Origin of the sequence: Paenibacillus baekrokdamisoli (assembly GCF_003945345.1) — a bacterium.
Classification (GTDB): domain Bacteria; phylum Bacillota; class Bacilli; order Paenibacillales; family Paenibacillaceae; genus Paenibacillus_Z; species Paenibacillus_Z baekrokdamisoli.
Map to the genome: position 1 here is coordinate 749728 of NZ_AP019308.1, position 230686 is coordinate 980413.

General features: G+C 43.8%; 193 protein-coding genes, 2 tRNA genes, 6 pseudogenes and 1 riboswitch (2 of these 202 running past the window's edge). Of the genes and pseudogenes, 162 read left to right on the top strand and 39 right to left on the bottom strand.

Annotated features, from left to right (window positions below):
* The 9 genes from alaS to EKN16_RS03220 form a co-directional block, all read left to right on the top strand.
* Positions 1-1545, top strand: the 3' portion of a protein-coding gene (gene alaS, locus EKN16_RS03180) for an alanine--tRNA ligase (RefSeq protein ID WP_125653671.1). 1092 nt of this gene lie to the left of the window's left edge; only the last 1545 of its 2637 coding nucleotides appear in the window; the start codon falls outside the window, past its left edge; its stop codon occupies positions 1543-1545.
* Between the two features lie 49 nt (positions 1546-1594).
* Entirely contained in the window at positions 1595-1858 is a 264-nt protein-coding gene (locus EKN16_RS03185) for an IreB family regulatory phosphoprotein (protein WP_125653672.1), read from the top strand.
* A gap of 27 nt (positions 1859-1885) precedes the next feature.
* Positions 1886-2302 carry a Holliday junction resolvase RuvX gene (gene ruvX / locus EKN16_RS03190; protein ID WP_125653673.1) on the top strand — a complete coding sequence of 139 codons (417 nt, stop codon included), beginning with the start codon at positions 1886-1888 and terminating at the stop codon, positions 2300-2302.
* Between the two features lie 8 nt (positions 2303-2310).
* Positions 2311-2625, top strand: a complete 315-nt coding sequence (locus EKN16_RS03195) for a DUF1292 domain-containing protein (protein ID WP_125653674.1) — start codon at positions 2311-2313, stop codon at positions 2623-2625.
* Positions 2626-2660: 35 nt separating this feature from the next.
* The gene (locus EKN16_RS03200) at positions 2661-2960 is read left to right on the top strand and encodes a DUF1292 domain-containing protein (protein WP_125653675.1); all 300 of its coding nucleotides are present in this window, start codon (positions 2661-2663) and stop codon (positions 2958-2960) included.
* A 105-nt stretch (positions 2961-3065) separates the two neighbouring features.
* On the top strand, positions 3066-4187 hold the full coding sequence (gene mltG / locus EKN16_RS03205) for an endolytic transglycosylase MltG (protein WP_232016182.1): 1122 nt from the start codon (positions 3066-3068) through the stop codon (positions 4185-4187).
* 13 nt (positions 4188-4200) lie between these two features.
* Positions 4201-5166, top strand: a complete 966-nt coding sequence (locus EKN16_RS03210) for a peptidase U32 family protein (RefSeq protein WP_125653676.1) — start codon at positions 4201-4203, stop codon at positions 5164-5166.
* 30 nt (positions 5167-5196) lie between these two features.
* The gene (locus EKN16_RS03215; RefSeq protein ID WP_125665808.1) at positions 5197-6459 is read left to right on the top strand and encodes a peptidase U32 family protein; all 1263 of its coding nucleotides are present in this window, start codon (positions 5197-5199) and stop codon (positions 6457-6459) included.
* A gap of 283 nt (positions 6460-6742) precedes the next feature.
* The gene (locus tag EKN16_RS03220) at positions 6743-8878 is read left to right on the top strand and encodes a methyl-accepting chemotaxis protein (protein ID WP_232016184.1); all 2136 of its coding nucleotides are present in this window, start codon (positions 6743-6745) and stop codon (positions 8876-8878) included.
* 476 nt (positions 8879-9354) lie between these two features.
* Here EKN16_RS03220 and EKN16_RS03225 read toward each other — a convergent pair whose 3' ends face one another.
* Both EKN16_RS03225 and EKN16_RS03230 read right to left on the bottom strand, forming a co-directional pair.
* Positions 9355-10035, bottom strand: coding sequence for a zinc metallopeptidase (locus EKN16_RS03225; protein WP_125653677.1), 681 nt, complete (start codon positions 10033-10035; stop codon positions 9355-9357).
* 189 nt (positions 10036-10224) lie between these two features.
* Complete coding sequence (locus tag EKN16_RS03230; protein WP_125665812.1) at positions 10225-10665, bottom strand: MerR family transcriptional regulator; 441 nt, start codon at positions 10663-10665, stop codon at positions 10225-10227.
* A 397-nt stretch (positions 10666-11062) separates the two neighbouring features.
* Between EKN16_RS03230 and EKN16_RS03235 the strand changes: the two genes are divergently transcribed.
* Genes EKN16_RS03235 through EKN16_RS03245 form a run of 3 tightly spaced genes read left to right on the top strand, consistent with a single transcriptional unit; the run spans position 11063 to position 14304 of the window.
* Positions 11063-12433: an ammonium transporter gene (locus EKN16_RS03235; protein ID WP_125653678.1), complete on the top strand. Its 1371-nt coding sequence runs from the start codon at positions 11063-11065 to the stop codon at positions 12431-12433.
* Between the two features lie 45 nt (positions 12434-12478).
* The gene (locus EKN16_RS03240; protein ID WP_125653679.1) at positions 12479-13549 is read left to right on the top strand and encodes a DUF294 nucleotidyltransferase-like domain-containing protein; all 1071 of its coding nucleotides are present in this window, start codon (positions 12479-12481) and stop codon (positions 13547-13549) included.
* A 20-nt stretch (positions 13550-13569) separates the two neighbouring features.
* Complete coding sequence (locus EKN16_RS03245) at positions 13570-14304, top strand: 3'-5' exonuclease (protein WP_125653680.1); 735 nt, start codon at positions 13570-13572, stop codon at positions 14302-14304.
* Here EKN16_RS03245 and EKN16_RS03250 read toward each other — a convergent pair.
* Positions 14278-14796, bottom strand: a complete 519-nt coding sequence (locus EKN16_RS03250; RefSeq protein WP_125653681.1) for a M67 family metallopeptidase — start codon at positions 14794-14796, stop codon at positions 14278-14280. The two genes, EKN16_RS03245 and EKN16_RS03250, sit on opposite strands and share 27 nt — an antisense overlap.
* Positions 14797-14872: 76 nt before the next feature.
* A complete protein-coding gene (locus tag EKN16_RS03255) occupies positions 14873-16189 on the bottom strand; it encodes an MFS transporter (RefSeq protein ID WP_125653682.1) in 1317 nt (438 codons plus the stop codon).
* Between the two features lie 142 nt (positions 16190-16331).
* On the opposite strand from EKN16_RS03255, the gene EKN16_RS03260 reads away from it, so the two are divergent.
* Positions 16332-16892 (top strand): TlpA family protein disulfide reductase, encoded by a 561-nt coding sequence (locus EKN16_RS03260; protein WP_125653683.1) that lies wholly within the window; start codon positions 16332-16334, stop codon positions 16890-16892.
* A 96-nt stretch (positions 16893-16988) separates the two neighbouring features.
* Here the strand turns inward: EKN16_RS03260 and cimA are convergent, their stop codons facing one another.
* Entirely contained in the window at positions 16989-18602 is a 1614-nt protein-coding gene (gene cimA, locus EKN16_RS03265) for a citramalate synthase (RefSeq protein WP_125653684.1), read from the bottom strand.
* Between the two features lie 206 nt (positions 18603-18808).
* Between cimA and EKN16_RS03270 the strand changes: the two genes are divergently transcribed.
* From EKN16_RS03270 to EKN16_RS03295, 6 genes are all read left to right on the top strand, one after another.
* Positions 18809-20098 (top strand): DNA polymerase IV, encoded by a 1290-nt coding sequence (locus EKN16_RS03270; protein ID WP_125653685.1) that lies wholly within the window; start codon positions 18809-18811, stop codon positions 20096-20098.
* 105 nt (positions 20099-20203) lie between these two features.
* Positions 20204-20440: a ferredoxin gene (locus EKN16_RS03275; protein ID WP_125653686.1), complete on the top strand. Its 237-nt coding sequence runs from the start codon at positions 20204-20206 to the stop codon at positions 20438-20440.
* A 301-nt stretch (positions 20441-20741) separates the two neighbouring features.
* On the top strand, positions 20742-22649 hold the full coding sequence (locus EKN16_RS03280; protein ID WP_125653687.1) for a CHASE2 domain-containing protein: 1908 nt from the start codon (positions 20742-20744) through the stop codon (positions 22647-22649).
* The gene (locus EKN16_RS03285; RefSeq protein ID WP_125653688.1) at positions 22646-24469 is read left to right on the top strand and encodes a FecR domain-containing protein; all 1824 of its coding nucleotides are present in this window, start codon (positions 22646-22648) and stop codon (positions 24467-24469) included. The genes EKN16_RS03280 and EKN16_RS03285 overlap by 4 nt, the downstream gene beginning before the upstream one ends.
* 30 nt (positions 24470-24499) lie before the next feature.
* The gene (locus EKN16_RS03290; RefSeq protein WP_125653689.1) at positions 24500-26092 is read left to right on the top strand and encodes a stalk domain-containing protein; all 1593 of its coding nucleotides are present in this window, start codon (positions 24500-24502) and stop codon (positions 26090-26092) included.
* Positions 26093-26184: 92 nt separating this feature from the next.
* The gene (locus EKN16_RS03295) at positions 26185-27585 is read left to right on the top strand and encodes a L,D-transpeptidase (protein WP_125653690.1); all 1401 of its coding nucleotides are present in this window, start codon (positions 26185-26187) and stop codon (positions 27583-27585) included.
* Between the two features lie 2 nt (positions 27586-27587).
* On the opposite strand, the gene EKN16_RS32035 is transcribed toward EKN16_RS03295, so the two are convergent.
* Positions 27588-27725 (bottom strand): hypothetical protein, encoded by a 138-nt coding sequence (locus tag EKN16_RS32035; protein WP_164522654.1) that lies wholly within the window; start codon positions 27723-27725, stop codon positions 27588-27590.
* Between the two features lie 194 nt (positions 27726-27919).
* Here EKN16_RS32035 and EKN16_RS03300 point away from each other — a divergent pair, with 194 nt between their 5' ends.
* The 5 genes from EKN16_RS03300 (at position 27920) to EKN16_RS03320 (ending at position 32325) form a co-directional block, all read left to right on the top strand.
* Positions 27920-29020, top strand: a complete 1101-nt coding sequence (locus EKN16_RS03300; protein WP_125653691.1) for a quinone-dependent dihydroorotate dehydrogenase — start codon at positions 27920-27922, stop codon at positions 29018-29020.
* Positions 29021-29035: 15 nt separating this feature from the next.
* Positions 29036-29839, top strand: coding sequence for a GTP diphosphokinase (locus EKN16_RS03305; RefSeq protein WP_125653692.1), 804 nt, complete (start codon positions 29036-29038; stop codon positions 29837-29839).
* Positions 29839-30369: a DUF309 domain-containing protein gene (locus EKN16_RS03310; RefSeq protein WP_125653693.1), complete on the top strand. Its 531-nt coding sequence runs from the start codon at positions 29839-29841 to the stop codon at positions 30367-30369. Before EKN16_RS03305 ends, EKN16_RS03310 begins: the two co-directional genes overlap by 1 nt.
* 365 nt (positions 30370-30734) lie before the next feature.
* Complete coding sequence (locus tag EKN16_RS03315) at positions 30735-31484, top strand: pseudouridine synthase (protein WP_125665814.1); 750 nt, start codon at positions 30735-30737, stop codon at positions 31482-31484.
* 46 nt (positions 31485-31530) lie between these two features.
* Positions 31531-32325: a Cof-type HAD-IIB family hydrolase gene (locus EKN16_RS03320; protein ID WP_125653694.1), complete on the top strand. Its 795-nt coding sequence runs from the start codon at positions 31531-31533 to the stop codon at positions 32323-32325.
* Between the two features lie 81 nt (positions 32326-32406).
* Here the strand turns inward: EKN16_RS03320 and EKN16_RS03325 are convergent, their stop codons facing one another.
* Positions 32407-32499: a sporulation protein YjcZ gene (locus EKN16_RS03325; protein ID WP_125653695.1), complete on the bottom strand. Its 93-nt coding sequence runs from the start codon at positions 32497-32499 to the stop codon at positions 32407-32409.
* A 380-nt stretch (positions 32500-32879) separates the two neighbouring features.
* Between EKN16_RS03325 and EKN16_RS03330 the strand changes: the two genes are divergently transcribed.
* The 16 genes from EKN16_RS03330 to EKN16_RS03405 all read left to right on the top strand — a co-directional run bounded on the left by EKN16_RS03330 (position 32880) and on the right by EKN16_RS03405 (position 41780).
* Complete coding sequence (locus EKN16_RS03330; protein ID WP_125653696.1) at positions 32880-33206, top strand: hypothetical protein; 327 nt, start codon at positions 32880-32882, stop codon at positions 33204-33206.
* 35 nt (positions 33207-33241) lie between these two features.
* Positions 33242-33778 (top strand): DinB family protein, encoded by a 537-nt coding sequence (locus EKN16_RS03335; RefSeq protein ID WP_125653697.1) that lies wholly within the window; start codon positions 33242-33244, stop codon positions 33776-33778.
* Between the two features lie 185 nt (positions 33779-33963).
* Positions 33964-34161 carry a hypothetical protein gene (locus EKN16_RS03340; protein WP_125653698.1) on the top strand — a complete coding sequence of 66 codons (198 nt, stop codon included), beginning with the start codon at positions 33964-33966 and terminating at the stop codon, positions 34159-34161.
* Positions 34162-34186: 25 nt separating this feature from the next.
* Positions 34187-34717: a hypothetical protein gene (locus EKN16_RS03345; protein ID WP_125653699.1), complete on the top strand. Its 531-nt coding sequence runs from the start codon at positions 34187-34189 to the stop codon at positions 34715-34717.
* 21 nt (positions 34718-34738) lie between these two features.
* The gene (locus EKN16_RS03350) at positions 34739-35209 is read left to right on the top strand and encodes a GNAT family N-acetyltransferase (RefSeq protein WP_125653700.1); all 471 of its coding nucleotides are present in this window, start codon (positions 34739-34741) and stop codon (positions 35207-35209) included.
* A 40-nt stretch (positions 35210-35249) separates the two neighbouring features.
* Entirely contained in the window at positions 35250-35777 is a 528-nt protein-coding gene (locus EKN16_RS03355; protein WP_125653701.1) for a DUF6886 family protein, read from the top strand.
* Positions 35778-35954: 177 nt separating this feature from the next.
* On the top strand, positions 35955-36671 hold the full coding sequence (locus tag EKN16_RS03360; protein ID WP_125653702.1) for an alpha/beta fold hydrolase: 717 nt from the start codon (positions 35955-35957) through the stop codon (positions 36669-36671).
* A gap of 63 nt (positions 36672-36734) precedes the next feature.
* Complete coding sequence (locus tag EKN16_RS03365) at positions 36735-37226, top strand: TcaA NTF2-like domain-containing protein (RefSeq protein WP_125653703.1); 492 nt, start codon at positions 36735-36737, stop codon at positions 37224-37226.
* A gap of 28 nt (positions 37227-37254) precedes the next feature.
* Positions 37255-37758 carry a GNAT family N-acetyltransferase gene (locus EKN16_RS03370; RefSeq protein WP_125653704.1) on the top strand — a complete coding sequence of 168 codons (504 nt, stop codon included), beginning with the start codon at positions 37255-37257 and terminating at the stop codon, positions 37756-37758.
* A gap of 45 nt (positions 37759-37803) precedes the next feature.
* Entirely contained in the window at positions 37804-38217 is a 414-nt protein-coding gene (locus EKN16_RS03375; RefSeq protein ID WP_125653705.1) for a VanZ family protein, read from the top strand.
* Positions 38199-39083 carry an HAD-IIB family hydrolase gene (locus EKN16_RS03380; RefSeq protein ID WP_125653706.1) on the top strand — a complete coding sequence of 295 codons (885 nt, stop codon included), beginning with the start codon at positions 38199-38201 and terminating at the stop codon, positions 39081-39083. The genes EKN16_RS03375 and EKN16_RS03380 overlap by 19 nt, the downstream gene beginning before the upstream one ends.
* Positions 39080-39841: a phosphoribosylformimino-5-aminoimidazole carboxamide ribotide isomerase gene (gene hisA, locus EKN16_RS03385; protein WP_125653707.1), complete on the top strand. Its 762-nt coding sequence runs from the start codon at positions 39080-39082 to the stop codon at positions 39839-39841. The genes EKN16_RS03380 and hisA overlap by 4 nt, the downstream gene beginning before the upstream one ends.
* Before the next feature lie 21 nt (positions 39842-39862).
* On the top strand, positions 39863-40105 hold the full coding sequence (locus tag EKN16_RS03390; RefSeq protein WP_125653708.1) for a DUF2164 domain-containing protein: 243 nt from the start codon (positions 39863-39865) through the stop codon (positions 40103-40105).
* Positions 40106-40143: 38 nt separating this feature from the next.
* Positions 40144-40902 carry a class I SAM-dependent methyltransferase gene (locus tag EKN16_RS03395; RefSeq protein WP_179955591.1) on the top strand — a complete coding sequence of 253 codons (759 nt, stop codon included), beginning with the start codon at positions 40144-40146 and terminating at the stop codon, positions 40900-40902.
* Between the two features lie 46 nt (positions 40903-40948).
* Positions 40949-41245 (top strand): antibiotic biosynthesis monooxygenase family protein, encoded by a 297-nt coding sequence (locus EKN16_RS03400; protein ID WP_125653709.1) that lies wholly within the window; start codon positions 40949-40951, stop codon positions 41243-41245.
* Positions 41246-41288: 43 nt separating this feature from the next.
* Complete coding sequence (locus EKN16_RS03405; protein ID WP_125665818.1) at positions 41289-41780, top strand: CcdC family protein; 492 nt, start codon at positions 41289-41291, stop codon at positions 41778-41780.
* 25 nt (positions 41781-41805) lie between these two features.
* Here EKN16_RS03405 and EKN16_RS03410 read toward each other — a convergent pair whose 3' ends face one another.
* Positions 41806-42168 carry a MerR family transcriptional regulator gene (locus tag EKN16_RS03410; RefSeq protein ID WP_125653710.1) on the bottom strand — a complete coding sequence of 121 codons (363 nt, stop codon included), beginning with the start codon at positions 42166-42168 and terminating at the stop codon, positions 41806-41808.
* A gap of 86 nt (positions 42169-42254) precedes the next feature.
* On the opposite strand from EKN16_RS03410, the gene EKN16_RS03415 reads away from it, so the two are divergent.
* The 7 genes from EKN16_RS03415 to EKN16_RS03445 all read left to right on the top strand — a co-directional run bounded on the left by EKN16_RS03415 (position 42255) and on the right by EKN16_RS03445 (position 47559).
* On the top strand, positions 42255-42827 hold the full coding sequence (locus EKN16_RS03415) for a GNAT family N-acetyltransferase (protein ID WP_232016188.1): 573 nt from the start codon (positions 42255-42257) through the stop codon (positions 42825-42827).
* Positions 42828-42961: 134 nt separating this feature from the next.
* On the top strand, positions 42962-43414 hold the full coding sequence (locus EKN16_RS03420; RefSeq protein ID WP_125653711.1) for a GyrI-like domain-containing protein: 453 nt from the start codon (positions 42962-42964) through the stop codon (positions 43412-43414).
* A gap of 67 nt (positions 43415-43481) precedes the next feature.
* Positions 43482-44423 carry a DMT family transporter gene (locus EKN16_RS03425; RefSeq protein ID WP_125653712.1) on the top strand — a complete coding sequence of 314 codons (942 nt, stop codon included), beginning with the start codon at positions 43482-43484 and terminating at the stop codon, positions 44421-44423.
* Positions 44424-44460: 37 nt separating this feature from the next.
* On the top strand, positions 44461-44847 hold the full coding sequence (locus EKN16_RS03430; protein ID WP_125653713.1) for a hypothetical protein: 387 nt from the start codon (positions 44461-44463) through the stop codon (positions 44845-44847).
* A gap of 115 nt (positions 44848-44962) precedes the next feature.
* Positions 44963-45042: transfer RNA gene (locus tag EKN16_RS03435), tRNA-Leu, on the top strand.
* Between the two features lie 97 nt (positions 45043-45139).
* The gene (locus EKN16_RS03440) at positions 45140-45949 is read left to right on the top strand and encodes a PhzF family phenazine biosynthesis protein (RefSeq protein ID WP_125653714.1); all 810 of its coding nucleotides are present in this window, start codon (positions 45140-45142) and stop codon (positions 45947-45949) included.
* A gap of 146 nt (positions 45950-46095) precedes the next feature.
* Positions 46096-47559, top strand: a complete 1464-nt coding sequence (locus EKN16_RS03445; RefSeq protein ID WP_125653715.1) for an RCC1 domain-containing protein — start codon at positions 46096-46098, stop codon at positions 47557-47559.
* 68 nt (positions 47560-47627) lie between these two features.
* Here the strand turns inward: EKN16_RS03445 and EKN16_RS03450 are convergent, their stop codons facing one another.
* The gene (locus tag EKN16_RS03450; RefSeq protein WP_125653716.1) at positions 47628-48884 is read right to left on the bottom strand and encodes a stalk domain-containing protein; all 1257 of its coding nucleotides are present in this window, start codon (positions 48882-48884) and stop codon (positions 47628-47630) included.
* A gap of 112 nt (positions 48885-48996) precedes the next feature.
* Positions 48997-50199, bottom strand: coding sequence for a GGDEF domain-containing protein (locus tag EKN16_RS03455; protein WP_125653717.1), 1203 nt, complete (start codon positions 50197-50199; stop codon positions 48997-48999).
* 284 nt (positions 50200-50483) lie between these two features.
* Here EKN16_RS03455 and EKN16_RS03460 point away from each other — a divergent pair, with 284 nt between their 5' ends.
* Genes EKN16_RS03460 through EKN16_RS03470 form a run of 3 tightly spaced genes read left to right on the top strand, consistent with a single transcriptional unit; the run spans position 50484 to position 56488 of the window.
* A complete protein-coding gene (locus EKN16_RS03460; RefSeq protein ID WP_125653718.1) occupies positions 50484-51626 on the top strand; it encodes a glycosyltransferase family 4 protein in 1143 nt (380 codons plus the stop codon).
* A gap of 15 nt (positions 51627-51641) precedes the next feature.
* The gene (locus EKN16_RS03465) at positions 51642-52985 is read left to right on the top strand and encodes a metallophosphoesterase family protein (protein WP_125653719.1); all 1344 of its coding nucleotides are present in this window, start codon (positions 51642-51644) and stop codon (positions 52983-52985) included.
* Positions 52982-56488: an AAA family ATPase gene (locus EKN16_RS03470; RefSeq protein ID WP_164522656.1), complete on the top strand. Its 3507-nt coding sequence runs from the start codon at positions 52982-52984 to the stop codon at positions 56486-56488. The genes EKN16_RS03465 and EKN16_RS03470 overlap by 4 nt, the downstream gene beginning before the upstream one ends.
* Before the next feature lie 414 nt (positions 56489-56902).
* Here EKN16_RS03470 and EKN16_RS03475 read toward each other — a convergent pair whose 3' ends face one another.
* The gene (locus tag EKN16_RS03475; RefSeq protein ID WP_125653721.1) at positions 56903-57949 is read right to left on the bottom strand and encodes a YkvI family membrane protein; all 1047 of its coding nucleotides are present in this window, start codon (positions 57947-57949) and stop codon (positions 56903-56905) included.
* A 268-nt stretch (positions 57950-58217) separates the two neighbouring features.
* Entirely contained in the window at positions 58218-58919 is a 702-nt protein-coding gene (locus EKN16_RS03480; protein ID WP_125653722.1) for a hypothetical protein, read from the bottom strand.
* 238 nt (positions 58920-59157) lie between these two features.
* Here EKN16_RS03480 and EKN16_RS03485 point away from each other — a divergent pair, with 238 nt between their 5' ends.
* The 3 genes from EKN16_RS03485 (at position 59158) to EKN16_RS03495 (ending at position 60479) form a co-directional block, all read left to right on the top strand.
* Positions 59158-59727, top strand: coding sequence for a xanthine phosphoribosyltransferase (locus tag EKN16_RS03485; RefSeq protein ID WP_125653723.1), 570 nt, complete (start codon positions 59158-59160; stop codon positions 59725-59727).
* A gap of 92 nt (positions 59728-59819) precedes the next feature.
* Positions 59820-60140, top strand: a complete 321-nt coding sequence (locus tag EKN16_RS03490) for a hypothetical protein (RefSeq protein WP_125653724.1) — start codon at positions 59820-59822, stop codon at positions 60138-60140.
* Positions 60141-60254: 114 nt separating this feature from the next.
* Complete coding sequence (locus EKN16_RS03495) at positions 60255-60479, top strand: hypothetical protein (RefSeq protein ID WP_125653725.1); 225 nt, start codon at positions 60255-60257, stop codon at positions 60477-60479.
* Between the two features lie 117 nt (positions 60480-60596).
* Here the strand turns inward: EKN16_RS03495 and EKN16_RS03500 are convergent, their stop codons facing one another.
* Positions 60597-61262: a DUF3221 domain-containing protein gene (locus tag EKN16_RS03500; protein ID WP_125653726.1), complete on the bottom strand. Its 666-nt coding sequence runs from the start codon at positions 61260-61262 to the stop codon at positions 60597-60599.
* A gap of 257 nt (positions 61263-61519) precedes the next feature.
* On the opposite strand from EKN16_RS03500, the gene EKN16_RS32040 reads away from it, so the two are divergent.
* From EKN16_RS32040 to EKN16_RS03505, 3 genes are all read left to right on the top strand, one after another.
* Complete coding sequence (locus EKN16_RS32040; protein ID WP_164522657.1) at positions 61520-61687, top strand: hypothetical protein; 168 nt, start codon at positions 61520-61522, stop codon at positions 61685-61687.
* Positions 61688-61896: 209 nt separating this feature from the next.
* On the top strand, positions 61897-62676 hold the full coding sequence (locus tag EKN16_RS32825) for a hypothetical protein (protein ID WP_232016190.1): 780 nt from the start codon (positions 61897-61899) through the stop codon (positions 62674-62676).
* A 559-nt stretch (positions 62677-63235) separates the two neighbouring features.
* Positions 63236-63679, top strand: a complete 444-nt coding sequence (locus EKN16_RS03505; protein WP_232016192.1) for a hypothetical protein — start codon at positions 63236-63238, stop codon at positions 63677-63679.
* Positions 63680-64099: 420 nt separating this feature from the next.
* Here EKN16_RS03505 and EKN16_RS03510 read toward each other — a convergent pair whose 3' ends face one another.
* Positions 64100-65560 carry an alpha/beta hydrolase gene (locus EKN16_RS03510; protein WP_331852379.1) on the bottom strand — a complete coding sequence of 487 codons (1461 nt, stop codon included), beginning with the start codon at positions 65558-65560 and terminating at the stop codon, positions 64100-64102.
* Between the two features lie 350 nt (positions 65561-65910).
* On the opposite strand from EKN16_RS03510, the gene EKN16_RS03515 reads away from it, so the two are divergent.
* Positions 65911-66429, top strand: a complete 519-nt coding sequence (locus tag EKN16_RS03515) for a hypothetical protein (protein WP_125653729.1) — start codon at positions 65911-65913, stop codon at positions 66427-66429.
* Between the two features lie 50 nt (positions 66430-66479).
* Here EKN16_RS03515 and EKN16_RS32045 read toward each other — a convergent pair whose 3' ends face one another.
* Entirely contained in the window at positions 66480-66653 is a 174-nt protein-coding gene (locus EKN16_RS32045; RefSeq protein WP_164522658.1) for a hypothetical protein, read from the bottom strand.
* Positions 66654-66767: 114 nt separating this feature from the next.
* Between EKN16_RS32045 and EKN16_RS32830 the strand changes: the two are divergent.
* From EKN16_RS32830 to fxsT, 5 genes and pseudogenes are all read left to right on the top strand, one after another.
* A pseudogene (locus tag EKN16_RS32830) lies at positions 66768-67223 on the top strand (recombinase family protein); the annotation flags it as partial.
* Positions 67224-67372: 149 nt separating this feature from the next.
* Positions 67373-68275 (top strand): recombinase family protein, encoded by a 903-nt coding sequence (locus EKN16_RS03525; RefSeq protein ID WP_125653731.1) that lies wholly within the window; start codon positions 67373-67375, stop codon positions 68273-68275.
* 361 nt (positions 68276-68636) lie between these two features.
* Entirely contained in the window at positions 68637-69734 is a 1098-nt protein-coding gene (locus EKN16_RS03530) for a dsDNA nuclease domain-containing protein (RefSeq protein ID WP_125653732.1), read from the top strand.
* Positions 69731-71455 carry a P-loop NTPase family protein gene (locus EKN16_RS03535; protein WP_125653733.1) on the top strand — a complete coding sequence of 575 codons (1725 nt, stop codon included), beginning with the start codon at positions 69731-69733 and terminating at the stop codon, positions 71453-71455. The genes EKN16_RS03530 and EKN16_RS03535 overlap by 4 nt, the downstream gene beginning before the upstream one ends.
* Before the next feature lie 744 nt (positions 71456-72199).
* Positions 72200-75178: an FxSxx-COOH system tetratricopeptide repeat protein gene (gene fxsT / locus EKN16_RS03545; protein WP_125653734.1), complete on the top strand. Its 2979-nt coding sequence runs from the start codon at positions 72200-72202 to the stop codon at positions 75176-75178.
* Positions 75179-76061: 883 nt separating this feature from the next.
* Here fxsT and EKN16_RS03550 read toward each other — a convergent pair.
* Together EKN16_RS03550 and EKN16_RS03555 are read right to left on the bottom strand one after the other, a co-directional pair.
* Entirely contained in the window at positions 76062-76883 is an 822-nt protein-coding gene (locus EKN16_RS03550) for a helix-turn-helix domain-containing protein (protein ID WP_125653735.1), read from the bottom strand.
* A 136-nt stretch (positions 76884-77019) separates the two neighbouring features.
* On the bottom strand, positions 77020-77790 hold the full coding sequence (locus EKN16_RS03555) for a sugar phosphate isomerase/epimerase family protein (protein ID WP_125653736.1): 771 nt from the start codon (positions 77788-77790) through the stop codon (positions 77020-77022).
* A gap of 585 nt (positions 77791-78375) precedes the next feature.
* Here EKN16_RS03555 and EKN16_RS03560 point away from each other — a divergent pair.
* The 6 genes from EKN16_RS03560 (at position 78376) to EKN16_RS03585 (ending at position 85917) form a co-directional block, all read left to right on the top strand.
* Entirely contained in the window at positions 78376-80436 is a 2061-nt protein-coding gene (locus EKN16_RS03560) for a helix-turn-helix domain-containing protein (RefSeq protein ID WP_232016194.1), read from the top strand.
* Between the two features lie 311 nt (positions 80437-80747).
* Positions 80748-82244, top strand: coding sequence for an extracellular solute-binding protein (locus tag EKN16_RS03565; RefSeq protein WP_164522660.1), 1497 nt, complete (start codon positions 80748-80750; stop codon positions 82242-82244).
* An 86-nt stretch (positions 82245-82330) separates the two neighbouring features.
* Entirely contained in the window at positions 82331-83239 is a 909-nt protein-coding gene (locus EKN16_RS03570) for an ABC transporter permease (protein ID WP_125653739.1), read from the top strand.
* Positions 83240-83254: 15 nt separating this feature from the next.
* Entirely contained in the window at positions 83255-84121 is an 867-nt protein-coding gene (locus EKN16_RS03575; protein ID WP_125653740.1) for a carbohydrate ABC transporter permease, read from the top strand.
* A 55-nt stretch (positions 84122-84176) separates the two neighbouring features.
* Positions 84177-85196, top strand: coding sequence for a M14 family zinc carboxypeptidase (locus tag EKN16_RS03580; protein ID WP_125653741.1), 1020 nt, complete (start codon positions 84177-84179; stop codon positions 85194-85196).
* Between the two features lie 232 nt (positions 85197-85428).
* Entirely contained in the window at positions 85429-85917 is a 489-nt protein-coding gene (locus tag EKN16_RS03585; protein WP_269462727.1) for a sensor histidine kinase, read from the top strand.
* On the opposite strand, the pseudogene EKN16_RS03590 reads toward EKN16_RS03585, so the two are convergent.
* Together EKN16_RS03590 and EKN16_RS03595 are read right to left on the bottom strand one after the other, a co-directional pair.
* A pseudogene (locus tag EKN16_RS03590) lies at positions 85914-86261 on the bottom strand (nitrilase-related carbon-nitrogen hydrolase); the annotation flags it as partial. The gene EKN16_RS03585 and the pseudogene EKN16_RS03590 overlap by 4 nt on opposite strands.
* A 227-nt stretch (positions 86262-86488) precedes the next feature.
* Positions 86489-87571 carry a Gfo/Idh/MocA family protein gene (locus EKN16_RS03595; RefSeq protein ID WP_125653743.1) on the bottom strand — a complete coding sequence of 361 codons (1083 nt, stop codon included), beginning with the start codon at positions 87569-87571 and terminating at the stop codon, positions 86489-86491.
* 220 nt (positions 87572-87791) lie between these two features.
* Between EKN16_RS03595 and EKN16_RS32050 the strand changes: the two genes are divergently transcribed.
* From EKN16_RS32050 to EKN16_RS03635, 10 genes are all read left to right on the top strand, one after another.
* The gene (locus EKN16_RS32050) at positions 87792-87944 is read left to right on the top strand and encodes a hypothetical protein (RefSeq protein ID WP_164522661.1); all 153 of its coding nucleotides are present in this window, start codon (positions 87792-87794) and stop codon (positions 87942-87944) included.
* 126 nt (positions 87945-88070) lie between these two features.
* Positions 88071-88157 (top strand) — tRNA-Leu (locus EKN16_RS03600).
* Positions 88158-88241: 84 nt separating this feature from the next.
* The gene (locus EKN16_RS03605; RefSeq protein ID WP_125653744.1) at positions 88242-90077 is read left to right on the top strand and encodes a UbiD family decarboxylase; all 1836 of its coding nucleotides are present in this window, start codon (positions 88242-88244) and stop codon (positions 90075-90077) included.
* Between the two features lie 372 nt (positions 90078-90449).
* Positions 90450-90923, top strand: a complete 474-nt coding sequence (locus EKN16_RS03610) for a MerR family transcriptional regulator (protein WP_125653745.1) — start codon at positions 90450-90452, stop codon at positions 90921-90923.
* On the top strand, positions 90904-91338 hold the full coding sequence (locus EKN16_RS03615; RefSeq protein ID WP_179955592.1) for a hypothetical protein: 435 nt from the start codon (positions 90904-90906) through the stop codon (positions 91336-91338). The genes EKN16_RS03610 and EKN16_RS03615 overlap by 20 nt, the downstream gene beginning before the upstream one ends.
* An 839-nt stretch (positions 91339-92177) precedes the next feature.
* Positions 92178-92366, top strand: a riboswitch (Lysine riboswitch).
* 154 nt (positions 92367-92520) lie between these two features.
* A complete protein-coding gene (locus EKN16_RS03620) occupies positions 92521-93972 on the top strand; it encodes an amino acid permease (protein WP_125653747.1) in 1452 nt (483 codons plus the stop codon).
* A 174-nt stretch (positions 93973-94146) separates the two neighbouring features.
* Positions 94147-95310 carry a helix-turn-helix transcriptional regulator gene (locus tag EKN16_RS03625; protein WP_164522662.1) on the top strand — a complete coding sequence of 388 codons (1164 nt, stop codon included), beginning with the start codon at positions 94147-94149 and terminating at the stop codon, positions 95308-95310.
* A gap of 833 nt (positions 95311-96143) precedes the next feature.
* Positions 96144-96281 (top strand): hypothetical protein, encoded by a 138-nt coding sequence (locus EKN16_RS32055; protein WP_164522663.1) that lies wholly within the window; start codon positions 96144-96146, stop codon positions 96279-96281.
* Positions 96282-96324: 43 nt separating this feature from the next.
* Entirely contained in the window at positions 96325-96540 is a 216-nt protein-coding gene (locus EKN16_RS03630) for a hypothetical protein (protein WP_125653749.1), read from the top strand.
* Between the two features lie 202 nt (positions 96541-96742).
* Complete coding sequence (locus tag EKN16_RS03635; RefSeq protein WP_125653750.1) at positions 96743-97405, top strand: NAD-dependent epimerase/dehydratase family protein; 663 nt, start codon at positions 96743-96745, stop codon at positions 97403-97405.
* Between the two features lie 18 nt (positions 97406-97423).
* Here EKN16_RS03635 and EKN16_RS33665 read toward each other — a convergent pair.
* Positions 97424-97737: pseudogene (locus tag EKN16_RS33665) on the bottom strand (winged helix-turn-helix transcriptional regulator).
* A 179-nt stretch (positions 97738-97916) separates the two neighbouring features.
* Positions 97917-98156: pseudogene (locus EKN16_RS03645) on the bottom strand (reverse transcriptase domain-containing protein); the annotation flags it as partial.
* A gap of 59 nt (positions 98157-98215) precedes the next feature.
* On the opposite strand from EKN16_RS03645, the gene EKN16_RS03650 reads away from it, so the two are divergent.
* From EKN16_RS03650 to EKN16_RS03685, 8 genes are all read left to right on the top strand, one after another.
* Positions 98216-98437: a hypothetical protein gene (locus EKN16_RS03650; protein ID WP_232016198.1), complete on the top strand. Its 222-nt coding sequence runs from the start codon at positions 98216-98218 to the stop codon at positions 98435-98437.
* Positions 98438-98644: 207 nt separating this feature from the next.
* Positions 98645-99565: a ribokinase gene (rbsK, locus tag EKN16_RS03655; RefSeq protein ID WP_125653751.1), complete on the top strand. Its 921-nt coding sequence runs from the start codon at positions 98645-98647 to the stop codon at positions 99563-99565.
* Between the two features lie 20 nt (positions 99566-99585).
* The gene (locus tag EKN16_RS03660; protein ID WP_232016199.1) at positions 99586-100461 is read left to right on the top strand and encodes a carbohydrate ABC transporter permease; all 876 of its coding nucleotides are present in this window, start codon (positions 99586-99588) and stop codon (positions 100459-100461) included.
* Complete coding sequence (locus EKN16_RS03665) at positions 100461-101291, top strand: carbohydrate ABC transporter permease (protein WP_125653752.1); 831 nt, start codon at positions 100461-100463, stop codon at positions 101289-101291. Before EKN16_RS03660 ends, EKN16_RS03665 begins: the two co-directional genes overlap by 1 nt.
* A gap of 75 nt (positions 101292-101366) precedes the next feature.
* Positions 101367-102653 carry an ABC transporter substrate-binding protein gene (locus EKN16_RS03670; protein ID WP_125653753.1) on the top strand — a complete coding sequence of 429 codons (1287 nt, stop codon included), beginning with the start codon at positions 101367-101369 and terminating at the stop codon, positions 102651-102653.
* A 140-nt stretch (positions 102654-102793) separates the two neighbouring features.
* Positions 102794-104173, top strand: coding sequence for an ADP-ribosylglycohydrolase family protein (locus tag EKN16_RS03675; RefSeq protein WP_125653754.1), 1380 nt, complete (start codon positions 102794-102796; stop codon positions 104171-104173).
* Positions 104174-104417: 244 nt separating this feature from the next.
* The gene (locus tag EKN16_RS03680; protein WP_125653755.1) at positions 104418-105299 is read left to right on the top strand and encodes an AraC family transcriptional regulator; all 882 of its coding nucleotides are present in this window, start codon (positions 104418-104420) and stop codon (positions 105297-105299) included.
* Between the two features lie 248 nt (positions 105300-105547).
* Positions 105548-106336 carry a GNAT family N-acetyltransferase gene (locus tag EKN16_RS03685; protein ID WP_125653756.1) on the top strand — a complete coding sequence of 263 codons (789 nt, stop codon included), beginning with the start codon at positions 105548-105550 and terminating at the stop codon, positions 106334-106336.
* 93 nt (positions 106337-106429) lie between these two features.
* Here the strand turns inward: EKN16_RS03685 and EKN16_RS03690 are convergent, their stop codons facing one another.
* Complete coding sequence (locus tag EKN16_RS03690; protein ID WP_125653757.1) at positions 106430-106924, bottom strand: Lrp/AsnC family transcriptional regulator; 495 nt, start codon at positions 106922-106924, stop codon at positions 106430-106432.
* Between the two features lie 387 nt (positions 106925-107311).
* On the opposite strand from EKN16_RS03690, the gene EKN16_RS03695 reads away from it, so the two are divergent.
* The 7 genes from EKN16_RS03695 (at position 107312) to EKN16_RS03725 (ending at position 116429) form a co-directional block, all read left to right on the top strand.
* Positions 107312-108844: an MFS transporter gene (locus EKN16_RS03695; protein ID WP_125653758.1), complete on the top strand. Its 1533-nt coding sequence runs from the start codon at positions 107312-107314 to the stop codon at positions 108842-108844.
* 269 nt (positions 108845-109113) lie between these two features.
* Entirely contained in the window at positions 109114-110229 is a 1116-nt protein-coding gene (locus EKN16_RS03700) for an amidohydrolase family protein (RefSeq protein WP_125653759.1), read from the top strand.
* Positions 110226-111143 carry an ABC transporter permease gene (locus EKN16_RS03705; RefSeq protein WP_125653760.1) on the top strand — a complete coding sequence of 306 codons (918 nt, stop codon included), beginning with the start codon at positions 110226-110228 and terminating at the stop codon, positions 111141-111143. The genes EKN16_RS03700 and EKN16_RS03705 overlap by 4 nt, the downstream gene beginning before the upstream one ends.
* A complete protein-coding gene (locus EKN16_RS03710; protein WP_125653761.1) occupies positions 111143-112018 on the top strand; it encodes a carbohydrate ABC transporter permease in 876 nt (291 codons plus the stop codon). The genes EKN16_RS03705 and EKN16_RS03710 overlap by 1 nt, the downstream gene beginning before the upstream one ends.
* A 20-nt stretch (positions 112019-112038) precedes the next feature.
* Positions 112039-112419, top strand: a complete 381-nt coding sequence (locus EKN16_RS03715; protein WP_232016200.1) for a Rieske (2Fe-2S) protein — start codon at positions 112039-112041, stop codon at positions 112417-112419.
* Positions 112420-112511: 92 nt separating this feature from the next.
* Positions 112512-114008 carry an extracellular solute-binding protein gene (locus tag EKN16_RS03720; RefSeq protein WP_125653763.1) on the top strand — a complete coding sequence of 499 codons (1497 nt, stop codon included), beginning with the start codon at positions 112512-112514 and terminating at the stop codon, positions 114006-114008.
* Positions 114009-114122: 114 nt separating this feature from the next.
* Positions 114123-116429, top strand: a complete 2307-nt coding sequence (locus EKN16_RS03725) for a helix-turn-helix domain-containing protein (RefSeq protein ID WP_125653764.1) — start codon at positions 114123-114125, stop codon at positions 116427-116429.
* A gap of 320 nt (positions 116430-116749) precedes the next feature.
* On the opposite strand, the gene EKN16_RS32060 is transcribed toward EKN16_RS03725, so the two are convergent.
* Together EKN16_RS32060 and EKN16_RS03735 are read right to left on the bottom strand one after the other, a co-directional pair.
* Complete coding sequence (locus EKN16_RS32060; protein ID WP_164522664.1) at positions 116750-117397, bottom strand: transcriptional regulator; 648 nt, start codon at positions 117395-117397, stop codon at positions 116750-116752.
* Positions 117398-118230: 833 nt separating this feature from the next.
* Positions 118231-119106 (bottom strand): helix-turn-helix transcriptional regulator, encoded by an 876-nt coding sequence (locus tag EKN16_RS03735; protein ID WP_125653765.1) that lies wholly within the window; start codon positions 119104-119106, stop codon positions 118231-118233.
* 157 nt (positions 119107-119263) lie between these two features.
* Here EKN16_RS03735 and EKN16_RS03740 point away from each other — a divergent pair, with 157 nt between their 5' ends.
* The 19 genes from EKN16_RS03740 (at position 119264) to EKN16_RS03825 (ending at position 148382) form a co-directional block, all read left to right on the top strand.
* Entirely contained in the window at positions 119264-120241 is a 978-nt protein-coding gene (locus tag EKN16_RS03740) for an aldo/keto reductase (protein ID WP_164522665.1), read from the top strand.
* 98 nt (positions 120242-120339) lie between these two features.
* Entirely contained in the window at positions 120340-120591 is a 252-nt protein-coding gene (locus tag EKN16_RS03745) for a hypothetical protein (RefSeq protein WP_125653767.1), read from the top strand.
* 259 nt (positions 120592-120850) lie between these two features.
* Positions 120851-123604, top strand: a complete 2754-nt coding sequence (locus EKN16_RS03750; protein WP_125653768.1) for a sensor histidine kinase — start codon at positions 120851-120853, stop codon at positions 123602-123604.
* Between the two features lie 12 nt (positions 123605-123616).
* Entirely contained in the window at positions 123617-125260 is a 1644-nt protein-coding gene (locus tag EKN16_RS03755) for a response regulator (RefSeq protein WP_125653769.1), read from the top strand.
* Between the two features lie 150 nt (positions 125261-125410).
* Positions 125411-126307, top strand: coding sequence for an ABC transporter permease (locus EKN16_RS03760; protein WP_232016202.1), 897 nt, complete (start codon positions 125411-125413; stop codon positions 126305-126307).
* Complete coding sequence (locus EKN16_RS03765; protein ID WP_125653770.1) at positions 126301-127239, top strand: carbohydrate ABC transporter permease; 939 nt, start codon at positions 126301-126303, stop codon at positions 127237-127239. Before EKN16_RS03760 ends, EKN16_RS03765 begins: the two co-directional genes overlap by 7 nt.
* A gap of 17 nt (positions 127240-127256) precedes the next feature.
* Positions 127257-128870: an extracellular solute-binding protein gene (locus EKN16_RS03770; protein WP_125653771.1), complete on the top strand. Its 1614-nt coding sequence runs from the start codon at positions 127257-127259 to the stop codon at positions 128868-128870.
* Positions 128871-129000: 130 nt separating this feature from the next.
* The gene (locus EKN16_RS03775) at positions 129001-130776 is read left to right on the top strand and encodes a glycoside hydrolase family protein (RefSeq protein ID WP_125653772.1); all 1776 of its coding nucleotides are present in this window, start codon (positions 129001-129003) and stop codon (positions 130774-130776) included.
* A 42-nt stretch (positions 130777-130818) separates the two neighbouring features.
* Positions 130819-133923 (top strand): glycosyl hydrolase, encoded by a 3105-nt coding sequence (locus tag EKN16_RS03780; protein ID WP_232016204.1) that lies wholly within the window; start codon positions 130819-130821, stop codon positions 133921-133923.
* Positions 133924-134242: 319 nt separating this feature from the next.
* Complete coding sequence (locus EKN16_RS03785; protein ID WP_125653774.1) at positions 134243-136921, top strand: glycoside hydrolase family 10-like protein; 2679 nt, start codon at positions 134243-134245, stop codon at positions 136919-136921.
* 44 nt (positions 136922-136965) lie between these two features.
* On the top strand, positions 136966-138057 hold the full coding sequence (locus EKN16_RS03790; RefSeq protein ID WP_125653775.1) for a HupE/UreJ family protein: 1092 nt from the start codon (positions 136966-136968) through the stop codon (positions 138055-138057).
* Between the two features lie 127 nt (positions 138058-138184).
* Positions 138185-140521, top strand: coding sequence for a LamG-like jellyroll fold domain-containing protein (locus EKN16_RS03795; protein ID WP_125653776.1), 2337 nt, complete (start codon positions 138185-138187; stop codon positions 140519-140521).
* 367 nt (positions 140522-140888) lie between these two features.
* Positions 140889-142235 carry a glycoside hydrolase family protein gene (locus tag EKN16_RS03800; RefSeq protein WP_125653777.1) on the top strand — a complete coding sequence of 449 codons (1347 nt, stop codon included), beginning with the start codon at positions 140889-140891 and terminating at the stop codon, positions 142233-142235.
* Between the two features lie 141 nt (positions 142236-142376).
* Complete coding sequence (locus tag EKN16_RS03805) at positions 142377-143246, top strand: MurR/RpiR family transcriptional regulator (protein WP_125653778.1); 870 nt, start codon at positions 142377-142379, stop codon at positions 143244-143246.
* Positions 143247-143614: 368 nt separating this feature from the next.
* Positions 143615-145186: an FAD-dependent oxidoreductase gene (locus EKN16_RS03810; RefSeq protein WP_125653779.1), complete on the top strand. Its 1572-nt coding sequence runs from the start codon at positions 143615-143617 to the stop codon at positions 145184-145186.
* A 239-nt stretch (positions 145187-145425) separates the two neighbouring features.
* On the top strand, positions 145426-145557 hold the full coding sequence (locus EKN16_RS33420) for a hypothetical protein (protein WP_260182330.1): 132 nt from the start codon (positions 145426-145428) through the stop codon (positions 145555-145557).
* Positions 145554-146369, top strand: a complete 816-nt coding sequence (locus EKN16_RS03815) for an MBL fold metallo-hydrolase (protein WP_125653780.1) — start codon at positions 145554-145556, stop codon at positions 146367-146369. The genes EKN16_RS33420 and EKN16_RS03815 overlap by 4 nt, the downstream gene beginning before the upstream one ends.
* A 94-nt stretch (positions 146370-146463) precedes the next feature.
* Positions 146464-147522, top strand: coding sequence for a Gfo/Idh/MocA family protein (locus tag EKN16_RS03820; protein ID WP_125653781.1), 1059 nt, complete (start codon positions 146464-146466; stop codon positions 147520-147522).
* Positions 147523-147542: 20 nt separating this feature from the next.
* Positions 147543-148382 (top strand): Gfo/Idh/MocA family oxidoreductase, encoded by an 840-nt coding sequence (locus EKN16_RS03825; RefSeq protein WP_125653782.1) that lies wholly within the window; start codon positions 147543-147545, stop codon positions 148380-148382.
* A gap of 72 nt (positions 148383-148454) precedes the next feature.
* Here the strand turns inward: EKN16_RS03825 and EKN16_RS03830 are convergent, their stop codons facing one another.
* Complete coding sequence (locus EKN16_RS03830; protein WP_125653783.1) at positions 148455-149270, bottom strand: creatininase family protein; 816 nt, start codon at positions 149268-149270, stop codon at positions 148455-148457.
* Positions 149271-149462: 192 nt separating this feature from the next.
* On the opposite strand from EKN16_RS03830, the gene EKN16_RS03835 reads away from it, so the two are divergent.
* From EKN16_RS03835 to EKN16_RS03880, 10 genes are all read left to right on the top strand, one after another.
* Positions 149463-150776 carry an ADP-ribosylglycohydrolase family protein gene (locus EKN16_RS03835; RefSeq protein WP_125653784.1) on the top strand — a complete coding sequence of 438 codons (1314 nt, stop codon included), beginning with the start codon at positions 149463-149465 and terminating at the stop codon, positions 150774-150776.
* Between the two features lie 486 nt (positions 150777-151262).
* On the top strand, positions 151263-152573 hold the full coding sequence (locus EKN16_RS03840; protein ID WP_125653785.1) for an ABC transporter substrate-binding protein: 1311 nt from the start codon (positions 151263-151265) through the stop codon (positions 152571-152573).
* A gap of 93 nt (positions 152574-152666) precedes the next feature.
* Positions 152667-155552, top strand: coding sequence for an extracellular solute-binding protein (locus tag EKN16_RS03845; RefSeq protein WP_125653786.1), 2886 nt, complete (start codon positions 152667-152669; stop codon positions 155550-155552).
* A 39-nt stretch (positions 155553-155591) separates the two neighbouring features.
* Positions 155592-156464 carry a carbohydrate ABC transporter permease gene (locus EKN16_RS03850; protein ID WP_125653787.1) on the top strand — a complete coding sequence of 291 codons (873 nt, stop codon included), beginning with the start codon at positions 155592-155594 and terminating at the stop codon, positions 156462-156464.
* Positions 156465-156467: 3 nt separating this feature from the next.
* Positions 156468-157364, top strand: a complete 897-nt coding sequence (locus tag EKN16_RS03855; RefSeq protein WP_125653788.1) for a carbohydrate ABC transporter permease — start codon at positions 156468-156470, stop codon at positions 157362-157364.
* A 29-nt stretch (positions 157365-157393) separates the two neighbouring features.
* A complete protein-coding gene (locus EKN16_RS03860) occupies positions 157394-159445 on the top strand; it encodes a YIP1 family protein (protein WP_125653789.1) in 2052 nt (683 codons plus the stop codon).
* Between the two features lie 4 nt (positions 159446-159449).
* Positions 159450-162008, top strand: coding sequence for a DUF5696 domain-containing protein (locus tag EKN16_RS03865; protein ID WP_125653790.1), 2559 nt, complete (start codon positions 159450-159452; stop codon positions 162006-162008).
* Positions 162005-162907 carry a carbohydrate ABC transporter permease gene (locus EKN16_RS03870; RefSeq protein ID WP_331852367.1) on the top strand — a complete coding sequence of 301 codons (903 nt, stop codon included), beginning with the start codon at positions 162005-162007 and terminating at the stop codon, positions 162905-162907. The genes EKN16_RS03865 and EKN16_RS03870 overlap by 4 nt, the downstream gene beginning before the upstream one ends.
* A gap of 19 nt (positions 162908-162926) precedes the next feature.
* Complete coding sequence (locus EKN16_RS03875; protein WP_232016206.1) at positions 162927-163919, top strand: carbohydrate ABC transporter permease; 993 nt, start codon at positions 162927-162929, stop codon at positions 163917-163919.
* Between the two features lie 27 nt (positions 163920-163946).
* The gene (locus EKN16_RS03880) at positions 163947-164960 is read left to right on the top strand and encodes a phosphotransferase (RefSeq protein ID WP_164522666.1); all 1014 of its coding nucleotides are present in this window, start codon (positions 163947-163949) and stop codon (positions 164958-164960) included.
* Positions 164961-165753: 793 nt separating this feature from the next.
* Here EKN16_RS03880 and EKN16_RS03885 read toward each other — a convergent pair.
* The gene (locus tag EKN16_RS03885) at positions 165754-167313 is read right to left on the bottom strand and encodes a DUF4127 family protein (RefSeq protein ID WP_125653792.1); all 1560 of its coding nucleotides are present in this window, start codon (positions 167311-167313) and stop codon (positions 165754-165756) included.
* A 180-nt stretch (positions 167314-167493) separates the two neighbouring features.
* Here EKN16_RS03885 and EKN16_RS03890 point away from each other — a divergent pair, with 180 nt between their 5' ends.
* Both EKN16_RS03890 and EKN16_RS03895 read left to right on the top strand, forming a co-directional pair.
* Positions 167494-168210, top strand: coding sequence for an N-acetylmannosamine-6-phosphate 2-epimerase (locus EKN16_RS03890; protein ID WP_232016208.1), 717 nt, complete (start codon positions 167494-167496; stop codon positions 168208-168210).
* A 40-nt stretch (positions 168211-168250) separates the two neighbouring features.
* Positions 168251-169462, top strand: coding sequence for an alpha amylase family protein (locus EKN16_RS03895; protein ID WP_125653793.1), 1212 nt, complete (start codon positions 168251-168253; stop codon positions 169460-169462).
* Between the two features lie 144 nt (positions 169463-169606).
* On the opposite strand, the gene EKN16_RS03900 is transcribed toward EKN16_RS03895, so the two are convergent.
* From EKN16_RS03900 to EKN16_RS03915, 4 genes are read right to left on the bottom strand one after another with little or no spacing between them, the layout of a single operon-like run.
* Positions 169607-170299 carry an ABC transporter permease gene (locus EKN16_RS03900; RefSeq protein ID WP_125653795.1) on the bottom strand — a complete coding sequence of 231 codons (693 nt, stop codon included), beginning with the start codon at positions 170297-170299 and terminating at the stop codon, positions 169607-169609.
* 6 nt (positions 170300-170305) lie between these two features.
* Complete coding sequence (locus EKN16_RS03905) at positions 170306-171226, bottom strand: glycine betaine ABC transporter substrate-binding protein (protein WP_179955613.1); 921 nt, start codon at positions 171224-171226, stop codon at positions 170306-170308.
* 17 nt (positions 171227-171243) lie between these two features.
* Positions 171244-171903, bottom strand: a complete 660-nt coding sequence (locus EKN16_RS03910) for an ABC transporter permease (RefSeq protein WP_125653797.1) — start codon at positions 171901-171903, stop codon at positions 171244-171246.
* 1 nt (position 171904) lies between these two features.
* Positions 171905-173095, bottom strand: coding sequence for an ABC transporter ATP-binding protein (locus EKN16_RS03915; RefSeq protein WP_125653799.1), 1191 nt, complete (start codon positions 173093-173095; stop codon positions 171905-171907).
* A gap of 251 nt (positions 173096-173346) precedes the next feature.
* Between EKN16_RS03915 and EKN16_RS03920 the strand changes: the two genes are divergently transcribed.
* Entirely contained in the window at positions 173347-174165 is an 819-nt protein-coding gene (locus EKN16_RS03920; protein WP_125653801.1) for a divergent polysaccharide deacetylase family protein, read from the top strand.
* Here the strand turns inward: EKN16_RS03920 and EKN16_RS03925 are convergent.
* Positions 174133-174912 carry an N-acetylmuramoyl-L-alanine amidase family protein gene (locus tag EKN16_RS03925; RefSeq protein WP_232016210.1) on the bottom strand — a complete coding sequence of 260 codons (780 nt, stop codon included), beginning with the start codon at positions 174910-174912 and terminating at the stop codon, positions 174133-174135. The two genes, EKN16_RS03920 and EKN16_RS03925, sit on opposite strands and share 33 nt — an antisense overlap.
* Before the next feature lie 132 nt (positions 174913-175044).
* On the opposite strand from EKN16_RS03925, the gene EKN16_RS03930 reads away from it, so the two are divergent.
* Complete coding sequence (locus EKN16_RS03930) at positions 175045-175281, top strand: YqzE family protein (RefSeq protein WP_125653803.1); 237 nt, start codon at positions 175045-175047, stop codon at positions 175279-175281.
* 33 nt (positions 175282-175314) lie between these two features.
* Here EKN16_RS03930 and EKN16_RS03935 read toward each other — a convergent pair whose 3' ends face one another.
* The 3 genes from EKN16_RS03935 to EKN16_RS03945 form a co-directional block, all read right to left on the bottom strand.
* A complete protein-coding gene (locus tag EKN16_RS03935) occupies positions 175315-176217 on the bottom strand; it encodes a hypothetical protein (protein WP_125653805.1) in 903 nt (300 codons plus the stop codon).
* Positions 176218-176457: 240 nt separating this feature from the next.
* Complete coding sequence (locus EKN16_RS03940) at positions 176458-177471, bottom strand: YqhG family protein (protein WP_125653807.1); 1014 nt, start codon at positions 177469-177471, stop codon at positions 176458-176460.
* A complete protein-coding gene (locus EKN16_RS03945; protein ID WP_179955614.1) occupies positions 177468-179255 on the bottom strand; it encodes a DEAD/DEAH box helicase in 1788 nt (595 codons plus the stop codon). The genes EKN16_RS03940 and EKN16_RS03945 overlap by 4 nt, the downstream gene beginning before the upstream one ends.
* A gap of 375 nt (positions 179256-179630) precedes the next feature.
* On the opposite strand from EKN16_RS03945, the gene EKN16_RS03950 reads away from it, so the two are divergent.
* The 14 genes and pseudogenes from EKN16_RS03950 to EKN16_RS04015 form a co-directional block, all read left to right on the top strand.
* Positions 179631-182384 (top strand): adenosylcobalamin-dependent ribonucleoside-diphosphate reductase, encoded by a 2754-nt coding sequence (locus tag EKN16_RS03950; protein WP_125653809.1) that lies wholly within the window; start codon positions 179631-179633, stop codon positions 182382-182384.
* A gap of 92 nt (positions 182385-182476) precedes the next feature.
* Positions 182477-182875, top strand: a complete 399-nt coding sequence (locus tag EKN16_RS03955) for a hypothetical protein (RefSeq protein WP_125653811.1) — start codon at positions 182477-182479, stop codon at positions 182873-182875.
* 226 nt (positions 182876-183101) lie between these two features.
* A complete protein-coding gene (locus tag EKN16_RS03960) occupies positions 183102-184625 on the top strand; it encodes a hypothetical protein (protein ID WP_125653813.1) in 1524 nt (507 codons plus the stop codon).
* A 204-nt stretch (positions 184626-184829) separates the two neighbouring features.
* Positions 184830-186230, top strand: coding sequence for an RHS repeat domain-containing protein (locus EKN16_RS03965; RefSeq protein WP_125653815.1), 1401 nt, complete (start codon positions 184830-184832; stop codon positions 186228-186230).
* Positions 186231-186261: 31 nt separating this feature from the next.
* Complete coding sequence (locus EKN16_RS03970; protein ID WP_125653817.1) at positions 186262-186522, top strand: hypothetical protein; 261 nt, start codon at positions 186262-186264, stop codon at positions 186520-186522.
* A gap of 978 nt (positions 186523-187500) precedes the next feature.
* Positions 187501-187992: an immunity 26/phosphotriesterase HocA family protein gene (locus EKN16_RS03975; protein ID WP_125653819.1), complete on the top strand. Its 492-nt coding sequence runs from the start codon at positions 187501-187503 to the stop codon at positions 187990-187992.
* A 272-nt stretch (positions 187993-188264) separates the two neighbouring features.
* The gene (locus EKN16_RS03980) at positions 188265-188930 is read left to right on the top strand and encodes an RHS repeat protein (protein WP_125653821.1); all 666 of its coding nucleotides are present in this window, start codon (positions 188265-188267) and stop codon (positions 188928-188930) included.
* 12 nt (positions 188931-188942) lie between these two features.
* Positions 188943-189287: a hypothetical protein gene (locus EKN16_RS03985; RefSeq protein ID WP_125653823.1), complete on the top strand. Its 345-nt coding sequence runs from the start codon at positions 188943-188945 to the stop codon at positions 189285-189287.
* Positions 189277-189720 carry a hypothetical protein gene (locus EKN16_RS03990; RefSeq protein WP_125653825.1) on the top strand — a complete coding sequence of 148 codons (444 nt, stop codon included), beginning with the start codon at positions 189277-189279 and terminating at the stop codon, positions 189718-189720. Before EKN16_RS03985 ends, EKN16_RS03990 begins: the two co-directional genes overlap by 11 nt.
* Positions 189720-190373: a hypothetical protein gene (locus EKN16_RS03995; protein WP_125653827.1), complete on the top strand. Its 654-nt coding sequence runs from the start codon at positions 189720-189722 to the stop codon at positions 190371-190373. The genes EKN16_RS03990 and EKN16_RS03995 overlap by 1 nt, the downstream gene beginning before the upstream one ends.
* Before the next feature lie 57 nt (positions 190374-190430).
* A pseudogene (locus EKN16_RS33670) lies at positions 190431-190547 on the top strand (RHS repeat-associated core domain-containing protein); the annotation flags it as partial.
* Positions 190548-191221: 674 nt separating this feature from the next.
* The gene (locus tag EKN16_RS04005) at positions 191222-191533 is read left to right on the top strand and encodes a hypothetical protein (protein WP_125653831.1); all 312 of its coding nucleotides are present in this window, start codon (positions 191222-191224) and stop codon (positions 191531-191533) included.
* Between the two features lie 541 nt (positions 191534-192074).
* Positions 192075-192839 carry an SDR family oxidoreductase gene (locus EKN16_RS04010; protein ID WP_125653833.1) on the top strand — a complete coding sequence of 255 codons (765 nt, stop codon included), beginning with the start codon at positions 192075-192077 and terminating at the stop codon, positions 192837-192839.
* Between the two features lie 223 nt (positions 192840-193062).
* A pseudogene (locus EKN16_RS04015) lies at positions 193063-193279 on the top strand (hypothetical protein); the annotation flags it as partial.
* Between the two features lie 84 nt (positions 193280-193363).
* Here the strand turns inward: EKN16_RS04015 and EKN16_RS04020 are convergent.
* Together EKN16_RS04020 and EKN16_RS04025 are read right to left on the bottom strand one after the other, a co-directional pair.
* Positions 193364-194059: a cysteine hydrolase family protein gene (locus tag EKN16_RS04020; RefSeq protein ID WP_125653837.1), complete on the bottom strand. Its 696-nt coding sequence runs from the start codon at positions 194057-194059 to the stop codon at positions 193364-193366.
* A gap of 175 nt (positions 194060-194234) precedes the next feature.
* Positions 194235-194882 (bottom strand): transmembrane-type terpene cyclase, encoded by a 648-nt coding sequence (locus EKN16_RS04025; RefSeq protein ID WP_183530605.1) that lies wholly within the window; start codon positions 194880-194882, stop codon positions 194235-194237.
* A 720-nt stretch (positions 194883-195602) separates the two neighbouring features.
* Here EKN16_RS04025 and EKN16_RS04030 point away from each other — a divergent pair.
* The 22 genes from EKN16_RS04030 (at position 195603) to EKN16_RS04130 (ending at position 228643) form a co-directional block, all read left to right on the top strand.
* Positions 195603-197960 carry a helix-turn-helix domain-containing protein gene (locus EKN16_RS04030; protein ID WP_125653841.1) on the top strand — a complete coding sequence of 786 codons (2358 nt, stop codon included), beginning with the start codon at positions 195603-195605 and terminating at the stop codon, positions 197958-197960.
* Between the two features lie 231 nt (positions 197961-198191).
* Complete coding sequence (locus EKN16_RS04035; protein ID WP_164522668.1) at positions 198192-204452, top strand: S-layer homology domain-containing protein; 6261 nt, start codon at positions 198192-198194, stop codon at positions 204450-204452.
* 362 nt (positions 204453-204814) lie between these two features.
* Positions 204815-205786: an ABC transporter permease gene (locus EKN16_RS04040; RefSeq protein ID WP_125653845.1), complete on the top strand. Its 972-nt coding sequence runs from the start codon at positions 204815-204817 to the stop codon at positions 205784-205786.
* 21 nt (positions 205787-205807) lie between these two features.
* Positions 205808-206695 carry a carbohydrate ABC transporter permease gene (locus EKN16_RS04045; RefSeq protein ID WP_125653847.1) on the top strand — a complete coding sequence of 296 codons (888 nt, stop codon included), beginning with the start codon at positions 205808-205810 and terminating at the stop codon, positions 206693-206695.
* A gap of 69 nt (positions 206696-206764) precedes the next feature.
* The gene (locus tag EKN16_RS04050; RefSeq protein ID WP_125653849.1) at positions 206765-208318 is read left to right on the top strand and encodes an ABC transporter substrate-binding protein; all 1554 of its coding nucleotides are present in this window, start codon (positions 206765-206767) and stop codon (positions 208316-208318) included.
* A 118-nt stretch (positions 208319-208436) separates the two neighbouring features.
* Positions 208437-209711 carry a Gfo/Idh/MocA family protein gene (locus EKN16_RS04055; RefSeq protein WP_125653851.1) on the top strand — a complete coding sequence of 425 codons (1275 nt, stop codon included), beginning with the start codon at positions 208437-208439 and terminating at the stop codon, positions 209709-209711.
* A gap of 43 nt (positions 209712-209754) precedes the next feature.
* Positions 209755-210654, top strand: a complete 900-nt coding sequence (locus tag EKN16_RS04060) for an aldo/keto reductase (RefSeq protein ID WP_125653853.1) — start codon at positions 209755-209757, stop codon at positions 210652-210654.
* Between the two features lie 43 nt (positions 210655-210697).
* The gene (locus EKN16_RS04065) at positions 210698-212284 is read left to right on the top strand and encodes a glycoside hydrolase family 43 protein (protein ID WP_125653855.1); all 1587 of its coding nucleotides are present in this window, start codon (positions 210698-210700) and stop codon (positions 212282-212284) included.
* A gap of 62 nt (positions 212285-212346) precedes the next feature.
* Positions 212347-213225 (top strand): amidohydrolase family protein, encoded by an 879-nt coding sequence (locus EKN16_RS04070; protein ID WP_125653861.1) that lies wholly within the window; start codon positions 212347-212349, stop codon positions 213223-213225.
* 4 nt (positions 213226-213229) lie between these two features.
* Positions 213230-215167, top strand: coding sequence for a DUF8034 domain-containing protein (locus tag EKN16_RS04075; RefSeq protein ID WP_125653863.1), 1938 nt, complete (start codon positions 213230-213232; stop codon positions 215165-215167).
* Between the two features lie 13 nt (positions 215168-215180).
* A complete protein-coding gene (locus EKN16_RS04080) occupies positions 215181-215531 on the top strand; it encodes an L-rhamnose mutarotase (protein WP_125653864.1) in 351 nt (116 codons plus the stop codon).
* Between the two features lie 300 nt (positions 215532-215831).
* The gene (locus EKN16_RS04085) at positions 215832-216938 is read left to right on the top strand and encodes an ABC transporter substrate-binding protein (protein WP_125653866.1); all 1107 of its coding nucleotides are present in this window, start codon (positions 215832-215834) and stop codon (positions 216936-216938) included.
* Positions 216939-216968: 30 nt separating this feature from the next.
* Positions 216969-217817 (top strand): ABC transporter permease, encoded by an 849-nt coding sequence (locus EKN16_RS04090; protein WP_125653868.1) that lies wholly within the window; start codon positions 216969-216971, stop codon positions 217815-217817.
* Positions 217814-218623, top strand: coding sequence for an ABC transporter permease (locus tag EKN16_RS04095; RefSeq protein ID WP_125653870.1), 810 nt, complete (start codon positions 217814-217816; stop codon positions 218621-218623). Before EKN16_RS04090 ends, EKN16_RS04095 begins: the two co-directional genes overlap by 4 nt.
* On the top strand, positions 218620-219654 hold the full coding sequence (locus tag EKN16_RS04100) for an ABC transporter ATP-binding protein (RefSeq protein ID WP_125653872.1): 1035 nt from the start codon (positions 218620-218622) through the stop codon (positions 219652-219654). The genes EKN16_RS04095 and EKN16_RS04100 overlap by 4 nt, the downstream gene beginning before the upstream one ends.
* Before the next feature lies 1 nt (position 219655).
* Positions 219656-220447: a DeoR/GlpR family DNA-binding transcription regulator gene (locus tag EKN16_RS04105; RefSeq protein WP_125653874.1), complete on the top strand. Its 792-nt coding sequence runs from the start codon at positions 219656-219658 to the stop codon at positions 220445-220447.
* A complete protein-coding gene (locus EKN16_RS04110; protein WP_125653876.1) occupies positions 220444-221202 on the top strand; it encodes an HAD family hydrolase in 759 nt (252 codons plus the stop codon). The genes EKN16_RS04105 and EKN16_RS04110 overlap by 4 nt, the downstream gene beginning before the upstream one ends.
* 72 nt (positions 221203-221274) lie before the next feature.
* Entirely contained in the window at positions 221275-222225 is a 951-nt protein-coding gene (locus EKN16_RS04115; RefSeq protein WP_125653878.1) for a sugar phosphate isomerase/epimerase family protein, read from the top strand.
* Positions 222226-222719: 494 nt separating this feature from the next.
* Positions 222720-222941 (top strand): hypothetical protein, encoded by a 222-nt coding sequence (locus EKN16_RS32065; protein WP_164522669.1) that lies wholly within the window; start codon positions 222720-222722, stop codon positions 222939-222941.
* A 161-nt stretch (positions 222942-223102) separates the two neighbouring features.
* The gene (locus EKN16_RS04120; protein WP_311545443.1) at positions 223103-225061 is read left to right on the top strand and encodes a putative thiazole-containing bacteriocin maturation protein; all 1959 of its coding nucleotides are present in this window, start codon (positions 223103-223105) and stop codon (positions 225059-225061) included.
* Positions 225058-227001: a TOMM precursor leader peptide-binding protein gene (locus EKN16_RS04125; protein ID WP_125653880.1), complete on the top strand. Its 1944-nt coding sequence runs from the start codon at positions 225058-225060 to the stop codon at positions 226999-227001. Before EKN16_RS04120 ends, EKN16_RS04125 begins: the two co-directional genes overlap by 4 nt.
* A 58-nt stretch (positions 227002-227059) precedes the next feature.
* On the top strand, positions 227060-228643 hold the full coding sequence (locus tag EKN16_RS04130; protein WP_125653882.1) for a SagB family peptide dehydrogenase: 1584 nt from the start codon (positions 227060-227062) through the stop codon (positions 228641-228643).
* An 11-nt stretch (positions 228644-228654) separates the two neighbouring features.
* Here EKN16_RS04130 and EKN16_RS32070 read toward each other — a convergent pair whose 3' ends face one another.
* The 3 genes from EKN16_RS32070 to spoVAD form a co-directional block, all read right to left on the bottom strand.
* Positions 228655-228813, bottom strand: coding sequence for a hypothetical protein (locus EKN16_RS32070; RefSeq protein ID WP_164522670.1), 159 nt, complete (start codon positions 228811-228813; stop codon positions 228655-228657).
* 713 nt (positions 228814-229526) lie between these two features.
* Positions 229527-230030: a 5' nucleotidase, NT5C type gene (locus tag EKN16_RS04135; protein WP_197719136.1), complete on the bottom strand. Its 504-nt coding sequence runs from the start codon at positions 230028-230030 to the stop codon at positions 229527-229529.
* Positions 230031-230599: 569 nt separating this feature from the next.
* Positions 230600-230686, bottom strand: partial view of a stage V sporulation protein AD gene (spoVAD, locus tag EKN16_RS04140; protein WP_125653886.1) — the end only. 924 nt of this gene lie beyond the right edge of the window; only the last 87 of its 1011 coding nucleotides appear in the window; the start codon falls outside the window, past its right edge; its stop codon occupies positions 230600-230602.

The window sequence follows — 230686 nt, forward strand, 5'->3', positions numbered from 1 at the left end:
CTTGCACTGCTTGCTGATCTCGTTACGGGAGCTCGTTCGGCAGGTCAGCTGCAAATAAGTGGGCAAGATGCTTTCAAGCTGTATGATACATTTGGTTTCCCGTTCGACCTTACAGAGGACTATGCTTCAGAGCATGGGATGACAGTGGATCGCCCTGGCTTTGATTCAGCCATGGAAGAGCAGCGTGAGCGGGCTCGTGCAGCTCGTCAGGATACGGGCAGTATGAATGTGCAGGGCGGAGCGCTTGCTGATTTTACAACGAAGTCAGCATTCATCGGTTATGAAGATTTGGTTACCGAAGGCGCATCAATAATTGCCATCATAGATGGGGATGCTCTTGTAGATACGGCAGCTGAAGGAAGCAAGCTTCTGATTGTCCTAGACCGTACTCCATTCTATGCTGAAAGTGGTGGACAAGTCGGGGATAGTGGTATTATTACAGGTCAGGGATTCACATTATCTGTAGAAAATGTGACAAAAGCTCCTCATGGTCAACCTGTGCATCATGCGACTGTGACAAGTGGAACTGTACATGTGGGTGATCTTGTACAAGCCGCCGTAACGACGCAAACTCGGGAAGATACGATCAAGAATCACACGGCAACGCATTTGCTTCATCGTGCGCTTAAAGATGTCCTCGGTGAACATGTTAACCAGGCGGGTTCATTGGTAGAACCGGATCGATTGCGGTTTGACTTCTCCCATTTCGGAAGTATCAGTGCTGAAGAGTTGGTGGATATTGAACGCCGGGTGAACGAGCAGATTTGGCGAGGTACGCAGCTCACTATCGGGTACAAATCACTAGCTGAAGCTAAAGCAATGGGAGCTATGGCGTTATTCGGCGAGAAGTACGGTGATATCGTGCGCGTTGTACAAGTAGGTGATTACAGTCTAGAGCTCTGTGGGGGCTGTCATGTTACGAATACAGCTCAAATCGGTCTCTTTAAGCTAATAGGTGAAAGTGGGATCGGCTCAGGAGTTCGCCGAATTGAAGCCGTTACGGGGCGCAATGCTTATCTTTATATGGAGGGTCAGCTGGAGCTCCTCAAACAGGCTGCAGCTCTGTTGAAAGCAAATGTGAGTGACGTTCCTAAGCGAATTGAGTCGCTATATCAGCAGGTGAAGGATCTGGGGCGTGAGAATGAATCGCTTCAAGGCAAGCTGAGCCGTATTGAGGCAGGCTCGCTGGAATCACAAGCCAAGACGATCAATGGTATTACCGTTTTATCCGCAGAGGTTCAAGCACCGAATATGGATGCTTTACGTGGGATCGTAGATGAGTTGAAAGCTAAGCTAACAGATGCAATTATTGTGCTTGGAGCTGTTGCTGAGGATAAAGTTAATCTTGTAGTTGCTGTATCTCCTGGGCTTGTTAAGCAAGGTTTCAATGCCGGAAAAATCATCAAAGAAGCGGCAGCTGCTTGCGGTGGTGGAGGCGGAGGTCGTCCTGATATGGCTCAAGCAGGAGGCAAGGATCCTGCCAAATTGAAGGAAGCTCTGCAAATTGCCGAAATGCTGGTTCTAACACAGGCAAATGTGATATGATACAGGTATATTAAGGCTGTTAAACGGCTTGGAAAGTGAGGTGCTGGCGATGAATTCCATGGATAAGACAATGAAGTTTGACGTGAAGGCGGAAGGAGTGGAAACTTCTTCGAGAGAAATTATGTTATCAGTCTATGATGCATTGCTCGAGAAAGATTACAATCCGATCAACCAGATTGTTGGCTATTTGTTGTCGGGAGATCCCGCGTACATTCCACGGCACAACAACGCCAGAAGTTTAATTCGCAGAAAGGAACGAGACGAGTTGATTGAAGAGCTCGTACGCTCCTATTTAAGTCAGCACCGCAACTAAACCTTTGAGAAATGAGGCCGCCTTACAATGCGTCTTATGGGATTGGATTACGGTGACCGTAGAATCGGTGTAGCCGTCAGCGACGCGTTTGGCTGGACCGCGCAAGGGCTTGGAATCGTGGAGAAACGACGCGATAACAGCGAGGTTGAAGCGATTGAAAAGCTGGTTAAAGAGCATGAAGTAAGTGAAATTGTAGTCGGTTTACCGAAGAACATGAATGGCACCATCGGTCCGCGTGGCGAAATTTGCATCGCATTCGCACAAAATTTGCAGCAAAAACTTAATGTACCCGTACACCTTTGGGACGAACGGCTAACGACCGTTGCCGCTGAGCGAACGCTTATAGAGGCAGACGTTAGCCGTAAGAAGCGAAAGTTAGTGGTGGACAAAATGGCGGCAGCGCTCATTTTGCAAAATTATCTCGATTCTAAAACGAAAAGGTGAGGGTAACGATGACAAAGGACGACATGCAGTACGAAGAGCCAGAAATCATCTACATTCCGGATGAAGACGGTAATGAAGAAGAATTCGAGGTTGTCATGAAGTTTGAAGTAGACGGCTCCGATCAGAAATATATGATGGTCGTTCCGCTTAATACCGATTCTTCAGAAGAAGAAGAGGATGAGGAAGCAGACGAGGTTTACGCTTTCCGTTATGAAGAGGAAGGCGATGATCTGAAATTGTATACGATTGAAAATGAAGAAGAGTGGAATATGGTTGAAGAGACATTCAATACCCTTCTTGCGGAAATCGACGAAACCGAGTAATGGGTTAGTCAATTGGACGAAAGGAGAGCAACAACATGTCTGAAGTAGAACGTATTTCGGTTTTGAAGCCTGTTTATGGCGCTGAGGTTGAGTTAGTCGGAGATGAAGGCGAATCAGAACCTTATCATATTATCGCCGAGTATCGTATTGGTGATCAGGCTTATGCAGGTTTGCAGTCGGTATCCATGCGTAAGCAGGATGAAGTTGCTTTTTTCCGTGTCTTAATAAGCGAAGATACCGAACCGGAGCTTGAGTCCATTGAGGATGAAGACGAGTGGGAAACTGTAGCTGAAGCCTTTGATGATTTGATGTTTGAAGGCGAAGAACAACCCTAAGCTTTGTTTGTCGGATAATTAAGTGAGATAACTGTATAGAAGTACGGTGGGGCGGCTCAGACCGCCCTTTTTCCGTGCTAATTTAGAAATGGAGGATGCATACGCTTGGATCACTCACAGCACCAGCCGGTAGAAGGCAAGCCGGAAGACAACGTAATTCGCCCGGCAGGGCCACGGCGCGGCCGTATTACTTTATGGGTTATAGTAACCCTTTTTGGCCTAATGATTATATTTGCGGCAGGTATTGCCTTCTACATCTGGAACGGCTTAAAACCCACATCCTCGGGCGAAGTCAAACAAATCGAACTGAAAAAAGGAATGTCTCCTTTTCAGTTAGCTGAAGAGCTGGAGAATCAAGGTATTATCAGAAATGCATTTATTTTTAAATATTATTTGCGTTATAAGAATGAAGGAGCGCGTTTTCAAGCGGGCGTATATGATCTGCAGCCGGGTATGGATAAGGATGCAATTATTGCTAAATTTAACAGCGGTGAGACATTGAAGTCGGAGACGATCCGATTCACGATACCGGAGGGCTACACAGTAGAGCAAATAGCTGACACGCTTGCCAAAGCGGGTTATGTAGATAAAGAGGCGTTCATTAAGCTTGCAGATACAGACCGAACTTGGGGTGATGCGGAGGCAGTCCGTCTTCTGCCGAAGAAGGCTGAACTTCGTCATCGGCTTGAAGGGTATCTTTTCCCAGAGACCTATGAATTAGAGAAAGGCAGCAAGCCAGAAGATATCATCATCCGAATGCTGCAAGAGCTTGACCATAAGCTAGAAAAACTTCCTGATAATTGGGAAGAGGCAATGACAGAACGTAAAATGGATTTCCCTTCGATTATGACCATTGCTTCCCTTATTGAACGTGAGGCTGTTGTGGACGAGGAACGTCCAATCATTGCAGGTATCATCTATAATCGATTGGAGAAAGGGATGCCGCTGCAAATTGATGCAACGGTACAATATTCCCTCGATAAACCAAAGGAACGGCTGTATGATAAGGATTTGAAGGTGGACAGCCCCTATAACACCTACCGGATAAAAGGTCTTCCACCCGGACCTATTGCTTCACCAAGCTTAAAGTCCATTGAAGCAGCCTTATTCCCAGAGAAAACCGATTACTTCTACTATGTAACCAAAAAGGATGGCAGTCATAAACATTTATTTGCCCAAACCTTGAAGGAACATAATCGCAATATTGAGAAAAGTAACCAAAATTAAGGAGGCGTAAGCGATGACAACGAAGCCAGAGCTGTTAGCTGGAGCAGCTTCACTTGAGGAAATCGAGCGGCTGATCAGTGCGGGTGCAGATGCATTCGTAATCGGTGAATCGCGTTACGGGATGCGATTGCCTGGGAATTTTGACAGCAATCAAATAAGTGAAGCAGTCAAGATCGCTAAACCGCATGGTGTGCGAATATATGCAGCGCTTAATAATTTAATGGATAACGAGACTGTGAAGACATTGCCGGGTTATATCCAAGAACTATCTGACGCAGGTGTTGATGGCATCGTTTTTGGTGATCCAGCTGTCCTCATGACTGTTCGCAGTATAGCCCCTGAAATGAAGCTGCATTGGAATGCAGAGATGACCTCAACTAATTACGAAACTGCGAATTACTGGGGTAGACGGGGTGCAGCAAGATTTGTACTAGCCCGCGAGCTTAATATGGAGCAGGTATTGGAAACGAAGGCACATACCGATCTTGAAATTCAAGTACAGGTTCACGGATTAACCAACATTTATCATTCCAAGAGACCGCTTGTTCATAACTATCTGGACCATCACGAGAAGTCAGAACGCACACCTCTTACACATGAGTTGGAAACATCGACGCAGCCGAGAGGGAAGATTGAAGATGGGCTCTATCTGATTGAGATGGAGCGGCCTGATGAACGCTTCCCTATTTATGAGGATAGCAATGGTACACATATAATGAGCTCGGATGATTTGTGCATGTTAGAGAATTTACATGAACTAATGGAAGTAGGAATCCATAGCTTCAAGATTGAGACGCTGTTAAAATCAATAGCGTACAATGAAGTGGTCATTCGTTCTTACCGAGCAGCGATAGACGCATATTTTGCAGATCCGGAAGGTTATTCGTTCCGTGAAGAATGGCTTGATGCCATTACGGCCGTTCAGGATCCTGCTCGTGAGCTTTCGTTCGGATTCTTTTATAAGGAACAGGTTTATTAGTCATTCGGATTTATTGGAGGTGTATATGTGATGCGTACAGAAACTTCTCCCCGTTATAGTGGGAAAAGGCATCGGCTTGCAAAACCGGAGCTGCTAGCCCCTGCGGGTAATTTGGAAAAATTAAAATTTGCTGTCCATTATGGTGCAGATGCAGTATATATAGGTGGGCAGAAATACGGACTGCGCTCGAACGCGGATAACTTCAGCTTTGAAGAAATGAAGGAAGGCGTTGAGTTTGCAAGCCGCTATGGTGCAAAGGTGTTTGTTGCCACAAATATTTATGCTCATAATGAAGACATCGCTGGGCTTGAGGACTATTTGCGCAGCCTGCAGGATGCTGGTATTGCCGCTATTATTGCTGCTGATCCCGTTATCATCGAGACAGCTCAGCGGGTGGCACCGAAGCTGGAAGTTCATTTGAGCACACAGCAATCGACTTTGAATTGGCAGGCTGTACAGTTCTGGAAAGAAGAACAAATCCCTCGTGTTGTATTGGCTCGTGAGGTCAGCTTGGAGGAAATAGCAGAGATTAAAGCGCATGTTGACATCGAAATCGAAGCGTTTATCCATGGGGCAATGTGCTCCTCATTCTCTGGTCGATGCGTACTGTCCAATCACTTTACGGATCGCGATTCCAATCGTGGAGGCTGCTCACAATCCTGCCGATGGAAATACGATATCTTTGAAGAAGACATGCCGATGTTTAAGCCCGAAGAAGACAAATTCACGATGGGTTCCAAAGACTTGTGTATGTTAGAAAATATTCCTGATTTAATTGAGGTGGGCGTTGACTCATTCAAAATAGAGGGTCGCATGAAAAGCCTCCATTATGTTGCAACGGTTGTTAATGCTTATCGACAAGCTATTGACTCGTATATGGCTGATCCGGAGCATTATGAGCTTAAGCAAGTGTGGCTGGATGATATCCAGAAAGCAGCGAATCGACCGTTGAATACAGGGTTTTTCTATGATACACCAGGATCTGAAGATCATATTTATGAGCCGGAGGAGAAGCTGGCACCTTATGATTTTGCTGGCGTTGTCCTCTCGTATGATCCGCAGACAGAACTAGCTGTAGTTCAGCAGCGTAACCATTTCAAGCCTGGGCAAGAAGTTGAGTTCTTTGGCCCTCAAGGGACGTTCTTTAAACAAACAGTTGGTGATTTAACAGATACGCAAGGGAATGCACTTGATGCAGCTCGACACCCCTTGCAGTCAATCGTTATCAAAACCGACTTTCCTGTAAAGCCGATGGATATGATGCGTAAACGAGTTCGTCTCGAGAAGAAATAAAAGTATAAGTCATTAGTCCTAGAGCTTCCTGATCAGTATGAGATCAGGAAGTTTTTTTTGTGGGCATTTTTCTTGATGTTATAACAAATGCGGATTGAATTACCGATATATAGGATGTTGCACGTTAAAAAGTGATTAAGAAAGTAATGGGACTATGGAGTAATTAGGTATATTCAGCTATTAGATAGCACTAGCTGGATGAACTGCATACACGGATTGACACGTGCCCACAGACTTATTAGATGCAGAATGAAAAACTACTACAAACAGGTGGTGTCTTAAGATGAGTTCCAACAAGAAGGCAGAGAATAATGTACCAGAGAAAGACTCGAAGAATATAAAGTCATTATATTCGAATTCAGTTCAGGCAATAGGAGGCATGAAGTTAAAAAGTCCATTCAAATCAGTTGGTACTATGTTATTTCTGATTATTTTCTCGGCCATTTTGGTCTGTGTATTGGTAGTTGGATTATTTTCTTATTCCACTTCCAAATCTATCATTAAGAAAAAGGTATCTGAATCGGATACAGTCGCGATCTCACAATCTCAAGGTAAACTCGATCTCATGTTCGGTAATTATGACGCGTTGACGATGCAAATTCTACTTGATAAAAATATTCAAGAAAATCTGCAAAAATATGCGGGGACTAAGGAGGACTACGATAAATTTGATGCGCTTAAGAAAGTAAGTGAAACCATTCAAACTTATATTCTTGGTAATTCAAGTATCGTGGGAGCGGCTGTTGTTCCTATTAAAGGAGATGACAATACCGTTACGATAGGTGGGACCAACATAAGAACGGCAGAAGCGCAAAAATCTGACTGGATGAAGTCAGTAGTAGCTGCTTCCGGTCGAGTTGTATGGCTCCCTTCAAAAGAAAAAGGGTACAGTGGAACTTTGTCAGAGCCTACGGTTGCTCTGGGCCGTGTTATGAAAAACGCGATAACTAATGAGGCAACCTCTATTGTTGTTGTAGAAATCTACCTGAAAGAAATTGCTAAACAGTTAGAGGATCTTAAGCTTGGGGCAGGCAGTGACATATCAATCGTTGATTCTAACAATAAAATTATATTTTCTTCCCTTCCTGGCAAGCTCGGCAATGATTCAGTCGTCAAGCTAACGAATGGAAAGGATATGCTTCCAAAAGCTTCTGAGACCGTTAATCAGGATGGTAATCAGATTCTTGCCGTGTATAGCAAAATAGACTCCACGAATTGGTATTTGCTTGGAACGGTTCCGGTGGCCGAACTGGTTAAAGATGCTGCTCAGATCCGTGACATCACATGGATCATTGCTGCAATTGCTGCTTTGCTGGCCATCGGAATAGGATTGCTTGTAATTCGAATGGTTGCGATGCCGCTTATTCGACTCAAGAACCTAATGACTGAAGGGGAACAGGGGAATTTATCTGTTCGATCTAAAGTGAAATCAAAGGATGAGATTGGGCAGCTTTCTCAGAGCTTTAATCAGATGATGGCGCAAATAACGCAGCTTGTAACCCAAACGAATCAGTCTGCCCAAGATGTGCTTAGTACAGCGGGTGAGCTGACAGATGCTTCAAAGAAAACGGCTATATCCGCTAAGGAGATAGCTGTTGCAACTGAAGAGATCGCTAATGGGGCATCTAGTCTGGCGATTGAAGCTGATAAAGGCAGTGATTTGACTCAGGAAATCGGAGATCAAATGCAGCAGGTCATGTCAGCTAATGAAGAGATGGGCGTTGCAGCTTCAGAGGTGGAACGCGCAAGTATGCAAGGAACAGCCTATATGAACAGTCTCATTGAGAAAACCGGTTTAACGGAAGAAATGACTCGTTCAATGGTGGAAAAGGTAGATCGTCTCAAAGAAAGTACTCGTTCGATCCGTAAAATTCTCGACTTGTTGAGTAATGTGTCCAAGCAAACGAATATCCTTTCGCTGAATGCAACGATAGAAGCGGCTCGCGCAGGCGCAGCTGGTAAAGGTTTCATGGTAGTAGCAGATGAAATTCGTAAATTGGCGGATCAATCTCGTCAATCCATCGAGATCGTCGGCCAAATTACCGATACAATCCAAAGAGAAATCGATGAGACGGTTAATGTTCTTTCAACCGCATATCCGATTTTCCAAGAACAGATTTCTTCGGTAAAAGAAGCCAATCAAATTTTCTTAACGGTACAAAGTCAAATGGGTGATTTTGTAGGTCGTCTAAGTACAGTTACGAATTCAATCTCTGGGTTGGAGCGTTCGCAAGTTGTTCTCTCTGAAGCAATGAGCAACGTCAGTGCGGTTGCAGAGGAATCATCAGCAACTTCAGAGCAAGTAGCTTCCCTGAGTAGTGAACAAACCAGCATTGGGGAAGGCTTGGTCAGACTCTCTGATAAACTGGAGATGGTATCGAAAGGGCTTAAAGAGACACTTTCAAGATTTAGAACATAATAAGGGATCGGCTTGGTGTAACGGATTCCGTTTGGAATGGTAAATGTGATGTAATATACAAAAAAGCATGCAGATTAGCATTCATAATCTGCATGCTATTTTTGTTTGTGTTAAAATATAGTCGATTTCAACCTGGTTCCAATAAAAGACTACCGCTCAATAATTCGCTACTTGATATATTCGAAGCCTTGTACGTAGAAGGCCGCTGCGCAGACGGATCATTCTTACGATCGCTGTTGTCTCCCTATTTCTTGATTCTATCCCTTAGGGGTAGAAATCGGGAGACAAAGGCGACCGCTATCGCTTCTTCAGAACGATTCCATCCGCTTCGCTAGGTTAGTCGTGTGGCAAGCACTGATTATGGTTAAGAGCCTGTAATAATTGTGCTTTTTGGCTGTTGCATTGCAAAGAAAAGAGACGGGATAGAATTCCCGTCTCTTTTTGAGTTGCGTCTACTTTTAAAGTCGATGGTGCACTTAGTCTCGGCTTTGAGAGATCATGATGTATTTGACTAGTGTCAGTAAGGAAATGAGTGCTGCGGCTACGTAGGTTAGCGCAGCAGCATTAAGTACTTTACCGACGCCGCGCTCTTCCTCGTTCGTAATGAAGCCTTCGGAAACCATTATGTCGCGAGCTCTACTGCTAGCATTAAACTCAACAGGCAAGGTGATTAACTGAAATGCGACAGCGCAGGAGAAGAAAAGGATACCTAGAGTGATCAATCCAGTGAAATTAAACATAAAACCAGCAATCAGCAAGAATGGTGCGAAACCAGAAGCAAAGTTGACGACTGGGAAGATACGATGACGCAATGCGAGCATCGGATAATGCTCTTTATGCTGGATCGCATGTCCGATCTCGTGACAAGCCACAGAGATGGCTGAGATGGATCTTTCGTAATAAACGGGTTCGGATAAACGTACAACACGATGAATAGGATCGTAGTGGTCTGTGAGTGAGCCTGCTACGGGCTCGATGGGTATATCTTGCAGGCCATTACGATCGAGCATCCTTCTAGCAGCTTCGTAGCCAGTTAGCCCGCTCATCGCTTCGACGTCCGCCCAACGGTTGAAAGTACCTTTAACTCGAAATTGAGCCCATAAAGATAAAAGGAATGCAATGATGATCAAAAAGTCCATGGGATGAAAAAATAACATAAGCTTTCCCTCCTAAAAGTTTTTGCGTGGCTCTGCCTAAGAATACCGATTAGGTATTCTTGAAGCGAAAACTACATCGGAAGCATAAACTAAGTTTTTGCGTGGCTCTGCCTAAGAATACCGATTAGGTATTCTTGAAGCGAAAACTACATCGGAAGCATAAACTAAGTTTTTGCGTGGGCTTTGCTGTTACATCAGACCGCCTTTATTAAGAAGAAGCATTAGCGCTTCGACGCAGGCTGCTGTCTGGGGAACAAGCCGTTTGAAGAGCAGCTTGGCCTGTTGTGGCTTCAATTGACTAAGAACAGGTTCAAGCTCTTTGACTTCACGTTGGAGCTGCTCCAGATGGAGCTGGAGGTCAGTGAGCTTACTTGAGACCTGCTCTTCAGATGAAACCTTGCGCCAACCATTAATATTAGCCTTGATTTCATCAAGAGAATATTTATCTTTCTTCATTTGTACAATACGTTTGAGACGAAGCAAAGTTTCATCACTATAAAGACGATAATTTTTTGCAGAGCGTTTTTCTGGTTCAAGAAGCCCCATTGAAGTATAGAAATCAATCGTACGAGGGCTAACGTCGGCCAACTTTGATAATTCACCTATCCGGTATAACGGATGCTCTTGCAACGTTTCCACCTTCTTTCATTAATGCGCACGAGTCCATCTTTATATATCCTATGATAACGAATTAAGAACCATACAGTCAAACGTTATGCTTTTCAAATATAAAATGTAACAAAGCTGACATAACTAGCGAATGGAGCAATTCTTTCATTTTCAACATGAGAATAAAGATGTAAGTGTTCAGATAAATGCTGTAAAGGCGAAGGATAGCCGTCGATTTCAAACGTTTTCGCTTTATTTTTGTGAAAAAACTTAACATTAAATAGTTTCGAGCAAGCTAATGTTAGATTTTATTGAAGAAAATGATAAAAGCATATTGTCAAATGGGGCACTTCTGACTATAATGACATTAAGTCTTTCATATCGTGTTAAATAACATCACATTAGGGAGTGGTCGTCCATGGTTAAAAAGTTATTAGTATCATTAAGTGCTCTATTGTTATTATTCCCAGCATTAGCATTCGCCGATGATCCATCCGCAGCAACTCTGAATATGGGACTGAACTCGATCTGGGTTATGGTTGCAGCAATACTGGTTATTCTTATGCAAGCTGGCTTCATATTATTAGAATCTGGTTCAACACGCATGAAGAATGCAGGACATATTGCAGGTAAAACCATTTTCACTTTAGGTCTTTGTACATTAGTATACTGGGCTGTTGGATATGCATTCGCTTTTGGTAGTGAAAATGCCGCTAACTCAATCAGTCAAGTTATTGGCTCCGGCAGTTACTTCTTTGCACCATCAATTGCAGCAGGAGATGGCGAGTCGTTGCCGACCACAATCTTCTTCATCTTCCAACTAGCTTTCGCTGCAGTGTCGCTCTCCATTGCTTGGGGTGGATTCGCAGAACGGGCAAAGCTTTCGGCCTATCTTGTCTTCACAGTTTTGTTTACAGCACTTATTTATCCGGTTGTCGCTCACTGGATTTGGAGTTCATCTGGTTGGTTGTTCACAAAAGGTGCGCAAGACTACGCAGGATCGACGGTTGTTCACTTAACAGGTGCAATTGCAGCTTTCGCGGCAACCGTTCTTCTCAAACCTCGTATCGGTCGCTTCAACAAGGATGGTTCCGCTAATGAAATACTTGGTCACAACCAAGTATTCGGAGCTTTATCCGTATTAATCCTTTGGGTAGGATGGTTCGGTTTTAATGCCGGTAGTGCGCTTAGTGTAGGTGATGGATTTTTCGGTTACGTTGCGTTTAATACACAATTGGGTGCAGCTGGAGGTGCAGTAGCGGCATTGCTGATCTCCTGGTTAGTAAATGGCAAAGCTGACATCACTACTACATTGAATGGCGCACTCGCAGGTCTCGTAGCGATTACGGCGACTTGTGCGTTCGTAGATCCTTGGGCAGCGGTTGTCATTGGTCTAGTAGCTGGTGTTCTCGTATTCTTCAGCTCCAAATTCTTTGAGAAAGTCAAAGTGGATGATCCGATCTTCGCTCTTTCCGTACATGGAACAGCAGGTATCTGGGGTACGCTTGCTAATGGTATCTTCGCAACCGATCTTCTTGCTAAGAAACTAAATGTAGGTCAAGGTGGTTTGATTGACACAGGTAACTGGCATCAATTGTGGGTTCAATTCGAATCCGTTGTCGTTTGTGGAGGTTACACACTTGCAGCATCCTTCTTGTTGCTTGGTATCATGAAGCTTGTTATGGGCTTGCGTGTTACGGAAGAGCAAGAAATTATCGGTCTTGATCTCTCGGAGCATGGTACTTACGGCTACCCAGAGCAAATGAAAAAAGCGCAACAAAGTCTGTAATCTCAGCAAATGACAGTTCATACTGACACCAGGGGTGAGGGTTGCATGAGCGATCCGGTTTGTGCGAAGCTTCTTTCTTTAATCGGTACTGCCGATGATGTATGGACGCTTCGCGGCTTGCGGGATCAAATCCACGAGCAAATGGAAGCTCTGCTCTCTGAACAACCGGTCGAACAATTTTATATGGATCTGAACAGGGTGCATGACGCTTTAATTAAGCGAACGATTGCCCTCTCGGAGGAGCAGATGGCACGGATGGGGAATGGTTCCCCTCCCGTGCCTTACGCGTATTTATTGTTTGGCAGCGGCGGAAGAGAAGAGCAGACATTATCAAGTGATCAGGATAGCGGATTAATCTATGGCGACTCTGATGACGAAACAAAGCGGGAAGAAATATCGCAATATTTTAATGTTTTTTCAAAAACGATCGTCGAGCTGTTGAAGCAAGTGGGTTATCCTCCTTGTGAGGGGGAGGTCATCAGTACCAATAAGCTTTGGAATCAATCACTCTCCGAGTGGAAGAAACAGCTGAATAGCTGGTTTGAGGACCCGAATTGGGAGCGAGTACGCTACCTGCTTATCGTAGCGGATTGCCGATTGATTTATGGTAAAGAGAGCCTTCTTCTTACACTTCAAGATCATTTTTATTCCGATATGTTAAAAAATCCGGTTATCGTGAAGCATATGCTGAATAACACAATGCGTCACAAGATGCTGCTTGGCGTTTTTGGTCAATTACTTAAGGAGCAGTATGGGGAAGATGCAGGCAGCTTGGACGTGAAGTATGGCGCTTATATTCCCATGGTTAATGCAATTCGACTGCTTAGTATTGAGTGCGGACTGCGTCAAACGTCAACATTAGGGCGTATAAGAGGTTTGGTACAGCAAGGGAAGCTATCGCAAGCGAATGCTGATATTTACTCGGATGTATTCCGTTTGTTTCTAAAGCTTAGACTGATGACAACCGAACGTAATGAGGAAGGTTTCTATTCGAATAGTGGTAAGCTTGCTAGTCGCAGGCTGACGAGGGATATGATCCAAGAATTGAAAAGCGGGCTGCGAATAGGTAAAAAGCTTCAGCGGAGCGTCTATAAACAAACGATGGGCAGGCTGTAAGTAAGGCGGAGGGGAGAAAGATGAAAGAGCAAAAAGGCGTCGGGCGGATGTGGCATCTCTACAAAATGGGAGGCATCACACCTGCAATTGCATCTATGCTTGGCGCGCAAAATGCACAGCAAATGGCATTCATTCGCTCCATGTCAAAGGATCAACGCAAGGAATCGATCTTGGATCAGCCGCTGCGTGAAATGGAGGTTGTCGTCTTTGATTTGGAAACGACGGGCTTCTATCCAAGCAATGGGGACGAAATTTTATCGATTGGTGCGATTACACTCAAAGGTGAAGAAATCATAGAGAGTCGCTCCTTTTATAGTCTGGTCAATCCAAAGCGCAAGGTACCCAAACATATTATTGAATTGACCGGAATTACCAATGAGATGGCTGGGTCAGCGCCTGATTTGATCCAGGTTCTGCATGACTTCATGGAATTCGTGGGTAAAAGAATGCTTATTGCTCATGCAAGCGGTCATGATAAGCAGTTTCTCAATGCAGCCTTGTGGCGGACTTCAAAAATAAATCTAACACACCGAGTGTTAGATACGATGATGGTGGCCAAATGGCTGGAGCCTAGGCTTGAGGGATACAGTCTAGATGATCTTCTTGAGAATAACGGAATAGAAGTCACACAGCGGCATCATGCGCTAGAGGACTCGATTATGACAGCTAAGCTCTGGCTGAAATATTTGAAGCGCATTTTGAACCGCAATATTGTAACGTTAGGTGATCTATACGCCTATCTTAGCAAGCATTAAAGGCGTGAAAGTCTTCCTGTTATACCAATAGGGCTGCACATCAGGCTGCTCTAAATGGGGGAAGGAAACAATCCAGTAAGATACAGCAGGGACGTACTGCATCCCTTCTAGATCCGCGAGACTTGGCAGCGGATTAGTGCTGGGATGCGAATGATAGATGCCGACAAGTGATTGTCGGTTTTTTTGTATGCGATAAAGGATTGTAATCCAATCGTTCGGATCAAAACGGAAATTTTGATTCGCGTGCTCGGCTGTATTGGATATGGGATAGATTTGGTCCACGCTAAGAATGCCGTTCTGCCTCTGATTAATCATCTCAGATGAATGACTGCACGTGAGTACTCCACATGCTTCATTTGGCATATCGGACCTGCAGTGGTGTAGCATGGCTTGCCAGGCGTTCACTGTCATTGCTGCCTTGATCGGCTGTTGCTTCCAAGTAGAATGCATCGAAATATTTTTATCAGGGAATGAGTTTGTATAGCTTGTCATTGATTAAGAAATCCCTTCCTGTACAATCTGCGCAGAACACAATCATTATATCGTTAGCAGGTGAACAGAGGAAGTCTTAGACTTGTTTGTTAACCTTCGCAGGTGGACGGACGCAAACGATGATTAATACACACGCAGCTGCCGCCAGCCCCGCAACAATTCCAAACAGAAGCGTATCGGAGCGCTTGGCTATATAGCCAAATAGTGGTGGTCCAATCGCAACGCCGAAGAAGCGCAAGCTGCTGTATAAGGAAGTGACCATTCCGCGATGTGGACGGTCCACTGAACCGGTAATGAGCGTGTTTAGGCAAGGCAGAAGAAGTCCTGTGCCAATGCTGCTTAATAAGGCGAAACCTATTAAAGCATAAATATTGCTGTGAAGCCAAGCTGCCATTGCAAGAGATCCGCTCATGAGACCAAGTCCGGTAATCATGAGCTTGCGCATGAGTGAACCGTTCGATTTAATTTTCTTTCCTGTTAGATAGGAGGTCGCCACAAGGCCGAGAAGAGGAATGGCGAGAACACCTCCCTTTGCAACACCATCGATATGATAAGGTGCTTTCTCAAGCAAGTCAGATAGTCTGAATAAGACTCCGAATAAGATAAATAAGCCTAATGAACCCGCTATAAAAGCTGCAAGAAGCCATTTTCCTTTCTCGTGAAAGATCTTTTTGATATCAGAGAGGTATACTTTGGCTGAAGTTGCTTTTTTCTCATTAGGAGGTTCCTTTATCATAAGAAGCATAGCGGCAAAAGCAGCAGCGCAGAATAACGGGAAGGCGAATAAAGGGGCATACCAGGCGATTAGTGCAAGCAATGAACCGAGAATAGGGCTAATGACTTTGCCAGCCCCATTAGAGGCTTCAATTAATCCTAATGCTTCACTTTCAGTACCGTCCTTATATTTATCACCAACCAATGCCATTGCGATTGGCGCTGTCCCTGCAGCTCCAATCCCTTGAAGAGCTCTAGCTGCGATTAAGAAGCCGTAAGAATGCATAACAGCCGCAATACCTGCTGCAATACCTGCGATGCCATATATGGCCAGTGAAGGAAGTATAATCGCTTTTCGGGAGAAACGATCAGATAGGAAGCCTGCGAATGGAATAGCAATCGCCGCTGCAAGTGAGAATAAGGTAATGACTAGACTAGCTTGAAAGGAGGAAATGTGAAGTTCTTTCTCCATATCGGGTAATATAGGGACCAGCATTGAATTGCCTAGAACGAGCACCATTGGAACGGATGCTAATGCGATATATGCCTTCCATTTTCCTTGGCTGCTTGAATCTGGCTTGTTCTGTTTTTTGCCAGCAGCATGATTCTTGTTCTCAGAGGTGAAAACTTGCATTTTGCTTGATTTATCTGCTGTCCATCTTGATTTGACTTTATCCATTATGTTGTTAGCCCCCATGGGTAAATGTGGCGATCTAGTGGTAATGTGCCCCTCAGCTTGAGCATCCATTCTCCGGCGTGGTAACATATAGGTGATAGGTAAACGAAGGTAAACGAATTATCAGAAGGAAAGAAGGCTTAGCATGAAACGTTCTCTTGTGTTATTAGTTGTTGTTCTTCTTTTGGCAGGCGCAGCTGTTTATCAAAATAGAGGAAAGCAGGAAGTGGCATTAGCCGCTTCTAGCGATATGAAACCGAAACCAGGGTTCACAGCACCCACTTTGCAGTTGCCCAACCTAAGCGATCAAAGTATGGCAATAGGTGGAAAGCGTGACAAGCTGCTTCTTATTAATTTTTGGGCTTCCTGGTGTGGTCCGTGTGAGCTCGAAGCACCTGATATGCAGGACTTGTCGGTTAAATACGGCGGACTGCTTGAATTATACGGCGTTAATGCAACGAGCTATGATAAGGAGAGACAAGCTAGAGAATTCGTTGATCAGCAAAAGCTAACGTTTCCGATCTTGATGGATCGAGATGGAAAAGCGACGGATCTGTATAAAGTCACATCGTTTCCGACCAGTTTGCTGGTCGATAGTGAGGGAATTGTGAGGGAGCGGATCACAGGCGTGATCACGAAATCAAAGTGGGAAGGGTTAATCGAGAAATGGATTGACCTTAATGAGAGAGAGAAAGTGAAGAAGTAGTATTAAGGCAGGCATAAATAGAGCCGGAGACGCAGAAAACGCCAAGATTTAGCTGATCAGCTGAATCTTGGCGTTTATTGTGTAATAGAAGAAGGATTAGTGATTCACTAATCCGAGCTGTTCACGTGGTTCATCCTGCGTTTTTTTGATTTTGGCCATATTGAGCAGGGCATAGCGGATACTGTCTACTAAAGCTTCCCAACTGGCCTCGATCACGTTGCTTGAGACGCCGACTGTATTCCAGGTATTATTGAAATCGGTCGATTCCATAAGCACGCGAACCTTGGCAGCTGTAGCATCCTTCTCATCAATAACTCGCACTTTATAATCGACCAAATGAATATTGTTGATACTTGGGTAGAACTGTTCGAGAGACTTGCGAAGCGCGTTATCAAGGGCATTAACTGGCCCATTACCCTCGGCAGCGGTGTAAACGGTCTGTCCATCCACCTTCACTTTAACGATAGCTTCAGCATTCATGCCGCCATTCGATTTCTCGACAATTAGCTTCATCGATTCAAGCTTGAAGATTTCGGTCATCTCACCAAAAGCATCACGCAGCAGAAGCTCAAGGGAGGCGTCGGCTCCTTCGAATTGATAGCCTTGGTGCTCAAGCTCTTTAATACGCTCCATTATTTCCTTCGTTTTGTCATTGTTTGCAGTAACATCGAGTCCAAGCTCCTGCGCCTTCGAAATAATGTTGCTTTGTCCCGCAAGCTCAGAAACGAGGATGCGCTGCTTGTTGCCGACAAGCTCTGGGCTAATATGCTCATAAGTCTTGGAGTCCTTCATGATGGCGGAGACATGAATGCCGCCTTTATGAGCAAATGCCGCATTGCCTACGAAAGGCTGTCCAACAGGCATATTCGCATTGGCAATTTCACTGACATAACGTGCTGTCGTTGTAAGAGATTGCAGTTGTTCATCGCTAATGCAGCGATAATCCATTTTCACTTGGAGATTCGGTATGATTGAGCAAAGGTTAGCGTTACCACAGCGCTCACCATAACCATTAATGGTTCCCTGTACCTGACGAGCACCCGCTTGAATAGCGGCTAGTGAGTTGGCGACCGCGAGCTCGCAATCGTTATGGGTGTGTATACCTAGCGGTGCTGTAAGCTCAGCGCGAACACGGGATACAATTTCGTGAATCTCCGATGGCAGCGTACCGCCGTTTGTGTCACAGAGCACAACCCAATCTGCACCTGCATCTTGTGCTTTGCGCAGCGCCATTAACGCATACTCCGGATTATGTTTGTACCCATCAAAGAAATGCTCCGCATCAAAAATCGCTTCGACATTGTTTCTCTTCAAGTAAGCGAAGGAATCGAAGATCATAGCGAGATTCTCTTCGAGTGTGGTTTGAAGGGCTGTACGTACATGGAAGTCCCATGACTTGCCTACGAGTGTTGCAGCAGGGACGCCAGACTCCACAATGCGGATCAAGCTGCTGTCCTGATCGGCGATACTGTTCTTCCTTCTTGTGCTGCCGAATGCAGTAACTTTGGCCTTAAGATTCAAGGCTTTGACACGTTGGAAAAACTCAATATCCTTACTATTGCTTCCGGGATTTCCGCCTTCGATATAATGAACGCCAAGTGCATCAAGCTTCAGGGCGATTTTTAATTTGTCATCTGCCGAAAGACTAATTCCTTCGCCTTGTGTGCCATCACGCAGCGTGGTATCAAAAATTGAGATCGAATTTGCCATGTACCGGATGCCTCCTCTTTTGCTTCCTGATTCCTATCAAAAGACATAATTTCTTATTATAACATGTGTTGTACAGGGCGTAAATGTAGATCCAAAGTCGGTATTGCTAACAGTAAGGATATCCCGTGTTATAATAGATTGCGACCATCTATAAGCGAATATATGCTTGTACGAAACGATAAATGATAACCAAAGGAGAGCCAGTTATGTTGAAGACTGATGAGCCCAAGCTAGCTGGCAAAGGCCGGGTCATTATTCATTTGGATATGAATGCTTTCTACTGTTCTGTTCATGAGGCAGAAGAGCCACACCTCTATAAAGGAAGGCCGACAGCTGTAGCAGGCAGCGTAGAGCTTCGAAAAGGAATTATTGTTACCTCATCCTATGCTGCTCGCAAGCTTGGTGTTAAGACCGGGATGACGGTAAGGCAAGGGATACAATTGTGTCCCGATTTGATACTCATACAGCCGGACTTTGAGCTCTATCGTAAATATTCAAAAGGTTTTATGTCCGTGGCTAGACAATATACACCTTTGGTCGAAGCTACATCGATTGACGAATGTTACTTAGACATAAGCGGATCGTCCATTTTTGGAGAGCCTTTAGAAATAGCCCATGCCATCCAGGATCGTGTTCAAAGCGAATGGAGCTTACCCTGTTCAATCGGGATCGCCCCAAACAAGCTTCTTGCGAAAATGGCTTCCGATATGCAGAAGCCTAATGGATTTACGGTGCTTCGTATTCGCGATGTGCCCAGGCTGCTCTGGAATAAGCCTTGTGATGATTTATTTGGAATCGGCCGCAAGACAGCAGAAAAACTTAAAAAATTGAACATTCGCACATTGGGACAGCTTGCAGCAACCGATGAAGCCATGCTTGTGAAGCAATTTGGTGTACTTGGCAGCTGGATGAAAGCAGCAGCTCACGGCATCGATCATTCTCCTGTTCACGCGGATCGAGAGCGCAATAAGTCGATTGGTCATACGACAACACTGCCCAAGAATGTAACAGACCGCGACGAAGTGCACCGTGTGTTATTAAATTTGGCTGATCAGACGGGCAGAAGAATGCGCCGTCAAAAAATGCTTGCCGCTACGATACAAATTGTAATTCGTAAGCCTGATATGACGACAATAAATCGCTCAAGTACACTCCCCACGCCAACTGATTCGGCGAGAGATATCCACCGTGAGGCTTGCAAATTATTTGATAAGCATTGGCGTGAAGGTGAGCCGGTGAGATTGCTTGGTGTAACCTTGCAAAACCTATCCCTACAAGCTGAAACAGCGGTACAGCTTGATATTTTTAATTTTGAAGAGGCACCCAAAAAGGCCGCTCTAACGAAAGCAATGGACATGCTCCGTGATAAATTTGGCGAGGACGCCGTGCTTACAGCGGGGATGCTTGGTGATGATCCCTCAGTCCTTATTCGGAACAAACGAATTCGTGGTACATCCTTGCAAACTGATGAGCATATGTTATATAGTGATGAGTGAGGTTGTACGTATTACTAGTTAATTAGCGTCTACTTTTGAAACGGGTTATTGCTCGCAGAGAAGTATTCGTAAGCGTAATGCAAAAATTTTTAGGAGGTCAATTAAATGTCGAAATTTACTTGGGTTGAAAAAGATACGTGCATAGCTTGCGGCGCTTGTGGAGCAACAGCACCTGATATTTATGACTATGATGATGAAGGTCTTGCTGAAGTTATCTACCTCAGTGATGGCAACAAAGGAAATACAGAAATCCCCGAGGATCTTTATGATGATCTACAAGATGCAGCTGATGGCTGTCCTACAGATTCCATCAAAATTGCGGATGTCGCCTTTAATAACTAATTTCCTTCCTACTGAATATCTTATACATGTTGAATCCCATTCCTTATCAGATAAGGAATGGGATTTTTCTTGTTTATTCGACAATAATTATTGCCATTCGTTGTAAAATTGAACTAGAATAAAGAATAGATTAATAGAGAGAATTGCCCAGTAGTACTAAGAAGAAAGCGGATACTAGGTTGATGCTTCAGGAGCTGTTTCAGGAAGTAAGCAGATAACTAAGTGTATGCTTCCGAAGTGGTTATCTGCTTTACATAGAAGCTGTTTCAGGAAGTAAGCAGATAACTTTTAGGAGGCGTATATGCAGAGGCGTAAATGGCTGTTAACGATTGCAGTCGGAATATTAACTTGTTTGTTTTGGTCTCTGTTAAGTAACTTGGGCACCGGTGGAACGTTGAACAGACTTGAATCGGTGCTACAGGATAAAGTCATGCAGCAATCGGATGTGGAGCGGGCTCCAAATGTTAATATCAAGCTTATCAAGATCGATCAGAATTCGCTTGACCAGCTGGGTCAATTTCCTTGGGATCGCGGTCTTTATGCCCAATTGATCAGCATGCTTGCAGATGCAGGGGCCAAAGCTATTGCACTTGATATTGTATTGGCTGAACCCGGTAAAGATCCCGCAAGCGATGCTTTGATGGCCGAGACCATGAAGAAGTATCCTAATGTCGTTCTCCCCGTTGTTTTTAACTTGAAAGCAAAACAGGATGGGGCGGGTCTATTAGAAACGGAATCGGTGGCCTACCCTGCCGAGACTATAGGTGCTAGTCCCAATCAATTGGCTCATATTAACGTAATTCAGGATCAAGATGGAACCGTTCGGAAGGTGACTGTCGGCCTAAAGGATGAGAAGGGAACAGTTGTCCCTGCTCTTAGTGTGAAGCTAGCCAATTACTTGCTGGATAAAGATCATCAGATTAATTGGGATCCAGACAAGTCCGCTTGGTATCGTGGAGATAAGCGGATACCGGTTGATAATCGCAATCAACTCGCTACAGAGTTCTATACCGAGCCGCGAGAGGAAATGAGTGTATATACGGGGTATGACTCCCAATCGTTTTTTGATGTGCTGTCGGGAAATATCCCAGCTGAATATTACCAAGGGGATGTCGTTCTAATTGGTCCTTTTGCACCTGGTCTTCAGGATGAATATTTAACACCTCTTAGTGCGAGGCTCAAAATGTACGGCGTTGAGATTCATGCTAATATGGTGCAATCTCTTGTTGCAGGTAAATTCTTTACTAAAGCAACCAAGCCTGTCAATTATACATTTATTATTGTACTTACCTTGTTGTCCCTGCTCGTTTTTGAACGTATTACAGGTGGGAAAGCTTTCATTTTCTATGCTGCTTTTGTCATCATCTTCTTCTTTGTATGGATATTGCTTTATTACATACTCTCTTTATTCATTACCTTTACCTATCCCTTCCTTGCGATGACGACAGCATTCATATGGTCGGTTGTTAAGCATTACGTAAGCGAGCGTAAAGAACGAAACCGAGTAACGAATATTTTCGGCAGATTCGTTCCTCGTACCGTAGTGGATGAGATGCTCGCATCAGGCGAGGAGATTACAGTTGGCGGTCAGCGCCGTGATATAAGCGTTATTTTCGTCGATATACGTGGATTTACCCCGATGTCTGAGAAGCTTGAGCCTGAGCAGGTTATTCAGGTGCTTAACGAGTATTTGGATATTTGCACCAAGGCGGTGTTCAAATGGAATGGTACACTGGACAAGTTTATCGGAGATGGCGTTATGGCGATTTTTGGAGCGCCGATTAATCAGCCCAATCACCCTGAATTAGCTGTACGCGCGGCACTTGAGATGAAGCGTCAATCGGCTGAACTGGAGGAACGCTGCTTACGAGAAATTGGTGTCCCTGTTCGTTTTGGTGTTGGCATTAATAGCGGACCGGCAGTTGTAGGTAATATTGGTTCACAGCTGCTGAGACTCGATTATACAGCCATTGGAGATACGGTTAACTTGTCTGCTAGGCTCGAATCGAATGCGAAGCCAGGTCAAATTCTCATTAGTCAAGAAACCTTGGCGCGAGTAGAAGGGCTTTTTGAAACAGTGTCTATTGGCGAGGTGAAAGTAAAAGGAAAAGAGCATCCCGTCCTCGTAACGGAAGTGCTTGGTGAAGTCACAACGGTTGGAGAACAGAAATCTAAGCCGTTACCTATTGAAGGAGGTACAGGAGAATGAAGGCAAGAAGCAATCGTTTATTTCTTTTAACATTGTGTTTGACATTACTTATTGGTCCACTCTCATTATTCGCGGCATCGACACATGCATCAGCTGAACAGGTGATGCGGGTAGCTATCGTTAAATCATTGAAGGGAACGGTTAGTGTCCTAAAGTCAGGAGGTTCCAAATCCTTTAAAGCATTCAATAATATGAGCTTAAATGAAGGAGATCAGATTACTACGGGCAAAGATGGTCTGGTGGAGCTTAATTTAGCCAGCAAGGATGCGGATAAAGACACACTCAACATTGGCCAGAATTCGCAAGTAACCTTTACGAAACTGAAAGACAGCAGTGGGACGAAGACTAAAATGAGTGTTTGGGCAGGATCACTATGGATCAAAGTGAAATCCGTTTCCAATGCGAGTGACCAGTTCGAAATCGAAACGCCGACCTCTATCATGGGTGTACGTGGTACTCAGTTATTTGTAGTTGTAGACCCTATAACAGGACTTACAAAAATGGTGGTTGCAGCGGGTATCGTCCAGTCGAATGTTCAATCTAAGAAAGATTCGAATGCTCCTACTGGGACAACAGGTTCTAATACATATGCCATGTATCCAAGTCAGCAAATCACGCAGGTGCTGGAAGGAAACAAAATAGATTCCATTGTCTCACCAATTGATATGAATGACTTTATACAGAACACGTCTGCAGATATCATTAAAGCTATCGTTAAGGATGCTGAATCCATTAAGAAAGAACAGGATCAGCAGATTGAGAAGTTAAAACAAAGCTTGAAGGATAATAAAGCTGCTAATCTGGCAAATACCTCATTCACTCTAGATGATTTAACTCGTTTGGCGAAAAATCTGGATAATCTGATTTCGGGAATTGCGAAGGCTGCAGTTGATGAAGGTAAAGTTGATAAAGATGAGATGCAGAAAATTGTCGATGAAGTTAATAAAAAAGCAGGCTCCAAGATCGTAGATATCTCCAAAGATCTTCAACAAGATCTGACGAATAAAGAAAAACAGAAGCTAGAAGAAGCAAAGAAATTATTGGATAAGCAAAAAGAGTTAGCTAAAGAGAAGGAAAAGCAAAAGCAGGAGCAATTAAAGCGGCTCGAAGATGCAATTAATGAGCAGAAAAAGCAAGCATTAGCGAATAAGAAAGCAAAGGAAGAAGCCCTTGCTCAAGCTGAGCTGGAGTACTATAAAAAGCTTAAAGAAAATGAAAAGAAGGCGTTTAACGAAAACAGAAAGGAAAATAATCTGCCACCAATTGGCGAAGACAGTTCCAGTCCTTCAAACAATAACCCTAGTACACCAGCGTCTTCTGCAAGTTTTAATTTCCCAGGTTTCCCAAGCGGAATTGCTGCAATGCCAGCTCAGGGTCCGCTGCCTGTTGAAATGAGTGTTGTATTGAGCGGGTTTTATGGAACTAACCGAATTTATGGATACCAAGTTGAGGTTGAATATGAGACTTCGAAAGTAGCATTCGATCAGGTGAAGTTTGCTCCAGCGGATTATCGCAATCAGAGCGGCATATTTAAAGTTGAGCCAGCGGGTGCGACCGTTGAAGGTGCGGATAGCGTTGATGATTTAAGGGTTATCGCGGCTGAGACAAAAACCACTGTTATCTACACTGTCGCTAAATTTAGTGGTCAAGGCATTGCGTTAAGTGATAATACGACAGTAATGAAGCTTCCTTTTAACATCTTGAATCCGGGATCAATTAACTTTCATATCAAATCCCTTACTGCCGTTGATGAGCAGGGGAATTTAATTTCAACACCTGCCCTTCAAGATTTGACACTTCAAGTGAACCTTAACCCGTAACCCGTAACCTAAGAAGGAGTTCAAAAGACGATGAAAAAATGGAAGAACATAATGACCTATACGCTAGCAGCAACTGTTGCATGGAGCAGCTTTAGTATGGTAGCAGCAGCTGACGGAGCAGTTACTTCTGATTCCGTATTAAAGAACAAATCTATGTATGAAGTATACACAGTAGCTGGAACTGGCGAATTTAATTTCAAAGATGGTAAATTGGGACAAGAGGCATTCAGAGAACCGAGTTCTTTGCTCTATGAAAATGATACGTTTCTAGTAGCGGATTCACTCAATCAACGACTTCGTGTAGTAACAGCCAAGGGAACTCATGAAGCTGCGGGCATTGAGCTTGGTACGAATGATTATCAGGTTCCAATTGGTGGACTAATTAATGGAACCGTGGATAAAGCTGCTTTTAACAGTCCAACCGGTTTGGCACTGGACAAGAATGGAACCGTATATCTTGCAGATGCAGAGAATCATGCGATACGTACAATAGATGAGAAAGGCAATGTTGCTACATTAGCAGGGAATGGGAATCTTGGCCTTAAGGATGGAGCAGCTAAAGATGCGAAGTTCTACCATCCACTCGATGTAGCTGTAACGAAAGACGGCGTTGTTTACGTCGCGGATACTTTGAATCATGTCATTCGTAAAATTCAGAATGGTGAGGTAACTACCTTAAATGCGGCTTCAACTCGAATCGTAGAATATGTACCGGGTGCTGTAGAAACCTCTGGTGACTTTGCGGATGGACCGCTAGCCGAAGCCAAGTTCAATGAGCCAAGCGGTTTGGCACTTGATAGTAAAGGCAACTTATATGTAAGCGATACAGGTAATGATCGCATTCGATATATTGATTTTGCTGAGAAAAAGGTCAGCACGGTAGCAGGTGGAATGGACGGACAAGCATCGCCATATCCAACCGATTCCTTATACGCAGCAGGCGGATATGCGGATGGAAAAGCGGTAAACGCCCTCTTCCATGCACCTCGCGGACTGACTGTAACGCCCGAAGGCGGCGTGTTGATCGCGGATTCATTGAATCATGTTATTCGTTATTTGAAGGATGGACAAGTGACGACTGTAGCTGGACAGGCAGAGGAAGCCGGCACAGGGGATGGGTTAGCCCAATATGCAACATTTAATCGTCCAACTGATGTTATTTGGATGGGGAATGGCGTACTTGGTGTAGCAGATGCTGGGAATAATAAAATCCGTTTGATTGCTCCTTATGAAGCTCCTGAGGGGCTGAAATTAGGTGCAAAGGTACATTTGATTTATAACTCAACCCTACTAAAAACGGATGCATCTCCGATCGTGCTCAATAATTCGGTTTTCGTTCCTGTCCGTATTTTGACAGAACAGCTGGGGTTCAAGGTACAGTATTCAAAAGGCATGACAACCTTAACCCAAGGTGACATTTCATATCAGCTTCAGGCTGGTTCATCAAAGGTAACCAAAACAATTAAAGGGCAAGCAGCGCAGACTTTAACGCTTGTTGCAAAGCCTCTTAACAATCAAAATAGGTTGTTCCTGCCAGTGCGGTTCTTCGCTGAAGAAATTGGACTCGATGTTCAGTGGTTGTCCGATATTCACGGGGTACTGCTGAGGGATAAAAAGTTCTAATTGAATAAAATACAATATTTAGCTGCCCGATGCCACATCGGGCGGCTTTTTTGCCGATATAGATCTTATCAGCAATTTCTGGGAGGGTTTATATGGATCAGCGGGATGATATGTCCTACTTGAAGCGTTACGTTCAAAGCCATCCCGATAATCGAATGGCTTGGTATTTATTGGGTAAACAATATATTCTTGAAGATAAAGAGGCCAAAGCCAACTATTGCTTCTTGCAAGCTGGAAGTATCTATGAGGCCTATGAGAGGAAGCGGCATCCACTTGCCTCAGAGCCCCAGCATATCATCAAGTCTTGGAACCGGAAGAGGAAATTCAAGATGCTGGCAGCTCGCACTGTAACGGCTACGATTATCTTGTTATTAGCCATAATTGCCAATCCATTCGTACAACTTTATGAGGAAGAGAACATGAAGGAATCATTGACAACTGCTACCTACGATAAGACGCAGGGAGAGAAGCTCGACGTAGTCTTTGTAAATCCAGTTTCTGAAAAGGCTGTTGGTCAGTCTTTAGGAGCTTTATTAGAAGGAAGCGGTTCTGCTGAAACGGGACTTGCGGTTATGCTTGAGCAGGATGAGAAATGGCGGAAATGGACAGGGGATACACGAATTCTATTGTCGACGAAGAAACAGGGCAGCGGTCAAGGATATGCGATTCAAATGCTTGATGCAAAAACCTGCAATTGTCAGCCAAGTGATTCGTCAGAGGCATTTGCAGTTTACCAGGACTGGAGTGGCGTTCAAGAGGAGCGCTGGACGCTAATAAGTGCTATTTCACAATACCAAGATCTATTTAATAAATGGCCGGAGACGATAGATGATATGGTAAGACCTTATCCGAACAATGTGCTCTCCGGTCAAACGGGAAATATGCGTGCGATGTTTCCTGCTATATTGAAGCAGCTGAAAGCGCGAGCACAAAAGGGAACAACTGGTTTAGGCGGTATTGACACCGGAGATTCGAATAATGGTAAGCCTGACGTTAATCACATGAAAGGGAGCGCAGCTGGCAGCCAAAGTCAAGCGTTAACTCTTCCTGAAACCCCTCTTTCTATTATTGTGGATAGGAAGACACATCGACTTGCAGTTGTAAGTGGAGATGTTATTGTACGGAGTTATTCCGTTGGTCTTGGTGGGGATAAGACGCCGGGTGGAAGCTTCTATATCAGTGAGAAGGTAAAAAATCCAAATGGACATGATGATGGCGAGTTTGGCAGCAGAGGGATGACGCTCTCAGGAACCCGTTATGCGATCCATGGGACGAATGAGCCAAGCAGTGTGGGTAAAGACGAGTCACACGGGTGTGTTCGAATGAACAAGGAAGATGTGGAGGAATTATTCGACTTGGTGCCGCTTGGCACGAAAGTGGAAATAAAAAGCGGCGTACTCCCTGTCACACTCTCACCGGAAGAGAAGCGATTCAAGCTTCAACCGATGCAGGACGAGACGAACCCCGCTGTTGTATATCGTTGGCTTACCTAAGCTTAAGTGAAGATGAGTAGAAGTGCCATCACAATGACGACTACGACAAAAATGGAGGCGATCCATACTAATGCCTTCTTGTTTACTTCTTCTTTAGGCTTGGCCTTCATCATTGGTGGTTTCTTCTTGACATGGCTCATGTGGATCAACCTTTCTCTCACTATGAATGGGTTCGTTCATTCATTGTAACCGTTTCCGGGATCTGCCGCAATATTGAAAAATGGAGCAACACGGACGATTAGCTCTCTCTTCTCGTCCGTGATGCTCTTTCTTTTTCCAGTCGAACAAGTTAAAATGTTCGATAGAGCTAACAAGAAGAACGGAGTGAGTGAAGTTGTTATATCGTAAATTGGCCAAGCCATTTTTATTTAGAATGGATGCGGAGAAGGCCCATCATCTCGTCATTGACGGGCTCCATTCAGCAAGGCGAGTTCCAGGTGTACCAGCGGCGATGCGCGCGATGTATGGTGTCTCGGAATCACCCGAGCTAGCAATGGATTTGTTCGGACTACATTTTCCACATCCCATCGGTTTGGCTGCAGGGCTGGACAAGAATGCAAAGGCTGTCGATATGTTTGCTAATATCGGATTTGGTTTCGCTGAGGTTGGAACAGTTACACCAAAAGGACAAGCTGGAAACGAATTGCCTCGTCTGTTTCGGCTTCCGCCTGATCAGGCGCTTGTTAATCGGATGGGCTTTAATAATGAAGGAACAGATGCGATGGCTGCGAGACTTGCCAAGCTCAAGCAGCATGCAATCCCGATCGCGGTTAATATTGGGAAAAATAAGGTAACACCAAATGAGCTTGCCCATGAGGACTATCGGGCTTGCATAAAGGCGTTATATACATATGGTGACTTCTTCGTCGTAAATATCAGCTCACCGAATACACCGGATTTGCGTGCACTGCAGCATGGCAATGAGCTTCAATTGCTTCTCTCCACAGTTATGGAAGAGATGAATATTCAAGCTAAGGCCTCCGGAACAAAGCGCAAATCGGTACTTGTAAAGATAGCACCCGACATGACCGACGAGCAGCTAGCCTATACGGTTGAGACCATTTATGCCAGCGGCGTGAATGGAATTATTGCGACGAATACGACGCTTAGCCGTGAAGGTCTTACACATCCTAATGCACGCGAAGCTGGTGGACTGAGCGGTAAGCCGCTTACGGAGCGTTCAACAGAGGTTATACGCGAGGTTTACCGTTTAACAGGTGGGAAGCTGCCTATTATCGGCTCAGGCGGCATCTTTACGGCAGACGATGCATACGATAAAATTCGCGCAGGTGCTAGCTTAATTGAGGTATATTCGGCGCTCATTTATCGAGGGCCAGCGCTTCTCAAAGAGCTGACTAAGGGACTTAAAGAGCGGCTGCGTAAGGATGGATTCTCATCGGTCATAGAAGCAGTTGGAGCAGAACATCGGTCATAGACAGGAGGCGGCTGGATGGACGGTAGAGATTGGAACCTGTTTTTACAGCCTTACGAGCAGGCGGTAGAAGAGTTAAAGGTCAAATTCAAAACGCTGCGAACCGAGCTTAAGACAAGAGAAGCTTACACGCCCATTGAATTTGTAACAGGACGTGTGAAAAGGATCTCTAGCATATTAGAAAAAGCAAAAAGACTGCATGTCCCAATGGAGAATATCGAGACAGGGATTGAGGATATTGCAGGGATTCGCATTATGTGTCAGTTCGTAGATGATATTCACAGAGTGGCAGCGTTGATTCGCTCTCGCAGGGATTTATCCCTCGTGTACGAGAAGGATTATATTACGAACTTCAAGGACAGCGGTTATCGGAGCTTCCATATGATAGTAGAGTATCCGGTCCAAACAGCGATTGGTCTCAAGAATGTGCTAGCAGAGGTTCAAATTCGGACGCTCGCCATGAATTTCTGGGCGACCATTGAGCACTCGCTTAACTATAAGTTTAAAGAGAGCCTGCCCGACGAAGTGAGGGAGCGTTTGAAAACAGCAGCGGAAGCGGCATCGGTGTTGGATAACGAAATGTCCAGTATTCGAAAAGAGATCCTTGATGCACAGCGGGATTTCGAGGAGAAATCGAATATGGTTTCGAGTGTTCTCAGTGATATTCAGCAGCTGTATTTCTTCCATCGTGTACGGGAGGCCGTACAGTTTCAGTTGAAATTCAATGAGCTTTGGGAGCGGGAGGATGCCTGGGGTATCCGAATGCTGGCGGATGATATTCGTTCCGCGCTGCAGCGTGCGAGGAAGAGCGGTAATAATTAATGACAGTGGATCCAGCTTATGATGAGCGATTTGTCCACTTTGTTGTATTGTTTAATGTAGATGCGGATTATTTTGAATGTCATGAGGTGATGGAGGAGCTGTGGCTGGAGGAAGGCCGAAGCTTACTCTATCAAGGCTTGCTTCAGGCAGCAGTTGGCCTTCATCATTGGCGCAATGATAACTACTCTGGTGCAGTGAAGCTCTTCGATCAAGCGGAGAATAAGCTTGTCCAGTATCCGAACGTAAGGATGGGGCTTGATCTTGGGCAACTTCGTGCAGATATTGCACGCTGTGTAGCGCCTTTACGTCACTGGGTAACAATGATGCGATCGGGAGAGCAAGCTATTGGCCCTGCTGGGGATGAAGTGGGTATTGAAGCAAGTAACACAAAGGTTCGTGACACATGCTTAATTGTGGGTCCACCGATATTTGTTCCGTTTGAATTGGTTGTGGTGGATGAGAATCTGCGACTTCTAGCGAAAGTGCTTGCGGAAATTCCGCTTGAAGTCAGGCTTCACAATGTAGATTAGGGTGACGAATGAACTGTGAAAGTGGCAGCGCCTGATTTCAAAGGCTCTGTCATTTTTTTGTTAAAATATAAGAAAGTATAAGTTTCCTCTATACTTTGCTTATATTTCAGAGGGAAGAAACTTGCTTCGCCGCCAAGGACGGCGCTAGCCGTTTCTTCTTGGCTTTTGACTCGTTATTTGATCTTTCGATAGATGGAAGTTGGTCAAGCTCTGCCTTTTTATTATACAATAGATGTTAGTGTAGCTTGGTTAGTGCTTTGGCGCTTCTTCGGTCAGATGGCTAATCATAGGATTGAGCTAGGCAAGCAGGAGTGAATAAATTGAACTTACTGCTAGTTAAGGGGGGTATTCGAGTGGCAAAAAGGATGCGGCTGGATAAGCTGCTGGCAAATATGGGGTTTGGTACGCGAAGTGAAATGAGAAGAGCAGTTAAGCAAGGAATTGTCACTGTAGATGATATGACAATAAAGGATTTTGGTTTTACATTAGATCCTGAGGTCGCTGATGTACGATATGATGGAGAGCGCGTGGTCTATCGTGAGGTTATCTATGTTATGCTCCACAAGCCGCAAGGTGTTGTATCGGCAACTGAAGATTCAAGAGACAGAACGGTTATCGACTTACTCGATCCAAATGATCGGGTCCTGCAGCCTTTTCCAGTCGGTAGGTTGGATAAGGATACGGAAGGGCTGCTGCTGCTGACTAATGATGGCAAGCTTGCTCATGATCTGCTTTCTCCACGCAAGCATGTTCCTAAGATCTATGAAGCGGATGTGCTTGGTGATGTTGGGACGGATGACATAGTTGCTTTTGCCGCAGGGGTAGCACTTGATGACGGGTACGTAACGATGCCTGCACAGCTTATTATCGATAGTCAGGAAATGTCTGATGACGGTCTTATGAGCCATATCACACTGACCATACACGAAGGAAAGTTTCATCAGGTCAAACGGATGTTTGAGGCTGTGGGGAAAAAGGTCGTCTATCTACGCCGTATATCGATGGGACCGCTGCAGCTTGATCCTGAGCTGTCGCTTGGGGATTACAGAGCATTGACAGAGGCCGAACTGGAGTCACTTCTGTCGGTTCATGACAAAGAAGTTTCTGCCGATTAAGTAAGTAAGGATAAAATACATCGCATTACTGACAGGTGGGACAAAAATGGGTTTACATGTAGATTTAATTGCTTTGGATGTGGATGGTACTCTGTTAACGGATGGACATGTACTGACTACTGCTGTAAGGGATGCTGTACGTGAAGCGGCTTCCCTAGGTGCCGAAATCGTTCTATGTACGGGCCGAGGACCAACGAATACGTTTCCTGTGCTTGAAGCATTAGGGCTATCCGGTACGATGATTACTCATAATGGCGCGGCAACGATTGATACTCTTAATCGTGAGGTGATCCACCAATACGGAATTAGTCCAACTGAAATCACTCGATATCGGGAATACTGTTTGCGGTTTGGGTATCATTTCGATTTGAATACCGCCTTTGATTTGATGGTCGAGAGGCTGACGCCTGAAGCAGAGGCGATGTATGGAAGGTATGAGGCTATACCGATTCAACGGGAATCGACAGATCCTTTGCCTGAGGATCTTGTGAAGTTTACGGTCTTTGGCTCTAAGGATGAGATCGATACAGTAGAATCCGTGTGGAACGGCTGGACCAATGGGCTGCAGCATATCCGCAGCGGTGACTATTTTGTCGATGTACAGCATTTGGAGGCAAGCAAAGGAAAGGCCCTGCGGCAGCTTGCTCGAACACGCGGCATCGAGCCGAGTCGTGTAATGGCGATTGGCAATTATTACAATGACATCGGAATGCTGACATTCGCAGGAATCGGTGTAGCCGTCGCTAACTCCCCAGAGGAAGTGAAGGCTGCTGCTGATAGGGTGACCTTGTCTAATGAAGAGGATGGTGTCGCAATTGCGATTCGTACCTATGCCTTTTAGTTTTGGATGATGATTGGAAATGAAAAACCGCCGTAGGGGGAGCCCCTACGGCGGTTTTCGCATTATAGGCTAGAAGATGGATTAGTACAGAACTCCGCGGGAAATGATGACCAGCAGAATAAACAAAACCAGAATTACACCAGACGATGTAAAAGCTCCGTGTACACCGGACATGCAAATTCCTCCCAATTGGTATTTTTCCGATACCGTGCTGCTTCATCTTCGTTGTTATGTCTCGGCATTCGGTATACAGTATTGTATGAAATTACCCAAAGAGCGATTGGACAGATGCCCTGTTTCTTCAATAATTAGGCATTTAACTTGCGTTGAAATGCTGATTAAACGGATAACTGGTTACGAGATGTATGGCAGGGAAGGGAGAGTGCTGTAATCAAAAAAAGGGAGTTTTAATACAGAGGTGGTTAGGGGTTGCAAGTGCAGACAAGTATACATATATTGGAATAGCAGGCATGTACAAAATATTCTTAGAGTTGGTGAGCGATGAGTGTTGGACGGAAAGATAACGCCGAAACTTGAACATTCCTATTTATTTCATGTATACAAATATATATGAACTTTGTAACAGAAAGACCCCACTGGCTTGGTATTGTTTACTGGATAACACTGCCTATCTTTTATTAAATATCGTAGTCATCGGTCTTGATCTAATCAAAAAGGATTTTGTGACCCTAAGGGGAAGATTAGTGGAGAAAGAGGAACTGAAAATTAAAATAATTTTGAAAAATAGTAAGGTGAAAAAATATTATCTTCATAACGAATTCGAACATGAACTGGGTCAAATTGAAGTAAATCAAACGATTGAATTAAAGCTATTTAGGCGAACAAGGTCTGTTATTCACATCAAAGATGTGTCGCATTAGGGAATAATTTTACGACGATGAGGGGAGAGGGTGTAGTGGAGCAGGATGAAACAACGAATTACTTCTGGTACATAACTAAACATCGAATGACTAGTCATTATTTGCCTAAATTTATAAGGTGTCTGGAAAGCTTAAGCAATGAGCAAATATGGACATGCGGGATCAACGAGATCAATAGTATAGGCGGTATTATTCTTCATGTAATCGAACATGTAAAGAGAAATGTCAGTCGTCTCTTGCATTCAGAGCAGGTTTTTGCAAAAGGGATCGAGAATCATTTTCCAATAATGGAACAAGATAAACAGCTTCTAATTGCAAAGCTAGATGCTGCCTTCCAAGAGCTGAGGGTGGGGATGGAAGCGTCAGCAGGAGAAGAAATTGAAATTTACAATTGGTATCACTTAGTTGAACATACAGGCTATCATCTTGGGCAAATCGTCGATCGAGCGCAGCGAATGACAGGTATTCAATATCAGTTCGTTCAAAACGGAATTAGTGAGAAGGCGTTGAAAATCTTAGTGGACGATGATCGAGTAAATGATATACCTCCGATAGACCATGGGAGACCATAGGGAATTCAGAAACAGAGTATGGTAATATAATTGTAGAAGAACCCTCATTTAACAGTGTTACTGAACATAATCGCAATATTATGGGAACGTCCAGCAAGGCAAGTAATTTAACAGTGCTGCGGCACCTTTTTTATTTTTTCAGAAATCATTGGAAATGAAGACATTTAGGATAAGTGGTGATTCTGATGAAAAAGAAAGTGAACACTTTGAAAGTGGCGTTACTGAATTTCTTAACGGCGATCTGTTTCATTATTGCTGCCTCTTTGTCAAATTTCAGCTCATCCAAGATCAGCTATGGATTTATTGTTACAGCTCTGTTATTTTGTATTACCGGAATGATTAACGTATTGAATTATTACAAAAGTAAAAGAGAGAATGAATAGCTCTCAGGAGAGAATGTGAGATCGTATGATTGATGAATTACAAAGAGCAAAAGAACTCTTTCTGACTTACCTTGGTAGTACGGTTCATATGCATCGTGAAGGTATCTTTGAAGAATACAGAAGTTATCAGGTATCACAGCCGCTAGAGGCGGAATGGTTCAATGAGATGGTTGGTGCATATACGAAGGAATTATCAATAATGAACTGGCAGGCGGTTGAACGTTTAGCGTCCATAGCTAAGCATTATTCGGAGCCTCTTATTCTTGAGAATGTCATAGCATTTGTTTCACGTCATCTAATGAGCGCAGATAGTATGGTTAGACTCATGTATGGGGAACGGATGATTGATCTCATTAAAAATTTGCGAAAAGGAATGCCAGGAGAATTGCTGTACAGAGCGTATAAAACGACTATTGAGTTGCTGGAGGACGTTATTGCCAAGCCATTAGTTATTGATCCTGGTCATGATTTGCAGCTATTTCAATTGAGGGATAAGAAGGCATTAAACAATAGGGCTCGCAGGAGTATTGAAGAGCTTAATGACTATATTAATTGATTTGGAAAAGAGGTACTTAGGATGGGAAATATACAACTGAGACAGGTTATGCCTGATCATGCGGATTTGGCAGCTTTGATTCAAAAGCTTGACGCTGATTTGTTGAACAGATACCCCGAAGGCGAAATATTCGGACTGAACTTTGACGATCCTAAGATCAATGAGGTTGAATTTCTTGTTGCTTACTCGGATGAGGTTCCTGTAGGATGCGGAGCGATTCGGCCGCTGGATCACGAAAGCACAGAATTAAAGCGATTCTTCGTGGAGCAAGCATTTAGACAGCAAGGAATCGCCAAGCAGATTTTAATAGAATTAGAGACAAGGGCGAAGGAACTAGGCTTCAAATCGATTAAACTAGAGGCTGGTGCGCCACAACCTGAAGCGATCCGCTTTTACAAAAAGCACGGTTATTATGAAATTGATCGATATGGGGAATACGTTACATGTGAATCCAGTCTTTGTTATGAGAAACGGATCTTGGAGGGAGTCTAGCCGAATAAAGTAATGCTACCAGTGAGAGGATGTCGATTGAGTGAAGTTGTATCACTTCAGTGAAGAATCTAATATTACGAGATTTGAACCACGGCAGTTGGATTACCGTAAAGATGAACCAGCTATGATATGGACGATTGATGATTTTCATGCTCCCCATTATTTTTTACCCCGAGATTGTCCTAGAGTATGTGTTTGGCCCAAAGAAGATACCTCCGAAGAGGACCTGCATCAGTTTTTTGGTCACTCCAGTACGAACCGTCTCGTAGCTATAGAAACAGGATGGTATGAAACGGTAAAGAATACGCAGCTTTATCAGTATACGTTTAATTCGGATGCCTTTACCTTATACAACAGGGATGCTGGCTACTACATAACAAAACAACCTGTAATACCGCTCGCTGTAGAACCCCTCGATGACCTATTAGCTGCTATGATTGCTCTGGGTATTGAATTAAGAGTAACCCCATCGCTAATACCTCTAAGAAACTCTATTCTGAATTCGACTGTTAACTTCTCCATGATCCGTATGAGAAACATAAAAGAAGAGAAAGAACATCATGAATGAAGAAGAACCTTTACACTAATTTGTTTTAATCTCCTGTATAATGGTTTTATACCAAATAATTGGAACGGTAGCTCTTGATTTTCCTCGTCAAAAGAAAGCCTAAGTTGTAACCTTCAGCCCTTCAAATGCGTCTAATATCCATCTAAAAGTATTCTAATGAGCGGAGGGAGATAATAGATGAAACTTTTGTCCGCATATACAAGCAACAATGGGGTCCGTATTCATTATTTAGACTCCCATTCTTTTGCTGATGACCAATTTCCCCCTATAATTATCTGTCCTGGGTTATCGGAGACAGCTGAAGAGTATGCGGATCTTATTGAGTATCTCTTACCTAGAAGAAGTATCGCTCTTTCGTTCCGAGGCAGAGGGCAAAGCGATACACCTACAGAAGGTTATGATTTGGAAGAGCATACTTCGGATATAGAGAGTGTTTTGCGAGCAACTAATATCCAAGCTTTTCATCTGTTTACCTACTCTCGTGGTGTGTCATATGCTCTTCGATTTGCACAAAAGCAACCCTCTTCCATTCTCTCACTAATTTTAGGAGACTACCCACCGGAGCATCGGAAGATGTCAGCGGAGTGGGCGGAGGATTACATTCAGCATTATCTAGAGCCACATCATCGTTTAGGCCATATTCGCCCTGAAGCAGTTAGAGCCATCCAACGTGAATCTACACAAATTGCTTTGCACGAGATGATGAGATTTCCTGTCCTTGTAACAAAAGGGATGCTTGAGGATTCACTTATCAGTGAAACCGATCTTCAGAGCTATAATGAGATTTGTACGAATTTATCCATAAAATGTTTTCAACTCTCAGGTCATGGCATAAAAATGACAGAAAAAGAATTATTTTATGAAAGTATACAAGATTTTTTGAAACGGAACTGATGCAGCAGTATAATGGAGGTTATGAAGCATGAAGGCTTTACTAGACTGCACGGAGGTACAGGAATGAGTCAGAAGAAATCCAAACTGCGCAAAATTATTGTACTGTGTTCATTTATTTGCAGCTTCCAAATAATGACTGCTTGTGCAAATGTTCAAATTAGTAATAGTACGAAGAGTGATAATGTAATGAGTGAGGACATAGCCCAGAAAACAATGATTTCTTATGAGGAATCCATTATAGAAGCAATAAATAAAAATAGATTCTCCCTTGTAGAAGGTCTTCTTGATCCCGATGGCCCTCTCTATAAGCAGCAGCAAACACTCATTAAGCGATTGAATGACATCAAAATTAAAGAGAAGCTCATCAAATATCAAATCATGAACATCCAAAAAACGAATGGCGTTTATAAATTTTATATTATTGAGAATATCGAAATTTATTATTCCACAAGAGAATCTGAGATTAATGAATACAGGTTCATATACACCGTAAAGGAAGATGAAAAAAAGCAAGAAGCAAAGGTCTACAGTATTGAGAAATGGGGAAATGAATAGTCTGCCGGAGAAACGAGGACCACATAGGATGAACGACTTGAGGTTTGTTGAATATTCACCTCTTTATCTAGATAATGCACGCCATACCTATAATTATTTCATAGAGAAAACGACAGTTTCCTTCGATTTGGAGCCGTATATGCCGGAGCAAATGACATCGTTAATGATGCCATTAAACGATCTATATCGGACTTATGTGATTCTGTCGAATGGAGATTATGCAGGCTTTGTCCTCATTACACAGCATAAGAAGAAACCCGCCTTTAATGTTACTGGAGAAGTAACCATATACTTGGAGCCGAATCAGACAGGTAAAGGAATTGGTCGTCCATCTTTGGAATTCATAGAGCAGGTAGCTCGTGAGTTAAACTTCCATTCCCTAATTGCTACAATTTGCTCGGAGAATGAAGGCAGCATTCGCATGTTCACGAAGCTTGGCTATGAGAAGGTGGCCCATTATAAAGAGGTTGGTTACAAATTCGAGCGTTGGCTCGACATCGTTGTTTATCAGAAGGTGTTGAAGACGGAGTGAGTCACATCACGGCAACCAAAGACAGGTAGGTGAAGTGCGACTCTAATGAGAAAACTAGTCGCTTGTATTACCATTTCCTATGCACTATTGCTGCTCTATTGGATGTTTATAGGTTTTGGCCGTTCACAACGAATCGATATGGGCTATAGCTATAATTTAGTCCCCTTCCAAACGCTGAAGATGTATTTTCAGCATGCTGATCATTTTAACCCACGGACATGGATGATCAATATAGTCGGTAATGTGGCTGTATTTGTGCCTTTTGGGATTACGATTCCTTTCTTATTCCATATTCGATTTATTCGGTTCATGTTGTTATTTATTGCTTCACTCTTCCTGTTAGAATTCCTTCAGCTTGTTCTACGGCGGGGCAGCTTTGATATTGATGATGTTCTGTTGAATACGGTGGGTGCGATCATTGGCTTTCTTATGCTTCGAGTATGGAGAAGATGGAATTAAATGGCGAAAGAAGGCTGCTATACGTGAATCATCTGTATATCTCGGATCTAGATGGTACGCTGTTGAACAATAATCAAACTGTAAGTCAAGAGAGCGTTGCAATACTTAATGGCTTGATTAATCAAGGTTTACAGTTTACGATCGCAACAGCGCGTTCCTTCGATTCGGCCTTCAAGCTGCTGGAAGAAATTCAATTCAAGCTTCCGCTCGTGTTCATGAATGGCATTTTTATTTATGATCCCAAGACAAAGCGTAATATTCAGTCTCATTTTCTAGCGCCACAATTAGCAGCGGATGTCATAAATACATATGAGCAAGATGGATTGAATCCGATTGTTTATACGTTAGATCATGAGCTCAGACCACATGTCTACTTCAAAGGGATATTCAATGCTAGTGAAGATAACTATATTTCAAGTCGTGTAAGCAAAGGGGATCCTCGGTTTAAGCGGGTTACCAATTATGAGGCTTCCCTAGAGGAGTCTATAATTATGGTGAACGCGATTGAAGCACCGGAGCGATTGATAGCTGCTTATGAGAAGTTTAATGGTCATCCGGGTATGATGGTTCATTATGGAGCAGATATATATTCTCCAGGCTATCACTGGCTGGAAATTGGCGATCGTAAAGCGAATAAACGCGACGCGGTTCTATTCCTTAAGGAGTATCTCCAAGCGGAACGATTGATCTGCTTCGGTGATCATTTGAATGATCTGGGTATGTTTGAAGCTGCTGATGAGAAATATGCGGTAGCTAATGCACATCATGACATTATTAAAGCTTCGACCGCTTTATTATTATCGAATGAGGAGCACGGTGTAGCTGCTTATCTCAAATCACGATTTCAGAAAGAGGAGAATTTATGAAGTTCAGACCTTGCATTGACCTACATAATGGTAAAGTAAAACAAATTGTTGGCGAGACATTGGGCAGCAGTGATCATAAGGTGATCGAAAATTTCGTATCGGAGCATGATTCGGCCTATTATGCATCCATGTTTCAAAGAGATAAGCTTACAGGTGGGCATGTCATCATGCTTGGCGGGGGCAACGAAGAGGCTGCGCTTCATGCGCTTCGAACTTATCCTGGCGGTCTTCAAATTGGTGGAGGAATAACGGCGGATAATGCAGCTCAATACTTGGAAGCGGGTGCTTCCCAAGTCATTGTCACCTCATATATTTTTCGTGATGGAGAGTTAGATTGGGGTAATCTACAGCGGATCGTTTCCGCGGTTGGTAAGGAGAAGCTGGTTATTGATCTGAGCTGCAAGCAGCGTGATGGTAAGTGGTTTGTTGTAACGAATCAGTGGAAAACGTTTAGCAGCTTTGAAGTAAACGAGGCCAATCTTCGCGAGCTTGAAGGCTGCTGCAGTGAGTTTCTCGTCCATGCGGTAGATGTCGAAGGGAAGCGCACTGGGATATTAGAGAGCTTGGTCTCTCAGCTGGCAGAATGGGTTACGATTCCGACGACCTATGCAGGGGGAGCGAGATCCTTTGAGGATTTGGAGCTATTTCACCGGTTAACAGGCGGTAAGCTGGATATTACAATTGGAAGCGCGCTTGATATCTTTGGCGGGAATTTATCGTACGAAGAAGTGGTAAGTTACTGTAATCGATTGGAGTAAGATCAAGGAGGAGACAATAGCATGATTCCAATTAAACTGCCGCGTGAGCAGAAAGAGCAAATTATGGAGAAATTAGTTGCTTATTTCGAGGAGGAGCGCTCAGAGAAGCTCGGTAATATCGGAGCTGAACAGATTATAGACTTCATGCTTCGAGAGATTGCTCCCTTCGTATATAACAAAGCAGTTGATGATGCCAGACAAATCGTCAATCAGAAAAGCGTTTCACTTGAGGAAGAACTCTATGCGCTAGAGCGTAGGCTATAGTCTACGCATACCTTAACGCGATCAAGGAGGTATAAGAGATGGTGGATAGCAAGAATCGCTTTTCCAATCGTGTGGAGAATTATGTGAAATATCGGCCCAGCTACCCAGAGATGGCTGTCGATTATTTATGCGAAGAAGCTGGACTTGAGGTCAGCGATATACTAGCAGATATAGGCTCAGGAACAGGCATCTTTACCCGTAAACTGCTTGAACGAAGCTATCGGGTAGTTGCCATAGAGCCGAATGCGGAAATGCGGCATGCGGCGGAGGCGATGCTCAGCGAATATTCAAATTTCACATCCGTGAATGGAACGGCTGAAGCAACAACGCTTGCGGAACATTCCGTTTCTTGCATCGTATCGGCGCAAGCTTTTCACTGGTTTGAATTATCGAAGACGAAAGAGGAGTTCAATCGAATACTGAAGCCGAATGGTAAAGTCGCGCTTATATGGAACAAGCGTCTCTCCGATACGGATGCTTTTGCAATTGAGTATGAGCAGCTGTTAAAGCAGTCGGCAGTAGACTATGAAATCGTTGATCATCGGCTGCTTGGAGAAGAGCAGTTCGCTTCGTTCTTTAGAGATGGCCAATATATGCTGAGAAAATTTGCAAATGAGCAGCATTTTGATCGATCGGGTTTTATCGGACGAGTTTTATCCTCTTCGTATACACCGCCTCCAGGTTCTATTCATCATGAAGCTTTCATTGCGAAATTGGGAGCGATCTTCGAGAAGCATCAGCACAATGGATCTGTCATTTTCCGTTATGAAACGGAAGTATATACTGGTAATCTGTAAGCATACTGCAGCCTAATTATGACCGAGGAAGAAGGAGGAATGGTAGATGATACTAGAAGTTGCTGTTCTAAATGTAAAGCTTGAGCTGAACGATACATTTATTTCCACTTTTAAGCAAGCCTCGGCCATTATCTCCACTATGGATGGGTATATCAGACATGAACTCCAACATTGTGTAGAGAACGATAACCAATACATCCTGCTTGTTTGGTGGGAGACGCTTGAGGATCATGTGGTTGGCTTCCGAACTTCACCGCAATATGAGGAGTGGAAGAGTCTACTTCACCATTACTACGATCCATTCCCAACGGTTGAGCATTATGAGAATGTCGATTTAACCTAAATGGATTAATAGATAGCTATGTAGAGGAGAATACAAAGTGCAAATGCAAGTCATACCAATAGTACTGTTAGTGATGGCACTTATTATTTGGCGAAGAACGAGAGCTATGACTAGAGCGATTAAAGGAAACGGAATAAGAATGCTTCTCCCCATGCTGTTTCTATTACCCGCTGTTCTAATGTTTCTGAATCCTGAGCTTCATATGACTACTCGTGAGATTGTGCTGGCGATTGGCACAGGGATTTTGTTATCGATTCCGTTGATCTTAACGACGAATTATGAAATTCGTGAGGATGGTCAGATATACGCCAAGAAAAGTATTGGTTTTATCATTTCCTTTGTTGGATTAGTTCTATTTCGACTTGGACTTCGTAACTACTTGTCAGGACTTGATCCGAATGAATTAACCGCCTTATTCCTCTTGGTAGCTGCTTCTTACATCATTCCTTGGAGACTCGTAAGCTACATCAAATTCCGTAAATTAATCGCATTTCGGGAGATTGAAGCCAAACCGGCTGATAACTCACTCCAATGAATAGATAGTTACTTGAAATATGGGGTCAGGATTGGGCTTCATCTTCTTGTTTAATGTGCCGGATACGATCCTCTAGATTGGACTTAATGGAGGTTAGCATAGTAATCTGTGCGTCTACCTCGGCCAGTTTTTGTTGATAGATTGGCATAATTTCCTTGCAAAATGATTCTTTGTTCACCATGACGCAGTTCAAGAAGCTAGCAATTTGCTCCGTGGACAGTCCAAGTGAAAGATAAAATTGGATCGTTTGCACCTGCTCCACTGCGAATGTATGGTACATGCGATAGCCATTTGTAAGACGTCCCGGCTGCAGTAAGCCTTGTTGTTCATAGTAACGCAGCGATCTAACGCTAACACCAGTTCTCTCTGACAGCTCCCCGATTTTCATGAATCAATTTTCTCCTTTTCTCTATCCATCAGTACCATCATAATCCCTGACATTGATGTAAAGGTCAATAGATAATTAAACAGGGCTTGAATTCAACATTGATAGAAGGTGCCCAATTGCAAGAAACGCTTATAACTTATCGAGAGATGCTGCTTGAAGAAGCTCACAAGATCGCTGAGGTAGACCGTTCAGAACAAATCGAACAGGTCTATCGAATAACAGAAGGCCAATTAATCTCCGCTCAAGCAGGACATGAATGTCCGTCGTGGAATGATGAGCAGCTTTATCAACTCATAACGCGAATGCAGCATGAACTAACGAATGGTGGTTTGGCATGGGGGGCCTTTGACGGGAAACGACTCGTAGGGTTTGCTGTGCTCGGATCAAAGTGGTGCGGCGTTTGTAAGGACCATCTTCAGGTAGATCTGATGTATGTAAATCGAGCTCATCGTCGCAAGGGTATTGCCTCACAGCTTATGCGTCTGGTGGAAGAAGAGGCAAAGGCGCGCGGTGCTTCTTATTTATATATATCCTCTACGGAGACGGAATCTGCTGTGAGGTTTTATCAAAGTCATGGCAGTGAATGGACGGCTGAAGCGGACGAGGAGCTGTTCACGCTTGAGCCACTAGATATTCATATGATAAAACATTTGAAGTAAACAAACCATCGCCAGCAAATACTCTCCCACAGGAGGCTGAAATAGTTTCCTATCAACTTGTGGATCATGTTACACTAAAAATGGTCAAGTCATTTCAAGTCAGTCCGACAAACCATATCAGGGGGTCATTCGCGATGGATAATTGCACTTTGATCACGAAACCAGCCTTTAATTTGGTTGGTATCAGCTATTGCGGTCCGTACTCGACGTTTCCGGATGAAGCTATCCGGCTGCAAACTGAATTCCTTGCCAGAAAACACGAGCTTAATGTTGAGATGAAGTCCTCGCTTCTTTACAGCCCGTATTTTGGGAATGAAGTTTTTGCGACGTATTGGGCTTGTTTCGAGGTTGCTCATATGGAGAGCATTCCGAAAGGAATGGTTCAATTCATTATTCCTGAACGCACTTATGCTATGGTCACTTGTACGAATAAGCGAATCGGTGAGGGCTATGAACAGCTGACGTCGTGGATGAATGAGCAAAAGCTTCTAAAACGCGAGAATGCGGTTTCCCTCGAAATTTTTTATATGGATGAACACTTGGAAGAGGAGCCTGTTGACTTGCTCATTCCTATATTAGAACAGTAACGGTAAGCTCGCACGATTATTAAAGTACTCATGATGCTGCTTACGTAACAAGGAGAACAGATATCTAATGACAGCAGCACGATTCTTCACACATCCTCTCGGCGTTATCGCAGCTTCAGTGGCTGCTACTTTACTATGGGGTAGTGCATACCCTTTTATTAAACTAAGTTACTTGCATTTACACATTGGCCAAGCGGAGACGTTCGAGCAGCTCTTGTTTGCTGGTTATCGGTTCACGTTAGCTGGGATCCTCATCTTCATCTACATGACGCTAAGGAAAGAGAGTATCCGTTATCAGCGCGGTAGTGGTACCCAGGTAGCATGGATTGCTTTACTGCAAACGGTGCTGCAATATACATTTTTCTATGCAGGGCTGTCGATGAGTTCCGGGGTTGTGGGAGCAGTAATTGCAGGGACGATATCATTCTTTCAAATTCTGCTCGCGCATTTCTTTTATAAGAATGACAAATTATCCGGAACTGTTGGGGTCGGGCTAATCGTTGGGTTCATGGGACTATTGATTCTGGGTCTATCTAAGCATGGAGGGGAAAGCGGACCGCTGTTCTCGATGGGAGAACTGCTGTTAATCTGTGCTTCCTTATTCAATGCGATTGCGAATTTACTCTCTCGTCGTGCTGCTGCATCATACAGTATTCCTTATATTAATGGCTATCAAATGCTGCTTGGGGGTCTTGTGTTGTGTGCAGCTGCTAGCTGGAAAACAGGATTATTTCCTTTTCAATTTGATTGGCAAGCGGGGCTTATGCTGCTGCACTTAGCCATTGTGTCAGCTCTTGGCTTTATGCTGTGGAACAATGTGATGAAGTATAATCAGGTTGGAAGCGTATCGATGTACCTATTCCTTATACCGGTATTCGGCGTTATTCAGTCCGCAGTTCTGCTCTCTGAGTCGTTAACTTATGCTGTCTTGGCAGCTTTGCTGCTCGTTAGTCTTGGCATTATTATTGTGAATCGAAGCAAGGGAGTGTTGAAAGCTGCCAAGAACTAATGCATGGATTCAGCCGAGTCTTGTTATTCGAGGTGCTATGGCAGGACTTGTCGCTGGAAGCATTCTTGCAGCAGTGCTCAAATATCTTCAGGTTAAAACGAATAAGCGAGTGTATACGTTGTTGTTGAATATCGATTTTATACCGTATACGCCTAAGAACTTGCCGGAAACGATGGAGCTTGCTCTCCATCTTGCTGTTTCTGTTCCACTCGGAATGATCTATCTTCTTATCGTGCAACGTTGGGGTCATCGTTTTCTTTTTGGACTTTTCCTTGGTTTGGTATCTGCCTGTACCTGGATCCCACTTACGCTCGTCTCGGATAGAGTACCCTCCATATCAGACTTCGTGGCTCTTTTTTTATGGTTAAGTGGGCATGCCATTTTCGGTCTTATCCTCTCCTTATTTGCAGGAAGAAACAAGTAAGAATATGCGTGTAAATTATTACCAATAAAATAATTTGCAATATTAGTTGCAAGTATGAAAAATAAATGCTATTATATCTACACGAGCTCAAAACGCTTAGCACCAATTGAAATGCGCGCGTATGGCGGAATTGGCAGACGCACTAGACTTAGGATCTAGCGGGCGACCGTGGGGGTTCAAGTCCCTCTACGCGCATCATAATTGCAGACAAAAGCCCTCAGATCATTGATCTTGAGGGCTTTTGTTTGTGATTTCGAACTTTTTCACAGTCAGATATTTAGGAGGAACTTATATGTCTATACCTATTGCTATAATTGATGCTTTTGCATCTGGTCCGTTTAAAGGAAATCCAGCAGCTGTATGCCTATTGGAGCATGAACCAAATGAGCTATGGATGCAGCAGGTCGCTGAGGAGATGAATTTGTCAGAGACGGCATTTTTGCTCGCTCGGGAAGATGGGAGTTATTATTTGCGTTGGTTTACTCCAACGACAGAAGTCGATTTATGTGGACATGCGACGCTTGCAAGTGCTCACTTTTTATGGACTAATGGTCATATTCATGAGACTGAACGTATTGAATTTCATACGCATAGTGGTCTGTTAACCGCAAAACGAGCGGAAAGTGGAGCTATAACACTTAATTTTCCAGCGGAACCTGTTGAACAAACTGCTGCTCCTGATGAGCTGTTACATGGGCTTGGACTTATCCCGCGTTTTGTTGGACGTAATCGCATGGATTTTCTTGTAGAAGTCGACAGTGAAAGAACAGTTAGGACTTTGAAGCCAGATTTCTCTCTTCTAGCTCAAGTCCCATCTAGAGGGATTATCGTGACGAGTCGTTGTGCGACTGGATCTAATACAGCGATTGACTTTGTATCTCGTGCATTCTTTCCTGCTTCAGGAGTTAATGAGGACCCTGTGACGGGTTCTGCACATTGTGCGTTAGCTCCATATTGGCAGCGCCGTTTGCGTAAGAATGAGCTGCTTGCTTATCAAGCATCTTCGCGAGGTGGCGAGCTTATTCTTCGTGTGGAGGGCGATCGGGTATTCATGACTGGTAATGCGGTGACCGTATTAATAGGGAATTTTGTAGGTAAGTAATTCGTTTCATGAAAGTAAAAAGGTGAGTAAAGGGTGGTAACATTTTACATATATTCTACGTCATTAATAGCAAGCCTGAGTGAAGAGTAGCTGCATCGGACATAAGCAGGCGAAGGCTTTCACAAAATATCAGGAGGTTATTGTGTATGTCATCTGCTCTTACCGTCGTATTGCGTAGTAAACTGCTAACTCTACTCTCGTTGCTATCGCTCATGTACATACCAATATCAACGGCACAAGCTGAAGGTAATGTTCAAAGATCAACGTCGTTTATTAAGGTTGAAGCGGGTGAATTTTACTCTGTGGGGCTCAGGGAGGATGGCTCAGTCTGGACTTGGGGGCGTAATTTGTATTCGGAGCTAGGCCTACAAGAACAGATGTCGGTAGGCGCTATAACAGCTCCTGTGCGCTTGCTCGGATTAGATCATATTCAAGTCATTGCAACGAATAATAATGGCTACCAGCTGGCTGTGAAGGCAGATGGAACGGTGTGGGAATGGGGAAGAGCAACCGATTCGGTTAAGCATGGTATTCTACCTAGGCAAATTCCTGGATTAACGGGAATTGTTTCAGTGGCTGCGGGCAGTTCAATCGGAATCGCCTTGCGTGAGGACGGATCTGTTCTTGAATGGGCTCGAAATCAGGATAGCCAAGTAATCGCAATCAATCCAATTATTGTACCAGGCCTCAAGGATGTTACGAAGTTAGTAATAGCAAACGGAGAGACCGCCTATGCGATAACGCAGGACGGTAAGGTTTGGTATTGGAATGCGGCAACTACAGACGGGAAATTAAAGTTAACTAAGCCTACAATGATAAAAGGATTACCACCAATGGTGCAGGTAGCTACCTCACATGGGATAGACAGGAAGGGACAAGCTTGGAGTTGGGAACTCGGTTATTCCTTGCAATCTGATCTGAAAACAACTCAGCTTACAGTTACAAAGCAACCTAAGAAATTCCATCCAGAGCTGAAATTAAAAGAGATTAGAGGTGGCTTGAATTATTCGTTATTGTTAACGGAAAAGGGCGATATCTATAGTTATGGCTTTCAGTTTGCAGGTAAAGAGGGTAAAGTATCAGGGATTTCAAAAGTGACAACGATTGCCGCTGGGTCATATCATAATCTTGCTATTGATTCCTTAGGACGTGTATGGGGCTGGGGAGCTGATAAATGGTTTGAAACGGGCAATAACCCTGGAACTCCTGAGGGGATGGTATATCGACCAGCATTAATGCGAGATGCGATTACGATGAAGGTGAATGGAGAACCTTTAAAATCGATGTTTCCTGCGATGATGAGAGAGGATCATACGATCTTAACCCCGCTTAAAGATGTGGCTAGAGCCTTTGGCGGTGACGTAACGGTTGCTGTGGTCGATGGTTATTATGCTTATACGCTTCAATTAGAGGATAAGGAAATTACTTTTCATATTAATGATCCTGAACCTTACATTCTGATCAATGGTAATCGAGTATCAATCACAAAGGATATGATTAGTGGAACTTCGGGAGCGATTCTGGTCACTTCCTCATTTTGGCGGTTGCTCGGATTCCACTTAACCTGGGATTCGGCAGCATGTGAGCTGAACATCGCGCTGGATATCTAATTACAAAAGAAAAGACCCCCTTCACAGGGAGTCTGGGGCTGCCGGTACGATTCGGCAGTCTTCTTTAGTTATGCTTTCATCGTTATTGTCTTTTGTATTTGATTCATAACTTCTGTACTGATGAGGCCTAGACGCCAGATTGCAATGCCTTTGAGTGAGTAGCGTTTAGCAAGACCGATCTTGCTATTAATAGACTGTGAATTCTCGCTGCCCATGGAGATACCAAGAACAAGCTTGTTCTTCGGCACTGTCTTTAATGCAAGTTGAATAGCTTCATCGACTTGTTTGAGCGGTTCAGGTCCTGATTCATACGAATAATCATAGGCCATAATAATGATTTCGTTGGCGTAAGAAGCCAGCTTCTTATAATCATAACCGCGGTAAGAGCCATTCAATGGATGAAGAGCAAGCGTTAGCGTAAGATTAGATGCCTGTGCGCTGATAGCGAGCTGATGGACAAATTCGTTATAAGATTGTTGGATAGCGGACAAGTCACCAGTTAGTCCGAGTCCTTCAAAATCCAGCGTGATCCCGCTGAATTGATTATCGACAGCAAGCTTGACGAGCTGAGTGATCACATTCTTTTGAAGTGAAGTATCTAGGAGGAGTTTAGTTAACTCGCCCTTGCCATCGGTCGCAACTGCCATTAACTGAGGGTTACTGCCAGCAGTGGATGCATCCTGAATGATGGATTCAGGTGTGGTACTTCCTGCCGCTTGCGGCCAGTAAAAGTCTTTGCCGGTTAACGTCAAATTCCCAGTATCATCAATCCGAGTCCATCCAAACGAAACGGAATTGAAGTTCTTAACATAGCTTAATTCCTTAAATGAAGAAATAGCGTAGAAGGCCTCGGTATACATGGCTTCCACGGGTGATGTAATCGTAACCGTCTGAGCGGCACCATTCCAGCTGACTGCAGCACCAAATTGACTGCTGAAAAAGCTCAAAGGTACGAATATCGAACCATCCTTAGCAACGGGAGCAACGGTTAGGAGCTTATCCTGTCCATTCACTGATGCATGCTTGTCATTCCTATGAAGGATCACCTTTATTTGTTGTCCGTTTGTGGATTTTGTTGCAGTAACAGACTGAGTCTTCTCTGTCCAGACCACATTAATATTCAAGGCTTCTGCTATAGCACGGAAAGGCACCATTGTCGTACCTTTCGTAGCAAAGGGGGCAGCGGGAAATGGTAAAGGAAAGCCATCCAGCATGATGGTAATCGGCTTAGCAGTAATTGGAGCAGCCGATAGGCTAGGAACCCCGGAAAAGAGAATGAGAGCGGAACTAGTAACCAATATGGACGATCTAATTTTAGCTAGCATGCTAAATTCACTCCTAATCTATCTCATATTAAACTATTAAGATAGTATATCAGGTTTAGATAGACAAGCCTAATAAATAGGAGAAGCAGTATAATATTGGGAGGTTACAGCTTTAAGCTTGAACTTTTTGTTTAGCTGCTTCTTCCGAAGCACGTGAACGACTGCGCTGCATGGAAGGATGGAGAGTTACTTTGTTTTTGCCGGACGTCTTGGATTTGTACATCATTTCATCTGCTTGCTTGACGACTTCATCAACAGGGCTGCCTTCGGTAGAAATACTTACGCCAACACTAATCGTAACCATCGTTTCTTTCTCCACACGGCTGCGTATGGCTTCGGCAACCACCTCAGCTTTAATGCCGGGAGCTGCGACGAGACCAAGAAGCTCTTCGCCTCCATATCTTCCTGCTGCACCGATTCCAGCAGTCTCCTCTTTAATAATATCGGCAACTTGCTTAAGCACGCCGTCAGCTTTATGATGGCCTTGGGTATCATTCAGTTTCTTGAAATTATCGATATCGCAGAATATGATGGCAATTCGTTTCGTTTGGCGGAGCAGCTGCTCTGCTTTTTTATTGAAGTGACGCCGATTGTAAAGGCTGGTTAGGCCATCGGTTATGGAAGATTGGAAAGTGAGAAGCAGACGTTCAATCACCCATTCGAACAAGAGTAAGAAGAGCAGCGTATAATAAACGACTGGCAGTAAATGACTGAGAACGACAAGCATCGGAATTTTACCATGAAAGACGTAATTGTCCGAAAGGCGAGAGAGCTGATAAACAAAATAAACAATTAAGCTTGCTGAATAGCTAAATCGCTGATCGATTCCTCGCAGGTTGAGCAGAATGGCGAAATTGAGTACGAGTCCATAGAAATCAATGGCTAACAGCTCAAGGCCTTCTTGACCAACGGGATGGTTCAACATGTCTGGTTGATAAGCAATTTGAGCCGCGGTTATGAGCACAAGCCCGATGAACATAAGTAGGAAAGGCATCCCTTTTAATCTTGTGGTCGGTTGTGTATATAACTTCATGAAGACAAAGTTTATAATAATAAACGAAAGCAGTCCTGTGAACGAATGAATAAGGTATAGATAAGGTGAATGGGACATACTTGGGAAAGTCAGGATAATGAGCGCACCATTCTGAAAGAGTACGATGGGCAAGGTGAAAATAAGTAAGCGATGCGTTTTGTTACGACGATAGCTTTTGTAAAGTCGAACAGCCATGAAGAGCATAAGCACCAGAATCGTCATTACACATGCGGAAGCGAAAATTTGGCCGGTAGAACCGGCGAGCCATTGAACAATCGTCATGATTCAACCACCTAAGATGATATTTATGCTGTTTACAACTACTATCGGAACAAAGGATAGCGCAACTTTACAGAAACATATGTTCTAGTATATCATAATTTGGTAGGTCGAGAAAGAAGTTATGCTTACGAGATGCGTTTCATAGATACGCTTAGATTACGCTTACGAAGTGCGTTTCTAAAGAAACGCTTAGATTATGCTTACGAAGTGCGTTTCATACAGAAACGTTGAGGATTACGCTTACGAAGTGCGTTTCTAAAGAAACGCTTAGGAGGGCAAGTTCATTGAATATTTTACAAGCTTTGTTTTTTCCGCCGGAACAGCCAGGTGGCGTGTCCTCTATGGTTCCTTATATACAAGAACGATTCAATAAGAATGGATGGCCGACAGAATTATTCTCTTTGCCCAGGCGAGTTCGCAGCAAAGGTCAGGAAGCCGTTCATTTTGATACCTTTGATGTGAGTGTATATGAAGGAAATCCAACGATTGATAAATATTTGCAAACCTATCGGGACTATGTGTGGTGGACGAAGCTGCGTATGAGTAAGTCCTATGACTTAATTCACGCCCATCATCCGATCTCTGCGCTTGTGATGAAGCAATTATATCCGGATACTCCAATAGTCATGACGATTCATTCCAGCTATGAACGGGAATTGATATTGAATGGAAAAATCGTTGAAGGCAGTGAGGAGCATCGGTTTCTTACCTCTATCTATGGCGAGCTTGAATTGAAAATGGATCGGATAATCACAGCATCAGAATCCTTCCGTCAATACATGACCCCTTATGTAAAGAGACCTGAAGCGATTCAGATTATTCCGAATGGTTTCGATGAGAAGCGTTTCAAGCCGATTTCCCATGAGAATGAGGTTGTTCAGCTGATTACAGTTTGCCGCCTCGTACCTGCAAAGGGTCTAGATATCCTGCTGCATGCTTGTGCGGAGCTTAAAGCTCGCGGACAGGCTTTTGTTCTTCATATTATTGGAGATGGGCCGATTCGTCCTGAGCTGGAACAGCTTGCTCTGCAATTGAATTTATACGATGATATTATTTTTTATGGCTATATGCTTCATCCGGAAGAATTCATGCCTTTCTTTGATGTGTTTGTACTCCCATCTCGGGCAGAGGCGTTCGGGTCGGTTTTCGCGGAAGCAGCGCTATGCTGGCTTGCTTTAATTGGAACTGACGTCGGCGGGATCGCAGAGCAAATCGATGATGGCAATAACGGATTATTAGTACCGCCAGAGGATCCTATCGCTTTGGCAAATGCCTTGGAAAAAGTGATTAGCGACCCGATTTTCCGCTATAACTTGGCGCGTGCAGCCTGGAATAAGGCGAAGAAGGTTTATTCTCTGCAGCGTGTAATCGCACAGCTCAAGCAGGTGTATTTGGAAATTAATCCACAGACTGAGACGATGGAGTAGGAAGGAGGAAGTGAAATGAGTGTTTCGTTTCGTTTCATCCATGCGGCCGATTTGCATGTAGATAGCCCATTTCGAGGACTTGCTGAAGCCCCTTCCTATGTGCAAAATGCACTGATGTCTTCGACCTTCGAAGCGGTTCATAATCTGGTTCAAACCGCTATTACAGCTGAGGTTGATTTTGTAGTGATCGCTGGAGATCTTTATGATTCCGCTGATCGCTCCTTGCGTGCCCAGCTTGCACTGCAAAGAGAATGGCAAAAGCTGCACACCCATGGTGTGCAGCTCTTCGTTATTCACGGGAATCATGATCATTTGGCAGGTAATAGAGCGAATTTGAACTGGCCGGATTCGGTCGTTACCTTTGGTTCAGAGCGGATGGAAAGTATGCCAGCTTATCGAAAAGACGGACAATTAGCAGCTTACATATACGGGATGTCTTATGGTGCACGGGCAGTTACACATAATCTTGCTGCTTCTTATAAGCCGAATTCGGAGGGCTTGTACCAGATTGCTTTGCTGCATGGGAATGTTGACGGTTCGGCAGAGCATGATCCCTATGCACCGTGCACACTATCGGAGTTAGTTGGAGCTGGATTTGATTATTGGGCACTAGGGCATATCCATACTCGCAGCATCCTTCATACGTACCCGCATGTTGCGTATGCTGGTAATACGCAAGGCAGACATGCTCGGGAAATAGGAGCAAAGGGCTGTTATATCGTGGATGTCAGTGACTCGAAGGAAACAATAATGACGTTTGCTCCTCTCGATGTGGTCAGGTGGGAGATTGTGAATGTTAATATAGAGGGATTGTCTACGGAGCAAGCGTTATATGATGCTGTGGAGCTGGCGATCAAAGAGACTCAGCTTGCAAGCGACGGTCGCCCCATTATGCTGAAGCTGCATCTTTCTGGCCGCGGATTGCTGCATCGTTCTCTATTAGATGCGATTTTTCTACAAGAGTTCATGGAAGGTATGAGGGTGCAATTCGGTGATCATAATTGGCAATCCGTCTCTGAAGGAACGAATTGGTGCTGGATCTATGCTATAGAAGCTAGTACGGGTACGGAGCTTGATCTGGACGTATTGGCGAATGAGGATAGCTTCACTGGAGAGTTGGTTCGTGGAAGCATTCTGCTGGAAGTGGATGAAGAAGCGCGGATCGAATTACTCGAAGAAGCAATGGCACCGCTGATGACGAATGCTCGACTGAGAAAGTTCATTCGTGAACAAATGGAAGAGGATTCACTAGAGCTGCTTCAGCAGGCAAGAGAGCTTGCCGCAGCTCTGCTTGTAGATGAATCGGAGCTATTATCAGGCCGTGAATCGGGAATCCAGCGAGGAGGTCATACAACGTGAGATGGTCTGGATTACATGTAGACGGCTTTGGCAAACTGCATGACTTTTCATGCAGCCTTGATGCTCCTGTCACCATTATTTATGGTCCCAATGAAGCAGGCAAAAGCACGACACTCGCTTTTATCCGAACGATGTTATATGGCTTTGCTACTAGAGCAAAGCTAACGGAACGGCTGGAGCCAGTTGCGGGAGGTCGGCATGGCGGTCGGCTTTTTTTTCGTGATGAATCAGATCATTCCTTTGTACTCGAACGATACGCAAGTACACCGACAAAAGTGACGATTCGTCGTATAGAGGATCGAGATGAAGGCAGCATTGATGATGAAGGAGCGTACCAGCAGATCGTAACTCAAGCTGTATGGGAGCGTCAATTTCTTGGTGGTGTGAATGAACGAGTTTTTCGGCAGTTATTCGCTATCACGCTCTCTGAGCTGCAGGCCATTGGAATGCTTGAGGGAGATGAGCTCGGTAAGCAGCTGTATCATGCTGGCTGGAGCGGCGGAGCTTCGATCGCTTCGACGGAGAAGCAGCTGAGCACGCAGCTTGACGAATTGTTTCGTCCCCGAGGAAGCAATCAACAAATAAACAAGCTAATCAAAACATTGGAACAAATAGAAGCTCAGCTAAGACAGTTAGATGATGGTATTGTGGTATTCAATCAATTAACCGAAGAGCTTGCTCTGACCGAAGGGCAGCTTACAGATATCGATAAGCTGCTTCCCAATTTGCGTGAGCATGCGTCCTTGCTGTCGCGGGCATGCGCAATGAGGCCGCTTTGGTTGAAACGATTGGTTTATGAGCAGGAAGTTGAGGCGCTGGAGCTGACGTCAAAGCTGCCAGTGGATGCTAGGAATCGGTGGGAGTCTTTAAGGGCTGAATGTGACCGTGTACAGGGGGAGATTGGACGCTCCAAGCTTGTGATCACTCGGTTGGAACAGGAGCGGGATTTATGTTCCTTTGACAGCCATTTGATTGCGCGCAAGGATGAAATTGATGCTCTGTTATTATCCGCGGAGAATAGGAATGCTCTTCGACTTGAACGCCGAGAGCTGGCGGCTGAGCAGCGTGAGCATGGAGATGCTATAGAACGTTTGTTAAGCCGCATAGCTCCAGGTTGGACGGAATCGCATGTACGTTCATTGAGTGTTACCATCGCGGATCGAGAAGCGATTCGATCAAGTCGGGAAGCGATGACGGAATCTGAACGAACACGAAGTCGGGCGGAAGCAGAGCTTATGACATTGCGTGAGCAGGTCCGGGAAGCTGCAGAGCTGCAAATGGATAGTGAGCATGGGGATCGCTTAAATAAGGTTGCTTTTGCGGGGAATAATCCGTTCGATTTGGTGCCGGCAACGCCGGATACTCTTCGTCATGCAGCCCGTATATTCGAGGCTGCTTGGAGAGAGCTTGAGCTGGAGCAGCTACGAGCGGAGCATGAGGGAGCTGCGGAGGAGGAGTCGTATACGAGCGAGAGCTATGCGAGTCGCAGCGATGTTTTGTTGTGGGCAGCTGCCGCAATCGCAGCGGCGGCAGCGGTTGTTTGTGGCGTGGCCGGATGGCACACGGCCACGGTTGCCGCCAGCGCGGCAGCGGCGGCACTTGCCGCGCCGGCGCTGCTGCGGCTGCTGCGGCAGCGCCGCGCTGCGCGGGCCGCAGCGCCTGCGCCGCATGGCGCTAGCGCGGGCGCAGCCGCGCGGCAGGCCGCTAGCCGCGGCTATGCCCGCGGCGCCCGCCAGCGCAGCAGCGCCGCGCCGCGGGCAGGCGCCGCCGCGGCTGCTTCGCAGGCGGCTTCCGCTGCCGCGCAAGCACGGCTAGTCGCCGCAGAGCGCCGCGTCGCGGCCGCCCTCGGCACGCTTGTGCGCGAGCCGGAAGCGACTCTAGCGGCGCTGCTAACCCCCAAGGCTGCCGGACAAGGCAATAATCCCGGCAGCCCAGTTCCCGGCTTTGCCTCCGAAAGCCGCGAGGAGTCTTTCGTGGCAGCTCGCGCATACGCGCAGGAAGCGGCAGCCGCTTCTGATGGCGTGCTAGCCTTATCATCTGAAGCCGCTCGGCCTCAACAAACTGAGCGGCGATTCTCTACCCGCTCGGAAGCTACTGATTCACCGAGCGCGGCGGTGCTGCTGGAACGGTTACGTGCTTCAATCGACGCGAGACTGGATGAACTTCGCGGTTACGAGCAGACCGCTCTTCGTAGACAGGAGCTTGCGCGTAGGCATGCTCGGTTATCTGAACAGGAGCATGCGCAGCGAACGTTGCTAGAATCTGCAGTCAATCATGCGGGTAAACGCACTGCAGACTGGCAGGATTGGTTGAGCGTAAGGTCACTCCCACTGACTCTATCGCCTGAAGCGGCAATGGAAACATTAGATTTAGCTGAGCAGATAATGCTGCGATTCCAAGCTAGAGACCGCATTACAGTAAAACTGGGAACCATTGATGCGCAGCTTGAAGCCTTCGATGCAGCAGTGCAAGGATTAGCGGATGCTTTTCCAGAATTGGCTCGTAAAATGTCCGGCGATTCGTCCGCTTTCTTGAGACTCCTGTCTAACGAAGCGCAGCAGCATACCGACAATAGCAAACGAATGGATGAGTACAATGAGAAGCTTGCGGAGCAAGAACTGTTGTTAGCGGAGCTTATCATCACGATCGAACGATTGATGAAACAACAGCAGCAATGGTTCTCAACTGCAGAAGTGACAAGTGAATTACATTGGTTGGAGGCTTTGACACAATCAGAGAGACTTCATGAAATTGAAAGTGAGCTCTACAAGCTGGATGCGGAGTTTAAAGCGGGGCTGTCAACGATGCAGCGGACGACGATAGAGGCTTGGTATTCATCGTCAGATTCACAGCAATTGGATGTCATGAAAGCAGAAGCGGAAGCCGAACTTGTGAACGCTGAGAAACATAAAAGCGTGCTGCTTGAACATAGTGGACGCCAGCGTGAGCGAATGGAGCTGCTGCTGCGAGATCGTGATAGACAACGATTAATTGTGGAACGTGAACAAGCGTTGGCGGGACTGGAACAACTTATTAAGCGATATACGAGGCTCTCTACAAGTATGACGATGATTAAACGTACGAAAAGAATAATGGAAGAGCAGCGGCAGCCCGCTGTATTAAGGGAAGCCTCGCGTTTCATGGCGATACTTTCGGAGGATAAATATAGACGTATATTCGTACCTGAAGGTGAACAGACGATCCAGGTTGAATTAGCGGATGGACGTGTTGTGGACAGCCAATTTCTGAGTCGAGGAACGGCGGAGCAGCTTTATTTGGCCATGCGATTTGCTTTAGCGGATGAAGCTGCGGCTTCAGCAGATTTACCGATGATTCTGGATGATTTATTCGTTAACTTCGACCGCAAACGGCTTGAAGCAGCGGTTCATGTCGTTCAGGAACTTTCAGAACGAAGGCAAATTATCTTGCTCACCTGCCACGATCATGTGCGTGATCTCATGGTGGACAAGCTGCCAACTGCAAAGCTTGTCCAGCTCTCCTAAAGAGAGTTCAATTTGAAAGCAGCAAATGAGCTATTTTCGCAAGTAATTTTCGCAAGTAATTGTCGCTAGCTATTGTCACTAGTAATTGTCTCTAGTAATTGTCTCTAGTAATTGTCATTAGTAATTACGGCACTAAATCATAATCAGTGCTTGCCATCACGAAGTACCTAGCGAAGCGGACGGAATCGTTCTGAAGAAGCGATAGCGTTCGCCTTTGTCTCCTTATTTCTCCCCCTAAGGGATAGAATCAAGAAATAGGGAGACAACAGCGATCGTAAGAATGATCCGTCCGCGAAGCGGGCTTCTACGCACAATGCTTCTACGCACCATGCTTCAAATTTATCAAACACTTATTTAGTGTTGAGCCGTAACTCCCGCAAGTAATTCCTCTGCCTATTTTGCTGCATCCACAAATCAGCGTCCTCCAAGAGGAGGGCGCTGCCACATTAGCAGAATAAGCCAACCGAGGCTGAATAGACCGAATAACGGATATAAGGTAGCAAGCAGCTTTCCAAAACCGATTTGGCTGGCAAAGTAACAGGCAGTAAGTACACCTATCGTCAGTGCCGTCCGAGATATTTTTATCCTCTCTTGCAGCTGGAGCGTTAATCCATACACGTCTGCAATTAGCGTTGTGAATATTTCGGCAAAAATGAGGAAGATATACAACCACTGCACACTGCTGCCGAGCTGCCTAGCGATGCCGCCCATCGGGATTGCAAATTGTTGGATACCAGGCATGTAGACCGATAATGCGACATGTCCAGCAAGCAGCATGAATCCGATTCCGATCCCGCCAATCCAGGCCCCATAAACGATCGTTTTGCGATCTCGCATTTCTGCACCGAGCGGAACTAGAACCGCTTGTGACATGGAGAGGTTGAAAGCAGCATATAAGAAAGGCGAAGCCCATGCTGCAAAAGGAGAATAATCGCTGGTGAGAAGCAGCCACCGGCTTGCGCCAGGTGTTTTTATCGTATCGATAATGATCAGTACCGTGAAGAAAAGCATGACGGGAACGACGATGGAATTAACCGTTAGAATTGCATTCATACCTTTGCGAAGCAGGAAGAAACAGCCGACGATTGTCAGAAGTAAGCCGGACTGGTAGGAGATGTTCCAATTTTCATAAAAAATAGAACCGGCGCCAGCCAGCATAACCGCAGTAACGCCGAACAGCACGATGAGCATGAAGTGGCTGACCCACTGACCCATTTGATTGCCGAACAGCACCTTGTTCACATCTTCGTAGGATTTAGCTTTGATGTCGCTTGCGATTAGCATCATTTTTGCACCCAACCAAACAAACATCACCGTCGATAGAAGGATGGTCAAGGCGCCCCAGTAACCAAAGCGGGTGAAGAATTGCAAGATTTCTTGTCCCGTAGCAAATCCGGCACCTACAACAGTTCCCATATAAGTAAATGCGATTTGCAAAATTTTACCTAATCTTCTCCACATGACGTCCATCCTGCCTTTCGCTCACATACCTAGATAGGGGTATGAATAATTCCTCCGTCCGCATCTAACGAACAGCGTTACCCATGTTTCTTTACCAAGGTATGTCCAAACAGGGACAGGCATGACTATTTTTAAGGTTTTTATGTCTAATCAAAAAGCAGCATTCCAATAAAGGAATAGCTGCTCTAAATAACTTTCATTTTATTATGTATGTCTACTGAATGCTGTGTGGCCTACCAATCTCGCAAACCAATCATTTTCTAGATGATTATGCTTTCTCTGTATTCAGGAATAACTTAATTGAAATAATATCGTTATGATCTGGATCCAGATCCAACTTAAGCATGGAGCCCTTTGCTTTGTAGGCGAGAACACTTGTTGTGTGGGTGTCTGGTTTTCCCAGTGCTTTGACCGCCGCGCTTTCGTTATCGCCCACGCGCAGTCCATTTAAGTCGGTGACTGCCTTGCGATCAAATACTTCAACGAACTTGACCTTTTTGTTTTTTCCAAAACCCACCGAAAAAGTATCATATTCATTGATCGTAAGTGTTTCATCCTCATCTTCCAACGTATACGTATCGGTGGCTTTACCCAACTTATCAATACTTGCCTTGGTGTCCCCTATAGCGATACCATGCAGTCGCGGTGCTTTAGGGTCCCATTTCTTCTCTTCCTTTGCAGTCGAAGAAGAGGCTGATTTACCTGAGGCTGTTGTAGATTCGGTTTGAGCATCAGAAGCATTTGGTTTGGTCTCGTTAGCAACCGCATTAACGAATGGTACTTCTCCGCTGCTATCCTTATTATTGAATGATTTCTGAGGACTATCGCTAACATGATTAGATACAGCGACTGCGTTACCTGAATCCGGCTTCTTAGTGGTCTTGACTGTTTCTTTTGCATAGGGCAGGGAAATCTGACACCCGGAGAGGGTTAGAGAAAGAACGGCAATTAGAGCTAGGCGTACTGACATAGGAGTAGAATTCGAAATCAAGCAGATAGCACCTCCAAAAGGTTGATTGACTAAGCTTATGAAGCGATATAGAGCAAATCATTATCTTATTAAACATATACAACCATTTAGACGAAAATTTTGGGAATAAGTTGCATGTTCATTCTACAAGATCGCAGGTTTTTGATGCGTCAGGTTGCGAAATTGCTCTTAAATATGGTACGTTAAACGGAAAAGGTTAACGGTGGAGGGAAAGCGTATGGAACTATTAAAAGAACGCATTCTGCGTGAGGCTTCGGTTACTAACAATGATGTTCTGAAGCTGGATGCCTTGCTTAATCACCAGGTCGATCCACTGCTTACAATGGAAATGGGTAAAGAATTTGCTCGATTGTATGCTGAACATGCAATAACGAAAGTTATCACTATTGAATCGTCCGGTATTCCGGTTGCTTTTGCAACGGCATTAGCACTAGGTGTTCCCTTATTATTTGCAAGACGCAAAAAGACCTTGATCGCGGATCAGGATGCGTTATGTGAACGTGTACCATCTTTTACAAAAGGAATCGTTACGGATATTATGGTCTCTCGTCAATTTCTTACTACAGAAGATAACGTCTTATTCATAGATGATATCATAGCTAATGGGGATGCGGCTCGCGGACTTATCAAAATTATTGAACGTTCAGGTGCATCGCTTGCGGGACTTGGCATTGTTGTTGAGAAATCCTTCCAAGCAGGAGCAAGAACGATTCGTGAACAGGGCATTCAAGTGGAATCTTTGGTCAAAATTTCCTCTCTTAAGGGCGGCAAAATTGAGTTTGAGTAAGAGGAATTTACAAATTCCATAAACAGCATCTTTCCGAAGCGCGCATTTTAACTTATACTGTTCATAAGTGACCGAGGGGAGGCATAAAGAACATGGGTAATATTTCTGCGGAATTTCTATTAACCAAGTTGTCCGACGCCAAGAATCATTTTGAGAGAGCACTGGACTGCAAGCATACCGAGTTTGATGACTTGTATCCCTATATGATCGAACATCCGCAATTCTTTTGGTACAAACGCTATGTTGCATGGTCGGAGCTGTTAACGATCGTCAAATTGTCCGAAGAGCTTGAGATGGACTGGAAGCCTCAATTCACAGAAAAGCAAAGCGAGTATATTACGAGTCGAGTTATGTCATCACGCGTACTGGATGAATGGTACGAAACCAATGATTCTAAGGAACACGTTAGCTAAATCTGTATCATACACGTATTATTGGACCTCAATGGTGCCGCAGGCTGCGTCATTGGGGTCTTTTACTTTTATATAAATCACGTTGTGCTAGGAGAAAGTTGAGGTGGATGTTCAGTGATTTCGGAAGAGCAGTTGGACTTATATCGGGTTGAAGGTACGCGAATACGAGTGGTTCGTGATGGCATTGAGAAGAATGACGTCATCGGTATCGTTGTTGCTTGGGATGACGAAAGTGTTGTTATTCGTAAAGTAAGTCGGAAGGTCTTGAAGCTGAGCAGAAGCTACGTGTACGAGCCTGCCTCGGAACCTAGGACGAATGTAGTCGGGGAAATATTATAAAGTTGACGTGTTTGTTTCTTCAATGATTGCAGCACAGAATCCTACAATCTGATTGATTGTAGGATTTTTGTATGGAAAGGATGGAAAATTTGAGATATCTTAACCAAGATTAGTACTTCATTCGGGCAAAATGATAACATCCAGAGCTGAAGTCTGACCTGGATAGCTCTCGAGAATGAACCCCTCATTCCAAATCTTAACATGCTGTCCCACTTTGAAATCATGTATGGATAATAAATCGCTTGAGCCTTCTTTCGTTATATTGGTATCTGAATCGATTGTATATAGCATACGTTCAGGCATGTCTTTCTTTCCACCATTAAGCTTAGTATCATCTTCAATTAATAGGGAGTTATCATTGATTTGCTGGATATGTCCGATATTACTTGGATTATCACCTATCTCGAACTGTGTTATATTCAGATTGAAGGGCTGCCCAACTTTGTCAAAGATCGCTTGTCTAAGCTTCGCAAGATCCGACTCGTTTAAAGAGGTTCGGTGATCTTTCATTCTTCTAATTTGGATCTGGACTGTATCTTTGCTCTCATCCAATGAAGACAACATCTGCTTCACGCCGAATGAAGTAAGCAACTCCTGCATATCTTCGAATGAATTATGAAATCGTTTGGCAGCCGAAGGTGAATTAGTGAAATCTGTGTCAGCAGATTGTACAAAAGGAGCGGGTTCAATATTATTAATTGGAGCCATACTGCCGCAGCCCGTAAGAGCTGTCGTCAGTAAACCAACACTTATTAATTTCTTTGATGCTGTTGGAGAGAACAATTGAGCAACGCCTCCACATTATATTTACCATTTTTATGCTTCTGAATATTCGACGGCTCTCATACGGAAAATGTTTCATTTCAAGCTTGCAGTACATCATTATTTGCGGTAATGGCGGAATGGCAGACGCGCTAAAGAAAGATATCTTTGAAACTCATGCCTGTTAAACATTTGTATACACTTGCGGAAACATGGAACTCAGTAGATAATACATCCGACGGATCTGATTTAAATAGAAAAACAGACATAGTAGCATCATGACAAATCAGTTCTCTGATTATGCAATCAAGCAGATTGATAAAGTCAATCAAGCGGAGATGGCGCATTCACGAGATAATGCGGAATTCATCCTCAATAAGATGATGACTTACGGCTTGAACATGTATGCGGACAGAAGTATTCATACTTGGAAAATGCTTATTTAATTAATATGCGAACAGAACATGTCATTGATGGGATGTTCGTGTGAATCAATTTCTATAGAAACTCTTGCTAATAGTATTAGTGGGAGTTTTTCATTTGGATACAGGAACAACGTTCGTCATATTCATCCATTTTGTGGTATGATAAGACAGTTAATCTTGTGGCTTATGTTTAGAAAAGAATGCTGTTATTCGGGGTGACCATTACTAAAATGAGCAATTCATTTTTTATATCCAATACTTCAACTAAATTTAAAATAAGTTTTTCTATTGCTGGCATGATAATATTGTGGGGCTCTATTTTTGCACTAAAAAAGTACACGCCTGATCTGAACCTTCATGAGGAACCCAGAATTGTTTACTATGCGATCCTTGTCACTCTTATTTCGGCTATGGGTTCTTTATTAGGAGCAATAATGATTTTGAGTCATTTAAATTACAAAAATAAAATCAATCAGTTTATATTGTTCTTGTTAATGGGTATCTTAATAGGCGTTAGTGTGTATAACAGCCTTACAAGAATTTTACTTATTACATTAATTGTAGATGCAATTATATTTTTTATAGTAGTTATATTGTTTAAAGTATACTCGACAATTACCACTATGATTGTTACCTCTTTCATATACTTGTTACTTATTCTGGGTAGTAGTGCATTGCTGTTTTTAATTGTCCCCAATTTCACAATTAATCTTAATAGTATACTCTATACTCTGATTACATTATTTCTAATTTTATATCGCTTAGTAGGAGTATGGGTTAATCAGTTTTTTATTTCTGTTGTTATGAATCAGAAAAAAATTAAACACGAATACACTTCTGAGGTTTTAGTATCACATATCAACTTAATCTATATAGTAATTTTCATATTAATAAATTCTACTGGATTAATTTATAAGCAGGGAGATTACAATTTTTACAATGTACTTAATAATTGCTTTATTACTGCTATTGCGATTAATCAAGTTAATTGGCGAAGTTTTAAATTTTGATTTCATTAACTGTGTAGACAGCCACCTAACTGAGATGTTTGCGTGAATCAATTGTTAAGAAGCTTCTGCCAAAGGAACTGGCGGAGGCTTTTTGTTTGAAAGTATAAGATTAGTGATCGTCATATTCTTCCATTTAATAGTATAATAAAAACATGCTTCAAAAAGGCTATTTAGACAGGATGGGTTCGTTTAATCAATTGTATTTCTTATATTTACGAATTTCGTGAATATTACGTTATCGGAAAGATAAGGCAAAGACCAACACGTTCTAAGCGGATTTTGAAAGAATTATAATAAAAGAATATGCCATATAATATCTGTAAAATGCAGCTAAACTGGAATTTGTGGGGGAATTAAAATAGAAGAATTAAAACCAAACGAAAAAGAGAAAGAAGTATTATCTTTATTTTATAATAGATTCTATGATTTATATGAAGAAGTTGTAAATGATGATTTTATTAATAAGGATGCTAAAATAAGATTTTATAAACTAAGAGAATCATTTTCGATATATAAAGAATTATTGAGTTATGAGCCGATTAAAGAATATATTAATTGGATGAAAAAAGGTGGACGACCTCATTTTGAAGGGATAATTGCGGATGATTTGTTTAGTTTTATAAGAAATTTATTATTACATTTTCCTATTTTTGATACATGGGATGAAGTTTATATAAATAAAAACTTAGCCACGTGGAGTAAAGTGGGACAAATAGATAAATTTCTAACTAAAGGTATTGAAGGGAAAATTGATGGTAAAGGCACGGTGAAATATAGAATATGGGAAGAAAAAAAGAAAAAAATGACATACTTTTGTATTAATTTTCCCGATAAATATGATAATACAAATATTTACTTACAGGATATAATATCTGAAGAAGTTGGAATGAAATTTTGTATGGCATTAATGAGAGCGATATTAGATACTCAGGTAGAGGATTCAGAAGTACCAGATATAAAAATAATGTCTCAAGTATATTTACCAATAAAAACAAATATTTGAAACTGCATAAATTCTAATTTATTAGTGAGATTATGAGTGCAATAGGTATTTTGAAAAATGATAATTCAAGCTCGTATTATCCATGTTATGCAAATAGATTATAGGTATGTAGATAGGTGAACTGCCAGGGGAGAAATCGTTGGTTTGAGGATTCTATCCGCTACTCAGGATTATCTCAATGGTACAAATATCATCAAAACCTTAGGGATATTAGCTACAATGAAGGCAAGTAAATAATTGAAATATGTATCCAGTATGAACTTATCTCACAACTTTCAAAAGATGATTTCGATGCACTTGTAACTGCCGACATTTTATGTGGTCCAGGTAACTATAACCTTCGAAAGAGATGGTGAGTGAAACTTAAAACAATCCCATGGCTATAATAGCCATGGGATTGTTTATGTGAGGTTGTTGCATCTAACTGCTCTGTTTCTCTAGATCTTTCTGTTCCAACTGGCTATAACTCAAATACAAGTCCCCAATCTGCTTCAGAACTTCTTCATTCTCGGGCTGGAAATGAATCGCCCATTCCAAGTACTTAATGGCTTTAACTATTTCCCCTGACTCTAAGCAACGCTCAGACATGAACTGACTAAGCGTAAAAAGTTTTTCTTCCCATTTATCACGTTCTCTCAATATCCAATTATCGGACAATGTACTAAAAGAGTTCTTATGAAGATGCTCAAACAATTGCGTACAAAGTTGCTGTTTATGTATGGAATCCTGTTCAATCCAAGCTTTCTCCAGCAGCTTGATAAATGCGGTTAAGTCACATTTTATATTTCCGCTTAAGTAGATATGTTCCTTGTCCAACATAAGAAAATGGTATTCATCATTCTTAATGAGTTTTCGCAGATGCGTTAAATACATCCGTAAATTGTGCCGAGCTTTTCCTGTCGAAACATTCCCCCATAGATCATCACATAGTTGTTCTCTTGTTACAGAGGGGTTTATGACCAAATAGATGAGAATTTGCTTGGCGTAGCGCTGATTCCAGCCTTCAACAATTTGCTCACCATTAACGAATACTTGGAAATGATTCAATAAATCGACTCTTAATATGTTCTCAGATGTAACTTGGTTTTGTTCATCCAGCCTTTCAAATAGTTCATTATGGAGTGCTTGAAGAAACGCATCTTCACTTTTGGGTGATGCATTGCCATTCTGAAAAAAGTGATGGATCTGCTTGTAGGTTTCTTCAGGCTGGTCATAAAATGTCATATTTGATGAATTGAGAATCGTCATACATTGCGAATTCGGAATATAAGTAGTCTGTAAACCGGATAAATAGGTCGGATAAATGGGGTCAAGATCACCTGAAACGATGACTACAGGTTTGGTATTTCCTTTAAGCTGGACAAAAATTTCATCATGAATGTCTACAAAAGCTTCCCAAAGCTCAAAATAGGTTTCAAGTGAAACCTTATAGAAGCCTTCATATAATTGTGAAATCTCAGGACTGTCTGATGTATAAAGAGTGATGTTTGGAATGACATGATCAGCTAGTAGCTCTATTGAGTTATTTTGAACTAACGATCTTCGATGCTCTGTGAATTTAGCTGCTGTGCTTTTTGGGAAAAATAATGGAATAGAGTGCAAGCTACAACCTAAAACCATTTCCGGTTTAAAAATTCCAAGCAGCACGGCACATATGCTTCCTGCTCCATGACCAACGGCGAAAAAAGAAGAAATATTGAGCTGTTCTACAAGAAAAAGTGTGTCCTCGAATAGCAGTCTCCAAGCTAATTTGTCTGGCTCTTTATCGCTTAACCCATGTCCACGCAAATCATAGCGAAGAATATGATAGTGTTGCTGCAAATAAGGAACAATCAAATCCCAGGAACGTAAATTCATACCCGCTCCGTGGATAATCAGGATAGTGTCTGTTTGTTAGTTAGGAGAGCTAGACTGAAGATATTCATAATAAATGTCCATACCATTTCGATCAATGTAAGGCATATGCTGTTTAGTTTCCTCTCATCATCAAATCATAAGATTAATCGTTATTACATCTTATAACAGGTTTAAAGGAAAATACATACAGAGTCATTACTATAAGACCATCTTTTAGTGTGGCGATAGCGTAACGCTACTTTTTGTAGAATAAGAATAGCAATCTCGAAAAAAACGAGCATGCTCGTTTTTTTGAACTTAGTTATTAGGTTTTAAATTGTTGAGTTCATCTTCAACCAATCCTACTAACTCAGCAGCTTTCAGGTGAACAAACGATGTCAGAACAGCTTCAAAGTGAAAATGAGCAGACAAGTATTGAGGCAGAAGAAATTCAAGTTCATGAAGAGACAGGGCAAGAACAAGCCCAACAAGAAGAACAAGTTTCTGCCCAGGAAGAATCAACTCCACCTGAGGTAACTGCTAATGAGAATTTAAATGAAAAGCCGATTATTCAAGAAGATCAGGATATTGTCCCTGAACAAGGGGATGGTGAACAGCAGCATGAAGATTCGTCACAGCAGGAAGTAATATTAAATGAAGAAAATACACAAGAGTTGCAGCAAGAACTAAATGATGGCAAAGAAGAGCGGCCACTTGCCATTGAAGATATTGTAAAGCCGGGAAAATTTGGAGTAACGAACAGCCAAATGATCCCTGCCATGAAGCAAGTGATTGCGGATGGCTCAGTCGAAAAGCTGAGGATGCTTCGCTCTATGTACCTGTATTCCTTCGAGAATTCGCTAAGGTATCTGAAAAAGTCGGAACGGGAATTCATTCAAAATAACCTGAAATAGAACAAGTCGGAGCATGGATTGGTCATGTGCTCCGACTTGTTTTTATTTTGTTAATTTTTCTGACTGTCTTGCGTAGAATGATGCACTTTGGGGAGAGGTATGTCTATGTCGGCCTCGGCTTGGACAGTTTGGCTCAATATCTCGATCACATGCTCATGAAATTGCCGCAACGCTTTGTCGGATGGCTGATTACTTTCCTTGATTACATATTCACATTTTTTCATGAATTACGCCTCCAAAATTTTATAGTTGTCATATTCGATGATGAGTCATCAAAAATGCCCAACATTCTATTTGGAAGGCGGCAAAATATTAACACGTTTGGAGTAGAGGAACTTATGGAAAGCAAAACAATAAAGCACGTAGCCGTCTATTTAAGAAAATCACGGGATGATGGTGAATTTGAAGACGTTCTCTCGAAGCATAGGGATACCCTTCTGGCCTTGGTCGAGAATCGAAATTGGACCTATAGGCTATATGAAGAAGTAGCCTCTGGGGAAAAGATCGAGTCCCGGAAAGAAATGCAGAAGTTACTTCGGCATGTTGAAGACCAGCTCTATGATGGAGTAGTGGTTATGGATATTGACCGTTTAGGGCGTGGAGAAAATAAGGATTGGGCACTCATAAAAGATACGTTTTTGAACTCAGAGACGGTAATCATTACACCGAACAAGATATACGATCTGGAAATAGACAATGACGATGTATCCTTTGATTTCATGTCCATTTTTGCCCGAATAGAGTACAAAACGATTAAGCGAAGAATGAAGCAGGGGAAAGAGGCAGGAGCCAAGAAAGGCATGTGGACAAACGGAAAGCCACCGTTTCCTTACTACTACGATAAAAACACAAGGTCGGTACTGGTGGATGAAACGAAGCTTCCGATTTATCGAGCGATTGTAGAGAAATATCTTAATGGAACAAACCTTGGTCATATTGCTATTTGGCTGACGATAACAAGATACCCACGCCATACAACATTAAGCCTGATGGAAAGAACAAGGGCTGGTCAAATATTACGGTTCAACGGTTGCTGGCAAGCGAAATCCATTTGGGTTACATCACTTATGGTAAAACCCGTTCCAAACGTGGACAGGTGGAATTGGTTCCCGAAGAAGAGCGGATTAAAGTCATGGGAACACATGAAAAGCTGAAAACGCCGGAAGAACATGAAGCGATTATGGAACGGCTGCTTAAGAATTGCATGTTGAATCCCAATTCAAGACGTAACATTTTTCCTTTGTCAGGCTTGCTTTATTGTGAAAAATGTGGTTCACGGATGAGGTTCCGGGTGGGAGAGAATAAGAAGCAGGGACAGCACTGGAGTGCATTGTGCTATCACCAGTACAAAGATGGCAGCAAATGTGAACAGCGTGGCAAGGTAATGGATGCTGATTTTTTCAATGCTCTGTATGATCGGATTATCCATATAGACCCGAACATTTTACGGGAGATTGAATTGCATGGAAGTAGGTACAATGATACACAGGTCATTATCGAGGTCAAAGAGCAGGAGTTGAAGAAGCAGAAGCGGGCATTGGACAAGCTGCATGAATCGTATGAAGAAGACATGATAACGAAGCAAGTATTTTTGGAGCGTAAAGCTATCCGGTCAAGGCAGATACAGAAGCTGGAGGAAGAGTTGAAGGATTTGCGGAAGGTTGTAGTAGATGAAGGGAATTATCCGACTGTGGAGCAGATATATGAGCGGATAGGTGAGTTTAGGGAGTTGTGGAGCGCTTCAGTGACGAGTGAAGAGAAGAATAGGGCGTTGAAGAAGCTGGTGGAGCGGATTGTATATAATCGGGAAGGGAATCGGGTGGAGTTGACGGTTTGTTATAAATAAGATTAATACATTTTACACAAACATATGTTCTAATGTATGCTAAAATTATTACATATTGAGCTAATGGTAAGAAAATCTATGAATGGAGGTATTGGTATGGTCGACACCATTACAAAAAGTAATTATTATTTGATTGGTTTGCTTGTAGATGATGCAACTACTGATTAGCTTCTCAGAATTGCAACCTTATCCTAGAACATGGAAGCGATAGTTTACGAGAGCCACTAAAGAAGAAGAATGTATAAAATAGAAGGGATTTGAATATATTTGTCGAAATATTCCTAATACTATAACCCCTTGTGTGACGGAGGAAATGGATTAATGCAAATTTGTAAAAATAATTTGTGTAGAGGAATAGACAATGAATAATCAAAGCAAAGCTGCTGTAAATGCTGGTGTTCATGGTTCGACGGGCACTGAATTTCAAAAACATTGTGCATTATACTTTTTGTTCGAAAAGTATAAAGATTTAAAAGATAGAAAGTACTTTATTTGTATAGAACATCATGATGATTTTTTGTTTTGTTATCAAAATAGTGATGAGCTTATTTCTTCTATTGACTCTTATCAAGCAAAGAAGTCTTCTGAAAAGTGGGAAATGAGTGGCTTATATGAATTACTTAGAAAAATGACTGGAGTAGGCTTATCACTGAATGCAGATAGTATGCCTAAAGTAAATAACTATACACATAACTTAGAGTTCATAACTAACAACTCTATACAATTAAGTAATGGTCTTAGAGGAAAAGGTAAGAATAAAAGTATAACTATTAACGAGAGTAATAGTAGTTTGAAATTTACTGATCTAGATACTGAGATTACAAATAAAATTGAAGCAGAATTAACAAAATTGTTAGGTAAGGATTTAGAAGGTTTAAAGGAATTAAATAATGTTTCATTAGCCTATATTGATTTTCCAAAGAAAAGCGCTGGGCAAAAGGATTCTCTAGTTGGACTGCTCAGTAGAATATTTGGAGAAAAGGTCAGTGATCATAGAGCTGCTGTAGATGCTCTGTTGCTTCTATTTAGAGATGTAGAAAACACTTTAAACCAAGGCAATGTTGTGAAGTTAATGGATGAATCAAAACGTGTTAGTTCTGCAAGCATTAATGATGCTATTGATATAATTACTACAAAAACGATGGCATTTGATTTGTGGCGAAATGAGGAAAAAGAAGTCTGTAGAAATCTGGAAATTTCCATTCCAGATAAGAGTGAGTTTAAGCTGAATTTTATTAATAGCTTTGATAGATTTAAAGATTATCGACAAGTTGAACATAAAAAAATACTCTCCTTTGTTAAGGAGAATAGTAATATAATGTATCGCTTTACTGTAGAGACTGATTGTATTTTAGAATTATATCAAATGTTTCGAAAGATCATAAGTTCTCAATTGTCAGAGCTAAGTATAAAAGCAGCTATTTATGCTGCATATATAGAAGTAAGGGGACAATTATGAAAACAAAATTATTAATAAACAAACTATTTGCATATTCAGAGAGTAAAAACAAGTATTTTTACACAGAGTTTGATCAAGGTATAAACATAATTTATGGAAAAAATACATCAGGAAAAAGCACAGTTTTTCAGATGCTTTTATACACACTGGGTATAAATGACAATAACGACTACTTGAAAGAAATTATTGAAGAAGGTGCTTTTTTAAGAGTAGACTTTCAAGTAATTAACAATCGAGAAAGTGAAAAAATTACATTTGTTAGAGATGATGAAACCATATTTATTAAAAGGGTCGATAAACCTATTATGAGGTTTAATGGTATTAGAGCGAATCAGTCTGCTGAACATATTAAACTTAAAGGATTCCTTCATGAATTATTTAATTTCACACTTAAACTAGAGAATAAGGAGGGGTACAAAGCTGCTCCAATCGAAGCAATGTTTTTGCCTTATTATATACCTCAGTCAGTAGGGTGGGTATACCTTAGAAAATCTTTTAGCAGCTTTGAGTATTATAAAAATCTTAAAGAAGATTATCTTGACTATTATTTAGGAATTGAATCACTTGTTGATAGGGATAAGAAGCAGGAATTGGAAAGGAAATTAAAAAGTAAAGAAGATGAAATTAAATTTTATTTAAATTTAGAAAATAGTAATGACGAGTTCCAAATTACAAAACTAGTTGATGAAGAATTTGTTGAAGAGTCATTAGAATATATCAAGTTGCACAGTGATAATCAGGTGCTTCTAAACGAAAATGAAGAAGAATATATTTCTAAATGCAATGAACAGAGCTACTACAAAGAACGATTGTCTTTACTTCGAAAAGTGTCAAGACATCACAAGAAACAAAACCCTTTAGAGGGAGCATGTCCTGCTTGTGATCGGGAACTTTCATTTAGTATTACTTCATCATATAAGTATTTTCAAGAAGAGAATGACACTGAGGCAGAAATGGTAAAATGTAAAGCAATGATAAAGAAGCTGCAAGGGGAAATTAATTCTCTGGGAAAACTTATAAATGTTCGTAAAGAAAATAACTTAAAAACATATGGAATATTAAAAAGGTATTTTAATCATAATATTTCTTTTGATAGTTGGTTGAATAATAAAGTGAATATACAGTTAATTCATGACATTAAATATAAACTTGGGGTATTAAGTACTGAAAAAATTACTATTGAGAATAGCCTCAAAGGTTTTAAAACAGAAGAAGAAGTCCAAAAATCTAGAATATCTAAAAGTAAAGAATTTGAGCGTATATTCCTAGGGTATATTGATGATTTAGGTGTAAAGACCTTAAAGGAAGATAGATATATATCATTATATAATATTTCAGCATTTCCTTCTCAAGGGGTTGAGCTTCATAAAACAGTACTTGCATATAACTTTGCTTTAAATAAATTAATAGAAAAGACTGATGGTATACATCGTTTTCCCTTTATGCTCGATGCAATTTTTAAGGAAGATATAGAGCAATCAAATAAAAATGCTATCATTGAGTTTATTGGGAAAAATAAACCTAATGATACTCAATTAATATTGTCAATTGCAGAAACTAAAGAAAATGAAAAAAGCATACATGAATATAATAAAAAGTATTTTAATGGAAGAGCTAAATTGATTTGTATAGGAGAAGGAGTTAGAGAACGCGCTTTTTTAACTCAATATGATGGTAGCATGGAAAATTATTTAGATGAAACTCTGAATATTATTAATTGATAAGAGTAATTAATTTTATAACGCAAGTATCATTTAATGGAACGACAGAGCTGTCGTTCTTCTTTGTTTGCACAGTAATTGAACGGATCTTGATTAAATATCATAACATTCAGGGTTCGAAGTAACATTATGTGATTTTTTAGTGAAAGGAAGCTTCCAATGGACAATAGGTTCATTGATAAGATTGAAGTTCAGGCGGATGGTTCGGTAAATAATCATTACAAGTTTGCCGCCACCGCTCTTCTTACGGCTTAAATTACAGTGACTGACACTCTAATTTATTGGAGGTTTTAGTAGGAATGCAACGAATAAAAACGTAAAAATCCTTTGTTTTCAACACTTTGCGGGCTTGAGGACCTTCACGAAGGATGGCGCTGATTTCGAAAATAAGGTTCTAAAGGAAACAATTGATGTTTCGGTCGTGCTGGGCCTTGGTTTTGACATGAAGTGTGTAGACATGTCAGGGGTTAGTGAATGAGTGCTTACAATATTGAGAATTAAAATTCAAGTGCGTTTTTTGTTTATCTGGAGTTCTCTAATATTAAAAGTTGCGAGAGGTTACAGAAACAAGGGATTATATAATTTATATAGAATTATATTTTTTAGGAAAGCATTAGAAATTTGTATGGGCATAGCAGATCATAAAGAGATCGTTCACCTATTATTGGGAAAACTTGTAGTAAGCTTTTGTGATTTAAATGGTACACTGCATATCCATATGAAATACATGAAAGGAAATTCACTATGAAAGAGACTAATCATGATTCTGTATTATCTAACCCTTTTTCTACAGGAAATGGGGGAGTGAAATTCGAAAATTTGGTTGGCACAACATATTTAGTCGCTCTTTTAAATGAAAGTATCCCAAGAGGTTTAGAACTAGGAGTAACAACAGAGGTTTCATTCCAGCAGAGATTTAGTGGGGCTACGGTTGATGATATAATTGTTTCAAGTGAGGATAAGGGTGTAATTAGAAAGTTATTTCTGCAAGTTAAGCATAATTTAATATTTAGTGATGCGCCTTCAAATACTATCTTTGAATCGGTTATTAAAGATGCTTGGCACACATTCGTTAATAGGTTTGGCAATATTTTTAATATACAATTCGACAAAATTGGAATTGTTATTGGAGTATATAATGCTAACTTGGATAAAGATCTTCAAGTAATTTTGCAATGGGCTAGATCAGCAAATAATGCGGGCGAGTATTGCACGAAAGTTGAGAAGGCTAAATTTAGCTCGAATTCTAAAAGAAAGTATTTGCAGATTTTTAGATCGCAATTAACAAAGGCTAAGGGATCAATAGTCACTGATGAAGAACTTTGGTCTTTTATGAAGACGTTGGTAGTCATACATTTTGATTTTGATAACACAGCAAGTAGTGAAAAAACAAATACTTTGAATTCTCTGCTTAATTTACTTGTTCAACGAGATATAAGAGTGGCGCATAATTTGTTTGACATATTAAGGACAGCAGTTGAAGAAAAATCATCAGTGGCCGGAACGATTAATAGATCTCAGTTAGTAGAACTTCTCCAAAACAGAGGCATCAGCATCAAAAATATTAGCTCTTCCAAGAATTATGAGCAAATATTTAGTATGCCAAAACAGAATGTGTACTTTACTGGTCGTGATAAGTTTTTTACTAAATTAGTAGACTCACTGCAAACTATGAATGCGATTACTCTAACTCAAGTGATTGTAGGGCTTGGGGGGGTTGGGAAAACACAACTAGCAATGGAATATGCTTATCGGTACAAAGACCAATATGATGTTATTTGGTGGTTAAATTCAGAAGATGATAATACACTTTTTTCTGACTATATTCGATTTGCAAAGCAAATAAATAAATTTCCAGATTTAGAAGTGACAAATGAACAATTAAAAGATATTGCTTTTGAATGGTTAAGTAGTCACAAGGGTTGGTTGCTAATATTTGATAACCTTAATGAATGGAGTGAAGTAGAAACTTATTTACCAAAGAATATCCTTGGACATGTTTTAGTTACATCTAGAAATCAACATTTAGATAGATTCTCGAGAACAATCCCATTAGATTGTTTTTCACCTGAAGAATCTGTAACCTACCTGATGACACGAACTCAGTTGAAGCGGTCAAAGGAAGTTGAGGAATTAGCAGCAGTATTAGGGAATTTACCTCTTGCTCTTGCTCATGCAGCAGCTTATATCAAACAAAAAGGGAAGTCCTTCAGTAGCTATTTAAAAATGTTTAAGGTGCATAAATTAAAACTGTTAGACCAATCTCCAGAACTTCCTGATTATGATGCTACTGTTGCAACTACATGGAATTTATCTTTTTCGGAAGTTAGAGATCAATCTGAAGTTGCTGTGAAATTACTGTACTGGATTTCCTTTACTGCCCCAGAATTAATTCCACGTTCTTTGTTTGAGCAGAATGAAATCTGGTCTTTCGATGAATTTGAAGTAGATAATGCTATTAGTATATTACTTAATTATTCGCTTATAGATGTAGATAATGAAGAACAAACGTTATCTATTCATAGGTTAGTTCAAGAGGTTATTAAATATAGTATGTTCTCTGATTTAAGAGGAAATTACATTATTGAGCTGGCAACAACAATTAAAGATAAATTCGATTATAATACAAACGATCCTAAAAGTTGGATTTATTATGAAAAATGGCTGCCTCATATATTAGCACTTATAACCCAAGCTATTGAAGAAAAAGTGCTAGAACAAATTGTATTTTTCTTGGTTCAGAAGGCAGGAATATTTCTTTTAGAGCATGGTAGACACCTTCAAGGAAAAGAACTATTTGAAAATATAATAAGATGGATTGAGCAAATGGAGGAGAAGCGTGAATTTGTAGTTACTTACAGAATAGCTGGTTTATTTACTACCTTTGGGACATATCTGCGTGATGCTGGCGATTATATAAATTCTCAAAAATATATAGAACGAGGAATACAACTAAATAATGAAAAAGAATCAGCAGGCTATGAGGAGATTGTTGCCGCTAGAGTTTCTTTAGCAGAAACGCTAATGAAGCGGGGATGTTTTTCTGACGCGCTGGAACTATTGTTTTACTCATTGAATCTATTGAACGAATCTGATCCTTTATCCAGTCTTAAACCAAGTGTATTAAATCTTATCGCAGTGTCATATAGAGATAAGGGTATTTTAGAAATGAATTCAGAAGATATTGACAAGGCAATTAGCTATTTTGATGAAGCGTTAAGTATATTAAATGAAGCCGATAATGCTCTGAATTTAGAAGTAGCATATATACTCAATAATTATGGTTATTTATGTATTCGGCTAGGATGCTTTGAACAGGCTTATGAAAAATGTAACAGAGCATTACAGATTGAAAAACAATTGATTAGAGAAGATATACCTCGTTTAGCAAGAATATACAACAATTTAGGTATGGCGTGTCGTGGCTTGAAGCAATATGAGCCATCAAAGAAATATTTTGATTTATCTATTAAGTATTTTTCCGATTCTTATGGAGAAGGTGATTATAATGTTGGACTTGTCCTTAATAGCATTGGAAAGCTTAATTGGGTGACAGGAGATTGGGCAGAAGCTCAAACTAAATTAAATGAAGCATTGTTGATTTTTAGGAGAGTTTTAGGAGATAATCATCCGAACACCCAGAGTACACAAAGATACTTGCTTGCAGTTCAAGAGAAAACAACCTTTCAAGAATATGAAGACTCAAGAAAAAATATGAATTAATCATAAGTGAAATAATCTGGGAAATACTGTTTTCTGTTATTTTGAAGTTTTAGTGCCTCTGATCAAACAAGAGAGCGTCCTTTTCACCGGATGCTCTCTTGTTATATAAATATTCTTTAACAGCCAATTGCCTGAATTATAGCGCAATCGGCTTTTTTTCGTTGAAGGGAGGAAAACGAATGAAAAAGGTAGTCACCCTTGCTCCATTGTAAAATAATGCATAATTCATCAAGTTGAAAAGGTGCGAAATTCCATAATAACTCGAAAACCACCAATATATTAACTAAGGAGAAGTCAACGTATCTGTGCAAAACGCACATAAACTGGTGAACTGATCCCTTGGTCAGAAGCAGCTCTTGAAAACAATCCCACAACCTGGCCATATCTATTAAATATAGCTAATTATTAACTCACACGTACCTGTCATTGATGAAATGTTCGCGTGAATCATTAATGTTGAGCATTTGATTGTTTATTTAGGTTACAAATAGAAGGATACCGTCTACCATTGTCCCACGAGTTCTATGAAGGTTGCAGGGAACATCTTGCTTAGAAGTAATATGGAAATATTGGAACATCGATATTAGTAGTCTGGGGTTAATTTGGAATGGCATTTCGATTCTGTTTAACTATGAAAATTAGAGCTTGCATAAATTGCAGGCTCTTTATTGTGCGACGGGCAGTCGCAACTCTAGCGCAAAAGCGTTATGAGTAAACGAATACAAGCGACGATGACGTTACCTTGGTAAATACGAGTCAAGAGCTTGGAAAGTTACTTTCTCGAAGGTGAAAGTGAAGCACGCAGTGGCAGGATAAGTCGGCGACTGTGCGATAAGATCGCTTCTTCACCTCATGCCTTCATGGCAAGTGGAAAGCGATCTTTCTAATGCTCCATTGGAAGCTTCAAGCGTTTCTGTTGTTCTTCTTTATATTGTCGGGGGGATAACCCATAATGCATGCGAAATTGCCGATAAAAGTAGGTATAGCTATTAAAGCCACTCGATTTAGCGATATACTCCAGCGACATTACGCTGAAACGAATACGTTCGCATGCGGCCGCAAGGCGGACTTCAATGGCATAACTCATGATGGATTGGCCGAAATTCGTTTTAAACAAGTATACAGCTCTGGAAATGCTAATTCCCGCATGTTTGGCAATTTGCTCCAATTTGAGATCTTCTGTTGCATGCTGATCGATGAATTTTTTTATGCGATAGGCAATGTAGGATGGACTTGACGTTTGTCCCATGCCGGCAATTTCATGCAATCGCTGTAAAGTTAAACAAAAGACGCGCAGGATATAATCTGTCAGCTCTTCACTGGTGTCATTCATCCGCAACTTTTCCTTCGCCAACTGATTCCACTGCTTCAGAAGATCGTCATCGAGGGGGATGGTAGTCTTTTGCGGAGGGGAGAAATGTGCCCACCATTGGTCAATCCATGTTCCCTTGCAAATCACATAGTAGTCGATGCTATTGTCTTTCATGATGAGCTCGTACTTTTCGCCTGGACGAAACATAAGCAGGTCTCCAGGCTCGATCACGACAAATTCGTTATCAATGAGTGCTTCACAGTAACCGCTTGTCTGCAGCCGGATGATATAAGTGTTTAGAAACTCACGCGGATTTCGAAAACGCCTTTTATGATGTGCCATCCCTACATAAATCGGTTCAGCTCGCAATTTATCGTCGCGTTCATGAAGCACATTAGATTCCTCCTTTGGCCCTGAGTAAATCGTTCATGTTTTCTATTAGATAATTATACAAACTTTCTAGACACATGTATGCAAATATTTCCCAAAACAAACATGACCACCCTTGAACAGGGCGGTCATGTTTGTTTTAATTGACCTCTGCAAACCTAACATTTCGACGCAGCCATTCCATACTTATCTTAACACTTTCTAACGCAGGTAGGTCACAATCGTCTTGTTCGACGATGAGCCATTCCGTTCCCGCCGCTTCTGCTGCCGCAATGATGGCCGGTAAATTCATCTCGCCCCGCCCCAGTTCTAACGTTTGATAAGTGCCATCGGCGAACTTGCGAATGTCCTTCAAATGAATCAAAGGTACGCGCCCGGCGTATTTATCAATGTAAGTAATGGGGTCGCAGCCTGCGTGATGTACCCAACAAACATCGAGCTCGCTTTTCATAGCATCTGGCGAAGTACTGCCAAAAAAAGCGTCGAACCATGGTTGAGCCCCATAATTTTCGGTGAATTCAACATAGTGATTATGAAAGCCGAATGCGATGCCTTTGCTAGCGAATTGGCTGCTGCATTCGTTAAAAAAAGCAACTGTTTCGGGAAGAGCCTGCCGCTGAGCTTGATTTATTCCGGGACAGACGACATAACGGCTGCCGATGGCAACATTCATTGCAATTTCTTCTTCCAAATGGTTCTGTAGGCGCTCCATGTTTACATGACTGCCGATGGCTTTCAGCGACAAGTCGGTAAGCAGCGCCTTTAACTGTTCAGGGCTAAAATCGTAATATCCAGCAAACTCAACACCTTCATAACCCATTTCGGCCACCTTTTGCAAAACCGATGCGGCGTCTTGAGCCATTTCATCTCGAAGTGTGTATAATTGCAGGCCAATTCCCATTTTCCTCATGCAATACTACCTCCCAATTTACAAAAATAGTTCATTTCTGATTCATTATAAAATGAACGATCTCAACATGGAATGAAGGATGTCATTGAAACATGAACAATATGATTGAATTTTTTTGAGGGTCAAGGAAGGGATTCTAGTGATGCTATTAACGGCATAGATTGGATATTCAGGCATCATGTCCTCCACAGTATACGTTCGCGCTTCAATATCTAATGATAATGGTACACGGGTTTACGGAATTGTGCAAAAGAAACGTGGAAAAGGGAAAGCGCTTACTGAAATGCCATGCAATAATTTTATCAGAACTAATCAGGCTGTGCGATATTGTTTACACTACATATCTTGTTTGATAAAATACAAGTGCTTAAGTTCGATATTGTAAAACAGATATTCATGAAAAGGTGGGGAGGTTCAATCAAAAATATTCATTCGATCCTTTTTATCAGGAACAAATCGAATTCCCTCTTCCTACGGCTGGTTGTGGGTTTTTTATGTATTGTTCTTCTGCTGGCTTCCCTTACGTTCTACGCCATCTCGGTTTCCCAAAAAAATATTAAGCAGGAAATTGTCAAATACAACACGATGATGCTTAACAACACAAGGGACAGCTATGAAAAACACTTGGATCTCATCAAACGGCAAATGTATCTGTTTTTTATCAATAAAGAAATTCAAAATCTGAAAGATAGCCCAAAATACGAAAAGCTCCCCGACATTGTGGAGGAAATTAGAACATGGACAACCAATCCCTATCTGTTTATCAATAATATTGTTTTATATTCAAAGCGTGAAGAACTTGTTCTGGAGAAGGGGACAAGTACGAATGCTAGTATGATGTTCAACGTATTTTATACGAGCAGTGAATATCCACTGGACTTTTGGAGGCAGCAGTTCAATGAACCTTATATGAGTCGGATCTTGCCATCTTCCAATTTTTTGAATAATATGTATCGCACTAGCCCACAGTTGCTGGGCGAGTTAATTCCGATCATTATCAAAAACAAAGAAAATCAGGATTTGTATATGATCGTTTTTATTGATGCTATTAAAATGAGCAAAGCGTTTCATCAAAGCATCTATAATGACTTTATCATATATGACGAGGACGGAAAGACCATTTTCAAGGTAGCGGAACAGGGGCCTTTCATTGCCTTTGAAGATCTGCAGAAATACGGAAGCAGTGAGTTCATCAAGGATAAAAAGTATTATTTTCTGATAAAAGGAGAGGGTACTGGTTTAACGTATGTCTACCGGGTGCCTGTTGAACAAATTGTAAGTCAAACCCGATTGAATATCACACTTATTGTGATTATTGTGACAGCGATTACGCTCAGTATCCTATTCTCTTTCCTGTTTGCTGCACGAATCAATAACCCGTTGAAGAAAGTGATCGAATCGATACGCCATATGAACGACGAAGTTCCCTATCGGTCGAATATCAAGGAGTTTGATATTATCAGTGGTGAAATTCATGATCATACAATGATACGCAAGCAGATGTCATTTATAAACCATTTAAAAGAAATTCGAAATCATGATCACGATACCATGAAACTCGACTTTACTAACAAGCCGTTCGTCTTTGTGCTTTTTCAAATCCAACATTACAAAAGCGATTTGAATACGCAAGCTTTAGTCCAAAAATGGTTGTATTATATTAAGATATTTATAGATAGCAAGCTAAGACCAACATTTCCTGACTCTCTAACGTTTCAAATCGAACGTGATCAGGTTCTAAGTTTAGTGTTCACCAAACAATTGCCTGACTTAATGGAACTGCTTAGTCAAATGAAAGAGGTATTCGATCATGATAAGGAATACGGTGTCGTTACGATTGCGATCACATCGGTTTATTTGACTTCGGATCAATTGTCTGCAGCCTATGAGGAAGTCCAGGAACTGTTGGGAGAACGTCTATTAATCGACGGAACGCAAATTATACATAAGCGTGCTGCGACACAAGTTGCGGTCGGCTTTTCTCCTGATCAGGAAAAGGAGTTTGAAGTTCATTTGAAAGCAGGCAATACCCAGCAGCTAGTTGCACTTCTGGAGCATTTGTTTGTTCGATGGCAAAGTAAAGGGCTGTCGGCGGCTGTGATGATGCGGTTTGCCGAATCGCTGATCGGCAAGATCCAGAATGCGACAACGCCCTTTCCTCTTGATCCGGACGGATTGGATGTCATTCTTGAGAAAGCAGTAGAAAGAATACAACGATGCTGCACGATCGGGGAACTGGAGCTTCTGCTAATTGAATGGGTGACGAAGACAGCAGAAGCCGTTCAGGAAAAAAAAGAAGAAAAGTACCCAGTTACATCTTTTGTTATTGATTATATTAACGAGCACTTAGCAGAAGATATATATTTGGACCTACTGGCGGAAAAGGTAAAGATGAGCAGTGGATACTTGTCCTCCTATTTCAAGGGGAAAACCGGTAAAAATATCGTAGACTATATCAATGAAACTCGAATCACGAAAGCGACAAGTCTTCTGGCCGATAATCAAACTAAAATTCTTGAAGCTGCGCAGGCAGTTGGATACCAAAATATCACGTCATTTAATCGTATGTTCAAGAAATATACCGGGTTAACGCCAAGCGAATACCGGAAAAAGTACGATTCCGTTTCTGAAAAAAAAGTTCCGTAGAGGGACTTTTTTTTTGATTTGTATGAAAACCTCATACTGCGGAATCCATGCAATGGGCGATTTTACGAAAGCTGGTATTATTTTAAGAAAACCGTAAAGTAGTTGCAGTCTCAACAGTTCCGTACATTTACCTAACAGCTATCAATGGCTTAAGATGACGCTATCAAGAGGAGGTGCAGCGATTGAAACGGATTTCGTGAGTGATTGGGTAATTGTTATTAGCTGTGTGAAGAATGGGTCAGAAGACAAGTTACAACAAAATAATAAAGGTGGGTGGATTTAACTTGAAGCGAATAAAGAAAAGTAATTTTATGATGCTAGTATTAGTCCTTATACTCGTTATCATTGCGGGTTGTTCCACGAATGGAAGCAAAACGGAAATGAAAGTGGAATCACCTAAACCAAACGAATCAACCACGGTCAATTTGCCAGAAGCGGCAAGTCTTCGTATATTAACGGAAAACTCACCGTCATGGCCGGCTAAGAAAGATTGGGCTGTATGGAAATGGTTGAAGGAGAAGACGAATATCACGATCTTGCATGAGACTCAAACAGGACCGGGGTCAGTGGCGCTTTCGATCGCATCGGGAGATATGCCTGACCTGTACACTGTTTACCTTGATGAAGCTCAGAAGTATGGAGCCCAAGGTGCTTTCCTCGACTTGTCTAAATATTTGGACAAGATGCCTAATGTAAAAGCATTTTTAGACTCCAGACCTGATGTCGCCCAAAGAATGACGTCACCAGGAGGGGAAAAGTACCAATTGCTCACCGATGGTGCGGGTGCAGGAAACCAGACGGTCTGGTTTTATAGGGATGATATCTTAAAGAAGCATTCTCTGAACGAGCCGAAAACGTGGGAAGAGTTATATGAAACAGCGAAGAAACTGAAACAGCTATACCCAGACAGCTATCCGTTTGTTTTCCGCCATGGATTGAATACCCTAGGTGCTTTTGGTCCGTCATTTGGTTTCTATCCGTCGTTTTTCGAGGACAAGGATACGGGTAAGATCAAGTATGGGGTGAACGATCCAGCTTTCAAAAAAATGATTGAATATTTGAACAAATTTTACAAGGAAGGGCTAATTCCACCAGACTGGCTCTCCATGGACTATAAGGTATGGACGCAATTTATTACGACGAACAAGTCGTTCATCACAATTCAATATATCCCACAAATCGAAATCATGAACGCGCAGCTTCAGAATGGCGCTCATTTGAAGTTTATGCCGCCGCCGCTTGGAGCTGGCAGCAAAGGATACATTCCCAATTCAAACTTTGAAGTTACGGGATTTGCTGTATCCTCAAAAACGAAAAACTTGGATGCTGTACTGCGTTACCTCGATTTTATCTATTCCAAAGAAGGAAAGGACATTCTTAGCTGGGGAAAAGAAGGGGAAACCTATACAATCGAAAACGGTAAACGGAAGTTTATGCCGCAATTCAAAGAAGTTGTTGACCTGGCCAAAGAAGCGGGTATTATCACACAAGGCACTTACGGGCTAGCCGATGCTAATGCCGTGATGTCGCTCAGAAATGAGAATGAACAATATTCCTACAATGAGGCAGAGAAATATAAATTCCCTGTTACTCCCGTCCTGCCTATGCTAAAAGCAGAAGAGAAAGCTGCGATCACGGTAGATCAGGAAAAGGTGACCAAATTCTATGAGACATCCGTAGCTAAATTTATTCTGGGAGAAACACCAATGACGCAATGGGACGCATTCATCAGTGAGTTGAATAAACTCGGAGTGCAGAAGATCATAGATACTTATCAGGTTGGGTTGGATCGGGTTAAAGCGAAATAAGAAGTGATTGCATAAAGATGATAGGGCTGGTAAACAGGTTGATGAGCCTCCAGCCCTATCCATTTCTTTTTGGAAGGAGACACCGTATGAAGCTATCCATTTTCAGGCAGTTGAAGCGTGATCAGACCTATGTGCTTCTGCTGGCACCTGTGTTGATCTATTACATCCTGTTCAAGTATGTTCCTATGTTCGGCATTAGTATATCTTTCCTGGATTACAATGTGTTCAAGGGTATTTGGGCGAGTCCATGGGTTGGATTTAAACATTACAAGATATTCTTCGAAAACCGTGATGCCTTAGTCATTATCAAGAATACGATTCTCCTTGGGGGATATAATCTCTTTTTTGGATTTCCTGCACCGATCATTCTAGCCCTTTTGCTTAATGAGCTTAGGAGTTCAATATTCAAAAGATTCGTGCAGACGGTTAGCTACCTTCCCCATTTTTTGTCCAGTGTAGTAGTTTCTAGCATGATTATCATGCTATTATCCCCGAGTACCGGTTGGATCAGCCATGCGATGCAAGGGCTCGGGCTCCCAACTATCAATTTTTTACAGCAGGCAGAATGGTTTCGTACGATCTACATCAGCTCGGAAGTATGGCAGCAGGTTGGCTGGGGCTCCATTATCTATCTAGCGGCCTTAACCACAATTGACCCACAACTATATGAGGCGTCAAAAATGGATGGCGCAGGCAGGTGGAAGCAAACCTTGCATGTATCATTGCCGGGGATTGCGCCGGCTATTGTTATCCTGTTCATCCTGCAGATCGGTCATGTACTGGAAATTGGTTTTGAAAAGGTATTTCTGCTATCCAATGCAGCTACTTACGACACTTCGGACGTTATCGCCACATATGTGTACCGGGTTGGTATTATACAAGGTGGATTTAGCTATGCTACGGCGATCGATTTATTCATGGGAGTCATCGGTATCGTGCTTGTATATGCAAGCAATCAGCTTAGCCGCAGATTAGGCGAAACCAGCTTATGGTAAGGGAGAAGTTCTTGAATGAATAAGCGTATTCGTCTTTTCGATATTGTTAATGTTCTGCTGATGGGAATCGTCGTTTGCTCCATGCTGTTTCCTTTCGTCCATATGGCAGCGGTTTCCATAAGTTCTTCGGAGTATGTACTTAGAAATGAAATTACTCTATGGCCCAAAGGCATCAAATTTGATGCATATACTGCTGTTCTAAGGGACAAACGTATTCTCGTTGGCTACCAAAATACAATCATGTATGTGGTGCTAGGAACTACGCTTTCGCTGATATTCACAACGATGGGAGCTTATTCATTGTCCAGAAAAAATCTTGTATTCGGTAAAACGTTTATGATGATGATCGTATTCACTATGCTGTTCAACGGCGGCATGATTCCAACTTATCTCGTTATACGCAGTTATGGTTTGTTGAATACGATATGGGCAATGGTGTTGCCAGGACTTGTGTCTTCCTATTACCTGATCATCATGCGCACGTTTTTTCAAGGAGTTCCTCGGGATCTCGAGGAGTCCGGTAAAATAGATGGATTATCCAATCTTGGCGTACTGCTAAGAATCGTTCTCCCTTTAACGAAACCTGTACTAATGACGATCTCGTTGTTCTATGCAGTAGGGATATGGGGCAACTTCTTCTCCGCGCTTCTCTATTTACAGGATCCAAACTTGTTCCCGCTCCAGGAAATGGTTCGGAATATCGTGATGATGGGTCAAGTCGAAGAAAATACCGTAAGTTCTGCCATCGGGAATAAGGCGATCGTATTGGAATCGCTGAAGTATACGGTTATTCTCGTTAGCACACTACCAATTCTGATGGTTTACCCTTTTATTCAGAAGCATTTTGTTAAAGGTGCCATGATTGGTTCCGTAAAAGGCTGAGTGATGGTCTCTTCGGAAGAATTTTAATTTTGCAGTATAAAGGAGGAGGGGGATAATGGTTGAATCATTTTGGAAGAGTAGATTAGTAGAGATAGTGGAATGTATGTCAACTGTTTCAAAGGGGAATGCGAGCGTATTGACATCTTCGGCTGGCGGTAGAGACATTTACATGGTGGAATACGGTTTGAAGGAGGACTTCGGCCGACGAGCCAATTATAATTCGGCTTGCGGCGCGAAGAACCCTGAGCATTATGCGCGTAAAGGCTTGGACGCAAAACCGGTTCTTCTTATTGTAGGCGGCATACATGGAGGCGAGCTCGAAGGGATCGTTGGAGTCATGAATCTGATCCATTTACTGGAGACGGGGGTCGATTATCGGGGGAGGAGGAACGATTATCTATACGAGAATGCGTATCGCTTCAGGCTTCTGCTTATTCCCTGTATGAATCCTGACGGTCGAGCTCGACTGCCTGTAGATTCATTGATTGATGTGCCTTATGAACAGTTTGTGTATTACATGCAAGGCTCTTTGAAAGACGGCACGCTATGTAGATGGCCAGACTGTAAGGCTGTTCACCCGATCAAAGATGCTTCCGATTTTTTGGGATCTTACTTTAATGATGATGGAATCAACATGATGCATGACAATTTCTTTGCTCCGATGGCAAAGGAGACCGGGGCTTTGCTCGGATTGTCGGAGAGAGAAGCGGTCGATTTCTCTGTATTGCTGCACGGTGGAGCCAATACAGAAATTCACTTTCCAGCGATTCATTATTTACCTTACCTAATCATGATGAGGCAGCAGGCATTTAATTCGAGTATCGAAGCTGCATATAGGAGGCAGGGGCTTCCGTTTAGCTTACAGAATCAAGTCGTAGTGAATGGGGAACAACCCGCATGTCCGTCATTTAATTTGACATCGGCTCTCCATCATACATGCGGTGGTATGAGTATGGAGTTCGAATCTAACATGGGACTTGAAGCGCCGGGAGTTAAACTGACAGCTGATGAAATTCTTGATAGCCACTTCGTATTATTCGAAGAGATGTTCCGGTTTGCAATGAAACAGGCATGAAGATTCTAAAAAAGATGAACATTCCGCCGTTCAGTTGGGCCGGATGGTCAACTGCTGCGCGATGGAGATTCGTACCAAGATGTCTATACGGCTCCGAATATAACTTGGAAATATACGAATGAATCGCTTCTCTCGGCTTCACTGTACGACAATCCATATGTTAGGGAGATGTTTCTGAAAGAATATGTGCCGGGTATGATCGATCCTGTCTTCTGCTTCAAGCACCAAACGGATTTACAATCTAGTTGACAATATGCGGCAGGTTCAAAAAGGTGATTTGTCGGTAACCATTCCAAAGGATAGCAGAGATGAAATCGGTGAGTTGGCATTAAATTTTAATTTTATGATTAAAAAAATAAATGAATTAATCGAGGAACAATACAAGAGCGGGCAAGAGGTTAAGGAAGCAGAGCTTAAATTGGTTCAAGCAGAGTTCAAGACATTACAGGCTCAGATCAATCCGCACTTTCTTTACACTACGCTGGATTTAATCAATTGGATGGCGATCAAATATAATTGTCCGGATATCGAATCCTTGATTTATTCCTTATCGCGGTTCTATAAGCTTAGTTTAAGAAAAGGTGCAGACATAAAAGTACACTGGGAGAGGGGACAACGGTCGAAATCCGAATTCCGCTCCATATTTGATCATAGGAACATAAAAACCTCCTTCTCCTTGGAAACTCAGGATGAGGAGGTTGAATTATGTAAGATCAGCTAGTTTGAATTCAGTAAAGCGTGATACTCGTCCGTTCTACGTTCTTTCTTGAATAAGCTGCGAGATTCTCCATTGCCGTCTCCTACAGAGAGACAGTAGGTGTACCGCCGCTCGTCCAATCGAATATCTGCCGTGAACACACCTGCTGCTTCGTCAGCTACATTCCCAATGATGTCACCCATAGGGTCAATGATTCGACTTGATGCGGGACCATTGCAGCCCGAAACAACAACATGCAATCCATTATCTCTTGCGCGAGCTTTTGTTTGCAGCAGTTCATAGCCTATTGTCGGTATAAAAATCACTTCTGCACCCGATAGGGCAAGAATTCGCGCAGATTCTGGAAACTCTTGATCGTAGAGGCTTCATAGAAGGTTTCAGTCAAACAGATGATATCGGGGTTGCTACTGCCGGATTTATCGATTACCTCCAATATTAAACCGAGATTTGTAGCAAAATCCTCTGTCGGTTTTATATAGGTGGTAGCCACGCGAACAAGTCGTTCACCCAATTTTCCTCATTCATACTATTAACCAGATTCATTGGCTCAGCCTCCTTGCCAAATTCCATTCTACTAATCGAAATAAATCGCTTTCCCGGTCCTCGAAGATTCATAGATTGCTTCTAAGATTTGCGTGACAACTAACGCTTGCTCCGGTTTTACCAACGGCTCAGTGTCGTGAAGTATGCAATCGAGCCACATCCGCGCTTCCAGATCGCTTGGGCTTTCTTCGCTGCCTTCAAAAAAATCAACTCCGCCTACGCTCATATCGATGGTGGTTTCGTACATTCTGCCCAGCCTTTCGCCGTTAATGCGGAGTCCGTTACGCATATCCGCTCCACCCTCCGTACCGCAAAGCGTCGTTTTTGCCTCAAGGGTGTCAAGTGAGTTGAGCGCCCAGCTGGATTCGAGTATAACGGTCGCTCCGTTCTGCATGGTAATAAAACCGAAAGCAGAATCTTCTACTGTAAACTTTTCAGGATCCCACGGTCCCCAGAAGTTTGCTGCATTTTCTTTGCGGCTAAGCTTGTTGAAAGCCGTGCCCAGGACACATTTTGGTGCATAATTGTTCATCATACGCAAGGTTAAATCCAGTGCATGGCTGCCGATATCGATGAGCGGGCCGCCGCCCTGTTTCTCTTGGTCCAGAAAGACGCCCCAAGTGGGAACCCCGCGTCTGCGGATTGCATGAGCTTTGGCAAAATAAATGTCGCCAAGCTCGCCATTATCGCAAATTTGCTGCAAATAACGGCTGTCCGGCCGGAAATTATTCTGGTAAGCAATCGAGAGCTTTTTGCCGGTTCGTCGAGCGGCTTCCAACATGGCTTGCGCTTGTGCTGCATTTTTGGCCATCGGTTTCTCGCACATGACATGCTTGCCGGACTCCATTGCCGCAATAGAGATCTCTGCATGTGAATCGTTTGGTGTACATACATAGATAACATCGATAGTGACATCCTTAAGGACCTCTCTATAATCGTAATACGATTTTGCGCCAATTGCACCATGTTTTGCCGCGGCTCTTTCTGCTTTATCGACAATGATATCGCAGAAGGCGACCATTTCCAGCTCATTCAGCTTAGAAAGTGCAGGGAAATGCTTCTCGAATGCTATGCCGCCGCAACCAATAATTGCCGCTTTAAGTTTCTTAACCATCTTAATCGACCTCCGCAAATTTATAAATTTGTTACAGCCCGCTTTAAGTTAGCTGTTCATTTCAGCTCTATTATAGGGCGAACGAATGCTGCAATGAAATGAAGGATGTCATTGAAACATGAACAATATGATTGAGTTTCAGGGATAAAGTGATTTGATGTAAATCTGACCCACCGGTGGTGCGGATCGGACGGTATCAGCTGTTTTAACTAAAATTCGTATGGATGGCGCTGTAGACGGGGTATCAGGTGGGACGCCAGTACTCGCTAGCATTGAAGCCTACAATGAGGTTCCCGTATTCCCGACGCTGTATGGACAAGGTTTGACTCTGCTACTGCTTACGGAAGTGATTAATCAAAATCGTACAACGTGATCGTTCACGATAATTTGCTTGCAGTTAATAAGCTTGCAGTTTATTGACTTTCGTATTGAGATTATGATATATTATCCTACGTCGCTTTATACAATAGTTACTCTATTGGTAAACATACTGCCAGATGCGGTCATGGCGGAATTGGCAGACGCGCTAGATTCAGGTTCTAGTGTCAGCAATGACGTGGAGGTTCGAGTCCTCTTGACCGCACCATACTTTACCACAACACTCTAGAGATTCTTCTGGAGTTTTTTTTCTATTTGCGTAATTAAACCCACGGAGATTGGAGCAACTCAATTGTATCGCAATTTAGAAGATTGCATTGCCGACTTGGAAAAGAATGGGCACTTGGTTCGTATTCAAGAAGAAGTCGATCCCTATCTTGAAATGGCTGCGATCCATATGAAAGTACATGAGGCCGGCGGCCCTGCATTATTATTTGAGAATATAAAAGGCTCGAAGTTTCGGGCTGTATCCAATCTTTTCGGCACAATAGAGCGAAGCAAGTTTATATTTCGGAATACTTGGGAAGCGGTGCAGAACGTCATGGCTCTGCGAAATGATCCCATTAAGGCTTTAAAACACCCCTTTCAGAATATCGGAACCGGACTAGCAGCTTGGAAAGCACTGCCTCTGAAGAAATCTGGGAGCTTGCCGGTTGCTCATCAGGAAATCAATATATCTGACCTTCCACTCATTCAAAGCTGGCCCATGGACGGCGGTGCTTTTATCACCTTGCCTCAAGTGTATTCAGAAGATCTGGACAAGCCGGGAATTATGAATTCTAACTTGGGGATGTACCGTGTTCAACTAAGTGGCAATGAATATGAAATGAATAAAGAAATTGGTTTGCATTATCAGATCCACCGAGGCATCGGAGTCCATCAGGATAAGGCGAATAAACAAGGCGTCCCTTTAAAAGTAAGCTGTTTTATCGGTGGGCCTCCGGCTCACACGTTGTCAGCTGTTATGCCCTTGCCAGAAGGTATGAGTGAAATGACCTTCGCGGGTTTGCTTTCAGGGCGTCGTTTTCGGTACAGCTATATCGATGGCTTCTGCATTAGTAATGATGCTGATTTTGTTATAACTGGAGAAATTCATCAGGGAGAGACGAAGCCGGAGGGTCCTTTTGGCGACCATTTAGGCTACTATAGCCTTACCCATCCTTTTCCTGTCATGAAAGTACATAAAGTGTATGCCAAACCGAATGCCATATGGCCGTTCACAGTCGTAGGCCGACCGCCGCAGGAAGATACCGTGTTCGGAGAACTCATCCATGAGCTGACAGGTGATGCGATTAAACAAGAAATCCCTGGCGTAAAAGAAGTGCATGCTGTAGATGCTGCAGGTGTACATCCATTGCTATTCGCGATTGCAAGCGAACGCTATACACCTTATCAACAGGTCAAACAGCCAGCTGAGATGCTTACAATCGCCAATCGGATTTTAGGAACTGGACAACTAAGCTTGGCTAAGTATTTATTCATTACGGCAGAAGAGAATCAGCCTCTAGATACCCATCATGAAGTGGATTTTCTAACCTATATTATGGAACGTATCGATCTTCGTCGTGACATTCATTTTTATACCAATACGACCATTGATACGCTGGATTATTCGGGAACTGGATTAAATAGCGGCAGTAAAGTGGTCATCGCCGCTTATGGCGATAAAAAAAGGGAATTATGTAGAGATGTACCGGATGGTTGGAAGGAATTACGGGGGTATGAGAATGCACGGTTAGTGATGCCAGGCATTGTAGCTATTCAAGGGCCTAAATTCGCCAATTACGCGGAAGCACAGCAGGAAATGCAGCGTTTAAGTGACGCTATTCAAGAAAAGGGTCCGATCTCTACTTGTCCAATGATCATCATGTGTGATGACAGCAGCTTTATGAGTGAGACGATCAACAATTTTCTCTGGGCTACATTCACGCGCAGCAATCCTTCTCATGATATTTATGGCGTGAATAGTTATTATGAGAACAAGCATTGGGCCTGTGATAATCTCATTATCGATGCCCGTATTAAACCGCATCAAGCGCCGCCTTTGATCCCCGATCCGACGATTGAGAAGAATATCGAACGATTGTTTGTAAAAGGGGCCAGTTTGGGCGGAGTAAAGATGGGGTGAGTTTGTGGACGTCATCACATAACGTTGTGGCGTTATCTGTATTGAATGCAAGGGGGTGAATGCCGTGATTCAGTTCGCGTGCAGGAATCGTTTGAATAAACATCTTGTGTTACTCCAGTGTATGAGCACGGTGTCTGAATCCACCTTAGCGATCTACTTCGTTGAATGGGCATCGTAAGAAAGTTTAATCGAGATTAGGACTTCCCCTTAGGATTCACCAAATGTGACTAACGAACACGCCAAAATTGGCGTGTTTTTCGTTTTGTGCAGCCCGCAGGGAGCGAAGTGGGATCTAGGGCCACCGCAAAGTAATCCGATTATTAAAGAAAAACAACTTGACATTTGAGTCAACTCCAATGGTATTGTGAATTTATGGAAAAACTATATTCTATACAAGAGGTTTCGCGGATACTTGGGATGCCGAAGGATACGCTTCGGTATTATGACCGGATAGGGATCGTCTCGCCTACCCGGGAAAACAATCGGTACCGCAAGTATTCGGAGGACGACATCATCGAATTGATGAATATTCAGATTATGCAGTACGCGGACCTATCTCTTGAAGAAATCAGGGGGAAGTTTGGTTTCCGCAAGATGAAAAATATCACCCCCGATTACTGCGAAGAGGTTGCTGCGTTCCTCGATGCCAAGAACGTAGAAATGCGCAAGAAGATTGCTCATCTGGAAAAGGTTAGTTGGCTGCTCAACGTCGCAGTCGAAACGCTAAGGGACTTTAATAGCGAAAGTGACCATGTTCTGGCAGTGATCGTCCACGAGATTTACAAGGATATCCGAAAGACGGAACCGGGAATTTCTAAGGAAGGTTGTGGTGAACATGAAGATTAGGAATTTTTATTATCTGATTGCAGGTTTCCTTGCGATGCTGTTTGCCGTCACGCACGCATGGAACGGGCAATCCGTTGTACTGCCGAAGCTCGACATTGATGCGATATCCGTGGATAACCAGATCATATTCACGTATATCTGGCACATCATCACGGGAGAAAATCTGGTCTTCGGCATCGCTTTCATTATTATGTCAATCCAAACCGAGCGATCAAATATCCGGTTTACCGCATATTTGATTGCGGTGATCCTGATCGTCCGACTGATGGTAATTGTTGGTGTGACGTCAATGCTTGACGTATCAAGGCTGACGGATACGCTTATAGATTCGATAGCCATCGTAATCTATATCGCTCTCATCATACAGGGCACAAGTGTGAAGAAAAAGCAGTACGATGGTCAGCAACCACAGTGACATAGATTTTCGAGTTATCTTCAACTCTGTAAGAAGCCCTTTTTATTCTTGCTCGGTTCTATCAACCGCAAAAGCTCGACACGCCTATCATGGAAAACAGAAGGATATGATGTTGTATTCAGTATTGGGGCAGTGAAACTAACCAAAGCGGGAGAGCGCATCGCTGGCAGTGGTGAGGTCAGGAGATCGATCCCCCTAGACTCCATAAAATGCATGGTCAGAAAACGGCAGATATGCCGTTTTTTGTTTTGTAGTTTACTAATTCCACACATGTGGAGTGCCTAATATTGATGGTACGAAAATGAAAAAATGAGATGTGACGGTTTCGCTTGAGAAAGAAGAAGAATAGGTAGACAACACATGTGGAGTGTACAGTGTTACTAAAATGAAAGGGTGCCGAGTAGTCGTGCACCCTTCTTTTACTTCTTGTTCATTGATTTTTTTGGTCAATAATCTGCTTCTAATCCCTACTCATCTAGCCACTTATTCACTTTATTTCCTATCTTTTCAGTTACAGTGAATAGCGGCACTATGAAAGACAAGATCCCTCCAACTGCAACGAATGAGAACACGGTTTGTTAACTTGGATGAACATTATACAATATTACGCCAGTAATAATAGCAACAATAACGAAGAGCCAAAATCCCACCGACATGTCTGCAAGACTAATGACAAGAAATAAATAATGTCTAGTTTATGGGACACCCTCTTAATTCACATTATGTTACTCTCCATCGGTTTTAGATTCTAATATACTTTTTATACCATTGTTTACCCTCTCAATGTTCGCTATAATGTTCTTGTAAATTAAATTGAATACAACCCTCATCCTATCAAACGGTGAGGTAGAGGTCGCGGTTGTTAGAAGTAAATCAGTGGAGACGCAGAGAACGTCATTGAAGCTGTTGAAAGGAACTACCGCCGAAGTTTGATTGCTGCTCTGGGCAATTGGGCTGGGACTGTTGCCGGAAGGTGCAGAACTGTCACAAGTTTATGATAAGTAAATTTGTGATGAGCTATCTTCAAAGAAGATAAGTTGGGAATGATATAAAACGTTCACCTCTGTGAGCGTTTTTTTTTGTGACCATAAGAAACGAATGTTCTGAAAGACAGTGTCACCGTTTCTTCTTGTTTCCCACTCCAGAACAATGGATCAACAACATGATTAAGGAGTGTTTTTAATGTCATCAAACAATTCGACTGAGCCACAGCAGTTGAAACGCGGGCTCAAGGCTCGTCACCTCACTATGATTGCACTTGGGGGCTCCATTGGTACAGGCTTGTTCCTTGCTAGTGGTAGTGCAATAGCAGAAGCTGGTCCAGGGGGAGCTCTTCTCGCTTATATAGCGGTGGGTATTATGGTGTACTTCCTTATGACTAGTTTGGGAGAACTTGCAACCTATATGCCGGAATCGGGATCTTTTAACACATATGCGAGCCGCTTCGTGGATCCTTCTTTGGGATTCGCCCTGGGATGGAATTTCTGGTTTAACTGGGCGATTACGATTGCCTCTGAGCTTGCAGCAGCAACTCTTATTATTAAATATTGGTTTCCTGATAGTCCTTCTTATCTGTGGAGCTTCTTGTTCCTTGCCATTATTTTCGGTTTGAATTTACTGTCTGTCAAAGGATATGGTGAATCGGAATACTGGTTTGCATTGATCAAAATTGCCGTTGTCATCATCTTCTTGATTGTTGGGGTGCTTATGATATTTGGTATAATGGGCGGCTCGAAGCCAACTGGCTTCAGTAATTTCACATTAGACGGTGGACCGTTCCATGGTGGTTTTCTAGCGTTTCTTGGTATCTTTATGGCAGCGGGTTATTCGTTCCAAGGAACCGAGCTTGTCGGCATTGCCGCGGGTGAAAGTGAGAACCCACGTGAGAACGTACCGAAGGCCATTAAACAGATCTTCTGGCGTATTCTGCTTTTCTATATTTTTGCAATCTTCGTAATTGGCATGTTGATTCCTTTTACACATCCGAGCTTGATGCAAGCTGGTATTGAGAATATTGCAGTTAGTCCGTTCACCCTTGTTTTTGAAAAAGCAGGATTCGCCTTCGCGGCTGCTATTATGAATGCCGTCATTTTGACTTCAGTGCTGTCTGCTGGTAACTCGGGGATGTATGCATCTACACGTGTACTGTGGGTACTTGCCAAAGAGGGCAAAGCACCTAAGTTTCTAGAGAAATTAAACAAACGCGGTATTCCTATTAATGCGCTGCTGGTCACTTGTGCAGTCGGCATGCTTGCGTTCCTAGCTTCCTTCTTCGGTGATGGGGTTGTGTATTTATGGCTGCTGAATGCTTCTGGCATGTGCGGATTTATTACATGGCTTGGAATCGCAATTAGTCATTACCGTTTCCGTAGGGCATTCGTTGCACAAGGTCGGGATTTAAGTGAACTTCCTTATAAAGCCAAGTGGTTCCCGTTAGGTCCACTCTTTGCCTTTGCATTATGCATGTTCGTTATTATCGGACAGAACTTTAAAGCTTTCACTGGAGAAACGATCGATTGGTATGGCGTGCTTGTTTCCTATATCGGAATTCCGTTATTCTTAGGTGTATGGCTAGGCTATAAATTTGTGTACAAGACCAAAGTCATTCCTCTTAAAGATTGTAAATTTGACTAGAATGCAGGGAATCATGAGCAATGGGACAGGCAGACAAGTCATGTGGAGTGTCTAATATTGATGATTCGAAATAAATAAATGAGATGTGATAGTATTGCTCAAATGCTTTGATTCAAATGATATGATCGTGTACACAAAGGCACTGGTATTAAGCTAACTGGCAGGATAATGGAAATGATTTTTAGAAAAAAACCTATAAATGAAAGCGACAAAAGTAGTGTAGTGCGGGTGGATAAAGATCTCGCAGATGCTGCGGCTACTCTCTCTGGCGATTTTCAATCTGGACCATTCTACTGGCAGTTGAATAAAGCGGATGTGACAATTCAACCAACGCTTGATAGGATTACGTTTGCGGAAATGCTATGCTGTTTTCGACAGTGCGCACTGTACATTTTGTTTTATCGGAGGTATACGATGCTCGACTTACGTAAAATTGGAGCTTATATTTCGAAGCTTCGCAAAGACCAGGATCTAACCCAATTGGAACTTGCCAATCAACTGAATGTAAGTCATCAAGCGGTATCGAAATGGGAACGGGGCGAATCGCTCCCGGATATCGGAACGCTTCCGCAGTTTGCGAAGTTATTCGGCAAAACGGTAGACGACATTATTAATGCAGGAGAAAACTCGGAAAATCGGGAGCACCAGCACCTAGGAACGATCGTTAGGGAGATTGCAGAGAACAGGCTGGAACAAGTTGCAGAGATGGTCAATACCGGAGAGGTGGAGTTGGAAGAACTTGTAGAAGTAGCGCCGTTTGTAAAGGCAAGCGCTCTGCATAAGGTTACTGAACGATTAGACAGTAGCGTCCTTAAGTTAGATGTGATCATGAGGCTGGCTCCGTTCCTCGGAACAGATAAATTGGATGAACTGGTTCGTCAGGCAGAAGAAGGCGAAATTGTGTGGAATTCCATTGCCGGACTCGCTCCTTTCGTCAGCAGTGACACATTAAGCCGACTAGTAGATAAATCGATTGACGGTTCCTTAGAAGTAGACAATCTCGTTGGAATTGCCCCGTTTCTTGGAAGAGAACATGTAGATCAGTTGGTACAACAAGTCGAACAGGGTAGATTGAGCTGGCATTCCGTTCAAGGGCTGGCGCCCTTTATTAGCAGAGCGACATTAAGCCGTTTGGTAGATCGGGTTGTAGACGGCACCATTGATGCGAACCGGATCATAAGCCTCGCACCTTTTCTGGACAGGGAAAATCTCGAGAAGTTGATTGGTGGAGTCGAAGCTGAGCATCTTACCCCGGATCTGCTGGCAAGTCTTGCTCCTTTCGTCGATCAAGGGACATTGAGCAGCATGGTGACAAACTTATTAAATAAAGTAAAGTAGATGCATATATCGGAGATTGGTGATTCATAGACAGTCGGCGATCCCCAAAGCTACCGGCTTGAAATTCGGTAGCTTTTTGTTTGGATTTTCGGATCATTGTGAACCAGCAATACACAGAAGCCTTCCAAAGTTTTATAGTTGTCACGACACCAGGAGACCAAACCGATTGTCGGAAGACAAGAACATTGTCCCAATAAGTCGCTTAAATAGCGGCCTCTTTCATTTATGGGGAGGGGAACATTTTAATCTGGATCTCAAATTGACCGGGAATAATTACGCACTCAACACATGTGGAGTGCTGTGTGTTGTTAGTGAGAAAGTAGTATTGTGAAACCACATTTACCTGAATGTAATATCTATTCGTACCCAAGGGGACATAACGCTTGGGCTTTTTAGGGCGCCTCACAGTCACAATCTAAGTGGTTCAAATCCACTCGATAATGTTACCCTTATGATAATTCCTAAATATTTTAATCGTGAGTTTGGTCAATTTCATCGCGAACTATTTGCTGAGTTAAAACATATCGGTTAAACTCCCTTATGATGGACAGCAGTCCGGCATCCACAAACATAGCGGCGCACCGTCTTGGCTCTTAGGTTTTTTGTATGTGCTGCGGGTGCTCTTCGGTTTCCCAGATGACCGATTTGGCAGCAAAGGATGCCTTGCTGGGGCGCATGTTCCAGCCCTGGAAGCTGACGCTGTCGGGGTTTGCGCAAGCTTAACGTAAGAGCCGGATATGGATTTCTCGCGGCTGGCTGCCGGAAGCCGGGAGCGGAGATGGCAGCGAGAAAAATGTGTTGACACAAAAATGATTAGGCACCATACTATATACATGACGAACGATAATAACGTAATGACGGATAGTCATGCTGTTCCTTCACTTGTCCAAACGAAGCGTCAGATTGAACGCTACGGGTTGAACGTCAATGCGCAAGCCGTACTCGTCGCGTCTAGGCTGATGGCCGCCTGAGCCAAGCTTGAACATGCCGCGCTCAGCCTCATTAGAGGATGATTTGGAAAAAGCCGCACAGATCAAAGCAATCCAAGCGGCTATCCAAGCTATTAAGAATACGAAAAATAGTGAAAATAATATTGCTGCTTCCTTAGTGATTAATTCGAATGAACAACGGCTTGTTGAAATTAACACCAGTCGTTCCAGAGTGGAATATAACGCAAATAACCGTCGGGAACAAAGGAAATTGCATCGTTTTGCAGTGGAGGAGGTCTAATGATCCTATCACCTAAAAACATGCCTTAACCCATACAGCAGATGATTTAACTACCATGCGGATTCTCAGAATTCGTACCTCTTGATTATTTCACGCAAGCAATTAAACAAGCTAATCGAACGATCACTTATTAAAGAGCAAAGCTTCACATTGGGCAGAATAGTATCTCATATCATTTTATTAGAAAAAAGGGGGATTTATTATGAAAATAAGAGCGATAATTACAGGTGTTACGGGGATGGTAGGCGAGGGAGTATTACATGAATGCCTGCAGCATCCTGATGTGGAACACGTTTTAGTGATTAACCGCAAACCATGCGGCGTTTCACATCCCAAATTAACTGAAATCATCCACAAAGATTTTTTTGATATATCTGCAATCAAGTCTCAATTAAGCAACTATAATGCATGCTACTTTTGCTTGGGTGTAAGCTCTGTTGGTTTGAAGGAGGAGGAGTACTCACGATTATCGTTTGATCTTACTGTGCATATGGCAGAAATGCTCGCAGGCTTGAACCCAGATATGGTGTTCTGCTATGTTTCCGGAATGGGGACGGATAGTACAGAGCTAGGAAAAAGGATGTGGGCAAGAGTGAAGGGCAAGACAGAAAATCACCTCATGCAGCTGCCTTTCAAAAAAGCATACATGTTTCGCCCTGCCTACATCAATCCAATAAAGGGATTAAAAAATACGCATAAATCTTATTATGCATTTATGTGGCTATTTCCTATTCTAAGAAGACTATTTCCAAACGTTACAGTGTCTTTAAAGGAGCTTGGTATTGCAATGATTCATACCGTTACTAAAGGGTATGACCAATCTATTCTCGAGAGTAAGGATATCATTAAATTGGCTAAATCGTAATTATTCTCAATGTGTCGCTCACCCCAAGTGCAATAGCACATCCAGGATATGCGTAAGTGAGCGGCCATACTCCGTTAAAGAATATTCTACCTTGAGAGGGTGCTGATCAAAGGTTTCTCTGAGGATCACGCCATCTTCTTCCAGCTCTCTTAATTGTTGAGTAAGCATTTTTTGGGTAATGCCGGTATTAAACGTCTTAGCTTACCCGTCCTGAGAATTCCATCCCCCTTAGTCAGAAAACAAAGGATAACCACCTTCCATTTCCCTCCAATAACCCCTAACGCTGCTTCAACCGGAATATTATATTTTTTCATACTATTAAACCCTCCCATAGGCACTTTTTGTTGCTGCTTTTGGGATCGAAACTACTGAATTCGTGCCCCAGGGGTTCGAGCCCCCTATTCTCCACCACTATCATATTTACTACCCTCTTTTAGAGGTTTTTTCTTTATTATGTTTGAGAAATTCGATTCTTACGGTCATGAGATGCAATACAAATCAGGTGCATAAATATACTCTTGCTACCCTTTTTGTTCGCTCGGGTGGTGAATCCAAGAAATTCGGATTCCCGTTTTCGCAGGTTGACGATTTGCGATTTTTCCGGTGAAATATCTAGTTTTAGACGGTCTTTCAGATATGATCTAACGGCGTGATACCATTTTTTGGCAGTCTTCCAATCTCGACAAAAGACTTTGAAGTCGTCCGCGTAGCGAACGATGTATCCTTCTTTGAGCCTGGTTCGTCTCTTTGCGTATAGTTCGGCGAAAAGTGCGGGCAAATTAAGGGGCGGCAGGCGTCGACGGTGAAACGATGGCAGACATTGCGAAGATGGGCGAAGACCGATTCGTCGCACAATGCCAAGAACAACTGTTGAAGAAAAGCTATCGCCCTCAGCCCGTTCGAGGATGCAACCGCAAAGGCAATTGGGTGATCGACGTCGACATCCAAGGTTACTTCGACAACATTAACGCCGTTACTGGCAAACATCTACCTGAACTACTTCGATCTGCTGTCCTATACTCTAGTATTTAGGTATAAGAGTTTGAATAATAGCCCTTTTTGTGAATTAGGACCATCTTTTTGGGAAGAAAAATTCACTTCCCGAGATTATAGTTAATTTAGAAAGGGCTAACGAAGAAAATAAAGTAAACGCTTTACATGGTTTGAAAAAGAAAATCCATCAGTTAGGTTTTGCTGAATTTTAAAGAATTAAACATTCATATGAATTAGGGGGATGCCATGAACACACTTGTAGTAGGAAGCATTAATATGGATGTTATTAATCGCGTTCGACGATTTCCGCTTCCTGGTGAGACAGTTAAAGGTACTACAACGGGTTATTGTGCAGGAGGAAAAGGAGCCAACCAGGCTGTAGCTGCAGCGCGTGCAGGCTCCAAAGTTACTTTTATTGGAGCTGTCGGTTGTGATAGCTATTCAGATGAACTTATACGTTTATTGGGGAGTTCGGGGATTCATCATCCTTTAATTATTCAGAAAAATGGGCCGTCAGGTATCGCACATATAACCATTGATGAAAATGGTGAGAATTATATTGTCCTATCCGAAGGAGCCAATGCGTTACTTTCTCCTGGAGAAGTTAATGGATTACTAAAGCAACAACAGAATTCATTCGATGCCGTCTTGCTGCAAAATGAGATCCCGTGGGAAACAACGCGCTATGTGATGGAGGAAGCATGCAAAAGAGGAATAAGGGTATTTTTTAATCCGGCGCCAGCTATTGATCTGCCTTCCGAGGTTTTTCCCTTAATTGATGTAATGATTTTGAACGATACAGAATTGAAAATAATAAGCGGCATTTCGGCAACGAATGACAATGAATACAATGAAGCGTTATTCAAAATCATTGGTTTAGGAGTTAAAAATGTTGTACTGACATTAGGAAGTAAGGGGGTGTTGTTCTCTAATGGATGGAAAACAGAACATATTCCAGCTTATATAGTTGAAGCAGTTGATTCAACCGCAGCAGGTGATACGTTTATAGGTGCATTGGTAGCTGCTCAAAATAAAGGAGCTACTGACCTAGCATTAGAATCATTAAGATTTGCTTCAGCAGCTGCCGCTATCAAAGTCACTCGGTTTAGGGCTCAAGAAGATATTCCAGTGAGAGAAGAGATTATAAGGTTTTTGAATAATAGATAACAACCAAAGAAGGGATCTACTTGACGAACAAAAAGGGAAAGTTGGATTTTCTGTTATTCGTTTCACCTGCAATAATTGCCATTACCGTCGCGATCTATATTCCGTTTATCATGAGTTCCCTTTATTCGTTAACGGATTGGAATGGTATAGCAGGATCACCGAAATTCATTGGTCTCCATAACTTTATTTCTATCTTTAAAGGGGATCTTGATTTCAAAAATTCATCTATCTTTACAGTCAAATATAGCGTTTTGTACATTCTACTCGTCAATCTCTTTTCACTAGCTATTGCCATTATTCTGGATAAAAATTTAAAATTCTCTAAATCATTGAGGGTTGTCTTTTTCATTCCCTATGTTTTTAGTTTAATTGTAGTTGGATTTATTTGGAAATTTATATTCTCTGGTGGATTTCAATCGTTGCACAATTTCACTCAATTGGAAGTTTTTGAATGGAGTTGGCTTGGCGAACCGAATCTGGCCTTTATATCGATTGTAATTGTATCGATTTGGCAATCAATAGGATTCTATATCGTTCTTTATATCGCAGGGTTACAGGGAGTTCCTAAAGATTTGTTAGAAGCATCTACGATTGACGGCGCAAGTTATACTCAGTCCTTATTTAGAGTTACATTGCCCTTATTAGCACCAGCCATTACTACCTGTACATTTTATGCATTGATAAATTCCATAAAAGTGTTCGATGTCATCCTTTCATTAACCCAAGGAGGACCGGGAGGGTCCACATATAGCGTGACGATGGATATTTACAGAGAGGCTTTTCAGAATAACAACTATGGTTATGGTACTGCCAAGTCCATCATACTTTTCCTTGCGATTTTAATCATTACAGTAGTGCAATTAAAATTCTTTAAAAGTAGGGAGATCGAATCTTAATGAAATTACCTCGAAAAAGAATGATTACATTTGAGGTGATCATGGGCTTCCTCGGACTGGTTTATATCTATCCGATATTATTGGTTATTATTAACTCCATTAAAACATCTACGGAAGTCATGAATAATGCTGTGACACTACCGAAGTTTTTTTCAATTCATAACTACGTTTATGTCTGGAAATACATCGATTATGCCAGGTTATTTTTGAATAACATAATCGTGACTTCAGTAGGTGTTCTAGGAATTGTATTTATTGGAGCAATAGCCGCATACAAGCTCTCAAGAACGGATACGAAATACAGTTGGTATATCTTTATTTTCTGCATCACCCCGATGTTGATTCCCTTTCAATCAATTATGATAACAGTTTTGAAGTTAGCTAAGACCTTGCACTTAACTAATAGCGTAATAGGACTGGGAATACAATATTGGGGATTCGGTGCACCGATGGCTATCTTTATTTATCACAGCTTTGTAAAGGGTATCCCAAGGGAAATCGATGAAAGTTCACTCATGGATGGAGCTTCGAGTTTTACTTCTTTTGTAAGAATAATTTTTCCGCTGCTTAAACCGGTAACCACCACGATAATAATCATTAATTTCATGTGGATATGGAATGACTTTTTGTTGCCTTTGCTTATGATCAATGGATCAAATTCGACAAAAACGTTGAGTCTAGCAGCATATTCGTTTGTTGGACAATACACAACAGATTGGCAATACACATTGACTGCAGTAGTAATGACCGTTCTGCCAGCAATCATTTTCTTTATCGCTTTGCAAAAGTATATTGTTCGAGGTGTTACTGACGGAGCCATTAAAGGATAGACGTCTAATTGAAATGATCAATTGCACCTAAATAAATGCGTGCGAAGAACCTACAATTAATCTAGGGGGATTACAATGGTCCGGAAAAATTTAGCTATTCTTTTGGTTGCACTTATTTTAATTTTGGTTGGTTGTCAATCACATTCATCAGATTCTAACACAAATAGTTCGACAAAGAGTAATGATACAAATTCAGAGAAACCCATTACTTTAAGGCTTTTTCTGAATTCTCCCGAGTTTACAGATGGATATAATAAATTTGTTGAAGAATATAAAAAAGTTAAACCGAATGTAACGATAGAACTTCAAGTCATTCAATCAGATTATCCAACGATATTAACAACTAAAATTGCTTCTGGTGATTTGCCAGATATATTCATGACAACACCTGGTGCTGAAATTAAACAGTATGCCCAGTATAGTGCAGATCTCTCTGGTGAACCCCTTGCTAATGCAATGAGTGAATCAGTGAAAGCTAATGTATCTTATGAGGGGAAAATATTAGGGGCTCCAATTGCTTCCAACCTATTTGCGCTGATTTATAATAAGGATTTGTTTAAGGCTGCTGGGATTACTAGTTTTCCTAAGACCACATCCGAATTGCAAGATGCAATTAACAAACTAAAAGCAAAGGGAATCACCCCATTTACAAGTGCATATAAGGAATGGTGGGTACAAAAACATATTTTTCAACATTTTGTAGACGCCGCTTCGGCTAATCCTGAGAAACTAGTTAATGACTTTATTGCAGGTAATACTACGTTTAAAGATCATCCTCTTTTATTAAGTTATTTTGATTTTATTGATTTAACAGTAAAAGAGGGAACTCCTAAAGTTTTGGAAAAGGATTTCTCCGCACAGACAGCTGAGTTTGCGACGGGTAAGGCAGCTATCATGACAGGTCAAGGTGGATGGGCTGAGGATGCTGTTACTAAAATCAATCCAAAAATAAATATTGGCATAATGGGTTACCCCGTAAGTAATGATGCAAATAACTCTCAAATTATTTTGGGTTCGGGTGCAGTCTTAAGGATAAATAAATCTTCTAAAGTTCTACAAGAGGCAAAAGATTTCGTCAACTGGCTTTATACTTCAGACTATGGACAGAACTGGTTTTCCGATTTTGCGAAAGCAATTCCTCCGATTACGGATGGTAAATATCCGAACGTTCAGATGGTTAATGACATGCAAGAAATTCTGAAAACGGAAAAACCGGCAGATGAAGCGATTGCATACTCCTTGAACAGCTTTCATCAGAAGTTTGGAGAAATTATACAAGCGTATATTGGCGGTCAAATTAATCGGGACCAGGCTATCGATCAAATTCAACAAGTATGGATGAAGTTGGGTGCTGTAAAGTAAAGTAAAGTTGGTAATTTAGCCTCATAGAGAATGGAATAGAAAGGGACTGTTCGAAAGGTTCTAAACCTGCGCCAGTCCCTTTATTACGGAATTATCGGATAGAGTTTCATAAATAAGAATCGCAGAAATGAGGTAATTGCATGTTTCCATCGTATTCTTTTCTTCGTAATCAACTAAGACAATTACTTCAAAATAAATACGAACAAGGACATGATACCCGATACTATAACGAAGTCGTTGAGAAGCTGCCCGATAGCTATGATGCCATGATTGAGTTTGCTAACCAATTAAACAATCTGCTGTTTCGCCAAGATTGGCCGTACCACGAGCCCAATAGGCTGGAAGACATCTGGATGGAATGCGATCAATCACGGCCTATCGGAATAATTTCTCCAATCGATTTACGAGCGAGCGCAGCCAAGATAGAGACGGGTTTCGTAGCCTCATTATGCGGGTCAATGCTTGGTAAACCTTTGGAAGTCAATCCTTCACTGAGTGAAATTCAAGATGCACTGACAAAAGCCGGTGAATGGCCGTTGCAAGATTACATTTCTGAGCGTATGCTGGATGCACTAGGACGGAGGCATTGGTCCTGGCACGAAACTGAACGCAGTCGCATCCGTGGAGTCGTGCCAGATGATGATGTGAATTATACCATCTTGGGGATGCTCGTTCTTGAACAGTTCGGTACGGACTTCACCAAGAAAAATGTAAGAGATTTATGGTTGACTCATCTTCCGATTATTAATACATGGGGTCCAGAAAGAAATATCCTGTTGAAGTCAGGTTACAGTTATTTGGAACATGATAAATCGGATTTATCGTTAGAGGAGATAGATAGTTGGGCAGATTTTCTGACCATTCAAACTGAATATTGTGGTGCTGCCATTAGAGCGGATGCATATGGTTATGCATGCCCCGGCAACCCGTCGTTGGCTGCCGAATTGGCTTGGAGAGACGCAAGTTTTACACATAGAAGAACAGGTATCTATGCTACAATGTTCATTGCTGCCGCAATTGCTCTAGCGCATGTTCTAGATGATCGTAAAGAAATAATTCGAACAGCTCTGATGTATGTTCCCAAGCGGAGTCGTTTTTATGAAGTTGCTAAGGATTGTTTTGATACGATTATCAGTTCACAGGACTGGATGGAAGCCTATAGAGAGATCAATATTAAATACTATAAATATTGTCACTGTTTGATCTACCAGGAGATCGGAACGTTAATGAATTCCTTTCTATTTGCTGAATCTGTCGGTGATGGCATTTGTAAACAGGTTTGTCAAGGCAATGATACCGACAGTTTTGGTGCTACGGCTGGTTCACTCTTAGGTGTCTATTTTGGGCCAGGGCATTTAGACAGTCACTGGACTGCCCCCTTTAAGGATAATATACGCACTGGGATAGCGTTATTTAATGAAAGTTCAATCTCTCAATTAGCAAAAAGAATGGGACGTCTTCCTGAAATACTTCAAATGAATCTGCAACAAATCATCCCGAGTGAATTATATACACAATGAATGTAACAAACGATAGAGGTTCATAACAATTGTTTTAAAAAATTCCAAATATACAACCAACATAATTGTCCGCGAATGGGCACGGTTGGTTGTTTTCTTTTACACTCTCATCAGGAGCATTATTCCGCTACATGTAACATAATGTCGCTTAGGATTTACAATCCGTTAGACAATCTTTAACTATTTATTCAACTGCATTTAAATTATAATAACTTCACATACGGAGGATGAAGGGGGAATCAGTATGGAAGTTTTTAACGAGTTGGAAGAAGGTATTCCTGTAGGTGTTATTAAATGGACTCCAAGTTCATTGCTTGAAACTTTCCATTGGCATACTTCATTAGAAATAGGTTATTGTCTTTCAGGAACTGGTTGGTTTTACTTTGGAGATAAAAAATTTCGCGTCAAGCCTGGGGATGTGTTTATTGTTAACAATATGGAACGCCATATTGCACAATCTGATCCGGAGGATCCTAGTCAGTACTTGTTTGTTTTTTTTAATAAGGAAGTAATTGAAGTTGAAGAGGAATTATTGATTCCATTTTTCTATAGCCCAAGAAAATTTAATAATCAAGTTTCTGGTGAGTTAGAAGTAGCTCGAAAAATAGGGCAGATAATTGTTTCATTGACCGAAGAAATAAAAAAGAAAAAAACAGCGTACCATGGTATGCTTCGCAGTTACATTTATCAAATTTGTGTGCTATTATCCCGACATTTCGAAAATCAGATCTCTATTGGAGAAAATAAGAAAGTGTTCTCGTTATATTACAAGCTAGGCCCTATATTGACATATCTTCATGAAAATTTTAGAGAGCCTTTGGAACTTTCTGTTCTTGCTGAGAAACTGGGGCTTAGTGTTTCACGTACCCGCCATTTGTTCCAAGAGGTAATGGGTGAAGGGTTTAAGGAATATCTACTACATTTACGAGTGAATGAGGCAAGAAAACTATTGCTGAATACAGATTTGTCAATTGTTGAAGTTTGCTACCAAAGTGGGTTTCAAAGTCACAATCCTTTTTATCATGCATTCCAAAAAATTGTTGGGATGTCTCCGGGAAGTTACAAAAATGAAGCATTAAAAATAAAGCTGCCGTCTTCTCGTGACAATTGTAGCTTCGAAATCTAGATGTAATCACCACACACCGGGCATTTTGCTCGGGTGGGTTGGTTTTAATTCGGTTTTCTTTTTCAATTTGATTGTATTGAAAAACTTGTTCTACTTAACTGTTACATCCAACGCATAATGTCCGCCAATTGATGACGTAAGTTGTCCTGCTGGTGACGGTCAGTCAGTAGCAACATTGTTACTGATTTCGGCAACGGTATCAAAGCGGCATCCATGTCTTTTCAAACATAGATGGTAGAATATTACTATTGATCGAAAAAGTAAATAGTGGTGGTGATGAAATGATTGAAATTATCGATGTAAATGCCGACAATGTTGAAGAAACAGGATTTTTTTGCATGAGAAGTAAGCCGAAAACTGTTGGTTATCAACAAAAGCTTCACTGGCTTAAAGAGCGTTTCTCAGAAGGGCTAAAACTAAAAGTAATTCAAGATGGAGACCATCCCAAAGGCTTTATTGAATATGTTCCGAGTGAATACACATGGAGAACTGTGGAAGCAGAGAACTTTATAATCATTCATTGCCTTTGGATTGTCGGTCAAGGAAAAGGTAAGGGATATGGTTCGAGGTTGTTAGAGGAATGTATCAAGGAGGCTGTTGATCAAAAAAAATCAGGAATAGCAATGGTTACAAGCAAGGGAACCTGGCTTGCGGATCCATCATTTTTTACTAACAAAGGGTTTAAAGTTGAAGACGAAGCTCCACCTGCTTTTGAACTAATAGTAAGAAAATTTGTAGATTGTCCATCGCCTCGATTCCCCAATAATTGGGTAGAAAGAGCAGAACAGTACAAATCGGGAATTACCATATTAAGGTCAGACCAATGCCCTTACAATGACAGTGCTGTTCAGACAATCTCTGAAACTGCCAAAGAGTTAGGTATTGACGTAAATGTGATTGAAATTAATAATTGCAAGGACGCTCAAGGCTCACCATCAGCCTACGGCACTTTTAATGTAATTTATAACGGTAAGCTTCTCACATACCATCCTATTACGAAACGAGAGCTTTTGAAACTTCTTCAAGAAGCAACATAATATATGATAATTTTCAATAAGCCAGCGGTTTTCCGCTGGCTTTTTAATAAAACCGACATCCCCTTACGGTTCTTTTGCCTCGAATATACGTTCTTACAGTCGGTAAGCTCTGTCTGCGCGATCTTCTGCTTGGCAATAGTCAGCTTCATATGCTTCTTCGAGAGAATGAATAAGAAATCTATGATCGATCGGTGAAGACATGACAATCAAGATCGTATAGGTTCCGTACTTATCGCACTGATTGCCAAACTCTTCGAGGGCGCGTGTGGAGTCGGTCAGTACTTTTAATAAATAACTGTGTTCTCCGCTTATTCGATGGCACTCGGCAACCTGGGGAGATGAATGGACAAAATCAAGAAATGCAAGGCAGTCTCTAGTCTGAAACAACATATAGGCTGCCGTATGCTTTCCAATTTTTTCGGGAGAGATGATGGTGCGATATTCCTCGATAATTCCTTTTTCTTCCATTCTTCTAACTCGTTCCGTTACAGCAGGTTGGGACAAACCCACGCTTTTCCCCAGCTCTGTCATTGAAATCCTCGCTTGATTTTGTAGATAGAAGAGAATTTGTTTGTCTACATGATCCACTTTGTATATCCTCCTTTAAATTTAAGGTATTTCAAATGAAATAACTTATATTACATTGTATAAACATCATAATTGATTGATTGTGATATGTAAAATGAATGGTTTAAATTATATAATAAGACTCACACCAATAAGGTTATCCACATATGAAAAGTTAGAGAGGATGGCTGCTTTTGAGCAAATATGAGTTAAATAAGGTAGGTACAGAAGCTGGTTTCAGGCTTGCTCCCGGCCGGGCACTTGATGTTACGGTGTTCAGTCAGTTGGAGCTGGCATGGTAGGCAGCGCAAGCTCGGCTTCGAATATGCGTAGGCGGTGCAATGGTACGGCTCGCCGACCGCTATGGTGCTGCCCAATTACCAAATCTAAGACTGGAGGGAACTCTCAATGAGCCTCTCTCACTCTCGCAAAAAAATATTCGCATTGGCCGCTGTATGTTTGTCCGCACTGATGTTTGGTCTCGAAATTTCAAGTGTGCCTGTGATACTGCCAACCCTGGAAAAGGTATTGCATGGAAATCTCAAGGATATGCAATGGATTATGAACGCCTATACCATTGCCTGTGCGACAGTTCTGATGGCTGTTGGAACGCTGGCTGACCGGTATGGAAGGAGGCGTATTTTTATTATCAGCCTCGTCTTGTTCGGCATTACATCCTTGATTTGTGGCTTGGCACAAAGCGCGTCGGTTCTGATCGTCAGCCGGTTTCTTCAAGGCGTGGGTGCTGGTGCGATGCAGATTTGCCAGATAGCAATTCTTTCGCATCGGTTTCAGGAAGGACAAGAACGCAGTAAAGCCTTTGGCGTATGGGGGATCGTGTTCGGTATCGGCCTCGGTTTTGGACCCATCATCGGCGGCATGATCGTGGCCGTGTTGAACTGGCATTGGGTTTTCCTGGTTCACGTCCCGCTGACCATCCTCACTTTGATCCTTGTCTTCGGCAGCGTGGAGGAGTCCAGCGATCCGCAGGCAAAAAAGCTGGACATTATCGGCATCGTCACGCTTTCGTTGACGGTTTTTGGCCTGGCATATTTCATCACGCAAGGGTCGGAACTCGGTTTTACCAGCATGGCATCCATCGGCATCCTTGTTGCGTCGGCAACAAGTTTCATTGTTTTTCTGTTTGCAGAAAAACTCAGCGCCCATCCGATGTTCGACTTTTCCGTATTCAAGATACGTAATTTTTCTGGCGCGCTCTTTGGCTCCGTCGGGATGAATTTCAGTTTCTGGCCGTTCATGATCTATCTGCCGATCTATTTCCAGAGCGGCCTTGGTTACGGCATCGTAGCCGCCGGGCTGTCTCTCTTGGCTTATGCGCTGCCCACCCTGGTGATTCCGCCTCTGGCAGAGCGCCTATCACTCCGCTATCAGCCGCGTGTAGTCATCCCATCGGGTCTGTTCATCATCGGCCTGGGCTTCATTTTGATGAAATATGGTAGCGGTGGCGATCACGCTAGCTGGTTGACGATGCTCCCCGGTTCCCTGTTGGCTGGTATCGGGCTAGGCTTAACCAACACGCCTGTGACCAATACGACCACCGGCTCGGTTCCGAGTACCCGTGCAGGCATGGCTTCCGGCATAGATATGAGTGCCAGATTGATCAGTCTAGCCATCAACATCGCCGTGATGGGATTCATCTTGCAGGAAGGCATCCTGTCTTATTTGAATGGTGCCCTTTTTGGGAGTCTCGATTCAGTGCAATTGCGGACTTTGGCCGAAAAAATAGCCGCCGGAAACTTTGCATCTCTCAAGCAGGGTTTGCCAGAACTGTCCTCTCTGGATGCGTCCGGAACCGTCGTCCATGCAGCGCTTGTGCACGGCTTTGGCTTGGTGATGCTCTATGGCGGTATTGGCGTCTGGGTTTTGGCCGCAATCAGTTTTATGATTTTCGGAACCAAAAGAGCATTATTTCATAAGTAGAGCGTGAAGACCATCGCGCAGAGACAAAGGAGCTCCACGCCACAATTGGCGAGGGGCTTCTTTGTCTGTGCGCCAAGAATGGGTGATATCCCAAGGTAATCCGTGTCATGAATTGATTTGTTTAGTGTTGAATTTGATTAGCATACCGCGAAAAACTCAGTCCTATCAAGGGGTGACGTTAGTCACAAATTGATTATAGATGGGAAGCCCACGAGCTTATAGTATGAAGTCCAGAGCAATGATCATCAGACTAAGGCGAGGTGCAGATCATGAGTACAGAAGCAACGAACCATATTGATAAACCAAATCTAATTGATACGGATGTCCATAATGGAATGAGGAGGTCAGAGGATTTACTTCCTTATCTCGCCAAGCCCTGGCATAGCCAATGGCTGGCAACTGGAACTGGAGTGGGAAGTCCCTATTATTCGACTGTAGGGGTAATACGTAAGGATGCTGAACCAGATAGCGGAGGTGCCTCTGGAAGTGATCCGACTTATATGATTAAGGATCATCTGGATCGCTACGGCATTGATTATGCTATCTTGACTGGTGCGAGTGTATTGGAAATGTCAATCAATCCCGATTGTGACTACGGGAATGCTGTTGTCGCTGCTTATAATGATTATTTGGTGGATGTGTGGCTTAGTGCAAGTCCACGGTTCAAGGGCTCAATGGTCATTAATCATGCAGACCCGATAGCAGCAGCTATGGAAATTGACCGCATGGGTAAACATCCGGATATCATCCAAGTCATTATGTGCAGCGGAGCTCGCACACCATTCGGACAGCGCTTTTATCATCCCATCTATGAAGCAGCAGAGAGGAATGGTTTACCTATGGCTATTCACCCCGGTACGGAGGGGAGAGGAATTGCCGGAGCGCCAACTCCTTCTGGTTATCCTTCTCGATATATGGAGTGGCACAATATTTTGCCTACCAACTATATGACTCACATCAATAGCTTAGTTTGTGAAGGGGTGTTCGAGAAATTCCCGAGCTTGAAATTTGTAGGTATCGAAGGCGGTATTGCCTGGCTTCCTCATCTCATGTGGAGGATGGATAAGAACTATAGAGCTTTACGAGATACGACACCATGGTTAAAGAAATTTCCCTCGGAATATATTCGAGAGCATATTTATTTGACTACACAGCCGATTGAGGAGCCGGAAAGACCGGAGCATCTCGTGCAAATCATTCAAATGAGTGGGTGTGAGGATAGAGTGATGTTCTCCAGCGATTATCCCCACTGGGATTTTGATCATCCTAAGCTTGCGCTTACTGCTTTCCCGAGAGAGATTCGGAGCAAGATACAAGCGGCTAACGCGTCCAAACTATATGGATTACATACTAAGCCGAAACTGCATTTAGAGGGTAAGCCATGATCAATAATGGGATAAGAATGTTGAAGGATATGAAGAGAGACCGCTGGATTTATATTCTCTTGGTGCCGGGTCTCATCTACTTGCTGCTATTCAAATATTTACCGATGGGCGGCGTCGTTATTGCTTTTCAAGACTATCATCCTTTCAAGGGGTTTCTAGGAAGCGATTGGGTTGGAACCAAGCACTTTACTCGTCTGTTTGAAGATCCAGATTTCTTCAAGCTTCTGGGGAACACCTTAATGCTGAGCTTATACAATTTGGCATTTGGGTTTCCTGCGCCGATTATTCTGGCCTTAATGTTGAATGAACTGAGACATATGTGGTTTAAGCGTACGATTCAAACGCTGATCTATATTCCTCATTTCATGTCATGGGTCGTTGTCGTTTCGATGTTCTTCGTCATTTTCGAATCTCAAGATAGCATGTTTCAATCCTTGTTAACGACACTGGGCTTTGATCAATTTTCCATCATGATGGATGGCGATTTATTCCGACCTATGTACATTTTGCAGGTGATCTGGAGAGAAAGCGGCTGGGGTACAGTTATTTACTTGGCTGCACTGGCAAGCATTAGTCCTGAATTATATGAAGCCGCACGAATGGATGGTGCTAATCGTTTGCGACAAATATGGCATATTACGCTGCCAGGCATACGGAGTACGATTATCATCTTGCTGCTATTAAGGCTCAGTGATGTTCTGGATTTGAGCTTTGAGCATGTCTATCTGCTGCTCAACTCGCTAAACCGCGAAGTCGGAGAAGTGTTCGATACTTACGTGTATCGCGTTGGATTGGTCAATGGTCAACTCAGCTATGCGACTGCGGTAGGTCTATTCAAAGGCTTGGTTGGATTGGTTCTGGTCATGATTGCTAACTGGGCAGCCAAAAAATCCGGAGAGGAGGGCATCTACTGATGAATGATAAAACAATAGGAAGCAGAGTGTTTGATGGAATCAATATCACGTTGCTTGTTCTCTTCTCTATCGTGACCATTGTGCCATTTATCCATATTATCGCCAGCTCATTTGCATCTGCTTCCGCCTACAACGAGTCAAATTTCATGCTTTTCCCGACAGAGTTTTCTCTGAAGGCGTACGAATATATTTTCACAACGAATGCTTTGCCGAAAAGTCTATTCATTACCATCTTCATCACTGCTGCTGGGACAGTGCTCAGCTTGATTATAACTTCACTTACGGCTTATTCCTTGTCCAGAAGGAAATTACATTTCCGTAGGCTGATTATGTTCATGATTGTTTTTACGATCATTTTCCATGGTGGGCTCATCCCTGATTATTTGGTTGTTAAGGAATTGGGGCTGCTGAACTCTTACTGGTCACTCCTTGTTCCGAGAGCGATGATACCTTTCTATCTCATCATTCTAATCAGCTTCTTTAGGGGTTTGCCGGAAGAGATTGAAGAGTCAGCTAGAATGGACGGCTGCGGCGATTTGCGGATGCTATTCCGCATCATCATCCCTTTATCCATGCCGGCGCTTGCCACATTAACATTGTTCTACGCTGTATACCAATGGAACACTTATATGCATGCCATTCTCTACATTACTGATTCAACAAAATGGCCGATTCAGGTGCTGCTGCGACAAATCGTAATGGTTTCGCAAGCTGGCTTTGTTGAGCAAGGAATGGTAGCAGGAGAGCAATCTATTCCGGCGGATACAATCAAGATGGCGGTAATCACGGTAGCGACCTTACCGATATTGCTAGTCTATCCGTTCTTGCAAAAACATTTCTCTAAAGGGGTCCTCCTGGGCTCAGTTAAGGGATGATCGATTGGGAGGAAAAGAGAGTGGAGAAGCATTGGGTAGCAAGAAGAGATGAGATTCATGAAGGGGAATGCAAGCTTGTCACTGTAAAGGGCATTGAATTTGGGCTATTCGAGGTAAAGGGACAATTAGTCGCTTGGAGAAATGTATGCCCGCATTTCGGTGCTCCTGTGTGCAAGGGAGCGATTACGAGTACACGGATGCCTTCACAGGTTTACGAATATAAATTAGGCCGTGAAAATGAAATTTTACGATGTCCTTGGCATGGATGGGAATTCGATCTGACGAATGGGGAGCATCTGGTGGATCCCGAGGTGAAGCTAAGACGCGGTAATCTGGAGCATGAAAACCTGGAAAAGGGTGAGCTGGAATTGAATAACGAGGATATCTATCTCCTGCTCTAAAGGTACACAATCAGCGGTTAAATGATGGGGCGTCAGTTGCGCCAGCATCTTTTAATAAATAAAATAGAACATAGAATGAGGGAGGAATTGATTTGAAAAGAGTTGTAGGTAACAAAATGTGGGGTCTGACGCTGTGTACGATACTGGTGGTTACAGGTGTATTGTCGGGATGCGGCAATGCGAAAAAAGAGGATTCCGGAAGCAGCTCTACGAGTCCGTCCACTACTACCGTTGAGTCGAAGGGTGATGCTGCAGATGGAATTGTGAACGTTTCCATGATGAACATTTATCACTCTGATACGGCTCCAGCGGACGATGGTGCGGTGATCAAGTCGGTTGAAGAGATATCTAAAGCAGACTTGAATATGACGTATGTTCCTTCGAACGTTTATGCGGAGAAACTAAATGTTACGATGTCTTCCGGGGAAATGCCGCAGGTTATTATGGTAGATAATCCATTTATCACTTCGATCATTAATGGTGTTGAGTCTGGGATGTTCTGGGATATTAGCCCCTACCTAAAAGAATTCCCTAACCTTGCGAACTATGATGAACAATTGTTAAATAATTTAAAAATCGATGGGAAAATGTATGTTATCCCTCGTCCTCGTCCGCTTGTCAGAAATGGATTGGTCATCCGTAAGGACTGGTTGAAGAAGGTAGGCTTGGAATTACCAACGACAGTTGATGAATTCTATAATTTGGTGAAGGCCTTCAAGGAGAAAGATCCAGACGGTAATGGAAAAGATGATACCTACGGTATGATGTTATACGAAGGTGTTGTTCCTGCTGATATCTATTCTTGGTTCGGGGCACCGAACAATTGGAAAGTCGAGGAAGGTAAATTCATTAAAGATATAGAGACAGCAGAATACAAAGAAGGTCTGAAATTTGTTAGAAAATTGTATTCGGAAGGGCTGGTCAATGCGAATTTCCCAGTTGTTGTTCGTAATGAAGCAAGAAAGGATTTGTACAACAATAAGGTCGGTGTCAGCCTTGAACCGCTAGATGCGGTCGTTACTTTCTACTATCTCCAAATGGAAGAAACCAAAAATCATTTTGAGCTGGTCGCTGGACATCCGATAGCAGGTAAAGCTTTCGCTACTGCAGGACATTTCGGCGGAGCGATGATTCCAAAGACCAGCGTGAAAACGGAGGACGAGCTCAAAAAGGTTTTGCGCTATTTCGATAACCAGAATAGTGCGGAAGCAACAGAAAAATTTACGAAGCTAGTGACTGAGAATGAAGAAAAGCCGGATGACCAGAAATTCAATATTGACGATTTGAAAAACCTGATTGTCAACAATGCGGCAATGTATCCACCTGGGAAATCCGAATTGAATGTGATGCTGAAATCAAGAATGGAAGAGCATGCAGCTGTCAGTATCTCGGATCCGTCGATTGGGCTGATCGCTCCAACGCAAATAGAAAAAGGTGAACAATTAAAAACGATTCTTCAAGACGCGTCAATCCAGTTTATTCTTGGTAAAATCGATGAAGCGGGTCTAGATGCTGCGATTGAGCAGTGGAAGAAAATTGGAGGCAGTCAGGTAGCGAAGGAATTGGCAGAGTTATATTCTCAGAAATAATAACGAATAGAGGGGATTGCGTCCACAAGAGCAATCCCCTTGTATTTCTTTAATTATGGGTTGATAATTAAAAATAACGTGAATTTTGTATCGAGATCATTTCAGGAGGCTTACATGAAACGATTCAAAACACCTAGTTTCTTTAAAAGCCTTGTGCTTATTAGTTGTATACTCGGGATCCTGCCTCTGCTCCTGCTAGGTTATTTGTCGTACACGAAATCTGCGGCGATTGTTCAGGAAGAAGTCACTACGGGAAACCAACTTATTCTGCAACAGAACAAGGAACAGGTGGAGTCCCATCTGAGAACAATCGATACGCTCACGACCCAGACGATCGGAGGGCCAGTGACGACAAACGCGGTTTCCATGTCAACTGCGCTGGATCTTCCCTACCAATATGAGTATTTAACGACGTTTAAGAGCTTGATTTATAAGCTGGTACAAATCCAAGTATTCGAGCTGGGCATTAATGATGTCCATCTGATCAGCTTTCGTAAGAACTGGTTAGTAGAGAGTGGGTCCGTGTACCCGATGGAAGCTCGAAAATCGAATAATGTGCAGGATGAATATCTTCGACAATTGAAGCAGCAGCTTACAGCCTACCGAGACGATCAGAAGCGTTCCTATTGGAAGTTAATTAAAGATGAGAAGTTAGGCTTTGTATTAAAGCTGATTAAGCATATTCCTCTGAATTCCTCCGACCCCTATGGTTTGATCACGGTTAACGTTCCCATGAACGAGATCAGTAAACGTTTAACCGGGGAAGGGCAGCTGGGAACCGTTATGATTGTAGATTCCGATGGGGTCATCCTCTCTCATATGAATTCTGCTGAAATTGGAACGAATGTACGGAATAGCACTTATTATATGGAGCTTATGAAGCAGGCTGAGCTTGCGGGATTTTTTAGCTATGAGATTAAGGGTAAGAAGTATGCAGTCATCTATAATCGGTCCTTATACAATCAATGGACTTACATTTCTCTAACCCCACTGGAAAGCCTTACTGAAAAGTCGAAAATCATAAGAGGCTATACAATAATCGCGATTGGCATTCTTATTGTACTTGTTGTTATCACCTCAATTATTGTTTCCCTTCGAATGTATTCACCGATACGTCGAATTTACAGGTTCATCAAACCCGATGCCATAATGTTAAAGGGAAATGAGCTGCAGTATATAGGTGATCAGGTTCAACAGATGGTACAGTCGCAAACGAGAATGGTCGATGAGATCGAGAGCTTAAACAGGCAAGCACGCGTGTTCTATGTCATCAAGCTGCTTCTAGGAGATATTAAGGCGGATGAGCTGGAGGACAATCTTGAAAAGTATGGTTATCCGGTCGATTGGGATCAGTGGTGCTTGATTGCCCTGCAAATTGATACATTAGAAGATACGCAATATTCGGAAAAGGATACTGACTTGCTGTTGTTTGCCATTCATAACATGGTTGAGGAAATTATTCCTACAGGTATGAGGCTTAGTCCGATCATTCAAAATCAGTGTCTGCTATTGTTTGTTGGCTCCCCCGTTGACGTCGCCATACCGCTTAAGGTATTGGTGTTCAATAATGCGGAAAGTATTCAGAGAAATGTAAAGCATTACCTGAAATTAAAGGTCAGTGTTGGCATTAGTCGAGGCTATAGTCATTTCATCCATGCGCCTGCTGCGCATCAGGAAAGCTTAGATGCATTAGCCTATCGAATTCGATTGGGACAGGAGTCCATCCTCTTTATTGATGAGGTTCAACCAGAGAAGCAGGTTCACTTTCGTTATCCTAAGGATATGGAGTTCCGCATTCTAGAGGCTGTCAGACAATTGGATATCGTACAAGCGAAAGAGGGCCTGGAGCAAATGGTTTCTCGTTATTTCGAGAACACTGTGAACCACTATGACTATCAAATATTTTTAGGTAGATTATTCAATAATTTGACGGGGATGGTGCAGGACGCGGGAGCATCTGTACAAGATATTTTTCAGAAGGATGTCTTTACATCGGATATCTTGCTAAGAATGCAATCTCCTGACAAAATTCAAGCATGGTTTGAACAAGAGGTTCTGATGCCCTTGATCAAATGGATGGAGGATAGGCAAAGAAAGCAAGAGGTTAATATCTCTAAAGAAATAATTGAAGCCATTCATGAGAGCTATGATAAGGATCTCAATATTGAGCTTTTTGCTGCCCGTCTGAATTATCATCCTAGCTATATTAGCAGGGTTTTCAAGAAGGATACGGGGATCAACTTCACAGAGTATTTATCGCAATATCGAATCGAATTGTCCAAGAAGTGGCTGAAGGAAACAGATATGAAGATTTCCGACATCGCAGAGACACTGCGTTATAGCACGGCCTCGAATTTCAATCGTAACTTCAAGAAAATTGTACAAGTAACTCCGAGTCAGTATCGAGAGCAATTTAAATAGAGAGCCTTATGAACGTCACACGAAGTAACACACCATGCATATGAACACTGCACGAAGTAACACACCATGCATATGAACGCCATATAGTTAGAACGTTTAGTCCGAGCTAGCGGACCGTACGTCCGCTATTTGGCACAATTGAGCTACCAAAAGAGGTTGCCGGACATAGATTCCGCTATTCGCACCAAAAGGAGCCGTTTCTAAGAAAAATCAACAAATAACGGAACCTATGTCCACAAGAATGACGATTCTAAGGGTGTTTTACTAAATAACGAACTGAGTGTCCGCCATGTAAAGCAACATGTGCTCAAAAGTGCAATTTATAGTCGAAGCTTATAAGTCCGAGCTCGTTCTTGGCCACTAGCGACATCGAGCATCTGCATATCGACTAGCCGATGTAGAACGCGCCGGGCATGGCGATCGCTTACCCTGAGATGGTTAGCAAGCTCCAATGGCGTAAAGGGTCTTAACACACGTCGAGCCAAACGAACGGTTTCCGCTTCTAACGATGAGAACGTAGTAGACACATCCGTTGCGATGAACTTGCCTATGAAAGCGAGTACAAGTTGCTGGCACATCTTGGGCTCATCTGTGATGGAAGGATAGGCGATTGGCAAGAACATCCAACCATCGAGCGATAACAAACAGTGCCTTCTGCATAGATCCTTAAATCTCTTCACGTCAAGATCTCTGGCGTGAGGACCGTACCCTTGAATTTCAATCCCGCCTTTTGCGCCTCCAGGCATATAAGCGAGATCCAGGTAGCGATAGCCATTGTTGAAATCGCGTACCTCCCACTCGGGATATAAGTGCTCGAAATGACCGACAGCAGGGAACCATACTGACCGAAGAAACTCGACCGTCCCATGGCCAAGCCCCTTATTTAACAATTCAAGCCTTCTGTGGTTTTTCTCGTGAACTAGATTGCGGTGTAACCATTCCTCGTATTTTTGCTCAAATCGCGACATATAGATAGATTCTCCTCTCGTTTATTGCTGCTTTCCTGATTAAAGTAATTTGAAAACACAAAAACCGCCTTCATACAACGCAACAACTGTAATCTCATTACAGCGTGCAATTGTATTCTAGCGGCGTGTGCTTCACAACCGGGGTTTCCAATAATTAATATTTTTAGTATAGAGCTTACGACTACTTTCTGCAATGCTCGGGCAGTGAAGCTAAACACTTCGGCAGAGCGCTCCACTGGCAGCGATGAGGTCAGGGGTTCGATCCCCCTAGTCTCCATATGGAACGAAAAAAGAACATGTCATCGGACATGTTCTTTTTTTTCGTTCTTGGAGACGTATTGGGGGTGAGAGCCCCTCAGGGTTCGCCCGCGCGGACGGAACGGATGAATAGGCTTCGGAGAAATAGCTTCAAGTGCAGGAGCACGACGTCTGAATCTACCGCTAAGTTTGTCTTCGTCGAGTTTGCTTCGTCAGCAATTTAAATCAAATATTCATACATCCCCCTAGTCTCCACCATACTTTGACTTCAAAAAGACAGAGATGTCGTTTTTTTATTTTTTTCACGAAAAGAGGCTAAGATGTCATCCAACGGGGTATTCGTACCGCTTTTTACTTTTTAATCGTATTCAAGGTTTTCCTTCGTGAGTTTCTCGTTGAGCATTCCTAGCACTTATGAAGCACTTTACGCACAAAAGCCCTTGTTCTGTTGCATGAAGCAACAAAACAAGGGCTTGGTTAATTTAACTTTCATTGCAAGCAGCAACGGAATGAAGTGCATGGCACCGGAAGCATTTCTCTGATGTATGCTGAAGTTTTTATGAACATTCCATACTTCAACGAAGTACTTCCAGCTGCAATTCCTTTGTGTCAGTTTCGTACGTGGATGAAGCAAGATGATTGAGCTTCTCCAACGTATTTCCCAGTGGAAGTGGGATATATAGCAAAATTTTCAGCTCAGGGAACTCAGCGATCAATAACGTTGTTTGTCTCAGGAACAAACTTCCTACAATAGGATGGTTCAGCTCTTTGTTGCCATGAGTGATCTGAATATCGTGCAAAGCCCACCATTCCCGAAACTCCAAACTGGCTTCGCTTAAGTCGTGTATAAACTGGCTAAACCACGGGTTATCTGCGTATTGGTCGCTGGTCGCTCGAAACAAGGCTTGACCGTTTTTCGCTTCTCTTTCCCAGTTTATAAGCAGCATACGCTGTGAAGGATTGGTAAAAACATACCATATTATGTTGAGATCCCTTTCAGAACGCTTTGAATAATCACCAAACACCCGGTTCGCCAAAGAGTTCCACCCAACAATATTCCATTTGTAATCAACAGCATACGCCGGACAGGTATCCCAAGAATCCAATACGCTTTGAAGCAGGTTATCATACTCCAATGACTGTTGAGTTAAATGCTGAATCGTAACCGTGTCCAACGCCAAATTGAACAGATGCCTTCGTTCCACCCAATCCAATCGCAGCGCTCTAGCGATGCTCTCCAGCACTTGCGTCGAGACGTTTATATCACGCCCCTGCTCCAGCCACGTATACCAAGAAACGCTAACTCCGGCAACTTGCGCCAACTCTTCTCTTCTTAACCCTGACGTCCTTCGTCTTGTCCCTATCGTAAATCCGTGTTCCGAAGGATCCAGACGCTCTCTGCGCGTCCTTAAAAAGTCTCCCAATTCCGAACGCCGACTGTTCGCACTCATTTAATCCACTCCTTATAAGGTAAGGGTGTCCCCTTAACCTGGTGTTACTGCACCTATGATAACTAAACTCATCGTTAGCCAGTTGTATCTGTGGCATAATCATAGCACAGCACAGGTGACACAGTACAAATTCAATCAAATAGGAGAGATGATAAACATGAAATATCGGAAATTAGGGAAAAACGGACCGGAAATCTCTGTGATCGGTTTTGGAACTTGGGCTATTGGCGGCGGAGACTGGGTATTCTCATGGGGCGAACAAAACGATCAATTGTCGCAAAATAGTATTCGTGCTGCGCTTGATGCTGGCATTAACTTTTTTGATACGGCTGCTGTTTATGGAATGGGTCACTCCGAAGAAGTGCTCGGTAAGGCGCTTAAAGGCAGTCGCGAGAAAGCCGTCATCGCTACTAAGTTTGGTCTAGTCTGGGACGATAAAAACAATATAACCCGCAACGGAACATACGGTTCGATCATTCGCGAAGCGGAAGATTCCTTGCGCCGTCTCGGCACCGATTATATCGATTTGTACCAAATGCACTGGCCCGATACTGACGTTAAAGCACCTCTTGAAGAAACAATGCGAGCCATGGAGAAGTTGGTTCAGGATGGTAAAATACGTTATGTAGGAGTCAGCAACTTCCCGATCGCACTTCTTGATGAGGCTTTGGCGGTCAGACATATTGATTCCCTGCAACCGCCTTACTCCATACTTGCTCATCAGGTGGAGTCCGATCTTCTGCCGTATTGCATAGCTAAAGGAATCGGCGTACTGGCTTATAGTCCGCTTGCATCTGGCCTTCTCTCGGGCAATTATACTTTCGACTCTCGCTTCGATGAGCAGGATTGGCGATCGAAATCCCCTTCCCATACCGGGGAAAGTTTCATGCAAAATATCGCTATTGTCGAACAACTCAAAGACGTAGCCGAACAACTCGGCATCACAGTTTCCCAATTAGCCATTGCTTATGTTCTGGCGAATCCTCCCTTAACGAGTGCTCTTATTGGGGTACGTAAGCCCAAGCATATTTTGAATGCATTGGCCGCTGCCGAAGTAACACTGGATGAATCTGTGCTTACAGAGATAAGAAGTATTGCCAAAAGCGCCCGAATCGTAATGCCTATCAACGAATAGAGTATTCAAAATGAACAACACAGGCGCCAAACCGCCTGTGTTGTTCATTTTGTAATTTTAGTTTGAATCCTCGATAATCCATTTCTAGGAGGAATACAATGATTTTAAATAAAAAGCAAAGTACACTGGTTGCTTCCTTTACTCGTGACTCCTTCATCGGGTCGACAAATGGAACAGCATTGCTATTATATGACAGGCGTGACTTCGAGATGAACCTCGTCATCATTCACAAACAGGATTTGGCGAATCTGAATTTCTGGTATATGGAACATTTCATTGATATACTGGGTTTGCATCTTTCGGGGTGTGTAATACCCCTATGTGGGAGAGCGAATCGCTGGCAGCGATGAGGTCAGGGGTTCGCTCCTCCTAGACTCCACCATAAAAATACCTTATAACATCGGGGTTTCCCGGTGTTTTTTGTATTTTTGAGGTTCCTTTTTTATCCTAATTGGTTTCGTGGGCACAGGGTTGGCCGCACTAAGAATTTATTCGAGGATATTTAGGTAAATGATCGGTTTTTTAGCCCTCCCCTTATTCCCGCAATAATGTTAGAATGTTGACAATAGGTTTATAGATTTCAGGACAGTCTATAGAGGTGATAATAAATTGGGTAATTCTATCTTTAAGAAGATGTTTACAACCTCATTAATATTGATCGTTAGTATTTCCATCGTAATTGGTGTCATTTCCTACAGTATTGCTTCCCGAATTCTTATCGATGAAACCGAAAATTATTTAATTAATGAATTAAAGCAGATCGATAAAAGCTTAATGACGATAGTGGAGGATGTTAATCAATCCGCTGGTATTTTGCAAGACAATCAATCAATAAGCCATGTGTTCGATGCATCACCGAAAACATCATTCCAGCGTTACATGGATGCATCTGAAGTAGAGAAGTGGTTGAAGATATCTATTTCTAACAATGATGCTATACAGGGGATGTCTGTCTTATCCGAATCTCAAGACTTTTCCTCGGGCTCGAGATTAGGTCTATTTACATACGAGGATCTCAAGCAACTTCCTGTCTATCGAGATAAACTGCAAAATTTGCAGGATGACCAATATGCGCTGCTTAGGGCAGATGATTTGCTCCAGAAAGAGAAGGTTGGCTCGGGAAACTTGATCATTCTAGCCAAAAGAATATCTTCGTATAACGTAAGCGACATCATTGTTCTCTGTTATGTATCAACGAGTTCAATTATGGCTAATCCTGCGGATGGTCTTGTCTACACAGTAGATCCGGTCAACCAGGTGTCTTGGAGCGCTACTCCGCAAAAGCTTGAAAATCCATATCCAACCGTGAATCTAAGCATTGAAGGCAGATCAGAAGGTAGTCTTGCAACAGGAGATACCCGCCTTATCTACATAAAATCAAGCTTCTCCAACTGGTATATGATCAATTCAGTTTCGGAGAAAAACATCGTTAAATCGTTAAATCATATTTTATGGTTCATTATTCTGTGTGTTAGTGTCATGATTGTTATTTGTGCCGTCACCGCTCTGATTGCATCAAGAGGATTGACTCTTCGCATAAAGCATATGAAGAATGCTTTGCATATGAAGGGGATGGACGTGCGATCAACTTTATCTGGTTTTGATCTTCATAGCAATCGTTCTAGAATTAGATGGCTGCATTCCTTGAAGTTCAGCAATAAATTATTTTTATTTTATACGTGTATCGTTATTGTACCCATGATCATCCTTAGTTTGCTGTTGTATCAGAAAACGGTGGATACGTTGGAAAATCAGTTGGAGCAGTCCTTCCGTCAGCCTCTAGTTCAAGCTGCTTCTAGTATTAATATGTTAATGAATAGACATATGCGGAACGTTAAGTACATAATAACGAATCCTAATGTTCAGCAACTGTTTGTGACCCCTCTTCCAGAACAGACAACTGATTATTTGAAAAGAACAAAAAAAATATCAGACGGAATTATGAATAAGACAACCTATCACGTTGGGTTAAACAGTATTGAAATATATGATATGAACCAAAATCTACTTTACTCCTCTTCAAATATAATGGAGAGCAATGCTTGGAAGATAACCGACTTGAAGCAGAATATGGCTTGGGTGGATACGCATTCCGATGCATTTCAGAATAATGTATTTTCCTTGATCCATGAAATTAAAGGCAACATCTTGTTCACGGATGGATTTGCTGTACCGATCGGATACTTGAAATTGAATATCAATGAAACACTATTGAGCCAAATCTACAAAGATATCCGAATCAGTGATAAAGGGATCATCTATATCCAGAACAGGGACGGAATTATACTTTCATCTAATGTTACACAATTGATAAATACACGTGTTGATCATATCCCGCTTTTGTCCTCCCGTGACAAAGTATTCATTACCGATAAGAATCTCACATACAACGATTGGAGCATTCATGCGATAGTCCCTGCGGGTGAGCTTCTTGGTTCCAAATATGATCTGATCACTTATAATCTAATTGTCGTTTCAATGATGATGCTCGTTCTAATCATTATATGTATGCAAAGATCAAGAGCATTCGTTAGACCGATAGAATCACTGATGCAAGTGATTCGAAGTGTGAATAACTTCAAGCTCGATGCCCGATTTCAGGAGCATAGCGGGGATGAGATCGAAATTCTAGGCCGCAGCTTTAATGGGATGCTGGACCGCTTGCAAGGTCTCATCGAAGAGATAACGGAGTCCAAGAATCGTGAACAGGAGCTTGAAACGAAGAAGAGAGAAGCAGAGTTGAACGCTCTTCAATCGCAAATCAATCCCCATTTTCTATATAATACGTTCGAATCGATCAACTGGCTGGTTATTCAGAACGAGAATGATAAAGCGGTTACAATGATGACCTCGTTGGCAGATCTGTTTCGGATCGGAATTAACCGGGGCCATAATATCGTTAGCATGGATGAGGAGCTTCAGCATGCGGAAGCGTATATCACCATTCAGAAAATCCGTTACAACGAAAAGCTAAATGTAATCTGGAATATCCAAGTGGATCCTAAACGTTACCAGACTATGAAGCTGATCCTACAGCCGATTATTGAGAACGCTATCTACCATGGTATAGAGCTGAAGGAAGATGCAGGAACGATAGAGATTAGTGGCTTCATTGAGGAGAACAGATTGCATCTGCAGATTAGCGATAATGGATTAGGCATTCAGACTGAACGGCTTACGGAGCTAAGGGAGCACATCAGCAATTGGTATCATAAACCATCACGCAGCATCGGGTTATTAAATGTGAATGAACGGATCAAACTGCTATTCGGAGATGAATACGGCTTGCGAATAACGAGTCAAGTCGACGAAGGGACTATTGTTACAGTCATATTGCCTATCGTCGAACTAGAGAATGAATAAGGGGGATCCCACGTGAACAAGCTGCTGATCGTTGAAGATGAGGCCATAATACGCAAAGGCTTGGTAAATAGTATCCAATGGGAGAATTGGGGATTTCAGGTTTGTGGTGAGGCCGTTAATGGTAAAGCTGCATTAGACTATATTCTTCATCACGATGTGGATGTCATGATGACAGATGTACGTATGCCCGTCATGGATGGACTAGAATTGTCTCGACTAGTCAAAGCTTCTAAGCCGGAGGTGAAGATCGTTGTCCTCACAGGCTTCAGCGATTTCGAATATGCAAGGCAATCACTTGAGCATGGGGTGTTTCAGTATATTCTCAAGCCCTTGAAGAGGGATAAGCTAGCAGAAGTCTTTCTTCAATTAAGAGAAATACTCGATAAGGAGCAGCAGGAATATAGGGAAAAAAGCGAATTGCTGAAAGAAGTAGCAGAAAGCAGAGTTGTTGTATTGCAAAAACAGTTAAGCGATTGGGTTCATGGACGTTACGCTAATCCATTGGCTCCTGCTTTAATGAATGAAACAAAGCCCTGGGATACAATGAAGACGGGTTATTATTTATGTGCTTTAGTGGATATCGATAACTTGGACTGCTTGGAAAGTGATTTTGTAAGCCTTTTCAAACAAAATGCATGGTCGATAATGAAGGATATTGCTTCACAAATATTCAATCAAGCGGGCGATGATTATGCTGTGCTGAGCGCGGTTGATGATCTAGGACGGCTGACTCTTCTTCTACATATAGGTGAGAATGACTCGAATGCAGCTGCGGAAGCAGAAAATGGGGGGAAGGTAGCTGATGCTCTGAGAATATTGCTTGATTGGCTCCAGAATACATGGAGCGGAGCTTCATTCTCTGCAGGAATCGGAGGTTGGGTAAGAGCGGTTGAATGCGTTCCAGAAACCTATCAACAAGCTAGCGAGGCTCTGGAACATCGCTTCTATAGGGGGACAGCTTCGATTAATAGCTATCATGACATACCCAAGTTGAGGACATTAACCCCACAAGAGTTCCAGCAAATCAAGCATGCAGAGAAAAAGCTGATCAACTATATCTCGACTGGGAGTGGAGATGTTCACTTGATCTATGAAGAGATGTTTGCTGGTATCTTGCAGCATCAGAGGGTTCAATCCCAAACCATCAAAAATGCAGTTGCCCAAACGCTATATTCCGTATGCGGTTATTTATCGGAGCAAAGCTATGATAAGGAACTGGATGTCATGGATAATATATCGATGACAGGGCTTACCGATCTACAGCATGTTCTGTCCTATGCCAAACAGAAATTAAATGAAATAAAAAACGAGATCGATAAAGCAGACCCTAACACAGAACGTAATTTGGTTCGCCAGGCGAAGGAATTTGTGACCGAGAATTATAGGAACGATTTTTCATTGACAGAAATAGCAGCTCAGCTGTATGTAAATCCCTCTTATTTTAGTTGGTTGTTTAAGCAGGAGACGGGTCTTACATTTACAGCATACCTCACTCAGTATCGCATGAGTGTAGCCAAGAATTTGCTTAAGCAGGATAAGCAAAAGGTATATGAGGTGGCGCAATGCGTTGGCTACAATGATTATAGACATTTCTGTAAAATGTTCAAAAAAGTGGAGGGAATCTCGCCTAAGGATTTCAAGCAAAGAGGAAAGTAATCATATCCAACGATTGCATAAGTGCCTGCGTTCAAATTAACCAAAAATACGACACAAAATCCAAAATGAACCGTATATTTGTTTTACTCACCTTCCCTTATATTTAGTGCAGTGGGTAAGTTAGAGCTAAAGAAGGGGGAATGGTGAGTATTGATAAGCAAGTTAGGTAAACAAAAAATGTTGTATTTGATGCTGTTACCTTGTGTAATCTATTTGATTATTTTCAGCTATGCCCCGATGTACGGAATCGTGCTTGCGTTTAAAGATTTCAATATTATGAAGGGCATCATGAATAGTCCCTGGGCAGGATTGAAGCACTTTAACGCACTATTCGCAGATTCTTATTTTCAGACAGTCACATGGAACACGTTGAAAATTAGCTTAATGCGGCTGCTGTTCGGATTTCCGATTCCTATTATACTTGCACTATTGCTTAATGAAGTTAGGATTACCCTATTCAAGCGCATGATACAGACGGTTATCTATTTACCCCACTTCATCTCCTGGGTTATCATTGCCGGAATCTTGAAGGTATTCCTCACAACCGATGGTGGAGTTGTCAATCAGATCGTTGAGTTTTTCGGCTTTGATGCTATTCCTTTCTTGACCAGCAACACTTATTTTGTACCCATGTTAATTGTCTCAGATATTCTTAAGGAGGCCGGCTGGGGAACGATCATATATTTGGCAGCGCTTGCAGGTGTTGATCCGGAACAGTATGAGGCTGCAATGATCGATGGTGCGAACCGATGGAAGAGATTGATCCACATTACTCTGCCAGGTATCTCAATCGCTATTAGTATCATGCTGATCTTAAGCTTAAGTGGGATATTAAATGCTGGCTTTGATCAAATCTTTAACCTGTATAGCCCGCTTGTCTATGAATCGGCAGATATTATCGACACCTATGTCTTTCGGATTGGGTTGTTGTCAGGGAAATACAGCTTGGCTACAGCACTGGGATTGTTCAAATCGGTTATCGCCTTAATCCTAATTGTCATCACTAATCAAATCGCAAAAAAACTAGGGGGATCAGGCATATGGTAGGCATGAATAAATCCACTGTGCCGCAAGTTAATCGCCCCCTGAAACGGAAATCTCCGTTAAAGCCTATGCAGCTCGGTGAACTCCTGTTTAATGTGTTTAACTACGGGATCCTTGCCTTGTTCGGGTTATTGACGATCCTTCCGTTCTGGCATGTGTTTGTCGTTTCGATTACGAGCTATCAGTCTTATTTAAACAACAAGTTTATTATGATTCCGGAAAATATTTCATTTTCTTCTTATGCCGTACTGTTAGGGGATCCGAAGATTCACCGTAGTTTTCTCATTACGGTATTTATCGTAGTGGCTTCTACTTTACTGCATCTGGCAATTACGACAGTAACCTCCTATCCGCTTTCTCGCAGTTATTTGAAGGGCCGTAACGTGATGATGTTGTTTATTATCTTCACTATGCTGTTCAGCGGCGGATTGATTCCACACTATTTGTTAATCAAATATTTGGGTCTCATGAACAATTTATTGGTTTACATCATTCCTGGAGCATTCTCTGGCTTTAGCGCGATACTCATGTTGAATTTCTTCAAGCAGATTCCCGACAGTCTGGAGGAAGCGGCGAGAATCGACGGAGCAGGGCATCTATACATCCTCGTGAAAATCTTTATTCCTTTATCGATGCCCATTCTCTCGACATTGGCTTTATTCTATGGGGTTGGTAAATGGAACGATTGGTTTACAGCAGTCATATTTGTCGACAAAGCGAGTTTGTATCCGATACAAAATATTTTACGGGAGTTCCTGGTTGTTGGGAACATGGATACGATTGGCAAGGGTATCTTCAACAACGATTCATACAAGCTTATTGTTAGTATTAAGATGGCGATTATTATGGTCGCAACGTTACCGATTATGCTTGTGTATCCTTTTATGCAGAAGCACTTTGTAAAAGGTGTATTATTAGGTTCCGTTAAGCAATAAAACATGGAGGGGTTCAAATGACAAGAAAGTGGATAGTAACGGCGTTGATTTCCAGCATGATGACGACAGCGGTAATTGGTTGCTCCAATAATAACAATAATGCAGGTTCTCCAACGCCAACGTCAGCGCAAACGAATAAAGGGGAGGCTGAACCTAAGGCTGAACCTAAGGCTGAACCTAAGCAAGAGGCGGTAAAGCTGACTATGTACGCCCACGATTTCCAGCGATGGGATGGAGTCGAGAATGACAGCATCCTGAAGAAGCTGGAGCAGAAGTTCAATGTTTCGCTTAGCAGACAAGGAGCTCCGTGGGAAGGCTGGATGGAGAAGCTTGCGCTCAAGATTAATACAGGAGAAGCACCAGATCTATTTTTCTACTTAACCACATTGCCTGAATATAGAAATTGGGTCGATAGCGGTGTCGTTCTAGAGCTCGATAAGTATTTGGATAATGCGCCGAACCTCAAAAAAATACTGGATAACGGGCTCTATAAAAATTTGAAGTTTAACGGTCATTATTATTTCATTCCAGTCATTACTGCATCAAACAATCATTCAATCTATTACCGCAAAGATTGGCTGGATAAGCTACAATTGAAGGAACCGACGAACATTGAAGAATTTACGACAATGCTGAAAGCGTTTACTGAAAACGATCCGGATGGCAATAACAAGAAGGATACCGTTGGCATGACCGCTTCTAAAATCAGAGACTGGCTAAACGTGATCTCTACAGGCTTCGGAGTGAAGCCGGAATGGAATCTAAATAAAGCTGGTGAATATGAAGCAGGATATGCAACCGATTCGTACAAACAATTCCTAGCTTGGATGCAGAAACAGTACAAAGCGGGTTACATTCAGAAGGAGTATTTCCTGAATGATGACGCACAGAAAGAAGAGGCATTCTATTCCGGCAAAGCTGGAGTCATGATCTCGAACAGCGGCGTGAAAGCTGATGGGGTTATTGAGCAAATCGGTGCGGTCAAACGCGACGCGGTCGTAGATGTATTGCCCCCTCCTGACGGTCCAGGCGGACCAGGAGGCGTTCAGTCCTTTGGCGGCTTCTGGGGCGGCTGGAGTATCTCCGCACAGACCAAAGATCCGGAAAGAGTCGTACAGTTATTGGATTATATCTATAGTCCGGAAGGAAGAGAGCTCACTTATTTCGGAATTGAAGGTGTGCATTATTCCAAGGATGGAGATAAAATCGTTCCGAATTTGGAGAACAGAGCGAAGGAGCCGGCAGCTACTTTTGCGCCGGTTGGCGGAGAATTAAAAGGACTGTATAATGTGGGCCAATACTTCGGTAGCTTATATAAATTCACCGGGGATAAAGTAGAGGCGCTCAGTAACAATTCGTTCAACAAAAATCCTGAGATTGCAGACAAACAGGATGTTTATATTAACAAGAACCTGGTATTGTCGGATATTGCTAATGTACTGGATTTTCCTGCGGAATTCGCGGAGATCAGCCAAAAGCTGCTTGATATTGTAGAGAAGTACTCCACTTTAATTATAAGCGGCAGTAAAGAAGTCGATGCGGGTTGGTCAGAAATGATTAATGAGATGAATGGCGTAGGCTATGCAAAAGCTCAGCAATATGTGAAAGAAACAATGGAGAAGCTGAAATAATCGACATGAGGAAGGAGAGAGCGCTCACGCTCGATCCTTCCTCATTTACTAGAACTGCCTTTTTAGCGCAATAAAGAATGGAGGGAAACCCGTTATAAAGAAAATATCAATTCTTATCTCTCTACTGGCCATGTGTATATTAGTCGGATGTGATCAGTCAAAGGAAGAACCGATAGAGCAGACTAATTATTTTGTTAGTTCCTCTGATCCAAAAGCGGATGATGATGGCCCAGGTACCCAGGAGCGACCCTGGAAAACATTAAGTAAAGTCTCGTCACATACCTTCAAGCCAGGTCAATCTGTTTTGTTGAAACGTGGGGACACCTGGACGGGTGAAACCTTATATTTGAAAGGTAATGGTTCATCTGATAATTGGATAACATTATCCGCTTACGGAACAGGCAATCGTCCAATTATTTCGCCCTACGATTCGCCAGAATCCATCTCAGAGTCGTATCCTGATGATGTGGCAAAGAATGGTCTGTTATACGCGATCAAGCTTGATAATACGGCAGGATGGAAGATCAAGGGCCTCGAGATTGCGAACTCTAAAAGCGGAATTGTGTATGTCAACGGGGCGGAAGGAACCCGCGACGGACTTTGGGTGGAAGACTGCTATATCCACGATATTACGAAATGGCCGCTTACGCCATATCCAGCTGCGGAAAATCGAGTGCCTGAACTCGTGATGATGCCGTATTCGGTTGGCATTTTTACATTCCTAAATTCGGGAGAGAGGTTGCAGAATGTTACGATCAACAATTGTATCTTTGAAAGAACAGATGCACCGTTGGAAATCAGACATGCGGATCATGTAACCGTAGATTCGATCAAGGCAACGGACTCTTACCGGGAGGGCGTTATATTTACAGGAATCAACTATGATCATCCTGGACAGCCAACCGGGATTTTCCGTAATAGTCAAATTGTGCGCACAGGATCCAACGGGATGATTTGGGGTACGGCGGGGTTAGCGCTAAATGCTGTACATCAATTTACGATTGATAATGTGGAAGTCGCATTTACCGTTTCACCTAACTCTCCTGACGGAGTAGGTATTGATTATGAGGGTTTAAATAAAGACGTCACGGTGCAGAACAGCTATATCCATGATAATGAGGACGAAGCCGTTATGTACTACCGCAATCCGCAATGGTCGAACGGAATTGAGAATATTAACACAAGCTTAATTAATAACCGCTTTATGAATAACGGAATCAAACAAGATGGCAAGCTTCACGCAGCGCTTCTCGTCCACGCCAACAATCTGGACAATCGCGGGACAATCTCCGGAAATACAATCGTGTTAAAGGATTTACAGCAGCCATTGAACATGATTACAGAGATGACGCCGCAATTCAATGATTACTGGCCAGGGCATATTAACCAAGAGTCCTATCGTATAGAGAATAATAGGATCCAACTTAACGATGGTAGGAACGTGAATTATGCTTCATCAGGCTTCTCGAAAAAGCAAGGCGGTAATGGGTGGCATTACGAGCTGGTGAACAAAGGAACGATTGCGGAAATGGGCTGGGACAGCGAATCGGGTGAATGGAAAGGGACAACGGAGAAGGTTCTTATTGGAGATCACTGGATGCAAACGGCAGCAGGTATTGAAGCAGTGCGTAAGTGGATTTCATCGTTCGATGGCGAGATTGCCATCACGGGGAATGTCGAATTATCCAGTTCATCAACTGCGAACGCACGGGTATCCATTCTGAAAAACAGTGAAACGATTTGGGAACAATTTATTGCTATGAATAAGAGAGCACAGCATGATCTGACCATCGCTGTAAAAGCTGGAGATGAGATTCGTTTCGTAATCCATGCAGCGAATGATAAGAATGAGACAGAAGCCAGAGTGGATTGGAGTCCGCGACTTGTTGAGCAGATGGCAAAGTAATATGAAATTCAACTGTGATTTACCAATATGGAGGGGTTTATATTGCAACAAGCAGGAATAAATGCCGCGGCAAATCGTTTGCTGGAAGAGTTTGTACAGCCGTCTACAGCTTACAGGTCGGTCCCCTTCTGGGCATGGAACGACCGGATGTCGGTAGATGAAGTCAAAGCGCAAATACAGGAAATGAGCAAGCAAGGAATGGGCGGGTTCTTTATGCATTCCCGTGAGGGACTCGAATCCGAATATATGGGCGAGGAATGGATGGCATGCATTCAAGCAGCTGTTGCCGAAGCCAAAGCAACAGGGATGAAGGCATGGCTGTACGATGAGGACCGCTTTCCATCAGGAGGAGCAGGTGGATCGGTACCAAGACTCGGAGGAGATGCCTATCGTTCTAAAGCGATAACGATGGAGGTAACGAGAGATGAACCTAAGGATACCTCAGACATAATCGGCTTGTTTGTCGCTTCAGTCGAAGGTGATACCCTTCTCACTTGCCGCCAGGTTGATACAACAGAGCCTGATCTCTTATTAGACAGTGAGGTGTGGCTTATCTGTCGCAAAGAAATTTCAGGACCCTGCGAGTGGTTTAATGATGAGGCGCCGGTGGATAATCTGAATCCGAATGCTGTCGCAGCTTTTATCGAAGGTACACATGAGCATTATAAGGCAGTTATAGGCGAAGAATTCGGTCAGACCGTTCCGGGCATATTCACCGATGAACCGAGCATCGCGGATTTTCATTCTCTGTATACGAAGCCGTGGCTCCCATGGACGGATGGCTTTGCGGAATATTTTCAGGAGCGAAGAGGGTCTAGCTTGGAAGCTCTACTACCTTATTTGTTCTTCCATGGGGAACATTCGGCGAAAGCGAGGCACAATTACTGGAGAACGATTACGGAACGGTTCTGTGCAGCATACTCGGAGCAGTTGGGCCAGTGGTGCGAGGATAATGGAATTGCGTATACGGGGCATTATTTAATTGAGCATAATTTAGGAATCGGGACGAGAGTAAGCGGTGCCATTATGCCTCATTATCGCTATCAGCAGGTTCCGGGCATCGATCTGCTAGGTGAGCAGGCGGATGAATTTATGACGGTAAAGCAATGTACAAGTGTGGCTAATCAATATCGCCGGCCATTCGTATTATCCGAGATGTACGGCTGCTGCGGATGGGATTTCACATTCGAAGGCCAGAAATGGGTGGGCGATTGGCAATTTGCCTTAGGAGTTAATGTACGCTGTCAGCACTTATCGCTATACAGTCTGAAGGGATGCCGCAAACGGGATTTTCCACCGGTGTTTAACTACAATACGAGCTGGTGGAAATACAATCACGTGACGGAGGACTATTTCGCACGAATTGCTGCTGTCATGACGCAAGGTGAAGCCGTTCGTGATGTGCTTGTGATCCATCCGTCCTCAACAATATGGGCCATGATTGGTTGTGATCCTTATGAGTATAAAGGTTGGGAGGATCCTAATCTGCTCAGGGCTAACCGATATGAGGATGGAATAAATAGCATCATTCGATCGATACTCGCCTTTCACTATGATTTTGATTTCGGTGATGAGACGATCATTGAGGAGAAAGGGCATGTAACAGAAGGTAAGTTTTTCGTAAATTTTGCTGGCTATCAGGTCGTCGTGCTTCCGCGGCTGCATACACTGCTTGGAAGTACGCTTAAGCTGTTGCTTGAATTCATGGATGAGGGCGGCACAATTATAGCAGTAGGGCAAGAGATTACGATGGTGGATGGCGAGCTATCGGACGAAGTCCAAACCTTATATTCGCATGCAGGAATACGGATTGTAGTAGATGAAGCAGAACTATGCTCAACGCTTGAGGATGCATTGCCTCGCCAGGTTGGTATTCGCAGCAGAACGTCGGGGGAAGCACCGGAGTTTCTGTATTATTTGAAAGAAATGCCTGATTGTTACGCATTATTCGTTGTTAATAATGATCGGGATAAGGGTCAAGAAGTAGAGATTATGTTGGCGCACATGGGGCGATTGGAAGAATGGGATACGTTAACAGGAGAGACGAAGGAGCTCGGGATTGAGGTTAGCGGTGATCATATGAGATTCGTGGCAGATTTTGGTCCGGCAGGCTCCAAGCTATATGTTATTCATAAGGGATTTCAGCCGAGACTTTCTGAAAATAGATTTTCCTCCTCGCAGTCACACCTATTCCGGTTAGCTGACGCTACGCTCGGCCCAGCCTGTGCTTTTACCCGGACTATGCCCAATGCCTTGCTATTGGATGTATGCTCCTATCGAATGAGGGATGAGAATTGGTCGGAGCCCATGTTCGTATGGCAAGCACAAATGTGTGTGAGGGAAGCGTTAAATATGCGCCAAGTTCACTACAATGGGCTTCCGCAAAGGTACAAGTGGGTAGATGAAGCTCATCCGGATAACGGACAGCCGATTGGATTGCGTTATATATTCCAAGTTAATGCGGTTCCTATTACGGATGTATTTCTAGTTCTTGAGCAGGCCGAACAATATGAAGTGTGCTTAAACGGTGTTCCTGTCGCTGTTGAAATTGCGGGCTGGTATATCGATAAGAGCTTTAAGAAAATGAAGCTTCCGCAGCTGAATAAAGGTACGAATGAGTTAGTCATTACCTGTGCATATGAATCCAAATTTGAATGGGAAGATTGCTACATTATCGGAGACTTCGGCGTTGATGTTAATCGAAGCATTGTCAAAGAGCCAGAAGTACTCCACATGGGTGACTGGTGCTTACAAGGATATTTCCATTATTCTGGAAGCATAGTATACCACTTCGATTATACGTATGCCTATCAACCAGGTGTTGCAGCACCAAGTGTTCTGATGGAGTTCGGAACCTATGAGGCCATAACGATGGAAGTTCGCGTGAACGGTGTCACCTCAGCTCATGTTCCTTGGCGTGAAGCGAATAAGGTTGATTTGACTCCATGGATATCCGAAGGAAGCAATCGGATTGACGTTGAAGTCATGGGGAGCCCGCGCAACCTATTCGGACCTTTTCATCAGAAGGGAACTCATAACGTGTGGGTCGATTGGACTTATTTCTATCGTGAAGGTGCTAGAGTTGAGCCGAATTACGTAGTCAGACCTTATGGATTGTTAAGTCCTATCAATCTATTTTTAACCTGAAAAAAGCTATGCTGCCAGCGCGTGCCGATTCTCATTCGGTGCGCGCTGTTTGAGTTTGGTTGGACAGCGTTGATAGTTACAAATACAGATAGAATCCGTAATGGCTTTAATTTGAAGATTATATCCGTTTAAATAAATAATTTTAAAGAAAATATCTATTGATCTTTTAGATGAGCTAATTTATGATTTGATTGATCTGGAATTATTAAAATATGGTAAATGAGGGAGAGGATGAAGAACCCGCCAAATGAATACTATTAAGACCAAAGCATTTCTCACTTTTAAAAATTCAGAAAAAACCTAGGGGGGTTAGCTTCATATGAAACGGCCCAGAATTCGGTTTCCAAGATTCCTAATCATACTATTATTGGCGAGCATCATCCTGCCCTCTGGTCAATTGCAAGCGAAGGAAGAACCAGCTGCGGCCTTCCCGTCTTTGAAGCTGGAGGATGGCACAGCGAATAAGGTCGATGTGTTTAATAAAGACAGAACGACGGATCAAACAGCCGTTTATACACGCAAATATGGAGAGAGAACTAAACCATTCGATTCAGGGACGGTTGAATATATTGTTTCCGGAGAAATCGTCGTTGTGAAGAACATGAAAGGTCAGAATGGGACCTACATTCCGGCAAAAGGGTTCGTAGTATCTGCACCGGCAGCGGAGGCACTTGGTGCACTCGAAATTGGACAATCGCTGCAGCCTGTTGGTTTAAACGAAGTCTACCTTCCGCCCAACTATGCCGAAATCGAGGGGGTGACAATTGGTATCGATCGATTGAATGGAGTCCGCGGTGAGAGCGAAGTGGTTTTATATCAGCCGGGTTTTGGAGCTTCTACCCAGACTAATCCTTGGGGAATGGAGATCACGGTAGAGAACGACCTAGTAACTCACGTCGTTTCCTTATCGAATCCGACTCCAAACAATGCCTTGGTCGATAATAATTCCACCATTCCTGCGCATGGTTATGTGCTCTCCATCCATACCTCCAGTAAGTATTTCAAGCTGTTGGACGGCAAAGTAAAGGTGGGCAGCCCTGTAAAAGTCGTGTTCAGCCAGGAGGAAGAAGGGCTGACTTACAAGACCGTTCAAACTGGATTTGACGATGTCAATCCCTCAACCAGGGAAGCGGATAAAATGATCATTTATAATCGCATGATCGATGAAAGAACTGGAACTAATTCTTGGGGCAATGAAGTGATCGTCGACGCTAAAGGAACCGTCGTTCGAAATGGGGGCAACAACAGCTTAATTCCAGAAGGCGGATTTGTCATTTCAGGTGTCGGAACGACGGCGAACTGGCTGGCGGCGAATGTAAGCATCGGATCTACAGTTAGAATCGATCAGATCCATAAGAAGATTATTGTGGTTTTCACTCCAGAATCTTATTTAAATAAGGCTCAAATTGAACTGGAAAACGCGAAACTAGGGCTCAAATTCTCGAAGGAGCATTTCTTGGATGTTCCCTACACTGAAATAGAGAATAAGATAGCATCCGCCCAAACATTGTTCGAAAAGGCTCATGCGAAATTAGAGAGTGTCGATTATTCCGGTCTCCTTTCTCTGCTTGCTGACTTGGATCAACAGGCAAGCGACGCCTTATTCATGAATTATGAATCGAGAAAAGTGGAGACGCGCGGTCTATGGAGAAGGCCTACGGAAACGAACATCGAGCAGGTCAGGGCGCATATGGACAAGATTGCGGCGCTGCATATCAATTCGATCTATCTGGAAACCTGGTGGGATGGCTTTACGATCTATCCGACGACTATGAAAGAAACGGAATTGAACCCGATCTACGAAGGCTTTGACGTACTTAAGGCCTATATAGAGGAAGGAAAGAAACGGGGCATTGAAATCCACGCATGGGTACAGAACTTCTACGTCGGTCAAGGCCACACTAGTCCGATTTATGATGACCACCCGGATTGGACGATGCTTAGCAGAAGCGGAAGACATTACAGTATGGGCAGTGATCGTTTCAGACATTACTTCTTTAACCCAGCCTTGCCGGAGGTTAGGAAATTCGTTCTTTCATTGTATAAAGAGCTGGTTCAGAAATACGATCTTTCAGGGCTGCATCTGGACTTTGCTCGCTATCCGGAGTCTGGAGATTTCACGAATGATTTCTCTTACGACCCTTACACCCGAAGCTTATTCGAGAAAAAGTACAAGGTGGATCCGATCGATTTGTATCCGGGAGATAAATTGTGGGAGGAATGGACCCGGTTCCGTATTGATATTATTAATAGTTTTGTAGGCAAGGTTGCCAAAGAAATCGTTCCGCTCCGTCCTGGTATGAAGCTTACGGCGGCCGTTTGGCCCGATTACGTCGGTTCCCCGCAAAATGTACTGCAGGAGGCGAAAAACTGGACGGATAATAATTATATGGATAACATCTTCCAGATGTCCTATGTACCGGATGCGGCTCTGCTGGAAACCGATGTGAACAATTCCTTGGCTTTGATGAAAAACCACGGGTTTGTCACTTCAAGTATTGCCATGAACATGAATCTCCCCAAGTCCGTTATCGTCGATCAAGTTGATACAGCTTATCGGCTAGGGGCATCCGGTGCAGCTTTGTTCGAGTACGAGTCTCTATTCGAATCTGGCTATGATCATGAGCTGACAATCGGTGTTTATCGCAATGAAGCTATAATGCCGGATTATGTGACCACGAAACCGTTATTTATGCTGCTTGAAGAAATCACCCGCAAAACGAACGAGATTTATGTACCCTTAAACGGAATAAGTCAAAGTGATGCGGACGAAATTACCCGAGGGCTTTTGGACGAATTGAAAAAATGGGATAAACAAAAATTGCTTAATCGCAGCCTTGTTTTGCCTTTGAGAACGTACGTCATGCAATTGGGCTCGACAATCAGAAATCATCCATCTATTGATGCGGAAGTGAAGAATCGTATCATTCCCGATCTCCAAAGGTCTATTAAAATCATGGATATTTATCTCTCGAAAACCAATAGCAAAACGAAGTAAGCCATTGTTCCATTGTTCTATTGTTCACCCCGAAGGAGGCTTCCATGAAAAACATCCTGCCCAAACTCACGGCAAGCTTAATCGTTCTTTGCTTGGGAATGTCATTCTTATTACCTGCCGCAGCTGAGGCTCACTCTGGCACATTCATTTTTACAGAGGTATCCTCCAAGGAGAAAGTACTGAGCGTTACGCTTCGGTTCGATACGCTTACAGCGCTTGAAATTCCAGGAAAGATCGATACGAATGGGGATGGGAAGCTGGACGCGCGAGAGCTGGAAGGGTCAGTTACGCCGGTGATCCTTCCGTTTGTGGAGAAGGGATTAACAGTAACAAACAACGGTTCAAAGCTGCCGCTGCATTTGGCAAGAAGCTCGATGCCCAACCCCAATATTGTCAAGCTGGAGCTCACCTATTCGGCCGAAGAACCGATCGATGAAACGGCAATCCACTACAATTTATTTTTTGAGAAAGCTCCTGCCCACAATAACATCGGAACGCTTCGATTGGAGGATGGAAGCACGCAGGAGTTTGTGCTTAATGCCTCTAACAAGGATTGGTCTTATCGCTTTTCCGGCCAGGCTCCAAGCTCATGGCAAACCGCGAAATCGTTCATTTCGCTTGGCGTCCACCACATCTTGACCGGATACGATCACTTGTTGTTTCTGTTTGCCCTGCTGTTAGTCGCGGCTAAGTGGCGTCGAATTCTACTTCTTGTAAGCTCCTTTACTATCGCCCATAGCATCACGCTGATTCTTGCGGCGACCGGTGTGGTAGTGCCCATATCGAGACTGGTGGAAGCATTGATCGCCTTGACAATCGTTTATGTGGCCATTGAAAATGTGGTGGCAAAACGAGCGGTGCGCTTTCGTGCCCTTCTCACTTTTGTATTCGGATTAGTCCACGGTTTCGGTTTTGCTGGCATCTTGAAGGAGATTGGTTTGCCGAAGGGTCAAGAGATCCTGTCACTGCTCACTTTCAACATAGGCATAGAAGCCGGTCAATTGGCCGTCGTAGCTTGTCTAACTCCATTACTTCTTTATGCTAGGAAACAGACCTGGGGGACTGTTTCACAACGATATGCATCCTTAATAATCGGCGTTATCGGGATTTACTGGTTTGTTACTCGTATTATTTAGAGGGAAAATTCATTTTATATGTATTAAAAGAAAAAAATATTTATTATAAGAAGGAATTAGTGCATTCATCTGGAATATATTTTACGCAATACCAAAAAACCAATAAATCATAGAATAGGGGAAAAACATGCAAAAATTGATGAAGCTTTCATTAATTGCAGCTCTGTCCGCTACATTGCTTCTGCCGACAAGCTTTCGATCCGGTCAAGGCAACACGGCGGAGGCGGCAGAAAAGCCGCTGATAAGCTTCCCGGTAATCAGCGACATTCATATGATGCAAAACGATTACATCTCCGAAAAGAAATTCTCGGACGCTTTGAAAGATCTCAACAAAATCAATTCGAAATCCGACGCACTCATCATCAATGGCGATTTGACAACTTTTGGACGAAACGAAGATTATGATCTGATGCAAAAGGTGTTGAAATCCGCTCCCCATCCCAAAAAAGTGTTTTACACGATCGGAAACCATGAGTTTTACAAAGCCTGGCTGGATCCAAAAACAGGGAGCAACAGCCCAGACTCATTCCCGAACGGGGAAACGGAAAAAATGTCGATTGACCGATATTTGAAGAAAACCGGTATGCAAAAACTTTATTACGATCAATGGATCAACGATCATCATTTCATTTTCTTGGGTTCGGAGAAATACCGACAGTCCGACCCGACCAATGGAGAAGATGCTTTTCTGTCGCAAACGCAGCTGGACTGGCTGAAGAGCAAGCTGAAAGAAAAAGCTTCCGCCAACAAGCCGATTTTCTTGTTCCTGCATCAGCCGATCGGATATACCGTTGCGGGTACGGACATGTCGGCACCAGAAAACACACGTTCCGTTATCCAATATAAGCAATTGACGGAAATTCTGGCGCAATATCCGCAGGTTGTTTATTTCTCTGGTCATACGCATTGGTCGCCTGGAATTGCGAAACAAACCGTTCAATATGAATTCTCCATGTCGAACTCTGGAAGTGTGCGTGATCCTTATAACGACAAGGACCGACCTACGGGCGGTATGAACAGCGACGGTCTCTATGTACAGGTATATAAGAACAAAGTCGTCATCAAGGCGCGTGATTTTAACAAGAAGCAATGGTATAAACAGACCTATACACTCAACTTCCCGTATAAGGGTAAAAAGAATCCTAACCAGCCGTCAGAGCCAGAGCCTCTAGCATGCATTGCTCCAGTGAAGGCTGATCTTGTTGATTACCGCTTCGAGAAATCTGCGATCGAAGACAGTTCACCGGGCAAAAACAACGGGATCTCTGTAGGAACGCCTACTGTACAGTATGATCAGGCATTTGGAAAGAACGTCCTCGTATTGGACGGCAAATCCTATGTCAGAATCAAGGATAACGCGGGTCTACGTCCGGAAGCACTAACTTTGACAGCTCAGTACTCTCTGGATACATTGGAAGGCACACAGGATATATTCGCGAAGAATCAAAACTCTGATTACGGATTTGAATTCAATCCGGCTACCAAGCAGCTTGAAGCTTGGTTCTATGTGAAGGGTGATAAGGAATCCAAATATGTCATCGCGATGACGCCTCCGTTGAAGGCGAAAACGGTTTACACTACAGTGGCTACCTATGACGGCAAAGAGCTGGTGATGTATCAGGACGGAGTTAAAGTCGATACTCAGCCTTTCAAAGGCAAACTCAGCAATGGCGGAACCATCGTCGATTTGGCGATCGGTGTAGATCCGGAGCCTGAAGATGGTGCCAGAAGCAATATGACCGGTAAAGTCGGCCTCGTGCAAGTGTACAGCAAAGCTTTGACTCAAGAACAAGTCGGCTGCCTGCAGCAGCAGCTGAAGAATCAAGTGACAGCTGATCTCGTCAACTATCGGTTTGACACTTCGGCAACTGAGGACAGCTCTCAGGCCAAGAATAACGGAATTGCGGTAGGTAATCCTTTGGTTCAATTCGATCCGTCATTCGGGAAGAATGTCCTCGTTCTGGACGGCAAATCTTATGTCCGGATCAAGGATAACGCCGGACTCCGTCCCGATACGGTAACGCTCGCTACCCAGTTTTCTCTCGATAATATGGAAAGCGTCCAGGATCCAGTGGCCAAAAATCAGTCATCTGATTACGGATTCGAATTTAATCCGGCTACTAAGAAGTTGGAAGCCTGGTTCTATGTGAAGGGCGATACGGATTCGCAATACGTCATTACGATTACTCCGGAACTCAAAGCCAAAACGGTGTATACCGTTGTCGCAACATACGACGGACATGATCTGATCATGTATTTGAATGGCGCCAAAGTCGACAGCAAGTCGATGAAGGGTAAGATTAGCAGCGCCGGTGACATCGTTGATCTGACCATTGGCGCAGATCCAGAGAAAGATGACGGCGCAAGAAGCAATATGATTGGCAAAATAGGTTTCGTTAAGGTTTATTCCAAAGCGCTGAATAAAGATCAGGTAGCCGCTCTGTTCGCGGGGCTGCAGAAGTAAATCTAAGAGAGCCTTCTTTCTTGCCTGCCGGTAGTAGGCAGATAGAGGGCTTTTCTTTTATTTTTTCGTGCTGATTCTACACTGATGAACTATTAACTGTATCACTTCTTCAGTGCTTCAGTGCTTCAGTGCTTGTCAACGCGACTAACCCAGCGAAGCGGACGGAATCGTTCTGAAGAAGCGAAAGCGTTCGCCTTTGTCTCCCGATTTCTACCCCTAAGGGATAGAATCGAGAAATAGGGAGACAACAGCGATCGTAAGAATGATCCGTCCGCGCAGCGGCCTTCTACGCACAATGTTACTCAAGCACTTATGTTAATGTTGAGCCGAAAAAAGGACTATATTAGTTGAAAGGATTGGTCAAAGCATGCAAGCAAGAGCCAATGGTCTCTACGGACCTAGCATACAAGTGGACCCGTCGTTTCCTTACTATCAAGATCGCTCTCCAGAAAGTATAGCGGAAGAAATTCAACTGGCTGGATACGATGTCGTGCATTATTTTGTTGTGAATGAGAATATTGTCAATCGAGAAGTTATTGATGCTTTCCATGCCAGAGGAATGTTCGTATGGGCCATGGTCATCGGTAATGGCTCCTTCTCTACAGAAAGGTTCCCGGAGGAATGGCCAGAGTGGCAGATGGGGGTGCTGCGGCCGGTGGAAGACGGCTTCTGGAGATTCTCTCATTTCAGTGAAGGATACCGAAATTGGAAAAAGAAAGCGATGGCCGAGCTTGTAACCAGGTATCCATTCGACGGGATTGAAATAGCCGAACCTTATTTTCCCGAATGGGGAGGCGTGGAAAGAGGCGTGTATGGCGATGTTGGACCGCATGCCGCGAAAGCGTTCTATTCGGCGTACGGAGAAGATATGCCTGATTTTGAAGACGAAGCTTCGCCTCGACACTATAAGAAAGTTCCGGATGTTTACGAAAAGTGGATCCAATTCCGTGTGGATGCGGTTAACGGTTTTATTGATGAAATGATGAACGGACTTGGAGGAGTTCGGGATGTTCGGCCAGGCATCAAGGTGGCGACATGGTCTCTGGCGGTGGATGACGGGGAAGATTCACTGCTGCGTCTCAGAGAAACGCAGGGGCTGCTGGCTTCATCCATGATTTCGCAAGTAAAGCCGGATCTCCATTACCTTCAGACCCATTGGCCTGATTGGGGGAGGGGCGACCTGCCTGCCGATTATGTGTGCAAATATGCGCCTTTTGTGGAGGAAATACGATCCATGCATCCTGATTTGCCATTGGGCGTGCAAGCGGATATTGGATCTGCCAGATCGATGGTTAAAGGTAGAGAATGGTGGAATGCGTTCAAGGACAACGTCAAACAATTGGGATACAGCACCTTTACAGCTTATGAGTATCATATCGGAGGCTATATGTATGAAGATCTCCCGGTTCCTGTGAAAGCATATAAGGCAACCGCAACGGAGCTCATCATTTCTTTCAACAAACGCATTTCGCTAGAAAGCGTCAAATCAACAAGTGACAAGATCAAATTCCGGGACGCCAAAGCGATCATCTCTGTTCATCTTAGAGCAGTAGAGGTGGATGGCAATAGGTTGATCCTACACTCGGATTCGTTTCCAGATCATGGCTTTCTCGTCGAATTCAGCGCCATTCACGATACGCCTGATTTATGGTTGTACCCGGATGCAGGTGTCCATGAGTCACCTTTTGGTACATGGATTCAGATCGATAGTTAATACGCGGTTTTGGATTATTAATGGTGGAGTATTCCTTTTTTCTACTTAAAGAAAATAATTATTCAATTATGAGCAACTTGTCAATCTCAAAGTTATCAACTATGCTATTACTAAGAAAATTGACGAGACGAGGTAGTAGTTATGCCTAGAGTAGGTTCGAAACTAAACAAATCAAACACATTACTTATGATATCGAGCATTTACTCTTCCCTTTCGAAAGCGGAGAAGAAAGTAGCGGATGTCGTCCGGAACAATCCGGAAGAAGCGGTGCTGGCCACCGTCACAGATTTATCTGAACAAGCAGGGGTAGGAGAAACTTCGGTCATCCGTTTCTCACGGAAGCTCGGCTTTCGCGGCTTTCACGAATTCAAGCTGTCGGTTGCGCAGGACTTAGTTGATCGGCCGCAGTCGATGTCGAACGTAGACATTGAAGAAGAAGATGATTTAATGACCATCGCTCGTAAAGTGACAATTAAACACGAGATGCTGCTGAAAAACACACTGGATCTGATCAACGCGGACAATCTTCAAGACGCAGTGGACAAAATCATCGCTGCCAATAAGATATACGTTTATGGAGTAGGTTCCTCTGGCATTACAGCGTTGGATTTGCATTACAGATTAATGCGGATCGGGATGAACGTAGAAGCCCATCGTGACGCGCATATCATTGCGATGTCCGCTTCACTGGTGAAGAAGGGAGACTTGGTATTCGGCATCTCGACGTCGGGGAGTACCCGAGATTTGGTCGACCCAGTCCGACAAGCCAAAAAAAACGGGGCAGATGTTATCTGTTTAACGAGTCACCTTCGTTCCCCAATTGCCGCTCACGCTGATACGGTGCTTCTAATGCCATCTAAGGAAATGCCTATTGACGGCGGGGCTTTGTCCACTAAATATACGCAGATTCATCTGCTTAATATTTTGACTACTCTACTCTGTATGAAAAAAGAGTCAGCGAAGGAATCGCTCGAAATAACGGCGATCTCGGTGGCCGATAAGCTTTACTAAATTATATAACGCTGGAAGGGAAGGTCATTGGATCTTCCCTTCTTTTTTTTGAAAAATAAGAAAGTAAAAGTTTTCTCCAACCTTTGCTTATTTTTCAGAGGGAAGAAACTTGCTTCGCCGCCAAGGACGGCGTTAGCCGTTCCTTCTTGAAATATCAGAAAGTATAAAATTCGCCCATCCTTTTCTGATATTTTTGTGGAAGAAACTTGCTATCGCCGCCAGAGGACGGCGTCAGCCGTTTCTTCTTACCCAAAATGACTGTTGAATAAAGCGGAATGTTTCTTTTTTATATAAAATTTTAGTGGAGAAAAAATTTATAACATGATACGATAATAGCGCGTTAATCTCTGCATTAGAAAGGAATCGATATGAGAACAAGTGCAGATATTGTGGTGTTGGGTGGAGGACTGGGTGGCTGCATGGCCGCCTTAGCTGTCGCCAAAAGTGGACTTAAGGTCATTCTCACAGAAGAAACGGACTGGATCGGTGGTCAATTGACTTCTCAAGCGGTTCCTCCGGATGAGCATCAATGGATCGAAAGCTTCGGCTGCACCAGTACGTATCGGGAGTTCCGCGAACGTGTACGCCTCTATTACAAGGAAAACTATCCTTTAAGGGAAGATCCATTCCACAACGAAAGACTGAATCCCGGCAACGGATGGGTCAGTCGACTCTGTCATGAACCGAAGGTCGCGCTTCGGGTGATAGAAGATATGTTGGCTCCTTATATGAGCAACGGCCGTATTACAATTTACCTGGGCTGTCGCCTGGTGAAGGCTGAGACGGATGGAGACTTCGTGAAATCGGTTACGGTCCTTCGTGATGGAACTGGATTACATCAGACACTCTCGGCAGCCTACTTCTTGGACGCGACCGAATGCGGTGATTTGCTGCCTCTCGCTGGTATTGAATATGTAACAGGAGCCGAAGCGCGCAGCGAGACTGGAGAACCACACGCCCCGGATGTCGCGGATCCGCTTGATATTCAATCGATTACGCATGTTTTTGCTCTCGATTACGCGGAAGGTCAAGATTGTACCATTGATAAACCGGAGCAGTATGAGTTTTGGTGTTCCTTTGTACCCAGCTTTTCTCGGCATGCACTGCTAAGCTGGTTCATTCCAGATGTTAATGGCGTGGATCAGATGAGAGAAATCGTCTTTATGCCCGATGGGGTCGAGTCGATGCCCCTATGGACTTACCGGAGAATTATAGATGCGTCGTTATATGCCCCCGGATTTTATGAAAGCGATGTCACTTTGGTCAATTGGAGTCAAAATGATTATTTCCTAGGTCCGGTTTATGAGGTTCCGGAGGAAGAACGATTGAAGCATTTGAAAGGTGCCAGGCAGCTTAGTCTTTCACTTGTATATTGGCTGCAGACGGAGGCGCCTCGTCCTGATGGAGGCAAGGGTTATCCTGGGATCCGGCTGCGTAAGGATATTTTGGGGACGGAAGACGGATTGGCCAAACATCCGTATATCAGGGAGTCGAGACGGATCAAAGCCGTTCATACCGTCACGGAAAACGATGTAAGCCGGGAAATACGCGGAGACTTGGGAATTCGCAAGTACGAGGACAGCGTCGGAGTCGGCAGCTACCATTTGGATCTCCACCCCACGACCCGCACCAACCGAATGTGCTACATCCCCAGTTATCCATACGAAATTCCGCTTGGCGCATTACTGCCGATTCGAGTTAAAAATGTGCTTCCCGCTTGCAAAAACATTGGTACGACCCAAATCGCTAACGGATGCTACCGCCTACAGCCGACGGAATGGAATATCGGTGAATCTGCTGGATATTTAGCTGCCTATGCCGTCATACATGGAATCACTCCTCATGAGGTGCGTGGTGAACCGCATCACTTAAATTCGTTTTTGGAATTGCTGGATCGGGAAGGCATTCAAACGCACTGGCCAGATGAAGTATTAGGGTAGGGAGCTTGCCATCACGAAGTACCTAGCGAAGCGGACGGAATCGTTCTGAAGAAGCGCTAGCGTTCGCCTTTGTCCCCTTATTTCTACCCCTAAGGGATAGAATCAAGAAATAGGGAGACAACAGCGATCGTAAGAATGATCCGTCCGCGCAGCGGGCTTCGAATGATCCGTCTGCGCAGCGGGCTTCTGCGTACCATGCTTCGAATTATTCAAGTACTTATTAGATAGGAGAGGTTGCTTTGAAACTGACAAACAAAATCGGGGTTATTGTTGACAGCTTTCGTTTACCTGAACGCGAGGTTGGGACCCACCCGGAAAAGGATATCAGGAAGGCCGTGCAATTTATTCAGCGGTACCGGAATCAAGCATGAAGATTCACTTCTTAGGTACGGCTGCCGCGGAAGGATGGCCTGCCATGTTCTGCCGCTGCCCATATTGCGCTAAGGCCAGAGAACTTGGGGGCAAGAACATTCGGACTCGGAGCTCAGCCATTATTGACGATACGCTCAAAATTGATTTTCCGCCAGACACACTGCATCATGTCCTTCGGGATCACATCGATCTTGGGTTGGTGAAGGACCTGTTCGTGACTCACACCCATTCGGATCATCTGAGGGCGGAGGATCTTGAGATGAGACTGCCGGTATACGCGCATGGATTGGATCATCCACTTCGCGTATACGGACATGATGCTGTGGTGCGCAAGTGCCGGGAAGCGGTTGGCCGTCCCGACGCCGAGCGTTTAATAATTCAGCGGATTCAGCCGTTTGAGACTGTGGATACGGGCACTGCACTCGTTACGGCTCTGCCTGCCAACCATGACCCTGATGAGACCTGTCTCCTCTTTTATATGGAGAAAGACGGTAAAAGTATTTTTTACGGACATGACACGGGCCTCCTGCCTGAAGAGACATGGGTCTGGCTGACGAACCATAAGCTAGACCTGGCGATCCTTGACTGCACCAATGGCAATCTTCCGTTTACCGGAAGCCATCTGAATATAGAGGCTGTACTGGCCATCCGTAATCGCATGCAAGAGGAGGGCATACTCCGCCCAGAGGGTAAAACGGTAGTTACTCATTTTTCCCACAACATCGGTCTTCTGCATGATGAGTTGAGGGCGATATTCGATCCGGAAGATATTATCGTTGCCTATGACGGGATGATGCTGTATTTGAACTAATATAAATATAATATCCTAAATAAATAATAATTATGGATATTAATTTCTTTTGGTGTTATTATGAAAGCGTATAAAAAATGTTGGAGGTGCAAATATGACCAAGATGAAAGTCGCCGTAATCGGTTGCGGTACCATTGCAAATGCCTCGCATATCCCTGCTTACTTAAAGAACCCCGATGCGGAGATTAAATATTTCTGCGACATTGACCTAGGAAAAGCCGAGAAGGCCGTAAAAGACTATGAATGCGGAACGGCTATCGCGGATTATCACGAGATTCTGAATGACCCAGAGGTCGAAGCCGTGTCAATTTGCGCGCCGAACAATGCTCATTCTATTCTCGCCATTGATTTTTTGCGTGCGGGTAAAAACGTTCTCTGCGAAAAACCTGCTGCCAGGACGTATGCCGAAGCGTTAGAGATGCAGAAAGTACAGCACGAAACCGGCAAAGTGCTTAATATCGGCGTTGTTAATCGCTTCAACACCGGTGTCAACATCATTAAAAAAATGATTGAAAACGGCGAGCTGGGAGAGGTTTATCATATCTATGTCAGCTTCCGTTCCCAGCGCTCCATCCCAGGCCTTGGCGGTGCATTCACCACGAAAGAAATCTCTGGCGGCGGTGCCTTGATTGACTGGGGTGTCCACTTCCTCGACATCGTAATGTACTGTACGGGAGATCCGCATCCGAATACAGTGACTGGGCAGGTATACAGCAAATTGGGACGCGATATGCAGAACTATTCCTACTTGAGCATGTGGGCGGGGCCGCCTAACTATGAAGGAACCTATGACGTCGACGATTTTGTGACTGCGATGATCCGTACAGAAGGCCCAACGATCACCTTGAACGGTGCTTGGGCACAGAATATTGGGGTCGAAGAAATGTATATCGATTTCCTAGGTGACAAAGCGGGGATCCGCCTCCAATATGGATCCGAATTCAAGCTGTATAGTGCCCAGAACGGCGCCTTGCTGGAAACAACTCCGAAATTTAACACAACGGATATGTTTCAAAATGAGATCGATGCCTTTATAAAATGTATAAAAACCGGGGAGAAATTGCCGTCCCACATCGATACGGTCATTATTTCCTCCCAAATCATGCAAGCGATCTATGACTCGTCTGAAGGCAGTTCTGAAATCAAACTTTGAATGGACTGGGGAAGCTGCGGATGAAAAAAATAGGTTTTATCGATTATTTTCTCGATGAATGGCATGCGGAGAAATATCCGGGATGGATTGAAGAAGCGTCTGGTGGACAGTGCAAGGTCATCTATGCATATGGCAAGATAGACTCACCAAGTGGCGTATCGAATGCCGAATGGTGCGCGAAAAAGGACATTGAACTGCTCAGTTCGATCGAAGAAGTAGTCGAAAAGAGCGATTATCTGATCGTGTTGTCCCCCGACCATCCGGAATTCCACGAGGAGCTTTCCCAGCTTCCTCTCCGTTCCGGAAAACCGACCTACATCGATAAAACCTTTGCGCCCGACAGAAAAACAGCCTTGGCTTTGTTCGATCTGGCTCGTTTGCATGGTACATCTATATATTCCAGTTCCGCACTGCGTTTCGCGACGGAATACATAGAGGCAGACCGACAAGGAATTGAAACAATTGCAAGTATCGGGCCCGGCCGTTTCGAGAACTATTCCATTCATCAAATTGAGCCTGTCGTTTCCTTGTTGGGAAATGACCCCAGGCGTCTGATGTGGATCGGGACGGAGAATTCACCGGCTTTGCTTATACAGTTTGCGGGCGGAAAATTAGCCGAGATTCGTCAATTCGGCTGGGAATGCCCGTTTGGCATGGCCGTCAATTATGAATCGGGCAGTACCAAGCTGATTAAAGCGGAATCGGATTTCTTCACTGCGTTTATCAAAGGCATGCTTGCGTTCTTTGAATCTGGCAAGCCAGCGGTAGAGGAGTCAGAAACGATCGCCATCATAACGATTATCGAATATGGGATGAAAGCGGCCCAAATACCTTATCAATGGGTGGAGCTACCGGAATAAGACTTACGGATTGCAAGGAAGTAGGGAGTATAGCATCACCATCGCGGTGAAGGACATACTCCCACTTTTCGTTCAACCAATCGTGGACACATCGTCACATCTGTCGAAGAACTCTTTTTGAAGCTGAAGTGCAGTGTCGTCCTGTTTCACCCGCTTTACTGCTTTGGCAAAATTGGCAGCGCAGAATTCGATGTACGTTTTACCGTATTCGGCCGAAGAGAGTGAGGGGTCCCCGGCGATCTGATTCGGGTACTCCGTGTACCAATGAATGCCGGCTGACAGCTTCTCTTCCGTCATCCATCCTCCTCTGCCCAACGGATCCCATTCTCCCGGATTCAACTTGTCCATCTGAACCAAATTGGGATCAATGTGTAAGATTTGCGACGTTTCCATATGATCCGCATGACCGTAATTCCCTGGCGTCTCAAAATGGTCTTCGAGATGCTGAAGCTGTTCAGGGGTCAGCTCCCACAAGTCGTAGGTATAGACGATATAATCTCTTCTTTCATCTAGCATTGTCTGCACAAAATATCTTAAGCAGTTGTTATTGCCGCCGTGTGCGTTCGCCAGTATGATTTTGTCGAAGCCATTGCGCCGAATTTCTTTCACAACTTCATTCAAAAGCATCATCTGCATGCTGCTGTTTATCGCCACGGTGCCCGCCCAATGTTTAACTTCGGACACTTGACCGAAGAGATAGTAGGGAAATATGACGTAAGGCTCAAGCTTGGCCGCTTGTTCTGTTACCGCTCTGGCAATCATCATATCTGTGCCTAGCGGGAGATGGTCTCCATGCTTTTCAAGGCAGCCGATCGGGAGCACACAGACGCGGTTTGTTGATAGGACTGCTTCCTCGAACTGTTTAGTCGTTAAATTTTCCCACTGCATCGTTATTATCCGCTCCTAACAATGTTTTTTAAAATTCTTCATAAAGATGAAGTTCTCCATCATCATAACCTAACTAAGTTCGTGTATAAATATAAAAGGTAGATAAATCCGTTAGTAGTTAAAAAAATAGTGGAAATATGCAAAATATCATGCTCATCGAATCACAATTAACTATGAAGGGGGATTGTTTGGATGAACATCATTGATTGGTCCGAAACGTTGAGGATGGAGCTTATTCAATTAGAGGATCAGGGTGTAGTTATTGACTCGCTTCCCGCTCATTTGCGTGAGATATCTGGATCTCAAGAAGAGTTGGCAGCAAAGTGCAGCGAGCTCTATCAGAGCCGGTTGAATTTCCGGGCGGTGGACGGATACCCTTATGTGGAGCCTTCTGATATCGTTTCCATTGAGAAGGAATCCTTGTTCCACGCACCATCAGCAATTGCAGCCGATCGCGGTATTCTCTTGGATCGGATTCAAGGCGCGTGGTTGGGTCGTGCGGCAGGCTGCCTGCTGGGCAAACCGGTGGAAGGCTGGGAGCGGGGCGAAATCCGAGGTATGTTGGAATCGTATGGGGCGTATCCGCTGCAGCATTATTTTACTGGACGGTTCCCGCCTCAGGGTCTCGAGCCATGGAAGCACGTGCAATTCGAACAAAACACAATTGAGAACGTTGCGGGGATGCCAAGAGACGACGATATGGACTACACGATTCTAGCTCTTAAAACGGTGGAAAGCTTCGGCCGCGGATTCACAACAGAGCATATGGCGCAAATGTGGCTAACCTATTTGCCTCCGTTCATGACTTATACCGCAGAAAGAGCGACGTATCTCAATTTATGCTCTGGTGTTGGAATTCCTGAGGCTGCTATTATTAACAACCCATACAGAGAATGGATAGGGGCCCAGATCAGGACTGATTTGTACGGTTATATCTGTCCGAATGATCCGGCGACGGCAGCCCGAATGGCATTTCAGGATGCCGCTCTTTCCCACACAGCAAACGGAATATATGGCGCGATGTTCATCTCTGCTATGAATGCGGCCGCCTTCGGCTTGGAAAAGCCGGAAGATGTGATTCGAGCCGGGATGGATCATATCCCCCAGCGGTCGAGGCTTTACGAGGCGTTAAACTGGATCCTACAGGTGAAAAATGAGGAGCCCGATTGGGAAAAGGCAGGAGACCGTTTACTTGACAGATTCGCACATATGCACCGAGTACATACCATCAACAATGCCGCAATCGTCGGTCTGGCGCTTCTTTACGGGGAGCGGGATTTGGAGAAAACGATCACAATTGCCGTCATGCTGGGTCTTGATACGGATTGTAATGGGGCAAGCGCGGGCTCGGTCATCGGGATTATGAATGGAGAGGTGGGCTTGCCTGATAAGTGGACCCGTCCTCTCCACGACAAGATCGAAAGCTATATCGCCGGAGAAGGCGTGCAATCCATTAGCAAGCTGGCACTCAGGTCTACAGCTTTGGCATCCGGCGGGAAAGCGTGAGGATAACCAATGAAGGATGGATGGATGGATGGATGGAGAGTCTCCATGCGTGATCCTACTTGGACTTCAAAAGAACATCCATTAATTTGAATGAAATGCTGGTATAATTAAAAATTAAATAAAGGGACAAGTACCCTTTTCAAGAAAATTTTGTTGTAACTATTTCGCAAGAAAATTAAAGTGGATATTTCCTCTAGAAATTAAAAATATAAAAAAATAATTATCCAAAACCCATTGACTACTTCCGAAGCCTATATTATATTAGGGACAATAATAGTAGATATTGGGTTGGTAAGAGATTTTTGAAAACGGTTACGTAAATGGGATAGCTGTTTAGGAAAGCTTGAAGGAGGTGTTGTGGGTAAGAGGTTTATGGCTAAATATAAGTCATTGTTTCCGCCCAGCTTCGAAGTTGGATCATGCAAGCAGTCCATTAAAGCTCGTTCTATCAAAAAACGTATCTATTAAACGGGAGGGTTATCCTTAATGAAAAAAGCAAAAGTACTTATGCTAATTATGGTTCTTACACTCATGTTCTCGGTTGCGGCAACTAGCGGCAGCGCCGCTGAAAAGAAAATTGACATGAAAGGCAAGACATTTACGATTTTGACTTGGGTAAAAGAAGACGTTCCTTCCAACAAGACAAAAGAAGGCTCCCTCCGTCTGCAGCGTCAAAAAGAGGTTGAAAAGAAATATAACGTAAAAATCAAGTGGAACGTAGTGCCTTGGGGTAAGAGCATCGAGATGCTCACGAATGCCGGTCTTGCAGGCGAGCCTGTAGCGGACGTCATGCTGCTTGACCTCTACTTCTCCGTTCCGGCCATCAAGCAAGGGCTGCTGCGTCCGGTCGGCGACCTCTTTGATTTCAAGGATAAGAAATGGCCGAAAGGGATGACCACCTACGGCAACATCTATGGCAAAATGTACGGCTTTAAGGACTACATCAACTTAGGCGCAGGCATTTATTATAACAAGACACTATTCAAGAAAGCCGGCTTGGCGGATCCGAATAAATTGTACCAACAAGGCAAATGGGACTGGAAAGCGTTTATGGATATCGCCAAGAAAGCGACTAAAGATACGAATGGCGATGGTCAAATCGATCAATGGGGCTTGACTAACGATGCTGGCATTCTAGCTCGTCTGCTTGTTTCCTCCAACGGTGGAAATATCCTCGAGCAGAAGAACGGTAAATACAATTACACGGGCGGCGATAAAAAATCCATTGAAGCTCTTCGGTTCCTCTCAGACCTCTATACGAAGAGCAAAGTCGCAGCTCCGAATAAAGACGGCAACTTCAATGATTATACTGAATCGCAAAAAATCTTTAGCTCCGGCAAAGCCGCTATGATCACTGGAGAGCTTTGGGAAGCGAAAGAACGTAAAGATATGACGGATGACCAAGGATTCGTACCTTTTCCTAAAGGTCCAAGCGCGACTAATGCCACTTACTTCAACGCAGTTGAAAACTTCACGATGTACTACATGCCTGCGAACGTAAAAACGCCGAAAGAGGACGCGATGATTTGGCAGGATCTTATTCTGTGGGACCGTGTCGATAAGAATAGAAAAGCGCTATTCGAAGATCAAGGCGTAGCTGCACCACAGGACGTTCAAAACATGATCAAGGCTACTGAGTTGGTAAGACCGATCTTCGTTCCGGGCATTGCCGGCGCAGCATGGTACGGCGCAGCGAAAAACGAGATCGCCATGAAGGGGACAGCTCCGGAAACTGCGCTCGCGAAAATCAAACAAACGGCACAATCCGACATTGATACAACCTTGAACAAAAAGTAAATGAGCATGACCGTATCACCCGAGGCCCCGCTCGTTGGACTGGGGCCTCGTTTTTTTATGTAATCAAAAGAATTAGAGATTGGGGAGGTTCGCGTGCAGATTAAGCGTTATAAAAGATTGCTCTTTGTTGTCGTCTTGGCCCTATTGGTCTTCTCGTCTAAAGCGGTAATCTTCCCGAGAGACCATGCTTCAGGCGAACCAATCCAAACGGAGCATAGTCAGGAGCCAGTCAATAACGATGGCAACTTCGCAGAGACAGCGGACTCTTTGCCTCGATATGAACAGTATATTGCCCGATATTCGGACGCTCCCCATCCGGCTTCAAGCATAGTCATAGATGCGAAATCGTTCTCCGGCACAGATGGGATGAAAGTGAACGTATTGGATAGCTTTCAAGGTGCATCCAGTTCGGTGGTACAAACCGATGAGACCGGTTCGATTCATTGGGACGTGAATATACAGGAAGAAGGCTTGTATCAGATCGGAATCCGGTATTTCCCCATTGCTGGCAACAGTTCCCCCATTGAAAGGGAGTTGTTGATTGACGGCGAAGCCCCATTCGATGAGGCGAAGCGGCTTTCCTTTTCACGAGTATGGGGCAATGAACAGTCTAACGTTATCCAGGATGCCAACGGCAACGACTTGCGACCCAAACAAATCGAAAAACCGGAGTGGCAGCAAGATGTGATCAAAGATCCCGAAGGGTATCACAACGAACCGCTCTCTTTCTATATGACAACAGGTAAACATAGAATCACTTTCGTTTCTCTACGTGAGCCGATGGTAATCGACAATTTACAGCTGTTTCAAGCGGAGCAGATTCCTTCTTATGCGGATACCAAAAAACAATACGAGACCAAAGGCCTGAAAGATACAAAAACGATATTCGTTAAAGTTCAAGGTGAGGATGCTTCCAAAAAATCGAATCCATCCCTTTACCCGCTTAATGATCGCTCCAGCCCAGCTACTGAGCCTTATCACGTGTCCAAAATCAGGATGAACACAATAGGGGGAGTCAATTGGAAAATTCCAGGCCAATGGTTGTCTTGGGATATCGAAGTACCGGAAGACGGTCTATACCAGTTGGGCCTTCGTTATAAACAGAATCTGGCAAGGGGCGTCAATGTCACAAGGAAGCTCTTTATCGACGACAAGCTTCCATTCAAAGAAGCGGAGACGATTCCGTTCGAATTTGGCGGTAAATGGCAAGTCAAGCTGACTGGCGGCGATGACCCATACGCCTACTATTTGACCAAAGGCAAGCACCAAATCAAATTGGAAGTATCAATGGGCGAGTTGGCGGATGCCATCCGTAAGGTTCGTGCGAGTATTCAAATGCTGAACAGTTTGTATTTGAAAGTCATTATGATTACAAGTGCTAAGCCCGACCAATTCCGCGATTATCAGCTCGAGAAACAAATCCCGGAGTTGGTAAACGTATTGCTTGCCCAAGGCAAAATACTGAATCAAGCCGCAGATCAAATGGATCGCATGATTGGCGGTAAGAGTGAGAACGCGACGGTTCTGCGTACGACCGCTTATCAGATGAATGATATCGGTCATAATCCGGAAACACTTGCCGTACGTATGAAGCAATTTAAAGATAATGTAAGCGCATTAGGGGCTTGGCTGCTCTTGGTAAACCAGCAGCCGCTCGAGATCGACTACTTATTCTTGAAATCATCCGATGTAAAAACGCCCAAAGCAAATACCGGATTTTTCAGCAATCTTGAGCATGAATTCGGTTCATTCTGGCATTCCTTCACGGAGGATTATAACAGCGTGGGTTCTCGCGGCAACGGTACAGATTCCATAAACGTGTGGATGTCGGGAGGCCGTGATCAGGCCCAATTGCTCCGGTCGCTGATTGATGCTTCATTCACGCCGAAGACGGGAATTCAAGTCAATTTGAAACTCGTGGACGGGAAGGCGGTTCTGCCAGCTGTTTTGTCCGGGAAAGGGCCGGATGTGGCCATCGAGACCTTGGACGTGATTAACTTTGCGATGCGTAATGCTCTACAGGACTTATCGCAGATGCCGAATTTCGATAAGGTTCAGAAACGGTTCATGGACAGTGCATTCGATCAGTTCAAATTCAAAGATGGTGTGTATGCGATACCGGAAAAACAACAATTCGCGATGATGTTTTATCGCAAGGACGTATTCAAGCTATTGAATTTGAAGGTTCCGGAAACATGGCAGGATATGTACCATCTGATCCCAGAGCTGCAAAAGCATAATATGGAATTCGGTGTGTCTTCTATCCCCGTTTTTCAGATGCTGCTGTATCAAAACGGCGGACAGTATTATCAAGGGGACGGTATCGCCACTGATCTGGACTCCAAAGCCGGTGTCACTTCCTTCCGAAAGTGGACGGAGCTGTATACCAATTATAAGCTGCCTTTGGAATTCAATTTCATCAATCGATTCCGAACAGGTGAAATGCCGATCGGCATCGATATGTATTCGACTTTCAACTTCCTGACAATCTTCGCTCCAGAAATAAGAGGCCAGTGGGGCTTCGTACCCGTGCCTGGCACCATGGGACCGGATGGTACGATCCACCGGGAAGAGCTGTCAACCTCTACTGGCACGGTTATGTTGAAAGATGCGAAGAACAAAGAAGCCGCTTGGAAATTCATCGACTGGTGGACAGATACGGAGGCGCAGGTGTCCTTCGGCCGGGAAATCGAGGCGATTCTCGGGGAATCGGGTCGTTATGAAGCCGCCAATCTAGAAGCGTTAAAGCAGCTGCCATGGGCGGCCAGAGACTATAAGCAAATTATGGATCAGTTGAAATGGGTGAAAGGAGTCCCTGCCGTACCTGGCGGATATTCATTGGACAGACATTTACAGAACGCCTTCTACGAGGTTTACAACCAAGGCAGCGATCCTCGCGAAACGTTAGAGAACTATGTTCGCATCATTAACGAGGAACTCACGCTGAAACGTAAAGAATTCCATCTGTCAACCAAATAGAAGGGAGGGCTTCCTATACTATCGCTTAAGCTGAAGGAAATGAAGAAGAAAAAGGCGCTATACATCCTCATTGCACCGTACTTTCTCATATTTTTCCTTTTTACGATCGTACCTGTTGTCTTATCGGTAGTGGTCAGTTTCACGAATTTCAACATGCTGGAGTTTCCCTCCTGGCTTGGCTGGCAGAACTATGCCCGACTGTTCGTTCGTGATGACGTATTCCTCATCGCTCTAAAAAATACGCTCTTATTCGCCGCAATTACAGGTCCCGTCAGCTATGTGATCTGTTTCGTTCTCGCTTGGGTCATCAATGAACTGGGCCCTAAACTTAGGTCATTCGCAACACTCGTTTTTTACGCACCGGCCTTATCTGGTAATGCGTACATCGTGTGGACCTTAATGTTCGGCGGTGACTCCTACGGTTATATCAATGCTTTCCTGATCAAATGGCGGATCATCTTGGAGCCGATTATTTGGTTGAAAGATCCGAAATATATTATGCCGATCATTATTATCGTCCAGCTCTGGCTAAGTCTCGGTACCAGTTTCCTTGCCTTTATCGCCGGTCTGCAGGGTTTGGACAAAACATTGTACGAGGCAGGCGCCATCGATGGGATCCGTAACCGCTGGCAGGAATTATGGTTCATTACCTTACCGTCCATGAAACCTATGCTGATGTTCGGAGCTGTCATGCAAATTAGCGCATCTTTTGCAGTTTCGGAGGTGGCGGTGACGCTGGCCGGGTTCCCAAGCATCAACTATGCCGGCCATACGATCGTTACCCACTTAATGGATTATGGCACAATCCGATATGAGATGGGTTACGCGTCCGCAATCGCTACTGTACTGTTCGCGATTATGCTCGGAACCAATCTCATGGTTAATAAAATGCTGCAGAAAGTCGGTGAATAGCCGATGAAATTGGATCTTCGCCTGGGAAGTAAGAAAATAAGCCTTGGAAGAAAGAAAATAAACCGATCCTGGTACGGCAACATCATGAACGTTCTATTCTTGGGTGCTCTCGGTTATTTCATGGCGCTTCCGCTCGTATTTGTAATCAGCAATGCCTTTAAACCGATCGACGAAATTTTGACGTTTCCTCCTAAATTCTTAGTGCATCGCCCTACGCTGAGCAATTTTTCCGATTTGTACAATCTTTTGTCGGGCTCTTGGGTTCCGTTTTCCCGTTATGTGTTCAACACGTTCTTCATTGCCATCGTCGGTACCGCAGCGCATGTTATTATCGCTTCCATGGCAGCCTACCCGATTGCCAAAAGAAAGTTTCCGGGAAGGACATTCTTGTTTACTATTGTTGTGCTTTCCCTGATGTTCTCGGCCACGGTCACGCAGGTTACCAACTATATGACAATGTCTTGGCTCGGCATGATCGATACATATTGGGCGATCATCATCCCAGCCATCGGTTCTTCACTTGGGTTTTATCTGATGAAGCAGTTCATGGAGAACATTCCGGATACATTGTTGGAAGCGGCACAAATTGATGGCTGCAGTGAGTTCCGCATTTATTGGAACATTGTAATGCCAGTTGTTAAGCCCGCATGGTTAACGCTGATCATTTTCTCCTTCCAATCCTTATGGGGGGCTGGAGGCAGCGTAGGTTCTATGTATATTTACAGCGAGCAGCTCAAATCAATCGATTATGCACTGAGTCAAATTCTTGCCGGTGGAATCATACGGATCGGTCCATCAATGGCTGCAACGCTGCTCTTGATTGCTGTTCCTATTCTCATCTTTGTATTTGCGCAGAGCAATATTATTCAGACGATGTCTACCTCAGGCATGAAAGACTGATCGGAAAGGGGAAGCTTGCCGTGGGTCAAATGAAGAAAGTATTGTTGCTTTTCCTTTTCCTCACCTTTTCGGTCGATATTATGGGTACGGCATCGGCTGCTCCATACGAAGGCTATAACTATTCGTTTTGGGGAGACACGATGACGGCACCGCTCCCGTTTTTGCCGGACCGTCTGGTTGACGGGAATCAATTAAATATCGGCCCTTTCAAGGATCCGGAGGATTTCACTGTAACGAATGATAATGAGATCTATGTCGTCGATACAGGAAACAACCGAATTGTTGCGATGGATGCCAACTGGAAACTGATTCGAGAGATCACTACGTTCCAAAATGGAGACAAAGAGGATGTCTTTAACCAGCCGAGCGGCATCTTCATAAACGATAAACAGCAAATGTATATCGCAGATACCGGCAGCAAACGGATTATCGTGTTGACGCTTGATGGCAAATTTGTCCGGGAAGTAGGCGCACCCAAATCGGATGTGCTTCGAGAAGGCTTCGTCTATATGCCCGCAAAGGTTGTCGTCGATTCGGCCGATCGTATCTATGTCATCAGTACAGGCGGATACGACGGCATCGTACAGTTCAGTTCCGGCGGCACTTTCACCGGCTTTATCGGATTAAGCCAAGTGAGATTCAATCCAGTGGATTTGTTCTGGAAACAAATCTCAACGAAAGAGCAGCGCAGTAAAATGGAGCTGTTCATTCCTTCTGAGTTCAGCAACGTCGATATCGACCAGGACGGATTCCTCTACGCGACTTCAGCCGAGGAATTCGGTACGCCGATGAGACGTCTCAATCCTTCTGGGATCGATGTGCTGCGGCGCGAAGGATATATTCCAATCGCGGGCGATCTTCACGTCGGATTTAACGGCTCCCGTATGGGACCCTCGAAATTCATCAGTGCTGCCGTGGAACCTAACGGGATTTATAGTGCTCTTGATAGTACGCGTGGACGTATCTTTACCTATGATCGGGATGGAAATCTACTCTATCAATTCGGCTCCATCGGTGAACAATTCGGCAATTTCAATAACCCGGTCGAAATCGATACGATGGGTGATCAAATGATCGTACTAGATAAAGGCTTTCGCCAGCTAACCGTATTTAAACCGACCCTCTACGGTAAGGTCGTTAAAGAAGCGGCCATTGCGACGGAGGAAGGTGATGAGAAGAAAGCGACAGCAGCATGGGAAGAGGCAAGGAAATTAAACAATAATCTGGAAATTGCATACCTGGGTGTGGGGAAAACGGAACTGCGCGAAGGAAATAATGTGAAAGCGATGGAAAATTTCAAACTCGGAACGCATCGCAATTACTATTCCCGCGCCTTCGAACGATTCCGTAAAGACTATATGTGGAATCACTTCGGAACGATAGCAGTCATTATTCTCGTGGTTATCGCTGCCATCGTGGTTGCGTTACGTCTACGCAAACCAAAAACGGAAGAACCAGGGGTTATTGGAACGGCATGGGAGACTATTTTTCACCCCTTCCGGGGATTCTGGGACGTCAAATACGAGCAGAAGGGCAGAGTGTGGCTTGCCCTCGTTATCCTGCTGCTTCTCGCCGTGCTTAGTATTTTGAAGCAGCAGTATTCCGGGATCATCTTCAACTTAAATGTCATGGTTTATGATGCCAAGACAATGGATGCAGTAAAGTTCGTCCTGGTGCCGTTCTTCCTTTGGTGTATTGCCAATTGGTCGTTAACGACGTTGATGGACGGGGAAGGGAAATTCAAAGATATCGTTACGGTTACCGGATATGCGTTGGTCCCTTTGGTGCTCGTTCAGGTTCCGCTCATTGTGCTGTCCAATATCCTTACGGTAAAAGAAGCTTCTTTCCATGCACTGCTTCAGAATTTCGCAGGGATCTGGTTCCTGTGGTTGATCTTTGTCGGTATGCAGACTGTGCATCAATATACAATTAAGAAGACGGTCGTGACGATGGGGCTCACGATGGTCGTCATCGGTATTTTCCTTTTCATTGGACTGTTGTTTACTGCACTGCTTCAAGAAATGCTTGCTTTCGGATCCACCATTTATAAAGAGGCCATGTTTAGGATTGGAGAGGGATGATTCTATGAGAAAACACAAGAAAATAGTATCATTCCTGGTCATTGCCGCTTTAATTGCCGGATATGTCTATTGGAGCAACCTTGGATTAAAAGCGGAGGATATTCCTGCTTATTCACCGGTGAAGGTCGATCTGTCCGGCGCAAAGGTGACGACTGCCGAGTTCTCCATCCAGACCCATCCGGATCTGCCGGATATGGAAGCCATGATGGAAAATGATTCACTAGTGTTCCTCATGAATAAGAAAACGGCCGAATTCGGTATTGTTGACAAAAGAAACCAGCAGGTCTGGAGCTCGAATCCGCTGGATCGCGACTTCGATTCGATCGCTTCCGGTGCGAATCTAGGTAAATTGGCTTCGCAGATGTCGCTCGTTTATCTGACGAAGAACGGACAAACCAAAGATTTAGACAGCTATAACGACAGCGTTCAATATGAACAAGTAGAAGTCAAGCAAGAAGCTAATCGCGTGAGAGCTACTTATCTGTTCGGGAGTCCGACCAAAGGACTTGATGAGGTGATTCCGACCAAAATCAGCAAGCAACGGCTTGAAGAGAAGGTAATGTCTAAGCTGGATCAGGATGGAAAGGATGAGGTCGATTCCCGGTTTGGTTTGGATGAGTCCACCAATACGATCTACGAGCGGCGGGATATTCCCAAAGCAGCCGTTCAGACGCTCATTGATCTTTTTAAACAAGCGGGCTACACAGAAGCAGACCTAGCTTTCGATAACAAGGAGAATAAGGTCGACACTGTGGGATCGGGTGACGCTAAATTCACCGTATCGCTGGAGTATGCGCTCGACGGAGACCAGTTTGTCGCGTCGGTTGATACCTCAACGATCAAAGAAACTTCGCCTTACCGTATTCAGACGATCGCGCTATTGGAATATTTCGGAGCTGCCAATGAGAACGACCAAGGTTATATGTTCGTGCCCGACGGCTCAGGCTCACTTATCAATCTGAATAACGGGCGCAACACGATCAACGCTCAACCGATTGTCATCTCCCTATATGGTGAAGATGGTGCTTTGGACAAACGACTGAAGTATTCCGACTATCTTCCCGCAAGGCTTCCCGTATTCGGTATGAAGAAGAATGACCAAGCCTTGTTCGGAATCATTGAAGAGGGAGATACGCTTGGGAAAATATCAGCGGACGTGAGTGGAAGGCAGAATGCCTACAACTCGGTCAACAGCCGGTTTACAATTCTACCGAGTGACAGCGTTAGGCTGTCGAATGATGAAACGGTAATCAAAATGCCGAAAAATAGTTACCGTGGAAAATTACAGGTTCGGTATTCCTTCTTGTATGGGGATCAGGCCAATTACTCCGGGATGGCTAACGTTTACCGCAATTATTTAGTTCAGAAGTACGGGTTGAAAAAGCTTCCGGCAGAAGGGGATGTACCTTTCTATCTGGATCTTACCGGTGGCATTCCCAAAAATAAAAACCTGCTGGGGTTCGAGTATCGTTCTTTGGTTCCGCTTAGTCCGTTCGATAAAGCACAGCAGTTAATTAGCCAACTAAATGACAAACAGATCCGGAATATACAGTTGAAATATGAGGGCTGGTTTAATAATGGACTGAATCATGACGTTACCACTCAAGTGAAACTGGATTCAGCGCTCGGAAGCAAAAAGGAATGGCAGCAGCTTGCGGAGCAGTTGAAGAAAACGAACGGTCAGCTGTATCCTGATGTCGCTTTTCTGCATGCTTACGGTGGAAATATCAACCCTTCGAAGGATGCCGTGCAGCTTCTTTCGCGGAAAATCAGGGACGTTTATATTTTCGATGCCCCGACATACTGGAAGGATTACAGTAAATTCTCGCACTACATTTTATCTCCGAGCGTGCTGGGAACCATGGTCTCGGATTTCTCGAGCGGCTATAAGAAGTATAATCCCGGAGGCATATCATTGCGTGATCTAGGAGACGAAATTGATTCCGATTTTCGTCCGAGCAGGGAAGTTACGAGGGAGGATTCCAAACACATCATCACCGAGCAGCTGAAACAAATTAAAGCGGAGTCCCCGAACGTGATGGTAAACGGCGGCAACGAATATGCCATCCCTTTTGCGAATCACATTCTGAATATGCCGCAATCAAGCAATGAATTCATGCTTTCTAACGAATCTGTTCCGTTCATGGAGATGGTCCTTCATGGTTATGTGGAGTATGCAGGCAAACCCTTTAATCTTCAAGATGACCAGGATATCCGCAAGAATGTGCTGAAGTCGCTGGAAACGGGTTCTAATGTCTATTACAGCTGGGTTCTCGCCAATGTTAGTACGATCAAAGAGACTTACGGTTATGACGCGATGTACTCTAATGGGTACGAATCTTGGCTGCAAGAAGCTACCTTGGCTTATGGAGAAGTCAATGAGATTTTGAAGCAGGTGAAGGGGCAGGCAATCGTGTCGCACCAGAAGGTGGAGGAAGGCGTCTATAAAACGACTTTCGAAAACGGAAAATCGATTATCGTCAATTATGGAAGCCAAACGGTTGAGGTGGACGGTACAGCGGTTGAAGCCGGGAATTATAAGTTCGTGGGGGTAAATCAATGATGAACATGCGGAAACTCAGCCTAGCACGAAAAAAAGAACTTTTCGGATTTTTATTCGTCGCCCCCTGGTTGTTCGGTTTTCTACTATTATTGGTCGTACCGCTTTACCAATCGATCCGCTTCAGTTTTAGCAAATTGACGATTGAAGTCACTGGATATGCGATCAAAAATGTCGGGTTTGAGAATTACAGAACAGCGCTGCTTTCCGATCCCTGGTTCAACCGCATTCTAACCGAAGCCATTTCGCAGATGGTTCTAAACGTGCCTCTTATCATTTTCTTCAGCTTGTTTGCAGCAACCTTGCTTTCGCAGAAATTCAGAGGTCGGGCGTTTGCGAGAGCCGTGTTTTTCCTTCCGGTCGTACTTGCTTCAGGGGTCATTGCCAGTTTAGACGCCAGCAACTTGCTGGGTCAATTCATGAGCAGCGCGAGTACGAATCTGGAAGGTAACTTCTCGGGATTTAAGAGCGTGGATTTGAAGCCTCTGCTGTTTGAAGCCGGGTTGGATCGAAGCATTGTGGAATATTTGACTGGAGCGGTTGATCGGATTTACCAGATTATCAGCTCCTCAGGCGTACAGATAATGATCTTCCTGGCCGGTCTTCAATCCATATCTCCTTCGCTCTATGAAGCGGCTAAGATGGAGGGGGCAACGGGGTATGAATCGTTCTGGAAAATCACCTTTCCAATGGTGACTCCACTTATATTGACGAACACGGTCTATTCGATTATAGATTCCTTCTACAACAATGGCGTAACGCATTACATGCAGGGCATTACGTTCCAGCAATTGAACTTCGGTCTGAGCGCAGCGATGTCCTGGATCTATTTTATTGTGATAACCGTTATACTGTTGATTTCAACCTACGCGCTTTCCAAACGAGTATTCTACCAAAACTAAGAGAAGGGAGGAACGACTCTTGAAAACTAACGTGCAGCTGATCAAAACTTCCTTGAACCGCCGCGCTTTCGAATTAAGCAAATGGCTCTACGAGAGCAATCCGGTAGATAAATCGAAGTATTGGCTCTGGGTGCTTGTTCGCACCGTGCTTATATTCGGGATCTGCTTCGTTATCTTGGCCCCTGTCCTGTTGAAGATATCGGTTGCTTTTAAAGACCAAGTCGATATTTTTGACTCGTCGGTTATGTGGATCCCTCGGCATTTTACACTGGACAATATTAAACTGATGATCGAGAGGATGGACTATTGGAAAGCCATCACCGCCACTTTCACCTTAAGCGCAGGGGCCTCCATCTTGCAGTTGATCTCATGTGCATTGGCCGGTTATGGATTCGCGCGTCTGCCGTTCCGGGGCAGTGCGATTCTATTCCTCCTCGTGATTTTTACAATCGTGATTCCGCCGCAGACGATTATGGCACCAACATATCTTCATTTTCGATTCTTTGATGTATTCGGGCTGTTCCATTTATTTACGGGTAGTGCCGGCATTAATTTACTAGAGAGTTATTGGCCTACCTTTATTTCATCTGCACTGGCGATGGGGATGAAAAATGGATTGTATATCTTTATTTTTCGGCAATTTTTCCGAGGCCTTCCGAAAGAGCTGGAAGAGGCGTCCTATGTTGACGGAGCGGGCATTCTCAGAACCTTCTCTAAGGTCATGCTTCCAAATGCGGTACCGGCCATTTCCACTGTTTTTCTGTTCTCCTTTGTATGGCAGTGGAACGATGATTACTTCGTCAACATCTTTATGGCGAATACGGTCTCGCTCTCCAGGCAGCTGGGGATGCTGACCTCTATTGCACGGCCGGAATATGTCGGAGGGTTTGCCTATGCTTCTATGCTGATCAATACAGGAGCGCTGCTCGGCATTGCGCCCATATTCCTCCTATACTTGTACGCGCAAAAGTATTTCGTGGAAAGCGTTGAACGGGCGGGCCTTGTCGGTTAATTAACGAAGTTGGGAAGTGAAATAGATTTGGAGGAATCAGTCGAATTTGACCGTCACGAGAATATGTTTCTCTTATGCGATCGATTAGGAATCGGGAAGCCCTCTGAACCTTTACATCGGGTAACCGGCGGTTTGATGCATCGCATGTATAAGATGAATACGTCTAAGGGCGTTTTTGCGGTCAAGGTTTTAAACGCTGAAGTGATGACAAGAGCCGGTGTATGGGATAATTACCGATTGTCGGAGAAAATCTCCAGAGCGGCTTTTCAAGCCGGTTTGCCTTCAGTGCCGGCATTAACGGTGGATGGTGAACCGCTGCTATACATCGATGGTTTGCACTTCATGGTTTTCCAGTGGATCAAGGGGTCGATGTTACCATCGACTCCTGCTAAGCCGGAACATTGCGGAATTATGGGTCGCCTGTTAGCTCGTATTCATGCATTGAAGCTAGACTTTTCAATGGTTAAAATAACTAGCGAAGTGGCGGATTTCAACTGGAAATCTTTGCTGAACAGAGGAAGAGAGATCGCGGCGCCTTGGGCGGAAGCGGACTCTACCCTCTTGGAATTGCACGAGTGGACTTCAGCCTATGAAGCTGCACATGATGCGTTGAATCGTCATCTCGTGTTCAGTCATCGTGATCTAGACCAGAAAAATGTATTGTGGATGGATGAAGTAAGTCCTGCCTTGATTGATTGGGAAGCCGCCGGACCGATCAACCCTGTACAAGAGCTGGTTAGCACTGCCCTGGATTGGGCTGGTGTGCAGGCGGGAGCAGTGAACCGCGACGCTTTCATGGCCTTCATTAATGGGTATTTGGATCGTGGAGGAACCGTCATGACGGAATGGCGGGCAGCCATAAACGGCGGTCTTATCGGGCAGCTTCAATGGCTGGCGTATAATATGCGGCGATCACTGGGTGAGGCATTGTCCGAACCAGAAGATCAGGAGGTAGGAACCCGGGAGTCCGTCCGAACATTAATGTCTCTGCGTGAAATAACCCGGAATCGGGAAGTTTGGTGTGAATGGTTGGAGGGTTAATAACGTAGAAGGCCGCTGCGCGGACGGATCATTCTTACGATCGCTGTTGTCTCCCTATTTCTTGATTCTATCCCTTAGGGGTAGAAATACGGAGACAAAGGCGAACGCTATCGCTTCTTCAGAACGATTCCGTCCGCTTCGCTAGGCACTTCGTGATTGTAACCACTGATTAGCATGGTGCGAAGAAGCCCGCTGCGCGGACGGATCATTCTTACGATCGCTGTTGTCTCCCTATTTCTTGATTCTAGCCCTTAGGGGTAGAAATACGGAGACAAAGGCGAACGCTATCGCTTCTTCAGAACGATTCCGTCCGCTTCGCTAGGTACTTCGTGATTGTAACCACTGATTAGCATGGTGCGTAGAAGGCCGCAGCGCGGACGGATCATTCTTACGATCGCTGTTGTCTCCCTATTTCTTGATTCTATCCCTTAGGGGTAGAAATAAGGAGACAAAGGCGAACGCTATCGCTTCTTCAGAACGATTCCGTCCGCTCCGCGAGGCACTTCGTGATTGTAACCACTGATTAGCATGGTGCGTAGAAGCCCGCTGCGCGGACGGATCATTCTTACGATCGCTGTTGTCTCCCTATTTCTTGATTCTATCCCTTAGGGGTAGAAATAAGGAGACAAAGGCGAACGCTATCGCTTCTTCAGAACGATTCCGTCTGCTTCGCTAGGTACTTCGTGATTGTAACCAATGATTATAGTTTAGAGCCTAAAAAACATGAAAAGACTGTCCCCGCAATTGAGACTGAACACGGGGGCAGTCTTGATAATAATTAAAGAGATTATATTTAATCCGCTGTCACACGAAGGTCGAAGCCGACCTCAAACATTCGCTTCCAAGGAAGAATAACATTGTCCAGCATCAGTCGTTCCAGTCTGAAATCTTGTAAATACTGAGCAAGGAACGCTTCCATCTTGGAGTGGATTAATCCGGCCAGTTGATCATGAATGGAAGCCACATCGAAGTAGTTACCTCCCAATTCTTCCAAATGATTCGCGGCTATATCGGCACGAATGATAGCCTGATAGCCCCAATCTTCCACAAGCCGGGATAAATAAAAGGCCTCGCTATTACGGGAACGGTCAGGTTTTTGTACAGCGTCGTTTGTTCTGTAGTAGGATTCTACAATGGCATGAGCGATAACCGTTCCAAGTGTATTACCCGAGGTGTTCCAACCGGCGTAGGCAGACAGTTTGGGCAGCAGCCCGGAACCCGACAGCAGCTTCAGAAGAGGCTCATCCGAGCCGTTGCAGACGGCAACATCAGCGAGTGCCACCATGAAGCCTTTTTCCGCATATACACGAATTGCCTGAGCGAATTCGCGAAGATTCACTTCCGAGAAGTAGGAGGAATGCCTTTCACGGAAAAGCTGGGTCGTTTCCGCCATCTCATACTGCCCGACGGGTGGAGAGTTTACCATCAAGACGAAGTCGGCTTCCCTGGCATGATCTCCGATAAATCCGCCAGCAGCGGTGATCTGGCATTTCAGACTTTCTCCCAAACTGCGATCCTCATATTTCGGGATTGCGAAGGGTCCAGAGGTCGACGAGAAACGTGTGTATATCTCCGGCCGGTAGTTTTTAATTTCGCAGAATACTCTGGCAAACAACGTACATCCAATTTCATCGGCTCCAGGATAAAGATGTACGCGGTCGAAGAGTCCTTTCTCCTCAATGACGTACAGGAGTTGACGCTGCTCGGAAGAGGAATAGCCGTATTTTGCATTATCGTCGAGCGGGATGATCAGGAAATCGATGAAGCCTTCTTTCACCAAATCGATGGCCATATTATTCACCGCTGTGTTCGTCCGCCGACGTTCGATAAAATCTTGCAGAACATGCTCAGGCAGACGGGATAAGAGTGCGTCGAATTCCAACCGCTCGGCTTCATTCATTCCATCTCTAGCCTGCTTGTCCTGAAGCCAACCGTTTCGGGCTAGATCCGTTCCGTGATCTGCGTAATAGTCAGGTTCTTCGTCGCTGCTGCTGTAAGCAGGAGCGCGCATGATCAGGTTAAAAGCATAAATTCGGAGGTTTGGATTTTTTTTCTTGCACTCGACAATGGTGGCCAATCTGGCCCGGCAGTCATCTTCTGTAAGATGATGCAGTCTGGATGGGACAATGCCGCCATATACAAGCATGTCGAGCGAAACGATGATCACATCTGTCTGGGTCGACTGTTCCAGTATCCACTGGGATAATGCCGCAGTATTCGCGGGCTGCTTCTTAGCCCCGAGCATCGATACAGGGGGGGACATCAGATCGAGATCGGAAGCTTGGGCGATTTGTTGGGGGAACTTGGCGTTACAGGGTCTTTCATCTAGAGGAACATAGAGAATTCGTGACATAGGGGCCTCCCGAGAAATAGTTTTCCTCATTATAGCACAGCTTTTAAATAAAAAATCCGAAATATTACTAAAAAATAAATAAAAAAACTTTAATAAATTACTTGTTATTGCTATAATGATAAGGTATAAGATTGGAGGTGAAATTCACCGAAAGTTATGATGATAAACAAATATACCAACATGAAAATAGGTGAGCTCATGAACAATAGTCTGATTTCCAATCTGAAGCACGGATTGATCGTCTCCTGTCAGGCATTGGAGCAAGAGCCTCTGTATGGTTCGGCAAAGATGCTATCGATGGCAATGGCCGCACAAGAAGGCGGGGCAGTCGCAATTCGGGCCAATACCCCTCGAGATATCGCCGCCATCAAAAGTAAATGCGCGCTGCCGATTATCGGATTGTATAAAAAACATTATCCCGGTTCAGATGTATACATTACACCCACCCTTCTTGAAATCAAGGAGATTGTTGAAGCGGGGGCGGATTTTGTCGCTATCGATGCGACAATGCTTGCTCGTCCCAATGGGATTTTGCTAAAGGAATTCATACCTTCCATACGAAAAAATTTCCCCAGCACCCTTATCGTAGCGGATATCTCCACGTTCGAAGAGGGAGTCGCTGCCATGGACTTGGGGGTTGATGTAGTGTCGACGACCATGTCTGGTTATACCCCGTATAGCTTGCAGCAAGAGCCGCCTGATATCGCGTTGGTAGCCCGATTATCCGCGCTTGGGACAACACCGATTCTGGCTGAAGGTCGAATCTGGACACCTGAGGAATGTGTTGCTTGTCTGGATGCTGGTGCTCATGCAGTTGTCGTGGGAACGGCCATTACTCGCCCTCAGGAAATCACAAAAAAATTCGTAAAATCGATTGATCATTTTTTGAAAACATAACATTGTCCGATATTATGTGGGGCAAGTTTGGGGGATATCAATGAATGAGCTTCTACCGAAAGGCATGAACGTATTATGGGTCGATTTCTTGGCGAATGGAGTGCGTCTTGCCGATCCCGAATATCGAAAAAAAATGGTGCGCCAAGCAAAGGAGTCCGGAATCACGCACTTGGTTGTGGATGCAAAAATCCCATACGGGCATACGACGTATCCAAGCCGATACGCTCTTCATGTGGGCGGCTGGTCTGACGGCCGTTTCCAAGCTTGGGCTGACAAGGACTTTTTAAGAGAGATGATATACGAGGCTCGCGCGGTAGACTTGAAAATATTTGCGAATGTCGACGTGTTTGCGGAAGGGACGAAAAAAACGAGGGACGGTTTGGCCTTTGAGAAAAAGGAGTGGCAGGTCGTTTACGTAAACTCGGAATCATCTAATTTGTCTGCCTACTCAGAAAATCATGATGATGACACCGTCTTTGTAAACCCGATCCATCCCGAAGTCGTCAGCCATCAGCTCTCCATCCTGGAAGAAATCGTTTCTGCTTACGATATTGATGGGATCGTGCTTGATCGATGTCGGTATCCGAACGTGCATGCCGACTTTAGTGAACGGAGCAAAATAAGCTTCGAGTCTTATATCGGACAACAAATCGAGCAATGGCCTGCGGATATTCTGGAACCCGGGTCAGGTGGGATGAGAGATCAAATCAAACGGGGAAAGTGGTTCCCACAATGGACAGAATGGCGAGCGCTCAATATCAAGAAGTTCGTGCAGCAAGCCAAATCGGTCGTAAAATCAACTCGTTCCGATTGTTTGTTCGGAATCTATGTTGGTTCCTGGTATCCACTCTACTATCAAGAAGGCGTAAACTGGGCAAGCGAATCGTATCGAGCTGATTTGCCTTGGACATCTACGGATTATCATCGCAGCGCTTATGCCGACGAACTTGAATTTATCATGACGGGCTGCTATTACCCGGAGGTTACTGTGGAGGAAGCTTCGGCTAACCAAAGACCAGCTTCATGGTACAGCGTAGAAGGAGCCATCAACATGAGTCTGGAAGCGATCAATAATCGGATTCCGGTAATCGCGAGCCTCTATTTGAATGATTACGACAATAATTCTCAGCAGTTCGGCAAGGCGGTTCGCATGTGCCGGGAGAGGACTCATGGAGTTATGCTGTTCGATGCGGTATATCTGGAAAGCTACGGTTGGTGGCAAGAACTGAAACCGTTACTTCAAAGAAGTTGATCGTCCTTCGGAGCGAGGATGGATCCGTTAGTCAACAGCATTTAGCCAGAATGAGAGTGAGTATCTGTTCTGACTAAATGCTGCTGCTTACCAAATATTCAATTGATGAGCCTTGCTGAGCAAGGTTTTTTATTGTTTTGGCCTTTATCCCTGTGCTTTGGGAGGTGGCAGGTTGCTCTTTGACCGTCTGCCTTCAAATTTCAGTTTGCGCTGAATGGTACCTAGTACAAGGTCAGCGACAATCGCCAGCAGTGCCGCAGGAATCGCGCCAGCAAAGATACGAAGTGAGTTGCCGTTATTGATCCCAGCATAAATCTCGCGGCCTAGGCCGTTTCCGCCAATGAGCGGAGCGATTGTTGCAACACCAATAGCGATAACGGCGGATATTCTCAGGCCTGTCATCATGTAGGTGAGTGCGAGCGGGAAACGAATTTGGAACAATATCTGCAGCCGACTCATGCCAACTCCTCGCCCAGCCTCCACGTAGCTGGGATTAACCTGCTTCAGACCGACAAAGGTATTGCGTACAATCGGATTGAGTGAATAGAGGAACAGTCCGACAGTAACAGTGCTTGACCCAAGCCCCATTATAAGCAGGAGAAGCACCAGCATCGCTAAGCTCGGGACAACTTGCAAAATATTGGTCACGGTGAGAATTAACCGCTCCCATATACGGTTACGCGTACAGAGTGCTCCTAGAGGAACACCAACAATGAAGGCAAGACCGACACCAATAAGCACCATCAAGATATGCGCATAAAGGTATCCTAACAGCATCCCGGAATTCCGCTGTACATAATCGATGAAATCCCAGAAGTTCAGATGTCGCTCAGTCATTCTTTATTACCCCTTACTCTTAAGTAGACCGACTCGCTTCAAGTAGGCGAGCGCAACCTCTCGTTCACTTTTTTTCTCCATATCAACTTCATAGTTCAAATCAATCATTGTTTCCACATTAATCGTTCCGATCAGCTCTGATACGGCAGCTGCTGCATCCGGATGCTTCTTGGCAGCATCATTGCGCATAACCGTAGAAGCATCATAGGGAGGGAAGAAATGTTTGTCATCCTTTAGCGTCTTTAGCTTATAGGCTTTTAGACGCGAGTCTGTGGAATAGGCTAGAACGATATCCACCTGATTTTGAGTAGCCGCTTTGTAGACCAGGCTCAGCTCCATTGGGAATATGGTTCCAAAGGTGATTCCATAATACTTGGAGAATGCCGGATATCCATCTGTCGACCGTTCGAGCCAAGATGTATCAACACCGAGCCGCATGTTCTTCGCATCGGGTTTGATATCAGAAATTTTCTCATACCCTTTTGCTTGAGCTACTTCCTCCCGTACGGTAAAGGCATACGTATTCTCAAACCCCAAGGGATTCATCCATTTTAAGTCGTAATATTTATTAAAGCCTGTTTGTGCCTGTTCGAGCACTTTCTTACGGTCTTTCGTGTTTTGTATAGGGAAATGCTTGTTGAAGATTTCACCGGAATAAAGGGTTCCCATTTGAAGATCGCCTCGTATGATCGCCTGAAGAACGACTGGACTGGAAGCCAGGTCCGGTATAATCTCCACGCTAACGTCTGTCCGATCCTCAATAAGTGCTTTGTACATCTCTGCTAATATTTTGGTTTCGGTAAAGGTTTGTGCACCGATTACGATTTTATTCCCTGTCCCGCACCCATTAAGTACGGTCATCGTGGTGATTAGGCACAGTGCAATCGTGACTTTATGAATCGTGACTTTTTTCCGTTTCTTTGTCATCGTCTCTCTCCTTGCTGTTATACCGATACTCTTGTTCTCTGCCCGAACCGTCCAGTCAGCCATCTCTCAAGCATCCCGAGCAATAGGTCTACCAGTAAGGCAAGTATGATCGCACCCAAAGCACCTGTAACGATTAGCTCTGGTTTGTTGACAGCTAGCCCGGATATAATCAATTGGCCGAGACCTCCTGCACCGATTAAGGTAGCAAGCGTTGCCCAGCTTATGATGTAGACCATGGTAACTCGAACGCCCGACATGATAAAAGGAAGCGAAAGAGGGAGCTGGATGCGAAGGATGCGCTGCATCGTTCCATAACCCATTCCTCTGGCAGATTCGAGTACATACTTATCGACGGACTCAAAGCCGTCATACGTGTTGCGTAGAATCGGCATAATGCTGTACAGAAGCAAAGCGACAATCGCTGGTTTGGTGCCGATTCCCATAAGAGGAATAAGAACGGCTAGCAATGCCAGACTTGGTACGGTTTGCAGGAGGTTCGCGATGAAGAAAACAATACGGTTCACCCATCCGATCTTGTTATACACCAGCGCAATTCCAGTTGGAACGGCGATAATAGTACCCAAAATGATCGCAATGAGTGAGATCGTCAAATGCTGCTGAAGAGCATGTAGGATGTCAGTGTGACGTTCCTGCAAAAATTTCCAGTAATCATACATACTAGACCTCCTCTCCAGGCGTCGCATCTGTGCTAGATAGCGTTTCTGGTTCTTCAGTCGTTTCAATAACTGTTGGGAAAACCTCAGCTAAATGCCGCACGACGCTCCCGCGAGTTATGAGGCCGATGAGACGATTCTGTTCATCAACGACGGCAAGATTAGAAAGATGATTCTTGCTCATGATCTCCACGGATTCAGAAAGCGGGGAGCCGCTGTGTACAAAATAGTTAACAGGTCGCATCACATCGGCAACCGTAATATTTTCCTCGCCATAATGCTCCAGCACGTTATAAATCGATACAATACCTTCAAGCCGTCGTTGCCTGTCTATGATAAACAAGGAATCAACCTTGCGCCTTTCCATTACCGTAATGGCTTCTGCCAAGCCCCTTGTTGGATAAGCAGTTACGGGCTGCTTAACCATCACCTCGTCGACGGTCGGACTGTCATAGGTGTTGTCTTGATGGAGCCGTTTCTGACCGATGAACGATTCCACGAATTCATTGGCGGGGTAACGCAAAATTCGCTCCGGTGTGTCGCTTTGCACGACTGTACCATCTTTCATGAGTACGATTCTATCCGCAATTTTGAGTGCTTCATCCATATCATGCGTAACGAAGACAATGGTTTTGTGCAGCTCCTGCTGCAGCCTTACCAGCTCATCCTGCAGCTGTTCACGGCTAATTGGATCGAGTGCGCTGAAAGGCTCGTCCATGAGGATAATGTCTGGATCTGCCGCCAGTGCACGGATAACGCCGATCCGCTGCTGCTGGCCGCCGCTAAGCTCCGATGGGTAGCGGTCCCGGTAAGTCTCTGGAGGCAGTCCGACCAAATTAAGCAATTCATCCACACGCTTATCGATCCGACTGGCTGACCATTTTCTCAAGCGAGGAACGACTCCAACATTCCGTCCTATAGTCAAATGAGGGAACAAGCCGATACTTTGAATGACGTAGCCGATACTGCGCCGCAGTTCGACAGAATTGATCTCTCGGGTATCTCTGCCATTAATCAATACGGATCCACTGGAAGGGATGATGAGATGATTAATCATCTTCATCGTTGTCGATTTCCCACAGCCGCTAGGACCGATTAGAACCGTCATTTCACCTTGCTTGAACTCTAGATTGATATTCTTTAACGCATGGAACCCATCGTCGTACACCTTGTTCACGTTGTTCATTACAATCATGTAATCGCCAACCTTTTTTTTTTTACTATTTCCTATTTAGCAGCTTTTTAATAGCATACCAACCACTTGTCGTAAAAATATAAGTAAGTATAAGTTTTCTCCATACTTTTCTTATTTCAGAGGGAAGAAACTTGCTTCGCCGCCAAGGACGGCATTAGCCATTTCTTCTTGTGTCAATATTGGATCACATATTTTATCGTCTGCTCACAAACAATGAGGGTAGCTCTTAGAGAGAAAGAAGGCGAAGCTTAATGAAGCGACTGCTTAGAATCGGAACGACAATCATTATGCTTAGTGGACTGTTGTGGCCGAGTTATACATTTGGTAATGAGATGAATGCTGAGCTTAGTGATAAAGAGGTAAAACCAAGCAAGCAGCTGGCAATCGTCATTGATGACTTCGGTAATCGCATGTTGGGTACGACAGAAATGATGGAGCTGCCGATTCCGATCACTGTAGCTGTGATGCCATTCATGCCTACAACCAAGCAAGATGCAGAGCTCGCACATAAGCGGGGACATGATGTAATCGTGCATATGCCGATGGAGCCGAACCGAGGAAAGCCAGAGTGGCTTGGTCCTGGTGCACTCAAAGCTAGCATGAGCAATGAAGAAATTCGCAAGCGCGTGGAGGACGCCATTAAAGAAGTCCCCCATGCCATAGGAATGAATAATCACATGGGCTCCAAAATTACCGCAGACGAACGTATTATGCGTGTTGTCCTCACTGTAATTAAGGAGCATGGAATGTTCTTCCTAGATAGTCGTACAACCTTCAAAACAGTTATTCCGAAGATAAGCGCTGAGCTTGGCGTTCCGTTTCTGTCTAATGATGTTTTTCTCGATGATGTTTATACAATGGAACATATTTCTCGCCAAATGGGAGTGGTGAAGAAGCAGTTGGCTGCTCGTGAGCGTTGTATCGTTATCGGTCATGTAGGCTCTCCTGGTATGAAAACATCTGCGGTTATCAAAGGAGCCATACCACAGCTGCAGCAGCAAGCTACCTTCATGAAGGTATCCCAGCTGCTGAGCTCATCAACGGAAAAGGATATAATTCCGCACCCCTGAGGCTATGGCATCTGCAATTTCACCTTGTTTAATGGGATCGGTCAGCATACGTCGATCCCCGTTATTACTGAGAAAGCCCATCTCGACAATGACTGCAGGCTGCTTGACGACATTGAGAATATAGAAGGGCTTGCCGATTACCGGCAAGGTGGCTGTATGCTGATGCCGATTCAACATATCTTGAATACAAAAGGCAAGAAAGGCGCTTTCCCCTTCATTCTGATGAAGCACGAGAGGGCCTCTTCTGGTTTTATTCGGAACCCAATTCACATGCAAGCTAATTACGATCTGAGTTTGAATTTCCTTGGTCAGCTGACTGCGCTGTGAGAGGTCACGTTGATGTCTGGAACGACTGTGGTGCCAGCGATTATCATCGCTAAGCGCATAATCGCCACTACGATTCATGATGGTACGGATACCACTGCTTCGAAGCATAAGATATAGTTTCTTGGATACGGCTAGGTTAATGTCTTTTTCCAGCAAGCTCTCATGGTGTGCCCCTCCATCAATACCGCCATGACCGACATCTATAAGTACTTCAGCTGACGGCAGCGCTCGACTATAGTGAGGAGTCAGGCCAAATAAGGGATCATCTTCAATAGAAGCTTGCTTGTGTGGAATAGGCGCTTCCCTATGAGCTGCAAATGAGGGCTGGGCAAGCCCAAGGCTCATGCAGAGCGTCATACTAAGCAGAAAGGGTGACAATCGTCTCAAACGTCGGTTTACAAGAAAACTGCGGTGAAACATACTTTTCATTCCTCCAATACCAAGAGTGTTATAGTTAGCGTGGCACATTCGGAGGAAACTCATGCATGTTTGAACAAAACGTTATCAGGGGACACTTGAGAAGAAGACTTCGAACGGGGGAGATGCATTCTTATGGCAAAAGACAGTGAGGATTACATTAAATACATGACTGGAAAAATTGTGACCTATATAGAAACGCCTCAGGAAATTCGCAAAAGTCAACGACATATAGCCAAAGCTCAAAGAGAGCCTTGGCTTACACGATGGTTTGGAGTTGGCGCATTTGGCCTTGTATTATGGTGGAGAGAACGAAAAGAGCGGCAATCTGAAAGAAGTGCGGACCTGCGTGAGAATACGTTTGTAGATTAAGTAAGATTAATCCTTTTGACTTCTTCTTACTTTTTATGGATAAAAAAGGCCTTTCGTCTTGATTGTGTTAAGGGACACGTAGCGTGTTCCTTCTTGATCAAAAGCAACATAAATGGAGTTGTTGTTCCAACAGTGATAGCCGATTGTAGGAAATACAAACAGCACGGATTTATCATACAGCTCGGCAGTGAACCGTATTTGTGCTTTATGGTTAAGCAGCTCAGGAAGCTTCGTGACTTGCTCGGAGGTGAGCGGCGATTTGGTCAACCAAGGCATCCGTTCATAGGGATCAAAGGTTTCATTGGTTCGCGAAGCAGAGAGCAAAGAGAGTAGAGTTGCAGGTTGGGCGGCCTCCTTTTTTACCTTGGCTGATGAGGCTTCCGTTTGCTTCTTCCAGATTTGATCATTGATGGGGAGGGATTCACCCGTCCAAGCATCCATGTATACGGTTTGTCCATCAGGCGAATACCATTTCCAAACCGCTAGTAAAGGATGAACGTAGAGGCGTTCAATCTTAAGCGGTTTTTTTACTGCGTCTGCGTAAGAAGTGAAGTACCCTTGTCTAATCATGGACTGATATAAAGTATTCGGGTCGAAAGCAGGATGCTCCCCCACACCGTATTCGGAAAGAGCGAAGCCATTATCTTCTGTTGCGTCCACAATCATATAACCTACCGGCTTATGATCAATAAGAAAGGTGACAAGCCAGCCGTGCATACCGGGTCCAATCGGCACAATGTTCGGAGTAGCATGCTTCCAAGATCTGAATTGAGCCTGCTGAGTCAAAATATTCGTCCAGGTCTGAACCTGCTGCTCTAGTTTGGATTGCTGCTGCTTCAGTTCAGGTTGACTAACAAGGGTTTGTGCAGCTGCCGAAACATGGCTGCTTGCCAAAAGGATAACCAATGCGGCATATAGCGGAATCCATTTGCGCATAGGCTGCTCACCTGCTTCCTTTTTAAAGTAGAGTTAGCTATTCATGGGTGAAGCAAAAGCTTACAAGAAGCGCATGAGTTGTAAATTAGTGTGATTAATAGTTAATGTAACGTCATTGTACTGAAGATGAATCGAAAAGGGTGTAGGAACCTGTCGCGCGGTTGCGGACAAGCTCCGTTCTATTTTTGCCATATTGTTGGAAAGTAACACCCGTGAGAGCGTATCTTTGTCACATTGTCGTTATCCGATTCCTTGGAGATAAAAGATACCGCAATTTATAGCGGATACCGTCACCCTCGGCTCGTACTGCCACTTGATTTCCTCTTGACGCCTTTCGAATTGTTCCGTAATTGTCTGCCGGTTCTCATCGTCAACATGCTCTAATAATGGCTCGTAATAATGACGAATCGTTGAGAGTTCAACTTCTAGCCGCCCGGCTGCGGCATCCGCCCAGGTATAGTCATAGGTTCTAAGCTTTCGTTCCAATATTTGCTCTGCAATGGTTACCGCTTTGTTCAGCGACAAGGCGTTCTTGGCCGTATGCACATTAGGCGGCAGCTTGGGTGTCATTCGGTGTTCTAGAAGCTGATTATGAAAGTTCTCCAAGCATTGCCCCGTTGCCAGCGATACTCCGAAGGAGTGAATTTCCTCGCGTTTCATATCACAGGCGAACTCCACCTTCAGGTTAACCCCTAGCCAAGCACTATAGGCAGTAGATTGAAGCGGGTGTGCGCTTCGTTTGTCGGGCTCTTGGAAAAGACAGACGTAGCTGCCATTCGCTCGTGCGGATTCAAAGAGTTGATCGAGCTTGCGTGAGCCATAATGAAGATCCTCACGCGGAATACGCATGCCAGCTGCATTCAACGTTGTATTCAAATACCCGAATGTACGGCCAATTGCAGCCTCTGCAGCTGCTTCGATTCCAGTTGGTGCTTCGTCACTTTGCAGTGAATCCGAAGATTGTACAGGAGTGGGAACTGAAACTGGAGCTGAAACTGGTGCCGGAGTGGGAACTGGAATAACCGCAATGCTTTGATCATATTTAGCTTTATCGGTAACGAAGAGCATGGACATCGTCTCGGGCTCTGCACCTGTTCGGTCGACAAAGCTCCAGTAAAACGGACGATTGGTTATATCCCGATCGGCACGTGGGGATAGCTTTACTTGAAAATGCGCGGGTGATTTCTCGATAATGCGGCAGCCCGTCGTCTCCAAGTACTTTTGCACAAACTTGTGTACCTGTTTCTCGTTCATGGCCTCACCTCCACCGTTTGTCCAACTGCATCCAGCATGATATGGATCGCTGCCATTTCTGTAGGATCTGCTTCAGCCTCAACATCATCACGGATACGACTTAGTGAATCACCAAGTTCATCCATCTGCTCGCGAAGCTTTGCCTGATCCCCGCCAGACTCCAGCATGGCACGAGCTAATCGCTGCTCTAGTGATTCTTTCTTCTCGAACCGTTCGAGAATGTGGTCCAATTCGCCAATTACGAGCTCGAAAAGGTTGATTTTCTCATGCAGCAAGCCAACGATATGCTCTTCAATCGTGTTTAACGTACATAAGTTATAAATCTTCACATCATGTGTTTGACCAAGGCGGTGAACACGTCCAATACGCTGTTCCACACGCATCGGGTTCCATGGCAGATCGAAGTTGATCATGTTGTGACAGAACTGCAGATTGATACCTTCGCCGCCAGCTTCTGTTGCAATAAGAACTTGGGCACGGCCGCGGAACAGATCCATCATCCAATCCTTCTTACCCCGATTCATGCCTCCACGATACGGTACCGCCACTAAATTATTAGCTCGGAAATATTGAAGCAGATATTCCTGAGTTGCTCGGTACTCGGTGAAAATAATAACCTTATCGTCCATTTCACGGATAAGCTCTAATGTTTTCTCTGCTTTCGTATTCGCTTGAATGCCGCGAATGACCTCGACAAGTGCCCAGATCTTAGCCCGAACGGGAGAGTCCTCGGCTGTCTTCTTGAACATATTGACTAAAGTGAGAAACACCGCATCCCGGCTGCTGCACACCTCTCTTTGAAGCGTGACGAGCGACAGCATACTTGTAAAATCGCCCTCTCCCTCTTCAAAGCGATCGCGTACAAATTTGGTTACGGCATCGTAGAGAGCTTGCTCCTCTGTGGATAGGGAGATAGGGATATTCTTGACAATTCGCTTCGTAAACTGAATACCGCCGTCACCGCGGCGATTGCGTATCATGACCGTAGAGAGCTTCTCATGAAGCTGCTCCTCGTTCTTAGGTACTCGCTTGTCTACGACGAAATTGGAGGAAAATTCGCTTTGTCCGCCAAGCTGACCCGGCTTCAGTAACGTAATGAGGTTAAACAGCTCGTCCATGTCATTTTGCACAGGAGTCGCGGTAAGGAGTAGGCAATATTTTTTGCGCAGCTGATTGACGAATTGATAATTGGTTGTTTTCTTGTTCTTGAGCTTATGCGCTTCATCAATGATGAGCATATCGTAATCCTGATTTAGCAAAATATCGCGATGAGGATCACGTTTGGCCGTATCCATGGAAGCAACGACGATATCATTTTGCCAAGTATGCTCTTTTCGCTGGGCAATAGCTGAGATGCCGAATTTCTGGTTTAATTCACGAACCCATTGCAGCACCAAGGAGGCGGGAACGAGAATGAGGACACGTCGAACGAGTCCCCGAACCAAGTATTCCTTGAGCACGAGACCGGCTTCTATCGTTTTGCCAAGGCCTACCTCATCAGCTAGAATCGCACGGCCGCTCATTTCATTTAATACCTTGCGAGCGGTGCTTATTTGGTGAGGCATAGGCTCGAATGCGGGAAGACTGCGTAAACACTGGAGATCGTCGAAGCTGTTAACTAGCTTCGTTTGCTCTGCTTCTATGGCTAGCTGATACATAGTCCAATCGTCCCAAGGGCCGTTCCGATTGACACGTTCCTCAAGATTTTGAAACCACGTACGGTCAAATTGCAGCTTCGCATTAGGGTGGAACTTACGTCCCGATGAACTTGGAACCGGAGAAATTGCTTGTGCTTGTGCGCCTAGAGTTGGGTCAATCGTCGGTTGCAAGGTTGGAGGAACTCCTTTCCAAGGGGGAGAATGGGTTGAATGTTCCTAGTATGACCTTGGAAAGCAATATTCATAAGATAGTGACAAGGAAAAAACGAAAGTATTGTGTGTACTTGTGCAGATTGTGGTAGAAACTGCGTCTGACGTAGAGAATAGAAGCTCGGTGGAGGTAGATGGCGGAGGCTGTCCGATTTCAACTTATATCCGTGTTTTAATCAATATATAGTGTGTTATAATAATATTCACACACTATATATTGTGCTTATGGCTATTGGGAAAGATTGTAGTTCATTGAGATTCGTAGTTGAATGAAAGGCGTGGTGAGGCGGAATGAAGACGGAGCGCAGGGGACAATTAGAAGGATTAAGCGAGAAAATATTTTTGGATCGATATGCTTGGAAGAATGCGGATTCGAATGACACCGTAGTTGGAGATGTTGTGCTTGTGCTAACGAAGGATGATCCTAAATTTCCATCAAAAGAAGTTGGTGAGGTTATCGCTCGTGAAGGCAATCAGGTACAAATCAAGCTGCGAAGCGGCGATATCGTGGATTCTACGGTTGAGAAGCTGACCTTAACGATAGAGAAGACGCCTGATGAAATGTGGGACCGGCTGTCACATGCGATATCATCGGTAGAGGATAGCGTAGAGAAGAAGAAGCTCTGGCAGGAGCGGTTCCGTTACGTATTGGAGGATTGGAAGCTCGTACCAGGGGGCCGGATTGCTGCAGGAGCAGGAGCTAGTGAGGAGCTAACGCTGTTCAACTGCTACGTTATTCCTTCGCCTGCAGATAGTCGCGGCGGCATTATGAAGACATTGACAGAGATGACGGAGATTATGGCGCGTGGGGGTGGAGTGGGTATTAACCTCTCATCACTCAGACCTCGAAGGGCCATCGTTGCTGGGGTGAATGGTTCGTCAAGCGGTGCTGTATCATGGGGCGGATTATTCAGCTATACGACTGGACTGATCGAGCAGGGTGGATCTAGACGTGGTGCATTGATGCTGATGATGAATGACTGGCATCCGGACGTACTTGATTTTATTACCGTGAAGCAGACGATGGGACAGGTAACGAACGCGAATTTATCGGTGTGCGTCAGTAATGATTTCATGCGCGCGGTCAAGGAGGATCTGGATTGGGATCTCGTATTCCCCGATACCAAGGACCCTGAATACGATGAGCTATGGGATGGAGATTTAGAGAAATGGCGTCTCCTGGGTAAAAAGGTTCTCCTCTATAAGACAGTTCCTGCACGTGAGATATGGCATACGATTATGGAATCGGCCTGGAAATCTGCTGAGCCTGGTGTCGTATTCATGGAATATTATAATCAGATGTCGAATAGCTGGTATTTCAATCCGATCATCTCTACGAATCCATGCGGAGAACAAGGATTACCGGCTTGGGGCGTATGTAATCTGGCAGCGGTCAACTTATCGAAGTTCTATGATGAGGCTTCTGGGGATGTGGACTGGGATGAGCTGGCTAAGGTAACCAAATGGTCTACTCGGTTCCTAGATAATGTCATTGATGCGACTCCCTATCATTTTGAAGAGAATGAACGGAATCAGAAGAAGGAACGTCGTGTAGGGCTGGGAACGATGGGACTTGCGGAGCTCATGATCAAGCTGGGCATCCGTTATGGCAGTCCAGAATCACTTGTTTTTCTGGATAAAATCTATGGGTTCATGGCTAAGGAGGCTTACTTAGCATCAACCGAGATTGCAGCGGAGAAAGGATCTTTCCCAGCGTTTGAGGCAGATAAATACGTACAGAGCGGATTCATGAAGAACTTAATTAGCGCTTTTCCGGAGATTGGGGAAGCCGTGACGAAGCGTGGGATGCGGAATGTGACTGTTATTACGCAGGCACCGACTGGAAGCACAGGGACGATGGTTGGAACATCGACGGGAATCGAGCCTTACTTTGCCTTCGAATATTATCGCCAGAGTCGATTGGGTTATGACAAGCAGTTCGTACCTATTGCTCAGGAATGGAAGGACGCGCATCCAGGTCAGGAGCTGCCGGATTATTATGTGACTTCGATGAGCTTGTCTGCCGAAGATCATATTCGTGTACAGGCGGTCATTCAGCGTTGGGTCGATAGCTCGATCTCGAAGACGGCGAATTGTCCGAATGACTTTACCGTTGAGGATACGAAACGGCTCTATGAGCTTGCTTTTGATCTGGGCTGTAAGGGCGTTACCATCTATCGAGATGGCAGCCGTGATGTTCAGGTGTTAAGTACGAAGAAGGATGAGACGGCGGGGAGTTCAGTGACAGATGAGCAGGAAGAAAGTTCGGTGAAAGAGAGCGAGCAATTGACGGCGAATGTGTCGGAGCAAGTAGCGGATTTATCGCCAGTCGTAAACGTTGCGGGGCAAACAGTGGATTTATCACCAATCGTAAACGTGTCGAAGGAAGCAGTGGGTTCATCTGCAAGCGTGAATGTGTCAGGGCAAGTAGCCGATTCATCGCCAATGTCGGAATCACTAGTTGTCGATAAGGCATACAAGAGCCGCCCTCAGATTCTTAGCGGTGCGACTTATAAGATGAATACACCTTTTGGGATGGCCTATATTACGATCAATGATATTAATGACTCGCCAGGTGAGATTTTTCTGAACGTAGGGAAAGCGGGTTCGGATGTGTCCGCCATGGCTGAAGCGCTTGGACGGGTCTGCTCTCTGTTCTTGCGATACGGAGATCATGGTAATAAAGTGAACCTATTGATAAAACATTTGAAAGGGATCGGTGGAACCGGCGCAATTGGGTTTGGTGTTAACCGAGTGGAATCCATTGCTGATGCGGTCGCCAAGGCTCTCGAAATGCATATTGGGGGAAAAGAGACTAAGGTGACGTATACGAAGGAAGCAGAGGTCTCCGCTTTGCAGCATGAATTTGAGGAAGAGTTAGTGGCAGCAGCAGGTTCAACTGAGCAAGCGGCTGATTATGCTCATGCTCATTCGCATGGTGGCAGCAGTTCAACGGATTTATGTCCTTCCTGTGGATCAGCTACGCTGGTTAATATTGAGGGGTGTAAGACTTGTAGTTCTTGTGGGTATAGTAGGTGTGATTAAGCATTCTTAGAGGTTGACCAGATAAATCTGGTTAACCTCTTTTTTGTGTTAAAATCAGCATTAATAGAGAGAGCAATGATATAGGAGGGGACTTGAAATCAAATCCCAAAAATGAGGTGTTAACGTTGTCTTTCCATGAATCTGCTCTCTTAAAAGCTATCGAGACTAGCGAAATGAGTTCTGTAGTATTTATTAGAGACTACATTCAACTAGTTTTTGAAAATGATAAAGAGACAGTAATATTAACTGCATTTACACTCCCCACAGTATTAATAAAAAACGAGTTATTTAATAAACAGGTTGTAGGTTACTGTGATGCCCTTTGTTCGTTAATAAACCAAGCTGTAAAAAAGGCTTTAGTTGAGGAAGGAATCGCGATTTCATTATTATTTGAAAATGAAGAACTCGTAAAAATTTCATTACGTGAAGAGGACTACAAGGGAACAGAAGCAGCAATGTTTTCGAGTGTTGATGGAATTAGCGTGTGGTAAACATACATTGATTTACGATGAACAGGATAACTGGAGAAATGCGCAATAAAAGCGAATGGTTATGATAAAATTATCAAGGGACGAATCCAATTAGGCAAATAAAGAAAGCTTGATTACCATTGTCTTCGATAATACACAATTATTAAATTTCGAGTCAGAACTTTGAAAGCAAGTTTAACCGCACGGTTGGTTAACTATTAACAAAAAACGAATTTAGGAGATACACATGAGAAGTCCTACTGTAGGAGATGTATATTGCATCTATTCGCCGCTATTAAAGAAATATACGGCGTGTCAAATTACGAAATGGGAACCACCTGTATCAAAGAGGTCAAAAGGGGATGCAGCGATATTGGGGCTGGATTGGGCAGGAGAGGAGCCACTCACACCCTACGGGCTTCAGGAGCTGAGGCCGTTAATTCTTGATCATCATCATTGGAACAAATGTTATGATGAACTGAAAATTGATGCCTACATTCCTAAGCATTACATCTATGTCGGCACGATCACGCCTTTATCCACAGAAGCGCCTAGAGGGTACAGTTATGGGGGCTGGAGGGAAGGTGAACAGTTTATTAATAAAATAAGATGGGAAAGCATCCCACTTACCTTGCGTGAAACATTTAAAAAAGCAAGCAAAGAGCATGCACAAATCCAAATCGGAGAGAAGTTCCTTACAAAGTACAGTTCCACAGCAGATGAAGAACTGCTCCGAAGTCTGTCTGATCTATCAGAACTAGCTCAATTTCCATGTTTAACGGAAATTCGTACTGATCGCTTAACCGACTCTTTACTAACGTATATTACTGGCAATCCACTTATTAATAAACTTGAGTTGAGGGGAAATGGATTGGAATCCGTCGACTTAAGCGGGACCAACTTGCTTAGGCTATACATAAACGCAGAAGGTATAGAAGAGCTTGTATTAAATAAGGGCTTAATGGAGCTTACCCTTGCAGGTAGCGTCTCACCTTCGCTCCGAATCCACATCGAGAATGACGGAGAGTCTCTCGAGGTCACGTTCTTCGATCAGGTGCCAGATTTTCAAGGGCTTGACCGATTGGGAGCACTTTCGCTGACGAATGTGACTGAGATTGATCTGGCTAAAATAGTTAAGCAATTTAGCTCACTGAGGATACTAAAACTATGGGGAAAACCTGGTTATATTTCAAATCTTAAATGCTTAGAACAGGTATCCACCCTGCAGCGTCTCTTTTTGTTTAATTTGTTTGGGTTCACCGGAGACCAATTCCCAGAACCGGATAAACTGCCTGACCTGACATGGTTATCTTTAAGCAGTATACCTGCAGAAGCAGGAAAAGCGATTAAGAAAACGTACAAAAATGAGCCTGCAAGCAGGATGTTTATCGATATCACGCAGCTTAGAAAACCGGAATGGCTTCTTGAAAATCTCGAAAATCCTTTTCGGGATTGGGAAGTTCGGGAGCAGATATCGCTTGCCAATGCCAAAAAAGCCCGTGAACAATATAAAAAGACGCGAGGGGCCATTCAGGGCTTGCGTGAGCGAGAAGCTACTGGCCAAGAGGTAGACATGGAATCCGTTCTTGAGTCAATTGTAGTTGAGTACACACAGGCTTTCAATAAAATGAATCGGCGGACCCATTTTATTGAAACCTTAGAATGCGAAGAGGTATTTGTCGCGTTAGAAGAGCTACTTCAGACATTCACTGATAGTGAAAAACTGACCCGAAAGATGCTGGAAGTATTTGAGCAGGCACGTGATTTTTAATAATGAACTTCGTAAGTAATTGGTATCCGAACAGGACGCTCAAAATGCGTTGAAAGAGCTGTTTGCAGAGACGCTTCAAGAGATGCTTGAACTTACCCCTGTCAAGTAGACAATGAAGAAAATAACCCTTCAAATCATTAAGCGACAAGAGCCCTGTATTCGACTAAAGCGTTTACGAATGCCAACGGTGTTGGCTACAATGTTATGGATGAAATTAGTTATACGAATTCGGTTGTTCCTTCAGTGGCAGACGCTGAGAATGCATCCGTCTCATCACTGTTAGTCAGTTCCAACCGCAAGTATACTCAAGTATCCAACCAAGCAACGACCCTGTTGTCTGTCCAAAATGACTACTATGATGGACTCGGCTTTTTGCGCTATTCACAGCAATCCAACAATGGAGTTACTCAGACTACAGAATATCGTCCCGACGATTTGACCAGAGCGGTCTATGCCAAAGACCCGATGAATAATACAACGACAATTGTCTACGATGCTTGGGGTGCGCAAAAAGAAGGGATGGATATTTACGGCAATTTGTATGTGTCAGAGAGCAATTTGAAATTACACAAGGGAATTCATTATTTCGTAGCGGCTATGGATGTCCTTGCTTATCGGAATAATCCGGTTCTAAGCAATTTGAAGTCCAGCTATGTTGAGCAGGACTACGATCAATGGGGACGATTACTGGTGAATAGGGTCTATAAAGACTGGCCCAATCAAACTGTTCCATTGACTGAGTTGTACACATATGACATTGCAGGAAATCTACTTACGTATACTGATCCCAAAAAGAATTTGAATAGTGAAGGCGTCACCAAGAAGTATACCTATGATGCACTGAACCGATTGAGTGAAGTCAAGGATGCAATCGGACAAATTATAAAATACCCTTACAATACAATTGGTCAAATCACAAATACGACCGTACAAAGTAATGAATCCGATTCGCCGAAAGTAGTCAGCACAAAAGCTTACAATGAAATGGGCGGTCTGACTTCCAAAACAGATCCATCTCTCAGCCAAGAATCCTATACTTATAATAATTTGGGTTTGTTGCAGCAAAGGAAAGATCGGAATGGAAGCCTATTTACCTACCAATATGATGAACAGAATCGCCCAACCCTGCTCACTGCAACGAGGGCAGGATCGGTCACACAACAAAACAAAACGATTGTTGGAAGCAATGGCATCCTATTTGATACACAAGAAATTTATAAAAATAGTGTTAAGTCTTCTTCTTTGACGGCTCAAATAGATTATTTAAAACGAATAACCTCCATTCAAGTGCAAGGAGGCAACAGTTCCTATACCTCTTCGCTCGGAATTAGTTATGATAAGAACAACCGAATTATTCAATATAACATTGCGGGTGGCGCTTCAACCAACTTCACTACTCAATTTAAGTATGACCGGCTTCGACTGGATAAGGTTCAGACCAATGGACAGTTGGCTTTAGATAATACAGTTACCGGCAATGTCAAGTATGCATATTTCCCGAATGGACAGGTAGAATCTATCTCTTATCCGCCATTGACTGACGGTTCGGTGTTGAAGACAGAGTATGTGTATGACAATCTGAAACGGCTTAGTAATTGGCCATAGTGGTGGTGGCATTGCAGGAAGTAATTCAGCTGTGGATTTAGAATCTGCTGGCCTATCTTCTATGTTGGCTGCAGTAATTGCAATAGGTTCTCCGCTATCGTACCCATCTCCTAAGACTATCCCACTCGTAGCATTAGCCGGTCCATATGATGGAGTAAATTATAGTGGCGTTATTAATTTAACTGGTATTAGTATTGATAATGCATACGGACATTTACTTTACTTTAATAAGGCAAATATTAATACCACTTATAAAGCTGTGACAGCATACTTGGGTCCTTTATTAAATTAATTTCGTGGGGGGTAAGTATACTGATTAGTAGAACTAGGCTTATACTGTCTATATTATTTTATATTTCACTGTTACTGTGGACTGGTGTTTATCAAATGCTATTACTATGTCTTTCATATCTTTGGGTTGTACTAGAGTTAAGGTTCTATTATAAAGACCAAAAATCGCTAATATTAAAAGCACTCCTCTTTTTAGTTACTTGTATAGAAGCCCCTACAATAGAAATTACAGCAAAATACTTGGGTCCAGCAGCTGTAATTTATATAATTCCATTTTTTTCAATTTATTATTTCGATATCATTTCAAAAAAAGCCCCAATACGCATTGACAATTTTTTTTGCTGTAGTAACTGGGGGAATAGCGGCATTGTTTGTTGGATATTGGGTCTGAGAAGAACGATAACAGAGTCACATGTGAGTGTAACAACTCCATGTGGTTTTCTTTTGTCCAGATAAGCCCTTGTAATTATTGAAAAAAATCCATTTGTAGCCAATGACTTAATAATTAGCTGTGTCCTAATTTATGTTATGTAAAAAAGAAAGGGTCAGGTGATCAGAATGTCGGAGGCAATCAGGCAGAAGTTGATTCATGAAGGCGGAGGGTGTCTACTGATCAATAAAAGTTTGGTTCGAGCGATTGGATTACAAGCAGCGATCATTTACTCCGAACTGGTAAACAAATATTTATATTTGGAGAAGAGGGCTTACTTCAATACAATCTTAAAGGTGAATTTTTCTTTACGGTGGAGGATATGGAGAGAGCGACAAGTTTAAGTCGATCTCAGCAACAGAAGGCTATCCGAGTTTTGGCTGATAATGGTCTCATTCGTAATTATCGAAAGGGGAGCCTGAATGGCGGGCAGTTACAGAATAAGCAAAATAGCATAGCCGTATACAGAACGAAGATTCGCATTACGACCCAGGCGTGGGCGCAAAGTTTTGTTAAAAAGACGAAATAAGGCAGAAAAGGGGAGAGGGAATGGCAACGGAATTTACGGAACTGATTTCGATGAAGAAGGCGCGAAAACGGCCGCTAGAATGCGATGTCTTCGTTATTCAGCCAAAGGAAGACCATTATTATTGGGGAAAGGTAATTAAGACGGATATCGGCGGTAAAAATCTCAACTTTCAAGGCATGAATCTGATTTATGTGTACAACTGCCTCTCTCATACGAAGGAAATCCCGACTGATCTAGATCAACACGAGTTTTTATTCGCGCCTACGGTGGTTAATTTTCAAGGCTGGTTGAAGGGGTACTTTGAAACGGTGGGAAACGAACCTGTGACGGCGAGGGAGGCGAGTATCGACTTTGGATTTTTCGACGACTACGAGAGACAGGACAAGTTTTATAATCTGGAGGGTGAACGCATATTTCATAAGCCTCAATACACTCGTCTCGATGGCCTAGCCAGCTACGGATATGTGGGAAGACAAGCCCACCGGGTATTGTACGGAAAAGAGTACGAGTAAATTGCGTTAGGAACAAAAAGCCGATTTTAAAGTCATCTTCTCTTCACAGATAGGGAGTTTACAGTAAGACAACTTTCATGCCCAGCCGTCTCCGGCAGCATAAAGAACGTAATCCTAACCTTATGCTATAGCAAACGTCTTGTCCACAAGTTGATTCTACCGCAAGAGTGGCATGCAGCCTTTACAATTCGTTGGACAGAATATCCAGTCTCTAACGTTAAGAAAGGCTGTAAGCCGCCCTGCGGCCTACGATTCAGCAACGGACAAGCTGTTTGTTTTATACTGATCCCAAAAAGAATTTGAATAGTGAAGGCGTCACCAAGAAGTATACCTATGATGCACTGAACCGATTGAGTGAAGTCAAGGATGCAATCGGACAAATTATAAAATACCCCTACAATGCAAGTGGTCAAATCACAAATACGACCATACAAAGTAATGAAACCGATACTCCGAAAGTGATCAGCACAAAAGCTTACAATGAAATGGGCGGTCTGACTTCCAAAACAGATCCATCTCTCAGCCAAGAATCCTATACTTATAATTATTTGGGTTTGTTGCAGCAAACGAAAGATCGGAATGGAAGCCTATTTACCTACCAATATGATGAACAGAATCGCCCAACCCTCCGTACTGCAACCGGGGCTGGATCGGTCACACAACAAAACAAAACGATTATTGGAAGCAATGGCATCCTATTGGATACACAAGAAATTTATAAAAATAGTGTTAAGTCTTCTTCTTTGACGGCTCAAATAGATTATTTAAAACGAATAACCTCCATTCAAGTGGAAGGGGCCAACAGTTCATTAACATCTTCTCTTGGCATTAGTTATGATAAGAACAACCGAATTATTCAATATAACATTGCGGGTGGCGCTTCAACCAACTTCACTACTCAATTTAAGTATGACCGGCTTCGACTGGATAAGGTTTAGACCAATGGACAGTTGGCTTTAGATAATACAGTTACCGGCAATGTCAAGTATGCATATTTCCCGAATGGACAGGTAGAATCTATCTCTTATCCGCCATTGACTGACGGTTCGGTGTTGAAGACAGAGTATGTGTATGACAATCTGAAACGGCTTAGCTCCATGACGAATAAAAAAGGCAGTACGCTGTTATCGTCGTATAGTTATACTTATGATAGTAACGGCAATATTGAGACGACCTCTCAGACACTGATTAATCAAACCACGAAGACCAATTCTTACACGTATGATAAGCTTAATCGTATCAAAAGCATTACACGTGCGGATGGATCAACGGCCGTCTACACGTATGATCTTTGAAGGTACAATTGGAGGAGTGAAAGAAGACTGGCTTACTTTATCGCTGGCAGTACCTGTTTTAGCTGCAGGAATTACTCATACTCCAATATTGCTTTCAACATTATTAGCGGCAACGGATGTCGCTGCAATGGGAACAACTATCCCTACATACTATACGGTTACCTCAGCAGCAGTTGCTGAAATAATAATGAAGACAGGTGAGTTAAAAGGCTCCGCAACGGAAGTGGGCCAGGTATTTGTTTGGACAACTAAGCCAACATTTGCTCAAGCCAAAAATTCCGGGGCACGTTCATTAGATGTTGTTCTAGAATTTCAGCTACCAAACGGAGTAACTGGAATCGATAGATCAGTAGCTCCAGACCTGCAGAGCATAGCAAGGTACGTAAATGGTCCAGCAAAAGTAACTAATGTAAAGCAGGTGAATTTCAAATAATGGAGCATATTGATTATGTGAAGTTAAAAGATGTCTCATTAACTTGCAAACCCAGCGAATTGATTTTCCCTTCATGGATGGATAATTTAGATTCATTTTCACACGAATTTGAGACAGGCAAAGTATACGCAGTTGTATCTGAACCAGGCTATGGAGGTTGGGCATTGTCGTATTTGTTATCGGGGAAAACGAAGGGATTCACCGGGGATATCTACATCAATGATACTAGAATTACAAGCGATTCATTATCGTCGTATGGTGGGTGGTATCTCGGTGAGGGAGTGACTAGGAAAAAAAACATATTCGGATTTAAAAGAGAATTGACGGTAAGGGAGCAAATAGAATGCGCTCCATCAAACCAATATTCATTAGAAGAGCTGATACAATTATTTGATCTTTCGCTGACTAGAATTGAAAGGGCATTTAGGTATATTAGTAACGAGCGTTGGAATGCTTCAACAGCCATTGGCCTTATATATGGAAAACAAATTTTTTGTTTTCCATATATAAAAGATGACGTTAAAGATATTATTTGGTATCGCCTTAAATATAACTCAGCCATTATTAAACAGCATAAGGGTATTACTATCATTCCAGTCCAAAGTGCTTCTATTGTTGAAGAATTTGTTGATGAAATCATCTATTTAACTTAGATTACTCTATAGCCACGTGCGAGTGTAACAACTCCATGTGGCTTTCTTTAAGCTAGAGGACGTTTCATTAACTAGGATACGTATGAAGGGCAGATTGACAATCCGCTGAGTTTGAATTTGTATACGTATGTGAGTAATAATCCACTTAGATATACTGACCCTTCTGGGCATTTAATTCATGATGATATGAACTTATCTGCTGCTGATAGAAGTTACATTGCTGGGACACTAACAAAAGCATTTAATGACGCAAAAGCTATAAATGATATAGCGGGCATGCAAAGAGCTCATGATGATGCTGTTGTGATTCGTCTTGCGAGTGGCAAATATGAGATGGTGGGTAGAACTGATTTTACTACGGGCAAAAATGTTGCTATAGAGGGTACAGTTGGAGGGGTTAGGGAAGACTGGTTATCAACAACCTTAGCAATTCCTGTCTTTGCAGCAGGAATTGTTTATGCTCCTGCAGTAGTGGCTGCTTCTGATGTTGCGACTATGGGATACAGTGCCACAACATTAGCAGGTGGTTCAGGGGTAATTGTTACAGGAGTAAAAGTCGCAAGTATGATTCCAGAGTTGAATCAAGTTGCTCAGAAGGCTGTTTCGTCGCAAAAACCTATTACTGGCATTATTCGTAGTGATGGGACAGTAGAAGCATATATTTAAAACTTATCAGGTACAATTTCTCATGAAAGTCTTGTCTGACAAAAAGTGATTTAGGATTTAATATGTCTGTTTATGATAGGATTTGGTACGTAAGTGGTTCTGGTTTTGCATCAGGACAGGGCTGGGCTCAACCAACATTGGTGCAACGAGAGTTCATAAAAACAGTATTTGGAGTGAAATAAGTGAGCTTATTAAAATGGCTTAACCGAAAATATATTATCAAATGTCCGAAATGTAAAAATGAACTAAATGTATTTTATTATGGAGCAGAAGACTCTTTGCTTCTCAAGTGCGTCGAATGTAATGATAATATCTATTATTTAAAACAAGCGAATTCCAGCAGTATTACTGTAACTGAAGTACCGCATATTTTGGACAAACAACTGGAAGCGGATGCATACCATAAATTCTATAAAGGAATTCCTAGTAGTGAAGCTTTAGAGCCCAAGTGGATTAAGCTAATTCGCAGGATAGTAGTCCGAAAAGATAAATAAAATTTCATCTGACCACATGCGAGTGTAACAACTCCATGTGGTTTATTTTTGTTTTTTTGGTTTTCTTAGGGTAGGGCTACCCAGTCCCGAATGAACCCAACATACAACCATTAACATACTTAACCCTTGTAATACCGCTACAAGAATTTCTTTATTTCTTTTGTACGCACGCGTATGCTTCAAAAATATAACCTAATTAACGCTTTACCGATACAGATAATAGATCGATTTTGGTCAGATACCACCATGATTAACCTATAGAAATGACGTATCCTCTTGTGAAACTCATTAAAGAAGTCCCAGTATACATCTGTAAAATCACAATCCGGTCAATGGATTCCCCCTCATTTTTCGTCTGTTCATAAGTAAGACAAGTTTTTAGTTCATTTTGTATCACCTTGAAATAAATTTTCACATTGGCTCCAATAGGGGGTCCTACCAATCCATTAGCTATAAATATGAATTCCGAATGAAAGAGCAACATTTCAAACATCTCCTCGTGATATAACTATACATGAGTTACAAACAAGGAGATGAAGACATGAGTAAGTTAATAGGTAAAATCGCTTTAGTAACCGGTGCAAGCCGGGGGATTGGTCGTAGCATTGCGCTACGTCTGGCACAGGAGGGTGCAGTCGTCGCAGTACACTATGGGAAAAGACAATATGAAGCAGAGGAAGTGGTTCATAAGATTGAGCAAAATGGTGGCGACGCATTCACGATCGGTGCTGATCTAAGTACGCTTAACGGCATTCATGATTTATATGCAAAATTGGATGAAGCCCTTCGGGAACGTACAGGTGATAATCGGTTTGATATTCTTGTGAATAACGCTGGAATCGGTCAAGTTGTAACCTTAGAAGAGACAACGGAGCAATCTTATGACGAAGTCATGGACATTAATGTCAAAGCACCGCTTTTTGTTACCCAGCAAGCTTTGCTGCGTCTGAAAGATGGAGGCCGCATTATCAATATCTCATCGTTTGTTACACGTGCGGCCTCCCCTAGTGTGTTCACCTACAGCGTGTCCAAAGGTGCAATCGACACACTTACCCTCGTGTTGGCTCAGCAACTCGGACACCGAAATATTACTGTGAACGCTATCCAGCCTGGCATTATTAATACAGAAATGAATGCTGGGACTTTGCAAGATCCCGGTGGACAGAAATATGCTGCTGGTCTTTCAACCTTCAAAAGGTGGGGGGAGCCAGAAGATGTGGCGGATATTGCTGCCTTTCTTGCAGCATCGGATAGCCGTTGGGTAACTGGTCAATTGATTGATGCAAGTGGCGGGTCTCATCTGTAAATGAAGTTGACAAAATGACTCTATAAAAAACAATAAAGGAGCTGCCGCGGCGGCTCCTTTATTTCTAGTGTGCCCAGTATAGGCGCTATCTCTAAGGTTCAATTCCCGAATGCTGAAGGAGTACGAGAGTAAATGGAGCAGGTAGATGTCGTCAGACACTATAGTTGATATCAAGCATAGGGAGTAGAATGATGGAGAAAACAATCAAAGAACAATTACTTTTCCAAATATTAATCATGTTTTGGGGGTTCGACTGCCTGAGCTACGTAAGTTGGCTAAAAAAATTGCCAGAGAAGATTGGCGAGTTTTCCTTCAGCAGGATGAGCGGGGACTTCATCCTGCCTTATTTAGTATCCATTGAAGAATATGAGATACGCTTTGGCGTGGTTATGCTCATTGATTATTATATGGAAGAAGAGTACATGACACAGGTCCTGCAGCAACGGGCAGATTAGCATGGTATAACGACTGAGTATTAACTTCTTGGAGCAATAGCATAAGCACTCCTTTGAGGGAGCATGTGCTTACTGGATGACTCCGAGTTCCCTGTTCTCGGATCGCTGGTATGGATGAATAAAATGTAACAGATTTATTTTTGTTAAAGTGGCCCGGTTTCGGGTTCCAGGACTATTTATCATATGCCAAGTGGTATACTGTTCAGCATAAGGATTGAGAGCTGACATTCCATCAACTGGAAAAATGACATTGTATCCCCGGAATGCAGCACTAGTGGCTGTATGAAGGACTGCGCCATTAGCTGCATAACCGGTAATCAGAACGGTTTTAATGCCATGATCATGCAATATTTGTTCTAAATCAGTTTTGTAGAACTTATCAACGTTTGATTTCACAACAGGATCACTTGGCAAGGGGGCTATCTGCGCGGCAATATCCGATAGGCTTCCCGTATGTGTAAGGCTATAGACGACAAGCATGCCCCATTCACGACTTCTCGCCAATAGTTGATTAATTTTAGAGATGGAGGCAATACAACGAGGATTATTACATATAGAGGTCTCCATATCCAAAACTAGGAGTGCACTTGTTTTGGGGTCCACTGAAACGGATTGCAGCTGAGTGGGAGGAGGAGTGGGAACAGCGTTCCATTCATCGATGATAGTTGAATCCTTTCTTTCAGCGTAATCGTTCACACGTAGCCAGTGACTACTTGGCATGCAGTATTCACGCCAAACACCGTACTGGGGACAATAATAGTTCATCCTAATCCACCTCTGGGCCGCTTATTTGATAATAGATTATGTACGAGGCTAGGAAAAGGTGTGGCCGAACCGTTTTAAGTATAGTCATGCCTATTCCAAGAATCATTGAAAGAAGACGTGTACAGATGCAAGAGGTCCACAGCAGGGACTATTGAGTATGAGGAAATTATGGATTTCACATTGGCTTGGTATTAATGGAAGAGTTATGAATAGTTTGGATGGATGTCTGATTAACTAGGACAATATAAACAACATCGAGTATAAGGATCAGAATATACATAATGGCTAATAAAAGTGAGTGCGGAAAGAAGGAATAACAGAGGATTGAGGCACATAAAGTGCCTATCATTTTGGAGTAAGCGATAGATAGGGATTGGCCCTGCAGCTCTTGAGACAGCAGCATTTTTATGAAAAGGATGGACATCAACAGATTGATGCCAAAAGCCGAATATACACCCAATTTGTCATGAAATTCAACCGCCATTCCGTAATGCAGCAGCAGAGCTATGACAAGTAATGCAAAGACGGAAGCATGAAGGGTGCGTTTTGGATAGGTATCTTTTGAATAATAGATGGCTTGGAGCAGAATGATGCAGTCTAACAGGAACCATATGAAGGTTACGATTTGCTGAAGCGGGTGAAACGGCATAAGGAAGGTGAACAGAAACTCCCAAGTAATATTGGCACATATGGAGGCGAGGGGCATTCCACAGAACTGATCCTTAAATCCCTTATAAATAATAAGAATATAGGCGATCGTCCAAAATGAGGCTGCCCCGAACATCAACAAATATTCTGCTTTTAGCGGTAATAGGTGCTCCATATGACGGTTATCGCATCCTTTTAATAAATTTACATCCATCCAGAACCATCAGCTTGTCTATGCATATGAAACAAGCCTTTCATGTAGACCATTAGGCAAAAAACAGAGCAGATTGAGATAGCAGTCAAAACGGTTGAGACAAAAAACTAAAATAATCCGCGTTGCATCAGGGACTGTTTCATAAATATTGTGACAGTCCCTTTTTTGTCACATTTTCGAAACAAAAACATTTCAAAAAGTTTGAGATAGCTTTTTTCAAAAATAATGCGATTTATTTTTTCGCTAACTGAAGCTCTATTATAAATGCTGCAGGCTAGACTATCGGAGAAACGCAAAGTAGTAATCGTTATAGAATGTTATCCGTACGAAAAGAGGAAATCATAGATGGTCTTCGTCCATATCTAAATCCGGCAGCCTCTGATGCTTGTTCGTGTACAAGGGATTGCTGGATATTTGAATTTTTCATCCACTGGTCACTTTATTCGTGCTTTTAAGAGTTTTGTGGGAACCACGCCTATAGAAAGAAGCATGAAGATCATCATACTAGGAGCAGGCTTTGTCTGCAATTACAGTAAAATGCCTTTTTTACAGTCATGTTTGCTAGAAAACGGAAGTATTTACAATAGACTTTTTCCATTCAGCAAATTAAGATAAGGAAACGATTACTTTCTTATAGCTTTTTTACATCAAGACTGATCGACAAACATAGAGGGTGGTCTAATGCGCACTAAAACCAAAAAACAACGAAGTTATTTACGTAAGATTTATCTGTGGATCACGTTGGCTATTCTACTTCCGCTTATTTTGTTTGCAATTATCGCATTTTTTCAGGTTGAGAAAGCCGTTTTGGATAATGAGTACGAAGCGAACAAAAAGATATTGTACCAGGTGAAATATAACATTAACATGATGGATGATATGATTGTTAACTCTGTTTTATCCATGTACTATAACCCCGAGATCAGCTCATTGATTTATAACAATCAAGTTGACTATGCGGATACACTCAATGAATTAAACAAAATCAAAACTTCGGTACTAAATATCAATCCCTTTATTCACTCCATATATTTGTATAACGGTGCTACAAAAACGTATTTCACGACGCGGGATGATCTGTTATTTAAAGATAAGGATTTCGAAACTTTGCTTCAATCCAAGCAGGAATTACCGAAATTGAAGCCATTGCCTAGGAAGATTGAATATAGCAAAGGCAATGACAAGAAGCGATATGAGAATGTAGTCACTTATTTAATGTATGACTTCAAGGATGCTTCCAATCAACCTGATGGAGCCTTAGTCGTAAATGCCAGTACCGAATGGCTGCTCAACAATATCAAGGACATCAATATGGTGGATGAGAAGCGGCAAGATAAAATCATTATTCTTGATAATAAAGGGGAAATTATCGGAAATAATCTGGAGAAAGACGAGTTACAGGATCCTTTGAAAGCGATTTATCAAAAGCATCATAGCGGACTGACTTCTTCAGATAATACGGGATATTATACGGATTACATGAATGGTAAAAAGTATCTCATTACCTATACGTATGTAGAAAGAATGAATTGGACCTTAGTGAAAGCACAATTATATGATGAAGTATTTCAAAAAATTAATACTTTGAAATATACTTTAATCGCAATTATCGTTGTGTTTATGTTAATAGCATTTGTCGCTTCTATCTTTATTTCCAGAAAAATCTACAAACCGATTGGTAATTTGGTCAAACAAGTGGTATCCAATGTAACAGAAATAGATCATTCTCACTCGAAGGATGAAATATCGTACTTGAACAAAGCTTATCAGTTATCTATCGATCAATTAAAACAATACAAGCTTGATAAACAATCGGACCGTGAAATTTTGAAAACCTACTTCCTAAGAAAGCTTCTTGCGGATAGCCATTCGGTAACCAAGGATGAGTTTGTCAAAGTAACATCGGAGTCGGGGGTATGCTTGTCACAGTACGAGCCCGGACTTGTTTGCATCGTGAAGATCGATGACCGCTCACAGTTTGAGCAGATGTATGGTCATTTTGATCGTGATCTTTGCATTTACGGGATCATCAACATTTCAATTGAAATATTATCGGAATTCTTTAGGATCGAAGCAGTCGAAATAAAAAATGATCATATTGCCTTTATTTTGAATATCGACGATTCTGATAAGGAAACAAACGCTTCGGAGCTAACTAGACTTTGGGAAATATCTCAATCGCACATAAGTCAATACTTTAGATTATCTATTTCCATTTTTGTCAGTGACATTTGCGAAAGTCTTCATGATCTGACCGACATGTATTCTGTGGCTTTGAATAATTCGGTATATCGCTTGATATTCGGCAAGTCATGCATTTTAACGAACCAGATTATTCAAAGCAATACGAATAATTCACAGCTTGGTTATTCGGCCTCGTTAGAAAAGAAACTGGTCGATTCGCTGAAAAGTGGGAATGCCCTTTATGCTGAGGAAACCTTGAATAAAATATTTGATGAAATTACAAAGTTGAACTATAATAACGTCCTTATGTCTGTTATGAATTTAGTCAATACGTTGAAAGAAATGACTGATGAAATCAACAGGATCAGATTAGAACCTTTGCATATCAATTTCAATTTGCTGTCCCAACAGCTTTTTAGCATGGAAACATTGGAAGAGCAGCAAGAAAAAATCTTGCATTTATGCGAGAATATCGTATCCAGCGCGGAGCGGACGGAAAACGACAAGCATGCTATTATTGCAGGCACGGTTATAGAGCTAATTCAAGCAGATTACGCGAACCCTGCGATGTGCTTGCAATATGTCTCAGATAAATTGAATATATCGTCTAAGCAAGTAAGTAAAATTTTCAATAATCAGTGTGCGAGGTCGGTTGCTGATTACCTCAATGATGTGCGATTGGAAAAAGCCGCGGATTGGCTACAGAATTCCAATCGTAGTATAAAAGAAATTCTTCAAAAAATTGGCGTGGAAAATGAGAGTTACTTTTATAAACTGTTTAAAAAGAAATACGGTGTTACACCCAAAGAATATGTGTTAAATAAAAATGTGAAAGAAACACGGCAACTTAACTGAAAAAGTCGATTTTAACCAGGCATTTTACCGTACTTGAACGATAAGTACAGTAAAATGCCTGTTTTTACAATGGAAGTGCAATAAACAGCACTATTTACAGTGTGATTTCTTAAATGGAGAAAGTAAGATGTGGATATTCAATAGAGGGGAGAATAGAGAGCTAAAAACAGATATATGAAAGCGTTTTAATTCAGTTTTCAAAGTAGCCAAATAAGAATGGAGGAAGAACGAATGATTAAAAAGCTATTGTCTGTTCTAGTCATGCTGTGTATGCTAACAACCACATTGTTAAGTTGGGGGATAAATGCTGCACAGGCTTCTGAAGTAACCCAGAGCAAGATACAAGCAGAATTCTTTGTTTCACCGACTGGCAGCGATACGAATAACGGGTCTTATGAACACCCATTTGCTACGTTGCAAGCAGCTCGGGATGCAGTACGCTTAATTAACAGCAATATGACAGGGGATATATACGTCTTTGTTGCTGCAGGCAATTATTACGTCAATAATACGATTTCATTCAATGAGAGTGACTCGGGTACCAATGGATTTAACGTTATTTATAGGAATTTGAATGGCTTGGGAACTGCAAAATTCATCGGTGGAAATAAAGTAGCTTCACCCTGGAATTTGGTAGAGCGCACAGGTGCCGATGCAGATTTACCTGCCGCAGCAGCGGGAAGTGTATACAAAACTAATGTGGGTACAGAAGTAAACTTCAATACTTTATATGTTAACGATGCCAGAGCAACAATGGCACGCACCAAGAACTTATCTAATGACCCAAGATTTCCAGCCTCTTCTACTACTTATATGAAATCAGTTGGTGGTACACTCACTACATTAGTGTATAACTCAGCTGATCTGGATACTGATTCATTAACTGGATTAGTAAATGCACAGTCACGTGGTGACCTAGATGCTCAGGTATATATGTGGGATGGCGGATACTGGGACTGGATGACAGATACCGTTCCTCTGGCAAGCATCAATACATCTATACGTACGTTGACCTACAAAACTGTGCCAGGCAAGCCCGAAGCCTATCGCCCCAAATATGCAACAGGCAGTAATGCAAGATACTTCTTGCAGGGCAATCTGGGTTTCCTGGATCAGCCCGGAGAATATTATTTCAACAAGAAGACAGGATATCTCTATTATTATCCACTAGCTGGTTCCGGAAACATTAGTGATCAGAACGTCGTCATCCCAGCTGTTGAGAAAATCGTGGATATCAAAGGCGCGTCTCGTACGAGTATGGTATCGCATATTACATTTAGCGGCCTTGAGTTTAAAGATACGAATTTCCCTGATTACTATAGTTACGGTTGGAACTGGGGCGATGCCGGCGCAGGGTTGGGATTCTATCCGCCTGAAGCGGCGGGCAGCACGCAGCCGTCCTATAGCGAACAGACGGAAAGAGTCGAGTTTCAAGTTGGCGTCATGACGCTGACGAATACGAATCATATCACGATTTCCAAGACGCACATTAAAAATGCGGGTATGTTCGGGATCGAGCTTTATTTGGCCAACCAGCATACAACGATTGAAGATAGTCTGATTGAATACACCGGACATGGTGGTATCAATATCGAGGGCGGTTATCCCGGTGTCGGCGGAGATTCGAATGGAGACGGCTATAGCAGGGATAATACGATTACCAATATGATGATCCATGATATTGGCCAACTGGTAGGGCAAACTTCTGGCATCCAAGTCAATAATTCGGGGTACAGCACCTTCTCGCATCTTGAGATTTACAACACGCCGAGAAGAGGGATATTCATTACGGCGGGTCATAGCCGAAATCCTAACGTTGCTGCTCCGAACGGTGATAAAGATTTCAATATTATGACGGATATGTATTCTCACCATAATACATTCGAATATATTTACTTGCACGACGCTCAGCAGGATGGTGGGGACGACGGGGCATTCTTTGCCTGCTATCTGTACAAAGGTTCAACCAACTATAAGCCCAATTATATGAACCAAATGTTGATCGACAACGTAGGAGCCAATCCGAGTATGACGGATATTGCGCCTAATGGAATGAATCTGGATATGGGCGCTTCGGGATTCGAGCTCAACAATGTTAAAATCGTAAACCCTCAGCATTTTAATGCGGAAGTAAATACGACCACGCAATATGGGGATAAAATTACGTATTCGAATACAAACATTGATTTCGGCTCGCATACGAACCAACTCGCTACGTTTAACGACGCTTTGATGGCCTATGACCAAATTGGCGTAACGACAGAGTTTCCAAGTGTTTATTTGCCGGCGGCAGCTTCTGTTCAGGAGCCTGGCAATATCTATTTCAAGGAAGACTTTGAAAATGTAATCGATTTGTCGAAGTGGTCCTACAGAGGGGCGATCCCGGGCATTACAACCGAATGGATGTCTGAGGGCGTATTCAATGGAAAGCAGTCTTTGAAAATCAATAGCGATGGTGCGGCGAACGGTTCGAAGCCGGTGTTGTATCGCGATTTCGGAGGCTTGCTGAATAAGATCGTCACCGTGAAATTGTTTGATCGACAAAGTGGCAACCAAGCCCCTTATGATTCAGGAACCAGCATTGCTACAACAGTCAAGTCGCTGGCGCGAGTGGACGACGGTGTAACTGCAGTGGGACTGGGTCTGGACACGACAGTGAGCGGAAGTTACTATGTCCTGTCGAATGGCTCAACGGAAACGGCATCATCCGTTCCGCGCACGTACGGCTGGCATGAATTGAAATGGGACTATACGAGCGGCACAGACGTAAAGCTGTATATTGACGGCGTGTTAGTCCAGACTTCGAGCGCACAAACTGCGTTCAGCAGAGTTGAATTGGGTTCGGATGATGGCAAAGGCGTCAGCTTCTACGATCAGCTATACATTTATGGAGGGGAAGAAGCGCCTGTGCCAGGTCCGGTAGTTGCGCCGCCTGCGCCAGCTTATGATTCTTCTAACGACAATAAAGTGCGGCTGGATCTAAATTTTGGTGATGGCATCACACCAAGCTTCACAAAGAATGGCACATCGGCTATGAGCATTGTTGCAGATCCGGCCGACTCGAGTAATCAAGTTCTGCAAAATGTCGTCACAGATGGACAGAATTTTTACCAGACGGGTGCCTCATGGAACAACTACATTGTCAATTTGAAGTGGAAATTTGAAGGTTGGGGTTCCAATAATGTTCTGGGTCAAGCATACGATAATTTTACAATCTATGTCATGACTGCAGTAATCAATGGAACAACGGCAAAAAATCCTGCAAGCTATCAAGTAGTCTACAGACGGAATAAAAATGGAACTACCGGTTATTCGGCAGGAACTTCGTACTTTGAAATATCTAAGCATACTTCTTCATCTGACGTCTCGCTTGGAAAGAGCAAAGTACCGAGCGGATTCGTTGAATCTGACTGGCATGATTTCCAAATTCAGACTTATGGCGGTAAAGTCGGATTTGTCGTAGATGGTACCACAATCATGTCTGTTAACGACGGAACTTACACCTCTGGGGGTGTAGCTTTTGGCGGAATTAATTCAACTGTTTTGATGGACGATATTAAAATAATCTCCAATCCGACTTATGTAGATTATGGAACGAAATTCAATCTGGGCAACGTCACATTAACCGGGGATTATAACCCAACCTGGTTCCTTTACGAATCAGCTGTCAGCGATAATTCGAAGCCGGTCACCCTGATCAGACCGCGTCCGATATTGGCCGGTGCGACAACAACGGTGGCGCTCAATGGTGCAGATATTACGGATCATTTTGCAGATTATACAACAGCAACAGAACTTCCAAGCTTAAATTATGGAAGAAACACGTTGGTGCTTTCGGAAATCACGTCAGCAGGCAGCAAAACCTATACCATTTACATTGACAAAGCTTATACGATCACCTCGGTAGGATCTATTGATCCTCTCACTACGCCTGTGGGGAGAGTTCCGGCATTGCCTGTTACAACCAAAGTTACGTTTGCTGACGGAACGAACCAAATTGCAATTATTAAATGGGATCTGGTCAAGTCGTCACAGTATAAACAGATCGGTACGTTTACAGTAAGTGGACATCTGGTCGGATTGAATAAAACCGTCAGCACAACTGTAAGCGTCGAAGGGCTTGAGTCCATGGGCACGCTGCAAGATGCGTCCACTGCCGCAGGTACGGCGCCAGTATTAGCCCAGACGATTAGCGCCCAGTTCACGAAAGGAACGAGGGTTTTGCCGTTGACGTTTGCCGAACTCGACCCTGCAATGTATGCAAGTGTCGGTACAATCATAGCGGTTGCTCACGCTGACCAGTATACGGGCGATGTTTTGCAAAAAGTGACTGTGCTTTCAGCGGATAAGAAGCTCGTTAGCGTTACAACACCAGCAACGATCGCAGGAATGGCGAACGGAACAGCCAAGACTGTAGCAGCCCTTGGATTGCCTGCTACAGTAGAAGTGGTTACAGATACGGGAAATGTGAATGCCAATGTGACATGGGATTTAGAGGCTTCAAGCTATGATCCTGCCATAAAGACAGCACAGACCTTCACTGTAGAAGGAACCGTAGTCTTGCCTGAAGGGGTGGCAAATCCAAATAGTGTAGCCTTGACAACAAGCATCAGTATATCTGTAAATGCAGAGGCAGATCAGGAAATAACGTTTGGGAGCGTAATAACACCTGCAGCAATTACAGGAGTGGAGAGCGGAATAGCCAAGACGGCAGCAGCCCTTGGATTGCCATCCACAGTAAAATTGGTTACCAATGCAGGAATTGTGAATGCTGATGTGACATGGGATGTAGATACTTCAAGCTATGATCCAGCCCTGAAGACGGCACAGACTTTCACAGTAAATGGAAAAGCATCGTTGCCTACTGGGGTGGCAAATCCAGACGACTTAGCATTGACAACAAGCATTAGTGTCACTGTAGATGCTGCTACGGTTCAGGACAAGACGCTTCTGAGCCTAACAAAACCCGCAGCAATTACAGGTGTAGAGAGCGGAACAGCCAAGACGGCAGCAGCCCTTGGATTGCCTTCCTCAGTAGAACTGGTTACCGATAAAGGAAGTGTGAATACCAATGTGACATGGAATGTAGGGGCTTCAAGCTATGATCCAGTCTTAAAGACAGCACAGACATTTACTGTTGAGGGAACCGTAACGTTGCCAGCAGGAGTGGCAAATCCAAACGGTGTAGCATTAATAACAAGCGTCCGCGTAACTGTTGATGCAGGATCAACGTGGATACCGACACCGACACCGACGCCAACGCCGGAGCCGACACCGGTAACTGAAATCACAGTAAAAGGAAATACAGTAACCGCCACAACAACGGTTAAGACTTCTTCGGACAATAACGGAAAGGCGAGCGCTGCCGTATCCAAAGACCAAGTAGAATACGCCATAAACAAGGCAGCAGCAGAAGCTGCGAAGCAGGGCGGAGACGCAAAAGTTGAAATAAAAATTAACGTAAATGCACCGGCGGACACCCAATCCGTTGAAGTCAACATTCCGGAAGCGGCATTACGTTTAGTGGCAGGAAGCCAAACAGATGGGCTGACATTAATCACGCCAATTGCTTCCTTCACCTTTGATGCGAAGTCGGTCTCCGGCATGTCCACACATGCGGAAGGTGGAGTTAAGGTGACAGCCTCCAAGGCGGAAGCCTCAACGTTATCTCACCAAGATCAGCATAGAGTGGGCGACAGACCGGTGTTCAACGTCAGCGTGACCAGCGGCGACAAAACCCTATCCCAGTTAGACGGGAAGATATCGGTATCTGTGCCATACACGCTGAAACCAGGTGAGGATCCGAATGCTGTAGTCATATACGCCATGACTGCCCAAGATCAACTTGAAATCGTAAGCAACGGCTTATACGACTCTGCAACGGGTACGATGAACTTTAAGAGTTCTTCCTCCTCGAAATATGCAGTAGGTTACAATAAAGTCAGCTTCAAGGACGTATCCGAATCTGCGGCCTACAGCGATGCGGTAAGCTTTGTCGCAGCAAGGGGCATCACTACAGGGACAGGTAAAGGTAATTTCAGTCCGGATGCGAACTTAACCAGAGCACAGTTTATGGTGATGGTGATGAGAGCCTATGGTATCGCTCCTGATCAGGATGCAGTAGATAACTTCTCAGATGCAGGAAACGCCTATTATACAGGTTATCTTGCAGCAGCCAAGCGGCTCGGCATATCCAATGGCATAGGCATTAACAGGTTTGCACCGAACAAGGAGCTTACCAATCAAGAGATGAACACGCTCATGTACAACACGCTGAAAGTGTTGGACCAACTGCCAGCAGCTAAAGCTGGACAGGATCTGGATCTGGCAGACTTCACGGATGCCAATCAGATCGCACCATGGGCGAAAGAGGCCATGACGCTGTTTATAAATGCGGGTATGATGAAAGGCAGCGGTACAGAACTCTCTCCGGTGGACAAAACGAACCGGGCGCAGATGGCTCAGACGATCTATTATTTGTTGAATAAATAGGATATACAATACAAGAACTTTAACTCTTAGTATGCAGGCAAGCATTGTCATTCATGCTTGCCTGAACTAAGGGTTTATTCGTTAACGTACTTGAACGATAAGTACAGTTAGATAACGCTTTTTGTTCGAACCGCAAGCTTCGATCACGAGAGAGGATATGGTGGTGCTAACGGAAAGGGCGATTTTAACCAGACATTTTACCGTACTTGAACGATAAGTACAGTAAAATGCCTTTTTTTGCAGTTGAAAATGCTATGAACAGCACTAATTACAGTATGATTTCTTAATTGAAGAAAGTATGATGTGATCTGTGGAGAGAGAGAATTCAACACGAAATCACCTAGAAGAAGGAGGTCGAAGTTATGGCTTATCAAACTGAAATTCGAAGTAGTGAAACCCGTGAAAATATAAAATATAAAGGGAGTAAATCTCTCTGGAGGGAGATCAAACGTCACAAGGGATTAATTGGTTTGGCGGTCCCTGGCTTATTATTCGTCATCATATTTCAGTATTTGCCTATGTTTGGTTTGGTGCTTGCCTTCAAGGATTTTAATTTCACCAAAGGTATTTGGGGAAGCGATTGGGCAGGCTTGAACAATTTCAAATTTTTCTTCACATCGGATGCTGCTTTGCAAGTTACGCGCAATACGCTTCTATTGAACTTAAGTTTCATTGTCATAACGATTGGAGTTTCAATCTCGTTTGCACTTATGCTCTTTGAATTGAGCCGCAAGGCTGTCAAGTTGTATCAAACCGCTTTGTTTTTTCCTTACTTTTTGTCTTGGGTTGTTGTCAGTTATGTTACTTATGCGTTACTTAATCCTCAGTTGGGTGTAATCAATCACCTTTTCAAGCAAATGGGCTTTGCAGAAATCAACTGGTACATGGAATCTAAATTCTGGCCTTACATATTAAGTCTTGCTTATCTATGGAAAAATGTCGGATACTCCACACTGATCTTTTATACGGGACTTATGGGCATCGACAAAAGTTTCTATGAAGCCGCTTCAATTGACGGAGCCTCCAAATGGCAGCAGGTTCGAAATATATCCATCCCGCTGCTTACGCCGTTAATTGTCCTGATTACTCTATTGCAGGTTGGGAAAATATTTTACTCCGATTTCGGAATGTTTTATTTCCTTACTGCCGATTCCGGCGCGTTATATGCAACAACGGATGTTATTGACACTTATGTATATCGAGCCTTGCGGGTGTCAGGGGATGTCGGTATGGCAACGGCAATCGGTATGTATCAATCTTTAGTCGGTTTTGCGCTTGTGTTGACGGTGAACTTCATTGTTCGAAAAGTGAACAAAGAAAATGCGATATTCTAAAGAGAAAGGAGAGTGAAAACCATGGGTTTAATGAGAAAAACGAATCTGGGAAGAGGGCTTATTCACGCCTGGTTTATCCTATTTTCTATCTTCTGCATTATTCCGCTTCTGTATGTCATTTCGATTTCGTTCTCAACAGAGTCAGACATTGCCAAGGAAGGATATAGACTCATTCCCAGAACATTTACAACTTTTGCATACGACTACTTGCTGCATAGTCCCAAACAACTGATTAACGGCTATACCGTATCGATCGCGGTGACCTTGATCGGAACGGCGCTCAGCCTGCTCATTACAGCAATGTTAGCTTATACGATGTCCCGTAAAGATTTCTTTGGCGCGAATAAGCTATCATTTTTCATATTTTTCACGCTCTTATTTAACGGTGGACTTGTCCCTTGGTATATCTTGATTAAAGAGTATTTGCACATCGACGATACTCTTCTCTCTTTGATTTTACCCTATGTGATTATTCCGTGGCACGTGCTGCTGATGAAGGGTTTTTTATCCGAAATCCCGCTGGCACTGATAGAGTCAGCCAAAATCGACGGAGCGAAAGAGTGGAGAATCTTTTATCAAATCGTCCTGCCTATAGCTAAACCTGCCATGGCCACTGTCGGATTATTTATCGCATTTATTTATTGGAACGACTGGTGGCTCGCAATGCTTTATATCGATAATGAGAAGCTGATCCCGTTACAGTATATGCTCTACAGGATCATGAACAATATTCAGTATTTGTCAAGCAATCTCAAAGCGGGTAACATCAGCGTCAATATGACCCAGTTTCCTAATGAAACGGCTCGTATGGCGATTGCGATCTTGGCTGCGGGACCGATTCTGTTCGTTTTCCCGTTTTTTCAGAAATATTTCGTTAAAGGCTTAACGGTAGGTGCCGTCAAAGGATGACCTGCTTACTCATATTGGTTGTAACGGTATATGCCGATACACATAGATAATAACTGGGAGGTAATACAAATGAAAAAGGGTAAGGGAATTAGAAGCGCTAGCGCATTACTTGCAACCAGTCTTTTGCTTACAGGTGGACTAGTCGGATGCGGAGACAAAAAAAATGAAAACGAATCCGCTCAACCGAATACGACTCCACAGAACACGGCTTCTCAAACCGAATCTGCAACATCAAAGTTAGATCCAGTAGATTTGACTTGGTATCTTGACGATACGCCGCAAGCCGATATTGCTTCGGTGGAAGCGGAAATGAACAAGATATTGAAAGACAAGCTCAATGTAACTTTGCATCTGAAGTTGGTTGACTGGGGCGCTTACGATCAAAAAATGCAGTTGGTCAATGCTGGAGGAGATGATTACGATCTAGCTTTCACTGCTAACTGGGCAAATAATTATTATCAGAATGTAAATAAAGGCGCATTTATCCCGCTTGATGACCTTCTGGATAAATATGCCCCAACGATTATGCAAACGATTCCCAAGATGGGCTGGGATGCCGCAAAAGTTAAAGGTAAGATTTATGCGATTCCTAATTACCAAGCCTGGACGATGACAAATGGTGTTGCACTGCAAAAAGATTTGGCAGATAAATATGGCATTAAATCAGAAAGTATTAAAAAATTAGATGATCTTGCACCTTTCCTGGCTCAAGTGAAACAAAATAACCCTGATATGATCCCATATGAGAATTCCTATGATGGTACCTTCGGAAAAAATATTGTTTATTATGGTTTTGATGAAGTTGCTGGCCGCAACGTTCCAGGTACGATCAAATTAACGGATACTTCCTTAAAGGTAGTCAACCAATTTGAGTCAGAAGAATACAAGTCATACGTTACTTTAATGAGAGATTGGAATCAAAAAGGCTTCATGAGAAAAGATGCTGCGACGTTGAAGGACGTACAAGCGGATAGAAAAGCAGGCAAAACAGCCAGCTTGAACGCAGGTAACATCGCACCTGGCGGGGATGCAGGAATTGCAGCAAGCTTAGGGGGTAAAGCAGTAAATGTCGTAAGCCTTTCCCAGCCTTATCTGTTGACAAGCTCGATTATCGCCACAATGACTGGCGTTAGCACTACGTCCAAAAATCCTGAACGAGCGGTTATGCTGATGGATTTGTTATTTAAAGACAAGCAACTTTATAATCTCCTTGCTCACGGAATTGAAGGCAAGCACTACAAAAAAGTAGATGAGAATACAGTAGAAGCCATTAAAGACAGCGGTTACGACCCTCAATTTGATTGGGAAATCGGCAACCAATTTAACGGGTATTACCTCAAAGGTCAGCAACCGGGAACATGGGAAGCGACGATTAAGATGAATCAGAGTGCGACTCCGTCTCCGTTATTGGGTTTCAGCTTCGATCCAACACCGGTGAAAACCGAAATTGCCCAATCAGGAACAGTGACATCACAATATGTGGCTATGCTTGAAACTGGTTCTGTAGATCCTGCTAAAGTATTGCCGGAATTTATTGATAAGTTGAAAAAGGCCGGAAGCGACAAAATTGTCGCCGAGGAGCAGAAGCAAATCGACGCTTGGAAGCAAAGCAAAGGTAAGTAATACTAATTCTTAGTAATCGGGAGCTTATCATGCAATTACATAGTGATATGTAAGCATGTGAGAGCTCCCTTTTTACATGCCAGAGTATAGTAAGTTTCAAAAAGGAGAGAAAACGAGTATGAGAAAAATTACTGCGGCATTAATCGGAGCCGGACAAAGAGGCATGGATGCTTACGCCTCCTATGCATTGAAAAACCCTGGTGACATTCAATTCGTCGCCGTTGCAGATATGAATTCAGAGCGGAGAGAACGATTTCAACAAGCCCATGACGTTTCCGATGAGCATTGTTATTCCAGTTGGGAGCAGCTGCTTGATGGACCCAAGTTGGCCGATGCCATACTAATCTGCACACAGGATAAGCTGCACTACAAGCCAGCGATCAAGGCGCTGGAGAAAGGCTATCATGTTCTGTTGGAAAAGCCGATGTCGCCGAATCCGTTAGAATGCATCGTCATGGGTGATTACGCTGAGAAATATAAACGGGTGTTTTCCATTTGTCACGTCCTTCGCTATACAGACTTTTTCGTGACGATCAAGAAGTTACTGACAGAGGGAAGAATTGGCAGGCTCGTATCGATTCAACATACAGAAAATGTTGAATTTGGACACCAAGCTCATAGCTTTGTCAGGGGGAACTGGAACAATTCAGAAACTTCGAGCCCTATGATTTTGGCCAAGAGCTGCCATGACATGGACATCTTACTATGGCTGGCTGATGCGGACTGTACCAAAGTATCGTCCTTCGGCTCGTTGACCCATTTTCGCAAAGAATCTGCGCCAGAGGGCGCTCCACAACGTTGTTTGGACGGATGTCCGGTGCAGGATGAGTGTTCTTATTATGCTCCCAAGGCGTATCTCGAGAGAAACGACTGGGTGGCTCCCATTCTCAGATCCGTTGTCAGCGACGACACGAGCGATGAGGGTGTGCTTCAAGCCTTGAAGGAAGGGCCTTACGGAAGATGTGTCTATCATTGTGATAACAATGTCGTAGATCATCAGGTGGTAAATTTGGAATTTGCGAATGAAGTAACGGTTGCTTTCACGATGTGTGCCTTTACATCTGAAGGTGGACGGTCGTTGAAGCTGATGGGCACCCGCGGACAAATCAGAGCAGACATGGAGAAGAATGTCATTGAATTGACGAGCTTCATTACTGGAAAGACGGAAACGATCCATCTCGACGTAGCTTTAGAAGGTCATGGCGGTGGAGACTACGGTATTATGCGTGAATTCATACGACTTGTTCAAAGTGATGGTGAGGAAAAAGGACTTACCGGGGCACGGATTTCGGTTCAAAGCCATCTGATTGCCTTTGCCGCAGAAAAATCACGCTTGGAAAGCCGTGTTATTGCGATGCCTGATTATATTAGCGAATTGAAAAGAGAGTTATAAGTATAGACTCATAGATTTGTTGAGTGAGAAAGTGGGAGTGAAAATGCAGTATACAATGTTCGGAAAAACAGGATTGAAAGTGTCCAAGATTGGCCTCGGTGGTGCTCCACTTGCTGGCGATTTCGGTAAGACCGATGAAGAAGAAGTTCAGCGATTGATTCACGAGTCCATCGATTCGGGCATTAATTTCATTGATACTGCTCCTTTGTACGGGCGTGGTGAATCAGAACGACGGATTGGCAACGCGCTAATCGGTCGTAGAGACCGTGTCGTTTTGGCGTCCAAAGCAGTGCGATTCGACTTATCCTATGATTATGACAGCACAATCCGCTCGGTGGAAGACAGCTTAAAGCGACTGCAAACCGATTGGATTGATCTTTTACAAATTCACGATGTGGAGACGCAGCCGTATGATGTGATCATGAATGAGACGGTTCCTGCACTGCAAAAACTTCGTCGAGACGGGAAAATACGGTTTATTGGCGTGACTACGCGGGATTTGCCGCTTTTATTGCGCTATATGAAGACAGATAGTTTCGATACCATCCAATTTTATGCCCGTTATATGCTGTTGGATCATACTGCTAAGGACGAGGTGCTTCCGCTCGCTAGTCAAATGGGGATTGGCGTTATAAATGGCAGTGTACTCGGCATGGGTATTTTAGCGGATGCTCCGGCTCATTTTCTGGATAAAGAAACGTTAGAAAAAGCAGAATTTAGAATGGAGCAATTGAAGTTCTTGCGTAAGAAGCAACTGAAAGGGCTTATTGAGCCGGGCATGAGGTTTAGTTTGGGTAATCCGGATATTCACGTGACGCTTACGGGAACGTCCTCGCTCAATTCACTACGTAGTAACCTATCTTACTGTGACGGGGAAGGTTTAGCCCCCAATGACTTACACAAGGTGTATGAATTGTTTCAAGGTCAATCTTTATTTAAGTGAACTTTGATCTGAATGTTGCCAGTTTACTGAGAGGAGATAAAGCATGAGCGTGATATACAATCCTATACTTCCAGGCGATCACCCTGACCCTTCAATCGTTCGCGTCGGATCGGATTACTATATGGTGACTTCGACATTTCAATTCTTTCCTGGCGTTCTTGTTCTGCATTCCAAGGATTTGGCGCATTGGGAGCCGATTGGACACGTTGTTACCCGCAAAAGCCAGCTTGATTTAACCGGGTTACCCGATTCGTTCGGTGTATTCGCTCCGGACATTTCCTATTATGACGGGAAGTTCTGGGTGGTCGTACCGTATTACCACGGGCAACCACGATGTACCAATTTGTTGTTCGTCGCGGACCGACCAGAAGGGCCTTATAGCGAAGCTACTGTGCTCAACCACCATTTTATCGATCCGTCGATCTTTAATGATGATGATGGGAAGCGTTATCTAGCTTTCGGTGGCGGATGGATCCATGAGCTTGCAGAGGACGGATCAAGGTTGATCGGCGATGCTAAACAGGTCTGGCCGGGAACCGGAGGCTCTGCCCCGGAAGCGCCGCATATCGTGAAACGTAACGGATGGTACTACTTGATGTTGGCGGAAGGGGGAACCTTCTTCGAGCATATGGAAACGTTAGCTAGGAGTTCATCCATTTGGGGGCCTTACGAACCGTGTCCACATAACCCGGTAATGATGCAAGTGAATCCTGAGAAGAAGATACAAAAAGCTGGGCACGGTAAACTGGTGGAAGACGTGAATGGAGATTGGTGGATGTTCCACTTGGGTGGTCGTCCACTTACACCGGGAGGCTTTTGTCCGCTTGGACGGGAAACCTTTCTCCAGCCAGTTCAATGGACGAAAGACGATTGGTTTGTGGTTGGTGAGAAAGGTATCCCAATGGATGAGATTCAGATGCCATTAGTTGAAAATGCTCAAGACATTGAACAGGTAATCGTAGAGGATCATTTTACCGGAACAGAGCTTTCGCCGGAGTGGGAGTGGGTGCGGCATCCCGTAGAAGGAGGATTCGATTTGTTGCAGGAAGGGCTGCAAATCGCTTGCAAGCCTTTCATTCCCTTCGGCCTCGAATCTACGCTTATTTTAACGCGGCGCTGGCGGCATTTTGGATTTGAAGCAACAACGAAGATTCTGTTTAATCCTGAAAGCTTAGGCGAGGAAGCGGGAATAACACTATACCGCGATTCGGACGCTTTCCTATTTTTTTCAATCCGCAGAGGGATTGGACAAACATCGGGACAGGCTTTTGACGTAACCAAGCTTCATGAGAATCAAGAACATGATGGGTTTTACATAGAGCTTGACCAGTATGTGAATGTCGGTAAAAAAATACTTGCTAGAATCGTACTGCCGATTGAATCGGGAGACCCCGTTTGGCTGCGCGCTAAATTAGATGAAAAGTCTCAAAATTTTACTTTTTATTATTCTGTGGACGGCACAGTGTTTACGAGTATGGGCATCGAGCTTTCAGCAGAATTTCTGTATCCAGAACACTATACGCGGTTTTTGTGTTTTACAGCTCCCCGAGTCGGCATTTATGCGAAAGGCGTGTACGGAGAGCCGGAAGGTTCAGCCTTGTTTCAAGCATTTGTTTATAGAGGTATGTGACAGTATGAAATATGAAAACTATTAAACTGTAAGAGGCGGACTTAAAAGAAAGTGTGGGGTATATGTATCAAGCAAAAAAAATAATCGATGCACACCAGCATTATTGGCAAATATCTCGTGAAGATTATGGATGGCTTACGCCAGAGCTGAGACTGCTTTACCGAGATTACATGCCTGACATGTTGGAACCGCACCTAAGTGAAAATGGGGTTGTCGGTACCATCGCTGTACAGGCTGCAGCTACGGTTGCAGAAACTGAATTTTTGCTAGAGTTATCGGAGAGCAACAACACCATGTTAGGTGTTGTTGGCTGGATTGATTTGGATTCGGAAGATGCTTCAGATACCTACTTTCGTTTAAGATCTAGCACACGGTTAGTTGGATTCCGCCCAACACTGTACAATCTTAAGGAGAATAATTTAGCACTTCAACCTAGAGTAGTTCGTAATTTACAAATGCTAGCTGCTGAGGGGATGCCACTCGACCTCGTCTTGCCGTCGGAGCAGCTATCCTACGTTGTGCCTTTGCACAGACAGGTCCCAGACCTACGGGTAGTTCTGGATCACTTAGGTTCGCCTGATGTGAAAAATCCTGAGGCTTTTAATGACTGGGCCGAATGCATATCTGCCATCGCGCTCCATCCTGAAGCGATGTGTAAAATATCCGGGATGATTACGCTGTCTGGCGGATATGACCCCGAATTGCTGAAGCCGTATGTTGCTCATGTGGTTGATGCTTTCGGTATGAATCGTGTCATGTTTGGAAGTGACTGGCCCGTTGCTTTGCTTGCGGGCGGGTATGATGAAGTGATTCGACTATTTTTTAATAGTCTTCCACAGGGTTTATGCCCAGAAGATATTGATAGGATAGCATGGCGGAATGCGCTTGATTTTTATAGAATCCAAGAGAACTTAGCTTCAAGGGACTTAGGGGAGGCGTGACGAGATGGGATTTGAAAGTAACTTATCGGCAATGGCGTCTGTTACGGCGCAGGAAACGTGGATTCCACCTCAGTGGGCTCTGATGCTACGTCAACTGTTCGATACGCTGAACCAAGCAGCCAAGGAGTTTGTGAAGAAGTATGTCCTTCCAGATGGTACGCTCATTTGGCGCGGCGATTGGCCAGGGATGGATGGCTCGGATGATCCTTACGAGGGGTTTATGTACCTTGCCTTGTTGTATGCGCTCGGCGGAGATGAAGAACTGCGCGAGATGGCTCTTCAAGTATGGGAAGGCATTACGTGGCAGTGGACGGAATATGGGCAAATTTACCGCGATTTCGACGCATACTATGATTGGATGCATCATGGAGAAGGCTATTTGTTCTTTTATTTCCTTGGATTAGCAGCCCCTAGCGATTCGAAAAGCGTACAGCGTGCGCAGCGTTTTGCTAATTTGTATACAGGTGATGATCCGGAAGTGCAAAACTACGACTCGGAGAAAAAGTTAATTCGTTCCCCGATTACCGGCAGTCGGGGGCCTCGTCACGAGATGTCCGAAGAAGATTGGTGCACCCACCGGGGCATTCTTGACGACTATTTGGCACCTTTTGAAGATATCCCGGGCGTAGATTTTGCTAGTGGTAAATGTGCGTGGTCGGACGACCACGTGTATAAAGAGATCATTCGCTTGATGAACGAACGCATGGCGAAGGGGGATGTGCCGCTGAATCTGAACGCAACCGGACTTATCACCCATGCTTATATGTACTCTGGCGACGAAAAGCTAAAGAATTGGGTTATCAATTACGTGCAAGCGTGGAAAGAACGGGCTGCAAAGAACGGTGGAATTATACCCGATAACATTGGTCTTTCTGGGGAAATCGGAGAGTATAACGATGGCAAATGGTGGGGTGGCTATTATGGATGGCGCTGGCCGCATGGGTTTCTGACGATTATTGAGCCCATTGTCAATGCCTCGATGAATGCCGTGCTTCTGAGCGGAGATATGAACCAATTACAGTTAGCACGGGAGCAGCTCGACCTCAATTGGGCACTCGGACATGAAGAAAATGGACGATGGGTGACACCGACCAAACATTTCGATAGTGGTTGGACGGCTTATCGCTTGCCAAATCCGCTGTATCCCGTTCACCTGTGGACGCTATCTATGGCGGAGGAGGACGCTGCCCGTGTAGATCGGATCGACAAGCTACAGTATGACCTGGACATTGATGTACCTGAATATTCCGGTGGAAATCCGATAACGGGCAAGAATACCAAACATTACAACGGCAACACCGTACAATGGTTCCATTATATGCGCGGGAAAAGCCCTGAATATCCAGAGCAGATCCTTGAAGCGAACTACAAATTAGTGTCGAGCCAATTGAAAAAAATGCGCTCAGAAGAAGGAGATCCGAACAACTGGACATCTGACGGATTCAGCCTTGGTGCGTTGTCAAGCATTCATAAGTGGCAAGAAATGTGCCCGGTTTATTTCGAAGGGCTGCTGCAATTGACGCTCGGTGCGCCCATGCACACTTCGCATGGCGGTCTGCAGCACGGTCGTGTTCGCTACTTCGACGCGCATGCCGAGCGACCTGGATTGCCAAAGGGTGTAGCCGCGCTTGTCGAAGCGCTGGCTGCCGATTCCGTCACCTTGAGTCTGGTCAACATCGATTTATTTGCAGAAAAGCAAGTCATCATTCAGGCAGGAACGTTCGGCGAGCATCAGTTTGAAACAGTCACGGTTTTGAGTCAGGAAGAACACATGCAAAAAACCGTGCATGCAGACGGCAAATGGTTTCTCGCTAAACTTCTACCTGGAGTGGGGATTCGACTGCAGATGACAATGAAACGATATGTCAATCAGCCGACCTATGCAACCCCTTGGGGCGATCCGAAGGATACCGTTACGATGATTCGTGGTCGGGATAAGTGAGTGGGGTGGGCTTATGAACGTGAAAACAAAGAGGGAAATCCGGGTCGCCAGGCTTCACCGGGAAAGTATCGGTGAATATCGTCATTTGCATGACCATATACCTGAGCAAAACGTCAACCACATTATTGAAGCGGGATATACCGAGCTACAAATTTTTCTTCTAGATGATTTGCTGATCATGTTAACGGAACTCGACCCGTCCCAAGTTATTCTTGATCGAGTGATCGATGAACACGCGGAAAGGGAATGGCACGAAAAAACCGGTAGTTGTTTTGAGACTGTGTGGCAACAATCAGAAAAAATATTCGACTTACAAGAACTGTTACTATATAAGAAACTCAAGAAGGTGCAACTGTTGTTGTGAATGACTTGGACGAGTGATGTAAGTTTCATCCACTTGATATGAATCGTTTGACAGTACCGTTAGGAAACCGGTCATTCTGTGCTAGAAAGTGTGTAACAAGTGAAATTTAGCAAAACCTAAATACCGGAGGTCAATAATAGATTACTTTTTCCCAAGGTTAATTACTGGGTGAAAAGTAGTCTTTTTTGCTTACAAAACCTTAACATCTTTTTGATTTGTGGATAACATTGTGATTCTACAATAAATATGTGGAATAAAACAATAAAAACACACAGAAACCCAATAATGGAGGGAATTATCATGAAAAAATATGTTTCATTGAAATCGGCCTTAATGATTAGCGTGATGGCATTGAGCATTTCAGGGTGCGGTACTCCTCAGCAATCCGCTCCTGCGGCCAATACTCCGGTTCCGGTCAAAGAACAGACTTTGGAAGAGATACAAAAGCTGGCTAAGCAGGAAGGCAAGGTTATCAGTGTCGGTATGCCCGATGACTGGGCCAACTGGAAAGAAACCTGGGGCAATATTACCTCCAAATACGGGTTATCTCATTCGGATACGGATTTGACAAGCTCTGAAGAAATAGCCAAATTTGACGCGGAAAAGAACAATCCAACGGCGGATATCGGGGATGTAGGTATGGCATTCGGACCGGTTGCCATGCAAAAAGGCGTGACCATGCCGTATAAAACCTCGTACTGGAACGATATTCCGGATTGGGCGAAGGATAAAGACGGGCATTGGCTGGTCGATTACCAGGGAACAATCTCCGTGCTTGTCGATAAAACGCAGGTGAAAAATCCGCCAAAAACATGGGAAGATATTGAAAAAGGCGACTATAAAGTTCAGATTCCGGATGTAACCAAGTCGTCGCAAGCTCAGATGGGCGTATTGGCAGCCGCGATCGCCCATGGAGGAAATGAGGGCAACATTCAACCCGGCTTGGATTTTTTTGCGAAATTGGCCAAGCAGAACAGATTGATTACCAAGGACATAACCAAAGCCGATTTGGAAAAAGGGGAAGTGCAAGTTGCGATTCTTTGGGATTTTGTATCTTTGGGCTTTAAAGACCAAATCGATCCCAATCGTTTTGACGTTAACATTATGAAAGAAGGCAGTGTCATCAGCGGTTATACAACCATCATTAACAAGTATGCGCCTCATCCGAACGCCGCGAAGCTTGCCCGCGAATATATTTTGAGTGATGAGGGACAGATCAATCTGGCCAAAGGCTATGCCCGTCCAATTCGCAGCAACGTCAAATTGCCGGAAGAGGTTGCGAAGAAGCTGATTCCTAACGAACAGTATAAAAATGCGAAGCCGATCAAGGATTTTAAATTATGGGATGAAACATCCAAAAAAATTCCGCAACTGTGGCAAGAACAAGTATTGGTCAACATCAATTAACGGATTAAATGAGAAGTGAGGTCTATCCGAATGAATCACAAAGTCACGCTGTTCGCGGTCGTTGCCCTGCTTCCGTTTGCCCTGCTGATTGTCGGGTTCGAGCTACTGCCGCTGATAGCCATGATCCGCGACAGCTTTCTGGCTGATGACGGGATCACATATACGTTCAAGCAGTATGTAACGGCTTTTACTAATCCTTATTATACAAAAGGAATACTGAACAGCCTGCTCATATCTTTATATTCCAGCATCATAGGGATCGCGATCGCCATCGCCGCGTCATATTCCATGACGCGAATGTCTTCGAAGATCCAGTCCATTCTGGTGACCTTCTCGAATTTGACATCTAATTTTTCCGGCGTGCCGCTGGCCTTTGCTTTCATTATTTTGCTCGGCAACAGCGGCGTGTTTACGCTGCTGTTTAAAGAATGGGGATGGAACATTACAGGTTCCTTCGATCTATATAGTTGGGGCGGTTTAGTGGCTGTTTATGTTTATTTTCAAGTGCCCTTAGCGATCCTACTGCTTTACCCTGCCTATTCCGGTATTCATAAACATTGGCGAGAAGCCGCCGCGGTGCTTGGCGCATCGTCTTTCCAATTTTGGCTGCGAATCGGATTCCCCGTCATTATTCCCAGTGTGGTTGGCACGTTCAGCATCCTGCTCGCCAACGCCATGGGCGCCTATGCAACAGCATATGCGTTAGTGGGGGGCAGCTATAATTTGCTGCCCATCCGCATCGGCGCGCTCGTAGCTGGGGATGTTGCCACAAGACCACAATTGGGCAGCGCGCTCGCCGTCATTTTAGGATTAATGATGGTTGTCGCGATGTGGTGTAATGAACGTATGATGCGACGGTTCAGGAGAGATCTGCGATGAAGAAAAAATGGGTGCATACGCTTATCATTTCGATGACTTTTCTATATCTCTTCCTGCCGCTTGCGGCAACGTTCTTCTATTCGATCGCTAAAGAATGGCATAACACGATTCTTCCGGTTTCTTATTCGTTCAGCTCGTATGAGAATTTGTATACAGATCCACGATTTTTACAAGCAGTCGGGCGAACGCTTCTCGTCTCTGGGATTACCCTTGTTCTAAGTGTAGTTACGATGTCGATCGCCATCTTTGTCGTGTTCTTGTATTTGCCTAAAATGGAGCGTGTCCTTCAGGCGCTTGTGATGATCCCCTTCGCCGTTCCGGGCGTGGTTGCAGCCGTAGGGTTGATAAAGGTGTATTCCAGCGGGCCTTTCGTATTGTCCGGGACGATCTGGATCTTAATCGGAGCGTATTACGTAATGGTACTTCCCTATATGTATCAAGGTATCCGTAACACTCTGCGAACGATTGACGCCAAAAGGCTGATGGAAGCCGCTGAGGTGCTTGGCGCGAGCAAAATCAAAGGTTTCGCATTCGTTGTCCTGCCTAACATGGTAACTGGCATGCTCGTATCCGTGCTATTATCGTTCTCGATCCTGATCGGCGAGTTCGTCCTGGCCAATTTTCTCATCGGCGGATATTATGAAACGATTCAAATTTATTTAATGAGACGCTTGAATGAGAACGGCCACTTAGCTAGCAGCATTGTGATCACGTATTTCCTTACAGTGGCGGCGATTTCCTGGATGATGCTCAGATTAGGCAGGCGTTTTCAGAAGACAGAAGAAATCAAGGAGAAGGTAACATGAGCTATGTCCATATCGATCAAGCGCTTAAGCAATATGCGGATTCTACTGTACTGAAGCAAGTATCTCTGCAGATAGAAAAAGGTGAATTGGTTACTCTGCTGGGACCAAGCGGCTGTGGGAAGAGTACGCTGCTGCGTGCCATCGCCGGTTTGGAAAAGCTGGACGGCGGTACGATCAGCGTGAACGGGAACGATATTTCCCATCTTCCGCCGCAGCACAGAAATGTGGGCATGGTCTTTCAATCCTATGCGCTGTTTCCTAATATGACCGTCTTTGACAATATTGCATTCGGTCTGAAAATGCGAAAAATGCCTCGAAAAGAGATTGCCGTTAAGGTGAATCCAATTATCGAGTTGATCCATATGTCGGATAAAGCATCCTCCTATCCGCATCAATTGTCCGGCGGGCAGCAGCAGCGTGTTGCGCTTGCAAGAGCGCTTGTCACGGAGCCGGATATTTTGCTTCTGGATGAGCCGTTAAGCGCGCTCGATGCCAAAATCAGGAAAAGCCTGCAAATCGAGCTGCGAAACATTCAGCGAGAGTTGAAGATGACGATGATTTTCGTCACGCATGACCAGGAAGAGGCAATGACGATTTCCGACCGCATTTTTATTATGAACGGCGGAAACATTGTTCATCAAGGTAAACCGGAAGACATTTACGCATCTCCCAAAAACGAATTCGTCGCCCGCTTTATAGGCAGCTATAACGTATTAACGAGTCATGAGCTAGGCCGTTTAACAGGACATGTTTTCAAACCCGGCAGCTATGCCATACGGCCGGAGGTTATGGAGCTGCATCCGCTTGACCCGTTATCAGAACAGCAGATGTCAGGCATGTGGATTTCAGGGATCATCAGCAGTTTGACCGTGCGCGGCAATGTGCGCCGTTACTCGATTCAGGCACAGGATATGACCTTATTGGTGGATGAACTGAATGTGCCCCATAAAAGCGCTTTGGACGAGGGATTGTTCATTAAAGTGTGGATCCCAGCAGATGAATGTAACTTACTAAATAAAGAAGGTGATTGATATGTCGGTTTTGTCGATAGAACGAAAAAACTTTATTCTTGATCGATTGCAGGCATACGGGAAAGTAAATGCGGCGGAATTAGCGAAGCTCATTGACGTATCCATGGAAACGATTAGGCGTGACCTTGATATGCTGGAGAAGGAAGGATTGCTCAGGCGCGTGCACGGCGGCGCTGTCAAAATCAACTATCAATTAGGAGAGCCGCCGTTCTTTCAGCGGAAGAATGTCAGCCTGGAAAGCAAAAAGAAGGTAGCGCAGAAAGCCGCTCAACTGGTAAGAGATGGAGACACCATCGTCATAGGGGGAGGAACTACGATCCTGGAGATGGCTCATGCTCTCCGTGGTGTTAATAAAATAACCATTCTGACCAATTCTGTACCGACGGCGCATGCGCTTATGGACTCTTTAAACCAAGGTTTATTTCACGGAAATGTGATCCTCTTGGGCGGGGAATTAAATGCGGAACAATATTCAACAAGCGGTACCGTGTGCGAGAAAATGCTAGATCTGTTCTGTGTGAATAAAGCTTTTATTTCACCAGGGGGCATTTCTTTTGCAGGCGTTATGGAATACACACTCGAAGAATCATCGATTTCTGCGAAAATGATTCAGGTGGCTAAAGAAAAAATCATCCTCGCGGATCATTCGAAGATCGGTGCGGAAGCTTTATGCAAATTTTCACAACTGGATCAAATTAACGCAATCGTTTGTGATCATGAAGCGCCGCAATCATGGCGGTCATTTCTGGAGCATATCGATTGGATCACAGCGGATGAGGAGAGTATCAAGTGAAACAGATTAAAGGGATTTTGTTTGATAAAGACGGAACATTAATGGATTTTTATTCCGGTTGGGTCCTGGTTGTCACACAATTAGTAGATCGTTTACTTGAAAAATTAGAAATCGCCAACTCTCCTGTGCTGAAAGAACAATTACTCATATCTATCGGGCTGCATGAGAATAAAGTAGATCCCAAAGGATTTCTGGCTAGCGGCACCACGCAGGATATCTATGGGGCGTTTGTTCAAATGCTGGAGAAAGCAGATGTAAGTCAGGAGAAGCTGGTTGGGTTGGATGATTGGATGACAAAAGAGCTTTATAGCTTAACTCAAGCTAATAGGGACAATTTAAAACCGACAGCCGATTTGCCATATTTACTTGAACAGCTTCGCAAGCATGGAATGAAAATAGGTATCGCAACAGCGGACGATCGGGATTCAACGAATTTCTTTTTGGAAAAGATCGGCATTCATAGCTATTTTGATTTTATCGGCACATCGGATTATTTCGAGAAGAAACCGAATCCGGACATGATTCATACATTTTGCGAGATTGCGAATATTAGCGCGGATGAAGTGGCTGTTGCCGGCGATACGGTTGTCGATCTTCAATTTGCAAAAAACGGTTCGGCGGGACTCGCGATTGGTGTTCTCTCCGGTGTCAGCGGAACGACCGATCTGATCGGGTTGGCCGATCTCATCTTAGATTCTGTTGGGGATATCGTTACTGAGAACGGGGATTTCATTTGGATGAAAAAGAAAGACTGATGAAGCGAGCTTGCTCTTAAGATTAAAGCTGTTGGCGTCATAACGATATTCTGATGATTCGGAGGAAAGATTATGAAAATCGGGTTGGAAACGGAAAGCTATCACTTGCAGTTCATTTCAGGTCGCATGGATGTTTTTCAATTTATCCGTAAGACAGCCGAATTAGGATTAGACGGGGTCATGTTAAATATTAATCCATGGCCGGGGCTGCCCGGATGGGGAGTTCTTGAATCATTTGACCACGAATATTTAGCAAGAGTAAGAAACGAAATCCGGAAATACGGATTTTTTGCTGAAATCGATACGCGCGGAACGGATCCGGGGCATTTAACTCAAGTGATTGAAGCTGCTCATCAGATAGGAGCCGACGTTGTTCGGACTTACGTTTGCACTGACGGATTTGATCCGGATAAATTGAGAAGAGCTCCGCAAGATATCACTCAACTTGCCCCCCTTTTGAAGAAATATAGAGTTCGGCTGGCTGTGGAAAATCATGAGGAAGAGACTGCGGATGAAGTCATTCAAATCATCAAGGAAGTGAACAGCCCTTGGGTTGGCGCGCACTGCGATATTGGCAATGGCATGATGGCATGGGAAGATCCGGTTGAAGCTGTCAAGAAATTGGCGCCGTATGCGTTTACGACACATTTTAAAGATCATATCATTATTCATGACGGTGAGGATTACCGGGTATGCGGAGTTCCTGTAGGAGCCGGCAATATCGATATGGAAGCATGCTTCAAAATTCTCGTCGAACAATCGACTTTAACCCGAATCAATGTGGAAATGTGCTTCCCTTATGCGATTTCTTTCAAAAGAGAGCGTGGAACAGGCGGAGTATCTCAGGTCGGCGAAGGTGCGTTTAAAGTAGAGCAGCCTCCTTACGAATTAAACACGATTAAACCGCTGGACTATTACTATCCGCCCAAGGAACTTCTGGAGCAAATGATTGAAGACCAAGAAAAGGGCGTCGAACAATCCGTTAAGTATACGCTGGCACTAAGAGATAAGTATTGTCGATGAAATTATTTGGTTTTTACACAGTTGACGATGCCGCCGATGACTTCGGACGGGAACTTGAACTTCTGTCCATCTCTGCAGCTCAGCTCTGTCGAAAACATAACCGGGAGCAAAGCGATCGTTGAGCCTTTGCAGTCGTTTGAGATTCCGAAATAATCGTTATAAGAGGTTGACCAAGGTTTTATGGTCGACCTCTTTTTTGCGTTTGTTTCGCCATCATTAAGAAAGAAGGAGTTAATTGAACAGATTACGGCATGTTGTTTCCTTATAGGCGTCTGTAATAGGAACACTAGCGGAACAATTTTCATAAATATATCTGGTGAAGGGTCATCGGCATCATAATCGGTTTCGTCAATCGAAATTCTATCTTACCAAAATTTTATGCTGCCGGTGCTTAAGTAACGAATAGATAACGGAGGTTATAAAAATGAATGAGTTTAAAAATGAACTTCAGAATCTGAATATTGATGCTTTCCAAGCGAGCGGGATGACGCCAAATGCGGGTCAAGGCCAGAATGATCCTCAAGGCGCTAGGCTATGTATCGGTTTTTGCATTGGTTTTTGCGGCGGTTTTGGTTCATGTTCATGTTCATGTTCATGTTCATGTTCATGTTCATGTTCATGTTCATGCAGCAATTGTTTCCGATGCAGCAACTGTGTCCGCTGCAGTAACTGTGTCCGATGTGGGAGCTGTGCCCGCTGCCGCTAGTTTTTCGTAGAAGAGCATAGCCATATTAGGTATGAGGTGCCCCTGCAAGCGGTTAGGCAAGCAGGGGCATCTCTCTATATAAGTTCTGGCATGAGGGACAAATAGCCATACATATCAATATAGAGAATGATGAATTGATTTGTGAATATTCACGGAAAGGAGGAATGAAATTTGAATCCTTCTATGCGTCTTAAAGTGAAAGGAGATACGTTTTTTCTCCCTAACCCAGACGGAGGCGTTTATTTTCGGAACAATGTTGGCTCATTCCGAATGGAAGGCAGCACGATCGATCAGTGGATTGAAAAATTGATTCCAGTGTTCAACGGGGAGCACACGATGGAGGATTTGACTGACGGATTGCCGGACCAATACCGGGAACAGGTATATGGAATCGCTGAAGTGTTGTATGTAAACGGCTTTGTCCGTGACGTGAGCCAAGATCGTCCGCATCATTTACCAGACGGGGTTCTACAGAAATATGCTTCTCAAATTGAATTTTTGGACAGCTTTGGCGGTTCAGGCGCGTATCGGTTACAGCTTTATCGTCAGGCTAAAGTGCTGGCAGTCGGCTCAGGCAATTTTTTCGTATCACTTATTAAGTCTTTGTTGGAATCCGGACTGCCCCAATTCCGCATGCTTATCACGGATTCAGAAACGACCAATCGACAGCGGCTCTCGGAGCTGGTGGAGAATGTCCATAAAACGGACCCAGAGATCGATGTGTTGGAGGTCAACCTGCCGAAAGAGGGGGGAATGGATTGGCGTGAGGTTATTCAGCCGTTTGATTTGATACTATATGTGTCGCATGAGAGCGGTATTGGGGAATTGAAGGCACTTCACGCAGTTTGTAAGGAGGAGAAGAAAGTGCTGCTCCCTGCTATGTTTATGCAGCAGGCGGGTCTGGCGGGACCGCTGATCCATCCAGATTCGGATGGCTGCTTAGAATCGGCATGGCGGCGCATACATCATTCTGCACTTTGCAAAAATCCCCAGCTGCAAACGATCTCCTCCACGTCAGAAGCGATGCTTGCGAATGTGATCGTGTTTGAAACGCTTAAAACGGTTACGGAAGTAACGGTATCGGAACTGAAAAATAAATTGTTTCTGCTGAATTTAGAGACGTTGGAAGGAAGTTGGCATACGTTCCTTCCTCATCCGCTTGTGAACGGATGTCCAGCCGTCGAATGGATAGAAGATTTTGAGATGGGGTTAGAACGGAGTCCACGCCAAAAGGAATCGGACGGACTGATTCCTTTTTTCAGCCGGTTGACATCAATGGAAACTGGCGTTTTCCATAACTGGGAGGAGGGGGATTTAAAGCAGCTCCCGCTCTCTCAGTGCCGCGTCCAAGCAGCCGATCCGTTATCGGAAGGACCAACCGAGCTGCTGCCGGAGATCATCTGCAATGGCCTGAAACATGATGAGGCCCGTAGGGAAGCGGGTTTGGCCGGGATCGAGGCGTATGTATCGCGAATGGCAGGTATGCTTGTAACTGCACTTCCCGTACATTCGGGATCTGGGAGTTCAGTCGAACCGCAGTCATTCGAGTTTGTAGGTGTCGGAGCGGGGGAGACGGTTGCGGAAGGCGCTTGTCGCGGACTGCAAAAGTATTTGGCCGAAGAGCTGAGAAGGCGGCTGGCAACTCGCGAGCCTTCTGTCAATCGGGTACAGCTGAGTACGATAGAAGATAAACGATGCCGCTATTATTTATATGTGTTGACTGCCATGCAGGGAGTATCGGCGATTGGCTTGGGTGAGGAAGTGTCAGGCTTCCCTGTTATATGGGTCGGTACAAATGGTTGCTGGTACGGCGCTGTAGACTTGAATCTTACGATGGCGCTTCGCAGGGCGCTTCAACAAGCACTCTTAAAGGCACAAAACAAAGAGGCTTATCTTGTGATGCAAGCGATGGAGATCACATCTGTGATCGAGAGAGAGGAGGCAGCGCAAAGCATTTCTATCCCTGCTTGTGAAGAGTCCGGAGAAGAGAAGGTTCTGCAGACCGCCTTGCAAATATTGAAACGGAACGGGAAGCGGCTTCTGGTTTGCGACTTGGCCTCTGAATCGTTCTTGAAAGAGGAATTGGCAGGAGTGTTTGGTGTGTTGCTTCGAGAGGAGGAATCACATTGAGTGCTATAGTGGCGGTAATTGGCGAAGGACTGCTCTCGGACTTTGTATGTGAGGATTTGTCCTCTCAATATGAGCTCGTTCGTCAGAGGGATTTTGAATCCGGCGTACCAGAAGCCGTGAATTTGGCGCTGGTGTTAAACGATGCGTGGGATCCCTCCGCTCATTATAGGGCGGAAGAAATTTTTCAACGGACCGGAACGCCTTGGCTGCGTGGATTTGTTTCATTTGGCGAAGGAGTGGTCGGACCGCTGGTTCGACCAGGTACCCCGGGGTGCTCTCAATGCGCGGACACGCGGCAGTTATTAGCGGGAAGCGACCGCAAGGAAATGTGGGAGCTGCAGCAGAGGGTGTCGATGCAAGCTGCAAAATCCTGTGACGCGTGGGCCTCACACACGGGGCTTTTGCAAGTGGCTCATCTACTTGCGGCAGAAGCACGGAGGGTATTGGAAGGCAGCCAAGGTCAAAGGGAAGACAGCGTGGTTTTGATCAACATGCAAACACTGAAAAGCTCGTGTCACTTCTTTTTGCCAGACCCGCTGTGTCCAGTTTGCTTCCAATTGCCCGATGACTCTGCAAATGAGTCCCGTATTTTGCTGCAACCAAGCCCTAAGACCAGCGCAGATAGTTACCGCTGTCGTCCGATGCAAGATCTGAAGGGTGTTTTAGCTAATGACTATCTGGATGCTCGAACGGGTTTTTTGAATGGGAAAATGCTTGATCTCATGTCGCCTTTTGCTGATTCGAGTATTAATCTGCCGTTGTTTACGGGAGATGAGGGATGTGCAGGACGGACTCATTCCTATGCGGATAGCGAACTGACAGCTATATTGGAGGGCTTGGAGCGATACTGCGGCATGTCGCCCCGCGGGAAACGGACGGTCGTTCACGACAGTTTCCACAATTTGAAAGACCAGGCACTCAATCCCGTTCAGGTAGGGGTACATGAGAAGGAACAGTATGAGAAGCCAAACTTTCCATTCAAGCCGTTTGATCCCGATCAGCAAATCGATTGGGTATGGGGCTACTCATTTTTGCAGGAGCGTCCGATTCTTGTGCCTGAGCTGCTCGCCTACTACAGTTCGGGCTGCAGCCACGGTTTTGTCTATGAAACTTCCAACGGATGCGCGTTAGGAGGCAGTTTGGAGGAAGCTATATTTTATGGCATTTTGGAAGTGGTGGAACGCGATTCGTTCCTGATGACTTGGTACGCGCAGCTGCCAATTCCGCGCCTTGACCCCTATTCGGCTGGAGACCTGGAATTGGATTTGATGGTGGAGCGTTTGCAGGAGGTTGCGGGGTATGATGTGCATTTGTTTAACTCGACGATGGAGCACGGAATTCCAAGCATTTGGGCATTGGCGAAAAATAGGACGCAAAAAGGAGTAAACCTCATTTGCGCAGCTGGAGCCCATCCAGATCCCGTGCGGGCGGTGAAAAGTGCGCTGCACGAGGTGGCGGGTATGCTGCTGACATTAAACGATAAATATGAGGAGAACCGGGAGCAGTATGAACAAATGCTTCACGATCCGTTTCTCGTGCAGCAGATGGAGGATCATTCCATGCTGTATAGTTTGCCGCAAGCTGAGGAACGACTGCATTTTTTGTTAGATCATAATCGTCCACTGCGAACATTTGAAGAGGAATTTAAACCTAAGGCTCGGCATGCAGATTTGACCGATGATCTTAGAGAGTTTCTTCAAGTCCTCCGCCAATTGAATCTGGATGTGATCGTGGTAGATCAAACGACACCGGAGACGATACGAAATGGACTCTATTGCGTAAAAGTGTTGATCCCGGGTATGCTGCCGATGACGTTTGGACAACATCTTATCCGCTTGACAGGGCTGGAGAGGGTGTTAAGGATACCAGTAGAACTAGCATATGCGAAGGAGTTGCTTACACCTGAACAGCTGAACCCGCATCCGCATCCGTTTCCATAAGCCTAGCTTGTGTTTTCAGAGCGGTTTTGCATTAGCAAAACCTTTAGGAGGAAAAAGGATGAGTCTGAAGAAATTTTTGTACGATCTGCAATTTGACCCGGATAAGGTGAAACCCCTCGATTGGGAGGCGAATTGGGAAGACGCACCGCTTCCGTATAAGCTCTATCGACGCTTGCCGGCGGTTTCACTATCAGCGGATATGCCGCTTACGTTAGAGGGAGGGAAAGTGCCAGCTAAGCCGGATCTTCGTGAAATCGGTCATTTTCTCTGGTACGTATACGGGCTTGCACAAGTAAGCCAGTCTGTTTTTGTCTCGGATTCAAAGGAGGAGGAGATGGTTGGCCCCTTACAAATGTACCGACGCTTCGCGCCTTCCGGCGGAGGGTTGTATCCAAACGAACTGTACATCTATCTGAAGATCGAGGATTTACCAGTAGGGGTCTACCATTATGATGTGGCCCACCACCGGTTGGTTTTGCTGCGTGAAGGCAATTTTGATTCCTATCTGGGTAAGGCCCTTGGAAATCGCTTTGACTCTCTGGCTTGTTTTGGCATCGCTTTTGTTTCAACCATGTTTTGGAAAAATTTCTTTAAATACAATAACTTTTCCTATCGTCTGCAAGGGTTGGATGCTGGTGTGCTGATCGGACAGCTGCTGGAAGTGGCCAAACGATTTGGATATGAATCGGGCGTTTATTTTCAGTTTCTTGATCAGGCCGTCAATCATCTGCTTGGGCTATCTGAGCAGGAGGAGAGCGTATATGCGGTTATACCGCTCACGGTAGAACCTGAGATTAATTGGTTTGCTTATGGAAATGACGGTGACAGTATTAACTCTGTGACTGAGTTATGCCAGGAGCTGGCAGTGGTTCGGCATGATCACTATGTTCGGTCAAGGACGGTCTTGGAATTTCCGATGCTGATCAAGATGAACGAAGCGTCCATGCTCGATAATGTACAATTGTTTCAACAAATCGAGAGGGAGAACGACGTTACCTGTAAGGATGATACACAAGTTCTACCCGAGGTGAACAGGTTGTCCTATGATATGGCTGCCGTTTGCCGAAAGCGGTTTTCGCCGGAGACGAATTTCGTATTGGGTCAAGTTAGTCAATTGGAGCTTGCCGCTTTGTTACAAGAGGCGACAGTTTCCTTTTTGTATCGAAATGATTTGGATGGAATGTATGAGAGACCGGAACCTCGTGTCTCCCTGTATGGCTGTTTCTTCGGCGTTGAAGGCATTAGGGATGGCGCGTATCGTTATGATGGTGCCACTCATGTATTACAGCAGGTGCGTCCTGGAGATCACCGATCCTGGCTGCAGCAGGGGATGTCTCTAGACAATCTGAATTTATTCCAAGTACCTCTCTGCTTTCATGTAGTTGCGAACAAGAACCACCTCCAATCGCAGCTTGGATATCGAGGTTACCGCATCCAACAAATGGAGGCCGGAATGCTTGTGCAGCGTTTATTGTTGGCAGCTTCTGCCCTTGGGATGGGGGGGCACCCGCTCCTGGGATTTGATGCAAACACAACTGATGAAATATACAGGATAGCTCCCCAAGGGAAAACCAGCTTGATTCAAATTCCGGTCGGTCCTTATCGTGGGCGTTCACGCCTTGAGGGGAGTTTGAGTCACTAGTATTAAAAGAGTCAGTCCCACAAACCGAATAAAGAAGCCTCCAGAACCACTGTTAAATTGGAGCTGGAGGCTTCATTTTCTTTACCAAGGGTGATGGCTGCTATCCCACGGATGGAGCCCAGCAGGATCGTAGGCTTGTGCGTGATAATCCAAAGGATGGTACCAATCATGATGATAATCAATAGAGGTGTGATCCCACCCTGTATAAGGGGAAGGAGGATAGTGATCGTCGTGGAGATCCCATGGATGCATCATCATCATAGCGGGATCTAAATCATGAGTGTGGGGATCCCATGGATGCATCATAGCGGGATCTATATCATCAGTGTGGGGATCCCATGGATGCATCATAGCAGGATGTATATCATCAGTGTGGGGATCCCATGGATGCATCATAGCAGGATGTATATCACCAGTGTGGGGATTCCATGGATGCACCATAGCAGGATGTATATCACCAGTGTGGGGATTCCATGGATGCACCATAGCAGGATGTATATCACCAGTGTGGGGATTCCATGGATGCACCATAGCAGGATGTATATCACCAGTGTGGGGATTCCATGGATGCACCATAGCAGGATGTAAGTCATGAGTATGGGGAGCCCCTGGATGCATCATAGCTGGATGTAAGTTATGAGTGTGTGGAGCCCCTGGATGCATCATAGCTGGATGTAAGCCATGAGTGTGTGGAGCCCCTGGATGCATCATAGCAGGATGTAAGTCATGAGAGTGTTGGTTGGGATCACGTAACCAAGTATTGGCCGGTTTTTGAATAAAAGGCTGATTCTGTATCATGGTTTTCCTCCTTTATTTCTTACTTTACAATATGCTGAGAGCAGAAAAAGGGCACTTATCCATATAAATTGGGCTTTGCATTTCCTTACATGATAAAATAATTCTTTACTTCTTTCCAATTGTTTACTCTGACGTACCTTGTTTCAACAAGGTTATGTGGAGCTGTGAATAAAATCCCCTGTCCCCCAAAGCCTTCGAAGTGCCTCGCATTATCATCAATCAAATAGTCAGCATGGATAATGCTCTTATTCCCGCAAAAAACAAAATTCATTTCATTTAGAAAACCGAAATGTTCTTTCAGCCACTCATACTTGGCATTAAAAGAGGATGGGTGCTCCATTGCTGCAGTCGTAATAAATATTTCGTAATGTTTACTTAGCTCTTGAATGACTTCCTGGCTATCCTCCATGACATCCAGATCGCGGAAAAAGGTAGGGTCATTCAAATAATTAATGATTTCACTAGTCAGATGAGGACGTAACAGTCTAAGACGTGTTTCTCTTAAGTCTTCAATTGTAATATTTTCATTGTAATCACGATTAAAAAGCCTCAGATGTTTTGAGTTGAAGTCCGCAATGACTTCATCCATATCTATAGCTATTCTTTTCACAGTTAATGGCACTCCTTTAAGAAAGTTTGCGTTTATTATGACTCAAAATCAAAACTAGTGGTTGACGACGAAGGTAATCAGAAGGTAATCAGATGCTGAGCGGACAGGAGAGCTCTTATTCAGTCCAATCGCGGCATGTAGGTGGATGAAGGGACAGAGAAGACGCTATTCTCCAGCAAATCATCAGAAATCAGCTAAAATTTAGTTGTTAGCGGAACCTGTGTCCGCTGAACTTATTTGGAGTCGTGTTTTGATTTGAATAGCGGATCCACAGTCCGCTCAGCAAGATTAATGGGAAAAATGAACCGCTCAGCCCAAAATCGAGAGAAAGAATGCCTGAATCGCTGTGTGGAATTATCTATCGGCGAATAAAAAGCGGCTAAGGCTCGAAACGGGCCCGTTACAAAATAGTCAACCACTGATTACTCCACTGATTATGAGATTGAGCTAATTATACAACTTTTTTCAAAGCAAGAGTCGACATAGTAAAAATCCCTTTAAGCAGGTCCTACTTGAAGGGATTTTACTATTTATGCGGGAGGATCCTCTTATTTACTGCTCTCAATGGACACAGCATGGGCAATAGAGGGTATGCTTTCTCCTTGTTGGAAGGAAAGTGGAGAGAGCAGTGCTCC

Coding starts and splice junctions, on each gene's coding strand:
- EKN16_RS03185 (WP_125653672.1), top strand. CDS start 1,595: ATGAATTCCATGGATAAGACAATGAAGTTTGACGTGAAGGCGGAAGGA.
- ruvX (WP_125653673.1), top strand. CDS start 1,886: ATGCGTCTTATGGGATTGGATTACGGTGACCGTAGAATCGGTGTAGCC.
- EKN16_RS03195 (WP_125653674.1), top strand. CDS start 2,311: ATGACAAAGGACGACATGCAGTACGAAGAGCCAGAAATCATCTACATT.
- EKN16_RS03200 (WP_125653675.1), top strand. CDS start 2,661: ATGTCTGAAGTAGAACGTATTTCGGTTTTGAAGCCTGTTTATGGCGCT.
- EKN16_RS03210 (WP_125653676.1), top strand. CDS start 4,201: ATGACAACGAAGCCAGAGCTGTTAGCTGGAGCAGCTTCACTTGAGGAA.
- EKN16_RS03215 (WP_125665808.1), top strand. CDS start 5,197: ATGCGTACAGAAACTTCTCCCCGTTATAGTGGGAAAAGGCATCGGCTT.
- EKN16_RS03220 (WP_232016184.1), top strand. CDS start 6,743: ATGAGTTCCAACAAGAAGGCAGAGAATAATGTACCAGAGAAAGACTCG.
- EKN16_RS03225 (WP_125653677.1), bottom strand. CDS start 10,035: ATGTTATTTTTTCATCCCATGGACTTTTTGATCATCATTGCATTCCTT.
- EKN16_RS03235 (WP_125653678.1), top strand. CDS start 11,063: ATGGTTAAAAAGTTATTAGTATCATTAAGTGCTCTATTGTTATTATTC.
- EKN16_RS03240 (WP_125653679.1), top strand. CDS start 12,479: ATGAGCGATCCGGTTTGTGCGAAGCTTCTTTCTTTAATCGGTACTGCC.
- EKN16_RS03245 (WP_125653680.1), top strand. CDS start 13,570: ATGAAAGAGCAAAAAGGCGTCGGGCGGATGTGGCATCTCTACAAAATG.
- EKN16_RS03250 (WP_125653681.1), bottom strand. CDS start 14,796: ATGACAAGCTATACAAACTCATTCCCTGATAAAAATATTTCGATGCAT.
- EKN16_RS03255 (WP_125653682.1), bottom strand. CDS start 16,189: ATGGATAAAGTCAAATCAAGATGGACAGCAGATAAATCAAGCAAAATG.
- EKN16_RS03260 (WP_125653683.1), top strand. CDS start 16,332: ATGAAACGTTCTCTTGTGTTATTAGTTGTTGTTCTTCTTTTGGCAGGC.
- cimA (WP_125653684.1), bottom strand. CDS start 18,602: ATGGCAAATTCGATCTCAATTTTTGATACCACGCTGCGTGATGGCACA.
- EKN16_RS03270 (WP_125653685.1), top strand. CDS start 18,809: ATGTTGAAGACTGATGAGCCCAAGCTAGCTGGCAAAGGCCGGGTCATT.
- EKN16_RS03275 (WP_125653686.1), top strand. CDS start 20,204: ATGTCGAAATTTACTTGGGTTGAAAAAGATACGTGCATAGCTTGCGGC.
- EKN16_RS03280 (WP_125653687.1), top strand. CDS start 20,742: ATGCAGAGGCGTAAATGGCTGTTAACGATTGCAGTCGGAATATTAACT.
- EKN16_RS03285 (WP_125653688.1), top strand. CDS start 22,646: ATGAAGGCAAGAAGCAATCGTTTATTTCTTTTAACATTGTGTTTGACA.
- EKN16_RS03290 (WP_125653689.1), top strand. CDS start 24,500: ATGAAAAAATGGAAGAACATAATGACCTATACGCTAGCAGCAACTGTT.
- EKN16_RS03295 (WP_125653690.1), top strand. CDS start 26,185: ATGGATCAGCGGGATGATATGTCCTACTTGAAGCGTTACGTTCAAAGC.
- EKN16_RS32035 (WP_164522654.1), bottom strand. CDS start 27,725: ATGAGCCATGTCAAGAAGAAACCACCAATGATGAAGGCCAAGCCTAAA.
- EKN16_RS03305 (WP_125653692.1), top strand. CDS start 29,036: ATGGACGGTAGAGATTGGAACCTGTTTTTACAGCCTTACGAGCAGGCG.
- EKN16_RS03310 (WP_125653693.1), top strand. CDS start 29,839: ATGACAGTGGATCCAGCTTATGATGAGCGATTTGTCCACTTTGTTGTA.
- EKN16_RS03315 (WP_125665814.1), top strand. CDS start 30,735: ATGCGGCTGGATAAGCTGCTGGCAAATATGGGGTTTGGTACGCGAAGT.
- EKN16_RS03320 (WP_125653694.1), top strand. CDS start 31,531: ATGGGTTTACATGTAGATTTAATTGCTTTGGATGTGGATGGTACTCTG.
- EKN16_RS03325 (WP_125653695.1), bottom strand. CDS start 32,499: ATGTCCGGTGTACACGGAGCTTTTACATCGTCTGGTGTAATTCTGGTT.
- EKN16_RS03330 (WP_125653696.1), top strand. CDS start 32,880: ATGTATACAAATATATATGAACTTTGTAACAGAAAGACCCCACTGGCT.
- EKN16_RS03340 (WP_125653698.1), top strand. CDS start 33,964: ATGAAAAAGAAAGTGAACACTTTGAAAGTGGCGTTACTGAATTTCTTA.
- EKN16_RS03345 (WP_125653699.1), top strand. CDS start 34,187: ATGATTGATGAATTACAAAGAGCAAAAGAACTCTTTCTGACTTACCTT.
- EKN16_RS03350 (WP_125653700.1), top strand. CDS start 34,739: ATGGGAAATATACAACTGAGACAGGTTATGCCTGATCATGCGGATTTG.
- EKN16_RS03360 (WP_125653702.1), top strand. CDS start 35,955: ATGAAACTTTTGTCCGCATATACAAGCAACAATGGGGTCCGTATTCAT.
- EKN16_RS03365 (WP_125653703.1), top strand. CDS start 36,735: ATGAGTCAGAAGAAATCCAAACTGCGCAAAATTATTGTACTGTGTTCA.
- EKN16_RS03370 (WP_125653704.1), top strand. CDS start 37,255: ATGAACGACTTGAGGTTTGTTGAATATTCACCTCTTTATCTAGATAAT.
- EKN16_RS03375 (WP_125653705.1), top strand. CDS start 37,804: ATGAGAAAACTAGTCGCTTGTATTACCATTTCCTATGCACTATTGCTG.
- EKN16_RS03380 (WP_125653706.1), top strand. CDS start 38,199: ATGGAGAAGATGGAATTAAATGGCGAAAGAAGGCTGCTATACGTGAAT.
- hisA (WP_125653707.1), top strand. CDS start 39,080: ATGAAGTTCAGACCTTGCATTGACCTACATAATGGTAAAGTAAAACAA.
- EKN16_RS03390 (WP_125653708.1), top strand. CDS start 39,863: ATGATTCCAATTAAACTGCCGCGTGAGCAGAAAGAGCAAATTATGGAG.
- EKN16_RS03395 (WP_179955591.1), top strand. CDS start 40,144: ATGGTGGATAGCAAGAATCGCTTTTCCAATCGTGTGGAGAATTATGTG.
- EKN16_RS03400 (WP_125653709.1), top strand. CDS start 40,949: ATGATACTAGAAGTTGCTGTTCTAAATGTAAAGCTTGAGCTGAACGAT.
- EKN16_RS03405 (WP_125665818.1), top strand. CDS start 41,289: ATGCAAGTCATACCAATAGTACTGTTAGTGATGGCACTTATTATTTGG.
- EKN16_RS03410 (WP_125653710.1), bottom strand. CDS start 42,168: ATGAAAATCGGGGAGCTGTCAGAGAGAACTGGTGTTAGCGTTAGATCG.
- EKN16_RS03420 (WP_125653711.1), top strand. CDS start 42,962: ATGGATAATTGCACTTTGATCACGAAACCAGCCTTTAATTTGGTTGGT.
- EKN16_RS03425 (WP_125653712.1), top strand. CDS start 43,482: ATGACAGCAGCACGATTCTTCACACATCCTCTCGGCGTTATCGCAGCT.
- EKN16_RS03430 (WP_125653713.1), top strand. CDS start 44,461: ATGGCAGGACTTGTCGCTGGAAGCATTCTTGCAGCAGTGCTCAAATAT.
- EKN16_RS03440 (WP_125653714.1), top strand. CDS start 45,140: ATGTCTATACCTATTGCTATAATTGATGCTTTTGCATCTGGTCCGTTT.
- EKN16_RS03445 (WP_125653715.1), top strand. CDS start 46,096: ATGTCATCTGCTCTTACCGTCGTATTGCGTAGTAAACTGCTAACTCTA.
- EKN16_RS03450 (WP_125653716.1), bottom strand. CDS start 48,884: ATGCTAGCTAAAATTAGATCGTCCATATTGGTTACTAGTTCCGCTCTC.
- EKN16_RS03455 (WP_125653717.1), bottom strand. CDS start 50,199: ATGACGATTGTTCAATGGCTCGCCGGTTCTACCGGCCAAATTTTCGCT.
- EKN16_RS03465 (WP_125653719.1), top strand. CDS start 51,642: ATGAGTGTTTCGTTTCGTTTCATCCATGCGGCCGATTTGCATGTAGAT.
- EKN16_RS03475 (WP_125653721.1), bottom strand. CDS start 57,949: ATGTGGAGAAGATTAGGTAAAATTTTGCAAATCGCATTTACTTATATG.
- EKN16_RS03480 (WP_125653722.1), bottom strand. CDS start 58,919: ATGTCAGTACGCCTAGCTCTAATTGCCGTTCTTTCTCTAACCCTCTCC.
- EKN16_RS03485 (WP_125653723.1), top strand. CDS start 59,158: ATGGAACTATTAAAAGAACGCATTCTGCGTGAGGCTTCGGTTACTAAC.
- EKN16_RS03490 (WP_125653724.1), top strand. CDS start 59,820: ATGGGTAATATTTCTGCGGAATTTCTATTAACCAAGTTGTCCGACGCC.
- EKN16_RS32040 (WP_164522657.1), top strand. CDS start 61,520: ATGACAAATCAGTTCTCTGATTATGCAATCAAGCAGATTGATAAAGTC.
- EKN16_RS32825 (WP_232016190.1), top strand. CDS start 61,897: ATGAGCAATTCATTTTTTATATCCAATACTTCAACTAAATTTAAAATA.
- EKN16_RS03505 (WP_232016192.1), top strand. CDS start 63,236: ATGAAAAAAGGTGGACGACCTCATTTTGAAGGGATAATTGCGGATGAT.
- EKN16_RS03515 (WP_125653729.1), top strand. CDS start 65,911: ATGTCAGAACAGCTTCAAAGTGAAAATGAGCAGACAAGTATTGAGGCA.
- EKN16_RS32045 (WP_164522658.1), bottom strand. CDS start 66,653: ATGAAAAAATGTGAATATGTAATCAAGGAAAGTAATCAGCCATCCGAC.
- EKN16_RS03530 (WP_125653732.1), top strand. CDS start 68,637: ATGAATAATCAAAGCAAAGCTGCTGTAAATGCTGGTGTTCATGGTTCG.
- EKN16_RS03535 (WP_125653733.1), top strand. CDS start 69,731: ATGAAAACAAAATTATTAATAAACAAACTATTTGCATATTCAGAGAGT.
- fxsT (WP_125653734.1), top strand. CDS start 72,200: ATGAAAGAGACTAATCATGATTCTGTATTATCTAACCCTTTTTCTACA.
- EKN16_RS03555 (WP_125653736.1), bottom strand. CDS start 77,790: ATGAGGAAAATGGGAATTGGCCTGCAATTATACACACTTCGAGATGAA.
- EKN16_RS03560 (WP_232016194.1), top strand. CDS start 78,376: ATGATGCTTAACAACACAAGGGACAGCTATGAAAAACACTTGGATCTC.
- EKN16_RS03565 (WP_164522660.1), top strand. CDS start 80,748: ATGATGCTAGTATTAGTCCTTATACTCGTTATCATTGCGGGTTGTTCC.
- EKN16_RS03570 (WP_125653739.1), top strand. CDS start 82,331: ATGAAGCTATCCATTTTCAGGCAGTTGAAGCGTGATCAGACCTATGTG.
- EKN16_RS03575 (WP_125653740.1), top strand. CDS start 83,255: ATGAATAAGCGTATTCGTCTTTTCGATATTGTTAATGTTCTGCTGATG.
- EKN16_RS03580 (WP_125653741.1), top strand. CDS start 84,177: ATGGTTGAATCATTTTGGAAGAGTAGATTAGTAGAGATAGTGGAATGT.
- EKN16_RS03595 (WP_125653743.1), bottom strand. CDS start 87,571: ATGGTTAAGAAACTTAAAGCGGCAATTATTGGTTGCGGCGGCATAGCA.
- EKN16_RS32050 (WP_164522661.1), top strand. CDS start 87,792: ATGGATGGCGCTGTAGACGGGGTATCAGGTGGGACGCCAGTACTCGCT.
- EKN16_RS03610 (WP_125653745.1), top strand. CDS start 90,450: ATGGAAAAACTATATTCTATACAAGAGGTTTCGCGGATACTTGGGATG.
- EKN16_RS03620 (WP_125653747.1), top strand. CDS start 92,521: ATGTCATCAAACAATTCGACTGAGCCACAGCAGTTGAAACGCGGGCTC.
- EKN16_RS03625 (WP_164522662.1), top strand. CDS start 94,147: ATGATTTTTAGAAAAAAACCTATAAATGAAAGCGACAAAAGTAGTGTA.
- EKN16_RS32055 (WP_164522663.1), top strand. CDS start 96,144: ATGACGAACGATAATAACGTAATGACGGATAGTCATGCTGTTCCTTCA.
- EKN16_RS03635 (WP_125653750.1), top strand. CDS start 96,743: ATGAAAATAAGAGCGATAATTACAGGTGTTACGGGGATGGTAGGCGAG.
- EKN16_RS03650 (WP_232016198.1), top strand. CDS start 98,216: ATGGCAGACATTGCGAAGATGGGCGAAGACCGATTCGTCGCACAATGC.
- rbsK (WP_125653751.1), top strand. CDS start 98,645: ATGAACACACTTGTAGTAGGAAGCATTAATATGGATGTTATTAATCGC.
- EKN16_RS03665 (WP_125653752.1), top strand. CDS start 100,461: ATGAAATTACCTCGAAAAAGAATGATTACATTTGAGGTGATCATGGGC.
- EKN16_RS03670 (WP_125653753.1), top strand. CDS start 101,367: ATGGTCCGGAAAAATTTAGCTATTCTTTTGGTTGCACTTATTTTAATT.
- EKN16_RS03675 (WP_125653754.1), top strand. CDS start 102,794: ATGTTTCCATCGTATTCTTTTCTTCGTAATCAACTAAGACAATTACTT.
- EKN16_RS03680 (WP_125653755.1), top strand. CDS start 104,418: ATGGAAGTTTTTAACGAGTTGGAAGAAGGTATTCCTGTAGGTGTTATT.
- EKN16_RS03695 (WP_125653758.1), top strand. CDS start 107,312: ATGAGCCTCTCTCACTCTCGCAAAAAAATATTCGCATTGGCCGCTGTA.
- EKN16_RS03700 (WP_125653759.1), top strand. CDS start 109,114: ATGAGTACAGAAGCAACGAACCATATTGATAAACCAAATCTAATTGAT.
- EKN16_RS03705 (WP_125653760.1), top strand. CDS start 110,226: ATGATCAATAATGGGATAAGAATGTTGAAGGATATGAAGAGAGACCGC.
- EKN16_RS03710 (WP_125653761.1), top strand. CDS start 111,143: ATGAATGATAAAACAATAGGAAGCAGAGTGTTTGATGGAATCAATATC.
- EKN16_RS03725 (WP_125653764.1), top strand. CDS start 114,123: ATGAAACGATTCAAAACACCTAGTTTCTTTAAAAGCCTTGTGCTTATT.
- EKN16_RS32060 (WP_164522664.1), bottom strand. CDS start 117,397: ATGTCGCGATTTGAGCAAAAATACGAGGAATGGTTACACCGCAATCTA.
- EKN16_RS03735 (WP_125653765.1), bottom strand. CDS start 119,106: ATGAGTGCGAACAGTCGGCGTTCGGAATTGGGAGACTTTTTAAGGACG.
- EKN16_RS03740 (WP_164522665.1), top strand. CDS start 119,264: ATGAAATATCGGAAATTAGGGAAAAACGGACCGGAAATCTCTGTGATC.
- EKN16_RS03745 (WP_125653767.1), top strand. CDS start 120,340: ATGATTTTAAATAAAAAGCAAAGTACACTGGTTGCTTCCTTTACTCGT.
- EKN16_RS03765 (WP_125653770.1), top strand. CDS start 126,301: ATGGTAGGCATGAATAAATCCACTGTGCCGCAAGTTAATCGCCCCCTG.
- EKN16_RS03770 (WP_125653771.1), top strand. CDS start 127,257: ATGACAAGAAAGTGGATAGTAACGGCGTTGATTTCCAGCATGATGACG.
- EKN16_RS03775 (WP_125653772.1), top strand. CDS start 129,001: ATGTGTATATTAGTCGGATGTGATCAGTCAAAGGAAGAACCGATAGAG.
- EKN16_RS03785 (WP_125653774.1), top strand. CDS start 134,243: ATGAAACGGCCCAGAATTCGGTTTCCAAGATTCCTAATCATACTATTA.
- EKN16_RS03790 (WP_125653775.1), top strand. CDS start 136,966: ATGAAAAACATCCTGCCCAAACTCACGGCAAGCTTAATCGTTCTTTGC.
- EKN16_RS03795 (WP_125653776.1), top strand. CDS start 138,185: ATGCAAAAATTGATGAAGCTTTCATTAATTGCAGCTCTGTCCGCTACA.
- EKN16_RS03800 (WP_125653777.1), top strand. CDS start 140,889: ATGCAAGCAAGAGCCAATGGTCTCTACGGACCTAGCATACAAGTGGAC.
- EKN16_RS03805 (WP_125653778.1), top strand. CDS start 142,377: ATGCCTAGAGTAGGTTCGAAACTAAACAAATCAAACACATTACTTATG.
- EKN16_RS03810 (WP_125653779.1), top strand. CDS start 143,615: ATGAGAACAAGTGCAGATATTGTGGTGTTGGGTGGAGGACTGGGTGGC.
- EKN16_RS03815 (WP_125653780.1), top strand. CDS start 145,554: ATGAAGATTCACTTCTTAGGTACGGCTGCCGCGGAAGGATGGCCTGCC.
- EKN16_RS03820 (WP_125653781.1), top strand. CDS start 146,464: ATGACCAAGATGAAAGTCGCCGTAATCGGTTGCGGTACCATTGCAAAT.
- EKN16_RS03825 (WP_125653782.1), top strand. CDS start 147,543: ATGAAAAAAATAGGTTTTATCGATTATTTTCTCGATGAATGGCATGCG.
- EKN16_RS03830 (WP_125653783.1), bottom strand. CDS start 149,270: ATGCAGTGGGAAAATTTAACGACTAAACAGTTCGAGGAAGCAGTCCTA.
- EKN16_RS03835 (WP_125653784.1), top strand. CDS start 149,463: ATGAACATCATTGATTGGTCCGAAACGTTGAGGATGGAGCTTATTCAA.
- EKN16_RS03840 (WP_125653785.1), top strand. CDS start 151,263: ATGAAAAAAGCAAAAGTACTTATGCTAATTATGGTTCTTACACTCATG.
- EKN16_RS03850 (WP_125653787.1), top strand. CDS start 155,592: ATGAAGAAGAAAAAGGCGCTATACATCCTCATTGCACCGTACTTTCTC.
- EKN16_RS03855 (WP_125653788.1), top strand. CDS start 156,468: ATGAAATTGGATCTTCGCCTGGGAAGTAAGAAAATAAGCCTTGGAAGA.
- EKN16_RS03860 (WP_125653789.1), top strand. CDS start 157,394: ATGAAGAAAGTATTGTTGCTTTTCCTTTTCCTCACCTTTTCGGTCGAT.
- EKN16_RS03865 (WP_125653790.1), top strand. CDS start 159,450: ATGAGAAAACACAAGAAAATAGTATCATTCCTGGTCATTGCCGCTTTA.
- EKN16_RS03870 (WP_331852367.1), top strand. CDS start 162,005: ATGATGAACATGCGGAAACTCAGCCTAGCACGAAAAAAAGAACTTTTC.
- EKN16_RS03885 (WP_125653792.1), bottom strand. CDS start 167,313: ATGTCACGAATTCTCTATGTTCCTCTAGATGAAAGACCCTGTAACGCC.
- EKN16_RS03890 (WP_232016208.1), top strand. CDS start 167,494: ATGAAAATAGGTGAGCTCATGAACAATAGTCTGATTTCCAATCTGAAG.
- EKN16_RS03895 (WP_125653793.1), top strand. CDS start 168,251: ATGAATGAGCTTCTACCGAAAGGCATGAACGTATTATGGGTCGATTTC.
- EKN16_RS03900 (WP_125653795.1), bottom strand. CDS start 170,299: ATGACTGAGCGACATCTGAACTTCTGGGATTTCATCGATTATGTACAG.
- EKN16_RS03905 (WP_179955613.1), bottom strand. CDS start 171,226: ATGACAAAGAAACGGAAAAAAGTCACGATTCATAAAGTCACGATTGCA.
- EKN16_RS03910 (WP_125653797.1), bottom strand. CDS start 171,903: ATGTATGATTACTGGAAATTTTTGCAGGAACGTCACACTGACATCCTA.
- EKN16_RS03915 (WP_125653799.1), bottom strand. CDS start 173,095: ATGATTGTAATGAACAACGTGAACAAGGTGTACGACGATGGGTTCCAT.
- EKN16_RS03920 (WP_125653801.1), top strand. CDS start 173,347: ATGAAGCGACTGCTTAGAATCGGAACGACAATCATTATGCTTAGTGGA.
- EKN16_RS03925 (WP_232016210.1), bottom strand. CDS start 174,912: ATGTTTCACCGCAGTTTTCTTGTAAACCGACGTTTGAGACGATTGTCA.
- EKN16_RS03930 (WP_125653803.1), top strand. CDS start 175,045: ATGGCAAAAGACAGTGAGGATTACATTAAATACATGACTGGAAAAATT.
- EKN16_RS03935 (WP_125653805.1), bottom strand. CDS start 176,217: ATGCGCAAATGGATTCCGCTATATGCCGCATTGGTTATCCTTTTGGCA.
- EKN16_RS03940 (WP_125653807.1), bottom strand. CDS start 177,471: ATGAACGAGAAACAGGTACACAAGTTTGTGCAAAAGTACTTGGAGACG.
- EKN16_RS03950 (WP_125653809.1), top strand. CDS start 179,631: ATGAAGACGGAGCGCAGGGGACAATTAGAAGGATTAAGCGAGAAAATA.
- EKN16_RS03960 (WP_125653813.1), top strand. CDS start 183,102: ATGAGAAGTCCTACTGTAGGAGATGTATATTGCATCTATTCGCCGCTA.
- EKN16_RS03965 (WP_125653815.1), top strand. CDS start 184,830: ATGGATGAAATTAGTTATACGAATTCGGTTGTTCCTTCAGTGGCAGAC.
- EKN16_RS03975 (WP_125653819.1), top strand. CDS start 187,501: ATGGCAACGGAATTTACGGAACTGATTTCGATGAAGAAGGCGCGAAAA.
- EKN16_RS03990 (WP_125653825.1), top strand. CDS start 189,277: ATGATCTTTGAAGGTACAATTGGAGGAGTGAAAGAAGACTGGCTTACT.
- EKN16_RS03995 (WP_125653827.1), top strand. CDS start 189,720: ATGGAGCATATTGATTATGTGAAGTTAAAAGATGTCTCATTAACTTGC.
- EKN16_RS04010 (WP_125653833.1), top strand. CDS start 192,075: ATGAGTAAGTTAATAGGTAAAATCGCTTTAGTAACCGGTGCAAGCCGG.
- EKN16_RS04020 (WP_125653837.1), bottom strand. CDS start 194,059: ATGAACTATTATTGTCCCCAGTACGGTGTTTGGCGTGAATACTGCATG.
- EKN16_RS04025 (WP_183530605.1), bottom strand. CDS start 194,882: ATGGAGCACCTATTACCGCTAAAAGCAGAATATTTGTTGATGTTCGGG.
- EKN16_RS04030 (WP_125653841.1), top strand. CDS start 195,603: ATGCGCACTAAAACCAAAAAACAACGAAGTTATTTACGTAAGATTTAT.
- EKN16_RS04035 (WP_164522668.1), top strand. CDS start 198,192: ATGATTAAAAAGCTATTGTCTGTTCTAGTCATGCTGTGTATGCTAACA.
- EKN16_RS04040 (WP_125653845.1), top strand. CDS start 204,815: ATGGCTTATCAAACTGAAATTCGAAGTAGTGAAACCCGTGAAAATATA.
- EKN16_RS04045 (WP_125653847.1), top strand. CDS start 205,808: ATGGGTTTAATGAGAAAAACGAATCTGGGAAGAGGGCTTATTCACGCC.
- EKN16_RS04050 (WP_125653849.1), top strand. CDS start 206,765: ATGAAAAAGGGTAAGGGAATTAGAAGCGCTAGCGCATTACTTGCAACC.
- EKN16_RS04055 (WP_125653851.1), top strand. CDS start 208,437: ATGAGAAAAATTACTGCGGCATTAATCGGAGCCGGACAAAGAGGCATG.
- EKN16_RS04060 (WP_125653853.1), top strand. CDS start 209,755: ATGCAGTATACAATGTTCGGAAAAACAGGATTGAAAGTGTCCAAGATT.
- EKN16_RS04065 (WP_125653855.1), top strand. CDS start 210,698: ATGAGCGTGATATACAATCCTATACTTCCAGGCGATCACCCTGACCCT.
- EKN16_RS04070 (WP_125653861.1), top strand. CDS start 212,347: ATGTATCAAGCAAAAAAAATAATCGATGCACACCAGCATTATTGGCAA.
- EKN16_RS04075 (WP_125653863.1), top strand. CDS start 213,230: ATGGGATTTGAAAGTAACTTATCGGCAATGGCGTCTGTTACGGCGCAG.
- EKN16_RS04080 (WP_125653864.1), top strand. CDS start 215,181: ATGAACGTGAAAACAAAGAGGGAAATCCGGGTCGCCAGGCTTCACCGG.
- EKN16_RS04085 (WP_125653866.1), top strand. CDS start 215,832: ATGAAAAAATATGTTTCATTGAAATCGGCCTTAATGATTAGCGTGATG.
- EKN16_RS04090 (WP_125653868.1), top strand. CDS start 216,969: ATGAATCACAAAGTCACGCTGTTCGCGGTCGTTGCCCTGCTTCCGTTT.
- EKN16_RS04095 (WP_125653870.1), top strand. CDS start 217,814: ATGAAGAAAAAATGGGTGCATACGCTTATCATTTCGATGACTTTTCTA.
- EKN16_RS04100 (WP_125653872.1), top strand. CDS start 218,620: ATGAGCTATGTCCATATCGATCAAGCGCTTAAGCAATATGCGGATTCT.
- EKN16_RS04105 (WP_125653874.1), top strand. CDS start 219,656: ATGTCGGTTTTGTCGATAGAACGAAAAAACTTTATTCTTGATCGATTG.
- EKN16_RS04115 (WP_125653878.1), top strand. CDS start 221,275: ATGAAAATCGGGTTGGAAACGGAAAGCTATCACTTGCAGTTCATTTCA.
- EKN16_RS32065 (WP_164522669.1), top strand. CDS start 222,720: ATGCGGGTCAAGGCCAGAATGATCCTCAAGGCGCTAGGCTATGTATCG.
- EKN16_RS04130 (WP_125653882.1), top strand. CDS start 227,060: ATGAGTCTGAAGAAATTTTTGTACGATCTGCAATTTGACCCGGATAAG.
- EKN16_RS32070 (WP_164522670.1), bottom strand. CDS start 228,813: ATGATTGGTACCATCCTTTGGATTATCACGCACAAGCCTACGATCCTG.
- EKN16_RS04135 (WP_197719136.1), bottom strand. CDS start 230,030: ATGGATGAAGTCATTGCGGACTTCAACTCAAAACATCTGAGGCTTTTT.